The following is a 172,129-nucleotide window of genomic DNA, read 5'->3' as shown; positions in this document are numbered from 1 at the left end:
GAGTTCGCTTAACTGTTGATTTCATAACACTCTCCAAAAAAGGTTTGAAAAGTGTCAACGTTATTTAGGACGGGTCACATCTCAAACAAAAAGCCCTGACAGTGTCAGGGCTTTTTTATATAAGCAATAATGAACGCGCTTAAAATCCAGTTTCTGGACGCAACCACAAATGCACGGTCACCTCATCACGATCATGATATAGGTGTTTACAAGCAAGATGAAAATCCTCTATACCGTTCTCTGTCAAAATTTCCTGCATCGTGGCCAATATTTGCGATACTTCTTTATAGCGGCTTTTCATCGGCAGTTTTAGATTAAATATCGCTTCTTTAAACCAGCCATTAATCGCCCATGCTTCAATTAATTCAGCGACACGAGAAGGCTTCTCCACCATGTCACATACCAACCAATATATATTCTTACGCGGTGGCTCAAAGCGAAACCCATCTGCCATGTAATGCTTCACTTGACCAGTATTCATGAGATCTTCATTCATAGGGCCATTATCGACTGCGGCAACAAACATACCACGACGCACTAGCTGATAGGTCCAACCGCCAGGGCAAGCCCCCAAATCGACCGCATTTAAGCCACTGCGAAGACGCTGCTCTTGCTCATCTTTCGGAATAAAATGAATAAATGCCTCATCTAGCTTTAGCGTGGAACGACTTGGCGCATCGGCAGCCATTTTTAATCTTGGAATACCACGGTAGTGCGGCGAGCTATTGTGACTTAATGAGTAACCAACATACGCGGTACCAGAGGCCACAAAGCACACATGAATAATTGGCCTTTTAGGGTTCTCTTTTTCCAGTAACGATCCGCTACGCTTCAACGCTTGGCGCAAGGGAACGGTAAACTTTCGGCAAAAGTTCGATAGCTCTTTTGCTTCGTTAGTATCTGGGGTTTCAACCCGCAGCTCTCCCGCTTTGCTTACCTCACTGAGTGCATCAACAATGGGAGACACACGATCAGCTTCTGGCAACGACTTTAATAACTGCGCAGCAGCAAACATCTGTCTGGCAAATATCAATGAGTCCAATGATATTTTCTTTGCAAGTAATTCAGCATCGCCATCTTGAAAACACTGAAATATCACGTACGCATCGTTGTTATTGGTTTTAACAAAGCCGCCGATATCCAGTTCTGCTGCGCGATGCTGAATTTCAGCGGCGCACTCTTTCTCATAACCAGCACGGCAAAATAAAAATAGGTTTATCATTGGGGTTCCTGCACAAAAAATGGCGTACAACGTGAATTGTTCGCCATTTTACACTGAATTGACACAATAGACAGCGGCTGATGCCTAATCGTTTAACTCAACCACACGATTACGCCACACAGCTACTGCAATAAATAACCAGCCAAGTAGCAAACATACGCCGCCTATGGGGGTAATGGGCCCAGTCCATTTAGTGCCCAACAATGCATACAAATAAAGCGAGCCTGAAAATAACACCATACCAGTGATGAACAAATATCCGGCCCAATCAAGTAGCCTAGAAGTCAACCAATGCCCAGAAAACGCGACAACTATGAGTGCAAAAGTATGGTAGAACTGGTATTCAACACCTAAATTAAATATCGCTATCATTTCCGGCGGTGCTATGTTCTTTAACCCATGAGCACCAAACGCCCCTAACGCCACTGCCACAAAACCACTTAACGAGGCCAGTAATAAAAAGCCCTTATGCATTCAATCCCCCTATAAATTCGATACTTTTGTCTATCGCTTCAGTGAGATTAGCCTCTTGCGTGGTACCTGACGACTTGCGTGGTTTAAAACTATGATCGCCATCAACTAGCCAATGCAATTTTATCGGCATCGACTCAATCCATGGTTCGACTTGACCTAGGCCACCAAATTTATCGCGCTCACCTTGTAAAATAAGCACAGGTGCACGGCACTCAGCTAGCGGTGCTAATCTAGGCTCACCGCCTTTTAAAGCAACAAAAGGGTAGCCCAAGCAGATAACACCATCGACACTGACATCATTCGCCAACCAAGCAGCCATACGCCCGCCCATCGACTTGCCCATCAAAACGACCTGCTTTGGCTTAAATTGCTGCTTAAGCGCTGCCACATGAATGGCAAAATCTTTGAGTAGCTTGGGTGCCCTATCCGGTGGGCGCCGTTTCCCATCTTGTGCATTAGCACGCATATAAGGCAAATTAAAGCTCGCCACCCATGCCCCTTTTGCCGCCAATCCGGCAGATAACTGCTGCATAAAGTCACTATCAATATTTGCCCCAGCACCGTGGGTAACGATGATTAAGGTATCAGACACATCTCCTTCGATACGCACTTGACTGGCTAACAGCTCTGCATCAGTGAGGGGGTTATCAACCAGGAAGTAGTTCACTGCGAGACTCCTCTTCAAACATATCTAGCATCCATTCTCTAAATGCAGCAATTTTACCGATCTCTGCATGATTTTGTTGGCACACTAGGTAATAGGCATTTTTACTCAACAAGACTTCAGGGAAAGGACACACCAATCGTCCCGCTTTAATATCTGGCCTCGCTAATACACTATAACCTAACGCAATACCTTGACCGTGGGCTGCCGCCTGCAAAACCAATGATGAATGACTAAAAATAGGGCCTTGGTTCACATTAATATCGGTAATTCCACATTGTCTAAACCACGCTTGCCAATCATGGCGACTGGAGTCATGTAATAGGGTGTGATATTTCAAATCGCTTGGTGATGATAACGGCTTAGGACCACTTAACAGCATCGGCGAGCAGACCGGGATCAGCACTTCGTTACGCAACTTATCTGCCCGCACTCCAGGCCAAGAACCTTGACCGTAATAAATGGCGACATCGACATCATCAGCCAGTGAACTTTCTTCATCATCCACAGCTTTAATTCGCACATCGATATCTGGGTTCTTTTCACTGAACTTAGACAAGCGTGGAACAAGCCACTGAATAGCAAAACTGGGGCTGGTGCTGACCGTTAGCGAGCCGATAGCACTACGAGCAAGTAAACGATCTGTTGCATCCGCAAGTTGCACAAAAATATCTTTTATATCGAGAAAGTAACCTTGTCCTTCCTCAGTCAGCAGCAATGAACGGTTTTTACGACGAAATAACTTTAAACCTAAATACTCTTCTAATGCTTTAATCTGATGACTAACAGCAGCTTGCGTAACAAATAATTCTTCAGCTGCTCGAGTAAAGCTCAAATGTCTTGCTGCGGCTTCAAATGCCTTCACCGCATTTAACGGTGGGAGTCGTCTCGACATGGTGATCTCGATCTCATATTTGGATTAGTTTTACTAATCTTTATTGTTACATTTTATCGTTTGTAAAGGAAAGCTATTTTGATTAAATTTTGCCCCAAGAAAATTAGTGCAGTTAGACAGCCTCTATGACGTATTGGGGAGTGTCTAACCCCCAAGATTGATACACGCCCGGAGGCGACCAATATGATGAACTTTAAAACGCTAGCAGCTATCGCACTACTCACTTGTGCAGCTAACGTACAAGCAGACGAAATCTTAGTAGATACCAACGATCTACACGCCGCTATCAGCGCTCAGTTAGCTGAAGGTCTAGAAGCAATGCAACAAGACCTAAATGACGACGTAAACGCAATGCTAGTCGCCACTGAAAGCGAAAAAGAAACCACGGCTAACGTTCAACACTCAGAATAATCACTTAGCTACGTCGACGTTCTATAGCGCGCGACGATAGCTCAGATTAACAGAGCTGATTAAAAGCCCGGATAAAAGCCACATTTTACGATGTGGCTTTTTTTATTCTAAAACATGCTAGTTCAGTACTTTATCACCTCACTAATTCGACATAAACAGCAAATTGATACCGTTATATACAGCTTTTAAGACAACAATGCTGGCCATGTGACTTAGCTTTATTTAACTACCTGCAGTCGCTTCATTCGCTCAAACTCAGTTAAAACCGATCACAACAGACCTAAGCCTTGGTTTTGCCAAAAGTATTGGGATTAATGTAACGTTGCAACGCCTACGCCTTGAAAAACAGGCTCAAAAAAAGCCGCGATGGCGGCTTTTTTCTATCAAGTGTATGGGCTATGGACGGTAAACCTTTACGTTATCGTAGCCTTGCTCTTGCAAATAAAGGGCTTGTAACTTACTCATCACTCCACGGTCGCAATAAAGTAAATAAGTTTTGCTCTTATCTAAATCAGCAAACTGGGTCGCCAGCTTGAAGAACGGAATGGTTTTCACCTCGATGCCATCAAGCTCAAGCGGGCTTTGCTCTTCCTCTTCAGGTGCACGTACATCAATAACAATCTCACCAGTAGCAAGCCCATCCACTGTCTCTGCAGATGCCACTTTGGTATCCATTTGTGTGGCGATATCCCTAATATCAATAATTTCAGCAGCCGCAACCACACTATCAATTAAGCCGTCAGAGAACTTTTGCTCTTCAGCCTCTACTTTTGACAACACGGCCTTAACCGTTGGTTTTTGCGAAATGACGCCACAATATTCAGGTATAGATTTAGCAAAATCTTCAGTGCCAATCTCACGGCTAATATTCACAATATCTTGTTTGTCCATCACAATAAGTGGACGCAAAATCACTGTATCAGTGCTGCGGTCAATGACGTTCAAATTAGTTAATGTTTGACTAGAGACCTGGCCCATTGCTTCACCGGTCACTAATGCCTGAATCCCAAGCTTTTCGGCAACTTTACTGGCGGCACGCATCATACAGCGTTTGAGAATGACGCCCATTTGGCCGTTATCCACACGCTCTAGAATTTCTTTTACGACGGGGTCAAAAGGCACAGAAATAAACTTAACCTTATGGGACTCACCATATTTTTGCCAAAGATGATAAGCAACTTGCTTCACGCCAATCTCGTGTTGATCGCCACCCAAGTTAAAGAAACAGTAATGGGTCCGTGAGCCACGCTTAATAAACTGATAGCTCGACACCCCGGAGTCAAAGCCGCCAGAAATTAATGACAACACATCTTCTTGGGTCGCCATTGGAAATCCACCTAACCCTGGAATACGCTTTTCAACCAAATACAAATTATCGCGATCGATCTCAAGATTAATCGTCATATCAGGATCTTTGAGCTTCACCCCAGCGGCTTCGGTATGTTGATTTAAGCCACCACCCACGTAACGCTCAACTTCGATAGAGTTAAACTCGTGCTTACCGCTACGCTTAACCCGCACACAGAAGGTTTTGCCGCTCAGTGCTTCACGATACAACGGCAAGGTTTGCTGGTAGATATCATCAATTGACTCAAAAGTGCTTTCACGCACTTGTAAAATATGAGCGATACCGGGAATACAGCTTAAACGCTCAGCATACTGAGCAACCAATTCAGGTTTGTCCGCTGGTACCATCACCAAAATTTTGTCCCACTGACGCTGTACTTTGGCATCGTCATCGATTTTTTTAAGTACATTGCGAATATTAGTTTCAAGCATCTTGGTAAAACGCATTCTTACCGGTTTGCTTTTCATCATGATTTCAGGAAACAGTTTTACGATAAATTTCATGGACGTCCCGCGGGGTTGGTGCTCAATAGCAAGTTGGATTGAAAAATTAATCGGCTATTATACCAATTTAGTGCTTAGCTTGCCTATGATCAGCTGCAGAAAGTTGAACGACAAAAAAGCCTGCCATAGCTGACAGGCTAGAAATGATGATTATTGACTGACAAGAATCTCATCAGACTCTTTGGCTTTACCTTGCTCAATGGCAATTTCTACACGCCGATTACGCGCGCGATTAGCTGCACTGTTGTTTTCTACTAATGGGTCTGACGCCGCCATCCCTACTACTTTCATCCGTTGTTGGTCAAAACCACGCACGCGGATTAATTGATGGGCAACCGCCACTGCGCGCTTACTGGATAAATCCCAGTTGGAACTATACAGTTCGTTGCTGATGTTCATATCATCGGTATGGCCTGACACAGTGACAATGCCCGGCACATCTTTTAGTAGCTCACCAACACGACGAATAACGGGTTTAAATCGAGGCTGTAGGAAACCAGAGCCGGAAGCAAATGCGCCTTTTTCACGAATTCTGATAATGATTTGCTGACCGAGGGATTCAACTTCAATGGCACCATCGACAATCTCTTTATTGAGTTCTTGCGCCATTTTCTTAACCTGATTATTGATACGCTCTTGAGCCGCTGCTTCTGCTTGTTTAGCTTTGGACTCAGATTCAGACTGAGATTGTGATTTAGATTCGGCTTGCTGCTGCGCTGTCGCAGATGACTCGCCGCCACGTTGCTCGCCACGTTGTTGTTGCACCCCACCAGCACTTGCGTCTTCCCCAGCTTGATATTCGATGGTTTGCTCAGTCATTTCATTGGTTTGCTGATTGATGATTTCAATCGGAGTAGGTTCAGGGCGACCTGGGCGAAACTCCAAGGCAATCACCGATGTGCCTTTAGGAATATCCTTAACTTCAACTTTATTTTGCACACCGAATGCGTACTTCATTGATCCGGCAATCTGCTTAAACTTCATCACATCCATTTCAGAAAAAGCCAGCAAGAGTACAAAGAAGCACATCAATAACGACATCAAGTCCGCAAAGGTCGCCAACCATTTCGGCGCCCCTCCCGGCGGACAATCACACTTGACCTTCTTAGCCATCAGGCTATTCCCCGTCCGTTGTGTCTATTTGTCGTTGTTTTTCTGACAGGTAGTTCTTCAAAAATCCTTCAATAACGCGTGGGTTTTGTCCATCTTGAATAGCGAGGACCGCATCCATAATCAAATTGCGGTTTAACAACTCCTCGTTGACCCGCAGCTCTAGCTTATCGGCAATCGGCAGTGCAATCATGTTGGCGATGATTGCGCCATATAGGGTGGTCAATAGCGCAACCGCCATTGCTGGACCAATGGATTTAGGATCATCCATGTTCGACAACATCGCAACCAGACCAATCAAGGTACCAATCATCCCCATAGCTGGTGCGACATCACCCAAAGCCTTAAAAATACCTACGCCCATTTTATGACGCTGCTCGGTTAACGCGATATCTTTCTCCAACGCATCACGCACCACATCACCGTCATGACCATCCACCAACATGTCGACCGCTTTTTGCATAAAACTATTGGTAATTTCAGCTTCTTCTAAGGCTAGAAAGCCCCCCTTACGGGCGGCATCGGCCATGGTGACCGACTGCTCAATTAGCTCATCAGGTTTATCAATTTTAAACATGAATGCTTTGGCAGCAATTTTTACTGCACCTAAAAACTGCTTGAGGTTGTATTTCATCATGACAACGAACAAAGAACCAATCATAACGATTAACACCGACGGCACATCAATAAAGATGGCAATTCCACCACTACTGACCATTGCCATAATGATGAAACCAAATGCGCCAATAAGGCCGATAAGGGTTGCTAAATCCACAACTACTCCTTGAGTCTTTGACTGATTCCGAAATATGCAATTTCGATCAGTAAGCAAATAAGCGGGCCATGTCACTCACAACACAACGCCTAAAAACATGAGTTCTTTTTAACAGCTCAACACAATCGTTCGTTTTTTGTGCGAACACTGTTAATTACGGCTAAATTAGCAAATAAAAGTCAATGCTAGATTTCGCTTTTAGAATATAATTATCCTAGGTTTAGGATAACATCCTATATCAATTATCGGACAGCTTACTCGCAAGTTTAGCTACAATTACAAATTTTTATAAAAAAAACTGCGTAAAGCGTGCTTTCGACCAAATATACAGCATGGCGATTTGACCCCTATGCCTAGCTGATATACCTTGTCTTTCGCTCAATCCAAGGAAAACACATCGTGGCAAAGAAACCTGAAAATCTAACGTTTGAAGAATCCCTCAATGAACTTGAAAACATTGTCGTCGCTCTAGAACAAGGTGATGTGTCACTCGACGATGCGCTCAAACAATTCGAACGAGGTATCAAGTTAGTGCGCCACTCCCAAGGAAAACTAGAGCAAGCCCAACAAAAGGTCGCCATCCTCACCCAAGACGGTGAACAGACTCAACTGTCGCCCTACGACAATGAAGGTAAGTAAGTGTTAACTGAAGCCATCAATCAATACCGTGCTCGTGTTGATAATCAACTCGAGTCCTATATCGACGCGCTGGAAGATATTGAGCCGAAACTCAAAGCCGCGATGAAACACGGCGCTTTACTCGGCGGCAAACGTATCCGCCCGTTTTTGGTTTATGCCATTGGCGATTTATTGTCTGTTGCCCCACAAAAACTTGATAGTGCCGCTGCAGCCATTGAATGTATTCATGCTTATTCGCTTATCCATGATGACTTACCCGCTATGGATGATGACAATCTACGCCGCGGTCAACCGACAGTGCATATTGCCTATGACGAAGCTACTGCCATTCTCGCCGGTGATGCCCTGCAAACATTAGCATTTGAAATTATTTCCGATCCAAGTAATACCTTAAACCCACAACAGCAAATCGCCATGATCAACGCACTGGCGAAAGCGTCGGGTTATAATGGTATGTGTGGTGGTCAATCAATGGACTTAAATGCCACCAATCAACAAATTGACTATGAAACCTTAGTTAAGTTACATCAACTTAAAACCGGTGCGTTAATCCGCTGCGCGGTAGAGTTAGCCCTCATAGCAGCTGACGCCGATGACAATACTAAGCAACATTTATTGACCTATGCAGAATCTGTGGGACTTGCATTTCAAGTGCAAGACGATGTACTCGACATCACTGCAAGTACCGAGGAGCTAGGTAAGCCTCAAGGTTCGGACTGCGAGGCCAATAAAAGTACTTACCCGAAATTACTAGGATTATCAGGGGCTCAAGACAAAGCCAAAGCTTTGATTGAACAAGCCCTATCAGCGCTGACGAATTTGCCATACAATAGTCAGTTAATTGCCGACTTCGCCCGTTATATCATTACGCGAAGAGTATAATTTAGAGACAAAGAATCTCGATATGAGTTTGGATATTTCTCAATACCCTGTGCTTGCACAGGCAAACAAGCCTGAAGAGTTACGCCAGCTACCTCAAGCGGCGTTGCCACAACTGGCCGATGAGTTACGCAGTTATTTGCTTAAATCTGTCGGTATTTCCAGTGGCCACTTTGCATCAGGATTAGGCACAGTCGAATTGACTGTAGCGCTTCATTACGTCTATAACACGCCATTTGACCGCCTTATTTGGGATGTTGGCCACCAAGCCTACCCCCATAAGATCCTTACCGGTCGTCGCGATAAAATGCACACCATTCGCCAAAAAGGCGGGATTCATCCGTTTCCTTGGCGGGAAGAGAGCGAATATGACACTTTCAGTGTTGGTCATTCAGGCACCTCTATCAGTGCAGCATTAGCGATGGCGGTTGCTGCCGAAAAAGAGCAGGCAGGACGTAAGGTCGTTGCTGTTATCGGTGACGGTGCTATGACCGGTGGTATGGTATTTGAGGCCATGAACCATGCGGGTGATCTGCACAATGATATGTTAGTGGTGCTTAATGACAATGAGATGTCGATTTCAGAAAACGTCGGCGCGCTCAATAACCATTTAGCCCAATTAATGTCTGGCCGCTTATACACCACCATCAGAGAAAACAGCAAAAAGGTGTTAAAAGGAATGCCAGCCATCAAAGAGATGGCTAAGCGCACCGAAGAGCACTTAAAAGGCATGGTGGTGCCAGGCACACTATTTGAAGAACTCGGATTTAATTACATTGGCCCTATCGATGGCCACGATGTAGATGGTCTTGTAGAAACCATGCGCAATATGCGTAACTTATCGGGTCCACAAATTTTACACATCATGACCAAGAAAGGCCGAGGTTATGAGCCAGCAGAAAAAGATCCTATTGGCTGGCATGCAGTGCCTAAATTTGACCCATCTACGTTTGAAAAGCCGGCTTCTAAGCCTGCTAACCCCACCTTCTCACAAGTATTTGGCCGTTGGTTATGCGATATAGCTGCCAAAGATGAGAAAGTATTAGGTATCACCCCAGCCATGCGTGAAGGTTCGGGCATGGTGGAGTTCTCGCAACGTTTTCCTAAGCAATATTTTGATGCCGCTATCGCTGAGCAACACGCGGTAACCTTAGGCGCTGGCTTTGCTTGTGAAGGCTACAAGCCGGTAGTCGCGATATATTCAACCTTCTTACAACGTGGCTATGATCAGTTAATCCACGATGTCGCATTACAAAAACTCCCGGTGCTTTTTGCAATCGATCGCGGCGGTATTGTTGGTGCCGATGGCCCAACCCACCAAGGTGCGTTTGACTTAAGCTTTATGCGTACAGTGCCGAATATGGTCATTATGGCGCCATCAGATGAAAATGAATGCCGCCAGATGTTGTATACCGGCTACTGCTACAATGATGGTCCAAGTGCGGTTCGTTATCCCCGTGGCAGTGCGACAGGCGCTGAGCAAGTGGAAACCATGACAGCCCTGCCTATTGGTAAAGGACTGATCAAGCGTGACGGCAACAAAATCGCTATTCTAAACTTTGGTACAACCTTAGCCAGCGCCAGTTATGCTGCTGAGCAATTGGACGCAACCTTAGCGGATATGCGCTTTGTAAAACCCATAGATACGGACTTGATTGCTAAGTTAGCTGCAGATCATGATGTGCTGGTGACCGTAGAAGAAAATGCCATTATGGGTGGAGCCGGCTCTGCGGTATTAGAAACACTACAGCAATTGAAAACACCGATGCCAGTATTGAATATTGGTTTGCCTGATGAGTTTATTAAACACGGTGATTCAAAAGCAATTTTGGCAGAATTGCAGCTAGATGGCCCAGGCATACTAGCACAAATCAATGCTTACCTAGCCAAATAGCTCGTTGCTCGATACTAAAAAATCGATACAAAAAAGCCTCACAATGTGAGGCTTTTTTATTATTCGCTATAAACTAAACTCATTAAGCTTGGGTATCGACTGAACCACCACCTTGAGACACCATCACCATAGCTGGACGTAATAAACGGTCATTCAACAAATAACCTTTTTGCATAACCATCATCACAGTATTTGCAGGGTGCTCAGCACTAGGCTGCATACCAATGGCTTGATGATGATCTGGGTTAAAGGCTTCACCTTGCGGATTAACTTGCGACAAACCAAACTTCTCTACCGCACTGGTAAAGCTCTTCAGTGTCAATTCAACCCCTTCATAAATGGCTTTAGTTTCTTCCGCCTCTGCGTCAGTCCCGGCCAATGCACGCTCCATGTTATCAATAACGGGTAGTAGCTCATTGGCAAACTTTTCTAATGCAAACTTGTGGGCTTTTTCTACGTCAATCGCCGCGCGACGACGGATATTGTCAACCTCGGCTGCAGCACGAACAACTGAATCTTTTTGCTCGTCAACTTTGGCTTCTGCAGCTGCTAACGCTTGCTCTAATTCTTCAACTCGAAAATTAGCTTGAGTCAGCTCATCCATTAAACTCGCTTCTTCACCACCGGCTTCAGTGGTGACTTCGGCTTCAACTGCCTCATCGATTTGCGGTTCTTGTGCTTTGTTTGGCTCGTTGCTCATTCTCACTCCAACTAAAAATGCTTTGTTTCTGCAGGCTCTGGGCATATTATGGGGATCAAATTCGAGGTTTCAAGCCCTAAGGTACGGATCAAGCATAAATATGAGCAAAGCTTTTCACACAATAGGCTTAATTGGTAAACCAAATCATCAAGGGACACACAAAACCCTAAAACGCCTACACCATTGGTTAACAATGCAAGGTTATGATTTGTTGGTCGAAGAGCGAGTCGCCGCTGAGATTGGCCCCCAAGCCTTGTCAGTTGACTTGATGGAACTTGGCGAACGCTGCGACCTTGCCATTGTAGTCGGTGGTGATGGCAATATGCTTGGTGCTGCCCGGGTGTTAGCACGATTTGATATCGCAGTGATTGGTGTTAACCGCGGCAACTTAGGCTTTTTAACGGATTTACCCCCAGATACCTTCGAAGAATCCTTAGGTAAAGTATTAGATGGTGATTATGAAACTGAGTTTCGCTTTCTATTGGAAGCCGAGGTGTATCGCCATGGCGCCTTAAAATCCAGTAATACAGCGGTCAACGAAGCGGTACTTCACCCGGGCAAAATTGCCCACATGATTGAATTTGAAGTCTATATTGACGACAAATTTATGTATAGCCAACGTGCCGATGGCATGATTGTATCAACGCCAACCGGATCAACCGCTTACTCTCTCTCGGCCGGTGGTGCCATTTTAACGCCTAACTTAGAAGCATTGATTTTAGTCCCCATGTTTCCTCACACCTTGTCGTGTCGACCTATTGTGGTCGACGCCAACAGTGTGATTAAACTGGTGGTTTCTCCTGAAAATGGCGACAATTTAGAGGTGAGCTGTGATGGCCACGTCACCTTACCTGTATTGCCGGGCGATGAGATTATTATTAAGCGCAGCCATGAACGTTTACGACTCATTCACCCCAAAGGCTATAACTACTTCCATGTACTGAGAAATAAACTCGGCTGGGGCAGTAAATTATTTTGATCAAAAAAGGCGCAATAAGCGCCTTTTTTATTGATGGTTTCGTTAACCAAGTCGCTGTGTTGTCGCAAGTAGCTGCTTATCAAGTTGCGACCAATCTGGCATGGCCTCGGTAATAATTTCTAATCGTGAATCCATCACATCATCTAACTCCTGCATCGATAACTGCCCGTCAACGTAATTGAGTGCGGCGATGCCTTCATTGGTAATTAATACCGCTTTTAACCTTAACACGTCTAAGGATTTTACCCATTGCACAATCGCATCAAAATCAAACTCATAACTGACATCAAATGCCCAGCTAGCTGTGGTAAAGCCATCATGTTGATTGCTACAGTGAAAATAGCCGTTTGCATCAAATTCAAGTAGCTTTGGGGATCGCTCAGCAAATATTGAGCTTGGGCTCAGCAGTTTTTCTGCCACCGATTGAGCACCACCAAGCAGCGATTGTGCCCGTTGGCTTTTGCCATTAACAAGCTTTGCATATTGCTGCTCAAATGCCTCTGAAGATAAGTCTTTATGACTAAAAGGCACCACGCTTGGCGTTAATTGCCAACGCGCAAGTAACTTGGCTAGCTGCTGCAACTCGTCTGCTTGATAAGTATCTGATTTGGCGGCCAGTACTATGTCAGCGATATCCACTTGTTGCTGAAAAATCTCATGCTCAGTGTAACGGTTATCGGTCACTTTGGTGGCATCAACTAAACACACTGTCTGCTCAACCTTGATAGTCGATGCTAAATGGCTTTGTTGCAATAGTTTAATCATCGCTTTAGGGTGACCTAACCCGGTTGGCTCAATTAATAATCTGTCGGGTTTACTGCGGCGAATGAGTTCGGTGATCGCAACTTGAAACGGCACGCCAGCGGCGCAGCACAAACACCCACCAGGTACTTCCTTAATATGCACTTCACCATCATTGCTAGCTAATAGCTTGCCATCAATGCCAATTTCACCAAATTCATTAACGAGCACTGCCCAACGTTCATTCGCTGGTTTGCTTGCGAGTAATTGCTTGATAAAACTGGTTTTACCTACCCCAAGAAAACCAGTGATCACATTAGTTGCAATGGCTTGAATTATCATGGCACTTCTCCCCATCAACGACGTTTAGTCGTCCGTTGCGAAGTACCACCATTTTTGGCTGATGGATGCTTAGTAGAGGAACGTTTGGTAGATGGGCGTTTTGCGTTGCCGCGCTTATTATCCTTATAAGCACGTTTCGGTTTAGGCTCTACCGCTAATTGTCGATACCGCTCAGGCAATGGCGCACCTTCTTCATAGCCAGGCTGCACCTGACGACGAATTCGCTCACCGATCAATGCTTCAATTTCAGTCATCATGGCTTCATCATTTCGGCTCACCAATGAAATCGCTTTGCCTGGTAACCCAGCGCGGCCAGTGCGGCCAATCCGGTGCACATAGTCCTCAGCCGCAAAAGGTAGTTCAATATTAATCACCAGCGGTAACGCTTCAATATCCAAACCGCGGGCCGCAACGTCAGTTGCAACCAGCACCCTCAGCTCTCCGGATTTAAACAGCTCCAAAGCGCGGTTGCGGGCACCTTGGGTTTTATCGCCATGGAACACAGCCCCTTTCAACCCATCTAAACGCAACTCTTTCAACAATAACTCTGCGCTCTCTTTGGTGCTGACAAACACCAGCACTTGGCGCCAATTATTACGGCCAACTAATTCGGCAAGTAACTCAGCCTTGCGGCGCTTATCTACCGGGTATATCCACTGCTCAATAGTACTTGGCTGTTGGCTTGCTTTAATATTGACTCGTTTAGGCTGATTCAACATTTGCTGAGCAAGTTGCTCAACCGCCGGGCTATATGTTGCCGAAAACAGCTGACAACAATGCTGCCCATTAAGTAGTTTTTTAATTCGCTCAATATCTTTAACAAAGCCTAAGTCCAACATGCGATCGGCTTCATCAATAATAAAGGTATCGATGCAGCTTAAATCTACAGCGCCTTGGCCGAGCAAATCGAATAAACGCCCGGGGGTTGCCACTAAAACATCCACGCCTGCACCCAGTGCTTTTCGCTGTGGATTGATATTCGCCCCACCATAAACGGCTAAGGTTTTAAGCTCCGTCACCTGACTATATTGGGTGATATTGTCAGCAACCTGTATTGCAAGCTCACGAGTTGGCGTTATCACCAAAGCACTCAGCGTATGGTTAACATGATGCTCTGGTGTACGATTGTTCATCAGGTGCTGTAACAGCGGGATAGCATAGGCTGCCGTTTTGCCTGTGCCCGTTTGCGCACAGGCAATCAAATCATGACGTGCTAATGCCAAAGGCAGCACTTGCTCCTGCACAGGTGTTAGCCTGTGATAGCCACAAAGCTCAATCGCTTCAATAATTTGTGGAAATAATGGCAGAGAATTGAATGTCATGGGCGCAGCCTTGGAATAAACAAGGCGCGCATTCTAACAAAAAATCGCCACATTGGTTATGCCTTAGGGAGAAAAGGCTTTAAGTATTTCTCTTCGAAAGCAGACAAAGGCAGCGGCCGTGAAAAATAATAGCCCTGGCCGAAATCACACCCAGCTTCAAGCAGTAACTTTTTTTGAAACTCAGTTTCAACCCCTTCTGCAATGACTTTCATGCCCAGCTTATGAGCCATCACTATGATAGCTTCACATAAGGTTGCATCATCACTATCCGTTTCAAGGTTTTGCGTAAAAGATTGATCGATCTTTAAATAGTCAATATCAAACTTTTTCAAATACGCCAATGAAGAGTAACCAGTACCGAAATCATCCAGTGACACTTGAATACCCGCATCTCGGTATGCCAATAACTTCTCTGATACCCCCATAGAGGCATCAAGCAACAGGCCTTCGGTGATCTCTACACAAATTCCATTGCTAGATAGCTTTAACTCTTTTAATCGCGCGAGCCAATGGTCAAACTGGTCTCCTTCATCACGAAATTGAATGGGTGACTTGTTAATACTGATTTGAACCGCCAACTGATATTTTTCTCGCCAGTGCGCACTTTGCGCTGCCGTCTGTTCAAATACCCAATTACCAATGTCATTGATCAAACCGGTCTCCTCAGCCAAAGGAATAAACTCAGCCGGTGATACCGTCCCCCGCTTAGGGTGATGCCACCTTAGCAGAGCTTCCGCCTTGTAGACTTGTTCATAGCTCAAATCGACAATCGGTTGGTAATAAATTTCAAACTCGCCATTGGCTAACGCATTACGTAAATCTTTAATGAGCCCCATGCGATACTTAGCCTGCTCTTGCATTGATGGGGTAAAGTAGTGGAATCGATTGCGCCCTTGCGCCTTTGCTGCATACATGGCTTGATCAGCGTGCTTAAGTAAACCTTCAATGGTAGTGGCATCATCTGGATACAAGGTGATACCAATACTGGCACTGATATAGGCGGTTTCACTGCCCAAGGTGTAGGGCTCTGCCACCCGGCGCAAGATACTTTCAGCAACTCGTTCAACATCTTTAGACTCTGCTAAGCCAGACAGCACCACTGTGAATTCATCACCACCAAGGCGAGCAACAACATCCGATTCTCGAATACAGCCCTTTAGACGTTTTGCGGTTTCTTGCAGCAGCTGGTCACCCATATCATGACCTAAGGTGTCGTTAACTTCTTTGAAAAAATCTAAATCAAGAAACAACAAAGCAAAGTGGCTGTCGCTGCGGGTGGTTTTAAGAATTTCGGTTCCTAGATACTCAAGTAGCATACGCCGATTAGGCAATCCAGTGAGGGGGTCATAATTAGCTTGACGCCATATAATGTGCTCCGCTTGCTTTTTCTCGGTAATATCAGAAAACAAGGCCACGCGGCGATAGGGCTCACCTAAATTGTTATAAACGGTATTGATGGTTAACCACACTAAAAACTCATTGCCAGATTTCGCTTTTAACCACAACTCACCCTGCCAGCGGCCACTTTCGAGAATAGAGATATTCACTTTGTCATATTGGGATTTGACGGTTTTATCGCCCTGTAAAATCCGTATATGTCTATCAACCACATCGGCTTCTTCATATCCCGTTAACCGAGTAAACGCGGCATTGGTGGTAATGATACGCCCTTTACTGTCTTGAACACTCATCGCTTCACTTGAGCTGTTATACACGGACGCTGCTAAGTTCAAGGACTCTTCTACCTGCTTACGCTCGGTAATATCAGTATGAATACCGCACATACGCAGCGGCTGGCCATCACTATCGCGACTGACTATTCTACCAGTGTCTTGGATCCACTTTTGCCCACCAGTTAATGTGTTAAGTCGATATTCAATACTGTGCTGACGAGTATCACCTCGCAAGTGAGCATCAATCGACTCAAGCACCTCTACCCTGTCCTTGGGATGGATTGCATCGAGCCATAATCGCTCATTGTTATTTAGCTGTTCCACAGGACATTCAAGTAGCTCAGCACAACGCTCGTTTCGCTTAATCTGGTTCTGTTTTATATTCCAGTCCCACATCCCCAAGTTACTGCTGCTGAGCACCAAGGCCAACTGCTCTTGGCTATCACGCATTTTTTTCTCGGCGCGCTTATTCTCACTAATATCGACAAATCCAGCGATCACCAGCTCCACTTGCTCATTCATCCGGCGGCAAGCGACGGTGAGGTGGGTGTAAATTATTTCGCCGTTTTTGGCGACAAAACGCTTATCCATCTCATATTCGTCGATTTCACCGGCAAGCATTCGTTCGAACTGCAGTAAGTCCGCTTCTAAATCTTCAAAATAGGTCATTTCAGACCAAGTCAGCTTAAGCAGCTCTTCTTCGGTGTACCCCAGCATCTTGCATAAGCGTGGGTTAACTTTAATCCAGTGCTGATCAACGGAGGTGATAGCAATACCCATATTGCCAATATTAAATTGCGAACGAAAAATGAAATCATCTTGGAGTTGAATCCGCACATCTCGCTCAACCTCAAGACGCCTTGAGAGTAAAGTCCCCAATAGCGCGGTAACGAAGGGCAGCACCAATAAAACCGGCAAACTAATTTGAAACAGCACATTAAAAGCCAGCTCATCAGGAAGAATAAACATCGACGCCAGCATGACCAAATGCAGAAAGAAGCCCAGTAAATACAACTCTTTGAATGAAAGATCTGCAATGTGATTCTTGCGATTGTAACGCCATAGCACGCCAATAATGCCAGACATTACAATCACGGTAAGTCCAGCCCAGACAGCAGGACCACCTTCAATAAATCGATACGCTGCCGCCATCAAAACGGTAATGAGCGTTGGCAAGCCACCAAAATATAAACCGCAAATAACGATAATCACTGAGCGGGTATCAAAAAAGATACCAGGCTGATATTCCCATGGCGTCATCATTGTGGTGATAGTAATCACCCCTATCACAACTCCCACAACAACCCGCCATAAGTGAAAATGGGCACTTCGCTGCTTGCGTGGAATGGCGTCATAAACAAACACCATCGCTAACAACAACGCCGCATTCTGGATTAGCGTAAAAATCACATCTTGGTTCATATTAATATTTTGGCTATCAATATATTAAGTTAATGATGATCAGTTTTTGAGTGTAGCAGATGAAGCATGATAAATACGCCAAAATGCATACAATTTAAACAAAAACACGTTAATAATCCTACATTAGTAGCGACCAACTACAGAATATCCTAAATTTCGTCGCCTTTTTATCAGTAACGGCGCTCACGATGAGTCTACCAACGCCTGGAACGGATACCGCTGCGCTCAATAAGCCCGACTGAATAAAGCGAAACTTGAATTGAAACCAAAACCCGATAACATAAGGCCGACAGGGATGATTTGGATAAAAGGACTATTATGCCAATCCGCCAATTTTTTTATGCTTTAGTTTTTACCTTAAGTTGCGCAGAGGTTTGTTATGCAAACCCGCTTCTAGAGGGCCCCAAATCGGTAAAATTAGCCGCCGAAGATAATTGGGCGCCATTTGCCGATCACAGTGGCACTGGCTTATCTCACCAACTAATAAACGATGCATTTTCTCGTATGCAGGTGCAAGTTAACAGTATTATTGTGCCCTATGCTCGCGGGGTAAAAATGGCTCAGCAGGGTCAAGTAGATGGTGTGTTTAATCTGGTGAAAGAGCAAAGTACCGAACACCTATTTATCTTTGGCCAACAACCACTTTTCACCGCAAGCGCCTCGTTTTACCAAAATAATAACCACCCATTAAATGTCGACGATAAATACCAGCTGCCCCAAGGCACTCGTGTAGGCATCATTGAGGGATATGAATATGGCGACGAACTGGTTGAGTTAACTCATCTACAACTGCTTCGCGTCTCCAACCACAACCAGTTGATTAATTTACTGCTGCTAAACCGAATCGATGCGGCAATCATGTATAACCAAGTCGCAGACCAATACCTCAGCAAAATGAATGTCACTCGTGAGATTAGCCCGCAATTTCATAACCATACCGGGGTGGTTTATTTGGCATTTTCAAAACAAAATCCCGACGCACAGCTACTTGCTGACACCCTAGATGCGGGGCTGCTTGCTTTAAAAGCCGATGGCCGTTATCAACAAATCATGGCAATGAAAAAGTAATGTTTACCGTTTGAGCTGCTTGGTTTAGCAACAGGCATGACCTGCTGCATCAATACAGCCAGCAACAACCTAGCTATGGTAAACTAGCGGCTTTTGGACCGTGATTAAAAATAAATGAGCGACTCTAGCATCAAATTTAGTGAAACTTTCCATTTCCCAGTGCAGATTTATTATGAAGACACCGACTTCTCAGGTGTGGTCTATCATCCTAATTTCTTAAAATATTTTGAGCGAGCTAGAGAACATGTCATCGGCGCGCAGACCCTTGCTAGCCTGTGGGATGAACAAGGGCTCGGGTTTGCGGTTTATCGCTCAGATATGTTGTGCCACGACGGTGTCGAGTTTGCTGAAATTATTGATGTACGTACTCAGTTTTACTTTGAAAGTAAGTACCGCACCGTATGGAAGCAAGAGATTTGGCGACCCGGTGCAAAAAAACCTGCGGTAACCGCAACCATCGAAATGGTGTGTATGAATAAACAGCGCCAATTAGCACCAATGACCACATCGCTTATCACCCAACTGTCTCAAGCAGCGAGCGAGCAAAAGCAGCAAAGTTAATCGAAATATTAATTGGAAGGTGGGTTCAACGCCTTCCAGTTCATTTCTAGCTCCGCAGCTGTCATGGGACTTGCAAAAAAGTCCCCTTGCACTTTATCAATGGCTAAAGCACTTATCACCTCAAACTGCTCCGCAGTTTCCACCCCTTCAACCACAACCCCTAGCCCTAGACCTTTGGCTAAGTTTACGGCACTTTGCAATACGTGTAAGGCTTGCGGCTCGTCGATTAAGCCGTCAAGAAATGCCTTATCAATTTTCACCTCGTCAATGGGGAGATGCTTTAAATAAGCAATTGATGAATGCCCGGTACCAAAATCATCAACCGCAATATTCAGCCCTGCTTGGCGAAAACACTCAAGCGCGCTAACCGCGCTGGGCATATCATGCATGATTTGGCTTTCGGTCACCTCTAAAGCAATCACATCCGCTGGCAATTTATTGTCGTCGAGTAACGCAAACAAACTATCTCGTAAGCTGCGATTGTCGATATCATCAATCGACAAATTAATCGCGACCTGAAGGTTCATGCCATTTTGACGCCAATAGGCCTGCTGAGTCACCACAGTTTCTAATACCCACATGGTCACTAGCTCTATCATGCCAGCACACTCAAGTAGTGGAATAAATTCACTGGGCGCAACCTTGCCAAGCGCATCACTTTGCCATCGAATAAGCGCCTCGACATGGGTAACGCTATTATCACTGAGATTGACTTTCGGCTGGTAGACTAAATACAGCTCATTTTGCGCCAAAGCTTTCGGTAGGCGATTGATAATATTTAATTGTCGGTGCTGCGCAGCATCCTCACCATACTGATATTGCGCAATACGATTGCGACTCTCTTTAGCACGATTCACGGCTAAGTCGGCCCTTCTTAGCATTTGGCTAACATCACCATGGTGTAGGCTCAAATCTAAATAGCCTATCTGACAATGCAAACTAATAGGTGTTTGCTCAATAATGATAGGAGTCTGCAATTGCTGTTGTAACTTGGCTAGCTGCTCTTCACTCCACGGGCTCACATCAAACAGTAAAAACTCATCTTGGTTCATCCGCGCGATTAATTTGGCAGACTGGGACATCTGTCGCAAACGCTCACTCAAGGCGATAAGTAATTTATCACCAAAATGAAACCCGAATAGATCGTTGACGTAGCGAAAGCGGTATATATCGAGCAAGATAATGCAGCCATGGGTTATCGGCATCAACGGCGTTAAGTTTTGCTTTAAGCCAACACGGTTTAGCAAACCGGTTAACTTATCATGGGTCAAAGGCGTAGGAGCATCTGTGCTGGAAGGACGGGCCAGCTGTTGTAATAGCGGTTGAAGTGCTTGGGGCGCTTTATCTAAGTCGTCATGACTTAGCTGCCCATCTTTGGATAATTTATTAACTATATCGGCTAGATATCGTTTTTGAGTCTGTCTATGCCAGTATCTAAACATGATACTAGCGATAACGACAGCAATAAGGATCACCACTAACCAATCAATATTGGCTAACAATCGGTTTTATCCATAATTTTGATATAGCACTCCAAACCGTGTTTTTTACTATTACTCGTAACTTAATTTTATTGAATGATAGTTATCTAGAAACTCATCCGAGCCTAGGTACTCAGGTGTGACCGGTAATCCCCTTTGCACGAACACATCTAAACGCTCATGTAAATCATGGCCGGCTCTGAGCTCACCGGTATAAAATGCAGCAGCGCGAACAAAATCTAAATAACCAACATTATCAGGAAGGTAAGTTAAATCAGCCCAACGCTCAACCACTTCCATTACTTCAGGGGAAAATTCCCAAGTTTTTAGCACGGCCCGACCGATAGGCCCTTGCATTTTTCGCACTAATGCGCGTAACTGTTCAATGCAAGTAAACGCATCAGGGTGTGCTTCGGCTTCAGTCAACACTGGCAAAGCACCGATATTATGTACCAGGCAGGCTAAGGTCAACGTATCATAATTAATGCCGTTACCAGGATGAGTTTTATTGTACTTGGTTAACATAGCACAGGCAGCGGAGGTGGCATCTATCGATGCGCCCCATACTTCATCCATGACTTCCCACACCATTTCATTGGTTGAAATAAATAATTGCTCCATCGCAACCGATGTCGCAATCGATTTAATCTGAGTTAAACCTATTCGGGTCACGGCACTATTGATGTTTTCAGCTTTTATTCCTCTAGAGTACATCGCACTGTTTGCGACTTTGATCATTCGCGCAGAAATCGCCGCGTCTTGACCAATTACTTCAGCAACTTGTTTGGGGCTTGAATCAGGCCTTGAAACCACCTCTTGAACTCGCATTGCCACTTCCGGTAAGGTCGGCAACACTAAGGCATCTGCCTTTAGCTTTTTCAACAAGCCTACCAACAGCTGATGCTCTGTCGACATTTGTACTCCTTTGGGGCAGCCAAATTGGGTCACAACCCGCTCACGCAACATTAATTATTAAGATATAGCGACACATTCGTTAATACGCTGTGTAATTTTAGCTAAAATAATAAAGACTCGGTAGCCATTTGAAAAAAATAGGCCATTTTATTTACCACTTGAGCCGTGGCGTACGGCCCTGTGATTGTTTGATACTGCTTACAAGTTCAGCAGCCTCTAGCATGCAGCCGTCAAATCGATTAAATAAACATCATCAGATTTGCATAACAGCCTCTGCATTGAGTAAAATGCCCGCCCCCGAGTTAACCTCGTTTTCGTTAATTGAGAGATGTTATGTTTAAACCTGAGCTGCTTTCGCCTGCTGGCACCCTTAAAAATATGCGCTATGCCTTTGCCTACGGCGCAGATGCAGTCTATGCAGGCCAACCAAGATACAGTCTACGAGTCCGTAATAACGACTTTAAGATGGAAAATCTTGCCACAGGGATTAAAGAAGCACATAGCTTAGGTAAAAAGCTATATGTGGTAAGTAACATCGCTCCACATAACGCCAAGTTGAAAACCTACATCAAAGACATGGAGCCTGTTGTTAACATGCAGCCTGATGCGCTGATCATGTCAGATCCAGGCCTAATCATGATGGTTCGTGAAGCTTTCCCCGATCAGGACGTCCACCTATCAGTTCAGGCCAATGCCATCAACTGGGCTTCAGTGAAATTTTGGGAGTCACAGGGTATTAAGCGCGTGATCCTTTCACGGGAATTATCATTGGATGAAATCGAGGAAATCCGTCAACGTTGCCCAGATATTGAACTTGAAGTCTTTGTCCATGGTGCTTTGTGTATGGCTTATTCTGGTCGCTGCTTATTATCAGGCTATATCAACAAACGCGATCCAAACCAAGGTACCTGCACAAATGCTTGCCGATGGAAGTACGATGTACATGAAGCCAAAGAAACCGACACTGGTGACGTGATTGCGGTCAATCCTGATGTTCAAATTGAAACCCCAACATTGGGTGCAGGTGAGCCATCTAGCGATATCGTTTTGCTGCAAGAAGCTGGGCGTCCCGGTGAATATATGCCTGCGTTTGAAGATGAACACGGCACCTACATCATGAACTCTAAAGATTTACGTGCCATTCAGCATGTTGAGCGCTTAACCAAAATGGGCGTAGACTCGCTGAAAATCGAAGGTAGAACTAAATCTTTCTACTATGTTGCTCGTACAGCACAACTGTACCGCCAAGCCATTGAAGATGCTGCGGCTGGACGCGAGTTTAATCCAGCACTCATGTACCAGCTTGAAGGACTTGCACACCGTGGCTATACCGAAGGCTTCTTACGTCGTCACGTCCATGATGAATATCAAAACTACGACTATGGCTACTCCATTAGTGACACACAACAGTTTGTTGGTGAGTTTACCGGTAAACGTAATGATGCTGGCATGGCTGAAATCGATGTGAAAAACAAATTCTCAGTGGGTGACAGTGTTGAACTAATGACGCCCCAAGGCAACATCAATTTGACCATCGAGCAGCTGATGAACCGTAAAGGTGAATCTGTTGAAGCAGGGTTGGGCTCAGGGCATTTTGTGTATTTACCTGTACCACAAGATGTTGACGTTGATAAAGCCGTGTTAATGCGAAATTTGGTTGATGGGCAAAATACCCGTAATCCCCACAATCCAAATGCCAAATAAAACGTGTACAAATTCATTAAAAAAGCCCCGTTAAGGGGCTTTTTTATTCATAACACAATCGGCCCAAATGACAGTATGAGTTACAGAGTAAACTACAGTACAAACCGCATTCTCAAGCCTAGCACCCAAGTGTCTTTTTCGGTTGAAATGGCTGGGTTATCGATATATTGAATATTTGGCGTTAACTGAATAAACTCACCCAGGTGCATGTTGTAATACAGCTCAGAGGTAAATTGGTTTTTATCTGTCACACCATACGCCTGCGCCAAGTTATCATTCACTTCACTGAAATTGATCGCAAAACCTAAACTGTTTTTAGCGGCTAACAAGCCAAAATAACCCACACCTAGCGTCAATGATTTCTCATACAGTGCCACATCACCTTCAGAAATACCGCCGCGAACAAATGGCATCAATTGCTGAGTAACAAAATAGCTGGCTGAAAAATTCACCCCACGCCCACTTTCAGTGCCCGTTAGATTATGTTGGGTTCCACCATCTAAATGCCAAAACGTGACATGGACATTATCGGTATAAATCTGCTCTTGGGATGCGGTCCAGCCCAACTCAAATGTGGTAAACAGTTTGTGGTCATTAAATAAGGTTTCAAAACCATCGGCTGGCTTATCAGAGCGGCCTTTACCATCGGCAACACCAAGTACCGTATAAAAATTATCTGACAGCATATGGCCAACAGCCAATCCGAGGATGCCATCGTCAGGCAGACCAATCGCCCCTGCGCCAGTGCTGAATGCTAAATTGGTAAACCCAGTCCAAGGACTTGCCAATGCGTAAGTATCGACATAATCGGTTGTATCTAGATAACCCACCATCATTGACGTTTTACCGCCATTGAATTTCTGTTTCCAGTATAGGTTTGTTAAGCGGCTACCTTGATCGCTATAGGCAGGACCTATCATGCCGATATACCCAAGTCCCGGCTCAATAAAGCTAAAGGATTTGGGATCAACATCGGTATATTTATGTCGATGCTCTATTTTCCAAACCAGTCCGCCAGTATTGCCATCATCCAACCCCACTAAATTCCACGCTCCATAAAAGCGCATTACACCTGCTGCGGCGCTGTCATCACCCCCGTCTGTCGCTGAGGAGGCTGACAACCCCAGTGCTTGGTAATCAAGCCCAAGCGTGAGGTGATGTTCACTGGCCAAAGCCTCCCGCCAACTTTGCTTTTCTCGGGTATTGTCTTTAATGGTATTATCGACTGTATCTGGACTACCAAAATTTATCTCTGCAACGGCCTGACCACTACACATTGCCATCGCTACAACTAACGCCCATGACTTACAACCCTCGCTAAACTTCATCCGTGACTCCTTAATGCTGGTGCGAATGAGCAACAGGTGCAGCCGCTCGCTCACTGTCATCAGCGTAATAATGCTCAATCTGTTGTGCTTTCAGTGCATACCCCATCGTCACTGGCACTTTTCCGTCCACCAGCTGGACATTTTCGGTGGCAAGTTGAGGCTCTATGACACCTTCAACCCAGACAGGATATTGCACATTTTGCACCTCAAAGCCTTCTGGGTAGCTTAACTTAATTACTTGGTTCGCCGGTGGTGGCGGCATATGAATACATGCGCCGGCATAGGGCATAAGTAGAAACTCGGTCGCTTTTACGCCACTAAATTTGGTCGGTACCACAAAACCTGATAAACGCACCTTAGTGCCATCAACTTGGTGATTAAGCGCCTCAGCTTTTCGCTGCTCCAGTTGCATATATTGCTCTCTGGCTAGCAATGCTTGCTCAACGTCAATCCCTTGTGTGGCCAACTCCGCAGCTATCTGCTCACGCTTGATTTTCGCAGCTTCCTCCTGCTTTGAAGACAATAAAATAACATGAGCAAGCATGCGCTTTTGCTGTTCGTTAACTTCAGGTAACTCAACCTGCTCTTGAGTTACTTGAGGTGCCAAAGCCTGCCACTCTATTGTCTCTGGCTCAGCATAGCTTAACGCTGAAAATAAACTCAACATCCACACTAATCGTTTCATAATCCACCTAATAAAAAGGCAATCTAGCCAGATTGCCTTTGGGCTATAAACAAGTTCACTTAAAGGGTATTTTTGTAAATCACGCCATCTTTCATAATGATTTTCATGGTTTCAATACCGTCACGTTTAGGCGCATCAAACCATTTCTCATTAGCCCCAATCACAGTTAAATCTTCAAGTGGATTACCATCTACCAGCAATAGATCGGCATAGGCACCTTCTTCAACAACACCAAGTTTGGCTTCAAAATAGGGGTCCAGTACGTCACCGGTCAGTTTAACAATCTCTCCATTTACCGATGTCATCGAAATCAAGGTATAGTGGGCACCAAAAAACTTACCACTGAGGTAGATAGAATGGTCGCTTTGCTGCTCACAGGCAGCGACTCCACCTACGCAATCAACTTGAAAACCCAATTTAGGCTGGTATTTATTGACGTTTTCAATGTAATTAGCAAAAGCCGCTTGCGCTGTTTTGGCTTTTCTTGCTGATGCTGGATTAGAATTAATGGCCTCAATTTCACCTAAATACGGCGAAAACGCTGTCATATTGGTGGTCATGTAAGCATCGTTTTTCTTCATCGCCTTATACACATCTTTATCAAACATAAAGGCATGCTCTAAGGTTTTTACTCCGCCTTCTAAATTACGCAGTAGCGATACTTTACTGTAGGCATGGGACATAGCATATGAGCCATAGGCATCAGCTACCTCTACAGCGGCTTGTATCTCCTCAAGGGAGTAGGCATTAAGCTGCCACGGATCAAATGAGGATGCGACGCCGCCACTGGACATCAACTTAATCTGGGTTGCCCCTTGCATGTAGTTTTGGCGTGCACAAGCTTTAATATCGCCAATACTATCAGCGGTACAACTTATGCCTAAACGTCCACCGGCTGAGCCGCGAGGATAGAGTGTCTCATTGGGTGTGGTAAAGTTGCGAAAATCAGCGTGGGATCCTGTCGGGCCAATGAATGCACCAGAGGGGTAAATACGCGGCCCAATCAACTCGCCGCTATCAATAGTTTTCTTAAGGCCCGCTCCCATGCCTCCTGCATCACGCCAAGTGGTAAACCCTGACATTAATGCCGATTTAGCACGCGCAGCCGAACGTACAGCTAACTCTTCCCAATTACGATTATTTTCAATGTCAGGTAAAGATGAACCGTTCATTTGTAGATGACCGTGACCTTCAATCAAACCAGGCATCAGGGTCATACCTTTGCCATCAATCACTGTTGCACCATCAGCGTTAATCGCTTCTTTTGAGACCTTAGCGATTTTATTGTCAACGACTAATACATGATGGTCTTTCATTAACTCATCGTCTTTACCATCAAAGACATTAACATTGGTAAATAAGATCGAGCCAGCTTGAGCTGAGAAGGCCATTGCACAAGATAACGCCACAGCGCTGAGTTTTATCGAACAGTTTTTCATGATTGCACCTTTTAATTCCATGCTTGACGACAAACGCCTAGCTACATATTCCATGGGGCTAATAAGCTTTATAAAACAGGTACTTCACCAGTATAGCTTAACAACTTTTTGTTAACCCCTATTAACTTAGAAGGAATATTCCCATGGTTCAAGGTGCAAAAATAGCCATTTGACGACAACCAACATCAAAGCTGGTATAAATTATGAACACAAGCTACGGCGGTATTGACTAGGAGTCATCCCCATCTGACGCTTAAACGAACGCGTAAAATGGGCGGCATCCGAATAACCCATTTTGGTTGCAATAGTAGTGATTTGAATAGAGCGGCAATGCAGCAGTTCAAGGCTATGCTCAAGTACCATGGCTTCAATGAGGTCACTATAAACCGTGCCCTCTTTCGCCAATCGACGCTGCAAAGTTCTGATTTGAATATTGAGGATCTGCGCTGCAATACTTATAGGTAACTTACCACTAGAGGTATAAGGTTTAAGCGCAAGCTTTAATGAGTCTACAAAACAACTTTGTACTTGCATCGTTGTTTGCTGCGGTTCATCAATGCGCAATAAACGTTCAAAAGGCACAGGTAAATTGATTGAGGCCTGCATAAGCTCATCGGGAATAAGCAAGGCTGTAACCGGCCGCTGGGCATAAAACTGAGCGTGTTGTAAGCCTGGCAATTGATTAAATTCATCCACAGAGCTTGCTTGTACACCTATCTCTCTAGGCTGCCACTTCCCTGCAGTTAGCGCGACGAGTAATTGCGACAAAAACACCACAGAAAACAGTTCTGCATAATGAAACCAATCTTGCCCCTGGCCTTGTTTTTCTCGAACAAGCCACCACTTGCCACCAGCAAACTGAACCGATACCTTGGCGCCAGTAGAATGTGAAATCAATAAAGCAGCAAATTCCTCAAGGGCGGCTTTTAACGAGTGTTGCTGGGATAGCTTACTAATAAAGCGCGGAATATACAGTTGCTTACAAGCACTGGTTATCAAAATAGAGAACTCAGCCAAACTGGTTTTTTCACCTAAGATGCAGATGAGATTTTTAATCGTCACCTCTGGCAAGTATTGATAGTCATGCTCTATTCGCAACAAATCATTTGGGATTTGTGCACGCCGTAACAATGCGAGTAATTCCTTATCGACAGACTCAAACAATCCAGCGAAAAAAATAACATCTTCACGCTTTACCAATTCAATCTTGTCATTGCCCACCATGCCTTCCTCAATAAATGCATTAAAACCGCTAGTCACTAACCGACCATGACGTTAACCCGTTATCAATAAGCCATGCCTGCTTATCTATCTATGATTTTTGCAGCGCGACACCGTTTTGCAACGCGACACCGTGTTGCACCCGCTGCATTATGGTATAATTAACGACTAAGATTGCCCCAGTGTAATATTGGCCTCGCCGTAAAGACACTGGTTGGTAATAGATTTATTTTTACGAAGGCAAATGTGAGTCATGGCATTACTAATCGACGATAGCTGTATTAACTGTGATATGTGTGAACCTGAATGTCCAAATCAGGCGATTACCATGGGAGAAGAGATCTATGAAATCGAACCTGCACTGTGTACAGAATGTGTCGGTCACTACGATAAACCCACCTGTGTCTCTGTTTGTCCTATCGACTGCATCGACCCCGATCCTAACCACAAAGAATCAGATGATGAGCTATTAGTAAAATACCATTTAATTACTGGTAAGCCCGTCCAATAGCCCATCAATACACGTCGATGTTGAAATCAATGCAGCATCGACAATACGCCCCCTAGCAAATTTATCTGAGTTACTTTATTCCAATAGCTTTATTCCAGTGACTTTATCCCAGTTACTTTATCCGTTCTACTTTCTCCGGCCACGACCCGCACGTCTTTTAGCTCGTTGTTTTTGAGCGGTACGGCTGTTTTTACCGCTAATAACCGGTGCCTTGGTTAGATCAGGCTCAAAGCCTTGTTCCCACTGTTGAGGTAAACGCTTGTCTAATAGCGCTTCAACTTCCTCCAGCAATAGCTGATCGCTTTCGCTATAAAAAGTGACCGCCAAACCAGATTTGCCCGCGCGACCTGTTCGCCCAATACGGTGTATGTAGTCAGCACTCTTGAATGGAAACTGATAGTTGACCACTATTTGCAAATCAGCGATATCAATACCGCGTGCAGCGACATCGGTGGCCACCAATACGGTTAACTGGTTAGATTTAAAATCGGCAAGGGTTTGTTCCCTGACTGACTGAGACAAATCCCCGTGCAACGCAGCAGCCTGATAACCTTCAACAACAAGTGATTTTACTAATTGATCAACTTCTACTTTCTTGCGGCAAAATACCAACACTCGCGACCAATTAAGTTTATTAATCAAATGTCTTAGCAAGGCTGGCTTTTTGTCATCATCAACCGCATACACTTGCTGATTAATCTCGGTTGCGACGATTTGCTGCTTAGACTCAACCCGCTTGGGCGAAGTCATCAACTTGGCAGCAAAACCACTCACTTTAGCAGCTAAGGTGGCAGAGAACAGCATTGTTTGCTTATCTTTGGGCAAATACTTAACAATTGCCCGCAGCTCGTCCATAAACCCCATTTCAAACATACGGTCAGCTTCATCAAACACCAAAGTGGTCATGGCTGATAAATCAATCGCTCGCCGCTTAGTAAGATCTAATAACCGCCCAGGTGTCGCTATGACGACTTGAGGTTGGTTTTGCAAAGTCAGTTTCTGTTTATCTATACTGACACCGCCATAAACTAAGCAGCTTTGCCATCCCAAATGAGGGAGAAACCGCTCAAATTGCTCGGCAACTTGCACCGCAAGTTCGCGGGTTGGTACCAAAACCAATACTGACGTTTTATCACTTGATATAGCACCACTTAACAGGCGCTCAACAATAGGTAAAACAAACGCCAGTGTTTTACCGCTACCGGTTTGGGCTTTCGCCAACACATCACCACCTTCAATCGCAACAGGGATTGCTAGTGACTGAATTTCGGTCGGCTGGTCTAATTTGGCTTGATGTAAAAGAGATAACAGCTGAGAACTGAGTGATAACTCGGCAAAACTCATGATAAAAACCCTAAATAATATCTACCGCCAGTATATCAAAACTTTTTAGGCCAAAACTATTACCAAAACAATTACCAAAACAACTGATATCAAGACTATTGTTAGTAAAAAGGGGTAACACTAATCCATGAATGATAAAGCCCAATAGAATAAATTGTGCAGAGTTTCGCTAATTTGGCCGCAGCGCTTTGACTAATTCGCAAGAGTTTTTACACTTAAGTCAACTTAGCATATGCTTACTATCAATAGATGACATCTACAGACTCCGAAGGAGCAATTATGGATGAACGCCGCCAGTTTTCCCGAATACTATTTGATGCCAATGCCTATCTGCAGCAATCTGAGCAAACGTGGTCAACAACCATTATTGATCTCAGCCTAAATGGTGCACTAGTTCAAAAGCCTGACGCGTTTGATGCAAATGATGGCCCCATAAAGCTGGGCTTCACCCTACCGGGCTCCGATATTGAAGTGTCAATGGAAACGCGGTTAGTGCATAGTAAAGACCAGCAGCTAGGATTAAGGTGCTTGCACATAGATATTGATAGCATTAGTCATTTACGTCATATGTTGGCGTTAAATCTGGGTGATGCCTCACTGCTAAATCGAGAGCTTACATTATTTGTAGAGGCCCACGACCAGCAATAAGTGCGCGATGCCTAAGCTATCTTTTACAACGCTTCTAACGCTTGAGATAGCTTAGTAACACCAATGATTTCCATGCCTTGCGGTGGCTTCTTCGGCACGTTGGCTTTTGGCACAATGGCACGCTTAAAGCCGTGTTTAGCGGCCTCGGTAAGTCGCTCCTGACCATTAGGAACAGGTCTAATTTCTCCCGACAACCCAACCTCACCAAATACCACAAGATCCCGGGCTAAAATATCACCTCTAAAGCTCGACACCATGGCAAGCAGCAAAGTTAAGTCAGCACTGGTTTCTGTAACTTTAACGCCACCGACCACATTCACAAATACATCTTGGTCCGCCATCATTAGACCACCATGGCGATGCATTACCGCCAGCAATAGTGCCAAGCGATTGCCATCTAGCCCCACAGCAACACGCCGAGGATTAGCCATGGCCGAACTGTCGACCAACACTTGCAGTTCAACCAGTAAGGGTCTTGTGCCTTCCCAAATCACCATGACTAAAGAGCCTGATGCTTCTTCCTCTCCTCGGGATAAAAAGATGGCAGAGGGATTAGCCACCTCTTTAAGTCCGCGCTCAGTCATGGCAAACACGCCAAGTTCGTTGATTGCACCAAAACGATTCTTGTGGGAGCGTAAAGTTCGATAACGGCTATCACTATCACCTTCAAACATCACTGAACAATCAATGCAGTGCTCCAACACTTTAGGACCAGCCAAACTACCATCTTTGGTGACATGCCCAACCATCACTACTGCAATCCCATGTTGTTTAGCAAAGCGCGTTAAAAATGAAGCCGACTCTCTGACTTGGGATACACTGCCTGGAGAAGATTGCACGTCGCTCATGTGCATCACTTGAATCGAGTCCACCACCATTAGCTTAGGTTTTTCTTGCAGCGCTATTTCACAAATTTGCTCCACGCTGGTTTCAGAAAGCATGCGTAATTTACTGGTTGGCAAACCAAGACGATTTGCTCGCATCGCCACCTGCTGCAAAGACTCTTCCCCTGTCACATACAAGGCATTCATCGTCTCAGCCAATTGACACAATGTTTGCAGTAATAAGGTACTTTTGCCCGCTCCTGGGTGGCCGCCAATCAAAATAGCTGAACCAGGCACTATGCCGCCTCCGAGCACTCGGTCAAACTCTTTAAAACTACTAGGAATACGGGGTAATTCGTTTAAATCAATTTGATCTAATGTTTGTACCTGCTTATCGGTACTCCCTGCATAACCACTAAACTTCGCATTGCGTGCACTGGTGGCAGGGCCCAATCGCACCTCTGTAATGGTATTCCATTCTTGGCAAGCACTACACTGTCCTTGCCAACGAGGAAAGTCTTGCCCGCATTCATTACACACATACGCTGTTTTATTCTTTGCCATAAACTAAGTTTACTCACCAAACTAAATGATTTGATCAAGGCAGCCAAATGGACACTGACCAGACCTGTTGTGATATTTGCAAGCCAGCACTGATTTTGTCAGTAAAAAGATGTAAATTAATCTAGGCTAAGTAATATATACTCAACCACTATCAAGTTGCCTTGCATGCTGCCGACATAAGATTAACAGCCACTCACTTAATTAGCATCCAAAAAGAACCAATCAATGAGCTTAGAACAACATAGCGCCCTGATAGAACAACTCAAACCTCTGCTGATGGAGTCTGATTTTGATGAGTTGTTTGAGAGACTGACTGCCAGTGAGTCAAATTCAACGCGCTTTTTGTTAAAAATGGAGCTTAAACGCATTGCTGCGCCATGTACCCGTATCATTGATCTGCGTGACAAATCTGAGCAGCCCTGTTTTGAAGTCACCATGGGTAAACAAACTCATTTTCTTGATGAACCCGCCAAAGTGAAATTTGATGAAGCTGTGGCCCTTTATCAAAATAACTATACCTTAGGTGTGTATGAGCAAGTCATTGAGGCTCACAAGCAACGTCGAATAAAGTTACGTAACCTCAACCAAAGCAGTGATGCTGGCATTATCCCCTATGTTGCATCCGGTGTCGTTTTAGGAAGTTTCTTTAATCGCAGCGAAGAGCGGATGAACTACGCCATCCGCATCTCAGTGAGTCAGGAAGGTCGCCAAGAAGTCAACGGTGTCACTGCTGATCTGTCGGTTGGTGGCGCGCGAGTCCGTATTCCCGCATCCCATCAATTTGTGACCGATAAACCTGTACGAGTAAAACTGCTGGGGCTAAGCGATGAATACTATGACAAAGATCTTCAACAAGGTATTGATTATCAAATTGTCGATAGCGAAACGAAACAAGAACATTGCTGGTTTAGACTGAAGCGTTTAAGCGGTTCTGATGGCTTATCTAAAATGTTGTCAAACCTGATTCAAGGCTATAAATTTCGCTATAAAGTGGACATTAATGATGTCCTTACTGCAGCCATTGGTCTAGGATTTGAGCGCCATTATCTGCCTCACCTGCCCCATCTTCCGCTCTATGTAGAGCAACATGAATCAGGTTACCAGATCACCTATAAGTTGCTTAGTCGAGATAACCAAGCAATTCAGCAAGTTTTTCAGGATGAAAATGAAGTAAGCCAATTACCTGCGATGTTGACTTCAGGTAGGTTAACCAAGCTTATTGAGCAACCTGAGAATCCCGATCACAGCCTATTTTTTTGCTTTACCTTCCAAACCAAAGGCTGTATCTATTTCTATTCTGCAAGTTTAGCTGAGCTCAAACAACATAACTTGCTAGCATTATTTTTAGGCTTTGGTGCCAGTAAGTCCTGTTGGCGAGTATTTAAGGTTGCCCAACACAAGATTGATCACCAAAAATCCTATAAAGCCAGTATGTTACCTGGCGATGACAGCCGTTATTCATCACTAATTGAATCACAACTGCAACGTTTTACTCATGTGTTGCAGCTGATCGATATGACCAATGATGATCAGCAATCTAGTTACCAAAAATGGCTTGAGCATACTCATGATGCAGCCAATGCGCTTAAGCCATTTGGCCAACAAAAATGTATAACCAACTCAGTAAAACTGCTATCTCTGCAGTTTACAGAGCGGCGAAATGAAGCCCGCTTTTCCTTTAAAACCTACATTAAAGTTAGCCAAGGAAAAGTAATAGCTGAAGGCTTTACTCAAGATATCTCAAGTAAAGGATTGCAATTAACCTTAACCGAGGCGGCACAGTTCGATACCACAGCCCCTGTTATGCTGAGCTTTCCTAAATTACAAAGTTTGGCGGGAAAAACTAAATTGAGTCAATTGCCCTACCGCTTGATTCGCACTCGCCGCAACGGCGTAACCATGCATTTAGCAGCGATTATGGGTCATACTCCCCATGTTGGTGTCGAGTTCTTAAATAAACTGATTATTCAAAACAGAGACAAGTTAGAAAAGCTAACCGAAGCCAATAGCGACAAAAAAGAGCTGTCAGATGGATTAAAGAACTTATTGATGCGCAAGCTAAACTCTGTTCCCTACTACATTGAAAAAACTGCTAAGTCGATGCAGTTGACCACCCTAGGTCTCAGCCAAGAGCGTAACGAAATTAGTGATATTTTTGCCGCCACCGCCAAAGACACATTAGAGTACAACTTAGAGCCTTTATTGAGCCATAATCGCTTAAAAACCGACTTTGTTGAACCTATTCGTCAAATGAAACCCCAACATGGTTTAGATTATTTCGAAGTTTTTGTGCAGATATCTCGACAATCTCAAGGGCAAATAAAAGCCAAATGTTTGCAACCTCGCCTCATTGGTGACAGTGAGGCACAAATTCATTTCATTAAACAAAGCCAACACTTAGGTCGCTTCATGGCTATACGTGTTTATCGCGGTGCCACCGGTAAACCGGATCTCAATTACATCAAACGGGAGTTGGCTTATATCAATGTCCATGCTCAGCACAAAGCCAAAGAGTTGGAACGTCGACTTTGGCGGATTGTTGGTGTCGGTGAACTGCTAGATATTACTCAAGAAGTCCAATTACGTTACCCAAGTCTCATCCATTCAATGATGCTAACTAACCAAGTAGAGAAAACGGGCTAACCTAATACACCATAAATAACCTTTTAAATTTAATAGGTTATATTATTGTCACCGAAACTTCACCTTAGGCTCACTGCAATTTCCCTCAGCAAATATTTTCACAGAGACTCAAACTGATAAGGTAACGACAAGACTTTATCAGGGAAAGGTTTCCATGCAACTCACACTGTTCAAACTCATCATTATTGTACTGACGATACTCTCAAACCTACTACTTAACCCACTTGTGCAGGCCAATATTGCACCAAACAAGGCTGACACCAAAGACGGAACAATCCTTAATGCAGGAACGCTGTTTCATCATCAATCCAAGGTTTTTGCCAGTGAACGCCGTTTCATGGTGAGCCTTCCTGAACGATATGCACTGTACGAGCAACGCCAATACCCAGTGTTATATGTGGTCGATGCTGACTTTCAATTCCAACACGTAGCGGCAGTTAGTTACCATTTAGCTCGCATGGGCAAAATCCCACCGATGATCGTGGTCGGGATTGCTAATCAGGGTAATAGTGATTATTTATATAGCAGCACTTGGCCTGTTGAAGGAGAAGCGGATTTTGGTGGCGCCGCCCGATTTCACCAATACCTCGCCAATGAGCTTATCCCCTATATCAACAATCATTACCGGACTAGCGATGCACAAGCGCTAGCAGGATACTCCTTGGGGGGCCTATTTAGCTTATACGCGATGATGCAATCAAACACGCCTTTTAATGCATTCTTAGCTATGAGTCCAAGTATCTGGGTCGACAACTATGCGTTACACAATATGGTGGCTCCCCTACTTCAACAACAAAAGCTCACGGCACCGCTATTTGTTTCTGTAGCCAATGAACAAGGGATGGGCGTAGACAAACTTATCGAAACCTTAGAGCAGCATGCTGGCAACTTATCTTGGCAATACCAGCAATACCCAAACGAAAACCACTTTACCACCGCCCTGCCCGCCTTGTATGACGGTTTACAATTTCTGGCACCAAACTATGGATCTTTTAGTGATGCCAGCAATCTCACAACCTTAGGTGACTATACAGCGGTTATTGAACACTACCTGCAACAGAAGCAGCAATGGGCCGGTTTTGAAATCGATTGGTTGCAGGCTTATCAATTTGCTAAATACCTGTCTTGGTCAAAACAGTACGACCAAGCTCCACAAGCGCTGGCAAAAATAAACCAACATTTCCCCAACTCATATACAACGGTATGTATTGAGCTCGCTAAAGGCGCTATCATTCGCGAGCAATTGCCATTAGCTGAGCAGCTACTTGACGCTTGCCAGCAACAAGGTATGACACGACCCTTTTGGCATCATCAGCGTAGTAAGCTATATGACAAACAAGCTAACGCTGATAAAGCAAGCTACCACGCACAAATGGCGCAGCGCCTTGCTAAGCAATATCAACTGGCAAGTTGGGAAGTATGGGAGTTGGCTAAATAAACTGCTTAGCTTTGCGGGATATCTAAAGCCCGCAAAGCTAACGTGTTGATGTACTCTGGTGTTGATACCACTGCTTAATATCACCAAAGTGATCGGTTATCGCGTCTTTATGGGTGAGCATTTCTGCGTGACCATAATCGTGCTTATATCCCGCTTTTTTTGCCAGTAGCGTTTGCTTTACTTCGCCGAACTCACATTCAAGCACCATCCGATTCACATCTTCTGGGTGACCAAGCACATGATCTCCCTTTCCGGCAATAAACCATGCCGTTGGCCAAGCCTGACGTTTCGCTACCGCTTTGGCGGCCTTGGCATAGTCAAAACCATCGTCATAATCAATCCAGGAACCTCGTACCCATTCTATGCTTTGGCGCAGTGAAGCACGGGTCTCATTATCCATGCCTAAACGCCAACGGTCGGCCGCCAAAAAGCCATGATACCTGGCAATCATCGGAGCAATACGATTCCAGGTAATATTAACCATTAACCACTTTTTAAGGGATTTCACTTTAATGGTACGCTTAGTCCCCAAGGTTAACAGCGAGGCCACGCTGTCTTGCAAGAAATCAAACCTTGCGATGGCGCTAGTCATTAGTACGCCCCCCCATGAATGAGCACACCAATGTACTTGAGTTGGCGGTTGTTTTAACGGGCTATTTTCCAGCATTTGCTGGTGTTTGTTAAGAATAAAGTGCTGCACTAGCGGGAGCTGTTCTCTAATCACCTCACCTTGACCATGGCGCTCTCCCCCGGCAAGCTTAGGTGTGCTTAAACCACGGCCTAAGGTATCTAATACATAAACAATATGCCCTGCTTGAGCAAGATAACAGCCTAAGCCTTTGCCTGATTCACTATAAAAAACCCGACCATTAGACATAACCCCATGCAACATCAGTATGGGCGTTTTTTGATAGTCAGCATGCTCAGGCACCAGCTGACGGACATGTAAGGCGCCATTTTGGTACGGAAGATAATGAGAAATTTGAATAATTGACACAGCACTAAACAATTAAAAGTTTAGTGTTAAATTACTGACCCAGACTAATTAAAACAAGAGTAAATACTCAAATAATTAACATTCAAACAACAACAGATAAGGCTATTTGAGCTAATTCATTAGCTTAAATAGCCTTATCAAACGCAATTATAAACGCAACTATCAACGCGACAATTATTGACTCAATCTGAGTAAGAAAGGTAAAGCGCGCAGATCCAGTTTGTCGATTGCTAAGTTAGCCGCCGCTTTTAATTTGGGTTTAGCATGAAAAGCAAAACCACAATCGGCTTGCTTAATCATCGGGATATCATTGGCACCATCTCCAATAGCGAGGCGCTGACCTGCTGCTATCTGCCATTGCTGCGCACAACGCTTAACCGTATCGGCTTTAAACTGCGCATCAACAATTTCCCCAACGACTTCACCTGATAAGCAGCCATCTTTAATCACCAATTCGTTGGCATAAGCCGCATCGAGATTCAATAACTGCTTGAGGTGCCCCACAAACGGGGTAAAACCACCAGAAGCAAGCACTAATCGCCATTGGTATTGTTGCAAGGTCGCAACCATCTCTGTCAGCCCCGGCATTAAGGGCAATTGTTGGCACAAATCATCAATTATCTGGCTACTCGCACCTTGTAACTTTGCCACCCGCGAACGTAGGCTTTGTTCAAAATCAAGCTCCCCTTGCATCGCTTGCTCGGTAACTGCTGCAACCGCTTCACCCACACCTGCCATGCTGGCTAACTCATCGATACACTCAATCTCAATTGCCGTAGAATCCATGTCCATGACCAATAAGCCAGGCTTATCAAGCCAAGCTAAAGGCTGGGTGATAGGGTAATACTCCTGCCCCACAGTACTTACTATTACATCGATGAATTGCTCACTAAAACGGACATCACTGACAATTTCTACACACAGCAAATCGCTTTGGCGATTTACTGCTGCAATAGAAGCATGACTATTGGCCAATATTAATTGTGCAATACCGTGAAAATCACTTTCAGGGTCAAAAACGATACGACAACTATGGGAATATGCAGGCGGCTCGAACTCTTGATGGCGCACAAGCTGGCTACCATCGATAGCATACGCAGCTTCTGTACTGTGAAATATCCAGTCAAACAACGACTCAGAACTCGAACTTTCCATGGGCTATCAATCTCCGGCTATCGGGTTTGGTCATAATCAATTATGATTAAACAAACCCGTTTATTTTTAGGTACAAAGTGTTTTTTTTAACAGGCCTTAGAAAGACTCACAGAATAACCAGACTGGTGCAGATTGCCATAGCAGTTACTTTGATGGTCGGCCTTTTTCAATTATGGGAAACAAGCCTACTACAAGGGCAGCAGCTTCTAAAGTCCCAAACGGAAAAGATGGCGCGATTATTAGTACAACAAACGGCCTATGGCGCCACGCCGGCGCTACAACTACAAAACGATGAGCAACTTCAGTGGTTAACACAAGCGTTAGTTCAAGATCCTAAAGTGATGGCCGCCACCATATTTAGCGAACAAGGTCAGCGCCTTTCTTTCGCTCAAAGCATTACCAATGAAGAGTTGGAGCCTGACTCCCAAGCGCTAAGCGATCTTCTCGCAGCTTATCCCCCTTATGTCGAGGCCGTCAGCCAGGATGGCAAAAACCTTGGATTTATTGAAGTTAGGCTCGCACCAGAACTGTTTTTTAATGAAATCAAAGAAGCCCATCAAATCAATATGGAACAGCAGCAGATGATGCTGATTATTGCGGGGGTCATTGGGTTATTGCTGTCGAGATCACTGTCGTTTAAACGGGCTGATTTTGACCGACGCAAAACACGGGTAAAATTGAGAAAGCGTCCAAGCAAAGTAAAAACGTCTTAATCTTTGCCATAAAAAAACGGGCCAACTGGCCCGTTTTTAATTAACACAATCAAACTTATAAAGTGATTGCAGCGTCTAGTGTCATTTCAATCATTTCATTGAATGTGGTTTGACGCTCATCAGATGAAGTCTTCTCACCAGTACGGATATGATCTGAAACAGTCACTACGCATAATGCTTTTGCGCCAAACTCTTTCGCTACACCGTAAAGACCAGCAGCTTCCATTTCAACGCCTAAAACATCCATCTTTTCCATAACGTCAAACATTTCTGGATCAGGTGTATAAAATAGGTCTGCAGAGAATACGTTACCGACACGGTATTTAGTCCCTTTCGCATCAGCAGCTTTAACAACTGCACTTAGCAAGCTGTAGTCACAGATAGCTGCGAAATCTTGGCCTTTGAAACGTAAACGGTTAGTTTGCGAGTCAGTACATGCACCCATACCGATAATTACGTCGCGAACTTTAACGTCTGTGCTAATCGCACCACAAGTACCAACACGGATTAGGTTCTTCACGCCGTAGTCTTTGATTAACTCTGTCGCGTAGATAGAGCAAGAAGGAATGCCCATACCTGAGCCCATAACCGAAATACGAGTACCTTTGTAAGTACCAGTAAAACCTAGCATGTTACGAACGTCAGTCACTTGCTCAACATTTTCTAGGAATGTTTCAGCAATATATTTTGCACGTAATGGATCGCCTGGAAACAGAACGGTATCTGCAAACGCACCATCAACTGCATTAATATGTGGTGTAGCCATCGATTTAACCCCTTTTGGTAGACTTTTGTCTTTTTATAAATGGCGACCAACAGTCGGTCGCCAAAATGTAAACTGAATATTGACTATGGCACTAAATAAACGATTCGCCATATTCCATTGGCTCTAAGCCAAAATAACTTGCGATAGACTGACCCATATCGGCAAAGCTCTTACGGCGACCCAGTGAGCCAGCCTGTAGACCCGCACCAAGTGCTAACACAGGTACATGTTCACGAGTATGGTCTGTGCCCGGCCAAGTTGGATCGCAACCATGGTCTGCAGTTAGCAGCAATAAATCGTCTTCGCCAAGCAATGCCAACATCTCTGGCAAGCGCGCGTCAAAATACTCAAGCGCTTTGGCATAGCCAGAAATATCGCGACGATGACCATAATGCGAATCGAAGTCCACAAAATTGGTGAACACAATAGTTCTGTCGCCTGCTTGTTTTACTTGCTCAAGCGTTGCATCGAACAATGCTTCAAGCCCAGTCGCTTTAACCTTTTTGGTGATACCACAGTGGGCATAAATATCGGCAATTTTACCCACACTGACCACTTCACCACCGGCATCAGCGAGTTTATCAAGCACAGTTTTCGCAGGTGGCTCTACCGCATAATCTTTACGGTTGCCGGTTCGTGCAAAGTCACTGGCATCTGAACCTACAAAGGGACGTGCAATAACGCGGCCGATGTTATACGGCTCAAGCTCTTCACGGGCAATTTGACAAAGCTCATAAAGCTTCTCTAAGCCAAACGTCTCTTCATGGCAAGCAATTTGAAACACTGAATCAGCAGACGTGTAGAAGATAGGTAAACCACTGCTCATGTGCTCTTCGCCGAGCTGCTCTAAAATAGCTGTACCCGAGGCATGACAGTTACCCAAGAAGCCCGACAACCCAGCACGCGCGAGGATTTTGTCGGTTAATCCTTTTGGAAATGAGTTTTCTAAATCACTAAAGTAGCCCCAGTCATAAAGCACAGGTACGCCGGCCATTTCCCAATGTCCACTAGGGGTATCTTTACCTGAACTCAGCTCTTCAGCATGGCCGTACGCGCCAATGACTTCAACATCATCACCGAAGCCAACAGGGAAGCTACCGGTACTTTCCATTGCCGCATGACCTAAGCCTAACTTAGCTAAATTCGGTAACTTTAATGGCCCTTCACGACCTTCATTCGCCTTACCTTCAGCACACGCTTTAGCAATGTGCCCAAAGGTATCTGAACCCACATCGCCAAATTTTTCGGCATCTGACGCGGCACCTACGCCGAATGAGTCCATCATCATAATGATTGTACGTTTCATAACCTTACTCCATTAGAGATCTGATGCGCGAATATAGCGATAAATCTCAGGTGTTTGTTCTGGTTTCGCATCATCGATATGAATGGCGGCTTTTACTGCGCTAGCTGCCTCTTCGAATGCGTCTTCTGATTGCGCATGAATCATTGCAATCGGTTTATCTGGGGTAACTTCATCGCCTAAAGCGACCATCTGTGTCAGACCAACACTATAATCTAATGCATCACCGGGTTTGCGTCGTCCACCACCTAAGGTAACCACCGCAAGACCGAGCTCGCGAGTATCCATGGATGCGGCAAAGCCAGTGCGGTCTGCATAAACAGGACGAATAATAGATGATTTAGGCAAGAATTTATCGTAACTTTCAATAAAGTCAGCAGGTCCACCTAACCCAGCAATCATCTTGCCAAATATCTCTGCCGCTTTACCATTATCTAACACTTGGTTCAGTTTCGCGCGCGCTTGTGCTTCATTCGCCGCAATTCCACCCAATACTAACATTTCTGCACACAGTCCCATCGTCACCGCATAAAGACGTGGATTGCGATAGCGGCCAGTAAGGAAGTCAATCGCTTCTTTAACCTCAACTGCATTACCCGCGCAAGACGCTAAAACCTGATTCATGTCTGTTAACAATGCGGTGGTTTTTGTACCTGCACCATTAGCAACTGCAGTAATACTGCGCGCCAGCTCTTCCGATGCTTCATAGGTTGGCATAAACGCGCCACTACCCACTTTAACGTCCATAGCAAGGGCGTCTAAGCCAGCGGCTAGTTTTTTCGAGAGGATTGATGCGGTGATTAGTGAGATAGACTCAACCGTTGCGGTATTGTCACGAATAGAATAAAAACGTTTATCAGCGGGAACCAGATCGCCAGTTTGACCGATAATTGCCACACCAGCTTCTTTGACCACTTTCCTAAATAGCGCACTGTCGGGCTCTGTTTGATAACCTGGAATGGCATCGAACTTGTCTAATGTGCCGCCAGTATGTCCAAGTCCGCGACCGGAAATCATCGGCACGTACCCACCACAGGCTGCAGCCATGGGGCCTAACATCAAACTAATAACATCACCAACACCACCGGTACTGTGCTTGTCGATAATGGGTCCATCTAAGCCAAGACTCTGCCAATTCAGTACGGTACCGGAGTCTCGCATTGCTGTGGTTAATGCAATCCGTTCATCCATATTCATGTCGTTAAAATAAACCGCCATGCCAAATGCAGCGATCTGCCCCTCAGACACGCCACTGGTGGTGATACCGTTGACGAAAAAATCAATCTCTGCTTTAGATAACGCGTCACCGTTACGTTTTTTACGAATAATCTCTTGAGCTAGAAACATGCTACTGCCTCCGAATTTGTTGCTAACATCCAATATTAACGACAAATTTTTGGTCTAAAACGCCAAGACTTGTAATTCAATTACAATATCATACGCAAATCTTGGCGTACCCTGTTAGATTTAGATCACGCTTTACTAAATTAGTAACCCTGTGGCCCTTTAGGTGCATCACCTAACTCTAACGTGTGTAGCAAATTAACTAGCAGACTTGATGCGCCAAAACGGAAAGTGTTTGGTGTCGCCCAGTCTTCGCCTAACAAACGGCTAGCTACGCCTAAGAACTCAGCAGCTGCAGCGGCATCACGTACGCCACCTGCTGGCTTAAAGCCAACTTTAGGGTTCTTCTCGCTAATCACGGTCATCATGATTTCAGCGGCTTCTAGCGTTGCGTTCACCTCAACTTTACCGGTAGAGGTTTTAATAAAATCGGCACCTGCATCAATTGATAGCTCTGAAGCCTTTCTGATTAGAGCAGGATCAGCAAGCACGCCAGACTCAATAATCACTTTAAGCAATACATCATCACCACACGCTTCTTTACATGCTTTAACTAGTTCGAAACCGACGGTTTCATTACCTGCCATTAGGGCGCGATATGGGAATACCACATCCACTTCATCTGCACCGTATGCAACAGCGGCGCGGGTCTCTAATACCGCAATGGCAATATCATCATTACCGTGTGGGAAGTTAGTTACCGTAGCGATTTTAATCTCTTCACATCCCATCTCATTGAGGGTCTTACGTGCAATAGGGATAAAGCGAGGGTAGATACAAATAGCCGCAGTGTTGCCTGCAGGCGTCTTAGCTTTATGGCACAAATCGATGACCTTCTGATCAGTGTCGTCATCGTTTAATGTGGTTAAATCCATTAGCTCGATCGCTTTCTGTGCGGCTTGCTTGTAATTGATATCGTTCATAGTGCTCTCCGTAACGTAATTCAAAAATTAATCTATAAATTCACGTATGGCATATCTGGAGTTGGCATGGTTGTGATTATTGTTATGGCCGGGCCTTCAAGCTATGCCAAAAATATTGTCTAGCATTGTGTCCTAGCGTGACGACAAGCTGCCAAAACAATATTCTTAATTCAGGTATTCAATGAAATGTAGCGCATTCGCCAACATTTTCATCCTGACACTGGGTCACGACTTGAATCCATGAAGACCGGGAAGGAATGTCAGCACATTTAAGCTGTGCTCTTGCAACCTTTCCGCGAAAATTCCATTTTAGCGCGTATAAATTTTAACTCTTACTTAAACAGCATAATTCAATTTATCTCATGCTTAAGTAAAAATTAACAGCTTCTAAGTGTAAAGATTTTTAACTTAGAAGAGAGAGCCGCATCACTGCGGCTCTCAAGCACAATTAGAAGTTGTACTTAGCAGAGAAGATAGCTGCATTTTGGTAAGCAGGCGTACCTAGTTTGTTATCTGCATAACGGTATTGTAGACCTAGAGTGAACTTAGATGTCGCGTTCCACCATAGCGCTACTGCACCATTTAGACCAGTGCTGTCACCGTTAGTTTCAACCCAACCTGCATCACCTGGACCACCACAAGTGTCTGCTGCGCAGAAACCACGGTATTCATCAGCACGTGCAAATTCGATTTCATTCCAGTTAGTGATCATGAAGTCTTGACCACCAATCTTGAAGTTGTAGCCAAGTACCCAACCAGCCATACCGCCGTTGAAACCTGCGCCGATGAAGTTATTGTGTACGTAGTGAGCACCAACGAATGGCTTAACCCATAGACCGAAGTCAGTGTTGATGTCGTAGCTTACACCAAGAACGATGTTTTGCTCATAGAAGCCTGAAGAATCAGCGATGCTATATAGCTGACCGTAGTAGTTCCAGTTGCTTTCACCGATGTTTACAGCAACAGTACCTTTAGCAGCGATACGGAAAGCTTCAGCTGCATCTTCACCAGCGTCATAACCCCAATCGCCTTTAGTTGGGTTTTCGAAATCGATAAAACCGTATACATCACCCCAGTCGTAGCCTGCGCCACCTTCAACTTCTAGGTATACGAAGTCAGCTTTTTGGCCGCCTTCAGCAGTTGAACGGTCAACAGTACCTTCAGACCAGTCTAGGTAGTTTACCGATACGTTGGCAAAACCATAGTATTGCTCAGCTGCTGCTGGTGCAGACATTGCCGCTACAGTTGTTGCCGCTAGTGCTAACATTTTAAAGTTTTTCATCATCAACCCCATTGTTTATGGCTTCGCTGCTCTTTTCGAGTCAGCATTCTTTTTTTGTTGGCGCCGCATTTTACTCAAATTCAATGAAATCTCAATATAATTCGACTAAAAACACGAACACATTATTTTAACATTAGAACAAATATCTGATTTTTGGTGAAAATCCGACTTTCACCACAAGTTTCGATGTTTAATAGACACAAGATTCCCCTAACAGCCGCTGTTGAGAGCCCTGTTGTGCCTTGCTGAAAATTGGTTGCCTTAACTGGGCTCTGCACTCTGACAGAGCCCGTATACAGGAGGAGAAGTCCCCCATTTGAATTACTTGAGCAGTATTACAATGCTAGGAATAGACCCGCTAGCGTAGCACTCATCAAGTTAGCTAGAGAACCAGCGATTACCGCACGGATACCTAGCTTAGCTAAGTCGTGGCGACGTGACGGTGCCATTGCACCTAGTCCGCCTAACAAGATAGCGATTGAAGATAGGTTAGCAAAACCACACAGTGCGAAAGAGATAATCGCTTTAGTACGGTCAGACATCACTTCACCAGTTGCTTCAACTAGCATGCCGCCATCAGCAACATCTTTTAGATATGGAGCAAAGTTCAAGTAAGCAACGAATTCGTTAACTACAATTTTCTGACCAATGAAAGAACCAGCTACAAGTGCTTCATTCCAAGGTACACCGATTAGGAATGCTAAAGGCATGAAGATATAGCCAAGAATCAGTTCTAAAGTTAGGCCTTCTTGACCTACTAGACCACCAATTCCACCGATGATGCCATTGATCATTGCAATAAGACCAACGAATGCTAATAGCATTGCACCAACGTTAAGTGCTAGATGCATACCTGAAGAAGCACCCGCTGCAGCAGCGTCAAGTACGTTTGCTGGCTTATCAGGATCTTCTGGAAGCTCATCCATTTCGTTAACAGTGGCTTCTGTTTCTGGGTGCATTAGCTTAGCCATTAGTAGACCACCAGGTGCAGCCATGAAAGATGCAGCAACTAGGTACTCAATAGGTACACCCATCTGCGCGTAACCTGCTAATACAGAGCCCGCAATAGAAGCTAGACCACCAACCATAATGGCAAATAGCTCTGATTGAGTCATGGTAGCGATGAACGGACGAACCACAAGTGGTGCTTCTGTTTGACCAACGAAAATGTTGGCTGTCGCTGACATAGACTCTGTACGACTAGTACCAAGCGCTTTTTGTAGACCACCACCGATAATACGGATAATCCACTGCATGATGCCTAGGTAGTAAAGAACTGCGATAAGAGAAGAGAAGAAAACGATAACTGGAAGGACATTTACTGCGAAGATGAAACCAACTTTGAAGTTAGCTAAATCACCAAACAGGAAGCCAATACCGTTTTGGGCATAACCGATAACGCTTGATACGCCATCTGATACGCTTTGCAGAATATCTTTACCAATTGGAACGTAAAGAACAAAGCCTGCGAAAAACGCTTGAATTGCTAAAGCACCGAAAACGGTACGTGGATTAATCGCTTTTCTGTCAGTAGACAACAAGAAACCGATTGCAAGTAGGGTGACCACCCCTACCAAGCTCATAAGTATATTCATTAACCATCACCCTATTGTTAACACTTTTTAATTATGTTGTTAAGCAACCTCATTTTCGAAACTGATTATACCCGACGGACTGGTTAAAATCGTCGTTTTGATCAAGTTTTTGAAGTTTTATTTCAACGTCTTAGTCACAAATTATGGTGCGATTTACATCTGTTTTTTCAAAAAAAATCTAGAGGTCAAAGAGTTGCAATGTGTTACGAAACACCTGTTCTGAAACTAGAACAGCAGATTTTTTTTGTAAATTTGCGATTTTCTTAATTAGTAAAGGCAAAATAAGCTCAAATTGAAGGTCATTTGGCAGATTTTTAGTCTGTTTGACTAGTTGAACTTGGGCAACATCAGTTTCAATCACCAAACAATCTAGCGGGACTTGTTGAATGACCTGTTGCAGCTTGTTTGCATTTTCATTCAATAAAATTGCACCAATTCCCAATTTATAGCCAAGCGCAATATATCGCTTTGCCAGTTCAACACTGCCGTAAAAGCCATGGATCACACCGGTATTTGGCAGCTTATTTTGCTGTAATAACTTCAACATCGGTTCATGGGCTTTCACCGAGTGCACAATTAACGGCAGTTTAAGGTGCTTAGCAAGTTGAATTTGCGCATCAAAGCTATGACGCTGTGCGTTAAAGTTGTCTTTATGGTGCCCGTCTAACCCACACTCTCCAATGGCCAGCAATTGGCTATCGGCTGAGGTTTGGACAATATCTAGTTGCCGTTCAAGGGCATCGATTTGTTGGCGCCATTGGTTATCGACGTACCATGGATGCACCCCTAAAGAGAAACCAAGACCATACTGCTGTGCCAGTTGATACTGTTTTTGCCATTCTTTGGGTTGGGTAGCAGGAATGACTGCGCCGACAATATTGCGCTGTCGCATCACCATTATTAAATCATCTATGGTTTGATGCTCAGCGAGTATATCAAGGTGAATATGGCTATCAATCATGGCATCGGCTTGCCTAAGCTGCGTTAACTTCAAACACCTCTCCCACTGCTACTGAGCCTTAATTTGGCAATTGTGACGTTAGCCCGTTTAAAAACCATTAGACATAAAAAAAGCAGACAAGTCTGCTTTTTTCAAATCTTCACGGCTACGCGTTTTTAGTTTTCGCGAGTCTTGGCAAACTCAATATCTGGATAGCGCTCCATCGATAAGTTTAAGTTAACCATAGTCGGTGCGATATAAGTCAGGTTATCGCCGCCATCAAGCGCTAGGTTATTACTGCATTTGCGCTTAAAGTCTTCAAGTTTCTTGTGATCATCACAATATACCCAGCGCGCGGTCGCAACACTGATAGCTTCATAAATCGCTTCAACCTTATACTCAGACTGCAAACGGGAAACCACCACTTCAAACTGCAGCACACCAACAGCCCCCACAATCAAATCATTGCTATCGAGCGGTCGGAAAACTTGCACAGCACCTTCTTCAGATAACTGCACTAAGCCTTTAAGCAGTTGCTTTTGCTTTAGCGGATCTTTTAGTCGAATACGGCGGAACATCTCTGGTGCGAAGTTAGGCACACCAGTGAAGCGCAACTTCTCCCCTTGAGTGAAGGTATCACCAATGCGAATAGTACCGTGATTGTGTAAACCAATAATATCACCCGGATATGCGGCCTCAGCACGGTTTCGATCACCAGCCATAAATGTCAAAGCATCACTGACATTAATATCTTTGCCTAAACGCACATGATGCATCTTCATACCTTGCTCATAACGCCCTGAGCAGATACGCATAAATGCCACGCGATCTCGGTGTTTAGGGTCCATATTGGCTTGAATTTTAAACACAAAACCACTGAACTTTGGCTCAATCGGTTCGATATCACGTACATCAGACTCACGAGGTTGCGGCGTAGGTGCCCACTCAACAATGCCATCTAGAATATGATCTACACCGAAGTTACCCAATGCGGTACCAAAGAACACCGGCGTAAGTTCGCCTTTGAGGAATGCTTCATGGTCAAATTCGTTAGATGCACCGAGTACCAATTCCATCTCTTCACGAATATCATCAGCATAGCTACCAATGGCTTCATCAAGCTCTGGGTTATCTAGTCCTTTGATAATCGTTGAATCCTGAATGGTGTGTCCCATACCATTTTGGTACAAAATCACTTCATCACGTAACAAGTGATAGACACCTTTAAACTCTTTACCGGCACCAATTGGCCAAGTGATTGGGGCACAGGCGATGTTAAGAACATCTTCAACCTCGTCCATCAACTCAATTGGGTCACGAATATCGCGGTCCAATTTGTTCATGAAAGTCACGATTGGGGTATCACGTAAACGCGTCACTTCCATCAATTTAATGGTACGTTGCTCAACACCTTTAGCTGAGTCAATTACCATTAAGCAGGAATCAACTGCGGTTAACGTACGATAAGTATCTTCCGAGAAATCTTCGTGACCTGGTGTATCGAGTAGGTTTACCAACGCATCGTTGTATGGAAACTGCATCACAGAGGTGGTGATCGAAATACCACGATCTTTTTCCATCTCCATCCAGTCAGACTTAGCATGTTGTCCGGACTTTTTACCTTTCACTGTCCCAGCTTTCTGTAAAGCGTTACCAAAAAGTAATACCTTTTCAGTAATTGTCGTTTTACCCGCATCGGGGTGAGAAATAATGGCGAAAGTACGACGCTTATCGACTTCTACTTTATAGCCTGACATGAGTACCTGCAGATCGTTGAATTTGACAAAGTCGGCAATTATAGCGCCTCACCTTTGCATTGGCTAGGAATTGCCACGCTAAAAACAACAAAGCCCCATGATTGGGGCTTTGTAAGAAAAGAGTATGGCTATTGCTCAGCGCTTAATTGCTCACCGATTCTTGCAAGCTCTACCCGTGCATATCTGTGCTCAACAAAATCGTAGATATTAGTTGCTAAAGCTAAACGGTAGTAATTAGCAGCGTCATTAAGCTGCCCCTGCTTCTGGGCAACTTTTGCCATATAAAAATACGCTTCACATAAGCGTTCAGCATATTCATTTGGATTGGTTAATCCTTCTTTGGCTAAGGCAAATACCTGCTCTTTAGTTAATCTTTTCAAATAATAGTCAACCAAAATACTTGCCCAAGCGGAATCATTTAGTTGCGTGCGGTTATATTCTAGTCGTGCTTTAGCTGCAGCTTCATCAACTTCGCTCTCGGTAATATAAAGCCACAGTGCGCGATAGCCATCTTGTTGGTCTCCATCGAAAAATGACTCCATATCATCAACCGCAAGTTGATTTCTTTGCCCGTAATAAAGCGCTATTCCACGGTTTAAGAACGCATAATCATAATTGGGCGACAGCTCAAGTACGGCATCAAATGCTTCATAAGCACTATCAAACTCACCTTCTTGGGTAAAATAAATCCCTAAGAAATTATAAGCGTCAGCTAAGTTAGGTTGCAGTTTAAGCGCTTGATGAAAGTCAATACGACTCAAAATCCGTAATCCGACGCTATCGTAAATCACGCCGCGATCGTAATGAAAACGAGCACGTTGCTCTGGCGTCAATTCTGCAGATGTTAGGATTTCATTCAAACGCGCTAATGTGACCTCTAATTTATAATCAGGCATCACAGGTGCAACCATTACCTTGCCACTTTCGGCACTGTCAGTTTGTGTAGTCGCACATCCGGTTAATAACACGCTTGCACTGGCCATAAGCGCGATGGCCGCCGTACGTAATTTTTGATTCATCCATTCAACCTTATGAGTTTAACTGCAACCTCAATCATAGCAACCTCTCTAGACGACGGCTATCTACAAGAATAAAAAATCACTAAAAATAGTTAATCTTAAAGCAGTTATCGCTACTTTTGTCTAAAACTGACTATATTGACCACAAAGCATGGCCCAAGTTGCAACAACAATGGATAATCGGCGATAAATCACCATGGACGTTAATAGTTATACGTTGGTTAATCTGAAGAAACGCTGTTAAGCAAGTGAACAATTTAATCGCTGAGCACTTAACATACTCAAACAGGTATGCTCAAACTGCGCCTACGGCTAATGGCATAGCTAACACTAATACGCTCAACAAGAAGACACTCAACCAGAAGACGCACAACAAGAATAAGCGCAATAAAAAAGGAGGCCTTAGCCTCCTTTTGGTGTTGATAATAATCTAACGATTATTCAGCTGCTGGAGCTGGCTCTTCGCTTTTAGGTGCCGCTTCTTTCATAGAAAGACGTACACGGCCTTGACGGTCAACTTCCATCACCTTCACTTTAACTTCTTGACCTACTTCTAAGTAATCAGACACGTTAGCTACACGCTCTTCAGCGATTTGAGAAATGTGTACTAGACCGTCCTTACCAGGAAGAATGGTAACGAAAGCACCGAAATCAACAATACGTACAACCTTACCGTTGTAGATTGAACCCACTTCAACTTCAGCGGTGATCTCTTCGATACGGCGAATGGCTTCTTTCGTTGCTTCACCGTTAGCCGATGCAATTTTCACTGTACCGTCATCTTCAAGTTCAATCGTGGTACCAGTTTCTTCAGTAAGTGCACGAATCGTTGCACCACCTTTACCGATAACATCACGAATTTTTTCTGGGTTAATCTTAAGCGTAGTGATACGTGGAGCGTGGTCAGAGATATCTTCACGGTGGCCAGAAATCGCTTGATCCATCACGTTTAGAATATGTACACGCGCGCCGTAAGCTTGCTGAAGTGCAATCTGCATGATCTCTTTAGTGATACCTTCAATCTTGATATCCATCTGCAGTGCAGTAATACCATCACGGGTACCAGCAACTTTAAAGTCCATGTCACCAAGATGGTCTTCATCACCTAGGATGTCAGAAAGCACGACGAAGTCATCACCTTCTTTAACTAGACCCATTGCAATACCAGCAACAGAAGACTTAATCGGTACACCAGCATCCATCAGCGCCAGAGAAGTACCACAAACAGACGCCATTGAGCTTGAACCATTTGACTCAGTGATTTCAGATACAACACGAACACTGTATGGGAACTCTTCAGCAGTTGGCATAACAGCGTTAATACCACGCCATGCAAGCTTACCATGACCAATTTCACGACGCTTCGGTGAACCAACCATACCAGTTTCACCCACTGAGTATGGAGGGAAGTTATAATGCAGCATAAAGCGGCTAGTTTGCTCGCCCATGATGCTATCAATCTTCTGTGCATCACGCTCTGTACCTAAAGTACAAGTTACTAATGCTTGGGTTTCACCACGTGTAAACAGCGAGCTACCATGAGTACGTGGTAGCACACCAGCCATAACGTTAAGCGCACGAACCATATCTGGTTCACGACCATCGATACGTGGGTTACCAGCGATGATACGGCTACGAACTACTTTCTTCTCTAGGCTACCTAGTAGACCGTCGATTTCACGTAGGTCAGCATCTGCATTTTCAGCTAGAATAGCTTCTTTCGCAGCAGCTTTAACAACACCGACTTGTGCATAACGGTCTTGTTTTACTTCAATTTGGTAAGCTTCAGTTAGGCCTGCTTCTGCCAAATCTTTAATCTTAGCGACTAAGTCTTGGTCTTGAACTGGTGCAGTCCATTCCCACTCAGGCTTATTGACTTCAGCTTTAAGCTCTTTGATCGCTTGAATAACAACTTGCTGCTGATCATGACCGTATACTACCGCACCTAACATCACTTCTTCTGGTAGTGCACTGGCTTCTGATTCAACCATTAGTACTGCGCTTTCAGTACCAGCAACAGACAATTCAAGTTGACTGTTTTCTAGCTGAGATACAGTTGGGTTCAGAATATATTCGCCATCAACATAACCGACACGAGCAGAACCAAGTGGGCCATTGAACGGAATACCTGAAATAGATAGTGCCGCAGAAGTACCAATCATTGAAATAACTTCTGGGCTAATCTCTGGGTCAACAGAGACAACAGTGATAATCACTTGAACTTCGTTTTTGAAGCCATTTGGAAATAGTGGACGGATTGGACGGTCAATAAGACGAGCGGTTAATGTTTCGCCTTCAGATGGACGACCTTCACGCTTGAAAAATCCACCTGGGATTTTACCTGCTGCGTATGTCTTTTCCTGGTAATTAACGGTTAGCGGGAAAAAGTCACGACCTGGCTCTTCAGCTTTCTTGCCAACAACAGTAACTAATACTGTTGTATCACCCATACTTGCCAAAACAGCTGCGTCTGCTTGACGTGCAATAACCCCAGTCTCAATAGTGACTGTGTGCTGACCATACTCAAAACTCTTTACGATTGGATTCACGTGAACCATTCCTTAATATTTAATTACCTTAATTACGCGCGTAAGTATACTGCAAGTCTGCTAGATAGATAAAGGGCACATATTGATGACAAAGGGAAATCTTTTCTCTAAAGTAAGGTTCTAGGCTAAAATTTTTGTTGTGAAGTTGGTGGTTTTAGGGTTTAAATAACAAATTGGTAACAGTCAAAGGACGGGATATATGAGCGCCAGCTTTAAATCTCTCACATGGAAGCAAACGAGTTTGGTTGTTTTCTCGGCACTTTTTTTTGCGATAGCCATCTTTATCGTAGAAATCGCGCTTGTGGGTGTTTCTGCTCGGCAACAGCTTATAGAAGCCCAAAATGAACTCTTGGACTCCGTTGAACAACCCACTGCCAATGCAGTATGGGCGCTTGATGATAACCTTGCCAAGCAGACCCTCGAAGGGGTGTTAAAAGTCGAGCATGTCGGCTCGTCAGTCATTGAGCTCGACGATGGCTCCATGTTTGTTTCCATTAGTAATCCGCGTAGCCAGAATGACTTATTCAAAGATTTAAGCAGTAAACTGTTTGGTGACTTAAAAGAGATTTCCCGCACCCTATACCGACCTTTCTATTTTGAAGGCACCGACAAGCAACAAATCATCGGAACCTTGACTATTTTTTATAATACTCAAGAACTTACAGATTCTCTATTTTCTCAATTGCGATTCAGTTTTTTAGCCACACTCGCCCGTGCACTACTAATTACCTTAGTTTTATCCATTGTTTTCCATCGGTTTTTGACTCAACCCATAGCTAAAATCAGTGAAGCAATCGATAAAATCGAGCCAGAATCACCCGATGAAAATCTACTGCCTGTATCTAAAGCTCATCAGGACGATGAACTAGGCTTAGTGACATCAAAATTTAATCAAATCTTAATCCAATTTGGTCAAACTCAGGCCAAATTGCGCAAAATGGCAACCCGCGATCCGCTAACCGGTTTGCCGAACCGGACCCTACTTTTAGAAACCATTGCGGTAACCATTCAACGCGCCCGAGTCCATAAACAGCAATTTAGTATGATGTTTATTGATTTAGACCGCTTTAAAAACGTCAATGATTCTCTTGGACATGCTTTGGGTGACCAATTTCTTGCTCGAATAGCCCGTGTGCTTGAGCGAGTGGTAGGAGATCGTGGCACAGTGGCTCGTTTAGGTGGTGATGAGTTTGTGGTTTTAGCCGATGATGTGAAAACCCCAGATCAAGCTGCAGACTTTGTTGATAAGCTGTTATTAGAGCTTAATACCCCAATGCAATTAAATGAGCATACCATCCACCCTGCTGCTTCTGTGGGGATTTCTATTTACCCAGATGATGGTCTTAGTGCTGAAGATCTTATTCGCCATGCTGACATCGCCATGTACAGCGCGAAAGCTGCTGGCTCTAATCAATGGGCCTTCTTTAAACAGCAAATGACTGAACGCGCTGCCGTACGGTTACGTACTGAAGCGTCACTGCATGATGCACTACGCAATGAAGAGTTCCTATTACATTTCCAACCTAAGTTTGACATTAAAACCGGTGAAGTCATTGCCTGTGAGGCGTTAATCCGTTGGCAAAAAGATGGCCGCTTAATCAGTCCAATGTCATTTATCCCGGTGGCGGAAGAAACAGGCATTATTATCCCGCTAGGACGCTGGGTAATAGAACAAGCATGTAAAACCATTAAGTCTTGGCAACAGCGTTACAATTTTGCCTTGCCCATTGCTGTGAATGTAGCGTCGCAGCAATTTGCTGACGCAAGTCTTGTCCCTGACATTAAGCAACTGTCTTTACGTTACCAAATCGATCCAAACTTACTGGAAATTGAAATTACCGAAACTTCATTGATGAATGATATTGAACTGGCAATTAATAAGCTTGAACAGCTCAAAAGTGCTGGCTTTGGTATTGCAGTTGATGATTTTGGTACCGGTTATTCATCGCTGTCATACCTGCGTCATCTCCCCATTACGACCATGAAAATTGATCGCTGTTTTGTTACCGATCTTCCCCATGACAGTGCAATCGCATCAACGATTCTGATGTTGGGTAAACAGTTAGATCTCAATATTGTTGCTGAGGGTATCGAAAATAAGCAGCAATTAGATTGGCTAAAGGACAAAGATTGTCAGATTGGTCAAGGCTTCTATTTTAGTCAGCCATTGACCCAAGAAGACTTCGAAAATCAATACATCAAAACCCAAACGGCTTCGATTAGCCATATTTAATTGGTAAATTTAATAGAACCAATATTCGCTTCTCAAGGCCTTTATTGCTTTTAGGTTGTCAATTACGGGCACAAAAAAGGAGGCCTAAGCCTCCCTTTTGAACCTACTACACTAATGCAATATTAGCGACGTAGACCTAGCTTTTTGATCAGCTCTTGGTAGCGTTCGTTTTCAGTACGCTTTAGGTAAGCTAGAAGCTTACGACGAGAGCTAACCATACGAAGCAGACCACGACGTGAGTGGTGATCGTGGATGTGCTCTTTAAAGTGACCTTGCAGATGGTTAATCTGTGCAGTTAAAAGAGCTACTTGAACCTCAGTAGAACCAGTGTCGTTTTCACCACGACCGAATTCAGCCAAGATTTTTGCTTTTGCTTCTGTACTTAGTGACATGTTTTTCTCCAAATAGTAAATATGCTTTAGCCGATCACTAACTCAGCCAAAGAGAGCGCGGTATAATACCTATTCTGTATCTATTTCGCAACCCAAAGTGTTATACCAATCGACATAAAGATGTGATCGCTCAGCAAGGGGTTAGCGCTTGTGAGGCAAGGTGATTAAATGCTCCTCGGTAACTGCTCCTGCGTTACTCTACCTCCTATATCCCTATAGTCGTGCATTAATGACATTCACCACATCCATGTGGCTTGCAACGAATGAAGGGTATAGTGACTCTACGTTCAAGTTCGTTTACACAGTATCAGAAGTGCTAAAACTCGTCCTTTGGGCGCTTTTTTTGGCTGTCTACTTCTTCGTTGAATAACTTGCCAATAGAACCACTATTACTTAAGTTATTCGTCTCGAACTAGTTTGCCAAAAATAGCCCTGAGTAGATCACTTTCTTATACCGATTGGTATTAATCCGCTTTGAGTCATTAAAACCATTAATCTTCGCGCGTGACGATTAGGCGTTTTGGTGCCAACATACCATCGTCATTCATCGCACCGATACCCACAAATTTGTGGCCATCGCCCACTGTGATTCTCACTAGCTCATCACTAGGTAGGTTTGCTACCGTTACCGGATTACCATTAAGCAGATACGGACTTAATTCATCACTAACGTTAACTTCTTTAAAGTTACTGACCGCGGTATCCATAGGTAACAATAAAGGATCAAGTAAGGTTTTAGGCTCTACTTGTTGCTGCTCTGCTTGCTCTAATAGCGCTTCAAGTTGCTTCAGTGACACCATTTTGTCGTATGGGTAACCTGCCACTTGCGTTCGGCGCAGCATAATCACATGGGCGCCACAACCTAACATTTCGCCAAGATCATCGGTAATAGTGCGAATATAGGTCCCTTTAGAGCAGTGGATATCCAGGGTAAGTTCATCACCTTCTAGCTTAATAAAATTAAGCTCAAACACAGTGATCGGTCTGGCTTCTCGAGGAACTTCAATACCTTCACGGGCGTACTTATATAAAGGTTGACCTTGATATTTAAGTGCAGAGAACATTGACGGGACTTGCATCGTTTCCCCTCTAAAGTGTTCTAATGCCTGTTCAAGCTGCTCCTGAGTAAAATTAAGTGGGCGCTCTTGTACCACCTCGCCGTCTGAATCACTGGTATCGGTGCGCACACCTAACTTCGCAGTGACTAAATAGCGCTTATCAGCATCAAGCAGATGCTGAGAGAATTTAGTCGCTTCACCAAGGCAAACAGGTAACATTCCCGTAGCTAACGGATCTAGAGCCCCGGTGTGGCCTGCTTTGGCGGCATTATAAATCCGTTTAACTCGCTGCAGTGCGAAGTTAGAGCTCATACCTGTGTCTTTATCTAACAGGACGATGCCATCAATAAAGCGTCCTCGAGGTTTACGCGCCATTAATCTTGTTCCTGCTCGCTACCATCAACATGTTTTTTTGCCTTAGCCTCATCGTCATTAATGACTTTAGTGACTAAATTCGACATCCGCATACCTTCAACTAACGAAGAGTCGTAAATGAATCGAATTTCTGGCATTACGCGTAACTTCATGCGACCTGCGACCAAAGAGCGAACGTATCCTGCTGCGCTTTCAAGTGCTTCTAACTTTTGTTGAACAAGCTCTGGGTCTTCTTCAAAGAAAGTGACATACACTTTTGCATAATTTAAATCACGAGACACATCGACATCGTTAACGGTAACCATGCCGACTCGTGGGTCTTTAATATCGCGTTGCAGCACCTGTGCAAGTTCTTGTTGCAATTGCTGAGCGATACGTCGTGTTCGACTAAATTCTTTCGCCATAATACTTTGCCATTTATTTTGTACAGACAAAAAAGGCGGCTAATGCCGCCCCTTTTATTGATTATAAGGTTCGAGCGACTTCTATCGTTTCGAAGACCTCAATCTGGTCACCGACTTTGACGTCATTATAGTTCTTAACGCCAATACCACACTCCATGCCGTTACGCACTTCGTTAACGTCATCTTTAAAGCGACGTAGCGACTCAAGCTCACCTTCGTAGATAACCACGTTCTCACGTAGCACACGAATTGGTGCGCTGCGCTTAATGGTACCTTCAGTTACCATACAACCAGCGATTGCGCCAATCTTAGGCGACTTAAACACATCGCGAACTTCAGCAAGACCGATAATCTCTTGCTTGAATTCTGGTGATAGCATACCGCCCATTGCAGCTTTAACTTCATCAATCAGATCGTAGATCACGCTGTAGTAACGCAGATCGACACTTTCAGCTTCAATAGTCTTACGAGCCTGTGCGTCAGCACGAACGTTAAAGCCAACCATGATAGCGTTTGATGCTGCAGCAAGGGTTGCGTCAGTTTCAGTTAATCCACCCACACCGCGTGCGATGATATTCACTTTAACTTCATCAGTTGATAGCTTGTTCAATGAGTCTGCAATCGCTTCTAGTGAGCCTTGAACGTCTGCTTTAAGTACTAGGTTAAGCTCTTGAACTTCACCTTCAACCATGTTGGCAAACATGTTTTCAAGCTTAGATTTTTGCTGACGCGCTAGCTTAACATCACGGAATTTACCTTGACGGTACAAGGCGACTTCACGTGCTTTACGCTCGTCACGAACAACAGTTGCTTCATCACCAGCTGATGGTACGCCAGAAAGACCTAGAATCTCTACTGGAATAGATGGACCAGCTTCAGTAATCGCTCGGCCGTTCTCATCTTTCATCGCACGCACTTTACCGTACTCTAAACCACACAGTACGATATCGCCTTGCTTAAGTGTACCTTCTTGAACCAGTACGGTTGCAACAGGGCCGCGGCCTTTATCAAGCTTAGACTCAACCACAACACCTGCAGCCATACCTTCACGGACAGCCTTCAGTTCTAAAACTTCAGCTTCAAGTAGGATGCCTTCTAGTAGATCATCGATACCTTCACCAGATTTCGCAGAAACGTGAACGAACATGTTCTCACCGCCCCACTCTTCTGACATAACGCCATGTTGGGAAAGCTCGGTCTTAACACGATCAGGATCAGCTTCAGGCTTATCAATTTTGTTGACTGCAACGATTAGCGGCACACCGCCCGCCTTAGCATGTTGAATCGCTTCAATCGTCTGTGGCATCACACCATCATCTGCAGCAACAACCAAGATAACGATATCGGTTGCTTTAGCACCACGAGCACGCATAGCGGTAAACGCGGCGTGACCCGGAGTATCTAAGAAAGTGATCATACCGTTGTCTGTCTCAACGTGGTATGCGCCGATATGCTGGGTAATACCGCCAGCTTCACCTGAAGCCACTTTGGCTGCACGAATATAATCAAGTAATGATGTTTTACCATGGTCAACGTGACCCATGATGGTTACCACTGGTGCACGAGGCTCAACAGAAACGTCGCCGTCACGGTCAGCAAGAACTTGATGTTCTAGCTCGTTTTCACGGGTTAGTACCACTTTGTGGCCCATCTCTTCTGCAACCATTTGTGCGGTTTCTTGGTCAAGCACTTGGTTGATGGTAACCATCGAACCCATCTTCATCATTTGTTTAATGATTTCAGTTGCTTTAACCGCCATCTTCTGTGCAAGCTCTGCAACAGTAACGGTCTCACCAATGCTAACGTCACGAGTCACGGCCGCTGCTGGCTTATTAAAGCCATGGTCCATTGACTCTGGTGCATTACGTGAATTACGGCTGTTACGACCACCACGGTTCTCTTTGCCACCACGCTTCTTATTACCCGCTTTGCCTGCTGGCTTACGTTGACGACGACCGCGTTTTTCAGCGTTCATGTCAGCGGTATCTTCTGCAGCACGCGCTTCGCTAGAGGTGGTGATATGGTGGTCAGCACTCTTCTCAGATTCTTTACGTTGACGCTCTTCTTCAGCCCAACGCTTTTCGTTCTCTTCCGCTAAACGGCGAGCTTCTTCAGCAGCCGCTTTTGCTTCTTCATCAGCTTTAGCTTTAGCCGCAGCTTCTTGCGCCGCTAATAAGCGAGCTTCTTCTTCTTTCGCCGCCTTATCTTCAGCACTTTCTTCAACTGGTGCTGCTTTAGTTTCTTTTTCAGCTTCAGCCTTTGCTTTGGCTTTGGCTTCTTTTTCAGCTTTTGCTTTCGCTTCAGCTTCTGCTTTTGCCTTAGCTTCTGCCTCTGCTTTGGCCTTAGCTTCTGCTTCAGCCTGTGCTTTAGCTTCAGCTTCCGCTTTTGCCTTAGCTTCTGCTTCAGCGGCTGCTTGCGCTTCGGCTTCAGGATCACGCTTTACAAACGTACGTTTTTTACGAACTTCTACTTTTACGTCTTTCGATTGACCGCCGCTACCCGCTACGCTCAATGTAGACACTGACTTGCGTTGCAACGTCATTTTAGTTGGTGCGCTGTCGCCACCATGTTGTTTCTTCAAGAAATCCAAAAGCTGCTGTTTTTCCTGCTCGGATACAGTATCTGTTTTGGTTTTCTTTATACCTGCGTCAGCAAATTGCTCAACCAAGCGGTCAGCACTTTTTCCAACTTCTGAGGCCAGTTTTTCTACTGTAGTATCTGCCATTTATTCAATCCCCTCTGCTGATCGACTTATGCTTCTTCGCCAAACCAACAGATATTACGGGCTGCCATAATGAGCTCACCAGCCTTCTCTTCTGTTAATTCTTCAATCTCGATCAAATCATCAATGCCTTGTTCGGCTAAATCTTCTAATGTTGCTACACCTTTACTTGCTAAAACGTAAGCAAGGTGTTTTTCAAGCCCTTCAAGCGCAAGTAAATCTTCACTTGGCTCTGCGCCATCTAATGCTTCTTCGGTCGCTAGTGCACGTGTAGATATAGCGGCTTTTGCACGCTCACGTAGTGCTTCAACGATATCCTCGTCAAATCCGTCGATTTCAAGTAGCTCTGATTCAGGTACGTAAGCAATCTCTTCCAATGAAGTGAAACCTTCGTCTGAAAGCACTTGAGCAAAATCTTCGTCCACATCTAAAGACTCGATGAACAAGTTAATCACCTTAGCGCTTTCTGCTTGGTGCTTAGCTTTCATATCATCAACAGTCATTACATTTAGTTCCCAGCCAGAAAGCTGAGTTGCTAAACGAACGTTTTGACCATTACGACCAATCGCTTGTGCTAAGCTATCCGCTTCAACAGCAATATCCATTGAATGATTGTCTTCATCAACGATAATGGATGCTACGTCAGCCGGTGCCATTGCATTAATCACGAACTGTGCTGGGTTATCATCCCACATCACGATATCGACACGCTCGCCGCCCAACTCATTCGATACAGCTTGTACACGTGCACCACGCATACCAACACAAGCACCGATAGGGTCGATACGACGGTCATTTGATTTAACCGCAATCTTAGCGCGCGACCCTGGGTCACGTGCCGCGCCCATGATTTCAATCATCTCGTCTTGAATTTCTGGTACTTCAACACGGAAAAGCTCGATTAACATATCTGGCTTAGTACGTGTTAAAAACAGCTGTGCACCGCGCGCTTCTGGGCGAACGGCGTACAATAACGCACGTACTCGGTCACCTGGACGGAAGCTCTCACGAGAAATCAAATCTTCTTTAAATAACACTGCATCTGCATTGTTACCTAAATCAACTACAACACTCTCACGATTGCTCTTTTTCACTACACCGGTAATCAACTCGCCTTCTTTATCGCGGAACTGATCGACAATTTGCGCACGTTCAGCTTCACGTACTTTCTGTACGATGACTTGCTTGGCGGTTTGCGTAGTAATACGGTCAAATACCACAGACTCGATTTCATCTTCGATGTAGCCACCGACTTCAATCTCAGGGTTTTCAAACTTTGCCGCTTCCAACGTGATTTCACGGAATGGGTTCTCTAACGCTTCACCGTTATCTTCTACAACCATCCAACGTCTGAAAGTTTCGTATGCACCTGTCTTACGGTCGATAGCGACACGAACTTCAATATCGCCTTCGTACTTTTTCTTGGTTGCGGTGGCTAGCGCAATTTCCAACGCTTCAAAAATCTTCTCGCGAGGTACAGCTTTCTCATTTGAAACCGCCTCAGCGACTAGCAGAATCTCTTTATTCATTCTCTTGCCTCGTTCACCTTGAATCCATCAAAACTTAGCGATTAAGTTGCCTTTACGGATATTGTCCAAAGCAACAATCAGTTCGTTTCCATCGACGTTAATAGTGAGCATTTGCCCTTCTACTGCGACAACGGTACCTTTTAAATTACGACTGCCTGCAACAGGCATAGTCAACTGTATCTTTACTGTTTCACCGGTGTACGCCGCATATTGTTCAGCTTTAAACAAAGGACGATCTACACCAGGCGAAGAAACTTCTAGTGTATATTCGGTAGATATTGGATCCTCAACATCAAGAACCGCACTCACCTGACGGCTAACGTCGGCGCAATCATCAACGAAAATACCTTTTTCGTTATCGATATATAGTCTTAGGACTGAGTGCTTGCCAGCTTGCACGTACTCTAAGCCCCATAAAGTATGGCCAAATGCTTCAACTGGTGCGATAAGCATCTGTTCCAGTTTGCTTTCTAACGTTGCCAAAGGTGATCTCCCGAAAAACAAAAAAGGGCATAAAGCCCCTATACATTGCCGCCACTAAGCGACATTTTCAAAACTCCAGATAACAAAAAACCCCGTAATGACGAGGTTATGTATCTAAAACCTGAATCAATAACAAACGTCATTTGTTATTGAGAAGCTGGTTGCGGGGGCCGGATTTGAACCGACGACCTTCGGGTTATGAGCCCGACGAGCTACCAAACTGCTCCACCCCGCGTCAACTGCTGCAAGTATAAGAACTATTGTCTTTACTTGCAATAACAAAGCAATTTATCGCTGCTTTATTATCTTAGTTTTTACCTGAGTAAAAACTGAAGATTTGGTGCGGATGGAGGGACTTGAACCCTCACGAGCATAGCTCACCACCCCCTCAAGATGGCGTGTCTACCAATTCCACCACATCCGCAATCATTTTCATAACAACAATCTTTTAAGCTAGCTAGAGGACGCTACTTTGTCGCTATAAAGGAACCGAAGTCCCGTTTTGCAAAATTAAGATTAATCTGGAATCTTATCTTCTGCTGGAGTGCTTTCTACTGCATCAGTAACTTGCTCAGTGACTTCTGCTGCACCCAAATCGTTCCACTCGTCTTCGCCTTTAGCGTGGTTTGCGCTTAAGTTACCAATGGTCAAACTTAATGCGAAGAACGCGATAGCTAAAATAGCCGTCGAACGAGTTAAAAAGTTACCTGAACCTGAAGATCCAAATAATGTTGCTGATGCACCGGCGCCAAAAGAGGCTCCCATGTCAGCACCTTTACCTTGCTGGATTAGAATCAGTCCTACTAGACCAATTGCGACCAACAAGTATACAACCATTAGAATTTCGTACATATTATGCGCTCATTGCAATCGAACATAAACTTAAAAACTCGGTAGAGTTTAAGCTAGCACCGCCTATCAGTCCACCATCTACATCAGGTTGAGCAAATAGATCTGCTGCATTACTCGGTGTTACGCTACCACCGTACAAAATCCTGATATTTTCCCCAATAAATGGAGATACTTCAGAGAGGCGTTTGCGAATAAACGCATGAACTTCTTGTGCCTGCTCTGGCGTAGCGCTCTTACCTGTACCTACTGCCCATAACGGCTCATAGGCGATAATCGCGTTATCAAATGCCATGGTGCCATTTTTTTCAATGACCACGTCTAACTCTTCTGCAATCACTTCAAAAGTGCGTCGCGCTTCTCGAGCTGGACCAGACTCACCTACACATAAAATAGGGGTCAAACCATGTTTTTGTGCTGCTGCAAATTTCTCTGCAACAATATCACTTGTCTCACCGTACATGCGACGACGTTCAGAGTGCCCAATAATCACATATCGACAACCTGAGTCTTTCAACATCTGTCCAGAGATCTCTCCGGTGTAGGCTCCGAAATCATGTTGACTCAAATTTTGAGCCCCCATTCTAACAAGACAACCATTTAAGGCTTCTTTGTTAGCATCGAGCTGTTGACGCACGCTTTCTAGATAAATACTAGGCGGACACAAGACAACTTCTGCTGAATCATTCTGTAGCTTGGTAGCGAACTTCTTAAATAGCTCCTGCGCAAGTGGCGCATTGCCATTCATTTTCCAGTTACCAGCCACCATAGGACGTCTAAGTGCCATCACGGTCTCCTCTGAAAGCGGCGTGAATAATAGCGAACCGCTTGAAAACTTACAATACCCTAAGGACGAATTTTTCCGATAAAGCGTCGGAACGTCTACTTTTTATTCTTAATTTGTGCAAGCAAACATTGAATCATCAAAAGGCAGTTACTCATTTGCGCTATCTGAGCAACTGCCCTGCACAAAACCTTATACTAAATCACGAACGGCATCGGCAATCATATTAGCGTGCTCAATCACCTCTGATTCAGACTCTCCCTCTACCATAACTCTTAGCAAAGGTTCAGTACCGGATTTTCTAAGTAATACTCGGCCTTTACTTCCCAGCGCCGATTCTACTTCGGCTTTAGCAACCAATACACTCTCAGCGGTTAACGGATCGTTACTGCCCTCAAAGCGCACGTTAACCAATACTTGTGGTAGCATTTTTAACGACTCGGTTAACTCTTCTAATGTAGCATTTTGGCGTCTCATTGCGGCTAGCACCAAAATACCAGCAACAATACCATCACCAGTGGTGCCATGATCTAAATTAAGAATATGACCCGAGTTCTCGCCGCCAATGCGCCAACCGTTCTCTTTAAGTAACTCCATTACATAGCGGTCGCCAACTTTAGAACGTAGGAAGGGGATGTCTCTTTGTTGCAGTGCAAGTTCCAATCCTAGATTAGACATCTGCGTGCCAACCACGCCGCCTTTTAACACGCCACGCTTTTGAGCATCGCAGGCCAAGATATATAAAATTTCGTCACCATCAATCACTTTACCGTGACGGTTAACCATCATGATCCGGTCACCATCACCGTCGAGGGCAATACCCAAATCTGCTTTAGTGCTGATCACAGTCTCTCGAATTTTACCCATCGAGGTAGCACCAACTTCATGATTAATATTAATACCATCAGGTTGGTCACCGATTGCTATGACTTCTGCACCTAGTTCCCTAAATACACTAGGTGCAATGTGGTAGGTCGCACCATGGGCACAGTCAACGACGATTTTTAGTCCATGAAGTGTATGCTCTGCAGGAAAGTTGCCTTTGCAATATTCAATATAACGCCCGGGTGCATCATCGATACGTGACACTTTACCAAGTAAGTGCGACTCCACACACTCTAACGGCTTTTCTAACTCAGCCTCGATTTCCAACTCTACGCTATCAGGAAGTTTACTGCCGTCGGTAAAAAAGAACTTGATGCCATTATCATAATAAGGGTTATGGGATGCGCTGATAACCACCCCCGCCTCAGCTCTAAAAGTACGGGTTAAATACGCAACTGCTGGGGTAGGCATTGGCCCCATTAACATCACATTAAGCCCAGCAGCAGATAAACCAGCTTCCATAGCTGACTCAAACAAGTAGCCAGAAATTCGAGTGTCTTTACCAATAATCACCTTCTTGGTACCAGATCGCGAAAGTACTCTTCCTGCTGCCCACCCTAGTTTGAGTGCAAGCTCAGGTGTCATTTTGCCGGCCCCTACTTTTCCGCGAATACCATCTGTTCCAAAAAATTTTCTCACTACCTTTACCTCTATTAAAGCTGGTCCATTTGAGATATGGGTTAACTTTGTCAATTTTGTATCGACGCTATATTACGATAACTAAATGCTATGGTAATTGCGCGTTGCATCCATGATTCTGAGCATCTCAACAGTAGATTTTACGTTGTGTACTCTTAAAATATGCGCGCCTTTTTGCACTGCTATCATTGCAGCGACGACACTGCCGTTATCACGCTCAAGCACGTCGCACTGTAACAAGGTGCCTATCATACTCTTTCTTGATAAACCAATCAGCAAAGGCGCTGACAACACGTTAAATCTATCTAGCTGCGCTAATAATTGATAATTATGTGACAAGGTTTTACCAAAGCCGAAACCTGGATCGATAATAATATTATGCGGTTTTATTCCCGCTGCTATCGCCGCATCAATGCGCTGTTTAAAAAATAAGATAATATCATCAACCACATCTTGATATTGCGGCTGATCTTGCATGGTTTTCGGCTGACCTTGCATATGCATCAAACATACTGGTACGTCGAGTTTAGCTGCCACTTGCAAAGCATTAGGTTGCTGCAGTGCGCAAACATCATTAATCAGATGGGCACCAGCTGCAATTGCTTGCGCCATCACCTCAGCCTTACTGGTATCGACTGAGATCCATACATCATGATGCTCTACCACATACTTAACTAAAGGTATAACGCGCTGAAGTTCTTCTTCAACCGATACAGGTTCGGCTCCAGGACGGGTTGACTCACCACCGATATCAATAATGGTCGCGCCTTGATTGACCATTTCATCCGCATGCTGACATGCTAGCTCAAAGCTAGAAAATTGACCGCCATCTGAAAAAGAATCTGGGGTGACATTCAATATCCCCATCACCTGTGGCGCAGTAAGATCCAATTGCTTATCTTTACTATAAATCTTCAAAAATTTAGCCTTTACTCAAAATGCTAAAACAAGAAAACCCCTTACGGGGCTTTCAATTAAAACTAACGCTACAGCAACTTATTTAGCTGTAGATTCATCAGCGTCATTTAGATCTGGCTTAACCTCTGCAGTTTTATCTGCATCAGATGAAGCTTCGGCTTGTTCAGTCGCTTTCTCTACCTTGCCACCACTACCGTTATTAGAATCTGAGCCATTGTCATCCATGTTCCAATCAGCTGGCGCACGAACCTCACGACGCTCCATCAGATCTTCAATTTGGTTGGCATCGATGGTCTCATATTTCATCAATGCATCCTTCATGGCATGTAAGATATCCATATTATCGGTTAAGAACTTGTGCGCGCGGTTATAGTTCTCATCGATAAGATGTTTAACCTCTAAATCGATAATTGACGCGGTTTCATCAGACATATGCTTAGCTTTTGCCATGCTACGCCCAAGGAATACTTCACCTTCATCTTCGGCATACAATACCGGGCCAAGTTTTTCAGAAAAGCCCCATTGAGTCACCATGTTACGGGCTATCGATGTGGCGTACTTAATGTCTTGTGATGCCCCGGTTGAGACTTGCTCGCTACCGTAGATCAGATCTTCAGCAATACGGCCACCATAGGCTACTGAGATTTGACTCTCAAGTTTTCTTCGGCTTTGGCTAATTGCGTCAGCTTCAGGCAGGAAGAAGGTCACACCTAACGCTCGACCACGAGGAATGATAGTGACTTTATGCACAGGGTCGTGTTCAGGCACTAAACAGCCAACGATAGCATGACCCGCTTCATGATAAGCGGTCATCTCTTTTTCATCCTCAGACATCACCATGGTACGGCGCTCAGCACCCATCATGATCTTGTCTTTGGCGCTTTCAAACTCTTCCATACCGACAACACGGCGGTTGCCACGTGCAGCAAATAATGCTGCTTCGTTAACAAGGTTTGCTAAGTCAGCACCAGAAAAACCAGGCGTACCACGAGCAATGACACTCGCTTTAACATCCTCTGCTAGCGGTACCTTACGCATATGCACTTTCAGGATCTGTTCACGGCCACGAACATCAGGTAGGCCTACTACTACCTGACGGTCAAAACGACCTGGACGAAGTAGTGCCGCATCAAGTACGTCTGGGCGGTTAGTCGCTGCGATAACAATAATACCTTCGTTACCTTCGAAACCATCCATCTCTACAAGCATTTGGTTAAGTGTTTGCTCACGCTCATCGTGGCCGCCACCTACACCAGCACCACGTTGGCGACCTACAGCGTCGATTTCATCAATAAAGATAATACAAGGCGCAGATTTTTTAGCTTGCTCGAACATGTCACGTACACGCGATGCACCAACACCCACGAACATCTCAACAAAATCAGAACCCGAAATAGTAAAGAACGGCACTTTAGCTTCACCAGCAATCGCTTTCGCTAGCAAGGTTTTACCTGTACCTGGTGGGCCTACAAGCAAAACGCCCGTTGGAATACGTCCACCTAGTTTCTGGAATTTAGTCGGTTCTTTTAGATAATCTACCAACTCTTTTACGTCTTCTTTGGCTTCGTCACAACCCGCAACATCGCCAAAGGTTGTTTTGATCTGGTCTTCGCTCATCAATTTGGCTTTACTTTTACCAAATGACATCGCGCCTTTACCGCCGCCACCTTGCATCTGGCGCATAAAGAAGATCCACACACCAATAAGCAGTAGCATCGGGAACCAAGAAATGAATATCTGCGTCAGGAATCCAGACTCTTCAGCTTCTTGACCTTTCATGGTCACACCTTTGCGATCAAGATCATTAATCAGATCTTGGTCATACATCGGCATGATAGTTGTGAATTTTTCACCGGTGCGCTTGGTACCTTCAATAGTACGTTGATCGCTTAGCACCTCAACGCTATTAATCTGTCCGGAGCGAACATCATCCAAAAACGTTGAATAATCCATCTTCGACGATGTCGACGATGAGGGGGAATAACCCTGAAAAACTGACATCAACACTACGGCGATGACAACCCAGAGAATTAAATTTTTAGCCATATCACTCAAAATTACTCGACCTCTTTTAAAGTCTTTCGAAAACTGATGTTAGAGTACTAGCGATAGATTACTATAACTTGTACCCAGTAGCCACAAGATAGACCTCACGCGAACGGGGTCGCGAAGAATCTGGCTTACGTGTTTTAACGGTTTTGAATGCCTCTTTCACTGCCTTCATGTATTCATCGAAGCCCTCCCCCTGAAAGACTTTGACAGCAAAACACCCGTTAGGTGCTAAAACTTGATGACACATGTCCAATGCCAGCTCAACCAAATACATAGCGCGAGGCTGATCAACTCCACCGGTACCACTCATATTAGGTGCCATATCAGAAAGCACAACATCGACTTTAGCATCACCTACTCTTTGAAGTAAGGCATCGAGCACTTTATCTTCCCTAAAGTCACCTTGAAGGAAATCAACACCAACAATTGGATCCATTGGTAAAATATCACACGCAATCACTTTACCACTATCACCGGCTAACTTTACTGCGACTTGCGACCACCCACCAGGAGCAGCTCCCAAATCGACCACTGTCATACCGGGTCGAATCAATTTATCTTTTTGTTGAATTTCTTCTAATTTGAACGCGGCTCGCGAACGAAGTCCCCGTTTTTGCGATAACTTAACATAATGATCATCAAAATGTTCCTGCATCCAGCGGGAAGAACTCGCTGTTCGTTTTTTACCTGACATTTAAATTCCGCAACAAATATGAGTTACACAAAGCCTATATAAGGGTAGAATAGCGGTTTTTCAACAGTAACTCAGCATAAAGTTGGTATAAATGAATTTAACAACCAAACAAAAACAGCACTTAAAGGGCTTGGCACATAACTTAAAGCCTGTTGTACAGCTTGGTTCTAACGGTCTGACTGAAGGTGTACTGGCTGAAATAGATAATGCACTTTCACACCATGAATTGATCAAAGTGAAAGTAGCCTCTGGTGACAGAGAGTTAAAAAATGCAATCGTTGATGCCATTATACGTGAGACTCAAGCTGCAAAAGTACAGCTAATTGGCCATGTACTCGTACTTTTCCGTCATTCGGAAGAGATGAAAATTGCACTACCTAAAGCAAAATAAATTAACATCTGTAGCTTTAGACAATAAAGCGATTGATGCAAGATAGATAAAAAGAGCCGCTGTTTACACAGCGGCTCTTTTTTTGACTTTTAGCTGTATAAATTAAGGCGCGTCGCTAATCGGCTCAACTTTATAGTGCTCAGCACTTACCTTTAAGTACTCTGGCAAACAGGTTCCAATCGAAATTGATGAAAGTGTGCCTATCATAATGCCGAGGAACATCGCGATTGAAAAACCTTGTAATGGCGTACCCCCCATATTCCATAGCGCTGCTACGGTAAATAGGGTTGTGCCGCTGGTCACCATCGTGCGAGAAAACGTGGCCTTCACTGCACGACTACAAATCTCATCTATAGCCATCTTGGGTTTTGCGATTAACACTTCCCTTATCCTATCCGCAATCACGATTGAGTCATTGAGTGAGTAACCTAAAATCGCCAATACTGCCGCTAAAATAGTTAGATTAAACTCCATCTGCGTTAACGAGAAAAATGCCAGTACAAAAATAACGTCATGAAATAGTGCCAATAAAGCACCACTCGCCAGACGCCATTCAAAGCGAAAACTCAAATAACCTAAAATACACAACATCGCAGTCAATAGCGCAAGCCCACCTTGTTCAGCTAGTTCTTTACCGATTTGTGGGCCAACAATACTCGAATTAAGCACCTCAACGTTATCCGTTAATGGCGCCAGTACAAACCGAATATCAGCCGATGCGGCACTATCGACTTTAGCGTATCTAAGCACCCAACGCCCTGGCTCTCCCGCCGAAATCACGCTCACTTCTTGAGCTGAATCTTTACCAAGTACCTGACTTATTTGCGCCGCTTTAATATTTGGATCTAACTTGACCTCAGTAACAATGCCACCAGTAAAATCAAGACCCCAATTAAAACCATTGACCACAATAACAGTAATCGATGCCAGCATGATCAGTAATGAAAACACACTAGACAGGTAACGTGCTTTAGTTAATTTGCTTAAACTACTTATCTTATTAAGTTTCATATTACACCTTCACGTTGCGACTAAAGTTACGACCATAAGCCCAGTTGATCAGGGCTCTTGAGGCAAATATTCCAGTAAACATACTGGTCAATAGACCAAGCCCTAAGGTCAAGGCAAAACCTTGAATAGGCCCATTACCAATAGAGTAAAGTACAACTGCGGTGATCATCGTGGTGAAATTAGCATCAACAATGGTTGACAACGCACTGTCAAAACCTCTGTCGATGGCATGGGCGAAACTTCTGCCCTCTTTGAGCTTATCTTTAATTCGCTCAAAGATAAGTACATTGGTATCTACTGCCATGCCAACTGTAAGCACTAACCCAGCTATACCAGGCAAAGTTAAAACAGCACCGGGAATCAATGCCATTAAGCCAAAAATTAAAATCATATTGGCTATGAGTGCCACATTTGCAACCCATCCAAGACGACGATACCAGAGTCCCATAAATAGCAAGGTCGCCCCCATGCCTAATGCCAGTGCTGAAAACCCATTAGTTATATTTTCTTCACCTAAACTCGGTCCAATAGTGCGCTCTTCAACTATGGTGACAGGCGCAGTCATCGAGCCAGCTCGCAGTAACAGCGCTAATTGCTGTGCCTGTGCATAATTACCTGTGCCCGTAATGCTAAAGCGGTTACTCAATTGCGATTGAATCGTGGCGACACTGATGACCTCAGTACTCTGCCTGATTCGGCCATATTCATCACGGCTATATTCACTGTAAGAAGTCGCCATTGGTTTACCAATGTTGTCACGAGAAAAATCCGACATCATCGAACCACCTTCCCTATCAAGGTGAATTACCACTTCTGGCAAGCCCATTTCACCAAGACTCGCTCTAGCATCGACAATATGCTCGCCACCTAAAACAGGCCGTCTCTCAACATAAACTGGTTGGCCGCGCTCATCTATTAATGTTTGCGCATTGACGGAACCAGGTTGCTTAACTTGATAAAAGGCTAAGCTAGCAGTCGCGCCTATTACTGATTTAGCAGCTGCAGGGTCTTGCACGCCAGGTAGTTCAATACGAATACGGTGCTCACCTTGGCGCTGCACAACAGCTTCCGTAATACCAAGTTGCTCAATGCGACTGCGCATGATTTGCAGATTTTGCTTTACCGTCAAATCACGAATATTGAGCTTCTCTGTTTCCGATAAGGCCACTTGTAATGATTTATCTCCTGTACTAGATAATCGCCAATTCGGATACTGCTTGCTGATGAACTCACGAATGGCCGCGCGCTGTGTACGATCGGCTACCTGGATCTGCACCCCACCATCAACTTGCTGTTTTACGGTCACGCCAAATAGCGAGTCTTGACGTACTAATTGCCTAACCGCTTCGACAAAAGCAGTGTTATGCGATTGATAAACAGGCTCAATCTCAACATCCAATAAAAACTGCACTCCACCGCGTAGATCGAGTCCAAGCTTGATTGGGGTAAAACCAAGAGACAACAACCAATTCGGCGCAGCTGGTGTCAAGGTTAATGTCAAATTAGCAGGATCTCTTACCTGCTGACTTAGTAGAGTTTTAAGCTGTGTCTGTTGAGTATTGTCAGCAAGAATAACCGTTGTTTTTCCATTGCTTTGATCGATTCGTTTTATATCTATGCCATGGGATATTGATAACTGATGCAGCTTCAATGGACTAAGGCGAAGCTCAGCTTCCGGTGCAATTTGCACAGCAGCATCCTCGCCGAAAAATGTAGGTAGTGCACTAAATAACATGACGGTAATAGTGACCACTAACAGCACATACTTCCAAGCTGAGTAATGGTTTAAAATGGTTGGTTGTTTTTTCTCTCTCATAGGTCGCTCTTCACTGAATATGCGATAATAAACGGCCACAGTAATGCGGGGGACTCCCGCCATTAAAGGCTGTTCTTTGTTCGATACCGAGCGCGCTAGTTTATGTACCAGCCAAAGTACTACCGACTTTTAAAGTAGCTGGTAAATGGTAACCGACAAACACCTAAGTTATGGCGTTACATTTCTCAGCCACTAGCTAAAAGGAATTAACTAGTAAATTGCACTTAGAGTCGATGAATTAAGCCGATGGTTTTATTCATTGCTAAAAATAAGCTCAAAGCCAAGCTCATGGTTAGGCTGAAACTAGACCATTCTCGGTATCGGTATTGTTTTGAAATGAAATGTGATAAACCCTAAGGTTTATCGATACTAGGTTCTAGATTGAGAGAAGCGATATAACAAGTTGGATTCTTTCCAGGCAGCAAGCCGGTATGCACAACTATTTACGTGCAATACCCAATCAGCTGTGGGTTTAACATCGATTCGATAACCGATAGCTAAAGAAGGAATGGGTGGTGATGAAAACTCAAATGCCAGCAAATATTGTGGCCGACTTTGCTGTGGTTCATGTTGTGAAAAACTAATGAAACGCTGTGAAACAGCGTGAATAAACTCAGACTCATTACCATTTGATTGTTTGGCAGGGAACTCGTTTAGCGTCGCAGGTAACTCTGTTGAAGCGAGATCTGTTGACGCCAAAAGATTTACACTCTGACTGAGTGGTTGAAACCCAGTATTGGCTACTATCTGCTGTTGAGTTTGGTTCTGTTCAGACGCTGCCGCATGCATAGGTGATAGGAAAAATCCCCCTACGAACAACATAGCTAATCCAAAACGCCAAAATAACTGCACTCGAGCCCTATTCAATCTGCTTTTTTGTAAAAGCTATACTAAACCTAGATGGTAAGCGTTACCAATAGTTAATTTGCTTTTTTACTAAATTAAACAAAAAAACCGCTAAGAAGCGGTTTTTTGTCATCACCTAAGCCTTATACCGATTAAATATATTCCACTTTGGTAATTTCAAAATCAGTGGTACCACCCGGTGTCACAATTGAGATTTCATCATCTAAATTCTTACCAATTAACCCACGAGCAATCGGTGAACTTACAGACAATAAGTTCTCTTTAATATTGGCTTCATCATCGCCTACAATACGGTATGTGACTTCTTCTTCGGTATCGATGTTTAAGATAGTAACCGTTGCACCGAAAATCACCCGGCCATTATTTTCCATGGTAGTCACATCGATAATTTGCGCATGAGACAATTTACCTTCGATATCACGTACTCTAGCCTCGGCTAAACCTTGCTCTTCACGTGCGGCATGATACTCAGCATTTTCTTTCAAATCACCTAGTTCACGGGCAATACCAATTGCTTCTGCAATTTTAGGGCGCTTTTCAAACTTTAGATAATCGAGCTCTTTGCGTAGCTGCTCTGCTCCGATCACAGTCATTGGGACTTTATTCATCTGCTTTTTCGTCTCCGTTAAAACAAAAGCATCCTCCACCGGTAAATATCACTAAAACCAGTCGGGAAAAAATTCTTGGGATAGCCCTATTCTATACACAGATCTATCACTTGGCTATCTTATCACTGCAGCGCAGATTAGATTTGTCGATCTTAGCCAATAGCAACAACAAAAAAAGGCCGCTTAATGCGGCCTTTTGATGTCAGCAAAGCAGCTTACTTTGCTACGCGTAAATGTAATTCTTGAACAGAACTAACATTAGAGCGGTCGTCTGCAGCATGAGCCATACAGGTGGCAAATGCGGCATTAAGCGTAGTGGTATAGTTCACTTTATAACGCAATGCACCGCGGCGTAGCTGACGCGAGTCTTCAATCGCTTTACGGCCTTCAGTGGTATTAACGATATAGGTGTACTCGCCATTCTTGATACGGTCAAGAATATGCGGACGACCTTCGTGAACCTTGTTCACCAAGCGAGGATTAATACCCGCTTCACCTAAGATAATCGCAGTACCATGAGTCGCATCAATTTCGTAACCTAGCTCAATCAGTTTAGCAGCCAGCTCTGCAACACGCGCCTTATCACTGTTACGAACCGACAGCAATGCACGGCCAGATTTAGGTACTTCAGAGGTCGCACCTAACTGCGCTTTAGCATAGGCTTCAGCAAAGGTATCACCTACGCCCATCACCTCACCGGTAGAGCGCATTTCTGGGCCAAGCAGTGGGTCAACACCAGGGAACTTATTAAACGGTAATACCACCTCTTTAACTGAGTAGAATGGTGGAATCACTTCTTGGGTAAAGTTTTGTGACGCAAGACTTTGACCAGCCATAACACGTGCAGCAATCTTCGCTAATGGTACACCGGTTGCTTTAGAGACAAACGGCACGGTACGAGCAGCACGGGGATTAACTTCAATCATATAGATTTCGTTATTCTTAACCGCAAACTGAACGTTCATCAAACCAACAACACCAAGCTCCATCGCCAACTTACCGACTTGCTCGCGCATACGGTTTTGAATATCTTGGCTCAAGCTATATGGAGGCAATGAACAACCCGAGTCACCTGAGTGAACACCCGCTTGCTCAATGTGTTCCATAATCGAACCCACAACGACAGTGTCACCATCGCACACAGCATCAATGTCAACTTCGATAGCGTTATCTAGGAAGTGATCCAACAATACTGGTGAAGCATTAGACACACTAACTGCTTCATTGAAGTAGCGGCGTAAGTCTTGCTCGTCGTATACGATTTCCATTGCACGGCCACCCAATACATAAGATGGGCGAACAACTAATGGATATCCAATACGCTCAGCTGAAATAACCGCACCCTCAACGGTTGTCACCGTATCGTTTTCAGGCTGCTTCATACCTAAACGTTCAATCGCTTGTTGGAAACGCTCACGGTCTTCAGCACGGTCAATAGCATCTGGGCTAGTACCAATAATTGGCACGCCAGCCGCTTCTAGATCACGAGCAAGTTTAAGTGGGGTTTGACCACCGTAGTGAACAATCACACCTTTTGGTTTTTCAAGGTGAACAATTTCAAGCACATCTTCAAAGGTCACAGGCTCGAAATATAGACGGTCTGAAGTGTCATAGTCAGTAGAAACCGTTTCAGGGTTACAGTTAACCATGATGGTTTCATAACCATCTTCACGTAGCGCTAATGCCGCGTGAACACAGCAGTAATCAAACTCAATACCTTGACCAATACGGTTTGGGCCACCACCTAATACCATGATCTTGTCATTGGTTGATGGGTTAGCTTCGCACTCTTCTTCATAAGTAGAGTACATATAAGCAGTGTCAGTTGAGAACTCTGCCGCACACGTATCTACGCGCTTGTACACTGGGTGAATATCGAAACGGGCACGTAATTTACGTACTTCTGTTTCACTCACACCCGCCAATGCTGCTAGACGTGCATCAGCAAAACCTTTACGTTTTAGTTGGCGTAATGTGGCTTCATTCAAGCCCGCCAACCCAGCTTCAGCCACTTGGGCTTCGCTCTTTAACAGGTCTTCTAATTGCACAAGGAACCAAGGGTCAATATTGGTTAGTCCAAATACATCTTCAATAGAAAGCCCTGCACGGAATGCATCAGCAATGTACCAGATACGGTCTGCACCAGGCTCTTTTAACTCATGACGGATACGGGTTAATGCTTCTGAATCGGCCAAATCAATATGTGGGCACAAACCATGTTTGCCAACTTCCAAACCGCGCAATGCTTTTTGAAGCGACTCTTGGAACGTACGACCAATGGCCATCACTTCACCCACAGACTTCATCTGTGTAGTTAGGCGGTCATTCGCACCGGCAAACTTTTCAAAGTTAAAGCGAGGAACCTTAGTCACGACATAGTCGATAGCAGGTTCAAACGATGCAGGTGTTGCACCGCCAGTAATGTCGTTGCTTAACTCATCAAGCGTGAAACCAACTGCAAGCTTGGCTGCAATTTTCGCAATTGGGAAACCCGTCGCTTTAGACGCAAGTGCAGAAGAGCGCGATACACGTGGGTTCATCTCGATGATAACCATACGGCCGTTCTTCGGGTTAATACCGAACTGAACGTTAGAACCACCGGTTTCAACGCCAATTTCACGCAAAACAGCAAGCGATGCATTACGCATCAATTGATATTCTTTATCGGTTAGCGTCTGTGCAGGCGCAACGGTAATTGAGTCACCAGTATGCACACCCATTGGATCGAAGTTCTCAATTGAACACACGATAATACAGTTATCGTTGCGGTCACGAACCACTTCCATTTCATACTCTTTCCAACCAATTAGCGACTCATCAATCAGTAGCTCATTGGTAGGTGAAAGCTCAAGACCTTGAGAACAGATGTCTTCAAACTCTTCTTTGTTATAGGCGATACCACCGCCGCTACCACCCATGGTAAAAGATGGGCGGATAATACAAGGGAAGCCAACTTCCTCAAGTACCGCATAAGCATCTTCCATAGAGTGAGCAATACCTGCACGTGGACACTCTAGGCCAATAGACTTCATGGCTTTATCGAAACGGCTGCGATCTTCAGCTTTATCAATCGCATCAGCAGTTGCACCGATCATGTCAACATTAAACTCTTTTAGTACACCACGGCTTTCAAGCTCAAGGGCACAGTTCAATGCGGTTTGTCCACCCATAGTCGGCAAAATTGCGTCAGGGCGTTCTTTTTCAATAATGTTACGGACCACTTCCCAGTGAATTGGCTCGATATAGGTCGCATCGGCCATTTCAGGGTCAGTCATAATAGTTGCAGGGTTAGAGTTAACAAGAATAACTCGATAACCTTCTTCGCGCAGCGCTTTACAGGCTTGTGCGCCTGAGTAGTCAAACTCACAGGCTTGACCAATCACAATTGGTCCAGCACCTAGGATAAGAATACTCTTAATATCAGTACGTTTTGGCATTGCTTAAATCTTCTCCCGGATGAGGTAACTACTTAGCGTTCTTACGATACAACTCAATCAACTCAATAAAGTGATTGAACAATGGCGCTGCATCATGTGGTCCTGGGCTTGCCTCTGGGTGGCCTTGGAAACTAAATGCAGGCTTATCTGTAAGGTGAATACCTTGCAATGAACCATCAAATAGCGACTTATGAGTCACTTTGATGTTCTCGGGTAGCGAAGCTTCATCAGCAGCAAAACCGTGGTTTTGGCTGGTGATCATCACATTACCTTTTTCGATGTTGCTCACAGGGTGGTTAGCACCATGGTGACCAAACTTCATCTTCAAGGTTTTAGCACCAGAAGCAAGGGCAAGTAATTGGTGACCTAGACAGATACCGAAAACAGGGATATCTGTTTTCAAAATCGCTTGAATTGCTTCAATCGCATAATCACATGGCTCTGGGTCACCTGGGCCATTTGATAGGAAGATGCCATCTGGGTTCATGGCCAGAACGTCGGCTGCCGGTGTTTTGGCTGGCACAACAGTGACATCACAACCGCGGTCGACCAACATACGTAAAATGTTACGTTTTACACCATAATCATAGGCCACAACTTTATATTTAAGTTCTGCTTCTGGCGTATCAGAAGGTAAGCCGCCAACTAGGCGCCAGCTACCGCTGCGCCATGAATAAGTTGAATCGGTAGTGACTTCTTTAGCTAAATCCATGCCTTTAAGACCAGGGAACGCTTTTGCTGCTGCAAGCGCTTTGGCTTCATCCGCTTCACCCACTAAAATACAACCCGCTTGTGCGCCTTTTTCACGCAAAATACGCGTTAATTTGCGCGTATCAATATCAGCGATACCAACAACATTGTTAGCAACGAGATATTCACTTAGGGATTGTTGATTACGGAAGTTGCTCGCAACAAGCGGCAAATCACGAATAATTAGACCACACGCATGAACAGATGCAGATTCTGTATCTTCTTCATTTGTGCCGGTATTTCCAATGTGGGGGTAAGTAAGAGTTACCATTTGACGAGCATACGATGGATCAGTCAAAATTTCTTGGTAACCAGTCATTGAAGTGTTAAAAACCACTTCACCAACAGACATCCCTTCGGCACCAATTGCTGTGCCAGAAAAAACGGTTCCATCTTCAAGTACGAGTAAGGCAGACTTTGTCAACGCGACCTCCGGAAAGAGCCAAGCCATTGAAATTCAATGTTTATTGTGTTTTGTTAAAATACCAACTTCCGCTAAAATACGAAATTTTGACAAATTCCGCCGATTTTATATGTTTAGCTGGTAGCCGTCTATAGCAATATTGTACTTTTGAGCAAAAAAAATTTACTCAAAAAAAAACGCCTAATAGGCGTTTTTTCTAATTGTTATTTCAAACCAAGAACTTGTTGCATATCGTACAAGCCCGGCTGTTGATCACCTAACCAAAACGCAGCACGCATAGCACCATTAGCAAACGTCATACGACTGGAGGCTTTATGAGTGATCTCCAAACGCTCACCTATATCGGCGAACATGGCAGTGTGATCGCCAACGATATCACCCGCTCTTACTGTGGCAAAACCAATGGTATCTCGGGAGCGTTCTTCTGTTATCCCTTCACGACCATACACGGCGCATTTTTCGAGATCACGACCTAAGGTCTCAGCAATCACTTCACCCATTTTTAATGCTGTGCCAGATGGAGCATCTTTTTTATAGCGATGATGACCTTCAATAATTTCGATATCGGTATAATCACCCATGACTTCAGCAGCCAGTTCGAGTAACTTCCACATCAAGTTCACACCCACTGACATGTTGGGTGCCATCACAATTGGGGTTTGTTCACTGTAAGCGGCGATTTGCTCTTTTTGTGCATGATTGAAACCTGTGGTGCCAATCACAATAGCTTTACCATTACGAGCACACCAGTCAGTGTGTTTAACGCTCGCTTCAGGAGAAGTGAAATCAATCAGAATGTCAAAATCATCAACCACTAAATCTAACGAGTCGGTAATGGATACATTCATCGCACCAACACCAGCTAATTCACCCGCATCAACACCAATTAGGGTTGAACCTGCGCGCTCAATTGCAGCACCCAAATAGATGTTGCTACTCATTTTGGCTGATTCAATAAGAGTGCGGCCCATTCGACCACTGCCACCAGTAATAGCCACTCTTACTTGCTCACTCATTGATTTCTCCCTTATGTTTCGCTCAACGTTAGCGTTAGCCTATCTCGGTCTAACCCATAACAAATTAACTTTAATGCAAAAAAATGCCCGAGCTATTAGCTCAGGCATCTTAGTTAGATAATATCTAACAATTCGACTTCAAATACTAACGCCGAGTATGGTGGGATTGATGCGCCAGCACCACGCTCACCATAGGCAAGATGATGAGGAACATATAGCTTCCACTTAGAACCAACAGGCATTAGTTGTAGTGCTTCAGTCCAACCAGCGATAACGCCGTTTACAGGGAACTCAGCAGGTTGGTTACGTGCTACAGAGCTGTCAAACACATCGCCATTGATAAAAGTACCATGGTAGTGAGTGCGTACAGTTGAATCAGCAGTTGGCTTGTCACCATTACCTTCAGTAATGATTTCATATTGCAAACCTGAATCTAGGGTAACTACGCCGTCGCGTTGTTGGTTTTCTGCTAGGAATGTTTCACCTTCAGCAGAGGCAGCAGCTGCCTTTTCTTCTTGCACTTTTTGGATGCGCTGGCTGATTTCAGTGAATGCAGTTTGAAGATCTTGCATAGCAACTTGGCTTTCTTTACCTTCAAATGCATCTGATAGGCCCAGCTGTACAGCTGAAATATCAATACCTTCAAAAGAGTTAGCAGCTAATTGCTCACCTAGTTGACGACCAACGCCATAGCTCGCTTGCTGTTCAATAGTGGTGAACTTCTCAGACATAATGTTATTACTCTATCTACTCAATGAATTTTCGCGCGGAATTCTAGCACATTTATAGAAAAAATCCCCGTTAAATCCATTCATTGACAGCGTTTTTTTACCTTAGATTGGCTGGATTGATACAATGGAACCACTTTAGCCTGCATTTTTTGCAGATCAGCAATACGATGACCATGTGAAGGGTGAGTAGATAGAAGCTCTGGTCCCTGTTCACCACCCGCTTTTGCCATGTTCTGCCACAACAGCATACTTTGTGCGGGATCAAACCCGGCTCGGGCCATCAACTCCACGCCCATCATATCGGCTTCACTTTCTTGGTCACGGCCAAACGGCAAGATATAACCCACTTGAGCACCTAAACCAAGTGCGGCCATATACAGATCTTTATTATTCACCCCGCCCATACCAAGCGCAGCATCAGCGAGCTGCATTCCCATTCCTGTCATACGCGCTCGGGAGACTTGCTCATTACTGTGGTGTGCTAAAACATGGGCAACCTCATGACCCATTACGGTAGCCAATTGATGCTCATTTTCTGCGACATTAAGCAAACCGGTATACACACCAATATGGCCGCCGGGCAACGCGAACGCATTAACTTGATCAGAATCGAATACGACCACTTCCCACTGCATCGACTGATCTGGCAAGATGCTCGTGATACGATCAGCAACGCATTCCACATAAGCCGTGACCTTTTTGTCCTTTGATATAGGCTGCTGCTTTTTCATTTCATTAAATGACGCCTCGCCCATACTGTTCATTTGTGCCGGAGAAAACAGCAAAGTTTGCCCACGTCCCGTGGGTGATTGGTGAGTCGCGCAGGCGCCCAACATCGCTATGGTTAGCGCACAGACAAGTGTTTTCTTCATCAATTCCACTTCCTTAATTCCTTGAACTGATTGTAACCGACAAACTAATCGACTCGATTTTCATGCCAGTATAGGTTTGTTATACAACTGCCTATTTTTAGCACTTATCTTTACAGGTGTCACATCAAAGCTAAACAGTGCTCGCGACACCCAGGCAAAAAAAAGCCTCGCTAAGCGAGGCTTTTTTATTATAGCAATTAGTTAGCTATTTAAATCTTGAAAAAACTTCTTCACACCATCGAAGAAGCCTTCTGCTTTCGGGCTATGCTTTTTAGATGAACCAGTTAGGGTTTCGTCAAACTCGCGTAAAAGCTCTTTTTGCTTATCACTTAAGTTAACCGGTGTTTCCATGACCACCTTACAAAGTAGATCACCTACCGCATGGCTGCGTACCGACTTCACCCCTTTACCGCGCATACGGAACATGCGACCAGTTTGCGTCTCAGAAGGGATCTTAAGGTTAACCTTGCCATCTAAGGTAGGCACCTCAATCTCACCACCGAGTGCTGCAGTGCTAAATGAAATTGGCACTTCGCAATACAGGTTATTACCATCGCGCACAAATATGGCATGCTCTCTCACGGTAACTTGCACGTATAAGTCACCTGGCGGTGCACCAAACTCACCTGCTTCTCCCTCACCAGCAAGACGGATTCTATCACCCGTATCTACACCAGCTGGAATCTTAACTGATAGGGTCTTGCTCTTCTCAACACGACCTTCACCATGACACTTGTTACAAGGGTCTTTGATGATCTTACCGCGGCCATGACAAGTTGGACACGCTTGCTGAACTGCAAAGAATCCCTGACGCATCTGCACCTGGCCTTGGCCATGACAAGTACCACATGTAGTCGGAGATGAACCTTTCTTCGCGCCGCTACCATCACAGCTATCACAACTCACTAGCGTTGGGATGCGTAACTCTTTGGTTAACCCTTTAACTGCTTCTTCTAACGACAACTCTAGGTTATAACGTAAGTCACTACCACGAGCTGCTTGACGCTGTCCGCCACCACGACGTCCACCACCGAATATATCGCCAAATACATCGCCGAATACATCACCAAAATCAGCTCCACCGCCGAAGCCACCACCGCCACCGCGGTTTGGATCAACACCTGCATGACCAAATTGGTCATAGGCCGCTTTCTTATCACTGTCCGTTAGAATTTCGTAAGCTTCTTTTGCTTCTTTGAAATTCTTTTCAGCAGTTTTATCACCGGGGTTGCGATCGGGGTGAAATTTCATGGCCAGTCGCTTGTACGACTTTTTAATTTCACGTTCACTGGCATCGCGTCCGACACCTAATACTTCGTAATAATCTCGCTTTGACATAATCTCACGCTTTGTTGGCTGAAGTGGTAGCTAAATTTGCGACAACGGGCGTTAGAGTTTCCCCTAACGCCCGTACTCAATAATTTAGGGGTTAACCTCTATTATTTTTTGTCATCTTTTACTTCTTCAAACTCAGCATCAACAACATCATCTTCAGGCTTAGACGCTTGCGCTTCGCCTTCTGGAGCTGCTTGACCTTGCTGTGCTTGAGCTTTAGCTTGAGCGATTTCCATCAACTTAGCAGATGCTTCCATTAGCTCCTGTGTTGATTTTTCAATCGCTTCTTTGTCGCTGCCTTTTACTGCAGTTTCAACGTTAGCCATTGCCGCTTCAATTTTCTCTTTATCTTCGCTAGGTAATGCATCACCAGCTTCTTCGATTTGCTTCTTAGTCGCGTGTACCATGCCATCAGCTTGGTTACGTGCAGTAACTAGTTCTTCGAACTTAGCATCTTCATCAGCATGGGCTTCAGCATCACGAACCATTGCATCAACTTCTTCATCGCTTAGACCAGAAGAGGCTTTAATTGTGATGTTTTGCGCTTTACCTGTTTTCTTATCCGTTGCTGATACATGCAAGATACCATCGGCATCGATATCAAAAGCAACTTCAATTTGTGGCATACCACGTGGAGCTGGCTCAATACCTTCTAGGTTGAACTGACCTAGTGACTTGTTACCACTAGATTGCTTACGCTCACCTTGAAGTACATGAATAGTTACAGCACTTTGGTTGTCATCAGCCGTTGAGAAAGTTTGCGAAGCCTTAGTTGGAATCGTGGTGTTCTTCTCAATTAGCTTAGTCATTACGCTACCCATGGTTTCAATACCAAGAGATAGAGGCGTAACGTCTAGTAGCAGAACGTCTTTCACGTCACCAGCAAGTACACCAGCTTGAACTGCTGCACCGATAGCTACTGCTTCGTCAGGGTTAACGTCTTGACGTAACTCTTTACCGAAGAAAGCAGACACTTCTTCACGTACTTTAGGCATACGTGTTTGACCACCAACTAGAATCACTTCGTTAACGTCAGATACTGAAAGATCTGCGTCTGCTAGGGCAACTTTTAGTGGCTCTAATGAACGAGTGATCAAGTCTTCAACTAAAGATTCCAACTTAGCACGGGTGATTTTAACCACTAAGTGCTTAGGACCTGTTGCATCAGCAGTGATGTATGGCAGGTTAACTTCAGTTTGTGTTGTGCTTGATAGTTCAATCTTCGCTTTCTCTGCCGCTTCTTTTAGACGCTGCATAGCTAGCGGGTCGTTACGTAGATCTAACGACTGCTCTTTCTTGAATTCGTCAGCTAAGTAGTTGATCAAACGGTTATCAAAGTCTTCACCACCTAAGTGTGTGTCACCGTTTGTCGCAAGTACTTCGAAGGTTTGCTCGCCATCTACGCTGTCGATTTCGATGATAGAGATATCGAAAGTACCACCACCTAAATCGTATACAGCAACAATGTTGTCACCTTGCTTCTTATCGATACCGTAAGCCAGTGCCGCAGCTGTTGGCTCGTTGATAATACGCTTAACTTCAAGACCAGCAATACGACCAGCATCTTTAGTTGCTTGACGCTGAGAGTCGTTGAAATATGCAGGTACGGTAATTACCGCTTCAGTCACTTCCTCACCGAGGAAATCTTCTGCAGTTTTCTTCATTTTCTTTAGGGTTTCAGCAGAAACTTGTGGCGGAGCCATTTTCTTGCCGTGAGCTTCAACCCATGCATCACCGTTGTCAGCACCAATGATTTTGAAAGGCATGATGTCAACATCACGCTGTACTTCATCATCTTTAAAACGACGACCGATAAGACGCTTAATTGCAAAGAAGGTATTCGTTGGGTTAGTTACAGCTTGGCGTTTCGCAGGCTGACCAACTAGTACTTCTTCACCTGTATAAGCGATGATTGATGGAGTTGTGCGATCGCCTTCAGCATTTTCTAAAACGCGCGCTTTGTCACCATCTAATACCGCAACACAAGAGTTGGTTGTACCTAAATCGATACCAATAATTTTACCCATGGAGTCCTCCAAAAAACTTTATATAACGCTAAACTTGTCTGTTGATTCAGATATGGGGTTGGGCGAAACTGATTTCAAGCCCTATTTTTTGCCGCCATAATCTTTCCTTACCCCCTATATTGGGACGCTTCTTACCTTTACAAGGGCAGAAAAATAAAATTTGTAAAAATCTATACATTTTTGACCTTTGCCACACCCGTGCAACAATTGTTTTGGTATACTGCATGCAATTTTAGAGGGATTTGGAATTATCGCGTCCAAATCTAGGTAGTCTCTTGTTGAGTGAGTAGAAGTTGAAGCAGTCAAATCAAGCTTATTTTTATGGTATTGGCGCCATTGTTTTATGGTCTACAGTAGCGACAGCCTTTAAGTTAGCCTTAGCCCATTACACCCCGTTACAGCTAGTCCTAATTGCGGTGATCACCTCTATCATTGCCTTGAGTGGCGTGTTGCTGATTCAGAAAAAACTGCACTTAATCAAACAGCAATTTTTACAGCGCCCATTGTTTTATTTGCAAACAGGCCTGTTAAACCCATTTCTATATTACCTGGTGTTGTTCAAAGCATACTCTTTGCTACCAGCACAGCAGGCGTTATCGCTAAACTATACTTGGGCTATTTTATTGCCTTTATTGGCGGTACCACTATTGGGACAAAAACTGAGAAAAAGCGATATTACCGCTGCGCTTATCGCTTACTTAGGCGTCTTTGTTATCGCGACTAACGGCGAGGTAACTCAGTTTGCATTTAACAGTGCGACAGGTGTACTACTGGCACTCACTAGTACTTTATTGTGGTGTCTATATTGGATTGTAAACACCAAGGATAAGGGAGATCCTGTAGTCAGTCTGCTACTGAGCTTTTTAGTGGGATTACCCTTTATCACCATCGCCTTGTTGATGACCCAGAGCCTGCCAAGTTGGGATTTGCAGGCATTTGGTGCCGCGGTTTATGTCGGATTGTTTGAGATGGGCATTACCTTTGTATTGTGGCTCGTTGCACTGAAAAAGGCCGATAGGGCTGCTTCAATGAGTACTTTAGTATTTATCACACCGGTGTTATCGATTGGGTTTATCTCTTGGATATTGCAAGAAGCTATCACCCGCTCAACCTTTATTGGTCTTGGGCTCATTTTAACGGCCTTAGCACTGCAACAACTGTTGCCTCAATTGGCGAAACAAAGAACTAAACCACAAGCGGTCACAGAAAAAGTTTAAACCAACCAAAAAGCCCTAACTTTAAGTTAGGGCTTTTATTTTCAGCACTCACATAAATCTACCAAGGTTTTATACCAATCGGCTTAGTAGTTAACCTCTACCTGACCAACACCCACACTAACTAACAGTTGGTATTGACCCGCAGACGCTTTTTGCTCGTAACTTTGACTCACTAGCGCTTGCTTAACCGCCACTCTTTCACCATTGCGACGAACCAACACTTCACCAACACCAGATGATAAATCAATTTCACGGTAACTATGACGGTTGTCGACGATGACACGACCGACACCTAAGTCGATGGCTAAATCACTTTTTAACCCAGCAACTTCCACTTCACCAATACCTAAATCAACATCGGTTGCAGCCTCTTTAGGCACATAAACACGCCAGTTTTGTTTTAGATCATCTTGCTGGTTAAGCTTAAACACAATCCGTTCATTATGCTCTTCTACAGCAAAATCAACCGCACTGATATCACCTTGTTGCCACATATTGAACCAGCTTAATTGAGAGGCAACAACATCCACTTCAACGCGAATTTCGGCATCATCAGTTGCAATCACCTCCACTTTACCAACTTCGATATCCAGTACAATTTTTTGGCCATGGTAAGCAAAATTTTGCTGCAACTGTTTACCTTCTTGAGCCTGTACCCCTTGCGATACAAACCCCAATACCAACACCAATGTGGTCATTAACTTAATCAGCGCTTTGTTCATGTGAATTCCTTTGCGTTATTTGATTTCCCAAATGTTTCCATCAATAAAGCAAAACTAAGGCCAACTATTACAAAGACATAAATAACAGTAACTTACAAAAATTAACGGTAAGTTTTGCAAACAATTTTCACACTAATTGTGGCGAAGTAATGAGAAAAACCACTAATTAATAACTGAAATCACCACATGCACTATACGAGGTTAGTAAAACCACAATTGGCCTGAATGACTTAATGCCTTAAACGCAAACAATAGGCTTTTAGCAATAAGCTCTTTGCAGTAAACAATATGACATGAGTTTCTAGGAAAGCCTGTAGGACTGGATAACAACCAAACAAGGCGGTTCAGCACACAGTGTTGAATAAGCATCCATCGCTTGCGGCGTTGCACCGCAAGCGAGGATAAAGACGAGGACTAGCTGCGCGGCGTGTACTGACCCACTCCAATCCACTTATAGGTGGTGAGTGCTTCTAAGCCCATTGGGCCTCGAGCATGCAACTTTTGAGTCGACACAGCCACTTCAGCACCTAAACCAAATTGGCCGCCATCGGTAAAGCGCGTGCTCGCATTAATATAAACTGCTGCCGAATCCACTTGATTAATAAACTGCTCAGATGCTTGCAGGCTATCGGTCAATATGCCCTCTGAATGACCACTAGAGAAACGGCGAATATGGCTTATCGCTTGATCAATATCTTCAACCACGCGCACGTTGATACTTAAACCAAGCCATTCCTGCTCATAGGTATCATCACTTGCTTGTTGCACATTAACCGCTAATTCATCAGCCAAATCTTGCGTGACCGGACAAGCATAAATAGCCACTTGTTGCTGTTGCAACTTGGCGAACAAAGATGGAGTCAGCAACTTGGCAACATCTTGATGAATCAATACCGTATCAAGTGCATTACAAACCGTAGGCCGCTGGACTTTGGCATTAATAATCACTTCAATTGACTTATCAAGGTTAGCGGCACTATCAACATATAAGTGACAGATACCAATCCCGCCCAATATAACCGGAATAGTCGCTTGCTCAGCACACAATCTTTGCAAGTTTTGTCCACCACGAGGCACGATCATATCGACATATTTATCTAGCTTGAGTAGGCCTGAAACCAGGCTACGATCAGGGTTTTCTATTAACTGCACAACATTTTCAGGCAAACCTTGCTTAGCAACCGCTTGGCGAATGGAGCGACTAATAGCTTGATTTGAATTAAGCGTCTCTTTACCACCACGAAGAATAACGGCATTACCGGTTTTTAAGGCAAGCACTGCAATATCGACAGTGACATTCGGGCGAGCCTCGTAAATCACTCCAATAACACCAAGTGGCACGCGGCGGCGAGACAAACGCAGGCCATTATCCAGCACTTGGCTTTCAAGCTCAGTTCCTACGGGATCAGCTAAATTGATGACATTATCGATATCTGCAATGACTGCTGCTAATCTTTGCTCATCAAGCAACAGCCTATCAATCATCGCATCACTCAGACCATTTTGTTTAGCAAGTTCAATATCAACCAAGTTAGCAGCAACGATGGTATCTGTATCAGATCGAAGTTGATTGGCAATGGCTTGCAATAGCTGTTGCTTTTGCTTACCGGTTAATGTGGCCAATGAATAACTGGCCTGCTTTGCTTGCTGACCTAGCACCTCTAGGTATTCGTTTTGCTGCTCACTCACCGTATATCTACCTCAATCAATAATCCATAAATCTTTAAGCGGCTCTAGAGCACCACCATATCATTTCGATGTACAACCGCATCGCCATAGTCATAGCCCAAAATAGCTTCAATATCGTCGGAATGCTGACCGGCTATTTTGTTTAAATCTCTAGCACTATAACGTGTCATTCCTCTGGCGTATTCACGCCCCTGTTCATCGACAATTTGCAGAGTTGCACCTCGCTCAAATTGTCCCGACACCTCAATAATACCTTTAGACAACAAGCTGCGCCCTTTGGCGGTTACCGCCTGCACGGCACCGCTGTCCAAAACCACTTTTCCTTTGGTGGCTGGACCGGCTAGAATCCACTGTTTGCGGCTTTCAAGCGGATTTTCTAAGGCAGTAAAATGAGTGCCAACTTGTTGCTTGCATAGCGCATTCGCTATCACATCTTGCTGATGCCCCGATGCAATGACTACTTCAATGCCTGCCCGGCGAGCAATATCCGCCGCTTCCAGTTTGGTAGCCATACCGCCAGTCCCTAAACCCGACACCGCACCACCGGCAAGCATACGTAAACTGTCATCAATGTTTACTACTTGTTTAATCAGCTTGGCATCTGGGTTACTACGAGGATCGGCATCAAATAGGCCCTTTTGATCGGTAAGTAGCACTAGCAAGTCGGCATCACACAATAATGCCGCTCGGGCCGATAAGTTATCGTTATCGCCCACTTTAATTTCAGTCGTCGCTACCGCATCGTTCTCGTTGATAATCGGAATGATACCTTGCGCAAGCAGCGCATTTAACGAGTCACGGGCGTTAAGATAGCGCTCGCGGTCATGAAGATCGGCACGGGTGAGCAGTAACTGGCCAACATGCAAACCGTATAAAGCAAACAGTTGTGACCAAGCTAAAATGAGTTGGCTTTGCCCGACTGCGGCCAGCAACTGTTTATTGGCCATGGTATCAGCTAGTTTGGGATAGCCTAAATGCTCCCTGCCAGCAGCGATAGCCCCTGACGTACAAAGCACCACTTCCACGCCTGCTTTCATCATCTGTGCCATCTGCCTTGCTAACTCAACCATATGTGCACGGTCCAATTTATTGGAACCTGAAGTCAACACACTGGTACCTAACTTTACCACCACACGGCGATAACCAATCTCACTCAAATTCATGCTAGTTACGAAGAAAAAATGTCGGGTTTAGGTTTATACCCAATCTAATAAGAAAATGATAGCGGCTCAGTAAATTATGGTGATTTAGGCAGGTTTAGTTGCAAGAAATGCATTAAAAAGGGCCATCAACTGGATGACCCTTAATTACAGCGGTAAAATCGACAATCAAATTAGCCGTAGATGAATTTACCAATAAACAACGCAGCTAAAACCACTACCCCAGCGCTAAGATCTTTATAACGGCCACTAAACAGTTTAATGACAGCATAAGAGATAAAGCCCATCGCAATGCCGGTAGCAATTGAGAACGTTAGTGGCATCAAGATACACACTACAACAACGGGGGCAGCTTCAGTTAAATCTTCCCATTCAACATGCACCAGTCCTGACATCATTAAAATTGCCACATAGAACAAGGTTCCCGCAGTCGCATAGGCTGGCACCATTCCCGCCAATGGCGAAATAAACAGTGACAATAAGAACATAACACCAACGACAACGGCAGTTAGACCAGTGCGGCCACCAGCACTCACACCAGCAGTACTTTCAATATAACTGGTGGTGGTTGAAGTCCCCAGCATTGCTCCGGCAATAGTTGCTGAGCTATCAGCAGTTAATGCGCGATTAAGACGTGGCAAACGGCCCTTATCATCTAAAAAGCCACCACGTTGTGCGACGGCCACTAGCGTACCAGAGGTATCAAAAAGGTCTACAAACAGAAATGCAAACACGACAGATAGCATGCTAATTTCGAGGACACTCGACAGATCCATAGCCATAAATGTTGGCGCAAGAGATGGCGGAGCAGAAACTAAGCCGTTGTATTGCACATCACCAAAAAGTAGCCCCAATAAAGTAATAGACAAAATAGAGACAATAACCGCTGACTTCATCCCGCGATGAACTAGGGCAATAATCATGAAAAAGCCAAGTACTGCCATCACAGCAGGGAAAGCAGTGATATCGCCCATCGTGACGAGTGTTGCAGGCGACGCAACCACAATACCGGCACTTTTTAGACCAATAAGCGCTAAAAATAAACCGATACCCGCAGCGATACCTAAACGCAGCGACATGGGGATACTATTAACGATCCACTCTCTGATTTTCACCAAAGATAGAATAAGAAAACAGATACCAGACAAGAATACCGCACCTAAGGCCGTTTCCCAGCTATAACCCATTTCACCAACAACGGTATAAGTAAAAAAGGCGTTTAAGCCCATACCTGGTGCCAATGCAATCGGATAGTTCGCGACTATTCCCATGATCAAACAGCCTAATGCGGCTGCCAAACACGTTGCAACGAATACTGCGCCATGATCCATTCCCGCATCGGCTAGCATCATCGGATTGACAAAAATAATGTAAGCCATCGTCAAGAAAGTGGTTAACCCCGCAATCACTTCCTGCTTTAAGCTAGTTTGGTTTTCAGTAAGTTTGAACAGTTTTTCTAACATGGAACAAGGTTCCTTGAATTTATTATCGTTTTGAATAGGTAGGTGTACATGATCACCGCCCTTCACAGGCGATTGAACAGCGCTGATTATATACCGAACAGAAATAAATGTAAGAAAAGAGTTATAAGCAAGAACAATATGCTGCACTTAGCTGCTAAACCATGAATTTTAGGTAAAAAAAAGCCTGCTCAAAGAGCAGGCGAAGACATTTTCAAGTGTTCCGAAAGGAAAATGGTACCGCGCTAGCGGATGTCACTGGTAAATCGACACCAAGGTGGATCAATTTACAACTTGAGTCTACACACCCCAAATTGGGGAAAAGGTTGATGGATGATGCAACCACTTAAAATCAAGTGAACTCAAATAGGGGTTAAGTTCAAAGGATTAAGGGGTGATTAGCCCTTACTTAAAGCTCATTGCAAACAACCCGCCACGCAGCGCGTTAGTGTCAAACCAAGCATTCTGCCAATAAACGTGTTGTGTTCCAGTGTAAGACATAGTCAATACTCCTAACAAAGTTGTTAAATAAATACTCTAGTCAAACTTCGTACTGGTAACGGGGTCAATCATTACTAAGTACAGTAGAGTCAACTTGTCGCTCGATTCCTTGGAGAGTTATCAATCCTAGATAGACTTAGAGGTGGAAGGCACCTTGCCTAACCAACGAGAGAGATTATAGCTAAATGTAGTTTTATTACAACAATTATTTTCAAAAAAGCTTAAAAAAGTTACTTTGCGTAATTTTACAACAAAAAATAACTGCTTTTGAGTAATTTTCAAACAACTGAAATAAAACAAAAAGCCTTACTAACAATGCGTTACCACATTATTAATAAGGCCTTTCGCTTTTTGGTGTAAAATTACAAAATATAATTAAACAAGCCGACAAGTGGCGCAGCAGTCGGTTTGCCGTAAAGTGGATCGCCTTCCGTCGCGCTACCGGCGATATCAATATGGGTATAGGCGATTGGATTTGCACTCGCTAATCCATGTTGATCTAACCCAGATGCTTTCAATAAAAACGCTGCAGGATATTGGTGGCCTCTTGCCGTAATAGAAGAAGGCGCATTATTGGATGAAATACAATCAGCAGCATTAGAAGGATCGACGATTTTACCAAAGTCTTCTTTACGTAGACGCGAAACTTCGACAGCTTCTCCCCACTGCTCACTCACAGATTGTAGCTTTTCAGCCACCCCCTGTTTTCTGGCTACACTGTTCTCCACCAGTGCAGTATAGCCACCATAAGCTCTAACGACATGGCCTGTTAACGTTGCCACTGAAAACATTTGTGGTGCCACGGCCTTCTCGGCTTTAGCTTTTAGGTGAGACAATAAGTCCGCTAATACTAAGCGCCCTTCGGCATCGGTATTACCAATACGAACAGATACACCTGCATGACTAGTAATAATTTCGTCAGTGACAAACGCTTCGCTGCCAATACTATTGCGAACTAACCCCAGCTCAGCAATCACCCTAACTCCCTTAGGCTTTAACAGTGACAAAGTTTTCATGAGCCCTGCAACTGCAGCCGCGCCACCTTTATCACGGCTCATACCTGCCATAGCACCGCCTACTTTAAGATCGGCACCACCGGTATCATAGACCACACCTTTGCCAGCAAATAGATAAGTGGCGTTAATCTCACCTTCTGGGCAATACTCCACTTTAACAACACGGGGCTGATGACGCGCCACCGCAAATGAGCTGCGGCCGACAGCACTCAGTAAAGGATAGTCACGCTCAAGTACATCTCTGTCTTCAACCACAGATACCGTTAGGCCTGAGTCTTGATAAGCATCAACACAATACTGAGCAAATGCTGGTGCTGACATGCGCTCAGGTTCTGTACCACAAAGATCGCGGGCTAAATTACGGCCAGCTTCTAGGGCATTGAGCAACTCACTTTGCTGCTCAGTATGTAAAATACCAATGGCTTCAAAATCAGGAGTATCACCGCTAACTTCACGGCGTTCTAGGGCAACCCACGACTCTTGACCGATTGCCAATGCTGCCACTTGCAGTCCATATTGGTATTGTTCATTACTGGCTTTATCCACCACAAGCAAAGGTTTGTTAGCACCTGCTTGCTTAGCCAAGTTAATGCCTGCACGAGCTGCATCAGCATATACGCGAACATCAGCATAATCGTCACCGCCGTTAAGCACAGGTGAGATCACTAAACGCCCACCAGCCAATCCAGGCGCCATTAACAAGGTGGCACTTTGACCAACACGATGATCAATATTCGCACCATGATTGGCTAATAAAGTTATCTCGTCGATAGCTAAAGCTGCAACATCGGTGGCAACCACAACCACCGCATCCCAGCCTTCCCCTTCAAAGATAGCTTGAGGGTCGTTAACATCGATAAAGTTTATCTGCGCCATACCTATTCCTTATGCTTGTGTCTTTTATAATAATTGCTGTGCATTATTCACCGTATTAACCATAAAGCCAACTGCTTTTATGGGCATCTTTTCAGCAGTTGGCAACTTAGTATGACAGTTAACACCAAACGCCTTCTACCCTTGGCCTCCACTCGCCTCATACTGTGATAGACTAAGTCAAATTTGACCTCGTTATCGCTTTAAATAGGGGAGTTATCTGTGACCACATTAAGTCAATTACAACCACAACCACTTTGGCAATGGTTTGAACAGATCTGCGCAATACCACATCCATCAAAACATGAACAAGCACTTAGCAGCTACATCCAAAACTGGGCGAAAGAAAAGCAGCTAGACATCGTTGAAGATAAAGTCGGTAACCTCATCATTAAAAAGCCTGCGACTGCAGGTATGGAAAACCGTAAAACTGTTGCTCTGCAAGCCCATATTGATATGGTGCCACAGAAAAATGCCGACAAAGTCCATGATTTCGAAAAGGACCCCATTGAAGCATACGTTGACGGCGATTGGGTAAAAGCGAAAGGCACTACCTTAGGTGCTGATAATGGTATTGGTATGGCGTCAGCACTGGCAGTATTAGGCAGCGACACCATTAGCCATGGTCCGCTTGAAGTATTACTAACCATTGATGAAGAAGCTGGTATGACTGGCGCCTTTGGTCTAGAAGCTGGTTATTTGGATGCTGATATCCTCATTAACACAGACTCTGAGCAAGAGGGTGAAATTTACATGGGTTGTGCGGGTGGCGTGGATGCTCAAATCAGCCTACCACTAGTATGGCAAGCGCCAGAGCCAAGCAACCAAACTTTTAACCTTGCACTATCTGGTCTTAAAGGCGGCCACTCGGGTGTTAACATTCACCTTGGCCGCGGTAACGCCAACAAACTACTGGCGCGTTTCCTATTTGACCACGCCAATGAGCTGGCCATTGAGCTCACCGCATTTAGCGGCGGTTCTTTGCGTAACGCCATTCCACGTGAAGCCAACGTCAGCTTTATGATCCCAAGCGACAATGTTGACCGCCTACACGCCTTGATTGAGTCATACACCCAATTGGTACGTGAAGAGCTCGCCATTGCCGACCCAGATATGCAGATGACACTAACCGCAACAGATGCTGCCACTCAAGTCATGAGTGAAGCGACTCAAGATAGTCTACTGAACCTACTCAATGCTGCCCCAAATGGTGTGATCCGCATGAGCGATGAAGTAGAAGGTGTGACTGAAACTTCATTAAATGTCGGTGTGATCAGCACTGAAACAGAATCTGTTGAAGTGTTATGCCTAATTCGTTCGTTGATAGATTCGGGTCGTGAACAAGTTGAAGGTACCTTAACTGCTCTGAGTCGTTTAGCAGGAGCTGAAGTGGAATTCAGTGGGGCTTACCCAGGCTGGAAACCAGACAATAGCTCACCAGTCATGGCAATTGTCAGAGACACTTACGAAGCCATCTACCACAAAGAGCCTGTGATCATGGTGATCCACGCTGGACTTGAATGTGGGCTATTTAAAAAGCCATACCCAGATATGGACATGGTATCGATTGGCCCCACCATCCGCTACCCACATAGCCCAGATGAAAAAGTATTAATTGAGACAGTCGACCAATACTGGAAGCTACTACTCGCTGTGCTAGAGCGTATTCCAGCTAAGAGCTAACTTAGCCAAACAATAAAACACCTTTAAGTTAACAAAACGCCGATAATTCCTATCGGCGTTTTTTATTACAACAAAAAATTGTCATTTACTTTGAAATTAGGTCATCAATCTCGTCAAATAAATCGAGTAAGTTAATCTCAAGGCTTTTACCTTCAACTGCCTTTATAAAGTCGTTACGGAAATCTAGCGGAAGCCTTTGAAACTTCTCTTCCTTGGCAATCATTTCTAAAGACAAATATTGGAGCTTTAAACTATCAAGGTTAAAAGAAGAGCTTTGCAAAGCATGTGCGAGTGAGATTAACTCTGAGCGAGCTGAGCAGTCTACAATGCGCTTGTCTTTTAAATAAAAAATACTCACAGCGACTTCATCACGTTTAAACCTTTTTAAATCAGCAGCCATGACTGGCTGTTTTTGTTTTTCAAGTCTAATACAATCTGAAACTTTTAATTCATACTCGCTATAATGCTTTGGCTGCGCTACAACATCGAAACTCATTACTACTACACCAAATATAAGGCTTTGCAATCTAGCGTGTTTCATTATAAACACACCTCCAAAATTTCAACTCATTTTGCGAAAGTTCACTTGATTTTAAAATTACCATTTCGCCAGCAATGTCACTTGTTTTGCGCCTAAGAATAGGCCTGGAGGAAGCCATAGCCTTACCGAGCAAATCGAAATCAGTCGTCTTTATTTTGTAGGATGCAGATACAGGTCCATTTTTGGTAAAAATATCATTCAGCACAGAAAGCCCTAATGTAATAGTTAACCAATTTGCTCGCTTGGTTAACTCTCTCATTTCTCGTATCGCTTCTTTACTTTCCGAACCAAATCGTAGGCCATCAATTAAACAGGTCATACTTCCTCCTTGAATACCTTATCAACGCAGCAAATAAATCCTTTTATAAGCTATAACTTAGTTAGTTTCTATCTCAAAAAAACTAACATACTACCTATTAATTACTATCCCCCAAAAGTATCTCCATTGTAATTCTTAAATGCCTTTTTCTCATGAATTACCCTATAAAATAAACTAGGAATTTTCTCGAGACCCAGAAGTCATTAACCACTTTGAGGTGTAACCTGCGCTAGCAAACAGAAAAACCACCCCAGCTAACCAAGGTAAGCCTCCTTCCCAGCCCGTCCATTTGATTTGCGCAAAACCAAACACAAAGATGTACGCCACAATCCCCCAAACCAATACCACACTCAGTAAACTTCCAAATTGTGAAGACATAACTTTCCTTTGTTTATATCTAAGGGCGTTACCAAGCACGTAACGCCTTACTTTAATTAAGTGGTCAGTGCTTTTGATAGGCAAATTGAACGGCTTACACCAATATATTTGCCATACGCACATGATTCTGAATATGAATGACGCGTATAGAAATTAACTGCTTTTTCATTAACTCGACGTGTCGATAACACCGCTTTTCTATAGCCTTTTTCAATTGCATACTTTTCAAGCTGATGAAGTAGATAGGTTCCAGCGCCTGATTTATTTGAGTACATTCGCTTAAGCTCACAAACTTCAACTTGATGATATCGAAACACACCACAGGCCACAGCTTTACCATTTTGATAAACCACAATACATCCATCTGTGGATGGTTCAAAGGCGTCAGCTGAAAATGAGCTTTCACCAGAATCACTGGTGATGTCGCTAAGGGATGAGTTTAGCTCAGTAATAAGCCGTATAAAATCACTATGGTTGGGTGCTACTTTGATACTTTCGAACTTCATTGTTGCTGTGCTACTCACATTTAACGAGTTTAAGTTTGTTAGGTGAAATCATCCGTATATCTTCGCTACGTTGAATAACTTCGCCATTTTGAATAACTAAATGCTACTCGGACTAAAAGTTACTTTTACTAAATGCTGCTCGGACTAAAAGCTACTTTCACGAAATGCTACTCGGACTAAAAGTCACTCTGCGTAACTTCTCCACCTTGAGTAGCTTCACCATTATGAGAAACGTAATTCCAAACTAGGGGCACTTTGCAGCTAATCCTTGACCATCCAGCCCAAGGGGTATTCAGCAGGTAGCAAAGAGTATCACCCTCTATTTTACGCTGCGTTTATCATAATAATATTAGCAACTTAACAGAACATCACTTTTTCTACAATCGCTCATTAGATAGGGAAAAACAAGACGTTTTTGCTAAGCGGCCATGGATGGTATCAAGCATTCCTCTGCTGCATCAGTACATACCACGCCGGTATACGACACTTCTACCTATTAATTACTGGCCACTTCCACTAGCAATCACTAAATCCAACATAAAAGTTTAGTAAAACAAACTTGGTTACTCTGTCATCAACCTAAATTTGATGCCTCGCCTTGAGCATATTGACTCAAGTAGCAGCTAAGGAGCCATGATGAAGAAAACCACATTAGCACTATCGTTGTTTGTGACCGCAAGTGTCAGTGCGACCACTAGCTACCATCAACCTGATGAACAGATGATAAATAATTTAGCACCTTATTCTGTTGAAGTGGCTGAATGGGAAAAAGCGCAAAATATGCGCTTTGTCATGGCTGACGCTCACTTGTATCACCACTATGCACTAGTACAACCAAAACAAAAAATGCCAATGAAAGTGGTTGGCGGTTTTGACCCAGCGAAAATGATGGTCGATGATATTAGACCCAATAAACAGATCTCTATGTATAACGTCATGCGTGACCGCGCTGCGATTCAGTCCTATGTGATCATGAACAAGCACGGCGAAATCATTGCCGAAGACTATTGGTCTAACACTGAGCCGACCACGCAACATCACATAATGAGTGCCCACAAATCATTTAGCTCAATGTTAGCTTTTGCTGTGGCTGAAGCAGGATATTTCTCGATGGCGGACCCTATTGGTAAACATGTACCGGAAATGCGTGGTACCCAATTTGAAAACGTAAGTATTCAGCACTTCAGTGATATGACAGCTGGTATCTGGGATCTGCCTAAATCAAGGGAGAACTATCATAACTGGGGTATGGATGGCTTAACTACTGGCTCATGGGATTCGGCAATGGCGGTATCAGTCGGCTATAACGGGCTGGTCAAAAATGAGCAAGGACAGTTAGTGCCCCCAACCGACGCCTATGGTCAACTCAATGATTTTTCTGAGTGGCTACAGATGTTTGTTAAGCAAGTTAAACCCGCTGCACCTGCTGGCGAGTTTTATGCTTATCGCGATGTCAATACGGAAATGCTAGGCCGTGTTGTTGTCAATACCACTGGCCTACCCTACGCTGAAGCCTTCGACAAGTTTATTTGGTCTAAAGGTGGCTTCAACCACCCAGTGAGCTTCTTTGTCAACCAACAAAAAGAGTCCGCTGCATCAGGTTCAATGAATGTGACAGCAAGAGATTTTGCACTTGGCGCTTACCTAATGGTTAACGAAGGTAAAAACTGGCTAGGTGAGCAAGTGATCCCTAAAGCCTATATTGATGCGGTTAAACAAGGCGATGACGTTGTCAAACAAGCCTGGGATAAGCGTGAATATGAGGCAAAAGTTTATCCTCAGGCATTTTATAAAAACCAATGGCGTACCGTCACAGACCCACAATCCGGTCGCACGTTCTCAACCATGATTGGCGTCAATGGTAACTTCTCAGCGTTTGAGCATGAAAGCGGCAATATTATTGCCCTACAGGGGGCCTATAGAGAGCCTACAGGTTTTGCTTATGTACAAGTTTATGTTCGAGATGTCATTCAGCCGATCTTCGCTCAACTGCGTCTTCAGCAACAAGCGAAACAGTAATACCAATCGGCATAAAATAGCCTGCGCGGTTAAAACGTCTGAACAAAAAAGCCAGCACTTAGCTGGCTTTTTTGGGCATAGTCACCTTTCCTGATTAAATCTTGCTCTGGTAAAGCTGCCTGGCCAAACGCATTTTAACGCGCAAGTGACAGGTGGCGAGTTGTTACCACCTAGTCAGCTAAGCAATCTCGCGCTCAACAAGCAATAAAGCTAACGACCTAATGGTTTTCTCAAGCCGATGCGGCTATAACCTTTGGGGAAATCTTCGAATCGCGTGAACTCACTGTAGCCTAGGCTCAAATAAAAACCGGGCGCTTGCCAGCTTTGCGTCCATAACCATAACCCTGATAACTGCTGCTCGATGGCATAAGACTCGGCAGTTTGCATTAATTGCTTACCGATGCCCGTACCGCGGCCAACCTCATCGACCCACAGTTCATCAATATAAAGCCAATCCCATAATAATTGTCCAGTAAGAGCGGCAATCAACTTACCCTGCTCATCAACTAGCGTCCAATTAAGCCAATCGCACTCATAGTCCGGGGCTTGTTGCGCTTGACTGTGACGCTCAAAACCCGCTGATAGCTGCAGTTTTATCTCAGAGTCTAATTTGCCTGGTGAAAATTTAATGTTTGTCACTGCCAGCTCCATAATGACGTTAAAAAACGGTTGTGGTAATAAGGCGTTTAAACCAACACCCTAATTAAATAACCTAGTATCAGAAGCCTAGGTCTAACTGCGGCGTAGGCGCACTAATTTGCTGGGGCGAGTTCGACGCACTTGCCAACCCCACTGAAACCCCCAATAAGCGGATTCCACGGCCTTCTCGGCGATCCATTGCTTGCTCTAGCAGTTGATAAAATAAGTTAACTGACACCTCATCGCTACGATGCTCAATAGTCGTTTGCTTAAAGTCGTCAAACTTCAACTTAACCACTTGTTTATGTATCGGTCGTGATTTAGCACTGCGGGTAACTCGCGCACCAAGCTCTTGAATAAGCTGCGGCATCACCGCTTTGCACTGCTCTAAGGTATGGATATCTTTAGCAAGCGTCGTCTCCACGCCAACAGATTTACGCTCACGATGGGTTGATAATGCTCTTGGGTCTATGCCTTGAGCACGTTCAATCAGCACATGACCAAATTTACCAAAACGCTGAATAAGGGTTTCATGATTGTAATTTTGTACATCCTCACAAGTGAGCAGCCCCATCTGCTCAAGTTTGCTTGCCGTCACTTTACCCACGCCCGGGATTTTAATCAGCGGTAAGCTTTTAACAAACTCAGGGATCATCTCCGGGGTAATGACAAACTGGCCATTGGGCTTATTCAGATCAGAAGCAATTTTAGCCAGAAACTTAACCGGTGCGATCCCCGCTGAGGCCGTGAGTCCTGTTACCTCAAAAATCTCCTGTCTAATCGCCTCTGCAATTAACGTCGCTGAGCCACGATGTAGCTGACAATCAGTAACATCAAGATAGGCTTCATCAAGGGATAAAGGTTCAATCAAGTCGGTGTAACGTTCAAACACTTGGCGAATTTGTGCCGAAGCCTGCTTGTAGACATCCATGCGCCCTGGTACCAAAATTAAATCTGGACACAGTCGCAATGCATAAGCGGACGCCATTGCTGAACGCACGCCAAATTGTCTCGCTTCATAGTTGCAGGTGCTAATCACCCCACGTCGATCGCTACGTCCACCCACTGCGATCGGTTTGCCACGCAACTCTGGAAAGTCACGCATCTCCACCGCTGCATAAAAGCAGTCCATATCGACATGAATTATTTTTCGCACTGGGCACCTCCAAGTTTAAATATACTGTACATTTAAACAGTGCTCAACCAAGAAGTGGGCCAATGGCAAGTTTTTAGCTGCAAACGTGATATGCAAGCAAGCTAACTAGATAAGGATCGCGAAAAATAGGCTTAGCAAAACTCGTTTCAAACCGTTATTAAAAGCAGAGCATTAAGCAGAAAAAAAAGCAGCCTCATGGGCTGCTTTTTGTCGCGATAATACCAAGTGTTGAACGTTAAACTTTAAACTGCTGGATATTCTCAGACAAAGCAACCGTCACTTGCTGGAACTCCCTTAAGTTTTCAGTTAAGGCTTCGCTTGAAGCCAGTGACTCGTCAGATAGTCCACGTACATTTTCAACATTACAAGCCACCTCTTCAGCAACAACCGCTTGCTGACCAATAGCAGAAGTGATCTCGATAGTCTGTTGCTGAATCGCAGAGATCGCACTAGAAATACTGCTTAGCGCCCCTTCAACCTGTGTGGTTAGATCCTGACCAATATTAGCTTGCTCTACGCCAGATTCCATCACTTGCTCAGCTTCAAGCGCATTTTGTTGCAAGGTTTGAATAATCTCTTGAATATTGGCAGTTGAATCTTGGGTTCGAGAAGCCAACGTTCTCACTTCATCTGCAACTACCGCAAAACCTCGCCCTTGCTCTCCGGCTCGCGCCGCCTCAATGGCCGCATTCAATGCCAATAGGTTAGTTTGCTCAGCAATGCCACGAATAACACTGAGCACTTCACCAATCTGCTCAGAACTGGTTCTTAAATGTCTCACCACCCCTGCAGCTTCTATCACTTGCTGTGACAGAGACGCCATGCCTTGGCTAGCTTTGGCAACAATGGCTGTGCCAGCCGATGATTCAGATTCCGCCTGTTCAGCAAACTTAGCGGCACGCTGGGCACTGTTAGCCATCTCTTGTGAAGTGTGTGCCATTTCAGTTGCAGCTGTCGCTACAGAAGCAATTTCTTGTTTCTGTTTAGAGACGCTTACCAATGCTTGCTCACACACTGAAACCGCATTCTCAACGCCTACATCGACTTTTTCCGTCAGGCTCTGAGTCTGCTGCAACATGGTTTGTACTTTCACTGCAAACTGATTAAAGGCATCGCCTAACTGGCCGAGCTCATCTTCACGCTGCATATGAATCCGCTTAGAGAGATCGCTGTCACCTTCCGCGATATCTTTCATGGCATCAAGCAGTTTATTAATTTGTGCTCTAAAGGGAATTAACATTAACCAAACGGTCGCACCGACTAACAACATAATGCCGATGGCTAGAATCGTTGCACTCCAGGCTGCTTCATCCACAGGAGCTTCAATCACATCCATAGGTAACATGAAACCTAGATACCAACGTTGCTCAGGGTAATCCGCACCCACACTGACATAACTAACACGTTGCTCAACGCCTTTATAGGTGACGTTACCAAACCCAGCACTGCCACTGCCATGGCGTGCCATTTGCTGTGCTAATTCGCCAAAACCTTGGGTCTGATTAAACTGAGTATCGACTTTTCTCGCATCGGTACCTGGTGGAAATGACTCCGTAAACCCTGGGAAATAAACGAGCTTACCGCCTTCTGTGATCAGAAAAGCTTGTCCTTGACCTTGATACTTAAGGCTTGCCAGTAATTCACTACCAATGGTATCAATCAAAATATCCATACCACCGATACCGATAAACTGACCTTGAGCGTTACGGATCACCGACTTAACCGTGGCCGAAATCGAACCATCATTGGCGTCTACGGCAGGATCAGTGACATACATACCATTGATATCAATGCCCTCTTGCCACCAAGGACGCTTATTGGTGAAATAATTGGCATCGTTGTAGCGGCCATTTAAATCAAAGTACTCAAACGTATTGGCCGAGCCAAAAAATACCGACTTAATATCACTATCAGTATCTGAGAAGTGACGGAAAAACTTCACCACATTTTGATATTGAGGGTCATTATCAATGTTACTTAAGCGGCTATTGTATTGGCTAAACCAATCAACCACTTCAGGGGAGGAAAATATCGAATCAACCAATTTGGCTTTAGTGAGGAAGTAGCTGCTGACTTCGTGGGATTTAAGGGTAACTAGGCTAGATAAGTCGGTGTCAATTTGCTTTCGAGTTCGATCACTTTCTGCGCTAACCAAATAGGCCGACACCAATACTAACAAAACAGCTAATGCACCTACTATGGCGACGACCAACTGTAAGCTTAATGAGCGTTTAATCAGTCCCATTACATGTCCTTATTTATCATTATTCTTATACAATCAACCTATTAATCTACCAGATTTCAATTTAGATTTAATCGTGAAATGTGACCGCTCGCACAAATAAGTAGGATGCATCACCACTAACGGGTAATACAGTACATTGAATTAAAAAAGAGGTAATTAACAATACAAAGACAATAATACAGGGGCAAAAACAGTGTATATCGCAGAGTAAAAACACAAAAATCGCACCCTGTACATTGGCTTGAACAAGATGCGATTTAGGTTGGCAAAGCGCTAACTACATTTTCGTTTGTAGGTAGTTCTGTAACCCAATCTTGTCGATAAGCCCCAATTGCTTTTCTAACCAATACATATGATCAGATTCGGTTTCATCCAAAAGCACTTCCAAGATCTCTCTGGTTTGATAATCTTGCTTGCTTTCACACAGCGCAATAGCTTTACGCAGGTTATCCGCCACCATGTATTCGTACTCGAGATCATTTTTAAGCATCTCTGCTGGCGTCTTACCAATTTTCAATGGTTCACGGCTAGCCACGTCTGGCGTACCGCCTAAAAACAAAATGCGCTGGACTAGCTTTGCAGCATGTTCTTTCTCATCATCTGATTCATGGGAAATGCGTGCATGTAGTTGCTCTAGTCCCCAATCTTCATACATAAGACCATGGACAAAGTACTGATCCATTGCCGAAAGTTCACCAGTCAACAAACCGTTTAGTGTATCAATAACCTCTTGATTACCTTTCATCTCGATCTTAGTCCTTATCCATTTGTGATTGTAAGTAGTTTTGAATACCTGTCATGCCAATAAGCTCTTGCTGCGCATCGACCCAATCCAAGTGTTCTTCTTCATCATCAAGCAACTTTTCTAATAGTTCACGGCTAACATAGTCTTGTGCTTGTTCGCACACTGCAATAGCGGCTTTTAGCTGAGGGATTTGTTGTTCTAGCAACGCTTTATCACAAGCCAACATCTCTTCGCTATGCTCACCAATACGCAACTTTTCAAGTTGTTGTAGGTTGGGCAAGCCCTCAAGAAACAAAATACGCTCAATTAACTTGTCAGCATGTTTCATATCTTGAATCGACTTTTTGTAGGCGCGCTCATTCAGCTCACCAAGTCCCCAATTCTTGAACATACGTGCATGTAAAAAATACTGGTTAATCGCGGTTAACTCGACGGTTAACACTTTATTGAGCTGAGCGATAACGGTTGGCTCGCCTTTCATGTTGCTCTCCCTTTGAAAATTGATCTAAATCAAAAAGCAGAATAATACACTTTTCACTAAAAAACAAATTTTCCTTTTATTACAACCACTTAATAATGATAAGCGTTAGCGTTTACAATTAGACCTTGTTAAAGTAGTGGCACTTTCGACCAAATTAAAGGCACAAAAAAAGCACCCGTAGGTGCTTTTTATCCGCAATTGCCCGTTACAAAATACGGTCTTTGGTTAGTTTTTCATTGCGCTCTGCTTCTTCAGCCATACGCGCTTTACGCTTATCACATGGATCATCACAGTCACAGGCTTTATCGATACCTAACGCACCTAGCCCGCCACAACTACCAGCAACCGCTTTACGCTTAATAATGTAGCCTATCGACATCAAAACAAAGAACAGCAATAACACGACAAATGCTGCAATAAAGGTGCTCATGTTAACTCTCCAATCTAACTTTCGCCGCCTAGCTAAGTTAAAAGTAATATTTGGCGCTAATCTTTATCGTTCCGTAACATTGTTAACGCTTTATGCTTCACATTATACACGGTTCAAACTCTGAGATCATTGCTCACTTAGTTGACGTAAGGTTTGAACGCATCGCTATAATGCACTTTAAAACCATCTGCTTGTTTTTCGATGAGCATAATGGCGAGCTGTTCTTCTTTAGCCAGTTGCAGTGACTTCTCAACCCCTAACACCATTAGTGCCGTGGCATAGCCATCAGCCACCATAGATTGAGGATGCAATACAGTAACTGAAGCGAGATGGTGATCAATCGGGTAGCCATCACGAGGATCGATCAGATGAGAAAAACGTCGCCCTTCTTCTTCATAATAATTACGGTAATCACCCGATGTAGCCATCGCCACATTACCAGGCTCTATCACTAACTGTACTTGACGCTCATCCACATCGGGCTGTTCAATCGCAACTCGCCATGGGGTGTCATCTGCTTTAACCCCATAAAGGCTTAACTCACCGCCAATCTCGACCAAATAACCTTTAGGTTGATAGCGGCTCAAAATTTGCGCGACTTTATCAACCCCAAAGCCCTTAGCTATTGATGATAAGTCAACATATAAATCTGGGATTGCTTTTCTTAGCTTTAAACCGTCTAAATGCAAATGCTCGATACCAGTCTTTGCTTTAGTGGTATCAATCAAGGTTTGCGATGGAATGGAGGTGGGACGTTTATCAGGACCAAATCCCCAAAGGTTAACTAGCGGACCTAAGGTGATATCCAATGCGCCGTCAGTTTTATGATATAAATCGATTCCTTCTTGAATCACCAATGCGGTATCAGCTGATACCGTCACAGTTTCATTAAGACGCAACTGATTAAATTTCGATAATTCGGAATTGTTACGATAAGTCGACATTTGATTGTTGATTTGCTCTAACGCTAAATCAATTTCAGCCTGCAACAATTGCTGATTAGGCACACGTTCACCCGGTACCATCTTAATATGATAAGTGGTGCCCATGGTTTCACCACTGAGTGAAATCAGTTTTGGCTGTTGCCCACATGCTGAAATAAAAAAGGTTAGCCCAACGAGGACTAACCGATTTGTTAAGGCCTTAATCATATGACCAATATCCTTTATAACGCTAAAACTACAGATGACAGCCTTATCGATAAGGCTGTCATTTATTTGCGTAGATACTATCTAAGCCGTAGCAGATTATCCACCGAAATCATCAAGTAGGATGTTTTCGTCTTCGACACCTAAGTCTTTAAGCATACCGATAACTGCTGCATTCATCATTGGTGGGCCACACATATAGAATTCACAATCTTCTGGTGCCTCATGATCACGTAGGTAGTTCTCATAAAGTACGTTGTGAATGAAGCCAGTATAGCCGTCCCAGTTATCTTCAGGCTGTGGATCAGACAGAGCAACATGCCACTGGAAGTTATCATTGGTTGCTGCTAGGCCATCGAAATCTTCTACATAGAACATTTCACGCTTAGAACGCGCACCGTACCAGAAGCTCATCTTACGCTTAGAATTTAGACGCTTAAGCTGATCAAAGATGTGTGAACGCATTGGTGCCATACCTGCACCACCACCAACAAACACCATTTCTGCGTCAGTTTCTTTAGCGAAGAACTCACCAAATGGACCAGAAATCGTCACTTTATCACCCGCTTTTAGGCTCCAAATAAATGAAGACATCTTACCGCAAGGTAGAGACAGATTACGTGGAGGCGGCGTTGCAATACGTACGTTAAGCATGATGATACCTTCCTCTTCAGGATAGTTCGCCATCGAGTATGCACGGATTGTTTCTTCGTCTACTTTAGATTCTAACTTGAAGAAGCCAAAGTGTTCCCAGTCGCCACGGTACTCTTCAGGTACGTCGAAGTCAGCGTACTTAACGTGATGCGCAGGGGCTTCAATCTGAATGTAACCACCAGCACGGAACGGTACTGATTCACCATCAGGAATCTGTAGCTTAAGCTCTTTAATGAAAGTGGCTTTGTTATCGTTAGAGATAACTTCACATTCCCACTTTTTAATACCAAAGATCTCTTCTTCAAGCTCGATTTCCATGTCGCTTTTCACGTTTACCTGACAAGATAAACGGCAACCACCACGGGCATCGCCTTTAGAGATATGGTCTAGCTCTGTTGGCAAAATATCGCCGCCACCAGACTTAACGATTACTTTACACTGACCACAAGAGCCACCGCCACCACAGGCGCTTGACACGAAAATACCGTTGTCAGCAAGCGCGCCAAGTAGCTTTCCGCCTGCGCCAGTTTTAATTGCTTTATCAGCATCATCATTAATGCCAATAGTAATATCACCACTTGGTACTAACTTTGATTTGGCGAACAAAATAACCAAAACCAAAACCAATACAATCGCGGTAAACATAGTCACACCGAGATATACATCGATTGGTGTAGATTCAAGAATACCCATTAACTTATCCTTTAAGGTTCAAATTAAGATGTCGTTATGTGCCTCTTAAAGAGACACACCTGAAAACGACATGAAACCTAGAGCCATCAAACCAGCAGTAATAAAGGTAATACCTAAACCACGCAGTCCGTCAGGTACATCAGCGTATTTCATCTTCTCACGGATACCAGCTAGCAATACCACAGCCAATGCCCAACCAATACCTGAACCGATACCAAACACTAAGCTCTCGCCTAGGTTGTAGTCACGTTCAACCATGAAGGATACCGCACCAAAAATTGCGCAGTTTACTGTGATAAGTGGTAAGAAGATCCCCAATGCGTTGTATAGCGGTGGGAAATACTTATCTAACGTCATTTCAAGAATTTGAACTAGCGCTGCAATCACACCGATGAAGGTAATGAACTTAAGGAAGCTCAAATCTGCATCTGGTACGCCAGCCCAAGCTAATGCACCTGGTGCAAGTAGGCCTTGATAAATAATTTGGTTAACAGGAACTGAAATAGCCAGTACCACAATAACCGCAACACCTAAGCCCATCGCAGTGGTCACTTTCTTCGATACCGCAAGGAAGGTACACATCCCAAGGAAGAAAGATAGGGCCATGTTTTCAATGAAAACAGAACGAATTAATAGACTAATATAATGTTCCATTGTGCTTACCCTTTTGCTTCTACTTGATCAGGCTTCATCGTACGGATGATCCAAATCAGAATACCGATTAGGAAGAACGCACTTGGAGGAAGCAACAATAGACCGTTTGGCTGATACCAACCGCCATCAGAAATCTTGCTTAAGATTTCAATACCAAATAGCGAGCCGTTACCAAAGAGTTCACGAACGAAACCGACCGCAATCAAAATCGCACCATAACCTAAGCCGTTACCTATACCATCCATCATACTCATCATAGGTGGTGTTTTCATGGCATAGGCTTCTGCACGGCCCATCACGATACAGTTAGTAATAATCAAACCAACGAATACCGACAGCTGCTTTGCAACATCATAGGCATAAGCTTGCAGCACTTGGTCTACCACGATTACCAATGACGCAATAATAGTCATTTGTACGATAATACGAACACTGCTCGGAATATGATTACGAATTAACGAAATAAACAAGTTTGAAAACGCGCAAACCGCAGTCAGTGCAATTGTCATTACAACCGCAGTTTCCATCTTACTGGTTACTGCCAATGCACTACATACGCCCAGAATTTGCAGGGCAATTGGGTTATTGCTAATAATCGGTCCTGTTAAGACCTCTTTTAACTCTTTAGCGTTAGCCATTATCCTAGCCCTCCGTTGCGAGCTTTCTCGATAAAGGGAGCGAAGCCCTCTTCACCTAACCAGAACTCAAGCGAGTTTTGAACACCGTTACCGGTTAGCGTGGCACCAGAAAGTGCATCAACACCGTGTTCAGAAGCGGCAACAGCTGGGTTTTTAGTTACGCTGATAGCTAAATCGCCATTTGCGTCATACAGCTTTTTACCTTTCCACTTAGCAATCCACAGTGGGTTTTGTACTTCACCACCTAGACCCGGAGTTTCACCCGCGCCGGTAAAGTCGTAATAAACCAAACTACGAATTGTATTTAAGTCGGCTTCTACCGCTAAGAAAGCAAACATGGTAGACCATAGGCCGTAACCTTTAACCGGAATAATCACGGTTGCAAGCTCACCACTATCATCTTTAACTAAATAGATAACACCTTGATTTGCAACACGCTTAACTGAAGCGATATCATTCTTTGGTTTGAATGATGTCGCTGGAGTACGAGCAGCTTTTTCAACATCAAATGTGTTGCCATCTACACCGTCAACCCAGTCGCCTGTCTTTAGATCAACGACTTTAGCTTCAACATACTTGTTATAAGCATTGATGATCTCAGTGCGCTCAACTTTGCCAGCCTTAGTATCAATAAGACCAGCGGCTTCAAGGATATACTTTTGCTTATCAAGCAGTTTGTTTTCTTGTTGGGTTGGCTTTAGTAGTACCGCAGCAGTTGATACCGCCACTGAACATACAAAACATAAACCAACAACAATGAATAATGTTCTTGCGAACGACTCTTTATTACTAGCCACGAGCAATCCTCCGCTTGATATTCGCTTGAACCACAAAATGGTCGAACAGTGGTGCAAATAGGTTGGCAAACAGGATGGCCAACATCATGCCTTCTGGGAATGCAGGGTTGATGACACGAATGAATACTGCCATCGCACCAATCAAGATACCGTATGCCCACTTCGCTTGGTTAGTGAATGAAGCAGAAACCGGATCCGTTGCCATGAACATCATACCGAATGCAAATCCACCCAAAACAAAGTGCCAGTACCAAGGCATTGCAAACATTGGGTTGGTGTCACTACCGATTAGGTTAAGTAGCATTGATACGGCAATCATACCGACCATTACACCACCGACGATGCGCCATGAAGCGATACGGGTATAAATGATAACTAGACCACCCAATAGGATTGCGGCAGTTGATACTTCACCAACAGAGCCTGGAATGAAACCGAAGAACGCATCCCACCAATCTTGAGTAAAGCCATACTCCAATGTACCTTGTGCCGCTTGGCTTAGTGCAGTTGCACCTGAATAGCCGTCAGCCACAACCCAAGTTGTGTCACCAGACATACTTAGCGGGTAAGCAAAGAATAGGAACGCACGACCCGCCAACGCAGGGTTAAGGAAGTTACGTCCTGTACCACCAAAGATCTCTTTAGCGACAACAACACCGAAGGTAATACCTAGTGCCACCATCCATAAAGGAATCGTTGCCGGTAGTGTCAATGCGAATAGCACTGAAGTAACAAAGAAACCTTCATTAACTTCATGGCCACGTACCGAGGCAAACAAGACTTCCCATATACCACCGACCACGAAGGTCACTGCATATATTGGTAAGAAGAAACAGGCACCGTACCACATAAGGGCTGGAATACCTGAAGCGGCGGTCAATTCGGTACCGAATAGGCCAAATAGCGCCACTTGCCATGTATCAGGTGTTGGGAAGCCAGCAGCCAATTGAATTTGTGCTTGCAAACCTACGTTGTACATACCCACAAACATTGCTGGGAAGGTACACGCCCAAACCGTGATCATCATACGCTTAAGATCGATATTATCACGAACGTGAGTGCGACCTTTGTTAACATGACCGGGTGTATAAAATACTGTGTATGCTGCTTCAAAAAGCGCATACCACTTCTCGTATTTACCGCCTTTTTCAAATTGCGGCTCAATACCTTTGAAAAACTCTTTCAAGCCCATTAGCCTTCCCTCACAATCGTGTCTAAGCAATCACGCAGATAAGACGCATAGTCATATTTGCCAGGACATACGAATGTACATAGTGCCAAATCTTCTTCATCCAACTCTAACGCACCTAAGGTAGCGGCACCGTCAATATCACCAGACACTAAGTCACGTAATAACATGGTCGGCAAAATATCCAACGGCATAACACGCTCGTAGTTACCAATCGGTACCATGGCACGATCAGAACCACCTGTGCTGGTAGTCATGTTGAACAAACGAGAAGGTGATAAATGTGCAAGGAATGCACGTGTAATTGAGTACTTTTGTGCGCCAGGCATCGCCCAACCGAAGAACTCTTGATTACGGCCTTCTTCAAGTAGTGAAACTTGATTATGGAAGCGACCGATAAAGGCATGGGCACCTTCTGCGGTTTTACCATTTAAGATAGAACCAGAAACCACACGAACATCGCCGTCAGCAGATTCGTTAGCCACTAACTCAGCGGTAGATGCACCGACATGAGTACGCACTAAGCGAGGTTTAACTGCCTTAGGGCCAGCTACTGCAACAACACGCTGCGTGGTAAGCTCACCTGTGGTAAATAAATGACCGATTGCAATCACATCTTGATAGCCAACATGCCAAACTGTGCGTTTTGCAGAAGCTGACATTAGGAAGTGGATATGCGTACCAACCAGACCTGCTGGGTGTGGGCCGGCAAATTCTTCAACTTGCGCATTAGCCGTTGGCATATCAGTCCCTGGTGCTTTACAAAGGTAAACTTTACCTTCAGTAAGACGTGATAGGACTTTTAATCCATTAGCGAACTCATCTTTATGCTCGTTAATAATAACGGCAGGATCAGCTGCTAGCGGATTGGTATCAATTGCGGTAACAAAGATGCCGGCATTGGTAGAATCAATGGCAGGCGCTTTACTGAATGGACGCGTTCTTAGCGTTGTCCATAACCCTGATTCAACAAGGTTATCGCGAACAAGCTGCTGGTCTAGCGACTCTAAAGCACTAGCTTCGTATTTCGCAAACGAGATGCTGTCATCCCCTGCTACTTCGATAACTACTGACTGAAGAACGCGCTGAGCGCCTCGGTTAATTTCTGAAATTGTGCCACTGGCTAAAGCAGTATATTTAACGCCTGGATTCTTTTTATCTTCGAAAAGAACCTGACCTTTTTGCACTTTATCGCCCACTTTGATCTTCATCGTAGGACGTAAGCCAATATACTCTTCACCCAAAGTAGCTACATGTTTAATGGCTGGGCCATCATGGATAACTTGCTCTGGTCCGCCCGTTATAGGCAAGTCCAACCCTTTCTTTATTGTAATCATATCCACAAGCACTACGTTATGAAGGAAAGATAATGCGTCGCGTTCCTGCTTTATTTACGACAGGTTTTAAACAAAGCCTATCGTATTGAGCTAGCGCAGATTTATTACAGAAATGCGATCGCAATCACGCTGGTCGGGCGCATTTTACCGTAAATGTCACCTTATCGCTACGAAAAATACGTGTGTTTTAAAAGGTTATTGGGGATTTTAACAATGAGAAACAGATCACAATGTCAGGAAATGTTTGATTCAGACACATCTAAAGCTTTTCAGTTGCCTGACCTATCAGGCTTATAGGCGTTTTTAAAGATCAATAGGACAATTGTTAACAACTATTTTTGGTAATTTTTTCACAGGGCTAACCGCTCAAAAAAACACCACTCAAGCTTATGCAATAAATTTATATATTAGCATTAAAGTGTCATATTTTAGCTTAAGAGGCCATTAATACAGGTTTCACTGTATAACAACAGGGTAATTTATCCAGGGTGCACATTAAGCGCAAGCTAATATTCAATTGTATGTTTAAAACAAAATTGACGATTTAATCAGCACAGATAAACCTAATCACACAGTACAAATTTAATTATACCAATCGGCATAAAGATGTGATCGCTCAGCGAGAGTTTAGCGCTTCTGAGACACAACGAATGAAGGGCATAGTTACTCTAGGTTCAAGTTAGGTTACACTGTATCAGAAGTGCTAAAACTCGCCCTTTGGGCGCTTTTTGGGCTGCCTACTTCTTCGTTGAATAACTTCCCACTAGAACCTCGATTACTTAAGTTATTCGTCTCGAACCAGTTTGCCAAAAATAGCTCTGAGTAGATCACTTTCTTATGCTGATTGGTATTATACCAATCGGCATAAAGATGTGATCGCTCAGCGAGAGTTTAGCGCTTCTGAGACAAGGCAACGAATGAAGGACATAGTGACTCTACGTTCAAGTTCGTTGACACAGTATCAGAAGTGCTAAAACTCGCCCTTTGGGCGCTTTTTTGGCTGCCTACTTCTTCGTTGAATAACTTCCCAATAGAACCACTATGACTTAAGTTATTCGCCTCGAACCAGTTTGCCAAAAATAGCTCTGAGTAGATCACTTTCTTATGCTGATTGGTATTAGACACAAAAAAAGCGGCTAATGCCGCTTTTTGTCATATTTAGCGATTACAGGCCGTGTAAAATCTCATCGCTGAGCTTTAGGTCGTCATTACGATTGACATTAACACCTGCCGCGATAATGGACTTAGCAATGGCTTGAGCCTCTTCTAACGAGTGCATCTCGTAAGTACCGCATTGGTATTCATTAAGCTCTGGGATTTCATTTTGATTAGCGACTTTTAGTACATCTTTCATTGCCGCTAACCAAGACTCTGCCACATCAGCTTCTGCTGGTGTGCCAATTAGGCTCATATAAAAACCCGTACGGCAGCCCATGGGTGACAAATCGATGATCTCGACCGAGTCACTATTTAGATGATCGCGCATAAAGCCAGCAAATAAATGCTCTAAAGTATGAATGCCGCGCTCACTTAATATATCTTTGTTAGGCGCACAAAAACGTAAATCGAAAACCGTAATGGTGTCACCCTTTGGTGTCGTCATGGTTTTAGCAACGCGCACAGCTGGTGCATGCATACGAGTGTGATCTACAGTAAAGCTATCTAATAACGGCATCTAACATTCTCCAATTTACTCAATACGATTGAGCCTTGTGTCCTGACGATTTACTAACATAGAAGCTTATTAAGCAATTGTCAGCTTTTTGTATCGTCACGACACGTTGATATTTTATTTGATTTATCTAAACCCTGGTTGTTTTAAACCTTAACCTCGGCATTTAGGCGAGTCTGGCACATTGGCCTGTTGCCACTCTTCTTGGGTATAGGTGTGCATCGCTAGCGCATGTAAGCCATTTTCAAACTCTTGTGCAAGCGCACCGTTGACCTGGCGGTGGCGACTGATAAGGCGTTGGCCGTCAAATGCGTCACTGACCACAATCACTTTAAAGTGGGTTTCAGAGTTTGGCGGAACATGGTGATTATCACTTTCATTGATCACATCAAGGTGGGTTGGTGATAACGCGGCGGTGAGCTTTTCGATAATAAGCTGTTCTACTGACATAGGGCTCTTCTCTTTCAAGCAAAAATGCAATGGCGGCAGATTACTTGCTCACCTAGCAAAGGTCAATGTTAACTGCAGCAATAGTGATCTGCTCCAAGCCATCACCACTTCAGTTAAGGATACTCATTTGCGGAAGAAAAACGGCGTTAATTGGCGAAAAGTGAAATTAATCCTAGGCTCTTTAACCTTTAACCTTTTCGGTAACGCGTGCTCCCACTGCTGCTGCATTGGCCAATGCATAATGAGTAAATCACCACAACTAAGCTCAATAATATGCTTAACTTGAGTCGCTTTATGTCTCAATACAAAGTCTCGACTGGCGCCAATAGATATCGAGGCAATATCAGAGCCTGGAACAAACTCTGGCTCATCATCACTGTGCCACCCCATCGATTGCTCACCATCGGCATAATGATTGACCAACACGCCATTAGCGTTAATGCCAAAATCACGCTGCAATTGCATTCGTAGTCGATTGACGTAATACGGCCAAGCTTGTGCTTGAATCATTATCCCTGAAAATGCGATATCACAGCCTTCATCGCCAAACCAAACCTGAGAGCGCGGGATAATGTGCTTTTTACCAAAAACCTGGACTTGCGGCCGTTGATAGGGATAAGTGTCAGATTCCTGCAATAACAAATTTTGCTGACTCACAGTCAAATAGTCCCGCACTACAGTGATAGGTGGTGCGGGCTTATCTACACTAATCTCTTCAAGCGCTAAACTGGCTTGTGTTGGACGTTTACCCATTTTTCAGTGACTCATTTCAAACTGTGATTTTACCGTATAGCGGTGAGTGACTTCTGTCGACTACTATACGTTAGCGCGAGTGGAAAAGTGCACTTACACTGAGGACCAGATAATATACCTTAGCGATTAAATCTGCGATAATCGCGCCACTATTTTAAAGCGACTCGTGTTATGACTACCCAATTTTCTGTTGCTGATCTTCAGCTCAGCCTGCACCGTTACCCAAAGCAGCAAGTGTCCAACTTGCAAGCCTGGGATTCGGCTGATGAATACCTGATCAAACATTTGGCTGAACAGCAGCAACTTAGTGCCAAGACCTATATTATTAACGACAGTTTCGGTTGCCTAGCAGCAGCGCGGTATCTACAAGAAAGACACAGCCCTCTGATGGTTGAGACCGATGCTCGCACCAGTCAACTTGGCACTATAGCAAACTATGCCGACAATCAACTCAACGCTGATTCGATTAGCTGGCATAACAGCCGCGATCCAATCCCAGCAGACGTTGATTTAGTGTTGATGAAACTGCCTAAAAACCTTAATTATTTTAGTCATCAACTTAAACGATTATCGCAAACGCTTGCCGCTGGAACCAAAGTGCTTATTGGGGCTAAAGCAAAATCTATCAACAAGGCATTGCTGACCACGATTGCAAAACATCTCGGTGAGGCCAATGCTAGCCTAGCGTGGAAAAAAAGTCGCGTAATCACCTGTATAGCTGATGGCCGCCCTCGACCATTACCACAACCCGTCAATTGGCCTGTCGCGGAGCACAACCTCACACTTAGCAACCTATCAAACGTGTTTGCCGCCAATAAACTTGATATTGGCGCGCGGATAATGCTGGATAATCTGCCGACTGGTGAGTTTAAAACGATTGTCGATTTGGGATGTGGCAACGGCATACTCGGTCTTTGCGCAGCAAAACAATATGACCATGCCGATGTTCACTTTGTCGACGACTCTGATATGGCCATCGCATCAGCAAGGGCAAACTGGCAACAAAACCAAACAAAGTTAGGCCAGAGTCAAGGCCACTTTCATTGGGATGACTGCCTCACCCATTTCGATACGCAGATTAAACCAGACCTCATTCTTTGCAACCCACCTTTTCACCAGGGCGAAGCGATTACCGACCACATTGCTTGGCAGATGTTTAACCAATCCTATCAAGCATTAGCAAATAACGGCATATTACATATCGTCGGTAACCGACACCTTAACTATCACGTTAAGCTCAAGCGTATTTTCCATAACTGTGAGCTGGTCGCCTCTAACGGTAAGTTTGTCATTTTACAAGCGCAAAAGCGCCTAGACTAGTTGGTAAAGTTAGCTAGGCTACATTGGCCGGTTAAGTTAGTCGGCTAATTTGGCGGGCTAAGTTGTTCGCCACCAAAATAGCTCGCTTAAAAACCAGTAAGGGATTTCCCTTGCTGGTTTAACATGACAAGCTATTCAACATGAACGAGCACTCTATCGACCAAATGCAATGCTGATGTCATGCCCTGAAGGTCGGTGTAAATCTGGCCATCTCGCCCAGAATGATGACCGCGACCCACACGCTTCATACTGACAAACTCATCTTTGCTATCCAAATCAATAATCGCTTCATAAACGATTGATGGCTGTGCAGAAAAACCACTGCCAGAATAGATCTCATCATCCGGGAATCGGTCACTAGAATAGTACTCATTAAAGTCAAATGACTGGTTTAGCTCCATTCTAAGTCGATATTGCCCAGACAAGGGCTGATTAAGCGCGCTACGATAAATAAAGTGACTATCCATGGTTGCACCACTGTATGCATCAGCCACTAATTTAGTGTCGTTCTCTGGTATATATTGACCGCCGTGATACTGGGCTAACTTGTGCAAAAACACAGGCAGAGATTCCGTTCTAAATCGGCTTGAACGACTTTCAGGCTCGACAACAAGATCAAAATCATCCTCCAACTGGTAACCTTGCTGCTCAAAGGGATTATGGGTAAACACAACACTCTGATCGCGCTTGGCAACACGATTATCAAAACGGTTATCCGCCAACTTCTGGGTAACATAGATAGGCTGTACCAACTTGCCGTCCATGGTTTCTAGCCATATCGCATATTGCGGCCATTGAAATGCCGCACCAGCAGTGAACTCGACCGATAAATTAGCTAGCCCATTACTACCTTGCTGGCGCCGATCTAACACAAGGTAACTAATGTCATTACTCTGGACGGCTAAATCACTACTGCGTAATGTCATACCCCACTGATAGAAGCTGCTAAACGGGGGTAAATTCATCAATGTAGCTAAGGTCAACATTGAAAATGCCATAATGCTGACTGGCATTGATAATTTACTGCGGGCTTGCTTACCAAGGTTGCGCAAACTGAAATAGTTCTTTAGCGGCGCCCAGTTGTAGAACATATGCCAAACTAACATCAATAACATGCTAGTACCGACAATGGTGTGCAACATCGCGATGAGACTATTGTGTCGCTGAGTAAACATCAGCAAAGAAGTGATCAGCATGATAAGCAGGCAACAAAAAAGTGTCATCCCCACTAATGCGCGCCAGTTAATCCATTTAGAAAATATTGAGTTAGAGAGCATTGTTAAGCCTTCATTTGTTAAGTCATGCCCGCAGCTTTACAGTTGCGGCCAGCTAACACATCAAAAACTTTCTAAAACTTTCTAAAATCCAATTAATTCATAGAGTAATCAGCCTTAACACCCTTTGAGAATTAAGCTTGTTCTGGCGGCCACGGCATCAAAATCGAATTAATTAATGGCTCAACCATGACTAATCGTGATGGTTGCGACGACCTAATGACTTGGGAATGGTAATAGGCAAAGACTGTTGCTGAATTTGCTGACTGGCGGCCTGCAAATATTGGCGAGATTTGTTCACATCCCCTTGTTGTAAGTACAGACTCGCCAACATCAGTTTCACCGTGCTGGTTCCCATTGGACAAAATATTTGCTGATGAAATTTAAGCGCCGATAATAGCGAGGTTTCTGATGCCCGGTACTGTTGCTGCTGTTGCTGCAATATCCCCTGCAGTTCATATCCATAGGCGCTAAAAAGCAGATCGTTTACCTCAGCGCTGGCTGCAATGGAGGTGTCGAGCGCACTTAATGCCAACGCAATATCTTGAAATTGATAACTGCGCGCTAACCAATAATACAACTGTCCCTGAAGCTCACCGCCTTGATTTTGTGCTAAAGCATGCTCAACTTGTTGCTGAGCCAACTGAAATTGCTGTTGTTCTACAAACCATTGCGCCGACAACAAATGAATCCGTACATTGGCAGGTTCAAGTGCTATTAAGCTACTTAATAACTGCTGCGCTGCAGCGTGCTGATCGTTACCATACAAAGCAACAGCTTCAAACACTAAGGCATGATTAAGTTCGCTTTGATAATCCAACCGCAAAGCAGATTGACCATCATCAATATACGGCTTGATTCGCTGCGCCAATTGATTTAAGCCGTCATCAACACTGGCGCTGAATATCACCCCTTTCTTAATATCTTGTCGCAAATGCAATTTGTATCCGAGTTGATACTGGCGTGTGGTGCCGCTGAGTTGAGTTTCCACCACTACATCCGCGCCGCTACGATTAAATACTGGCAACATTGATTGCAAACCAAAACCATCAGCTAACTGCAAACTATCACGCAAATTTAATACATAGCTGATGTCCATCACTTTGCCGCGATGGTTGAGTTTTCCTATCAACTGCTCCATGGCCCCTAATGGCACCCAGCGATGATCTTCGCCGGGCACTTGATTATCAATAGGTAACACAAGGACTGTGCCATTGGTCAGAGGCGAACTGCGATTCATCTGTACTTGCAGCCAATAAATCATCACCACTGCCAAAGCGACCAACAGTAAACTCGCTACAGCGGTTCGAAAGAATCGTTGCTCATTAAAAGGTTTGGTTAACGAGCTAACCAACGAAGTTTGTCGATGAACTGATGTTGTTTGGCTTGGACTGTCAGCCAACACGTTATTTCGCGCTGGGCTATCTGAGACCGGCGCAACCTTAGCTATCCAGGTATAGCCTTTTCTTGGATGAGTTTGAATCACCTTATGTGGCGCAAACAGTCGACGTATTTCACTTATGGTTTGAAAAAGCACTTGCTCATCGCAGCAAACGTCATCCCAAACTTGGTTGAGCAGATCGGCTTTACTACTGATCTGTTGCTCCGACTCAATCAGCGCCAGAATTAATGCCAAGGTTTTCGGTCTAATCTCTACTTGCTTGTCCTCAAAGCGCACATAGCGCTGCTGACAATCAATATAAAACCCCTCTCCTTGATAACCGTTACTCACCTAACCTTCCTGTACAGCGACATTTAACTAACTGCTCGAATAGTAAAGCAGTGACTCACTTTTTAATAGAAAAGTATCAAGCGATTCTGTACTAGCGCTTTACACCATCAACATCTAACAGTTTATAATCAATTGAAATAAAATGAAAAATATTAAGATATAGCTATTTATCTTGGTGAGTCCGAGGCGGCAAAAACAGAATTTTTAGACGTTGTTTCCAGCTTAGGTTCGCCTGAAACGCTTCACTAAACATGTCACGCCATTCACTAAATGTCACCACCAGCGGATTAAAACTATTGACCGGCTTAGTGATCCCATAAACCACAGTCTGCTTTTCAGGCTCAAAGGTGCCAAACATTTTGTCCCATATGATGAGAATGCCGGCATAATTTTTATCAATATATTGCGGGTTGCGACCATGGTGCACCCGGTGATGCGACGGGGTATTAAAGACCCACTCCAAAATTCCTAGCGTTTTCACCGCCTGAGTATGCACAAAAAACTGTAAACCCAAATTCAGAAGCACCACAAATACGACCCAGTTGGGGTCGAAGCCAACAATCACCAGCGGTAGCCAAAATACCCACATTCCGGCTAATGGATAGGTCAGGCTTTGACGAAAAGCAGTACTAAAGTTCATGTTCTCAGAGCTATGGTGAGCGACATGGGCCGCCCACATCCAACGCACTCGATGACTTGCACGGTGAAACCAGTAATAACAAAAGTCCTGCGCTATCATCAAAACAACAAACGTTGCCAGCGTCATTTGAATATCGAATAAGCGCCAATCAAAGACTTGCAAATAGAGCGAAGCAATAAACAGCCCAGCTAAGATATCAGTCAACTGATGCATCCCAGCTAATGCGAAATTACACGCGACTTCGGGTAAGTGGTAACGCGCGTTTTGGGGTAATTTATTGCCCCTGTCCCCCAGATACCATTCCAGCATAATGCACACGAAAAAAATTGGCGCTAGCACCAGTAAAAGTACTTCAGGGTGTTGTATCAGTGAATTAAAATCCATCTTTTGTATTTCCCTTTATCCGTCACTTTACCAAGTCGATAAACCATAACGGTGATTTGGTGATTGACTAAGCCCCTCAGTTACCATTTGGCAAAATGGTCTTCAGTCAGGCCTAAGGTGTTAATGATTTCATGTTTTTGGCCAAAATTATCAATAACATAACCATCAAAATATCCGATATATTGACGAAAGTTACTTTTTAACAGCCACAAATTTAGCTTTTCAAAACGGCTATCTACCGAGCTAAAGCGTAAATTGACTTGGCCGTTATCTGAAAAGACTCGCCATATACCACTCGATTGACCTCCTGGTTGACGAGTGAATTGAAACCGAACTGGCCCAAGCAAATGGCGCTCGCCATCATGCCAAAAGACATTCTCGGTTGTGCCGGTCTCATTCACACCTGCAGCTAAATTCAAGCCAATGGATCCGGTCGACGTTAACGCGTTAATGCTTGCCCAGCGCCAGCTGGTTTCGCTGCGCATATATCCAGCCGAAAAGTCATACCCCGCACAAACCCGTTGCAAAGGTTGGGGTTCGTCGTTAATAAACAAGCGTCCTAACACCTTCAACCCATTGTGCTTCTGGGTATAGGTCCAGCCGTTATATCCTGTGGGGCTGCACATCGCCATGGGCAAACTTAACGCAGCAGGTTGTAAGCTCAACTCGGCATCAATGGCTAAACTTTGTAGCGTTAAATGCCAAACACCATCAACTATCTCCATTTTAAAATGGCCTTTACGCCCAGAGATCGCCGCTACGCCATTGAATGGTGATGCCGAAGTTTGATAACCCAAACCCAGTGGCTTAAGCCAATTCGATTCTAATAGTTTGCCGCGCTTGATGTCATACAGGTAACAAAATGCGCTGCCTAAATAACGAATATCTGCCAATGCAACACCGATGATATAGTGAGGTGTGACAATGCTAACAAACTGAAACTGTTTATAATGAAAGTGCTTAGCCCACTTTGAGGCATCACTATCCATGCATGTCTTATAGTGAAAATCCTTTTGCCCTAACGTGGTAACTGGGCCATCAAAATGGCCAAATATGACCTTTCCTTGTTCATCCACGAGCGATGTTGGCGCCTCAACACTGGTCAAAATCGGCGCTGCCCAGGGTTTCCTTGACATGTATCTGCATCCCCAAAACATTTTGATTATTTACTCTAACGCGAAGTGTGCAGTGTTGAAACCCGTATGCGCAGAAATGTTGAACTTTTGTAAAAATCAGCAGGAATTTTAGGTGATTCAGCTAGCATTAAATAGTTGAGATAATTGAAACATTAGCTAAAAAAACGCAGTGAAGTGCTCACACTTCACTGCCAAGCTTTACTAAAAACGATAACTCACGCCAATATTAAAATTCTGTACCGTCAAAGTCTGAATGGGTACATATTGATACTCAACATTGATGCCGATGCCTGACTGAAAGCGCAGCTGCCAACCTAGCGCACCGTAAAAGTCAGTACCATTGCTATCGACCTCTTGTGATGGCTCACCACCAATTCCTTCGAGCAGAGTATATTGCAACTGATTTCGACTAGCGCCAGCTTTCAAATATAAGCTATTACTTTCAGATAACGGGTATTGTCCGTAAAAAACAGCTCGGTAACCTCGATAATTAATATCGGCGATGCGAGAGAATATCCCGCCTATTGCCCCTGCTATACCACTTGAACCTGCAAATGCACCGGCTTCAACGCCAATATTAGCGTTCCACATATAGCGATAGTAAATATCACCGACATAATTATCACCGCCACTGGAACTATGATTTTCCGTGCTATCTAGATCTTGAACTCCAAGGCCAACACTCGCACCAATAATGTGGGGGGACTGTGCCTGAGCCGTACCTGCCAATAGGCCGACTAATAATAACCAACAACGCATATTGATTCCCTCTAATACGCAACAATTACAACACTTGATAGGACAAACGCTAGCATGAAATGCTTTTGTAGCACTTACAGCAAAACGTTTACACTAGCGTAACCACACCTATACCCAATAAAAAGAATATTTACCCTAAAATTAGATAGATATCGTAAAAATCAATCACTCTCGTGCATTAAATGCAAATATCAGATAACCTCAACACTTTGAGTTTTTGTTAAAAGTGTGCTGTGAAAAAAGATATTGATCTTAATTTACTCAAAGTACTAAGCGTACTTTTAGAGGTTAAAAATACAAAAAAAGCGGCAGAAATATTGTGTCTCAGCCAGCCGGCAGTGAGTCGCCAACTGGGGCGCCTGCGCAAACATTTTGATGATGAGCTATTCATTAGAGGGGCTCATGGGTTAAAGCCAACCGCAAAAGCGCAAGAACTAGCGGTACAGCTGCCTGCAGCGATGAACATGCTACATAGTGTGGTATCGGGTAACCCAGCATTCGATCCTAAGCGCTACAGCGGTAAACTCAGTATTGCCATTAATGGCTTTATTGCACAATGGCTAGCGCCGTCGCTGATTATGCGCATTAACCAACAAGCCCCCAATGTGGAACTCCACATCCTTAATTGGGAGCATGGCTCAAGTGCATCACTTAATGACGGTAAAATTCACCTAGGGATCAATTACTCGCCTTATAACCTATCTAGCCAATTTACTCAGCATAAAATCGGCCAAGATCAATTTGTTTTTCTTTGCCGAAAAGATCACCCACTTCAAGCGGAAACCATCTATATCGATGACTTTAGTCAATACCCGGTGGCATCATTCTTGATTCCAAACTGGAACGAGGAAGGCGCGGTTGTCGCGCAGGTTTTAAAACGCTTTAACATTGATGTCCAAGTCCCATTACGGACCAATCAATTGAGCATTTTGCTCGAAGCGGTAAAACATACCGACATGATAACCCCTTGCTCTCGCTTCACAGCTCAAAGCCTTAGTGATGACTACCGCACCTTGGAAATTGATCCTAGATTGACGATTCCCTATTCAAATATGGTGTCAATCATGCCCCATACTCATCGCAGTCATCCCGTCAATATCTGGCTAGAGAAACAGATTTGTCAGTGTATAGAGGAGATCACCAAAGCATAATCTCGGCCCCATCCCCATCATAAATAGACAACCAAGCTGCAACCCAAAATTTTGGAAAGTGACACGCGCCCTAATCACTAACATTAAGCTTTAAACAAGGTTGCGGCACTATATTAGCAACCTCAATTCGCTTATAAGCAGTCTTATGCCAACCTTACGATTTCCTACATTAGTTTGTAGCAGCTTTGCGTTGCTTTTATCTCACCATGCACACAGTCAAGAGTCGGCCCACTCTATCGGTGGCTCATTAGGCTATGGGTTTCATGAATTTGAAACAGCTGACAATGGCAGTCGCAACTTCAGCGACAGCATTACCGCCGATATCTACTATCGATATATGTTGTCATCTCACTTTGGTATCGAAACGGGCGCGACAACCGGTAGTGGCGGCACGTTTAGCATACTGTCCGACATTTGGGCCGATGTAAAAAAGCTTCAATATCAAGGGTTAAGAGCCAGCGCCTATGGTCAACTTCCGCTAAATCATCGTCATAGCTTGTTTGCTAAGGCCGGTATCACTCAGCAATGGATAAAATATGATTTAAAAATTGATGATGAACGCCGCAAAGTCAGTGATACTGACCGAGGTTTCTACGGTTCTGTCGGCTGGCAATTTCGTTTTAATAACGGCATGAAGATCAGTGCCGAATACCAACACGTACCACTAACACAGCTGACCTTAAGGAGCTATAACGTCGGTATCAACTGGCCAATTTAACCCTGCGAACCACGCCTGATGCCCATGGCAAGTCATCATAATTCTGGTATGCTGAGCAGCATTGAATTTCATCTTCATCGAATACAGCAAGAATAAAACAATGAAATTAAGACTTTTATCAATATTGGCAACCATCATGCTAGCCGGATGTGCTGGCACCCAACCCAGTCATATCGCACTCTATCCGCAAGCACCTAATGTTGAGGTTCAGACACAATCGGCACAACGAATCGCAATACAAACCATCGACACTCGCAAAGCCAATTTTGTCGTACGCATGCATAAGGGAGATGACGCAGCCAAGCTTATCAGTCCCAGTGAAACGCCAAGAAAGCAAATTGACAGCCTATTTAGATCCGGTTTCGCTAAAGCCGGCTATGTTGTTGACCCTGCAGCCAGTGAACACATTCAAATCCAATTAGAAAAGTTATTAGCAGACGTGAATGAAGGGACCTTCGGCTATGAAGCCAATACTGAAGTGGTGATTAATGTTATCGCGAGTAATAGCCGTAACCGTACTTTAACCAAACGCTATACCGCCAAAAATAATCATAGCGGCCCTTTCAGTCCAGATTTTGCAAAAATGGAGCTCGCCATTAACCAGCTAATTGCCGATCTCAGTCGAGATATATTGCAAGATCCTGAGCTAAATGAATTTATTCAACCTTAGATCAATCTGAATCAACATAACCACTAGAAAGGACAACTTATGACTCGTTGGCTCATCGCATGTGCATTGCTTACCGTTAGCGCTTTGGCACAGGCAGTTGATATTCAAAAAGACACCCTTTATCCGCAAGTAAAATTGGACACCAGTATGGGCACCATCGTCGTTGAACTCGACCGTACCCGTGCACCTATTACCGTTGATAACTTTTTAACTTATGTAGTTAGCGGCCAATACGACAATACATTGTTCCACCGTGTGATCGCCGAGTTTGTTGTTCAAGGTGGTGGATTGGATTTGAAAAAACAGCCACGTCCGGAAAATGACCCGATTGTCAACGAATCAGGTAATGGCTTATCCAATGGTTTAGGCACCATTGCGATGGCCCGAGACAATAACCCGCATTCGGCCACCAGCCAGTTTTACTTCAACGTGAATGACAATACTAACCTCAACCCTTCATCACGCCGCTGGGGTTATGCTGTATTTGGTGAAGTCATCGAAGGGCTTGAAGTGATTGAAGCCATGTCGACTGTCGCCACAGAGCACAATAGTCAACTTAACTGGCCTGATTTTCCTGTTGAAGATATCGTATTAAAAAAAGCTACCTTACTACCAAGAGAGTGAATTTAGCAGCATTTTTCACTAGGTTATTGAAATCTCACCAATGATAATAGTTCTCACTTGAGAACGGTTTTTTCTGTAAAGTTTTGAACAAATCGCCCTAGCTAGCACTATACTCAAATAGCACTAGCTAGGAGGCGATAAGATGACACCGAATGAGTTCATCGATAATAAAGCGCCCCAGCTGGCTCAATATGGGAAAGCGTTTTTGAGTAATCAACTCGATTTCAATGAGATCCAGCTTTATCTATGGGACACCCTAGAAGAGTGGCAGCAGTTTAACCACCAGGGTGAAGCGCAAACAGATATGGAGCGAGTGTTCTGGCACCTATTACATGCTTTTGACCGTTGGCCTGATTGGATGATTCGCGGCAATCAATTTTTGCGAGAGCAAATTGATGACTGCTGCGATTATTTAAGTATTGGCGGTAGTATTCCGTCTGGCTGTATAGGTATTAGACCAAGCTCTGAGTAATCCGTAAAGACCAAGCCCAGCAATGCCATGCTGGGCTTTTACGTTTTAATCAGACATCTTTGTTTTAGTTATAGTCATTTACATACAACCGTATTAAGCTACAGATACGCTCATTTCAGAATAGATCCAATGCCTCAAGCAATGTCCTCTCGATTAACTGCGGTTAAATCTAGCTTATCAATATACTTACATCGCCGCGTTTTATCGCTGTTGCTACTCGGCTTTTCTGCGGGATTACCCCTGATGTTGGTATTCTCAACGCTATCATTCTGGCTACGTGAAGCCGGCGTTGACAGAACAGCTATCGGCTATTTTAGTTGGGTTGCCATGATATACGGCTTTAAATGGGCTTGGTCCCCTTTGGTTGACCGCCTATCATTACCCATTCTCACACGACTCTTAGGACGACGCCGAGGATGGATGTTGTTTGCTCAGCTGTTACTGGTCTTTGCTATTTTAGGTATGAGCCAAAGCGATCCTTTGCAAAACCTTGAGAGCATGGCCTTTTTCGCATTATTGGTGGCCTTTGCTTCAGCAACACAAGACATCGTTATTGATGCATTTCGAATCGAGTCCGCTTCAGAAAAAATGCAAGCCGCCCTGGCTGCGGCCTATCAGGTCGGTTATCGCAGCGCCATGATTATCGCCACTGCGGGGGCATTAACAATCGCAGCTTGGGTTGACCCAAACTCTGATGCTTATCACCTCGGCTCTTGGCAAACAGCTTATTTGGTAATGGCTGGACTCATGGGAGTAGGTATCATCACCACCTTAATGAGCGCTGAGCCAGATATAAAAGTGCAACACGCCGATAAAGCTGAAGCAAAATTAAAGCAACAATATCTAGCTCACTACTCGCCGAAAGTGGCAGCTGTGTTGTCCTGGCTCAATACCGCTTGTGTTTTACCCTTTAAAGATTTCTTTAAGCGCTACGGTAAACATGCAGTATTGATCCTGTTGCTCATTTCAACTTACCGGATCTCAGATATTGTTATGGGCATCATGGCTAATGTGTTCTATGTCGATATGGGATTTTCTAAAACAGAAATCGCCACCTTAAGTAAGGTATATGGCTTGATCATGACCTTAGTGGGCGCAGGCGCCGGTGGACTGCTTGTCGCACGATATGGCACCATGAAAATACTGCTATTTGGTGCATTTCTGGTGGCAACCACCAATTTGTTGTTCGCCTATCAAGCCATGATTGGTTATAACGTGCCATTTTTAACCTTGGCCATCTCAGTCGATAATTTCAGTGCCGGTATCGCCACCGCAGCCTTTATTGCCTACCTTTCTAGCTTAACCACTGACGGGTTTAGTGCGACCCAATATGCGCTGTTGTCTTCAATAATGTTGCTATTCCCTAAGTTTGTCGCCGGTTTTTCAGGGGCATTTATTGACGCATATAACTATGTCACCTTCTTTATCGGTGCCAGCCTGATTGGCTTCCCCGTTATAGCCTTAGTTTGGGTAGTGGATAAATATGTCCCTAAGCCAAAGTCCAAACCGGAAGAACCAACCTCGTTACCCACTGAGCAAGCATAAAAAAGCGCGCCAAATGGCGCGCTTTTTTCATCACTCTCGTTATCAAAAACTCATTAGTCGCGAAAATTATTAAACTGAAATGGCTGACCAAGATCAGATTCACGAGCAATGCCCATCACTCGCTGCAAATCATCACGTTTTTTACCCGTCACGCGAATAGAGTCCCCTTGAATCGCTGCTTGTACTTTTAACTTGCTGTCCTTAATCAGCTTCACCAGCTTTTTCGCAACTAAGCTTTCAATGCCTTCTTTAAACGTCACTTTGATAGAAAAGGTTTTGCCGCTGTGAATAGCTTTATCTGCCACATCCATTGACGCTGGGTCTACATTGCGTTTACTGAGCTGATTGCGCAACATATCGACCATTTGCTGACATTGAAAATCTGACTCAGATGATAAGGTCACCTGATGGTCTTTATAAACAATATCAGTTTCAACACCGCGAAAATCAAAACGGCTATCAAGCTCACGTCTGGTGTTATCCACCGCATTTCGCAATTCCACTTCGTTGACTTCAGAAACAATGTCCATTGAAGGCATAACATTAACCCTTGTTATAACACTTTAAAAATTGCAGCTATTTTACCTGTGCCAGCCGCCTTGAGCAAATGCTCACTGCGGTCTAAGAATAGCGATTTTTGGTGACATCGCCCATTGATTTACCTATGATGAGCTAATCAAAAACAACCCAAGTTTACAGTGAAGCCACAGCAAAAATTTTTCCAAGTCGCCTTTCTTTTCGCCGTTATTGTGATCAGCTATTTGGTGTTCTCAAAGCCCAATTATCCGCAGCTATTTAGCAATATGGATAAAGTGGGTCATTTTGGAAGCTTCTTTGGCTTAGCATTCTTGACGCATTTCGCATTTAAGCTTAAATGGCTCACCTTGGTGACCGTGCTCGCAGCCTATGCCGCTTTTATCGAATTAGTGCAATCTAGGTTGCCTTATCGCAGTGCATCATTTGCCGATTTTGTCGCCGACATGTTAGGTGTTGGCGCATTTTTGCTGTGTTATTGGCTGGTCTCTCGCTACTTACGCGCCAGTAAAATTGATTCAACAGATACCTAGTCATGACATCAACACATATCTTACAAGGCAAGATTGCCATTCTAGGGGCGGGCGCTATCGGCCAGTCCCTATGTCACCAACTTCATGAGCTAGGCCAAACGCCAATTCTGATAAACCGTGGTGGTCTTGGGCAATACTATCAACAGCAACTAACGTTAATAGAGGGCAACCATCAGCATAAAATAATCAGCCCACTGGTCAGTAGCCAGCAGTTGCTCAACAAGCAAGTGGCTTTTAATGATCTCAAACTGCTGATTGTTACCGTCAAAGCCTATCAAGTGGTAGAAGCCCTGGAGCCTTTGCTACATTGCTTACCCAAACAATGCCATATTTTATTAATGCATAATGGGATGGGCCCCCATGAGCAAATAAAGCGGCAGATCACTCATCAAGGTTTAAGCTTAGGCACCACATCACAAGGTGCTTTATTAACAGAAAGTTGGCAAGTGCAAAAAACCGGTAGCGGTATTACCCAGATAGGCCACTTTTATGGTCCAAGTATGGATACTGCGATGCAGCAATGTCTTATGGGATTAGCAGACTGCCAATGGTGCGATGCGATTTTGCCTTGTTTATGGCAAAAACTTGCGGTTAACGTAGCAATCAACCCGCTAACTGCCATAAACCAATGCCCAAATGGCGCCCTTGCAGCCCCGCAATACCAAACAACCATTGCTCACCTAACAGAAGAAGTTGTCACTGTGGCTAATGCTGCTGGTATCAAGCTAAACCTTAACCAGCTGCTCGATAGGATCTATAACGTCATAGCGCTCACTGCAACTAACCGTTCATCGATGCATCAAGATATATATCATCAACGCATGACAGAAATAGAAGCCATCAACGGGTATGTTAGCGCCAAAGGCAAAGTATACGGTATAGCGACACCAACAAATGATGAAATGCTAGCCCAAATAACTGCGCTGCAATCAAGTTAGGCCTAACACCTAAAAACAGTAATTTAGTGTGTTTAAACAAGATAGCGCGTTAGTAAGATAACCCATAACTATGCATGACTTGTTTAATAACACCTTGAGCATGCAGCTCTGTCATACGTTTATCATAAAAGGTTTTTAAGGCTAATAATTGCTGCTCGGGCAATATTGGGGAAAAAGCCGCATAAATAGGCTCTGCATCTATACAGCCAGCATTAACAAACTCATTCTGTGCCCCTTGTAGCGCGAGCTCATACTCGACGGCCACCTGAGTAAACAGGAAACTATCAATACGGTTTAACCGCAACTTAGCGAAGCTTTGCTTGAGGTAAGTGCTTGGTTGACTGAGCACTTGAAACTGATGTGGGTGAGCGGTTTTGTATTGGTCTATTTCACCTAATGAGGCATCTAATACCACCCCAATTTGCTGATCTTTTAATGACGCTAAACCTTGATACTGCCAATCTGAATCCGCTTTAGTAAAAAAACACATCTTCTGCTGCCCAACAGGATAAGCAGGAAAGCGCAGGTTCGGTGCTTCCGTTTTCGTCGGGCCGAGCAACATATGGTAGTGACCTTGCTCAGTCAGTCTCACAGCCCGAGTCCATGGATAATAATCGATAGCCAGCTTAAATTCGCTATCGGCAAATACCGCTTCAACGATATCGATAATATATCCTGGTTGCTCACCATGCTGACAACTTTGAGGGCACCAATCAGTCGCAGCAACCTTCAGGGTTTTGGCTTCAACAGCCGCCGTCAACACCACCAGTAACAACAAGGGCGCTACCAAGCGATATAGCGGGAAAGTTTTCAATATCATGTTCAAATTGAGCTTGAAGTCCGTGCTGCTGCAAACTGCCAATAGTTTATCATTATCCCCTTATTACTGTGGCTGCTGTTACAAACTGTCACGCTGCTAACGATTACGTTTGCTAAGAGTCACACAACAAACCGGCCACACAATCATGTGTTCCATGCTTAACTGTCATCAATGAGCGATAACCTTGGACAAACTAATCATCCCTTTCCAACCCCATACATTAGCAACCATTAATATTAATGATAACCGAAACTTTTCTCCTCAGACCAGTCGACTCCTTTGAAAGCTGTTTAGCACTATTCAAACAGTCGCTAAGGAAATAAACTCGTACAACAAAAGAGCAAGCCATTGTTAGTACGTATTGATCTTTCGAGATGAATTTTGCAGCAGTGTGTGGAATCGTTACACAAGGCAGCGGTGTTGATATATCGTTGCGTTATTTGATTAGTCGGTAACCTAGAAAAAAGGCGCCACAAACACTACCCTAAGAGTTCAGCTAAAAGCGTGTTACTCTTTGTTGAGCGGTATTTTACTTAGCAAAATAGGTGGCAAGCTCCTCGTCGCGCTTAAGACGCTTTTGACTAGGCCCACCATCCGAACAAGATTTAACAGTGAAAGGTTAACACGTCCTAGTATGTCTCAGCCCCTTGATTCGATGTTTACCAGCTTTGCCCACAAAACCATGCTGCGGTTTTATTTGTTAATGCTTGCTGCTACCGCTACGGCAGTACTTTTTATCGACCGCCCTTTATCAACGCTGCTTTATGACAATCCTTTTAAGGGAAGCTTCCTTAAACTGCTGAGTCAAACACCATTAGCATTGCAAATATTAGCGGTGGCATGTGCACTGCTTTTAACCTTGAAAGCCTACAGAGAAAAGTTATTACCTCTAGTCAAACACTTAATACTAACCGCGTTATTGGCGAGTCTTTTTCGCTGGGCGGGCAAGTTGATTTTTGGCCGTACTTGGCCGGAAACCTGGGTCGATAATAACCCCTCTTGGATCCATTCACATGTTGAGGCTTTCCATCCTTTTGCAGCTGGACCTGCATATAACGCGTTTCCGTCAGGGCATACCCTGTTCACCGTCGCCTTAGCATGCTGCTTTTGGCATCACTTTCCTCAGTACCGAATCTATTGGAGTATTGGGATTGCTGCGGTATTTTTAGGCCAGCTGGGGCAAAACTACCACTTTCTCGGGGACACGTTAGCCGGGGCGACGTTGGGGGTTTTAGCGTGCCACTTAAGCTATCTAATCCTTAAATCATTATCCCCAAATCACCATAATAGCGGCGACGGCGATAAGCAATAGTGCGAGTAAATCATTAAATTTAGGCGGAGTTTTTAAATAAAACTTGGCAATCAATAGCGTAATAAAGACTTCAACCTGCCCCAATGTTTTCACTAATGCTACTTCTTGTAATGCCATCGCACTAAACCAACCAATTGAGCCTAGGCAGCTACATAAACTGATAGTAAATACCAACTTGCTAGGGACAAGTATGCGTTTTAATGTGCTCATTTGGCTGTAGGCTAAGTAACAAAGCAGCAGAAATGTTTGCAATATCACTACCCAAAGCAACACCCAAGCGGCATTGTGAAGATAGCCCAGTGGTAACGACAAAGCAGCTTGTCGAACACATAAAGATGTCAGCGCAAATGCACTGCCGCTTAGCACGCCAATTACCATAGTTTTGAGAGAAAAGCGGCTATCTTTAGCTTGACTCATCATCAACACCGCAATCGCGCCAATCACCACCCCGAACCAGCCGAGTAAACTCATTTGTGCGCCAAACAAGGCGACCCCCAGCAAGGCCGCTGCTAAGGCTTCACTCTTAGCAAGGCCTGCACCAATCGCATAATCACGCATCTTAAACAGTTGTACCATCAGCACGGTAGCTAAGATTTGCAGTAATGCCGCCGCCAAAATAAACCCGACAAATTTTGCGTCAAAGTCTATGCCAAATTTAGGAAGTTCAGCGGGCTGATATTGATATAAAAACAACAAATAGATCGCAATGAGCGGACCTGCCCAGATAAAACGGGCTAAAGTCACCCCAGCCACGCTCATGGATTGACTCAACTGACTTTGAAAAACATTACGCCAAGCCTGCATTGTGGCCGCAAGCAAGGTAAAGAAAATCCACATAGAGATAAAAATTGATGACTTGAGGGAGTTAGACTATCGTTAATTGCGCCGGTTTTCGAGACTAATTATGCAGTTAAGCAATAAAAAAGGGCTTCTAAAAAGAAGCCCTTAAGCAATTATTAGTAGGTATAACTCGCCCCAAGACCTAATGGGATGCCCATTGACCAGTAGAGTAACAACCAAGCACTCCAAATACTGAGTAACGCGATACTAAATGGCAACATCATCGAGATAAGTGTTCCAATACCAATCCCCTTGACGTAGCGCTGACAATAAACAACAACCAGTGGGAAGTACGGCATCAATGGTGTAATGATATTTGAACTTGAATCACCCACACGGTATGCAGCTTGCGACAGATCTGGACTAATATTAAGCTGCATTAACATTGGTACCAATACTGGGCCAATAAGCGCCCACTTCGCCGAAGACGAGCCGACAAATAGGTTAACGAAACCTACCAGTATGATCATGCCAATCACGGTGATTTCTGCCGACAGGTTCATGGCCTTCAAGGCACCAGCCCCTTCAACCGCAATCAGCGCACCTAAGTTTGATGCTGAAAATGCAGCAACAAACTGTGCACAGAAAAATGCCATCACAATATAGTGCGCCATACCGCTCATCGACTTAGACATCGCCTGAACCACATCAGCTGATGAGGTAAAGGTCTTTGTCAGATACCCATAAACCAAGCCAGGTAACATAAAGAAGATAAAGATCAGTGGCACGATAGATTGCATTAGTGGAGCACTAAAGCTAGTTAATGAGCCATTGGCATCTCGTAAAGTCGAGGTTTCTGACACCGTTAACGAAAAGAAACCGATAATGGCCGCAAACATCACTGCGGTTGCGATTCTGAACGCCTTAAGCTCTTTTGAAGTGATCTCTTCCATCGCAGGAATATCCACTTCTTCTCGATTTACCTTATGAGTACGATTTAGGCGAGGCTCAAGCACTTTATCAGTGAGATACCAAATCAATAGGGTAATGGGAATACACGAAGAGGCTGCGAAGAACCAGTTATTTAGCGGGTTAACTTGGATATCTGGGTCAACAATTTGCGCGGCCGATTGGGTAAAGCTCTGCAGTAAAGGATCGATACCTGACGGAATAAAGTTAGCACAAAATCCACCAGAAACCCCGGCAAACGCCGCTGCTATTCCCGCTAACGGGTGACGACCAACGGTAAAGAAAATCACCCCGGCTAAGGGAATCACTACCACATAACCCGCATCAGTTGCGGTATGAGAAATAATACCCACCAATACCACGGCAGGAGTAAGCAGTTTTGCAGGCGTCACTTTTAACATCTGCTTCAGTGCGGTGTTGATATACCCTGAATGCTCCGCGACCCCGACACCTAACATAGCCACCAACACCACGCCCAATGGCGCAAATGCGGTAAACGTCGATACCATGGTCGTTAGAAAGTGAGTAAGCGCTTCTGCACTTAGCAGATTAGTCACCACTATCGGTTGATCTGTACGTGGGTCAATGGCCTCAAAACTGATGCCCGATAGCGCCCAAGATAATCCCCAAACCGTAAACAAAAGCATTAAAAACAACATCGCGGGATCTGGCAGTTTGTTACCTACCCGTTCAATCCCATCTAATACTTTCCCCAGCCGTCCCGGTGACGCGGCCTCATGTGACATAACCTGTTTTCCTCTTCATCATTTGATTGCTGCTTAGCGTACGATTTCCGCACCCTACAAGTACAGCTATTTTAATATAGCAGCACCATACAGATGCACCCTGTAGCCAACCTTAAAATTCGATAGCAAACACCATTTAGTGTGAGCCAATAACAAAAAGCCCTGCAATATTGCAGGGCTTAAAGTCATTAATGTATCAACGCATACTTACTTACTGGTATCAATCGGCTCGAATGATTTCACTAAGTCGTCAATTGCTTTCATTTGAACTAGGTAGTTTTCAAGCTGATGCAAAGGCAATGCACAAGGACCATCGCATTTGGCTTCATCAGGATTTGGGTGTGCTTCAATAAATAGACCCGCTAATCCTAGTGCCATACCACTGCGTGCAAGCTCAGTCGCTTGAGCACGACGTCCACCAGCACTGTCGCTGCGACCACCTGGGCGCTGCAGCGCATGGGTCGCATCAAAGATAACGGGATAGCCTGATTGCTTCATCTCATCCATGCCAAGCATATCAACGACTAGGTTGTTATAGCCAAAGCTTGAACCGCGTTCACACAAGATAATTTCATCATTACCTGCTTCATTAAACTTGGTAATGATATGGCGCATTTCATGGGGAGCGAGAAACTGTGGTTTCTTAACATTGATAATGGCACCCGTCTTTGCCATGGCAACAACCAAGTCGGTTTGACGCGCCAAGAATGCTGGCAATTGAATAATATCGACCACCTCTGCAACAGGTGCACATTGGTAAGGCTCATGTACATCGGTGATTATTGGCAAATTGAAGGTCGATTTAATCTCTTCAAAAATCTTTAAGCCGGCTTCCATACCTGGACCGCGGTATGAATTAACCGATGAGCGATTGGCTTTATCAAACGAGGCTTTAAACACATAAGGAATGCCAAGCTTTTGCGTCACCTCTGCATAGTGCTCGGCAATCTGCATCGCCAAATCACGTGATTCCAATACATTCATGCCACCAAACAACACAAATGGCTTTTCATTGCTAATCTCTATCGCATTTAAGCTAATAGTTTTAATGCTCATCGATAACTTCTCTCTACCTTGGCCAAATATTATTGGCAAAAAACAATCTAACGTCTGTTAGCGACCTAATTATGATGCGACGACCTGTAAGATCTGTCCACATAACCACGCCATATAAGTCCCTACAGCATAGCCCAGTACGGCTAACAGTACACCTACTGGCGCCAATGCAGGATGAAATGCTGCGGCAACCACTGGCGCAGAGGCAGCACCTCCCACATTTGCCTGACTGCCCACAGCCATGTAAAACAGCGGCGCTCGGATGATTTTAGCCACCAGCAACATAAAGCTTGCATGGACAATCATCCAAATAATACCAATCGCAAAATACCAAAGATTTTCTGCATCAAACAGTTTAAATACGTCCATATGCAGACCAATCGTCGCCACTAGGATGTATAAAAATGCAGAAGCGACTTTCGATGCGCCCGCAGCCTCAAGATGGCGAACAGGGCTAAAGGAGAGCGCCAAGCCAATAGTTGTGACCGTCACAATCAGCCAAAAGAACTTGGAGGTTAGACTGTAGTCACGGGTCCATGGGTAGTTTTCAGCAAAAAACGGCCCTAAGAAATCGGCAACCACATGGGCAAGACCTGTAATACCAAAACCTACCGCGACAATCATCATCAAGTCTTGCAGCGTTGGAATACGGGCATGTTCAGCATGGTATTGCTCAACTTTAATTTTTAAGCGCTCAATGGCGGAGGTATCCGCGCCCGTTTTAGCATCAATTTGTTTGGCTTTTGATGCCATGAATAACAGCACTGCCATCCAGATGTTCGCAACGATGACATCAACCGTGACCATAATAGAGAAGATATCGCCACCGGTTTCGTAGATCTCTTTCATCGCGGCCTGATTGGCCCCACCACCAATCCAACTACCGGCTAAGGTTGTCATACCCCGCCATACAGCCTCTGGGCCACTAACGCCTAACACTTCAGGATGTAGTGCCGAGACGATTAACAATGCAATCGGCCCACCGATAACAATTCCCACTGTACCGGTTAAGAACATAATTATCGCTTTGGGGCCAAGACCTAAGATAGCTTTTAAATCAACACTTAATATCAACAATACTAAACAGGCGGGCAATAAGTATCGAGATGCCACGTAATAGAGCTGGGAGGAGTGACCATCGATAATATTGAAGGAGTTGAGCAGCGATGGCAGGAAATAGCACATCAATAATGCAGGTATAAATCGATAAAACTTTTGCCAAAAAGGATGGCGACTATTGCTGGTATAAAATACAAATCCCAAAATCACCGCCAACAAGCCAAGGCCCGTTGCGTCATTGGTAACGAGTGCGGTACTGCTGCTCATGATATCCCCCTAGATAACATTTTGATCTTTATTATTTATTGTTGGTTTGTTGCAAATGCTGTTTTATCAGGCTCGGATCAGGCAAAAAGCCGCACTGAAACAGTGCGGCTTATCCGTTAATGATAAACTTCGCGGTCGTCGCTGAGTTCTTTTAGTTGTAATTTCACCAGTTCGGTCACGGGGTCGTGTGGACTATTATCAACGAAGTGTTTTAAATCCGCAGCAGCCACTTTAATACAACCCAGCTGCTGAGCGATAAATGCACGCTCGCGATTGAGATTTAGGTCATCCTCATGCCATTGCAGCAGCAGGTTACAACACTCCATCGCGGCTTCAAACTGGCTGGTAAGAATCGCACCCGCTTTTATCTCGTGGATCATTCTCGACAAAATACGCTTTAAACTGACCGGTTTTAAGTAACTCGGCTTAAACGGCGCACCGTTACCTAGCTCGCCACGAACAAACACGTGTAGTTGGTGGCGAGTTAACGATTCACCATTAAGTGGATTAATATAACGTACTTGGCCATCAATTCGGCTGGCAAGCAAGGTCATGCCAGGTAGCAATAACACATCTAGCTTTAAGTCTAACTGCTTTGCAAGCAGCATCAGCACCGTCGCTAAGGTCGTACTGTTTCCTTGACGACTGGTAATGCAGGTTGCAAGCGTGGCGGCTTCGAGACTGAAATAGGACTCTCGAGCACAAAAGCCTAAGTCACGATAGAACCAGTTCATCAAAGCATCAAGCCTAGCTTGCTGGTCTACCAAATAGTGGCTGAGAACGGAGCCTGCCAGCTCATACCAAGCCCACTTAGCTTTCTCTTTATCACCAAACCCAAGATGGTGTGCAATATCGAAAGCACTCTCGGGTAAGGTTAAGGTATCTTTTAACTTCAATTGACTCATTAGCCTAATAAAATCGCTTGTTTAAACATGGCAATTTTAGCTGCATAGACTATCCATGCTACTGCACCTAATGCTGCAAAGGTTTTAAATAATCGGTTACGATTTGCTTTTAATGCAATGGCACCTAAGAAAATGTAGGCCACAACGGCACCGAGTTTTTCAGTCAGCCACGGGTCGCTAAATGGATACTGCTTAATCACAAAGCATAGGGTTAATCCTGAAAGTAACAGGAAGGTATCAACCACATGGGGAGCAACTTTAAAAAACTTCTTTTCCATCAATGCTGATTGACGAATATGAAGCGCAAATCGTACGATGAAAAATACCACACTAATCGCGATTAGTGTTAAATGAAGGTGTTTGATTGCAGGGTACAAACTATCCATTTTCTACTCTATCTTGGCTGACAAAGGCGCTAGTGTAACCTATGTCAATGCAAGGCACCAATAGGTTCATCATCCTAGCAATCAGAAAGCCTTATTCTGCTTTCATTTGAATGGAAAGAGCTGTCCCCCAAACTGCAAGGGTTAATGCTGCTTGGCCACGTTAGTTGCCCGACTACCGGACCAGTACCCGGCTAACATCGCACCAGACAAATTGTGCCAAATAGAAAATAATGCCGCTGGCAGGGCCGAAGTTGGCGTGAAAAACTGTACACACAGCGCTGTGGCCAGCCCCGAATTTTGTAACCCCACTTCGATGGAGATGGTTTTGCACACTTTATGGCTAAAGCCCAATACATAGCAAATGCCATATCCAGCCATTAAACCAGTGGCATTATGTAGCACCACAGCCACCAATACCAAGCCACCAATCTGCTCTATACGCGTCGCATTTAACGCCACAATAATGCTAATCGCCATACAGATCGCCAGCACCGAAATCCATGGCAGTAGCCACTTCACCTTATCGACCTGTGATCGTAAAAAATGATTAATCGCGATACCGGCAATCACTGGCAGCAGCACTATTTTTGCTAGGCTCACTAACATCGCCATCACGGGAATATCCACCACCCGCCCGGCGACCAGTTCAATCATCACTGGGGTCATCACCACACCTAACAAGGTTGAGCAGGCAGTCATAGTGATCGACAGAGCGAGATCGCCTTTTGCTAAGTAGCACACCACATTAGACGCCGTGCCTCCAGCCACACTCCCCACCACAACCATACCGAGCGTAAGCTCAGGGCCTAAACCTAAGAGTATACTAATCAGCAAGGCGCTTAGCGACATGACACTAAATTGCAGCAATAAACCCACACTAACCGCTTTATATTGTTTAGCAGCTGCAGTGAAATCACTCACAGAGAGTGATAACCCCATGGCTAACATGATAATCACCAATAACGGTACAATTAAACCGCTATGGCCCTGCAACATATACGGCTGCAGATAAGCGAACACCACGCCAATGATGGCAAGAATGGGAAATAGCCGGTTGATAGTTTGCATAAATACCTTGTTGTAAAATCAACGATTAAAGTTGTCTAAGAAAATCTTGCAGCGGTTGCGGCAACCATGCCCGCATTCGCTGACTTAACATCGCCTCATGTCGCTGCCACACCACGCCAAGATAGATAATCAGTAAGCCAATCAAGGATAATGATATCGGCAACCACCAGCTATCTTCAAACAAGTCAAAAGCCAAATGCCCCAAATAAAAGCTGCAACCTAATGCGCCAAAGACAACAAATACTCGCCGGAGCAGCACCACACCGCTCATCATCAATACAAGATTAATGAATAAATAGCCAAGCTTGGCCAGCTCACTATCAGAGTCTTGTACCGTTAACCCGCCCCAAAAGGCGGCGACGCCAAAAATATACAACCAAAAACTATAATCTTTTGCCTGACTGCGCCACTGTACCCAGATAGCCAGGATTATCATCAACAGGCCACTGTATAGTGAAACTAATGAGCGTAAATCGAAGTTTGCCACCCGCCCCAATATTAACGCGGTTGCATCCATCGACAGATACCACAAGGTCAACGCGATAGGTAATACGATAAATGGATATCTGTAACGCCATACCATCAACACCGCGACCGCTAAGGTAGCCAACTCCATGTATACCCATAGCCAATGAATATGGCGATGGTAATCTTGATAATCAAAATCACTGGGCCAAAAGCCTAACGCCTGTTGCAAGCCGTAGACCGCCAGTGGCGTCAAAGCAACCGTGAAGGTGGCACAGATGCCTGCAGGAATGAGCAAGTGCTTATTGGCGAAATAGCGCCGTAATCCTAGGCCCAATGCCCCATAGATTAGCGTTATCGCGACAATGCCCCAGCCACCAAAGGTTTCCCAGCCTAAATTCATAAACAAGGTCATCGCCCCAATCGCAACACATGCGCCGAAATAATACAGTACATGGGTAAAATCAAAGCGCGGGGTACTTTCATCTTGTGCAGTTAAAAACTGGTACAAATGCTCAGCTTGTTTGCTATCGATAATATCGGCGGCAACAGCTGCTTCTAGCTGCCTACGTGACACGCTCATCACAATCCATCCTCATTCATCCCGTCAATAAAACACCAAGTTACTCTTGATATTATTAACGGTTCAAAATGACTAAAGGGTTATTTTCCTTAAAGATAACCTAATCAAACGGCACTTAAAACAACAACGCCACCACAGAACTCTCTGTAGTGGCGCTGATTTAGCAAAGTAGCTGCTTGCTAACGAGGTAGCCGACCTAATGTACAGCGATCATTACTACCAAAATCTCTTACCGTAGCGACCCCTTCATAACCAAGCTCAATCATTTTGTCTCTAAGCTGCAAAGCCTGACCAAAGCCATGCTCTAACAACAAATAACCACCTGGCGCTAAGTAATCTCTGGCCGCTTGCGCAATATAATAAAGATCGGCAAAACCATGTTCATCGGCCGTCAATGCACTTTGTGGCTCAAAGCGGACATCACCTTGATTTAAGTGCTCATCTTCAGCATCAATGTAAGGGGGATTGGACACAATCAGTTGATAGTCGTAACAGTCAACTGACTCAAACCAATCACTTTGAATGATATTCACCTGAGGTAACTTCAAGTTATCGCGATTAGCTTTTGCCAACGCAACAGCTTCGATGACCTTATCCACCGCCGTGATCTGCCAATCGCTACGCTCATAGGCTAACGACAGCGCAATAGCACCAGTACCAGTACCTAAATCAAGCACTTTAGCGGTTTGCGCCAACGGCAAGTTGAGTGCGGTCTCAACCAATATTTCGGTATCTGGCCGAGGGATCAGGGTGCTGGGATTGACCATAAACGGCAGCGACCAAAACTCTCGCTCACCAACGATATGCGCAATCGGCGTGCCCAGAGCACGACGAGCGACCATATTACTAAAGCTCTCTATCTGCTCGGGATTAAGACGATCGTCTGGCCAAGTATATAAATGACTGCGCGGTTTATGTATGACGTGAAGCAAAATGACTTCAGCATCCAGCTTGGCTGAATCGGAAATATCAACCAACTGTGAAGAAGCCCAAGCTAGGGCTTCTGAGATAGTCTGAAACAAGGGCTATCCTTAACTAGTAGCGAATGCAAACAAGCTGACTTATTCGTCAGACAACGCCGCCAACATATCGGCTTGGTTCTCTTGCATTAATGGCTCGATAACCATATCGAGATCACCTTCCATGATTTCATTCAAACGATACAAGGTCAGGTTAATACGATGCTCGCTCATACGCCCTTGTGGGAAGTTATAAGTACGAATTCGTTCTGAACGGTCACCACTTGCCACCAGGCTGCGGCGGGTGGTTTCTTCTTCACTACGACGCTTTTCGTCTTCAACTGCTTGAATACGTGCAGATAGTACGCTCATGGCTTGAGCACGGTTTTTGTGCTGCGAACGTTGATCCTGACATTCAACCACAATACCTGTAGGAATATGGGTAATACGAATCGCAGAGTCAGTTTTGTTAACGTGCTGACCACCGGCACCGGAAGCTCGGAACGTGTCCACTTTCAAATCAGCTTTGTTAATTTCAATGGCTTCAGCTTCTGGAATTTCAGGAAGAACAATAACCGTACAAGCTGAGGTATGCACTCGTCCTTGTGATTCAGTTTCTGGAACACGTTGAACTCGGTGACCGCCAGACTCAAACTTTAAGTTGCCGTATACGCCTTCGCCTGAGACTTTGATAATAATCTCTTTAAAGCCGCCATGTTCACCTTCGTTAGCATTCATCACTTCAACTTGCCAACGTTTACCTTCGCAATAACGGCTGTACATGCGGAACAAGTCACCGGCAAAAATCGCCGCTTCGTCACCACCCGCACCGGCGCGGATCTCAACAAAAGCGTTGTTATCGTCATTAGGGTCTTTAGGGAGTAATAGAATTTGCAGCTCGTCTTCTAAGGTCTCCAAGGTTTCCTTGGCTTGCTTAATCTCTTCTGCGGCCATCTCTTTTAGATCCGCATCATCTTCATTAAGCATCTCTTTTGCTGCGTCGAGGTCTTCCTCTGCTTGTTGAAAAGCCTTAAAGCTCTTCACGACATCCTCTAGTTGAGCATACTCTTTGGACAGAGCGCGAAAACGCTCCTGATCGGCAATAATTTCCGCGTCACTCAGCAACGCTAATACTTCTTCATTGCGCTCAAGCAAGCCTTCGAGCTTGCGAATTACACTGTCCTTCATTAAAACGCTAACCTTAGTCTTTATCTAATCCGAGCGCCGTACGCAGCTGACCTATACTGTTGAGGTCACCTTGTCGGCTCGCAGCGGTTAGTGCTTGTGTAGGGGCATGGATCAGCTTATTGGTCAATTTGTTTGCCAGTTCAAGGATCAGCTTCTCGCTGTCTCCGCCCTGCGCTAATTTATTGATCGCACGCTCTACCAACTCATCTTTTATCGCCATACTTGCGGTTCGATATTCACGAATACTGTCGACAGATTCTAATGAACGAACCCATTCCATAAAGAGATGAGATTCTTCTTCAGCAATTAACTCAGCTTTCTCGGCAGCCTCGCGTCGCGAGGCCATATTCTGTTCAATAATGCTTTGCAAGTCATCCACGGTATAGAGGAAGGCGTCATCTAATTCACCTACTTCAGCCTCAATATCTCTAGGAACTGCTATATCAACCAATAACATAGGTTGATGTCGACGTTGCTTCAGCGCTTTTTCTACCATGCCTTTACCTAATATAGGTAACGGGCTCGCGGTAGAGGATATCACGATATCGGCCTTAGGTAGATAGTCAGGTATCTGTTCTAGGGTAATTGCTGTTGCACCGAACTCATCGCACATGGCTTCAGCACGAGAAATTGTACGATTTGCCACCACCATTGAATCCACGCCATTGTCTTTTAAATGGCGGGCAACTAACTCAATGGTCTCACCAGCACCCACTAGCAGTACCTTAGTGGCGCTTAATGCCGAGAAGATGTGTTTAGCCATGCTAACCGCAGCAAACGCAACCGATACCGCAGCGGCACCAATTTCGGTTTCGGTACGCACTTTTTTCGCGACAGAAAAGGTATTTTGGAATAAGCGGTCCATGGTCACGGCGACAGTGCCAGCTTCTTTTGCTTTTACAAAAGACTGCTTAACTTGACCAAGAATTTGCGGCTCACCTAATATCAGTGAATCTAATCCCGCAGACACGCGCATCAGATGCTGTACCACTTCTTGTCCCGCATAACGGTACAAACAGGGCTCAACATCTTCATGATTTAACTGATGATACTCTTCTAACCAAGCAATCACATCGGCTTCTTCGCCGGTATTACAGTACAGCTCAGTACGGTTACACGTAGAGATAATGACCGCTTCACCAGTTTTAGTGCGACTGGCGAGGCTTCTCATTGCATCATGAATTTTATCTGGGGCAAACGCTACTTTTTCACGTAGGTCTACCGTAGCGGTTTTATGATTAATACCGATTGCTACAAGGCTCATCTGACTCGTTCTGGACTCTTGGCATCTCATTTATTGAGGCTCATTCTACTGAATTGAACCGACTAAAAACAGAATACGCTTAACAAAACCGAATAATAATATTCATTGTCACCGATTTTTTTAATTAAACCTTTAGCCTAATTGATCAAATTTAGCCAATTATTTGCATCTTTGTTACTTGCGCTGAGGCCAGATATATTAGGCGATTGCGGGAAATTTGCTATCAAGCATTGGTATTTGCGTTCTGCCCTCGTATGATATGCGTTATCGAATATCAGCTATAGATGAATAATTTGAACCACTTCACAAAAATACCCTATATTTGCTTTTTTGCGATGTTCATTTTGTTGCAAGCCTGTTCATCTCGCCCAATACAAAATTTTACTGAGATTAACGTCAGCCATGTAAGCCAAGCCACTGCCTGGGAAATCCAGGGCAAACTCGCGGTGCGTACAGAGCAAGACCGCTTTAGCACTAACCTGTATTGGTTACACACCCCATGGCAGGATGAAATCACCCTCACCACCATGTTAGGCACCACAGTTTTATCATTGACCCGTAATGAAGACGTAGCCACGCTAAAAATTGACGGCAAGACCTATCACGACAGCGATGCACAAAACCTATTATTACGTTTAACTGGCTGGTCTATTCCCATTGATACTTTACCGTTATGGATAACCGGACAATTAAGTCCATCAGATGTGGTCATCGAACGCGATACAGCGAAGCGCCCGATAAAAGCACACACCAAGGATGCCCATTCACCTTGGCAAGTGCATTTCAAATCTTGGCAGCAACAAAGTGGTGCAGCGCTACCTAGATTATTGGATGTCAATAAAGATGATGTTCGCTTAAAAATCCAAGTGAGTCAGTGGCAAGCTCTCGCACCATCAAATACGCCTGCGAGCAATGACTCGCTAAATTTATCTCAAGGAACTGTCAGTGAATAACCCTCGCTCAACCCAGTGGCCTGCTCCAGCAAAACTTAACTTGTTTCTCCATGTTAATGGTCGCCGCGACGACGGATATCATGAGCTGCAAACCTTATTTCAATTTATCGACCACTGCGACTACTTAGATTTTCAAATCAGCGATGATCCAAGTCTGGTTTTACACTCTTCCATGACTGATGTTGTCGCTGACAGCGATAACTTAATTCTCAGAGCCGCAAAATCATTGCAACAACGAAGTGGATGCCAGCAAGGTGCCCGAATTTGGTTAGATAAAAGACTGCCCATGGGAGGCGGGATTGGCGGTGGTTCTTCAGATGCCGCCACCACGTTAGTAGCGTTAAACCAGCTGTGGCAAACCCAATTAACCACCGCAGAGCTTTGTGAGATTGGATTAAAACTAGGCGCTGATGTCCCTGTTTTTATTAATGGTTTAGCGGCTTTCGCTGAAGGTGTGGGTGAACGTTTCACTCCGGTAACGCCCACAGAATATTGGTATTTGGTGATAGTTCCTGATGTGCATGTCTCAACCGCAGAAGTGTTTGGTAATCCGCAGCTTACCCGAGATACGCCTAAGCTAGATTGCCAAACTCTAATGAACAGCGAATGGAAAAATGACTGCCAAAAGCTGGTTTGCGATCGTTACCCGCAAGTTGCCAAAGCGTTGGCGTGGCTGATAGAATATGCGCCGTCCAGAATGACCGGAACAGGATCTTGTGTTTTTGGTCAGTTCGAACAGCAGCAGCAAGCGCTGGATATCTTGGCAAAATTACCAAAAGATATGCGCGGTTTTGTCGCTAAAGGGGCAAATAAATCACCATTAGCGTTGAGACTATCTCAACCCTAAAGCCATCCAAGTACGACATAATGTGCTTGGCCACTAAAATGAAGCATACGCCTGAGGTTCTACAGTGCCTGACATTAAACTATTTGCTGGTAACGCAACACCTAGTCTCGCAAAAAAGATAGCAGATCGCCTATTTTGTAAACTTGGAGACGCAGAAGTTGGCGTGTTCAGCGACGGTGAAATCAGTGTCCAAATTAACGAAAATGTACGTGGTGCGGATGTATTTATCATTCAATCTACCTGTGCACCAACTAACGATAACTTGATGGAACTTATCGTTATGGTTGATGCATTACGTCGTGCATCAGCTGGCCGTATTACTGCGGTAATCCCTTATTTTGGTTACGCTCGTCAAGACCGTCGTGTCCGTAGCGCGCGTGTACCTATCACTGCAAAAGTGGTTGCAGACTTCCTTTCAAGTGTCGGTGTTGACCGTGTTTTGACTTGTGACTTGCATGCGGAGCAAATCCAAGGCTTCTTCGATGTACCCGTTGATAACGTGTTTGGTAGCCCAGTACTACTTGAAGACATGGTTGCTAAAGAACTTGATAACCCAGTGGTTGTATCGCCAGACATCGGTGGTGTAGTTCGTGCCCGTGCTGTGGCCAAACTACTAGATGACTCAGATCTTGCTATCATCGATAAGCGTCGCCCTCAGGCAAACGTTGCTCAAGTCATGCACATCATCGGTGATGTACAAGGCCGTGACTGCATTATCGTTGACGACATGATCGATACCGGCGGCACACTATGTAAAGCTGCTGAAGCGTTAAAAGAACATGGTGCTAATCGCGTATTCGCTTACGCAACTCACCCAGTATTCTCTGGCAATGCCGCTAAGAATTTAGCTGAATCAGTTATCGACGAAGTTATCGTTACAGATACGATTCCATTGAGCCCAGAAATCGCTGCTATCGACAAAGTGTCACAGTTGACCATGTCTACTGTTATGGCTGAAGCTATTCGCCGTGTTAGCAACGAAGAATCTATTTCGGCGATGTTTAAACACTAAGCTGTTATGATTTAACTAAAAAAGGCACTCTATTGAGTGCCTTTTTTGTTTCATTTACAGTGCATAACTACGACGAATAGCGTCATCTCTGACTAACAAAGTTAGCTCATAAGCAATATTACGTCGTAACTTAACTAGCCAGCCAGTCACCTTATCCATGTCAGCTTCACAACGTTTTTTACCACAGTCTGGACGCGATGCATCAAGCAGTTTAAGGCTGATACCCGCAGGTTGATGCACTAATTCCACGTTAACCTGGTAACCCTTGTAATTGAGGCGCGCAAACTGTTGCTTGCCCTGCTGGTCATATACCCACCCAGTTCTAGCAAGCGCTTTGGTCAACATAGCAGCTTCATCTTTCACATAATCCCCGACTGGAACAGGGTCTTGGTATATATGCAACTCATCGGCTTTAATGCTGCTCGACATGCCAAGCAGCGCAATCAATATCAAAATAGCCTTATTCATGGTCTTGCTTCCTTATCGCCGCTGAATTTGTTTAGCAATGCTAACGCGCAAATTTTTAATGTAGTTGTAATAGCCACGACCATTTTTGTAGCAAATATCATCCACTAGATTTTTACACTGATAATCCCCTAGAGCTTGATGGTACTTGAGCTGTACTAATGATTCATCGTATTCAATTCGCATCACATTAGTATCACCACGATAATCAAAGCGCGCCAATATGTAACCGTCTCCTTCACCATCATAAACCCATGCAAAGCCTTTGGTGGTTAGCATGCCTTCCAAAATGGCATAACGCGTTTTTTCTAAGCCGATATTATTGGTTTCGATCTCTTTGTGAACCGCAAGAATATAGCGGTCGGAAGATTTTGGTTTAATGTTTTTGTTAACGTCAAATTTGGCCGGAGCAGCTTGTATTATTGCCGACAGAGAAAACAGCAAACAGCTATAGAATAGAGTTTTTAGATTCAAAATATACACTCCTTGTAATACAAAGAGTTATGCTAACACAATACCCAGCTTGCAACTAGATGAGCCTAAGCAGATATGCCACGGCGCCTTTGCAACAATGGATACCAATCAGTATAAACATTTAGTCACTCAGCGAGAGTTTAGCGCTTCTGAGGCAAGGCAACGAGTGAAGAGCATAGTTGTTCTACGGTTAAGCTCGTTAACACAGCATCAGAAGCGCAAAAACTCGCCGTTCTGGCGCGTTTTAGGCTGCCTACTTCTCCGTTGAATAATTTCACAAGGGAGCAACTATTGTTTCAATTATTCGCCTTGAATTAGTTTGCCTAAAGCGCGCTGAGTAGATCAAATTCTTATACTGATTGGTATAAGCAAAATGAATCTATATACGATGGATTTTACATACAAAAAAGCCCGTCATTAAGACAGGCTTTTTTGTATGTAATAATGGTACGGGAGGAGAGACTTGAACTCTCACACCTTGCGGCACCAGAACCTAAATCTGGCGTGTCTACCAATTCCACCACTCCCGCACGGAGTTGACGTTTTACATCGGTCAAGATGGGACAACAAACTGCCCTTGGCGATCAAAAAAGGCTCATCAGCGATGAACCTCTTATTGCAATAATGGTACGGGAGGAGAGACTTGAACTCTCACACCTTGCGGCACCAGAACCTAAATCTGGCGTGTCTACCAATTCCACCACTCCCGCACTGCAATATCGCACTGGTACTGTTTTACATCTATACCAAGATAATATGGCTGGGGTACCAGGATTCGAACCTGGGAATGCCGAGATCAAAACCCGGTGCCTTACCGCTTGGCGATACCCCAATCTAACTTTTCATGTCATAGATATGTCATCAATGACATTAATAATGGTACGGGAGGAGAGACTTGAACTCTCACACCTTGCGGCACCAGAACCTAAATCTGGCGTGTCTACCAATTCCACCACTCCCGCACGGAGTTATCTGTTTCTCATCAAGATAAAGATGCTTCAATTCAGTAATACACATGAAAGAAGATGGTAGCAATGGCGGGACTTGAACCTGCGACCCCAGCATTATGAGTGCTGTGCTCTAACCAGCTGAGCTACATTGCCACATAAACCATATAAAAATGGCTGGGGTACCAGGATTCGAACCTGGGAATGCCGAGATCAAAACCCGGTGCCTTACCGCTTGGCGATACCCCAAAAGCTTTTTGAGAAGTAGTAAAGAGTGGCTGGGGTACCAGGATTCGAACCTGGGAATGCCGAGATCAAAACCCGGTGCCTTACCGCTTGGCGATACCCCAATCTAACTTTTCATGTCATAGATATGTCATCAATGACATTAATAATGGTACGGGAGGAGAGACTTGAACTCTCACACCTTGCGGCACCAGAACCTAAATCTGGCGTGTCTACCAATTCCACCACTCCCGCACGGAGTTGACATTTTACATCTGTCTAGATGCTTCTTTAAAAGAAGATGGTAGCAATGGCGGGACTTGAACCTGCGACCCCAGCATTATGAGTGCTGTGCTCTAACCAGCTGAGCTACATTGCCATCATTTGTTTCACGCCCCTCTTGCTGAGGAACGGGGCGTATTATGCTTATTCAACGTATGCAGGTCAACAGCTTTTTTTCGCTATTTTAAACTATCTCGCTTGTTCGGCTATAACTTCACCAAAGTGAACAGCAGATGGGCAAATATCGGCTAAATAACGCCATATGCCAGCACAAACCTACTTAAAAGCACGCTCCATAAAACAAAAACGGTCCAACCTTGCGACTGAACCGTTACTATTATTGACGAAAAACCGTCAATTTGGCACTTTTATTTAGACATTAAATAAGAAGTGCATCACATCGCCATCTTTGACGATGTAAGTTTTACCTTCTACTCGCAGTTTACCCGCTTCTTTCGCTCCGGCCTCACCTTTATAGGTGATGAAGTCATCGTAGGCCATCACTTGAGCACGAATAAAGCCACGCTCAAAGTCAGTATGAATCACCCCAGCAGCTTGTGGCGCATTGGCACCAACACGAACTGTCCAAGCACGGACCTCTTTTACACCAGCGGTAAAATAGGTGTGTAAGTCTAGCAATTGGTAACCCGCGCGAATAACACGATCCAAACCTGGCTCGTCTAGACCAAGATCAGCCATAAACTCATCACGGTCTTCTGCATCCATTTCTGCTAATTCAGATTCGATAGCCGCACACACTGCAACAACAACCGCATTTTCTTCGGCAGCAATAGCTTTAACAGCATCTAAGTGAGGGTTATTCTCAAAGCCATCTTCAGAGACGTTAGCTATGTACATTGTTGGCTTTAACGTTAAAAAGTTAAGGTAGCGTACTGCTTCCAGCTCTTCTTTTGATAACTCCATTGAACGCAGCATTTTGCCTTCATCTAGCACTGGGCGCATTTTCTCTAGTACGCTAACTTCAAACTTAGCATCAGCGTCACCGCCTTTTGCTTTCTTAGCTTGACGGGTAATAGCACGCTCACAAGAGTCTAAATCTGCTAGTGCCAACTCAGTGTTGATCACTTCAATATCTGCAGCTGGCGATACCTTGTTTGCCACGTGAACAATATTGTCATCTTCAAAACAACGAACAACATGACCGATTGCATCAGTTTCACGAATATTGGCCAAAAACTTATTGCCCAGACCTTCACCTTTTGATGCACCCGCTACCAACCCAGCAATATCAACAAACTCCATGGTTGTTGGCATCACGCGTTCTGGGTTAACAATTTCAGCTAACGCTTCAAGACGTGGATCTGGCACTGGCACCACACCAGTATTTGGTTCAATCGTACAAAACGGGAAGTTTGAAGCTTCGATACCCGCCTTTGTCAATGCATTAAACAGAGTCGATTTACCCACATTTGGCAGGCCAACGATGCCGCATTTAAAACCCATATTTTTACCTTTAATCAATTAATAACGGCATAATGCCGAAGACTTCGCAATGCAATAGCCTTGCTTATTTAACCCGCTTTGAAGGAATGCAACCTGTGCATTGCCTTACTCATATCTTCTTTAAATAATATTTCAGTCGCTCGTACCGCTTCATCGACCACTTCATCAATAAAGCGTTGCTCAGTTGCAGGGGCTTTACCCAGTACAAAACCACTGACTAGATTCTTGTCACCTGGGTGACCTATGCCAATCCGCAAACGATAGAAACCTTTGTTATTAGCCAATTTTGCAATGATATCTTTCAAACCATTATGGCCACCGTGGCCGCCACCAAGTTTAAATTTAGCCACGCCTGGGGGCATATCAAGCTCATCATGAGCAACTAAAATCTCTTCAGGCTCAATACGAAAAAAGTTGGCTAATGCAGCTACTGATTTACCACTGAGATTCATAAAGGTGGTAGGAATCAATAACCGAACATCTCTTCCTTGCAAGGTCACGCGAGCAGTAAGGCCAAAATACTTACTGTCTGGCACTAACGTTGCCCCTAATGTTCTCGCCAGTTCATTCACATACCAAGCGCCAGCGTTATGACGAGTCCGCTCATACTTTTCACCAGGGTTGGCAAGGCCGACAATTAACTTAATATTACTCATAACAGCGCAAATTCTCTTAGTATCAGAGGCAATAAAACGCGGCATTTTAGCACTCAATCTAGTTAGCAACAAATTAGTTGTCGCCTAAATAAACAAAGTGGCGAGATTTAGCAGAAACTAATGAAAGGTTTTGGGATAAAAATTATTCGGCGACATAATTCTTGGCGCATCGAAAATGGGATGGTTAGGCGTTCTCATCAACAGCACACGCAAAAGGTTATCAAAGCCCTCGGTCAAATGTTGATTTGTTCGAGGGCTATTTATGTAAGGCTGTTAGCAAGGGATTCGCACTATCACGTAATTTATATCGGCTTCCTAGCCTAACCCCATGGCATATTTGAGGACTTTACGCTTGATAGGGCCATCAATATTCGCCAACTTTAACGCGCTATTACGCAGTAACTTAAGTGGCGTTAAATCATTACTGAAACTGGCATAGAATAGGTCCATGGTAGACATCATCAGCTGATTGTCAAAATAGCGACTTTGCTGATATTGCTTTAATTGGCTCAGCGCCCACCAAGGCTCGCCCACTTTTATCGCCTGCTCGACCATCGTAATGAGGGCAGCCACATCTTTAAAACCTAAATTAACCCCCTGGCCTGCCAACGGGTTGATGGTGTGGGCCGCATCCCCTACCAGCACCAAATTTTCAGCACAATAAGATTGCGCATGGCGACGCGTCAATTTAAAGCTGGCTTTATCAATCACGGTAAATTGTTTATCTAAACGATCTGGAAAATGCTGCGTAATCTGCTGGGCTAAACTGCTATTTGACAAGTTAGCCAATTGGGCGATTCGTGCGGCATCGTCATACCAAACTAATGACGCATGTTTACCGGGTAGTGGCAGCAGCGAGCGCGGCCCATTTGGCGTAAATTGCTGCCAAGTAACATCTTGCTGCTCAACCTCAGTCGCAATATTGATTAACATGGCACTCTGACCGTAGTCCCAACCTGTTAATCCAATATTTGCCCACTGACGAACTTGAGAGTTAGCACCATCGGCACCGACCAGCAGCTTAGCCTGCAATTTACGCTGGTCGTCCAGCGTGAGCAAAACGCCATCAGGTAATGCCGTTATAGTGTCAACTTTAGATGGACAAAACAGTTCAATATCTAAGTCATGCTCGAAGCAACGCCACAATGCCAATTGAATAAGGCGATTTTCGACAATATGCCCAAGGTGGGCAGAGCCTACTTGGTCTGCATGAAACTGGGTAATGCAACCATCTAATTCCCAAGTTTCTAACCCTCGGTATGGTGCCTTACGCATCTTTGCTAAGTAGGGCATTGCACCTAATTGCTCCAAAAGCCGCTCAGATGCCACACTAATGGCGGAAACACGAATGTCTAAAGCTTGTTCTTGCTCATAGGCCTGTGGGCGATATGCATCAACCACCGCGACGGATAAACCGAGCTTTGCCAAACCAATAGCTGCAGCAGCTCCAACCATGCCGCCACCAACAACGACTACATCTTTTTGCAATGCTTGGCTCACCTTCATTTATCTCCACAGGGACAAAATATGTCAAAATTATTCAATCAGTCAGAAGATGTTGCTATACCGTCATATCTCACACTTATTTACAATGACAACATAAAACACTTCATTTACTGCTTTACACTAGGATTTCATTCGAAGTTCGACCTGTTAAGGAGAGACAGATGAAATCAGTTGCAAAGTCGTTATCAATGGCAATGATACTCTTAACCGCGACACTATCAACTGCAGCTCATGCAGAAATGAAACCCGCCGCAATGGAAACCATCACTGTCACGTATCGTGATCCGGTTAATTATGCCTTATACAGCTATACCCAGGAAACATTAGCATTGCAGCGTTGGGAAGTTGAGCAAGGAATTATTGAATTTGCGCGCAGAAGTTCAACAGCACTTGCTGCCAACTATCTGAATCCAGACAATAATCAAGCTAATGCACTAGCAGTTAAACTTGGTGTTGAACCAATCAAAACCGAGTAATTTAGCGTTTACTGAGCGTAAAAGCTGGTCAGTCAACCATCGAAAGGGTAGAATATCGCGCTATTTTTTCCATGGTTGCAACTAGTGGCGCAAGAGTAATGAGCAAAAAACTCCATATTAAGACGTGGGGCTGTCAGATGAACGAATACGATTCATCAAAAATGGCTGACCTGCTAGATGATTATCAAGGTTACACCTTGACTGAAGAAGCTGAAGAAGCAGATGTATTACTGCTCAACACCTGTTCTATACGCGAAAAAGCGCAAGAAAAGGTGTTCCACCAGCTTGGTCGCTGGAAAACACTAAAAGATAAGAATCCTAACCTTATTATTGGTGTTGGTGGCTGTGTTGCGTCACAAGAAGGTAAAGCGATTAAAGAGCGAGCCCAATGTGTTGACCTTATTTTTGGTCCACAAACCTTGCACCGTTTGCCTGAAATGATTGACCAAATTCAGCAAGGCGGCAAAGCGGTTATTGATGTCAGCTTCCCTGAAATTGAGAAATTTGACCGCCTGCCTGAGCCTCGTGCAGAAGGCCCAAGCGCGTTTGTGTCAATTATGGAAGGTTGCAGTAAGTACTGCTCATTCTGTGTTGTGCCTTATACGCGTGGTGAGGAAGTGAGTCGCCCACTGGATGATATTATCTTAGAGATTGCACAGCTTGCTGAGCAAGGCGTACGTGAAGTTAACTTACTTGGGCAAAACGTCAACGCCTATCGTGGTGCCACTCACGATGATGACATCTGCACCTTTGCAGAGTTACTGCGTTATGTCGCTGCCATTGATGGTATTGACCGTATTCGCTTTACCACCAGCCACCCAATTGAGTTTACTCAAGATATTATCGATGTATACGAAGACACCCCTGAATTAGTCAGCTTCCTTCATCTGCCAGTACAGTCTGGTTCAGATCTGATCTTGACCCAGATGAAGCGTGGCCATATGGCATTGGAGTATAAGTCGATTATTCGCCGCCTGCGTAAAGCCAGACCTGATATTCTGATTAGCTCGGATTTCATTATTGGTTTCCCTGGTGAATCAAAGCAAGACTTTGCCGACACCATGAAACTCATTGAAGACGTGCAATTTGACCATAGCTTTAGCTTTATCTATAGCGCTCGTCCAGGCACGCCCGCGGCCGACCTGCCCGATGACGTGTCTCTAGCAGAGAAAAAAGAGCGTTTAGCGATACTGCAAGATCGCATTACTCAACAGGCGATGCGTTACAGCCGTCAAATGCTGGGCACGGTGCAGCGTATTTTGGTTGAAGGCCCTTCAATTAAAAATCCAATGGAGCTGCGTGGCCGCACAGAGAACAACCGTGTGGTGAACTTTGAAGCCTCCCACAAACACATTGGTAGCTTTGTGGATGTTGAAATTGTTGATGTTTACACCAACTCTTTACGTGGCGAGTTTATTCGTGGTGAAGATGAGATGGACTTACGTCGTGATTTGCGCCCATCAGACATCCTGGCAAAACACAAAAAAGATGATGACCTAGGCGTGACTCAATTTACCCCTTAACCTATCAGTTAATGGAATAAAAATGGCGGCATTGTGCCGCCATTTTTCGCTCAGTTCCTGCGTCAGGCCAAAATAGCAATAGCAATTGCGCGACATGGCTCGTAAACTGTAATGACAGACACTATGACAAATCATTTGGAGCAATTTTTTTGTCAAACAAGTTAACTACGCTGAATTTATACCTAGAGCCCTCAGATAACCGCAGGCTCGCCTCACTTTGTGGTCCATTTGATGACAACATAAAGCAGCTTGAGCGCCGGATCGGCGTTGAAATCAGTTATCGTAACAATCACTTCCAAATTGTTGGTCAAGCAAGAAATTGCCTAACGGTAAATAACTTACTGAAGCAGCTCTATATCGAGACTCAGCCAGTACAAGGCTCTACACCAGATTTGGAGCCAGATAAAGTACATATAGCGATACAAGAAGCTGTTGCATTGGAAGCGGAAACGCCTCGTGATGATAAAGAGCTATATATTAAGACCAAGCGCGGTGTCATCAAGCCTCGCAATCCCAATCAAAGTGATTATGTCGCCAATATTGTGCGTCATGATATTACGTTTGGTATTGGCCCTGCGGGCACAGGTAAAACCTATCTCGCTGTAGCTGCCGCAGTTGATGCGTTAGAGCGCCAGGAAGTACGCCGTATTCTGCTCACTAGACCTGCAGTTGAAGCTGGTGAGAAACTGGGTTTCTTACCGGGTGATTTAAGTCAGAAAGTCGACCCTTATTTACGTCCCTTGTATGACGCATTATTTGAAATGCTCGGCTTTGAAAAAGTGGAGCGCCTCATCGAGCGTAACGTCATTGAAGTCGCACCGCTTGCCTATATGCGCGGCCGCACCCTAAACGATGCCTTTATTATTCTTGATGAAAGCCAAAACACCACGGTTGAGCAAATGAAAATGTTCTTAACCCGTATTGGTTTTAATTCACGCGCGGTCATCACCGGTGACATCACCCAAATTGACTTACCTAAGCATCAAAAGTCGGGGCTAAGACATTCAATAGAAGTATTGAATAAGGTTGAAGAAGTTAGCTTCAATTTCTTCCAAGCTAAAGATGTCGTCCGTCATCCAGTGGTTGCACGTATCGTCGAGGCTTATGAAGAACATGAGCAACAGCTCGCCTCTGAAAAAGCCAAGCGCGAAAGTCAGTACAAACAAGCCGAGTCTGCAGCCCATGACGCCTAAGCTGACACTGGATTTAGATCTGCAATATGCCTATGACGATGGGCAACTCCCTGAGCGTGAAAGTTTTGAACTTTGGGTCAAAACCGCACTCAGAGATACCATGGCACATGCAGAGTTAACCATTCGCATTGTTGATGAGCAAGAAAGTCAAACATTAAACCACAGCTATCGTGGCAAAGATAAACCCACTAATGTGTTATCTTTTCCATTTGAAGCGCCTGCAGAAATCGATATTCCCTTACTTGGGGATCTTGTAATCTGCGCGCCAGTGGTTAAAAATGAAGCAGTAGAACAAGGTAAAACCCTAACAGCACATTGGGCGCACATGGTTGTACATGGTTGCTTGCATCTGCTAGGGTATGACCATATTGAAGACGATGAAGCTGAACAAATGGAATCATTAGAAACCCTTTTAATTCAGCAACTAGGCTTTGACAATCCATATAAGGAACAATAGTTGGTCTACGGACCAAGAGAATATTATGAGTGACGATATCCCACCGAGTACCAACGCCCAGAAGAAGGGCTGGTTAGAAAAAGTAAGTCAGTTATTCCAGGGCGAACCTCAAAGTCGCGATGAGCTTGTGGAAGTGATACACGATGCAGAGCAACGTGAAGTCATTACCGAAGATACTCGCGAAATGATTAAAGGTGTTTTAGAGGTATCAGATTTGCGCGTGCGAGACATTATGATCCCACGCGCGCAGATTGTAGCACTAAAAATAGACAACACAGTTGAAGAGCTTATTTCAACGGTGATCAGCTCAGCACATTCACGCTTCCCCGTCGTCAATGAGGATAAAGACCACATTGAAGGCATTTTGCTAGCTAAAGATCTCATCCAATATGGTTTTAAAGACACCGACGAGCCTTTTGAGCTCAGCCAAGTCATCCGCCCAGCGGTTGTGGTGCCTGAAAGCAAACGTGTCGACGTACTACTGAAAGAGTTTCGCTCGCAACGCTATCATATGGCCATTGTGGTTGATGAATATGGCGGTGTTTCAGGTCTAGTCACTATTGAAGACATTCTTGAAGAGATAGTCGGTGATATCGAAGATGAGTTTGACCACGATTCTGCGGAAGAAACCGAAATCAGAAAGATCAGCAAGCAAGTGTATATGCTCAAAGCATTAACACCTATTGAAGATTTCAACCAAGCATTCAATACTGAGTTTAGTGACGAAGAGTTCGATACTGTTGGTGGATTAGTCTCCCATGCGTTTGGCCATTTACCCGCACGCAATGAGAAAATCACCATTGAGGGGATTGAATTTAAAGTCATTAATGCTGACACTCGCCGGTTAATTCAGCTCAGAGTTAAACTGCCAGAAGTACAACCGCAAGAAACAGAGGCTCAATAGAGCCTCTATCTCCACAGCTTTACAAGAGAGCCCATGGGATTATTCAGCCGCCTCGCAGGCATACATCCAATCGTTAATTATTTATTTGCCTATCTAATCGGTGCCAGTACGGCGCTCTCTTTTGCTCCCTATGGCTATTGGCCCATATACATCGTTGCCTTGGCCACCGCGCTTTACCATAGCCAGGCGCTGCCGTCTAAATCTGCATTTAAGTATTGGCTCAGCTTTGGCTTTGGGTGTTTCAGTGTCGGCATAAGCTGGGTGCATGTCAGTATGGCCGACTACGGCGGTATGCCACTGATTGCATCGATGGCGCTGATGGCGCTGTTAGCGCTATATCTGGCGCTTTATCCAGCATTAGCAGGCTACCTCACCCAAAGGTATGCATATAGCAGTACCTGGCGCAATCTGCTGTTATTTCCGGCTTGGTGGGTCGTCCTCGAGTGGGCTCGCGGCTGGGTATTGACTGGCTTTCCATGGTTATGGGCCGGATATAGCCAAACCCATGGCCCGTTGGCACCACTGGCCAGTATTATCGGCGCATTGGGACTAACTTATCTCATCGCTTTGATTGCCGGCGCCCTCGCCTTGGTGGCGCAAAAACAACTTAAACCTATTATCGCCATCACCGCGGTATTAACTTTATCGACCTATGCAGTGGTGCAAACAAACCCCATTAGTCGCAATGGTGACAGTGTCAATGTGGCATTGGTGCAAGGCAATATCGCCCAAAGCATGAAATGGGAACCGGATGCACTTTGGCCAACCATGGTCAAATACATGGATTTGTCGCGCCAGTCTTTAGCCGAAACGGATATTTTCATTTGGCCAGAAGCTGCGATTCCCGCGCCCGAATATATGGTGAAGGACTTTTTGGACAATGCCAATAAAGTGGCCAATCTCAATAATAGCGCCATTATCACCGGCATTATTAGCCACAGAGATGACGACTTCTACAATTCGTTGATCGTATTAGGCAATCACGACCAAAAACAACAGATTGATGCCAGTTATGTTGGCGATGGGGCCAACGAGTTCCGTAAACATCATTTGTTGCCCATCGGTGAGTTTGTGCCATTTGAAGATATTTTACGACCGTTGGCACCATTTTTTAACTTACCCATGTCATCGTTCGCCCGCGGCGATTACCAGCAGCCTAACCTCAGCGCTTTAGGTTACCAGTTAACCCCGGCTATCTGTTATGAAATTGCCTTTCCAGAGCAAGTCCGCGCCAATTTAACTGAGCAAACAAATTTATTAATGACCGTATCAAACGACGCTTGGTTTGGTAGTTCCAATGGGCCACTTCAACATATGGAAATTGCGCAAATGCGCGCGATTGAGTTTGGTAGACCCCTATTACGTTCAACCAATAATGGCGTCACTGCTGTGGTGGATGAACAGGGAAACATTACCCACCAGCTGCCTCAGTTTGAAACCGGTGTGCTTACCGCAACAGTGCCCTTGGTTAGCGGCACAACCGTTTTTACCCGCCTGGGTGAGTGGCCGATATTATTGCTGTCTATGCTGATGTTAATCAGTGCTACCTTGGTGTCGCTGCGCCGAAAAATAAAATAGAAGAGAAGTTGTTGTCACATGAAGTTAAATGGATTTACCCTCATTGAATTAGTCGTGGTTATTGTCGTTCTAGCCATTTTAGCCATTGTCGCCGCCCCCAAGTTTATCGGTTTAAGCACTGAAGCACGCATAGAAGCGATAAACCAAATCCAAGCGAGCACCAAAACCGCCAATAGCTTAGTTTATGCTAAATCACAGATGGCAAACCTAACCACCCAGGCGGTATCTGGTCGCAGTGACTTGCTCGATATTGATGTCGACGGTGATGGCAATATCGACACCCGTCTACTGCGTGGCTACCTTGATAATACCGACATCGAAAAATGGTTAGATCTCGATGACATTTTTGTCATCGAATACCAAGGCATCCACTTCACTTACATCGGCTATGACGACAATGGAAACGGCAGAGTCTCTGACGATCTCTGCTACTTCCGATACCAACAAGCCAATGAAACCAGTAAACCACAATATACGACCACTGAAACCGGTTGTTAATCGATAAAATTAAGGCGTTAGTGCTTCACGGATAAACTCCTCGCTGTCGCATTGCGGACAATCAGGGATCACACCGGGAAACTCTATTTTCATTTCGTGATTACAGCCGGTGCAAACTAGGATACCTTGGCCAACAATTTCACCGCTTTGGTACACACCTTGGTGTTTAAAGTCCTGTGCGACTTCATGCCACTCAACTTGACTACGGTCGGTGATTTCACTTAACCAATGCCACAGGGTATTTTCAACAGCGATAACTGTAGGGCTATGACCTAAGTCGTGGGCATTTTTCTCTTGTAAGTAGTTAGCGATGTCACGTTTTAAAAATTGTTCAACTAATGCCAGTTCATTCTCTTTGGCTTGTTCCTTGAGTACTAAGAACTGTTTACTCGTGGTAACCGTTTTATATAACTCCTTTACAGTCATAGAGTTATCAGACAAATATTCTGATTTAACCTGCGCAATCAGAGCCTCATAAAGCGCCAGTAATTCACTACTTCGTTCACTCATGTTAAATACTCCTTAATGCGAACCTTTTTAATGACTCACTTCTAGTTTATTCTATGCAGATCTAACTCGCGCGGAAAGTGCGCAAGATCAAATAATAGGCGGCCTGGCCGGGAAACATCAATGCAAGAGCAATATTTACCTTCTGAAATTGAAGCTAAGGTGCAGCAGCACTGGCAAGATAAAAAAACATTTGAAGTCACTGAAGACGAGAGCAAAGAAAAATATTACTGCCTTTCTATGTTCCCATACCCATCAGGTCGACTGCACATGGGACATGTTCGTAACTACACCATCGGTGATGTGGTTGCCCGTTACCAACGCCTGCAAGGTAAAAACGTTCTTCAACCTATTGGTTGGGACTCATTTGGCCTGCCTGCAGAAAATGCGGCTATCAAGAACAAAGCTGCACCTGCACCTTGGACCTATGAAAACATCGACTACATGAAAAACCAGCTAAAAATGCTGGGCTTTGGTTATGACTGGTCACGCGAAATCGCTACTTGCACGCCTGAGTACTATCGTTGGGAACAATGGTTTTTCACCAAGCTTTATGAAAAAGGTTTAGTTTACAAGAAGACCTCATCCGTTAACTGGTGTCCAAACGATGAAACCGTATTAGCGAACGAGCAAGTTATCGATGGTGCTTGCTGGCGCTGTGATACCACAGTTGAACAAAAAGAGATCCCGCAGTGGTTTATTAAAATCACCGACTATGCCGATGAGCTTCTAAGTGACATCGACAAGCTTGATGAGTGGCCTGAGCAAGTTAAGACCATGCAACGTAATTGGATCGGCCGCAGTGAAGGCATTGAAATGACCTTCCAAGTTGCCGACAGTGACGAATCTTTCGACATCTACACAACACGACCTGATACGGTCATGGGTGTAACCTATGTTGCTATTGCTGGTACTCACCCACTGGCAGAAAAGGCCGCAGCCAACAACCCTGAGCTAGCAGCATTTATCGAAGAGTGTAAAAACGCCGACACCACTGAAGCAGCAATGGCTGCGATGGAAAAGAAAGGCGTCGATACCGGACTTAAAGCGATACATCCGTTGACAGGAAAACTGGTTCCAGTTTGGGCAGCTAACTTCGTATTAATGAACTACGGTACGGGCGCTGTTATGTCAGTACCAGGTCACGACCAACGTGATTATGAGTTCGCGACTAAGTATGGTCTTGCCATTGAAGGGGTTATTAAGCCTGCAGATGGAGAGCTAGATATCAGCGAAGCTGCCTATACTGAAAAAGGCATTTTATTTAACTCTGGCGAGTTTGATGGATTAGACTTCCAAGCCGCCTTTGACGCAATTGATGCAAAACTATCAAGTGAAGGCAAAGGTAAGCGTCAAGTGAATTTCCGCTTACGCGACTGGGGCGTATCACGCCAACGTTACTGGGGTGCCCCAATTCCAATGGTTACCCTAGCAGACGGCAGTGTCATCCCAACACCAGAAGATCAGCTTCCTGTCATACTGCCAGAAGATGTGGTGATGGATGGCATCCAAAGCCCAATCAAAGCAGATAAAGAGTGGGCTAAGACTACAGTAAATGGTCAAGAAGCATTTAAAGAAACAGATACCTTTGATACCTTCATGGAGTCTTCTTGGTACTACGCACGTTATTGTAGCCCTGATGCTGACCAAATGTTGGATCCAGCTAAGGCCAACTATTGGTTGCCAGTAGACCAATACATCGGTGGTATTGAGCATGCTTGCATGCACTTATTGTATTTCCGCTTCTTCCACAAGTTACTGCGTGATATTGGTTTAGTTGACTCAGATGAGCCAGCTAAGCGCTTGCTAACTCAAGGTATGGTATTGGCTGATGCCTATTACTACACCAACGACAAAGGCGCTCGCGTGTGGGTATCACCGTCAGATGTAACCGTACTAGAAACTGACGACAAAGGTCGCACAACCAAAGCGGTAGACAGCGAAGGTCATGAGTTGGTTTATACCGGCATGAGCAAGATGTCTAAGTCGAAAAACAATGGTATCGATCCACAAGAGATGGTCGATAAATATGGCGCAGATACCGTACGTTTGTTTATGATGTTTGCAGCACCACCAGAGCTTACACTAGAGTGGCAAGAGTCGAGTGTTGAAGGGGCTCATCGCTTTATCAAGCGTCTTTGGAAACTTGCGCACGATCATATCAGTGCAGGTGCAACCGTCGCGCTTGATGTGAAATCCCTCGACAGTAACCAAAAAGCATTACGTCGTGAGTTACATAAGACCATTGCTAAGGTGGGTGATGATATTGAACGTCGTCAGATGTTCAACACCGCAATCGCGTCCATCATGGAATTGATGAATAAGCTACAAAAAGCGCCAACGGCTACCGAGCAAGACCGTGCATTGTTAACTGAGGCACTATCTGCTGTAGTACGCTTATTGTATCCGATTATTCCTCACACTAGCTTCTGTCTATGGAACGAACTTGGCCATGAAGGTGCAATTGAAGACAGCCTATGGCCTGAGGTTGACGAGTCTGCATTGGTTGAAGACAGCAAACTGATTATCGTCCAAGTAAATGGTAAATTACGTGCGAAAATCACAGTGGCAGCCGACGCGACTAAAGAGCAGGTAGAACAAGCAGGTCTTGCTGAAGAAGGTGTACAGAAACACACTGACGGCAAAACTGTACGTAAAGTTATTTATGTCCCTGGTAAGCTACTTAACATTGTAGCGAACTAACAACGAAAGGAACGCACGCGTAGCTTATGCTAATTAAACGCTTATGTTTCGTCATGATAGCGCTGAGCATTATGCTCAGCGCTGGCTGTGGCTTTAAACTACAACGCAGTTACTCTATTCCTGATGAGCTAAAATCATTGCATTTGAGCAGTCCTGATGAATACAGTGAACTTAGTCGCTTGGTACGTGAACGCTTAAGACTGAGTAGCGTCGCTTTGGTGGAAGGCGGTGATGATGTCGCAACCTTGCGCATAGTGAAAGACTCACTTGACCGTTCTACCCTATCGCTCTACCCAACGGGCAATGTGGCCGAGTATGAGTTAACCTACCATGTCACGTTTGCAGTTAAACTGCCACAACAGGAAATCCAACCATTTACCGTTGATATTCATCGAGATTATCTAGATGATCCGCGAACGGCACTGGCAAAAAGTCGTGAGATGGAGTTGCTACTAAAAGAGATGCGCATTCAAGCGGCAGATCAGATGATCCAAACCCTTGCTTCTCTTGAGACTAAGTAATGCGGGTTTACCCAGACCAACTGACCAAACACCTTAATCAGCTTAAACCGGTGTACCTTATTTTTGGCGACGACCCTTGGTTAACAGACCAATGTCGTCGCCAAATTCTTGATACTGCGCGCCATCAGGGCTTTGAAGAAAACATCCAGCTTTATCAAGAATCGGGCTTTGATTGGTCAACTTTGGTTGATGAGTGGCAATCGATGAGCTTGTTTGCCAGTCGCCGGATTATCGAGTTGACTTTGCCACAGGCAAAACCTGGGGCTGATGGCAGTAAAACTTTTAGCCAACTACTAAGTACCAATAACCCCGATACAATATTACTGTTAAAAGGGCCAAAACTTGCTGCTGAACAAACAAAAAGCAAGTGGTTTAAAGCTTTGGACAGTGACGGTCTCTATATTCCCTGCGCCACACCTGAAGGCCCTCAATTCCAGCGCTGGTTAGATGGCAGAATAAATCATTATCAACTGCGCCTAAGCCAAGATGCGCGCACCATGCTCACAGCACTTTATGAGGGCAATCTGCTGGCTGCGGACCAAGCACTGCAATTATTGTGTTTGCTTAGCCCAAATGATGTTGTCGATACCGAGCAGTTAACGGCCTATTTCGAAGACCAATCACGCTTTTCGGTATTTCAGCTTGCCGATACCTTACTCAATAATCAACAAGATAAAGCCCAGCACATACTCAGCCAGTTACAAGCTGAAGGCGTGGCTATGCCTATCTTATTATGGAGTTTATTTAAAGAGCTAAACTGTCTACTGACATTAAAGTCGGCCCAACAACGAGGCGAACAACTTCACGGGTTATGGCAAAAAATGCGCATTTGGGACAAGCGTAAAAACCTTTATCAAGGTGCACTGCAACGGCTTGAGTTAAAGCACATTGAACATATGCTTGCAGTAACCTCAACCATAGAGCGAAAGTTAAAGTCTCAAGGCCAAGAAGACTGGGTAGCCATGAGCCATTTGTGTCTATTATTTGATGCAAACGCCCATCAAGCACTCGCTCATATCGAAGTGGACTGAAATGAAAATCGGTATTTTAGGCGGAACGTTTGATCCCATTCACTTTGGTCACATTCGTCCTGCACTGGCTGTATTAGCTCAACTCAACCTCGACAAAATATGGCTTATGCCAAATCATATCCCTCCCCATAAGACGGGCACCCATACCACAACACAACAACGTATGGAGATGGTAGAGCTTGTCGCTCAACAATACCCACAATTAGCCCTATGTGATATCGAAGCTCAGCGGTCAACACCGTCATACAGCGCCGAAACATTAGCGCAACTGGCTAAGCAATACCCACAACATACCTTTGTGTTTATCATGGGCACCGATTCCTTTGTCAATTTGGATAAGTGGTATCAATGGCAATCGCTATTTGATCATTGCCACATTGCTGTGTGTGAGCGCCAAGGTTGGCAATTGTCTGCCGATAGCATCATGGCAAAAGAGCTTAAACAACGGCAAATATTGGCTGAACAACTCCAGCATCAGCACAATGGCGGCATCATTATTGCTAACGTCGATAAGCAACCATACTCGTCAACTTGGGTACGCGAAAAGCTCGCTAAAAATCAAAGTATTACCCAGGCAGTTCCTGCTGATGTTATTGACTACATCAAGCTGCATCATTTATATCAGTCAGCTTGAGCCTGACCTAGATTAAGCTCAATGAAAATTAATCTGTGAAACACAGCCAGTTCGAGCATTAGCCTTGAGAACCTGTTATACTGCTTCGCTGTTTGAAATGAATGAGGAAATACGCGTGCAAAGCGCCGAGCTAAAACAGTTTGTCATAGATAAAATCGAAGACCTTAAAGCAAAAGATATCGTTGTACTTGACGTGAATGAGCAATCAAATGTTACTGATTTCATGGTCATTTGTTCTGGTACATCTAAAACCCACGTTAAAGCAATTGCTGAAAATGTCGTGGTAGAATCGAAGCGTGCAAACGTACATATCAATGGCGTAGAAGGCCGTGATAGTAGCGAATGGGTACTGGTAGATTTAGGCGATGTCATTTTACATGTCATGCAAGATCAAACCCGTGACTTTTATCAGCTTGAAAAACTGTGGTCTGAAAAACCAGAATAATGAAATTACAGTTAGTCGCTGTCGGGACCCGTATGCCCAAATGGGTCACCCAAGGATTTGAAGAATACCAACGTCGCTTTCCCCGCGATTTGGCCTTTGAGTTAATCGAAATCCCCGCAGGAAAAAGAGGCAAAAATGCAGATATCGCACGGATTCTGCATAAAGAGGGAGAGCAGATGTTAGCTGCTATTCCCAAGGGAAATCATATCGTCAGTCTTGATTTACCTGGGAAGAATTGGACGACGCCTGAACTAGCGACTCAACTTAACCGCTGGCAACTCGATGGAAGAGATGTGTCTCTGCTCATCGGTGGTCCAGAAGGTTTAGCACCAGCATGCAAACAAGCTGCAAGCCAAAGTTGGTGCCTATCGGCATTGACGATGCCGCATCCTTTAGTTCGGGTCATGGTTGCTGAAAGCCTATACCGTGCTTGGAGCATAAATAATAACCATCCCTACCATAGAGAATAGCCACCCAGCAATGTGGGTTGCATAGAGCAGGAATGGACAATGACCCCTTTTTTTGTGACACAACTGGAGACGGTATAATTGGCGCCAAGAAAACGGATGGCAATGCACGACCATGCTGCCGAAGCTTCGCTTTTTAAACGCAGAGCCATCTTCACCTTTGTCTGTGTAGTTCTGCTACTTTCTGTACTACTCGTCAATCTTTACCACTTACAAATCTTATCGTTCAAAGACTACGACACGCGCTCTAACGATAACCGTATTCGTGTCGTACCTGTCGCCCCGAGTCGCGGGTTGATATATGACAGGCACGGACAATTACTGGCAGAGAATCAGCCATTTTTCTCATTAGAAATGGTACCGGAAAAGGTCAAAGACATTCCGGCAACCCTAACTGCGTTAAGTAAAGTGATTGAGCTAGATGATGAAGCTCAGCAAGATATTCTTGATTCATTAAAATATCATCGCCGCTTTAAACCACTCACCATCAAAAACCGTCTTACGGAAACCGATGTTGCAGAATTCAGCGTTAACCAGCATGAATTTCCGGGGATCTCCGTTGAAGCAGGTCTAAAACGTCATTACCCCCATAATGAGCTAATGACCCACGTACTTGGCTATGTCGGACGCATCAATGACAGAGACCAAAACGCGCTACAAAATGCGGGACAATGGAAAAACTACGCAGCCACCAAAGATATTGGTAAACAAGGCATAGAAAAGTTTTATGAAAGCCTACTACACGGCAAGCCTGGCCACTTAGAAGAGGAAGTTAATAATCGCGGCCGTACCATTCGCACACTAAAATCGGTGGAGCCCGAGCCAGGCCAAGACATCTACTTAACTTTGGATTTGAAGCTGCAACAAAAAGCCATGGAGATTCTCAATGGTCGCAGAGGGTCTATTGTCGCCATAGATCCCCGCGACGGCGGCGTATTGGCAATGGTATCCAGCCCTAGTTACGATCCCAATAAATTTGTCCACGGGATTAGCTCAAAAGCCTATAGCGCATTACTTAATGACAGCTCGCGGCCACTGATTAACCGTGCAACACAAGGACAATATGCGCCAGCTTCTACGGTAAAACCCCATATCGCCTTAATGGGCCTTGAAGAAGGTACCATTACTGAAAAAACCCGTGTTTGGGATCCTGGATTTTGGCAAATTCCTGGCGTTGACCGTAAATATCGAGATTGGAAGCGTTGGGGACATGGCTGGGTAGATGTGAATCATGCCATTGTTGAGTCTTGTGATACTTACTTCTATGACTTAGCGTATAAAACGGGTGTCGATAAGATCTCGCAATTTATGCAACCTTTCGGTTTTGGTGAACGAACGGGTATCGACATATTTGAGGAGTCAGCAGGCATCATGCCTTCCCGTGACTGGAAACGCATGCGTTACAACCAACCTTGGTATATTGGCGACACGATTTCAGTGGGAATTGGGCAGGGTTATTGGACAACAACACCACTGCAGTTGGCTAATGCCGCGGTGATCATGGCCAACAAAGGTAAACGTTACGTGCCTCATCTGCTAAGGTCGATAAAAGACAGTACCGCCAAGATTGACTCGCCCATTGATGAGATGGCGCCCATTGTGCTGAAAAATCCCCATAACTGGGACATTATCAATGAATCGATGAAGAACACCGCTCATAAATCTCGCTTTGTTGATGCCGGGTATACCGCAGCCATGAAAACCGGTACTGCACAGGTCTTTAGCGTAGCAGAAGATGAGAAGTATGATGCTGACACTGTTGCTGAACATCTTAGAGATAATGCTTTGATTATCGCCTATGCCCCGTATGAAAATCCAACCATTGCCTTGGCCGTAGTACTAGAAAACGCCGGTTGGGGTGGCGCGAATGCAGGCCCAGTAGCACGTGCATTATTAGATGAATATATCCTCCGCGATACTTGGAGAACGCAATAATGGGTGGCCATAACCAAAGACCTAATATCTGGCAACGATTACATATTGATTTGCCGTTATTAATAGGCTTACTCGCCCTAATGGCTTATGGCCTAGTGGTGATCTATTCTGCCGGTGGTGAAGATCCGGCGCTGTTAGAGCGGCAACTGGTACGTATAGGTCTGTCATTAGGGATCATGTTCGTGGTGGCCCAGATTAACCCTGAGGTCCTTAGACGTTGGGCATTTCCCATCTATATCATGGGGATCATCTTATTGCTCGGGGTACACTTTTTTGGTGAAATCAATAAAGGCGCTCAGCGTTGGTTGAACTTAGGTTTTATGGAGTTTCAACCGTCTGAGCTGATAAAACTGGCTTTCCCAATCACCATGGCATGGTATATCAGTAAGTTTCCACTTCCGCCCAAAAAGCGCCATTTAATGGGCGCTGGTGTGATCTTACTGGTCCCCACTTTACTCATTGCAAAGCAACCCGACCTAGGTACCTCTATTTTGGTTGCAGCGTCAGGCATTTTCGTGCTGTTTTTATCGGGTATGAGTTGGCGCATTGTCGGCACATTTGTTGGCGGTGTATTAGCCATGCTCCCTGTGTTGTGGTTCTTCCTCATGCACGACTACCAAAGGACACGAGTATTAACTCTACTCGATCCAGAAAAAGATCCGCTTGGTGCAGGCTATCATATTATTCAATCCAAAATTGCCATTGGTTCTGGCGGCTTGTCAGGTAAAGGTTGGCTGCAAGGCTCGCAGTCACAGTTAGAGTTTTTACCAGAGCGTCATACCGACTTTATTTTTGCTGTCATCGGTGAAGAGTTTGGCCTGATTGGTAGCCTAATCCTACTGGCGCTTTATCTTTATGTTATTGGTCGTGGTTTGGTTATTGCGTCTCGGGCGCAAACGAGTTTTGCCCGTTTGCTAGCGGGTAGCATTATTTTGACCTTCTTTGTCTACATATTCGTTAATATTGGCATGGTATCAGGGCTACTACCTGTGGTTGGCGTGCCATTGCCCCTTATCAGTTATGGTGGTACATCAATGCTGACATTGATGACCGGATTTGGCATTCTAATGAGTATCCATACTCACCGACGATTTATAGACAGATAATAAAGGATAAGACGTTGAAATTAATCCGCCGATTTGTAGCGCCATTGTCTTTTGCGCTTATAAGTTTTTCAGCTGTATCCGCTGCCAATGTGATCCCAGCAGATGGTGATATAAGCGAATTAAAAGCCGCCTTTTTTAAAGCTCAACAGCAGCAAGGTTTTGAGCAAGCAGATATTCAACAGTTTTTTGACAACGCCCAATATGAGCAAAAAGTGATAGACGCCATCACTACCCCCTGGGAAGCGAAGCCCTGGCATCAATACTATCCAATATTTCTTACTGACAAACGCTTAGAAAAGGGCTTAGCATTTTGGCGTGAACACCAACAAGTGATCACTAAAGCCGCAGATGAGTTTAATGTCGACCCACAAATCATCGTCGCTATTATAGGTATTGAGACCTTTTATGGCGGATATATGGGCAACTACCCAGTCAAAGATGCGCTATTTACATTAGGGTTTTATTACACGCCACGAGCGGACTTTTTTAGACGAGAATTTGGTCATCTACAGAAGCTCGTTGAAGAAGAGCAGCTCGATATCAATCAACTCAAAGGCTCCTATGCCGGCGCGATGGGGTTCGGTCAATTTATCCCTTCCAGTTACCGCGCCTATGCGGTTGACTTTGATAAAGATGGCAAACGAGATCTACTCAACAGCACCACAGATGCGATAGGCAGCGTAGCCAACTACTTTCACCAGCATGGCTGGCAACGCGGTGCGCCTGTAACGCTAGCATTAACTGCCGATCCCCGAACAGATGATGTTACGCTTTGGGACAACAAAAAGCCGCGTTATCAAGTGAAAGATATCCTTTCGCCTGACGCATCACTTAAGCAATCAATCGATATTGATGTCACTCAAAAAGCCATCGTCGTTGAACTCGAGCAAGCTGACCACAGTGAATTTTGGTTAGGTCTTAATAACTTTTACGTGATAACAAGATACAACCGCAGCCCGTTATATGCCATGGCGGTTTATCAATTTAGCGAGCAACTAAAAGCCGCATTTGAGGCCCAATAAATGACACAACTTGCCTGCTTAATCGCCGTAATAATGATACTCAGTGCCTGCTCTAGTAGCCCCAGCGGCCGCTACAGTATGTCTAACGACAAAGCCCCAAGTAACGCACCAGATGTATCCAAAGTTGAAGATGCTCACCCCAAATATGAGCCCTATAGCCGCGGTGGTAACAAAAGCAATTACACCGTATTAGGTAAAACCTACCAAGTCTTAGATAGCGGTAGGGGCTACGAGGCAACGGGCGTTGCATCTTGGTATGGCGCTAAGTTTCATGGCCATTTAACCTCTAATGGTGAAACCTATGACATGTACTCCATGTCAGCTGCACATAAATCACTGCCACTGCCCAGCTATGTAAAAGTAACCAACTTAGCCAACGATAAAACCGTGATAGTTCGCGTCAACGATCGCGGCCCGTTTCACGATAACCGCATCATCGATCTGTCTTATGCCGCGGCTCATCGTCTTGATATGCTCAAAACTGGCACAGCCAATGTCCACCTCTCTGTGATCTATATCGAAAGCCCTGAGTCAATGGCACTTGCACAACTCAAAGATCCTAAACAGCAGCATTACATCCAAATTGTCGCCTCATCAGACAAACAGCGAATCAATGCGCTAGCCGAAAAGCTCAAAAGCCAATATTCTGTGGAAGCCCGCACCGTGGCCCAAGACTCACTCTACAAGTTACAGCTCGGCCCTATTGGTCAACAGCAACTCGCAATTGAACTCAATAAAGAGCTCAAGCAAAGTGGTTACCCACAAAGCTACATCATCACCGAGTAGTGCGAGTAAATAATGGTCTATTTAGCCAAAGATTAATGAACCTTCACTGATTTCATTGGTCGACTAATGGTATACTCGCGCTATTCTCAGCTTATTTTTCGCATTCAACTAAATAAGACGCACTCAGTAATATGAAATTGATTAATCAAAGTATAAAAACACTCTTGTTTGCTGCCTCTTTTACAGTGGCCGGTGTTCAAGCTGCCCCTGTAGTGACTCCTGATGCTCCAAAAGTCGCCGCTAAAGCCTTCGTATTGATGGACTATCACACAGGACAGATTATTGCTGAAGAAAATGCCTACGAAAGTCTTAACCCTGCCAGCTTGACCAAAATGATGACGAGTTATGTGATTGGTCATGAAATTAAGGTTGGTAACATTTCACCAGAAGATAAAGTCACCATCAGTAAAAATGCCTGGTCGAAAAATTTTCCTGATTCTTCAAAAATGTTCATTGAAGTGGGTAAGCAGGTCAGCGTTGATGACCTAAACCGCGGTATTATCATTCAATCAGGTAATGATGCCTGCGTTGCAATGGCTGAGCATATTGCCGGCACAGAAGATGCGTTTGTAGACCTAATGAACTCATGGTCAAAGCAGTTGGGAATGCAAGATAGCTATTTTGAAAACTCCCATGGACTCGATTCAGACAATCATAAAACCACCGCTTATGATATGGCGATATTGGGCGCTGCACTGATCCGAGACGTGCCTGAAGAGTATCGTGTATACGCCGAAAAATCATTCACCTACAACGGCATTAAGCAATACAACCGTAACGGACTGTTATGGGATAAGAGCATGAACGTTGATGGAATTAAAACCGGCCATACTTCGGGTGCTGGTTTTAACTTAGTCACGTCGGCAACCAAAGACGGTATGCGTTTAATTACTGTCGTTATGGGTACAGCGAGTGAATCTGCACGAAAAGCTGAAAGCAAAAAGCTACTTAATTATGGCTTCCGCTTTTTTGAAACCATCACGCCATATAAAGCCGGTGACAGTTTTGTCAGTCAAAAAATTTGGTATGGCGACAAAGATGCCGTTGAGTTAGGTGTTACCACCGATACCCCTATCACCATCAATCGTGGCCAAGCTAAAAACTTACAGGCGAACTTTGAGCTAAATAAAGAGCTGACCGCGCCGCTAGCCAAAGGTGAAACCGTAGGACGCATCTACTTCCAGCTTAACGGTAAAGATATTGCCCAATTCCCACTTGTTACGCTAGAAGCGGTAGAAGAAGGCAGCTGGTTTAGCAAACTAATGGATTACTTCAAACAACTATTTGCGGGTTGGTTTGGCTAATAAGCACCTAACGAAATCAAAGCCACCTACGGGTGGCTTTGTTGTTTTTAGGTATCTTTACCTTGAAAAAGGTATAATCGGCACCATATATGCAGCCATAACCGTACGAACCCAAGAGAGTTAACCATGTTAGATACTAAATTCGATGAGCTGATGGAGTTTCCAGCGTCATTTCCTTTTAAAGTGGTTGGTGATGCCAGTGAAACCTTAGCTGATAGCGTTGTTGCTGTCGTACAAAAGCATGTCCCAGGTGACTATGCCCCCACCACAAAAGCATCGAGTAAAGGCACTTACTACTCCATTACCATTCGCGTAACGGTAAACAGTAAAGAGCAAGTTGAAACCTTGTATACCGAACTTGCCGCAATTGAAGGCGTAAAACGCGTACTTTAATTCAACAAAGTGTGATCTAGATTACATTTCGTCAAGATGGGGCGTATAATACGCCCACTTAATGTCTTAGGGGAGAGGTTGCCCTTGCAAGAACGTCCACTTCATATTCGCCATTTAGGTCGCCAAGACTATGAAAAAGTCTGGCATGCTATGCAGCATTACACCGATAATCGAGACGCTGATAGCCAAGATGAGTTATGGATTGTCGAACACAACCCGGTATTTACTCAAGGCCAAGCAGGCAAGAGTGAACATATTCTCAACCCGGGTGACATTCCGGTTATTCAGGTCGACCGAGGTGGTCAAGTGACCTACCATGGACCTGGCCAACTGGTGGTTTACCCTCTGCTAGATATTAAAAGATTAAAGATAGGCGTAAGACAATTAGTCACAGATATCGAACAAAGCATCGTGCAGATGTTAGCCCAGTATGATATTGAAGCTTATGCCAAGGCAGATGCGCCAGGTGTCTACATTGATGAGCGAAAAGTCGCTTCGTTAGGTCTGCGCATTCGCAAAGGTTGCTCGTTCCATGGGCTGGCATTAAATGTCGACATGGACATGAGTCCTTTCCAAAGAATTAACCCTTGTGGGTATGCTGGAATGGAGATGATCCAGTGTAAAATGATTAATGGTCCGCAAACAGTTAAGGAAGCGGGAGACCAATTAGTCGCTCAGTTTAGCCAAATCCTAGGCTACCAAGAACTTGTTCATCATCAAGGATTAGCACCGTCATATGAATAGGCCAGAAAGATTACAACCCGGCGTAAAGTTGCGTGATGCAGATAAAGTCTCACGCATTCCTGTTAAAGTCGTGCCTTCAGAACGTGAAAACATGCTGCGTAAACCTGACTGGCTAAGAGTTAAACTACCAGCATCTAGCCAACGTATTGATGACATTAAAAGCGCATTGCGTAAAAATGGCCTGCACTCGGTATGTGAAGAAGCCTCTTGCCCTAACCTTGCAGAGTGTTTTAATCATGGAACTGCCACCTTCATGATCCTCGGCGCCATTTGTACTCGTCGCTGTCCATTTTGCGATGTTGCCCATGGCCGACCATTAAAACCCGATGCTGAGGAGCCAAAGAAACTGGCTCAAACCATCAAAGATATGAAGCTTAAGTACGTGGTTATCACTTCAGTGGATCGCGATGATCTTCGTGATGGGGGGGCACAACATTTTGCCGATTGTATTCGCGAAATTCGCATACTAAACCCTGAAATCAAGATTGAGATCTTGGTGCCTGATTTCCGCGGACGCATCGATGCAGCGCTCGATATCTTAGCCACTGAGCCACCTGATGTATTTAACCATAACCTTGAAACAGCGCCTAAGCACTACCGTAAAGCTCGTCCTGGAGCGAACTACCAATGGTCGCTGGATCTGCTGAAGAAATTTAAGCTGCGCCACCCAAATGTACCAACCAAATCAGGGTTAATGATGGGACTGGGTGAAACCAATGAGGAGATTGCACAAGTCTTACAGGATCTGCGTGCCCACGATGTAGAAATGCTCACCTTGGGTCAATATTTGCAGCCATCAAAGTTCCACTTACCAGTTGAACGCTACGTGCCACCGGCAGAGTTTGATGAGTTACGCGAATTTGCTGAAAAAATTGGTTTTACTCATGCAGCATGCGGCCCAATGGTACGCTCGAGCTATCATGCTGATTTACAAGCTCAAGGCAAAGAAGTTAAATAAGTCCTATGACTAGTCCTGAAATAGGTTGACACTTTTTTCAGTTTAAAACGCTCGATGAACTTCATCGGGCGTTTTGTAT

155 protein-coding genes and 11 tRNA genes are annotated in these 172,129 nt (G+C 44.5%); 52 read left to right on the top strand and 114 right to left on the bottom strand.

The features are described from left to right. Positions 1–139: 139 nt before the first annotated feature. The 4 genes from rlmM to ACHUFW_RS17635 form a co-directional block, all read right to left on the bottom strand. The gene (rlmM, locus tag ACHUFW_RS17650) at positions 140–1,222 is read right to left on the bottom strand and encodes a 23S rRNA (cytidine(2498)-2'-O)-methyltransferase RlmM (protein WP_394204856.1); all 1,083 of its coding nucleotides are present in this window, start codon (positions 1,220–1,222) and stop codon (positions 140–142) included. Positions 1,223–1,306: 84 nt separating this feature from the next. Beyond that, the gene (locus tag ACHUFW_RS17645; RefSeq protein ID WP_394204855.1) at positions 1,307–1,696 is read right to left on the bottom strand and encodes a DUF423 domain-containing protein; all 390 of its coding nucleotides are present in this window, start codon (positions 1,694–1,696) and stop codon (positions 1,307–1,309) included. Next, positions 1,689–2,363: an alpha/beta fold hydrolase gene (locus ACHUFW_RS17640; protein ID WP_394204854.1), complete on the bottom strand. Its 675-nt coding sequence runs from the start codon at positions 2,361–2,363 to the stop codon at positions 1,689–1,691. The genes ACHUFW_RS17645 and ACHUFW_RS17640 overlap by 8 nt, the downstream gene beginning before the upstream one ends. Then, complete coding sequence (locus ACHUFW_RS17635) at positions 2,344–3,255, bottom strand: transcriptional regulator GcvA (protein ID WP_394204853.1); 912 nt, start codon at positions 3,253–3,255, stop codon at positions 2,344–2,346. The genes ACHUFW_RS17640 and ACHUFW_RS17635 overlap by 20 nt, the downstream gene beginning before the upstream one ends. Positions 3,256–3,438: 183 nt before the next feature. Between ACHUFW_RS17635 and ACHUFW_RS17630 the strand changes: the two genes are divergently transcribed. Further along, positions 3,439–3,666: a hypothetical protein gene (locus ACHUFW_RS17630; protein WP_394204852.1), complete on the top strand. Its 228-nt coding sequence runs from the start codon at positions 3,439–3,441 to the stop codon at positions 3,664–3,666. 396 nt (positions 3,667–4,062) lie between these two features. Here the strand turns inward: ACHUFW_RS17630 and thiI are convergent, their stop codons facing one another. The 3 genes from thiI to pomA form a co-directional block, all read right to left on the bottom strand. Continuing rightward, positions 4,063–5,517, bottom strand: coding sequence for a tRNA uracil 4-sulfurtransferase ThiI (gene thiI, locus ACHUFW_RS17625; protein ID WP_394204851.1), 1,455 nt, complete (start codon positions 5,515–5,517; stop codon positions 4,063–4,065). Between the two features lie 150 nt (positions 5,518–5,667). Continuing rightward, entirely contained in the window at positions 5,668–6,630 is a 963-nt protein-coding gene (locus tag ACHUFW_RS17620) for a flagellar motor protein MotB (protein WP_394204850.1), read from the bottom strand. Positions 6,631–6,634: 4 nt separating this feature from the next. Continuing rightward, positions 6,635–7,402 (bottom strand): flagellar motor protein PomA, encoded by a 768-nt coding sequence (gene pomA / locus ACHUFW_RS17615; protein WP_394204849.1) that lies wholly within the window; start codon positions 7,400–7,402, stop codon positions 6,635–6,637. A gap of 399 nt (positions 7,403–7,801) precedes the next feature. Between pomA and xseB the strand changes: the two genes are divergently transcribed. Genes xseB through dxs form a run of 3 tightly spaced genes read left to right on the top strand, consistent with a single transcriptional unit; the run spans position 7,802 to position 10,814 of the window. Next, positions 7,802–8,041, top strand: a complete 240-nt coding sequence (gene xseB / locus ACHUFW_RS17610) for an exodeoxyribonuclease VII small subunit (protein WP_394204848.1) — start codon at positions 7,802–7,804, stop codon at positions 8,039–8,041. Then, positions 8,042–8,923 carry a (2E,6E)-farnesyl diphosphate synthase gene (ispA, locus tag ACHUFW_RS17605; RefSeq protein WP_394204846.1) on the top strand — a complete coding sequence of 294 codons (882 nt, stop codon included), beginning with the start codon at positions 8,042–8,044 and terminating at the stop codon, positions 8,921–8,923. A 22-nt stretch (positions 8,924–8,945) separates the two neighbouring features. Further along, positions 8,946–10,814, top strand: coding sequence for a 1-deoxy-D-xylulose-5-phosphate synthase (dxs, locus tag ACHUFW_RS17600; RefSeq protein WP_394204844.1), 1,869 nt, complete (start codon positions 8,946–8,948; stop codon positions 10,812–10,814). 82 nt (positions 10,815–10,896) lie between these two features. Here dxs and grpE read toward each other — a convergent pair whose 3' ends face one another. Then, the gene (grpE, locus tag ACHUFW_RS17595; RefSeq protein ID WP_394204842.1) at positions 10,897–11,514 is read right to left on the bottom strand and encodes a nucleotide exchange factor GrpE; all 618 of its coding nucleotides are present in this window, start codon (positions 11,512–11,514) and stop codon (positions 10,897–10,899) included. A gap of 100 nt (positions 11,515–11,614) precedes the next feature. On the opposite strand from grpE, the gene nadK reads away from it, so the two are divergent. Then, positions 11,615–12,493 carry an NAD(+) kinase gene (nadK, locus tag ACHUFW_RS17590; protein WP_394204840.1) on the top strand — a complete coding sequence of 293 codons (879 nt, stop codon included), beginning with the start codon at positions 11,615–11,617 and terminating at the stop codon, positions 12,491–12,493. Positions 12,494–12,535: 42 nt separating this feature from the next. Here the strand turns inward: nadK and ACHUFW_RS17585 are convergent, their stop codons facing one another. Genes ACHUFW_RS17585 through ACHUFW_RS17575 form a run of 3 tightly spaced genes read right to left on the bottom strand, consistent with a single transcriptional unit; the run spans position 12,536 to position 17,993 of the window. Further along, the gene (locus tag ACHUFW_RS17585; RefSeq protein ID WP_394204839.1) at positions 12,536–13,576 is read right to left on the bottom strand and encodes a CobW family GTP-binding protein; all 1,041 of its coding nucleotides are present in this window, start codon (positions 13,574–13,576) and stop codon (positions 12,536–12,538) included. A gap of 14 nt (positions 13,577–13,590) precedes the next feature. Further along, on the bottom strand, positions 13,591–14,898 hold the full coding sequence (locus ACHUFW_RS17580) for a DEAD/DEAH box helicase (RefSeq protein WP_394204837.1): 1,308 nt from the start codon (positions 14,896–14,898) through the stop codon (positions 13,591–13,593). A 56-nt stretch (positions 14,899–14,954) separates the two neighbouring features. Next, positions 14,955–17,993: an EAL domain-containing protein gene (locus ACHUFW_RS17575; RefSeq protein WP_394204836.1), complete on the bottom strand. Its 3,039-nt coding sequence runs from the start codon at positions 17,991–17,993 to the stop codon at positions 14,955–14,957. A 318-nt stretch (positions 17,994–18,311) separates the two neighbouring features. Between ACHUFW_RS17575 and ACHUFW_RS17570 the strand changes: the two genes are divergently transcribed. Together ACHUFW_RS17570 and ACHUFW_RS17565 are read left to right on the top strand one after the other, a co-directional pair. Then, complete coding sequence (locus ACHUFW_RS17570; protein ID WP_394204834.1) at positions 18,312–19,061, top strand: substrate-binding periplasmic protein; 750 nt, start codon at positions 18,312–18,314, stop codon at positions 19,059–19,061. Between the two features lie 114 nt (positions 19,062–19,175). After that, the gene (locus tag ACHUFW_RS17565; RefSeq protein WP_394204833.1) at positions 19,176–19,622 is read left to right on the top strand and encodes a thioesterase family protein; all 447 of its coding nucleotides are present in this window, start codon (positions 19,176–19,178) and stop codon (positions 19,620–19,622) included. A gap of 8 nt (positions 19,623–19,630) precedes the next feature. On the opposite strand, the gene ACHUFW_RS17560 is transcribed toward ACHUFW_RS17565, so the two are convergent. Next, a complete protein-coding gene (locus tag ACHUFW_RS17560) occupies positions 19,631–21,124 on the bottom strand; it encodes a putative bifunctional diguanylate cyclase/phosphodiesterase (protein WP_394204831.1) in 1,494 nt (497 codons plus the stop codon). Between the two features lie 51 nt (positions 21,125–21,175). After that, a complete protein-coding gene (locus ACHUFW_RS17555) occupies positions 21,176–22,018 on the bottom strand; it encodes an HDOD domain-containing protein (RefSeq protein WP_394204829.1) in 843 nt (280 codons plus the stop codon). A gap of 333 nt (positions 22,019–22,351) precedes the next feature. On the opposite strand from ACHUFW_RS17555, the gene trhP reads away from it, so the two are divergent. Next, the gene (gene trhP, locus ACHUFW_RS17550; RefSeq protein WP_394204827.1) at positions 22,352–23,722 is read left to right on the top strand and encodes a prephenate-dependent tRNA uridine(34) hydroxylase TrhP; all 1,371 of its coding nucleotides are present in this window, start codon (positions 22,352–22,354) and stop codon (positions 23,720–23,722) included. A gap of 92 nt (positions 23,723–23,814) precedes the next feature. Here the strand turns inward: trhP and ACHUFW_RS17545 are convergent, their stop codons facing one another. From ACHUFW_RS17545 to ACHUFW_RS17530, 4 genes are all read right to left on the bottom strand, one after another. Next, positions 23,815–25,050 (bottom strand): carbohydrate porin, encoded by a 1,236-nt coding sequence (locus ACHUFW_RS17545; RefSeq protein ID WP_394204825.1) that lies wholly within the window; start codon positions 25,048–25,050, stop codon positions 23,815–23,817. A 10-nt stretch (positions 25,051–25,060) separates the two neighbouring features. Further along, positions 25,061–25,735: a DUF3299 domain-containing protein gene (locus ACHUFW_RS17540; protein ID WP_394204824.1), complete on the bottom strand. Its 675-nt coding sequence runs from the start codon at positions 25,733–25,735 to the stop codon at positions 25,061–25,063. 59 nt (positions 25,736–25,794) lie between these two features. Further along, on the bottom strand, positions 25,795–27,174 hold the full coding sequence (locus ACHUFW_RS17535; protein ID WP_394204823.1) for a metal-dependent hydrolase family protein: 1,380 nt from the start codon (positions 27,172–27,174) through the stop codon (positions 25,795–25,797). Positions 27,175–27,375: 201 nt separating this feature from the next. Beyond that, positions 27,376–28,434 (bottom strand): helix-turn-helix transcriptional regulator, encoded by a 1,059-nt coding sequence (locus ACHUFW_RS17530; protein WP_394204821.1) that lies wholly within the window; start codon positions 28,432–28,434, stop codon positions 27,376–27,378. 214 nt (positions 28,435–28,648) lie between these two features. Between ACHUFW_RS17530 and ACHUFW_RS17525 the strand changes: the two genes are divergently transcribed. Next, positions 28,649–28,906 carry a YfhL family 4Fe-4S dicluster ferredoxin gene (locus ACHUFW_RS17525; protein WP_394204819.1) on the top strand — a complete coding sequence of 86 codons (258 nt, stop codon included), beginning with the start codon at positions 28,649–28,651 and terminating at the stop codon, positions 28,904–28,906. 126 nt (positions 28,907–29,032) lie between these two features. Here the strand turns inward: ACHUFW_RS17525 and ACHUFW_RS17520 are convergent, their stop codons facing one another. Then, positions 29,033–30,250 carry a DEAD/DEAH box helicase gene (locus tag ACHUFW_RS17520; protein WP_394204818.1) on the bottom strand — a complete coding sequence of 406 codons (1,218 nt, stop codon included), beginning with the start codon at positions 30,248–30,250 and terminating at the stop codon, positions 29,033–29,035. Positions 30,251–30,529: 279 nt separating this feature from the next. On the opposite strand from ACHUFW_RS17520, the gene ACHUFW_RS17515 reads away from it, so the two are divergent. Continuing rightward, on the top strand, positions 30,530–30,898 hold the full coding sequence (locus tag ACHUFW_RS17515; protein ID WP_394204816.1) for a PilZ domain-containing protein: 369 nt from the start codon (positions 30,530–30,532) through the stop codon (positions 30,896–30,898). A gap of 23 nt (positions 30,899–30,921) precedes the next feature. On the opposite strand, the gene radA is transcribed toward ACHUFW_RS17515, so the two are convergent. Beyond that, entirely contained in the window at positions 30,922–32,286 is a 1,365-nt protein-coding gene (gene radA / locus ACHUFW_RS17510) for a DNA repair protein RadA (protein WP_394204815.1), read from the bottom strand. A 225-nt stretch (positions 32,287–32,511) separates the two neighbouring features. Between radA and ACHUFW_RS17505 the strand changes: the two genes are divergently transcribed. Both ACHUFW_RS17505 and ACHUFW_RS17500 read left to right on the top strand, forming a co-directional pair. Then, positions 32,512–34,929, top strand: coding sequence for a PilZ domain-containing protein (locus ACHUFW_RS17505; RefSeq protein WP_394204813.1), 2,418 nt, complete (start codon positions 32,512–32,514; stop codon positions 34,927–34,929). A gap of 154 nt (positions 34,930–35,083) precedes the next feature. Next, positions 35,084–36,367 (top strand): alpha/beta hydrolase, encoded by a 1,284-nt coding sequence (locus ACHUFW_RS17500; protein WP_394204811.1) that lies wholly within the window; start codon positions 35,084–35,086, stop codon positions 36,365–36,367. Between the two features lie 37 nt (positions 36,368–36,404). Here ACHUFW_RS17500 and ACHUFW_RS17495 read toward each other — a convergent pair whose 3' ends face one another. Both ACHUFW_RS17495 and serB read right to left on the bottom strand, forming a co-directional pair. Further along, on the bottom strand, positions 36,405–37,364 hold the full coding sequence (locus ACHUFW_RS17495; RefSeq protein ID WP_394204809.1) for an alpha/beta fold hydrolase: 960 nt from the start codon (positions 37,362–37,364) through the stop codon (positions 36,405–36,407). Between the two features lie 174 nt (positions 37,365–37,538). Next, entirely contained in the window at positions 37,539–38,519 is a 981-nt protein-coding gene (gene serB, locus ACHUFW_RS17490; RefSeq protein WP_394204808.1) for a phosphoserine phosphatase SerB, read from the bottom strand. A 77-nt stretch (positions 38,520–38,596) separates the two neighbouring features. On the opposite strand from serB, the gene ACHUFW_RS17485 reads away from it, so the two are divergent. Beyond that, positions 38,597–39,232, top strand: coding sequence for a YtjB family periplasmic protein (locus tag ACHUFW_RS17485; protein ID WP_394204806.1), 636 nt, complete (start codon positions 38,597–38,599; stop codon positions 39,230–39,232). A gap of 55 nt (positions 39,233–39,287) precedes the next feature. Here the strand turns inward: ACHUFW_RS17485 and deoD are convergent, their stop codons facing one another. The 10 genes from deoD to pnp form a co-directional block, all read right to left on the bottom strand. Continuing rightward, the gene (deoD, locus tag ACHUFW_RS17480; RefSeq protein WP_028774539.1) at positions 39,288–39,998 is read right to left on the bottom strand and encodes a purine-nucleoside phosphorylase; all 711 of its coding nucleotides are present in this window, start codon (positions 39,996–39,998) and stop codon (positions 39,288–39,290) included. 91 nt (positions 39,999–40,089) lie between these two features. Further along, positions 40,090–41,304, bottom strand: coding sequence for a phosphopentomutase (locus ACHUFW_RS17475; RefSeq protein WP_394204804.1), 1,215 nt, complete (start codon positions 41,302–41,304; stop codon positions 40,090–40,092). Positions 41,305–41,316: 12 nt separating this feature from the next. After that, positions 41,317–42,648 (bottom strand): thymidine phosphorylase, encoded by a 1,332-nt coding sequence (deoA, locus tag ACHUFW_RS17470; protein ID WP_394204802.1) that lies wholly within the window; start codon positions 42,646–42,648, stop codon positions 41,317–41,319. A gap of 140 nt (positions 42,649–42,788) precedes the next feature. Then, positions 42,789–43,568, bottom strand: a complete 780-nt coding sequence (deoC, locus tag ACHUFW_RS17465; protein WP_394204801.1) for a deoxyribose-phosphate aldolase — start codon at positions 43,566–43,568, stop codon at positions 42,789–42,791. Between the two features lie 448 nt (positions 43,569–44,016). Then, a complete protein-coding gene (locus tag ACHUFW_RS17460) occupies positions 44,017–44,850 on the bottom strand; it encodes an outer membrane protein OmpK (RefSeq protein WP_394204799.1) in 834 nt (277 codons plus the stop codon). A 335-nt stretch (positions 44,851–45,185) separates the two neighbouring features. Further along, the gene (locus tag ACHUFW_RS17455) at positions 45,186–46,445 is read right to left on the bottom strand and encodes a NupC/NupG family nucleoside CNT transporter (protein WP_394204797.1); all 1,260 of its coding nucleotides are present in this window, start codon (positions 46,443–46,445) and stop codon (positions 45,186–45,188) included. 178 nt (positions 46,446–46,623) lie between these two features. After that, the gene (locus tag ACHUFW_RS17450; protein ID WP_394204796.1) at positions 46,624–47,439 is read right to left on the bottom strand and encodes a TatD family hydrolase; all 816 of its coding nucleotides are present in this window, start codon (positions 47,437–47,439) and stop codon (positions 46,624–46,626) included. Between the two features lie 122 nt (positions 47,440–47,561). Further along, positions 47,562–49,142 carry a peptide chain release factor 3 gene (gene prfC, locus ACHUFW_RS17445; protein WP_394204794.1) on the bottom strand — a complete coding sequence of 527 codons (1,581 nt, stop codon included), beginning with the start codon at positions 49,140–49,142 and terminating at the stop codon, positions 47,562–47,564. A 128-nt stretch (positions 49,143–49,270) separates the two neighbouring features. Then, positions 49,271–50,161, bottom strand: a complete 891-nt coding sequence (gene nlpI, locus ACHUFW_RS17440; protein WP_394204793.1) for a lipoprotein NlpI — start codon at positions 50,159–50,161, stop codon at positions 49,271–49,273. Positions 50,162–50,598: 437 nt separating this feature from the next. Further along, positions 50,599–52,710 carry a polyribonucleotide nucleotidyltransferase gene (gene pnp, locus ACHUFW_RS17435; RefSeq protein ID WP_394204791.1) on the bottom strand — a complete coding sequence of 704 codons (2,112 nt, stop codon included), beginning with the start codon at positions 52,708–52,710 and terminating at the stop codon, positions 50,599–50,601. A gap of 199 nt (positions 52,711–52,909) precedes the next feature. Between pnp and ACHUFW_RS17430 the strand changes: the two genes are divergently transcribed. Beyond that, positions 52,910–54,943 carry an EAL domain-containing protein gene (locus ACHUFW_RS17430; RefSeq protein WP_394204790.1) on the top strand — a complete coding sequence of 678 codons (2,034 nt, stop codon included), beginning with the start codon at positions 52,910–52,912 and terminating at the stop codon, positions 54,941–54,943. A 122-nt stretch (positions 54,944–55,065) separates the two neighbouring features. Here the strand turns inward: ACHUFW_RS17430 and rpsO are convergent, their stop codons facing one another. From rpsO to rlmE, 14 genes are all read right to left on the bottom strand, one after another. Next, positions 55,066–55,335 carry a 30S ribosomal protein S15 gene (rpsO, locus tag ACHUFW_RS17425; protein ID WP_394204788.1) on the bottom strand — a complete coding sequence of 90 codons (270 nt, stop codon included), beginning with the start codon at positions 55,333–55,335 and terminating at the stop codon, positions 55,066–55,068. Between the two features lie 491 nt (positions 55,336–55,826). Beyond that, positions 55,827–56,768 carry a tRNA pseudouridine(55) synthase TruB gene (gene truB / locus ACHUFW_RS17420; RefSeq protein WP_394204787.1) on the bottom strand — a complete coding sequence of 314 codons (942 nt, stop codon included), beginning with the start codon at positions 56,766–56,768 and terminating at the stop codon, positions 55,827–55,829. Next, complete coding sequence (gene rbfA, locus ACHUFW_RS17415) at positions 56,768–57,172, bottom strand: 30S ribosome-binding factor RbfA (protein WP_394204785.1); 405 nt, start codon at positions 57,170–57,172, stop codon at positions 56,768–56,770. Before rbfA ends, truB begins: the two co-directional genes overlap by 1 nt. 61 nt (positions 57,173–57,233) lie before the next feature. After that, positions 57,234–59,897 carry a translation initiation factor IF-2 gene (infB, locus tag ACHUFW_RS17410; RefSeq protein ID WP_394204783.1) on the bottom strand — a complete coding sequence of 888 codons (2,664 nt, stop codon included), beginning with the start codon at positions 59,895–59,897 and terminating at the stop codon, positions 57,234–57,236. 26 nt (positions 59,898–59,923) lie between these two features. Continuing rightward, positions 59,924–61,423: a transcription termination factor NusA gene (nusA, locus tag ACHUFW_RS17405; RefSeq protein ID WP_394204782.1), complete on the bottom strand. Its 1,500-nt coding sequence runs from the start codon at positions 61,421–61,423 to the stop codon at positions 59,924–59,926. A 27-nt stretch (positions 61,424–61,450) separates the two neighbouring features. Beyond that, positions 61,451–61,906 (bottom strand): ribosome maturation factor RimP, encoded by a 456-nt coding sequence (gene rimP, locus ACHUFW_RS17400; RefSeq protein ID WP_394204781.1) that lies wholly within the window; start codon positions 61,904–61,906, stop codon positions 61,451–61,453. Between the two features lie 158 nt (positions 61,907–62,064). Then, positions 62,065–62,141, bottom strand: a tRNA-Met gene (locus ACHUFW_RS17395). Positions 62,142–62,244: 103 nt separating this feature from the next. After that, a tRNA-Leu gene (locus tag ACHUFW_RS17390) sits at positions 62,245–62,330 on the bottom strand. A gap of 92 nt (positions 62,331–62,422) precedes the next feature. After that, positions 62,423–62,758, bottom strand: coding sequence for a preprotein translocase subunit SecG (secG, locus tag ACHUFW_RS17385; protein WP_394204779.1), 336 nt, complete (start codon positions 62,756–62,758; stop codon positions 62,423–62,425). A gap of 1 nt (position 62,759) precedes the next feature. After that, positions 62,760–63,542, bottom strand: a complete 783-nt coding sequence (tpiA, locus tag ACHUFW_RS17380; RefSeq protein WP_394204777.1) for a triose-phosphate isomerase — start codon at positions 63,540–63,542, stop codon at positions 62,760–62,762. A gap of 189 nt (positions 63,543–63,731) precedes the next feature. Further along, on the bottom strand, positions 63,732–65,063 hold the full coding sequence (glmM, locus tag ACHUFW_RS17375) for a phosphoglucosamine mutase (protein ID WP_394204775.1): 1,332 nt from the start codon (positions 65,061–65,063) through the stop codon (positions 63,732–63,734). Positions 65,064–65,144: 81 nt separating this feature from the next. Then, entirely contained in the window at positions 65,145–65,930 is a 786-nt protein-coding gene (folP, locus tag ACHUFW_RS17370) for a dihydropteroate synthase (RefSeq protein WP_394204858.1), read from the bottom strand. A gap of 129 nt (positions 65,931–66,059) precedes the next feature. Further along, complete coding sequence (gene ftsH / locus ACHUFW_RS17365) at positions 66,060–68,027, bottom strand: ATP-dependent zinc metalloprotease FtsH (RefSeq protein ID WP_394204774.1); 1,968 nt, start codon at positions 68,025–68,027, stop codon at positions 66,060–66,062. 70 nt (positions 68,028–68,097) lie between these two features. Then, a complete protein-coding gene (gene rlmE / locus ACHUFW_RS17360) occupies positions 68,098–68,727 on the bottom strand; it encodes a 23S rRNA (uridine(2552)-2'-O)-methyltransferase RlmE (protein WP_394204772.1) in 630 nt (209 codons plus the stop codon). Between the two features lie 91 nt (positions 68,728–68,818). Between rlmE and yhbY the strand changes: the two genes are divergently transcribed. Next, positions 68,819–69,118: a ribosome assembly RNA-binding protein YhbY gene (yhbY, locus tag ACHUFW_RS17355; RefSeq protein ID WP_394204771.1), complete on the top strand. Its 300-nt coding sequence runs from the start codon at positions 68,819–68,821 to the stop codon at positions 69,116–69,118. A 102-nt stretch (positions 69,119–69,220) separates the two neighbouring features. On the opposite strand, the gene secF is transcribed toward yhbY, so the two are convergent. The 11 genes from secF to dnaK all read right to left on the bottom strand — a co-directional run bounded on the left by secF (position 69,221) and on the right by dnaK (position 84,012). Beyond that, entirely contained in the window at positions 69,221–70,129 is a 909-nt protein-coding gene (gene secF / locus ACHUFW_RS17350) for a protein translocase subunit SecF (protein ID WP_394204769.1), read from the bottom strand. Position 70,130: 1 nt separating this feature from the next. After that, positions 70,131–71,945, bottom strand: a complete 1,815-nt coding sequence (secD, locus tag ACHUFW_RS17345) for a protein translocase subunit SecD (protein ID WP_394204857.1) — start codon at positions 71,943–71,945, stop codon at positions 70,131–70,133. 369 nt (positions 71,946–72,314) lie between these two features. Continuing rightward, complete coding sequence (locus ACHUFW_RS17340) at positions 72,315–72,767, bottom strand: hypothetical protein (protein ID WP_394204767.1); 453 nt, start codon at positions 72,765–72,767, stop codon at positions 72,315–72,317. Between the two features lie 176 nt (positions 72,768–72,943). Further along, the gene (gene greA / locus ACHUFW_RS17335; protein WP_394204766.1) at positions 72,944–73,420 is read right to left on the bottom strand and encodes a transcription elongation factor GreA; all 477 of its coding nucleotides are present in this window, start codon (positions 73,418–73,420) and stop codon (positions 72,944–72,946) included. A 215-nt stretch (positions 73,421–73,635) separates the two neighbouring features. Then, positions 73,636–76,857, bottom strand: coding sequence for a carbamoyl-phosphate synthase large subunit (gene carB, locus ACHUFW_RS17330; protein WP_394204765.1), 3,222 nt, complete (start codon positions 76,855–76,857; stop codon positions 73,636–73,638). A 28-nt stretch (positions 76,858–76,885) separates the two neighbouring features. Further along, entirely contained in the window at positions 76,886–78,058 is a 1,173-nt protein-coding gene (carA, locus tag ACHUFW_RS17325; RefSeq protein WP_394204764.1) for a glutamine-hydrolyzing carbamoyl-phosphate synthase small subunit, read from the bottom strand. 176 nt (positions 78,059–78,234) lie between these two features. Next, positions 78,235–79,047 (bottom strand): 4-hydroxy-tetrahydrodipicolinate reductase, encoded by an 813-nt coding sequence (dapB, locus tag ACHUFW_RS17320; protein ID WP_394204762.1) that lies wholly within the window; start codon positions 79,045–79,047, stop codon positions 78,235–78,237. A 113-nt stretch (positions 79,048–79,160) separates the two neighbouring features. Next, positions 79,161–79,778, bottom strand: a complete 618-nt coding sequence (locus ACHUFW_RS17315; protein WP_394204760.1) for an FKBP-type peptidyl-prolyl cis-trans isomerase — start codon at positions 79,776–79,778, stop codon at positions 79,161–79,163. Positions 79,779–79,858: 80 nt separating this feature from the next. Next, on the bottom strand, positions 79,859–80,650 hold the full coding sequence (locus ACHUFW_RS17310; RefSeq protein WP_394204759.1) for a M48 family metallopeptidase: 792 nt from the start codon (positions 80,648–80,650) through the stop codon (positions 79,859–79,861). 201 nt (positions 80,651–80,851) lie between these two features. Further along, positions 80,852–81,988, bottom strand: a complete 1,137-nt coding sequence (gene dnaJ / locus ACHUFW_RS17305) for a molecular chaperone DnaJ (RefSeq protein ID WP_394204757.1) — start codon at positions 81,986–81,988, stop codon at positions 80,852–80,854. Positions 81,989–82,089: 101 nt separating this feature from the next. Further along, positions 82,090–84,012, bottom strand: a complete 1,923-nt coding sequence (gene dnaK, locus ACHUFW_RS17300; protein WP_394204755.1) for a molecular chaperone DnaK — start codon at positions 84,010–84,012, stop codon at positions 82,090–82,092. A gap of 293 nt (positions 84,013–84,305) precedes the next feature. Between dnaK and ACHUFW_RS17295 the strand changes: the two genes are divergently transcribed. After that, positions 84,306–85,229 (top strand): DMT family transporter, encoded by a 924-nt coding sequence (locus ACHUFW_RS17295; protein ID WP_394204754.1) that lies wholly within the window; start codon positions 84,306–84,308, stop codon positions 85,227–85,229. Between the two features lie 83 nt (positions 85,230–85,312). On the opposite strand, the gene ACHUFW_RS17290 is transcribed toward ACHUFW_RS17295, so the two are convergent. The 5 genes from ACHUFW_RS17290 to ACHUFW_RS17270 form a co-directional block, all read right to left on the bottom strand. After that, complete coding sequence (locus tag ACHUFW_RS17290) at positions 85,313–85,951, bottom strand: hypothetical protein (protein WP_394204753.1); 639 nt, start codon at positions 85,949–85,951, stop codon at positions 85,313–85,315. A 414-nt stretch (positions 85,952–86,365) separates the two neighbouring features. After that, positions 86,366–87,640 carry a glutamate-5-semialdehyde dehydrogenase gene (locus ACHUFW_RS17285; RefSeq protein ID WP_394204751.1) on the bottom strand — a complete coding sequence of 425 codons (1,275 nt, stop codon included), beginning with the start codon at positions 87,638–87,640 and terminating at the stop codon, positions 86,366–86,368. A 44-nt stretch (positions 87,641–87,684) separates the two neighbouring features. Continuing rightward, positions 87,685–88,803: a glutamate 5-kinase gene (gene proB, locus ACHUFW_RS17280; RefSeq protein WP_394204749.1), complete on the bottom strand. Its 1,119-nt coding sequence runs from the start codon at positions 88,801–88,803 to the stop codon at positions 87,685–87,687. 170 nt (positions 88,804–88,973) lie between these two features. Beyond that, on the bottom strand, positions 88,974–90,263 hold the full coding sequence (locus ACHUFW_RS17275; RefSeq protein WP_394204748.1) for an NCS2 family permease: 1,290 nt from the start codon (positions 90,261–90,263) through the stop codon (positions 88,974–88,976). Positions 90,264–91,123: 860 nt separating this feature from the next. Further along, positions 91,124–92,653 (bottom strand): M17 family metallopeptidase, encoded by a 1,530-nt coding sequence (locus ACHUFW_RS17270; RefSeq protein ID WP_394204747.1) that lies wholly within the window; start codon positions 92,651–92,653, stop codon positions 91,124–91,126. 219 nt (positions 92,654–92,872) lie between these two features. Here ACHUFW_RS17270 and ACHUFW_RS17265 point away from each other — a divergent pair, with 219 nt between their 5' ends. Next, entirely contained in the window at positions 92,873–94,333 is a 1,461-nt protein-coding gene (locus tag ACHUFW_RS17265) for an aminoacyl-histidine dipeptidase (RefSeq protein WP_394204745.1), read from the top strand. A gap of 85 nt (positions 94,334–94,418) precedes the next feature. Here the strand turns inward: ACHUFW_RS17265 and ACHUFW_RS17260 are convergent, their stop codons facing one another. The 4 genes from ACHUFW_RS17260 to ACHUFW_RS17245 form a co-directional block, all read right to left on the bottom strand. Further along, the gene (locus tag ACHUFW_RS17260; RefSeq protein ID WP_394204743.1) at positions 94,419–94,874 is read right to left on the bottom strand and encodes a hypothetical protein; all 456 of its coding nucleotides are present in this window, start codon (positions 94,872–94,874) and stop codon (positions 94,419–94,421) included. Continuing rightward, complete coding sequence (locus ACHUFW_RS17255) at positions 94,861–95,193, bottom strand: hypothetical protein (RefSeq protein ID WP_394204741.1); 333 nt, start codon at positions 95,191–95,193, stop codon at positions 94,861–94,863. Before ACHUFW_RS17255 ends, ACHUFW_RS17260 begins: the two co-directional genes overlap by 14 nt. A 174-nt stretch (positions 95,194–95,367) precedes the next feature. Then, positions 95,368–95,571: a hypothetical protein gene (locus tag ACHUFW_RS17250; protein WP_394204740.1), complete on the bottom strand. Its 204-nt coding sequence runs from the start codon at positions 95,569–95,571 to the stop codon at positions 95,368–95,370. A 56-nt stretch (positions 95,572–95,627) separates the two neighbouring features. Next, entirely contained in the window at positions 95,628–96,077 is a 450-nt protein-coding gene (locus tag ACHUFW_RS17245; protein ID WP_394204738.1) for a GNAT family N-acetyltransferase, read from the bottom strand. Positions 96,078–96,713: 636 nt separating this feature from the next. Between ACHUFW_RS17245 and ACHUFW_RS17240 the strand changes: the two genes are divergently transcribed. Continuing rightward, complete coding sequence (locus tag ACHUFW_RS17240) at positions 96,714–98,096, top strand: serine hydrolase (protein ID WP_394204736.1); 1,383 nt, start codon at positions 96,714–96,716, stop codon at positions 98,094–98,096. Between the two features lie 210 nt (positions 98,097–98,306). Here the strand turns inward: ACHUFW_RS17240 and ACHUFW_RS17235 are convergent, their stop codons facing one another. From ACHUFW_RS17235 to ACHUFW_RS17160, 16 genes are all read right to left on the bottom strand, one after another. Continuing rightward, positions 98,307–98,735, bottom strand: a complete 429-nt coding sequence (locus ACHUFW_RS17235; RefSeq protein ID WP_394204734.1) for a GNAT family N-acetyltransferase — start codon at positions 98,733–98,735, stop codon at positions 98,307–98,309. Positions 98,736–98,814: 79 nt separating this feature from the next. Next, positions 98,815–99,891, bottom strand: a complete 1,077-nt coding sequence (dinB, locus tag ACHUFW_RS17230) for a DNA polymerase IV (protein WP_394204733.1) — start codon at positions 99,889–99,891, stop codon at positions 98,815–98,817. A 235-nt stretch (positions 99,892–100,126) separates the two neighbouring features. Beyond that, positions 100,127–102,136 (bottom strand): methyl-accepting chemotaxis protein, encoded by a 2,010-nt coding sequence (locus tag ACHUFW_RS17225; protein ID WP_394204731.1) that lies wholly within the window; start codon positions 102,134–102,136, stop codon positions 100,127–100,129. Between the two features lie 277 nt (positions 102,137–102,413). Beyond that, on the bottom strand, positions 102,414–102,881 hold the full coding sequence (bfr, locus tag ACHUFW_RS17220; RefSeq protein ID WP_394204729.1) for a bacterioferritin: 468 nt from the start codon (positions 102,879–102,881) through the stop codon (positions 102,414–102,416). 7 nt (positions 102,882–102,888) lie between these two features. Continuing rightward, a complete protein-coding gene (gene bfr / locus ACHUFW_RS17215; RefSeq protein ID WP_394204727.1) occupies positions 102,889–103,362 on the bottom strand; it encodes a bacterioferritin in 474 nt (157 codons plus the stop codon). 205 nt (positions 103,363–103,567) lie between these two features. Then, positions 103,568–103,792, bottom strand: coding sequence for a (Na+)-NQR maturation NqrM (gene nqrM, locus ACHUFW_RS17210; RefSeq protein WP_394204726.1), 225 nt, complete (start codon positions 103,790–103,792; stop codon positions 103,568–103,570). Between the two features lie 137 nt (positions 103,793–103,929). Beyond that, complete coding sequence (locus ACHUFW_RS17205) at positions 103,930–104,943, bottom strand: FAD:protein FMN transferase (RefSeq protein WP_394204724.1); 1,014 nt, start codon at positions 104,941–104,943, stop codon at positions 103,930–103,932. Positions 104,944–105,039: 96 nt separating this feature from the next. Continuing rightward, positions 105,040–106,287, bottom strand: a complete 1,248-nt coding sequence (gene nqrF, locus ACHUFW_RS17200; RefSeq protein WP_394204722.1) for an NADH:ubiquinone reductase (Na(+)-transporting) subunit F — start codon at positions 106,285–106,287, stop codon at positions 105,040–105,042. Positions 106,288–106,332: 45 nt separating this feature from the next. Next, on the bottom strand, positions 106,333–106,941 hold the full coding sequence (gene nqrE, locus ACHUFW_RS17195; protein ID WP_028774476.1) for an NADH:ubiquinone reductase (Na(+)-transporting) subunit E: 609 nt from the start codon (positions 106,939–106,941) through the stop codon (positions 106,333–106,335). Between the two features lie 5 nt (positions 106,942–106,946). After that, a complete protein-coding gene (locus ACHUFW_RS17190; RefSeq protein WP_394204720.1) occupies positions 106,947–107,579 on the bottom strand; it encodes an NADH:ubiquinone reductase (Na(+)-transporting) subunit D in 633 nt (210 codons plus the stop codon). Then, positions 107,579–108,376 carry a Na(+)-translocating NADH-quinone reductase subunit C gene (locus tag ACHUFW_RS17185; RefSeq protein WP_394204718.1) on the bottom strand — a complete coding sequence of 266 codons (798 nt, stop codon included), beginning with the start codon at positions 108,374–108,376 and terminating at the stop codon, positions 107,579–107,581. Before ACHUFW_RS17185 ends, ACHUFW_RS17190 begins: the two co-directional genes overlap by 1 nt. Beyond that, complete coding sequence (locus tag ACHUFW_RS17180; RefSeq protein WP_394204717.1) at positions 108,369–109,568, bottom strand: NADH:ubiquinone reductase (Na(+)-transporting) subunit B; 1,200 nt, start codon at positions 109,566–109,568, stop codon at positions 108,369–108,371. Before ACHUFW_RS17180 ends, ACHUFW_RS17185 begins: the two co-directional genes overlap by 8 nt. Beyond that, positions 109,568–110,902, bottom strand: a complete 1,335-nt coding sequence (locus tag ACHUFW_RS17175; protein ID WP_394204715.1) for a Na(+)-translocating NADH-quinone reductase subunit A — start codon at positions 110,900–110,902, stop codon at positions 109,568–109,570. The genes ACHUFW_RS17180 and ACHUFW_RS17175 overlap by 1 nt, the downstream gene beginning before the upstream one ends. Positions 110,903–112,067: 1,165 nt before the next feature. Next, on the bottom strand, positions 112,068–112,577 hold the full coding sequence (gene luxS, locus ACHUFW_RS17170) for an S-ribosylhomocysteine lyase (RefSeq protein WP_394204713.1): 510 nt from the start codon (positions 112,575–112,577) through the stop codon (positions 112,068–112,070). 150 nt (positions 112,578–112,727) lie between these two features. Continuing rightward, positions 112,728–113,024: a BolA family protein gene (locus ACHUFW_RS17165; RefSeq protein WP_394204711.1), complete on the bottom strand. Its 297-nt coding sequence runs from the start codon at positions 113,022–113,024 to the stop codon at positions 112,728–112,730. A 123-nt stretch (positions 113,025–113,147) separates the two neighbouring features. Next, entirely contained in the window at positions 113,148–113,777 is a 630-nt protein-coding gene (locus tag ACHUFW_RS17160) for an alpha-ketoglutarate-dependent dioxygenase AlkB family protein (protein WP_394204710.1), read from the bottom strand. A gap of 171 nt (positions 113,778–113,948) precedes the next feature. On the opposite strand from ACHUFW_RS17160, the gene ACHUFW_RS17155 reads away from it, so the two are divergent. Next, entirely contained in the window at positions 113,949–115,097 is a 1,149-nt protein-coding gene (locus tag ACHUFW_RS17155) for a methyltransferase (protein WP_394204709.1), read from the top strand. A 131-nt stretch (positions 115,098–115,228) separates the two neighbouring features. On the opposite strand, the gene ACHUFW_RS17150 is transcribed toward ACHUFW_RS17155, so the two are convergent. The 5 genes from ACHUFW_RS17150 to ACHUFW_RS17130 all read right to left on the bottom strand — a co-directional run bounded on the left by ACHUFW_RS17150 (position 115,229) and on the right by ACHUFW_RS17130 (position 121,022). After that, positions 115,229–116,374, bottom strand: a complete 1,146-nt coding sequence (locus ACHUFW_RS17150) for a DUF4405 domain-containing protein (protein WP_394204707.1) — start codon at positions 116,372–116,374, stop codon at positions 115,229–115,231. Between the two features lie 190 nt (positions 116,375–116,564). Beyond that, a complete protein-coding gene (locus tag ACHUFW_RS17145; RefSeq protein WP_394204705.1) occupies positions 116,565–118,103 on the bottom strand; it encodes a winged helix-turn-helix domain-containing protein in 1,539 nt (512 codons plus the stop codon). Positions 118,104–118,266: 163 nt separating this feature from the next. Continuing rightward, positions 118,267–119,127: a sterol desaturase family protein gene (locus ACHUFW_RS17140; protein WP_394204703.1), complete on the bottom strand. Its 861-nt coding sequence runs from the start codon at positions 119,125–119,127 to the stop codon at positions 118,267–118,269. 80 nt (positions 119,128–119,207) lie between these two features. Beyond that, complete coding sequence (locus ACHUFW_RS17135; RefSeq protein ID WP_394204701.1) at positions 119,208–120,263, bottom strand: DUF2804 domain-containing protein; 1,056 nt, start codon at positions 120,261–120,263, stop codon at positions 119,208–119,210. A gap of 201 nt (positions 120,264–120,464) precedes the next feature. Beyond that, positions 120,465–121,022 (bottom strand): porin family protein, encoded by a 558-nt coding sequence (locus ACHUFW_RS17130; RefSeq protein ID WP_394204700.1) that lies wholly within the window; start codon positions 121,020–121,022, stop codon positions 120,465–120,467. A gap of 233 nt (positions 121,023–121,255) precedes the next feature. On the opposite strand from ACHUFW_RS17130, the gene ACHUFW_RS17125 reads away from it, so the two are divergent. The 6 genes from ACHUFW_RS17125 to ACHUFW_RS17100 all read left to right on the top strand — a co-directional run bounded on the left by ACHUFW_RS17125 (position 121,256) and on the right by ACHUFW_RS17100 (position 126,202). Beyond that, entirely contained in the window at positions 121,256–122,173 is a 918-nt protein-coding gene (locus ACHUFW_RS17125) for a LysR family transcriptional regulator (protein ID WP_394204698.1), read from the top strand. A 145-nt stretch (positions 122,174–122,318) separates the two neighbouring features. Then, positions 122,319–122,891 carry a porin family protein gene (locus ACHUFW_RS17120; RefSeq protein ID WP_394204696.1) on the top strand — a complete coding sequence of 191 codons (573 nt, stop codon included), beginning with the start codon at positions 122,319–122,321 and terminating at the stop codon, positions 122,889–122,891. Between the two features lie 100 nt (positions 122,892–122,991). After that, positions 122,992–123,561 (top strand): YajG family lipoprotein, encoded by a 570-nt coding sequence (locus ACHUFW_RS17115; protein ID WP_394204694.1) that lies wholly within the window; start codon positions 122,992–122,994, stop codon positions 123,559–123,561. Positions 123,562–123,600: 39 nt separating this feature from the next. Beyond that, positions 123,601–124,185 (top strand): peptidylprolyl isomerase, encoded by a 585-nt coding sequence (locus ACHUFW_RS17110; protein ID WP_394204693.1) that lies wholly within the window; start codon positions 123,601–123,603, stop codon positions 124,183–124,185. 142 nt (positions 124,186–124,327) lie between these two features. Then, positions 124,328–124,657, top strand: coding sequence for a hypothetical protein (locus ACHUFW_RS17105; protein WP_394204691.1), 330 nt, complete (start codon positions 124,328–124,330; stop codon positions 124,655–124,657). A gap of 129 nt (positions 124,658–124,786) precedes the next feature. Then, entirely contained in the window at positions 124,787–126,202 is a 1,416-nt protein-coding gene (locus ACHUFW_RS17100; protein WP_394204690.1) for an AmpG family muropeptide MFS transporter, read from the top strand. A gap of 53 nt (positions 126,203–126,255) precedes the next feature. Here the strand turns inward: ACHUFW_RS17100 and ACHUFW_RS17095 are convergent, their stop codons facing one another. Next, on the bottom strand, positions 126,256–126,741 hold the full coding sequence (locus tag ACHUFW_RS17095) for a YajQ family cyclic di-GMP-binding protein (protein WP_394204688.1): 486 nt from the start codon (positions 126,739–126,741) through the stop codon (positions 126,256–126,258). A gap of 159 nt (positions 126,742–126,900) precedes the next feature. Between ACHUFW_RS17095 and ACHUFW_RS17090 the strand changes: the two genes are divergently transcribed. Further along, a complete protein-coding gene (locus ACHUFW_RS17090) occupies positions 126,901–127,269 on the top strand; it encodes a VanZ family protein (RefSeq protein ID WP_394204686.1) in 369 nt (122 codons plus the stop codon). Between the two features lie 2 nt (positions 127,270–127,271). Next, positions 127,272–128,207 carry a ketopantoate reductase family protein gene (locus ACHUFW_RS17085; protein ID WP_394204684.1) on the top strand — a complete coding sequence of 312 codons (936 nt, stop codon included), beginning with the start codon at positions 127,272–127,274 and terminating at the stop codon, positions 128,205–128,207. A 49-nt stretch (positions 128,208–128,256) separates the two neighbouring features. Here the strand turns inward: ACHUFW_RS17085 and ACHUFW_RS17080 are convergent, their stop codons facing one another. Continuing rightward, entirely contained in the window at positions 128,257–129,027 is a 771-nt protein-coding gene (locus ACHUFW_RS17080; protein WP_394204682.1) for a substrate-binding periplasmic protein, read from the bottom strand. A 634-nt stretch (positions 129,028–129,661) separates the two neighbouring features. Between ACHUFW_RS17080 and ACHUFW_RS17075 the strand changes: the two genes are divergently transcribed. Beyond that, complete coding sequence (locus ACHUFW_RS17075) at positions 129,662–130,339, top strand: phosphatase PAP2 family protein (protein ID WP_394204681.1); 678 nt, start codon at positions 129,662–129,664, stop codon at positions 130,337–130,339. On the opposite strand, the gene ACHUFW_RS17070 is transcribed toward ACHUFW_RS17075, so the two are convergent. The 11 genes from ACHUFW_RS17070 to hemA all read right to left on the bottom strand — a co-directional run bounded on the left by ACHUFW_RS17070 (position 130,295) and on the right by hemA (position 142,034). Then, positions 130,295–131,176: a multidrug transporter gene (locus tag ACHUFW_RS17070; protein ID WP_394204679.1), complete on the bottom strand. Its 882-nt coding sequence runs from the start codon at positions 131,174–131,176 to the stop codon at positions 130,295–130,297. The two genes, ACHUFW_RS17075 and ACHUFW_RS17070, sit on opposite strands and share 45 nt — an antisense overlap. 119 nt (positions 131,177–131,295) lie before the next feature. After that, entirely contained in the window at positions 131,296–132,834 is a 1,539-nt protein-coding gene (locus ACHUFW_RS17065) for an AbgT family transporter (protein WP_394204677.1), read from the bottom strand. A gap of 207 nt (positions 132,835–133,041) precedes the next feature. Next, positions 133,042–133,890: a 3-deoxy-8-phosphooctulonate synthase gene (gene kdsA, locus ACHUFW_RS17060; RefSeq protein WP_394204675.1), complete on the bottom strand. Its 849-nt coding sequence runs from the start codon at positions 133,888–133,890 to the stop codon at positions 133,042–133,044. Between the two features lie 69 nt (positions 133,891–133,959). After that, positions 133,960–135,216: a DUF819 family protein gene (locus ACHUFW_RS17055; RefSeq protein ID WP_394204673.1), complete on the bottom strand. Its 1,257-nt coding sequence runs from the start codon at positions 135,214–135,216 to the stop codon at positions 133,960–133,962. A 116-nt stretch (positions 135,217–135,332) separates the two neighbouring features. Continuing rightward, a complete protein-coding gene (locus ACHUFW_RS17050) occupies positions 135,333–136,121 on the bottom strand; it encodes a transglutaminase family protein (protein WP_394204671.1) in 789 nt (262 codons plus the stop codon). Further along, positions 136,121–136,507 carry a SirB2 family protein gene (locus tag ACHUFW_RS17045; RefSeq protein ID WP_394204669.1) on the bottom strand — a complete coding sequence of 129 codons (387 nt, stop codon included), beginning with the start codon at positions 136,505–136,507 and terminating at the stop codon, positions 136,121–136,123. The genes ACHUFW_RS17050 and ACHUFW_RS17045 overlap by 1 nt, the downstream gene beginning before the upstream one ends. A gap of 141 nt (positions 136,508–136,648) precedes the next feature. After that, a complete protein-coding gene (locus ACHUFW_RS17040) occupies positions 136,649–137,575 on the bottom strand; it encodes a bile acid:sodium symporter family protein (protein WP_394204667.1) in 927 nt (308 codons plus the stop codon). Between the two features lie 25 nt (positions 137,576–137,600). Continuing rightward, positions 137,601–138,623, bottom strand: a complete 1,023-nt coding sequence (locus tag ACHUFW_RS17035) for a DUF2157 domain-containing protein (RefSeq protein WP_394204665.1) — start codon at positions 138,621–138,623, stop codon at positions 137,601–137,603. A 179-nt stretch (positions 138,624–138,802) separates the two neighbouring features. Further along, positions 138,803–139,645, bottom strand: a complete 843-nt coding sequence (prmC, locus tag ACHUFW_RS17030; protein ID WP_394204663.1) for a peptide chain release factor N(5)-glutamine methyltransferase — start codon at positions 139,643–139,645, stop codon at positions 138,803–138,805. A 39-nt stretch (positions 139,646–139,684) separates the two neighbouring features. Beyond that, on the bottom strand, positions 139,685–140,770 hold the full coding sequence (prfA, locus tag ACHUFW_RS17025; protein WP_394204661.1) for a peptide chain release factor 1: 1,086 nt from the start codon (positions 140,768–140,770) through the stop codon (positions 139,685–139,687). A gap of 13 nt (positions 140,771–140,783) precedes the next feature. Beyond that, complete coding sequence (hemA, locus tag ACHUFW_RS17020; protein WP_394204659.1) at positions 140,784–142,034, bottom strand: glutamyl-tRNA reductase; 1,251 nt, start codon at positions 142,032–142,034, stop codon at positions 140,784–140,786. 284 nt (positions 142,035–142,318) lie between these two features. On the opposite strand from hemA, the gene lolB reads away from it, so the two are divergent. The 3 genes from lolB (at position 142,319) to ACHUFW_RS17005 (ending at position 144,846) form a co-directional block, all read left to right on the top strand. Beyond that, positions 142,319–142,987, top strand: coding sequence for a lipoprotein insertase outer membrane protein LolB (gene lolB, locus ACHUFW_RS17015; RefSeq protein ID WP_394204657.1), 669 nt, complete (start codon positions 142,319–142,321; stop codon positions 142,985–142,987). Continuing rightward, complete coding sequence (gene ispE / locus ACHUFW_RS17010) at positions 142,980–143,834, top strand: 4-(cytidine 5'-diphospho)-2-C-methyl-D-erythritol kinase (protein ID WP_394204655.1); 855 nt, start codon at positions 142,980–142,982, stop codon at positions 143,832–143,834. Before lolB ends, ispE begins: the two co-directional genes overlap by 8 nt. A gap of 64 nt (positions 143,835–143,898) precedes the next feature. Beyond that, a complete protein-coding gene (locus tag ACHUFW_RS17005; protein ID WP_028775241.1) occupies positions 143,899–144,846 on the top strand; it encodes a ribose-phosphate pyrophosphokinase in 948 nt (315 codons plus the stop codon). Between the two features lie 54 nt (positions 144,847–144,900). Here ACHUFW_RS17005 and ACHUFW_RS17000 read toward each other — a convergent pair whose 3' ends face one another. The 14 genes from ACHUFW_RS17000 to ACHUFW_RS16935 form a co-directional block, all read right to left on the bottom strand. Beyond that, the gene (locus ACHUFW_RS17000; RefSeq protein ID WP_394204653.1) at positions 144,901–145,314 is read right to left on the bottom strand and encodes a hypothetical protein; all 414 of its coding nucleotides are present in this window, start codon (positions 145,312–145,314) and stop codon (positions 144,901–144,903) included. Positions 145,315–145,326: 12 nt separating this feature from the next. Continuing rightward, on the bottom strand, positions 145,327–145,785 hold the full coding sequence (locus tag ACHUFW_RS16995; protein WP_394204651.1) for a hypothetical protein: 459 nt from the start codon (positions 145,783–145,785) through the stop codon (positions 145,327–145,329). Between the two features lie 445 nt (positions 145,786–146,230). Further along, a tRNA-Leu gene (locus tag ACHUFW_RS16990) sits at positions 146,231–146,315 on the bottom strand. Positions 146,316–146,410: 95 nt separating this feature from the next. Continuing rightward, a tRNA-Leu gene (locus ACHUFW_RS16985) sits at positions 146,411–146,495 on the bottom strand. 47 nt (positions 146,496–146,542) lie between these two features. Then, positions 146,543–146,617, bottom strand: a tRNA-Gln gene (locus ACHUFW_RS16980). A 45-nt stretch (positions 146,618–146,662) separates the two neighbouring features. After that, positions 146,663–146,747: transfer RNA gene (locus tag ACHUFW_RS16975), tRNA-Leu, on the bottom strand. Positions 146,748–146,811: 64 nt separating this feature from the next. After that, positions 146,812–146,888 (bottom strand) — tRNA-Met (locus ACHUFW_RS16970). Between the two features lie 18 nt (positions 146,889–146,906). Continuing rightward, positions 146,907–146,981 (bottom strand) — tRNA-Gln (locus ACHUFW_RS16965). A gap of 26 nt (positions 146,982–147,007) precedes the next feature. Further along, positions 147,008–147,082: transfer RNA gene (locus ACHUFW_RS16960), tRNA-Gln, on the bottom strand. A gap of 45 nt (positions 147,083–147,127) precedes the next feature. After that, positions 147,128–147,212 (bottom strand) — tRNA-Leu (locus tag ACHUFW_RS16955). A 47-nt stretch (positions 147,213–147,259) separates the two neighbouring features. Further along, positions 147,260–147,336: transfer RNA gene (locus ACHUFW_RS16950), tRNA-Met, on the bottom strand. Positions 147,337–147,611: 275 nt separating this feature from the next. Next, a complete protein-coding gene (ychF, locus tag ACHUFW_RS16945; protein ID WP_394204649.1) occupies positions 147,612–148,703 on the bottom strand; it encodes a redox-regulated ATPase YchF in 1,092 nt (363 codons plus the stop codon). A gap of 68 nt (positions 148,704–148,771) precedes the next feature. Further along, entirely contained in the window at positions 148,772–149,359 is a 588-nt protein-coding gene (gene pth, locus ACHUFW_RS16940) for an aminoacyl-tRNA hydrolase (protein ID WP_394204647.1), read from the bottom strand. A 315-nt stretch (positions 149,360–149,674) separates the two neighbouring features. Continuing rightward, on the bottom strand, positions 149,675–150,865 hold the full coding sequence (locus tag ACHUFW_RS16935; RefSeq protein ID WP_394204645.1) for an FAD-dependent oxidoreductase: 1,191 nt from the start codon (positions 150,863–150,865) through the stop codon (positions 149,675–149,677). Positions 150,866–151,026: 161 nt separating this feature from the next. On the opposite strand from ACHUFW_RS16935, the gene ACHUFW_RS16930 reads away from it, so the two are divergent. From ACHUFW_RS16930 to ACHUFW_RS16900, 7 genes are all read left to right on the top strand, one after another. Beyond that, entirely contained in the window at positions 151,027–151,341 is a 315-nt protein-coding gene (locus tag ACHUFW_RS16930) for a hypothetical protein (protein WP_394204643.1), read from the top strand. A 98-nt stretch (positions 151,342–151,439) separates the two neighbouring features. Then, positions 151,440–152,864, top strand: coding sequence for a tRNA (N6-isopentenyl adenosine(37)-C2)-methylthiotransferase MiaB (gene miaB, locus ACHUFW_RS16925; RefSeq protein WP_394204641.1), 1,425 nt, complete (start codon positions 151,440–151,442; stop codon positions 152,862–152,864). Positions 152,865–153,013: 149 nt separating this feature from the next. Further along, positions 153,014–154,057 carry a PhoH family protein gene (locus tag ACHUFW_RS16920; protein WP_394204639.1) on the top strand — a complete coding sequence of 348 codons (1,044 nt, stop codon included), beginning with the start codon at positions 153,014–153,016 and terminating at the stop codon, positions 154,055–154,057. Further along, positions 154,047–154,514, top strand: coding sequence for an rRNA maturation RNase YbeY (ybeY, locus tag ACHUFW_RS16915; RefSeq protein ID WP_394204637.1), 468 nt, complete (start codon positions 154,047–154,049; stop codon positions 154,512–154,514). The genes ACHUFW_RS16920 and ybeY overlap by 11 nt, the downstream gene beginning before the upstream one ends. 25 nt (positions 154,515–154,539) lie before the next feature. After that, positions 154,540–155,418 (top strand): CNNM family magnesium/cobalt transport protein CorC, encoded by an 879-nt coding sequence (corC, locus tag ACHUFW_RS16910; protein WP_394204635.1) that lies wholly within the window; start codon positions 154,540–154,542, stop codon positions 155,416–155,418. 33 nt (positions 155,419–155,451) lie between these two features. Then, positions 155,452–156,996, top strand: a complete 1,545-nt coding sequence (gene lnt, locus ACHUFW_RS16905) for an apolipoprotein N-acyltransferase (protein WP_394204633.1) — start codon at positions 155,452–155,454, stop codon at positions 156,994–156,996. Positions 156,997–157,014: 18 nt separating this feature from the next. Then, complete coding sequence (locus tag ACHUFW_RS16900) at positions 157,015–157,494, top strand: prepilin-type N-terminal cleavage/methylation domain-containing protein (RefSeq protein WP_394204632.1); 480 nt, start codon at positions 157,015–157,017, stop codon at positions 157,492–157,494. A 9-nt stretch (positions 157,495–157,503) separates the two neighbouring features. Here the strand turns inward: ACHUFW_RS16900 and ACHUFW_RS16895 are convergent, their stop codons facing one another. Further along, entirely contained in the window at positions 157,504–158,004 is a 501-nt protein-coding gene (locus ACHUFW_RS16895; protein ID WP_394204630.1) for a zinc ribbon-containing protein, read from the bottom strand. A gap of 120 nt (positions 158,005–158,124) precedes the next feature. Here ACHUFW_RS16895 and leuS point away from each other — a divergent pair, with 120 nt between their 5' ends. The 14 genes from leuS (at position 158,125) to lipA (ending at position 172,050) form a co-directional block, all read left to right on the top strand. Continuing rightward, entirely contained in the window at positions 158,125–160,704 is a 2,580-nt protein-coding gene (leuS, locus tag ACHUFW_RS16890) for a leucine--tRNA ligase (RefSeq protein ID WP_394204629.1), read from the top strand. A 26-nt stretch (positions 160,705–160,730) separates the two neighbouring features. Continuing rightward, positions 160,731–161,225, top strand: a complete 495-nt coding sequence (locus ACHUFW_RS16885; protein WP_394204627.1) for an LPS-assembly lipoprotein LptE — start codon at positions 160,731–160,733, stop codon at positions 161,223–161,225. Then, positions 161,225–162,256, top strand: a complete 1,032-nt coding sequence (holA, locus tag ACHUFW_RS16880; protein ID WP_394204625.1) for a DNA polymerase III subunit delta — start codon at positions 161,225–161,227, stop codon at positions 162,254–162,256. The genes ACHUFW_RS16885 and holA overlap by 1 nt, the downstream gene beginning before the upstream one ends. A gap of 1 nt (position 162,257) precedes the next feature. Then, positions 162,258–162,890 (top strand): nicotinate-nucleotide adenylyltransferase, encoded by a 633-nt coding sequence (nadD, locus tag ACHUFW_RS16875; RefSeq protein WP_394204623.1) that lies wholly within the window; start codon positions 162,258–162,260, stop codon positions 162,888–162,890. 115 nt (positions 162,891–163,005) lie between these two features. Next, positions 163,006–163,335 (top strand): ribosome silencing factor, encoded by a 330-nt coding sequence (gene rsfS / locus ACHUFW_RS16870; protein ID WP_394204621.1) that lies wholly within the window; start codon positions 163,006–163,008, stop codon positions 163,333–163,335. Beyond that, the gene (gene rlmH, locus ACHUFW_RS16865; protein WP_394204619.1) at positions 163,335–163,805 is read left to right on the top strand and encodes a 23S rRNA (pseudouridine(1915)-N(3))-methyltransferase RlmH; all 471 of its coding nucleotides are present in this window, start codon (positions 163,335–163,337) and stop codon (positions 163,803–163,805) included. The genes rsfS and rlmH overlap by 1 nt, the downstream gene beginning before the upstream one ends. 78 nt (positions 163,806–163,883) lie before the next feature. Next, the gene (gene mrdA / locus ACHUFW_RS16860; RefSeq protein ID WP_394204617.1) at positions 163,884–165,737 is read left to right on the top strand and encodes a penicillin-binding protein 2; all 1,854 of its coding nucleotides are present in this window, start codon (positions 163,884–163,886) and stop codon (positions 165,735–165,737) included. After that, positions 165,737–166,843, top strand: a complete 1,107-nt coding sequence (gene rodA / locus ACHUFW_RS16855) for a rod shape-determining protein RodA (protein ID WP_394204615.1) — start codon at positions 165,737–165,739, stop codon at positions 166,841–166,843. The genes mrdA and rodA overlap by 1 nt, the downstream gene beginning before the upstream one ends. Before the next feature lie 14 nt (positions 166,844–166,857). Further along, positions 166,858–167,865 carry a lytic murein transglycosylase B gene (gene mltB, locus ACHUFW_RS16850; RefSeq protein WP_394204613.1) on the top strand — a complete coding sequence of 336 codons (1,008 nt, stop codon included), beginning with the start codon at positions 166,858–166,860 and terminating at the stop codon, positions 167,863–167,865. Further along, positions 167,866–168,651, top strand: coding sequence for a septal ring lytic transglycosylase RlpA family protein (locus ACHUFW_RS16845; RefSeq protein ID WP_394204611.1), 786 nt, complete (start codon positions 167,866–167,868; stop codon positions 168,649–168,651). Positions 168,652–168,782: 131 nt separating this feature from the next. Then, positions 168,783–169,955, top strand: coding sequence for a serine hydrolase (locus ACHUFW_RS16840; protein ID WP_394204609.1), 1,173 nt, complete (start codon positions 168,783–168,785; stop codon positions 169,953–169,955). Positions 169,956–170,081: 126 nt separating this feature from the next. Beyond that, positions 170,082–170,348 (top strand): DUF493 family protein YbeD, encoded by a 267-nt coding sequence (gene ybeD / locus ACHUFW_RS16835; protein WP_394204607.1) that lies wholly within the window; start codon positions 170,082–170,084, stop codon positions 170,346–170,348. 84 nt (positions 170,349–170,432) lie between these two features. After that, positions 170,433–171,092 (top strand): lipoyl(octanoyl) transferase LipB, encoded by a 660-nt coding sequence (gene lipB / locus ACHUFW_RS16830; RefSeq protein ID WP_394204605.1) that lies wholly within the window; start codon positions 170,433–170,435, stop codon positions 171,090–171,092. After that, entirely contained in the window at positions 171,085–172,050 is a 966-nt protein-coding gene (gene lipA, locus ACHUFW_RS16825) for a lipoyl synthase (RefSeq protein WP_394204603.1), read from the top strand. Before lipB ends, lipA begins: the two co-directional genes overlap by 8 nt. Positions 172,051–172,129 lie beyond the last annotated feature (79 nt).

Origin of the sequence: Shewanella waksmanii, assembly GCF_043643685.1 — a bacterium.
In the GTDB taxonomy this organism is placed as follows: domain Bacteria; phylum Pseudomonadota; class Gammaproteobacteria; order Enterobacterales; family Shewanellaceae; genus Shewanella; species Shewanella waksmanii_A.
Note: the sequence above shows the minus strand (reverse complement) of the source record. Positions and strands in the feature narration are given on the sequence as shown.

Excerpts from the sequence above, each read along its gene's own strand:
- rlmM (WP_394204856.1), bottom strand. The coding sequence starts at position 1,222 with ATGATAAACCTATTTTTATTTTGCCGTGCTGGTTATGAGAAAGAGTGC.
- ACHUFW_RS17645 (WP_394204855.1), bottom strand. The coding sequence starts at position 1,696 with ATGCATAAGGGCTTTTTATTACTGGCCTCGTTAAGTGGTTTTGTGGCA.
- ACHUFW_RS17635 (WP_394204853.1), bottom strand. The coding sequence starts at position 3,255 with ATGTCGAGACGACTCCCACCGTTAAATGCGGTGAAGGCATTTGAAGCC.
- ACHUFW_RS17630 (WP_394204852.1), top strand. The coding sequence starts at position 3,439 with ATGATGAACTTTAAAACGCTAGCAGCTATCGCACTACTCACTTGTGCA.
- thiI (WP_394204851.1), bottom strand. The coding sequence starts at position 5,517 with ATGAAATTTATCGTAAAACTGTTTCCTGAAATCATGATGAAAAGCAAA.
- ACHUFW_RS17620 (WP_394204850.1), bottom strand. The coding sequence starts at position 6,630 with ATGGCTAAGAAGGTCAAGTGTGATTGTCCGCCGGGAGGGGCGCCGAAA.
- dxs (WP_394204844.1), top strand. The coding sequence starts at position 8,946 with ATGAGTTTGGATATTTCTCAATACCCTGTGCTTGCACAGGCAAACAAG.
- grpE (WP_394204842.1), bottom strand. The coding sequence starts at position 11,514 with ATGAGCAACGAGCCAAACAAAGCACAAGAACCGCAAATCGATGAGGCA.
- nadK (WP_394204840.1), top strand. The coding sequence starts at position 11,615 with ATGAGCAAAGCTTTTCACACAATAGGCTTAATTGGTAAACCAAATCAT.
- ACHUFW_RS17585 (WP_394204839.1), bottom strand. The coding sequence starts at position 13,576 with ATGATAATTCAAGCCATTGCAACTAATGTGATCACTGGTTTTCTTGGG.
- ACHUFW_RS17580 (WP_394204837.1), bottom strand. The coding sequence starts at position 14,898 with ATGACATTCAATTCTCTGCCATTATTTCCACAAATTATTGAAGCGATT.
- ACHUFW_RS17575 (WP_394204836.1), bottom strand. The coding sequence starts at position 17,993 with ATGAACCAAGATGTGATTTTTACGCTAATCCAGAATGCGGCGTTGTTG.
- ACHUFW_RS17570 (WP_394204834.1), top strand. The coding sequence starts at position 18,312 with ATGCCAATCCGCCAATTTTTTTATGCTTTAGTTTTTACCTTAAGTTGC.
- ACHUFW_RS17565 (WP_394204833.1), top strand. The coding sequence starts at position 19,176 with ATGAGCGACTCTAGCATCAAATTTAGTGAAACTTTCCATTTCCCAGTG.
- ACHUFW_RS17555 (WP_394204829.1), bottom strand. The coding sequence starts at position 22,018 with ATGTCGACAGAGCATCAGCTGTTGGTAGGCTTGTTGAAAAAGCTAAAG.
- trhP (WP_394204827.1), top strand. The coding sequence starts at position 22,352 with ATGTTTAAACCTGAGCTGCTTTCGCCTGCTGGCACCCTTAAAAATATG.
- ACHUFW_RS17545 (WP_394204825.1), bottom strand. The coding sequence starts at position 25,050 with ATGAAGTTTAGCGAGGGTTGTAAGTCATGGGCGTTAGTTGTAGCGATG.
- ACHUFW_RS17540 (WP_394204824.1), bottom strand. The coding sequence starts at position 25,735 with ATGAAACGATTAGTGTGGATGTTGAGTTTATTTTCAGCGTTAAGCTAT.
- ACHUFW_RS17535 (WP_394204823.1), bottom strand. The coding sequence starts at position 27,174 with ATGAAAAACTGTTCGATAAAACTCAGCGCTGTGGCGTTATCTTGTGCA.
- ACHUFW_RS17525 (WP_394204819.1), top strand. The coding sequence starts at position 28,649 with ATGGCATTACTAATCGACGATAGCTGTATTAACTGTGATATGTGTGAA.
- ACHUFW_RS17520 (WP_394204818.1), bottom strand. The coding sequence starts at position 30,250 with ATGAGTTTTGCCGAGTTATCACTCAGTTCTCAGCTGTTATCTCTTTTA.
- ACHUFW_RS17515 (WP_394204816.1), top strand. The coding sequence starts at position 30,530 with ATGGATGAACGCCGCCAGTTTTCCCGAATACTATTTGATGCCAATGCC.
- radA (WP_394204815.1), bottom strand. The coding sequence starts at position 32,286 with ATGGCAAAGAATAAAACAGCGTATGTGTGTAATGAATGCGGGCAAGAC.
- ACHUFW_RS17505 (WP_394204813.1), top strand. The coding sequence starts at position 32,512 with ATGAGCTTAGAACAACATAGCGCCCTGATAGAACAACTCAAACCTCTG.
- ACHUFW_RS17500 (WP_394204811.1), top strand. The coding sequence starts at position 35,084 with ATGCAACTCACACTGTTCAAACTCATCATTATTGTACTGACGATACTC.
- serB (WP_394204808.1), bottom strand. The coding sequence starts at position 38,519 with ATGGAAAGTTCGAGTTCTGAGTCGTTGTTTGACTGGATATTTCACAGT.
- deoD (WP_028774539.1), bottom strand. The coding sequence starts at position 39,998 with ATGGCTACACCACATATTAATGCAGTTGATGGTGCGTTTGCAGATACC.
- ACHUFW_RS17475 (WP_394204804.1), bottom strand. The coding sequence starts at position 41,304 with ATGAAACGTACAATCATTATGATGATGGACTCATTCGGCGTAGGTGCC.
- deoA (WP_394204802.1), bottom strand. The coding sequence starts at position 42,648 with ATGTTTCTAGCTCAAGAGATTATTCGTAAAAAACGTAACGGTGACGCG.
- deoC (WP_394204801.1), bottom strand. The coding sequence starts at position 43,568 with ATGAACGATATCAATTACAAGCAAGCCGCACAGAAAGCGATCGAGCTA.
- ACHUFW_RS17460 (WP_394204799.1), bottom strand. The coding sequence starts at position 44,850 with ATGAAAAACTTTAAAATGTTAGCACTAGCGGCAACAACTGTAGCGGCA.
- ACHUFW_RS17455 (WP_394204797.1), bottom strand. The coding sequence starts at position 46,445 with ATGAATATACTTATGAGCTTGGTAGGGGTGGTCACCCTACTTGCAATC.
- prfC (WP_394204794.1), bottom strand. The coding sequence starts at position 49,142 with ATGTCAGGCTATAAAGTAGAAGTCGATAAGCGTCGTACTTTCGCCATT.
- nlpI (WP_394204793.1), bottom strand. The coding sequence starts at position 50,161 with ATGAATCAAAAATTACGTACGGCGGCCATCGCGCTTATGGCCAGTGCA.
- ACHUFW_RS17430 (WP_394204790.1), top strand. The coding sequence starts at position 52,910 with ATGAGCGCCAGCTTTAAATCTCTCACATGGAAGCAAACGAGTTTGGTT.
- rpsO (WP_394204788.1), bottom strand. The coding sequence starts at position 55,335 with ATGTCACTAAGTACAGAAGCAAAAGCAAAAATCTTGGCTGAATTCGGT.
- truB (WP_394204787.1), bottom strand. The coding sequence starts at position 56,768 with ATGGCGCGTAAACCTCGAGGACGCTTTATTGATGGCATCGTCCTGTTA.
- rbfA (WP_394204785.1), bottom strand. The coding sequence starts at position 57,172 with ATGGCGAAAGAATTTAGTCGAACACGACGTATCGCTCAGCAATTGCAA.
- infB (WP_394204783.1), bottom strand. The coding sequence starts at position 59,897 with ATGGCAGATACTACAGTAGAAAAACTGGCCTCAGAAGTTGGAAAAAGT.
- nusA (WP_394204782.1), bottom strand. The coding sequence starts at position 61,423 with ATGAATAAAGAGATTCTGCTAGTCGCTGAGGCGGTTTCAAATGAGAAA.
- secG (WP_394204779.1), bottom strand. The coding sequence starts at position 62,758 with ATGTACGAAATTCTAATGGTTGTATACTTGTTGGTCGCAATTGGTCTA.
- tpiA (WP_394204777.1), bottom strand. The coding sequence starts at position 63,542 with ATGGCACTTAGACGTCCTATGGTGGCTGGTAACTGGAAAATGAATGGC.
- folP (WP_394204858.1), bottom strand. The coding sequence starts at position 65,930 with ATGGGGATATTGAATGTCACCCCAGATTCTTTTTCAGATGGCGGTCAA.
- ftsH (WP_394204774.1), bottom strand. The coding sequence starts at position 68,027 with ATGGCTAAAAATTTAATTCTCTGGGTTGTCATCGCCGTAGTGTTGATG.
- rlmE (WP_394204772.1), bottom strand. The coding sequence starts at position 68,727 with ATGTCAGGTAAAAAACGAACAGCGAGTTCTTCCCGCTGGATGCAGGAA.
- yhbY (WP_394204771.1), top strand. The coding sequence starts at position 68,819 with ATGAATTTAACAACCAAACAAAAACAGCACTTAAAGGGCTTGGCACAT.
- secF (WP_394204769.1), bottom strand. The coding sequence starts at position 70,129 with ATGAAACTTAATAAGATAAGTAGTTTAAGCAAATTAACTAAAGCACGT.
- secD (WP_394204857.1), bottom strand. The coding sequence starts at position 71,945 with ATGAGAGAGAAAAAACAACCAACCATTTTAAACCATTACTCAGCTTGG.
- ACHUFW_RS17340 (WP_394204767.1), bottom strand. The coding sequence starts at position 72,767 with ATGTTGTTCGTAGGGGGATTTTTCCTATCACCTATGCATGCGGCAGCG.
- greA (WP_394204766.1), bottom strand. The coding sequence starts at position 73,420 with ATGAATAAAGTCCCAATGACTGTGATCGGAGCAGAGCAGCTACGCAAA.
- carB (WP_394204765.1), bottom strand. The coding sequence starts at position 76,857 with ATGCCAAAACGTACTGATATTAAGAGTATTCTTATCCTAGGTGCTGGA.
- carA (WP_394204764.1), bottom strand. The coding sequence starts at position 78,058 with ATGGCTTGGCTCTTTCCGGAGGTCGCGTTGACAAAGTCTGCCTTACTC.
- dapB (WP_394204762.1), bottom strand. The coding sequence starts at position 79,047 with ATGAGTGAGCAAGTAAGAGTGGCTATTACTGGTGGCAGTGGTCGAATG.
- ACHUFW_RS17315 (WP_394204760.1), bottom strand. The coding sequence starts at position 79,778 with ATGTCTGAGAAGTTCACCACTATTGAACAGCAAGCGAGCTATGGCGTT.
- ACHUFW_RS17310 (WP_394204759.1), bottom strand. The coding sequence starts at position 80,650 with ATGAAGAAAACACTTGTCTGTGCGCTAACCATAGCGATGTTGGGCGCC.
- dnaJ (WP_394204757.1), bottom strand. The coding sequence starts at position 81,988 with ATGTCAAAGCGAGATTATTACGAAGTATTAGGTGTCGGACGCGATGCC.
- dnaK (WP_394204755.1), bottom strand. The coding sequence starts at position 84,012 with ATGGGTAAAATTATTGGTATCGATTTAGGTACAACCAACTCTTGTGTT.
- ACHUFW_RS17290 (WP_394204753.1), bottom strand. The coding sequence starts at position 85,951 with ATGAACAAAGCGCTGATTAAGTTAATGACCACATTGGTGTTGGTATTG.
- proB (WP_394204749.1), bottom strand. The coding sequence starts at position 88,803 with ATGAATTTGAGTGAGATTGGTTATCGCCGTGTGGTGGTAAAGTTAGGT.
- ACHUFW_RS17275 (WP_394204748.1), bottom strand. The coding sequence starts at position 90,263 with ATGTTAGAAAAACTGTTCAAACTTACTGAAAACCAAACTAGCTTAAAG.
- ACHUFW_RS17270 (WP_394204747.1), bottom strand. The coding sequence starts at position 92,653 with ATGGCGCAGATAAACTTTATCGATGTTAACGACCCTCAAGCTATCTTT.
- ACHUFW_RS17260 (WP_394204743.1), bottom strand. The coding sequence starts at position 94,874 with ATGAAACACGCTAGATTGCAAAGCCTTATATTTGGTGTAGTAGTAATG.
- ACHUFW_RS17255 (WP_394204741.1), bottom strand. The coding sequence starts at position 95,193 with ATGACCTGTTTAATTGATGGCCTACGATTTGGTTCGGAAAGTAAAGAA.
- ACHUFW_RS17250 (WP_394204740.1), bottom strand. The coding sequence starts at position 95,571 with ATGTCTTCACAATTTGGAAGTTTACTGAGTGTGGTATTGGTTTGGGGG.
- ACHUFW_RS17245 (WP_394204738.1), bottom strand. The coding sequence starts at position 96,077 with ATGAAGTTCGAAAGTATCAAAGTAGCACCCAACCATAGTGATTTTATA.
- ACHUFW_RS17240 (WP_394204736.1), top strand. The coding sequence starts at position 96,714 with ATGAAGAAAACCACATTAGCACTATCGTTGTTTGTGACCGCAAGTGTC.
- ACHUFW_RS17225 (WP_394204731.1), bottom strand. The coding sequence starts at position 102,136 with ATGGGACTGATTAAACGCTCATTAAGCTTACAGTTGGTCGTCGCCATA.
- bfr (WP_394204729.1), bottom strand. The coding sequence starts at position 102,881 with ATGAAAGGTAATCAAGAGGTTATTGATACACTAAACGGTTTGTTGACT.
- bfr (WP_394204727.1), bottom strand. The coding sequence starts at position 103,362 with ATGAAAGGCGAGCCAACCGTTATCGCTCAGCTCAATAAAGTGTTAACC.
- nqrM (WP_394204726.1), bottom strand. The coding sequence starts at position 103,792 with ATGAGCACCTTTATTGCAGCATTTGTCGTGTTATTGCTGTTCTTTGTT.
- ACHUFW_RS17205 (WP_394204724.1), bottom strand. The coding sequence starts at position 104,943 with ATGATTAAGGCCTTAACAAATCGGTTAGTCCTCGTTGGGCTAACCTTT.
- nqrF (WP_394204722.1), bottom strand. The coding sequence starts at position 106,287 with ATGGGTATTCTTGAATCTACACCAATCGATGTATATCTCGGTGTGACT.
- nqrE (WP_028774476.1), bottom strand. The coding sequence starts at position 106,941 with ATGGAACATTATATTAGTCTATTAATTCGTTCTGTTTTCATTGAAAAC.
- ACHUFW_RS17190 (WP_394204720.1), bottom strand. The coding sequence starts at position 107,579 with ATGGCTAACGCTAAAGAGTTAAAAGAGGTCTTAACAGGACCGATTATT.
- ACHUFW_RS17180 (WP_394204717.1), bottom strand. The coding sequence starts at position 109,568 with ATGGGCTTGAAAGAGTTTTTCAAAGGTATTGAGCCGCAATTTGAAAAA.
- ACHUFW_RS17175 (WP_394204715.1), bottom strand. The coding sequence starts at position 110,902 with ATGATTACAATAAAGAAAGGGTTGGACTTGCCTATAACGGGCGGACCA.
- luxS (WP_394204713.1), bottom strand. The coding sequence starts at position 112,577 with ATGCCGTTATTAGATAGCTTTACTGTAGATCACACTCGTATGCATGCA.
- ACHUFW_RS17165 (WP_394204711.1), bottom strand. The coding sequence starts at position 113,024 with ATGTCAGTAGAACAGCTTATTATCGAAAAGCTCACCGCCGCGTTATCA.
- ACHUFW_RS17160 (WP_394204710.1), bottom strand. The coding sequence starts at position 113,777 with ATGGGTAAACGTCCAACACAAGCCAGTTTAGCGCTTGAAGAGATTAGT.
- ACHUFW_RS17155 (WP_394204709.1), top strand. The coding sequence starts at position 113,949 with ATGACTACCCAATTTTCTGTTGCTGATCTTCAGCTCAGCCTGCACCGT.
- ACHUFW_RS17150 (WP_394204707.1), bottom strand. The coding sequence starts at position 116,374 with ATGCTCTCTAACTCAATATTTTCTAAATGGATTAACTGGCGCGCATTA.
- ACHUFW_RS17140 (WP_394204703.1), bottom strand. The coding sequence starts at position 119,127 with ATGGATTTTAATTCACTGATACAACACCCTGAAGTACTTTTACTGGTG.
- ACHUFW_RS17135 (WP_394204701.1), bottom strand. The coding sequence starts at position 120,263 with ATGTCAAGGAAACCCTGGGCAGCGCCGATTTTGACCAGTGTTGAGGCG.
- ACHUFW_RS17130 (WP_394204700.1), bottom strand. The coding sequence starts at position 121,022 with ATGCGTTGTTGGTTATTATTAGTCGGCCTATTGGCAGGTACGGCTCAG.
- ACHUFW_RS17120 (WP_394204696.1), top strand. The coding sequence starts at position 122,319 with ATGCCAACCTTACGATTTCCTACATTAGTTTGTAGCAGCTTTGCGTTG.
- ACHUFW_RS17115 (WP_394204694.1), top strand. The coding sequence starts at position 122,992 with ATGAAATTAAGACTTTTATCAATATTGGCAACCATCATGCTAGCCGGA.
- ACHUFW_RS17110 (WP_394204693.1), top strand. The coding sequence starts at position 123,601 with ATGACTCGTTGGCTCATCGCATGTGCATTGCTTACCGTTAGCGCTTTG.
- ACHUFW_RS17105 (WP_394204691.1), top strand. The coding sequence starts at position 124,328 with ATGACACCGAATGAGTTCATCGATAATAAAGCGCCCCAGCTGGCTCAA.
- ACHUFW_RS17100 (WP_394204690.1), top strand. The coding sequence starts at position 124,787 with ATGCCTCAAGCAATGTCCTCTCGATTAACTGCGGTTAAATCTAGCTTA.
- ACHUFW_RS17095 (WP_394204688.1), bottom strand. The coding sequence starts at position 126,741 with ATGCCTTCAATGGACATTGTTTCTGAAGTCAACGAAGTGGAATTGCGA.
- ACHUFW_RS17085 (WP_394204684.1), top strand. The coding sequence starts at position 127,272 with ATGACATCAACACATATCTTACAAGGCAAGATTGCCATTCTAGGGGCG.
- ACHUFW_RS17080 (WP_394204682.1), bottom strand. The coding sequence starts at position 129,027 with ATGATATTGAAAACTTTCCCGCTATATCGCTTGGTAGCGCCCTTGTTG.
- ACHUFW_RS17075 (WP_394204681.1), top strand. The coding sequence starts at position 129,662 with ATGTCTCAGCCCCTTGATTCGATGTTTACCAGCTTTGCCCACAAAACC.
- ACHUFW_RS17070 (WP_394204679.1), bottom strand. The coding sequence starts at position 131,176 with ATGTGGATTTTCTTTACCTTGCTTGCGGCCACAATGCAGGCTTGGCGT.
- ACHUFW_RS17065 (WP_394204677.1), bottom strand. The coding sequence starts at position 132,834 with ATGTCACATGAGGCCGCGTCACCGGGACGGCTGGGGAAAGTATTAGAT.
- kdsA (WP_394204675.1), bottom strand. The coding sequence starts at position 133,890 with ATGAGCATTAAAACTATTAGCTTAAATGCGATAGAGATTAGCAATGAA.
- ACHUFW_RS17055 (WP_394204673.1), bottom strand. The coding sequence starts at position 135,216 with ATGAGCAGCAGTACCGCACTCGTTACCAATGACGCAACGGGCCTTGGC.
- ACHUFW_RS17050 (WP_394204671.1), bottom strand. The coding sequence starts at position 136,121 with ATGAGTCAATTGAAGTTAAAAGATACCTTAACCTTACCCGAGAGTGCT.
- ACHUFW_RS17045 (WP_394204669.1), bottom strand. The coding sequence starts at position 136,507 with ATGGATAGTTTGTACCCTGCAATCAAACACCTTCATTTAACACTAATC.
- ACHUFW_RS17040 (WP_394204667.1), bottom strand. The coding sequence starts at position 137,575 with ATGCAAACTATCAACCGGCTATTTCCCATTCTTGCCATCATTGGCGTG.
- ACHUFW_RS17035 (WP_394204665.1), bottom strand. The coding sequence starts at position 138,623 with ATGAGCGTGTCACGTAGGCAGCTAGAAGCAGCTGTTGCCGCCGATATT.
- prfA (WP_394204661.1), bottom strand. The coding sequence starts at position 140,770 with ATGAAGGACAGTGTAATTCGCAAGCTCGAAGGCTTGCTTGAGCGCAAT.
- hemA (WP_394204659.1), bottom strand. The coding sequence starts at position 142,034 with ATGAGCCTTGTAGCAATCGGTATTAATCATAAAACCGCTACGGTAGAC.
- lolB (WP_394204657.1), top strand. The coding sequence starts at position 142,319 with ATGAATAATTTGAACCACTTCACAAAAATACCCTATATTTGCTTTTTT.
- ACHUFW_RS17000 (WP_394204653.1), bottom strand. The coding sequence starts at position 145,314 with ATGAATAAGGCTATTTTGATATTGATTGCGCTGCTTGGCATGTCGAGC.
- ychF (WP_394204649.1), bottom strand. The coding sequence starts at position 148,703 with ATGGGTTTTAAATGCGGCATCGTTGGCCTGCCAAATGTGGGTAAATCG.
- pth (WP_394204647.1), bottom strand. The coding sequence starts at position 149,359 with ATGAGTAATATTAAGTTAATTGTCGGCCTTGCCAACCCTGGTGAAAAG.
- ACHUFW_RS16935 (WP_394204645.1), bottom strand. The coding sequence starts at position 150,865 with ATGAAGGTGAGCCAAGCATTGCAAAAAGATGTAGTCGTTGTTGGTGGC.
- ACHUFW_RS16930 (WP_394204643.1), top strand. The coding sequence starts at position 151,027 with ATGAAATCAGTTGCAAAGTCGTTATCAATGGCAATGATACTCTTAACC.
- miaB (WP_394204641.1), top strand. The coding sequence starts at position 151,440 with ATGAGCAAAAAACTCCATATTAAGACGTGGGGCTGTCAGATGAACGAA.
- ybeY (WP_394204637.1), top strand. The coding sequence starts at position 154,047 with ATGACGCCTAAGCTGACACTGGATTTAGATCTGCAATATGCCTATGAC.
- corC (WP_394204635.1), top strand. The coding sequence starts at position 154,540 with ATGAGTGACGATATCCCACCGAGTACCAACGCCCAGAAGAAGGGCTGG.
- lnt (WP_394204633.1), top strand. The coding sequence starts at position 155,452 with ATGGGATTATTCAGCCGCCTCGCAGGCATACATCCAATCGTTAATTAT.
- ACHUFW_RS16900 (WP_394204632.1), top strand. The coding sequence starts at position 157,015 with ATGAAGTTAAATGGATTTACCCTCATTGAATTAGTCGTGGTTATTGTC.
- ACHUFW_RS16895 (WP_394204630.1), bottom strand. The coding sequence starts at position 158,004 with ATGAGTGAACGAAGTAGTGAATTACTGGCGCTTTATGAGGCTCTGATT.
- leuS (WP_394204629.1), top strand. The coding sequence starts at position 158,125 with ATGCAAGAGCAATATTTACCTTCTGAAATTGAAGCTAAGGTGCAGCAG.
- ACHUFW_RS16885 (WP_394204627.1), top strand. The coding sequence starts at position 160,731 with ATGCTAATTAAACGCTTATGTTTCGTCATGATAGCGCTGAGCATTATG.
- holA (WP_394204625.1), top strand. The coding sequence starts at position 161,225 with ATGCGGGTTTACCCAGACCAACTGACCAAACACCTTAATCAGCTTAAA.
- nadD (WP_394204623.1), top strand. The coding sequence starts at position 162,258 with ATGAAAATCGGTATTTTAGGCGGAACGTTTGATCCCATTCACTTTGGT.
- rlmH (WP_394204619.1), top strand. The coding sequence starts at position 163,335 with ATGAAATTACAGTTAGTCGCTGTCGGGACCCGTATGCCCAAATGGGTC.
- rodA (WP_394204615.1), top strand. The coding sequence starts at position 165,737 with ATGGGTGGCCATAACCAAAGACCTAATATCTGGCAACGATTACATATT.
- ACHUFW_RS16845 (WP_394204611.1), top strand. The coding sequence starts at position 167,866 with ATGACACAACTTGCCTGCTTAATCGCCGTAATAATGATACTCAGTGCC.
- ACHUFW_RS16840 (WP_394204609.1), top strand. The coding sequence starts at position 168,783 with ATGAAATTGATTAATCAAAGTATAAAAACACTCTTGTTTGCTGCCTCT.
- ybeD (WP_394204607.1), top strand. The coding sequence starts at position 170,082 with ATGTTAGATACTAAATTCGATGAGCTGATGGAGTTTCCAGCGTCATTT.
- lipA (WP_394204603.1), top strand. The coding sequence starts at position 171,085 with ATGAATAGGCCAGAAAGATTACAACCCGGCGTAAAGTTGCGTGATGCA.